Source organism: Tabrizicola oligotrophica (assembly GCF_011008935.1).
Taxonomy (GTDB): domain Bacteria; phylum Pseudomonadota; class Alphaproteobacteria; order Rhodobacterales; family Rhodobacteraceae; genus Tabrizicola_A; species Tabrizicola_A oligotrophica.
The window spans coordinates 165673-388732 of the sequence record NZ_JAAIVJ010000001.1; the positions used below are offsets into that span (position 1 = coordinate 165673).

Below are 223060 nucleotides of genomic sequence, written 5' to 3' on the forward strand. Positions count from 1 at the left end.
TGCAGGGAGGGGCTGGCGGGAGCGGCTGGTATCCCGCGACCCTTCGGGCCTAGGGCCCCGGTGTCTGGTCAGGGCGCGCGGCGGGTAGAGCGTGGAATACCTCTCGGGCTTGACCGACCGCTTCGCGCTGCAACAGGGGCAGAGACTGCTGGGCGAGGACCCGGCCCCCCCACCCCGACCCTCCCCCACGGAGGGGGGAGGGAGGCGCCATGTGGCCTAGGGCGGCGCCCCTGTCGCCTTGGCTCACCCGTCCCCCTTGTGGGGAGGGGAGGGGGGTGGGGGGCTGGCGGGCGCGGTCTGTGGCAGGTCAAGCCCGACTGTCCGGGCCAGCTCGGCAAGGGGTTGGCCTTGCAGGTTGCGCGTCCCGGGGCTGGCTCCGGCGGCGATCAGCGCCGCTGCCATGGCCGGGCAGTCCTCCAGATGGTCGTCGAATTCGTCGGCAAGGGCGCTGCGCTGGATCACCGCTTCCAGCGGCAGGCGGCCGGTGCGGTCGGGGTCGGTGGGGCTGGCACCGTGAGCCAGGAACCACTGCACCGCCGAAGGGCTGCCGGTCTCCAGCGCGATGAAGAACCACGGGATGCCGCGGGCCTCGCTGGCGCGGGCCAGCCTCGGTCCCCGGGCGTCGAGCGCCGCGATATCGCCGGTCATCAGCGCCTCGATCAGGGCTTCGGGGTTTTCGGCGGGTGGGGGCGCGGGATGGCCCTGCGGCAGGGTGCGGCCTGCCACGCGCAGCAAAAGCCCGGCCATGAACCGGGCGCGGGCGAACAGGCTCGCCGCCACCGGATCAGCCCTTGCGGGCGACCAGCGCCCAAAGACCCGCAACGGCGGTGGAGGCCAGTACGTTCCAGCCCGGCATCGAAATGCCCATGAGCGACCAGGCCACCTTGTCACAGGCCGCCGGGGCCCCGACATTGACCTCGGTGTTCAAAAGGTCCGCCGACGACACGGCCGCCAGCGTGTTGACGCTGCATTGCGCCAGACCCTGCCACCAGCCCTGTTCCACGCCGACATGGAACACGCCGATCCCGGCAGAACTCAGTGCGGCAAGCCCGGCGAGGGCCGCCAGAACAGGTCCGCCGCGCCACAGGTACAGCCCGGCGAAGGCCAGCGCCACGACATGCGGCCAGCGCTGCCAGATGCACAGCACGCAAGGCGCCAGCCCGCCGATGTATTGAAAGGCCAGCGCGCCGAGCAAAAGTCCGGCGGAACCGGCGGCGGCGAGAAGGGCAAGGTGGGTGCGGGTCATGCGGGCCTCAGACATATTTCAAGGTGCCCCAGATCACCGCAACGGCACACAGCACCACGGCGGCAATCAGGGTAAAACGGCGCTCGACGAATTCGGCCATCGGCCTGCCATAGCGTTTCAGCAGCCAGGCCAGGAGGTAGAATCGCCCGCCGCGCGCCACGATGGCAGACAGGATGAACAGTGTCAGGTCAAAGGACACCAGACCTGACAGGATTGTGACCACTTTCATCGGCGGCAGATGCGAAAACCCCGAGGTGACCAGCAGCAGGAGGATGGTGCCGGTGCCGGTGGCGTCTTTCAGCGCGTCAAAGGCGGCGGTCTTGCCGTAGAACTCCAGCAAGGGGCGGGCGATCAGGTCAAAGGCGTAATGTCCGATCAGCCAGCCGAAGACGCCGCCCAGCACCGAGGTCACCGAGGCGATCAGCGCCAGCCGGAAGGCGCGCTCGGGCCGGGCCAGCACCATCGGGATGAACAGCACGTCCGCCGGCAGGGGAAACACCGAGCTTTCCACAAAGGACACCGCGCCCAGCGCCTTTTCGGCATGGCGCGAGGCGGCCCATCTCAGCGTCCAGTCGTAAAGCCTGCGAAACATCGGCGGTCCTGCCTGCGGTTTGCTGTCCTTTGGCCACGCGGCGGCGGCAAGGTCAACACACAGTATGTCGATTGCCACCCCGTCGGCGACGGTCTTATGATCCGGCGTGGGGTTTGGTGAAAGGGTGCGGGATGGAATGGCGTGGCAAACGGCAAAGCCGGAACATCGAGGATCGCCGCCAGATGAGCGCGGGGCGCGGTGGGGCGGTCGGCGGGCTTGGTCTGGTGGCGGTGCTGATCATCGGCTATTTCCTTGGCATCGACGTCACGCCGCTTTTGAACGATCCGGGGATGGCGCCGCAGACGGGCGGGGCAGAGCTGACCGAGGCCGACAGGGCGGCGGGCGAGTTTGTCGCGGTGTCGCTCGGCTATACCGAGACGATCTGGGCCAAGGAATTCGCCGCGCAGCTTGGCCGCGACTATGCGCCGGTGACGCTGGTGCTGTTCAAGGGCGCCACGCGCTCGCCCTGCGGGTCTGCGTCAGGGGCAACGGGGCCGTTCTATTGTCCCGGCGATGGCAAGATCTATCTCGACACCGAGTTCTTTGCGACGATGGAACGCCAGCTTGGCGCGCGGGGCGATTTCGCCATGGCCTATGTGGTGGCCCATGAGGTGGCCCATCATGTGCAGGACGAACTGGGCATTCTCGGCCAGGCCAACCAGATCCGCAGTCAGGTTAGCCAAGCCGAAAGCAACCGCATCTCGGTGATGATCGAATTGCAGGCCGATTGCCTGTCGGGGGTCTGGGCGCGGGGCGTGCAGGAGGAGTTCGGCGCCATCGAGCGCGGCGATTTCGAGGAGGCGCTGAACGCCGCCCGCCAGATCGGCGATGACACGCTGCAACGCAACGCCGGCCAGCGCCCGATGCCGCACACCTTTACCCATGGCACGGCCGAGCAGCGCTCGGGCTGGTTCCAGACCGGGCTGGAGACTGGCGAGATCGCGGCCTGCAACACATTCGAGGCGCCCGACTTGTGACCGTTGACGCCGCCCGCGGGGCCGGATAAACGAAACCCGCTGGCCCGAGTGGCGGAATGGTAGACGCAGAGGTTTCAAAAACCTCCGACGCAAGTCGTGCGAGTTCGAGTCTCGCCTCGGGCACCAGCTTTAACAACATCTGCCAGATTTTCGCCACATTCCCGGCTTTTGCGCGGGAAGGTCCGGCGCGGCACGGTGGCATGATTCGGCTTGATCTTGCGTGACCGGCTGCGCGGCAGCAAAGATTTCCGGCATTTCCCGGGATTGGCGCCGAGGTTGAAACAACCTCTCAGGAAGTTTGTCTAAAATCAGGCGGAAACAAGGAAAGCAGTGGCGGGGGTGCCGGTGTTTCCGTTTCAGAAACAGCAAGCGGAAACCTGACTTGGCGCCATTTGAAAACATGTGAAGCTTTAAGGCGTTACGGCACAAAGCTCAGGGCGCTGATGCGATGTCGGAAACACTGCATCGCCACTGGATTGTGCAAACCTCCGGGTTTCCCGTGCCATTGCGGCAGGCGGGAACAAAGTTGCGCCACATTGTCGTCTTTTTTGCTTCACCTGCGTCCAGAGCGGCGGTATTCAGAAGGGGTCCTTTGCGAAGGGCAGTTTGGCCGTGGGGGCGGCTGTTGCATGGTGGGCGTCGCAAGACGTCTTGGGTTTGAAGGAATTGCCGCCAATTCATCGGGTCTCTGCGGATCTGGTGCGACATCATTAAAATCAGTGTCGTGAACGGGGTTTTCCCCGAACGGTGGTGCTTTCTCTCATCCCTCCAGCGGCGGCAGGCATCTGGGCGCAGGATCCGGTGATCGGGTTGGCGTCAGTCCCTGTTTTCCAGTCGGAGCGGGGGCAGGTGGTCGGGGATCGCGGAGCGGTTCCGAGCAAGTGAGGATGAGAGAGTGCCGGTTTTCGCCCTGTATGATTTCGACGACCTGACGTCGACCGCACTGGACAGTGCGCTCGGCAACGGGGCGCAGAACGGGCTTTATCTGAATGGTGCGACGGCGACCGGCGGTCAGGCGGTGCTTGACGGCGACAATGACCTTGTAAAGATCTTTCCCGATCCCAGTTTCCAGATGGATCGCGGCACGCTCGACATCAGCTTCACCATGGGCGAAGGGCCGCTGTGCGGCACCCAGACGCTGTTGTCGCGCGACAGCGCGGGCACGACGGACGGCGGCTATCGCATTGAAATCCTTGCCGATGGCTCGGTGGTCATCAGCCATGAAACCGCGACCGGCACCGAAACTTTCGGAACCGCTCCCGGTTTTGCCAATCCGGGCGACACGATCAGCCTCAGCTATTCCTGGTATCAGGGCGGGGCGGGCGGCATTCTGGTGATCGACAACGCCACCTCTGGCGCGAGCTTTACCGAAGCCGTGCCGAACACGCTGACCATGGACATGAGCGGCGCGGGCCTCAGCCAGCCCTGGATGATCGGTGCCGGTCAGGCCAGTTCCGACCCCGGTCTGCTGAACAACGTCGATCAGCATTTCGAGGGCTCGGTGACGCTCTTCCAGCTGTCCGATACCGTGGACAACATCACCCGCGACGGCATCGTGCGCGGCACGGCGGGCGATGATCTGATCGACGTCACTTACCCCCATGACAATGACGGCGATTTCGTGGACCGCGACGATGCGATCCTGCCGGGCGACGCGCCCGACGACGACCGCATTCTCGCCGGGGATGGCAATGACACGGTGGCGGCGGGGCAGGGCGACGATTCCATCGAAGGCGGCGCCGGCGACGATCTCCTCAACGGCGAGAACGGCGAGGATACGATCTACGGCCAGGACGGCGATGACACGATCACCGGCCAGAACGGCAATGACACGATCTACGGCGGCAACGGCAATGACTCGGTGCGCGGCGGCACCGATGACGACCTGATCGACACCCGCGGCGAGGGCACGCCGCTGCCCGATCAGGATTATCCCGGGCTTTACGGCGCCGACGCCAATCCCGACGACGACCGCGACACCGTGCGCGCCGGCGAGGGCGATGACACGATCCTGACCGGCGATGATGCCGACCTGATCGAGGCCGGCTATGGCAATGACCTGATCGACGCCGGCTTCGACGACGACTTCGTCAACGGCAATCAGGGCGATGACACCATCGTCGGCGCTGAAGGCAATGACACCGTCGACGCCGGCTGGGGCGATGATCTGGTCTATGGCGGCTATGGCCCGGCGGTGCCGGAGGCGGTGAACATCCCCGACGCCACCGACCTGCGCCCCGACAACGGCCGCGACAGCATTGTCGGCGGGCTCGGCAATGACACGCTTTTCGGCATGGATGACGATGACACGCTGGACGGCGGTCAGGACAATGACCTGATCTATGGCGGCATCGACGAGGATTCGATCCGCGGCAATGTCGGCGACGACCGGATCTTCGGCGATCAGGGCAGCGACACCGTCTCGGGCGGGCAGGGCAATGACACCATCACCGGCGGCGACAATGCCGACCTTCTGTCGGGCGATGCCGACCGCGACGATTTTCATGTCGGCAGCGCGGCGCAGGGCACGGGCGACACCGTCCATGGCGGCGACGGCGGCGACGATTTTGACCGGCTGATCCTGTCGGGCGCCACGCCTTACCGGCTGCGCGACGTGGTCGAGGACAGCGACGGCAACGGCATTGACGGCCGGGTCGAATTTCTGGACGGCGACGGCAATGTGACCGGCAGCCTGACCTTCAGCAACATCGAGGAAATCGTGCCCTGCTTCACACCCGGTACACTGATCGCGACGCCCAAGGGCGAGGTTCCGGTCGAGCATCTGAAGGCCGGCGACCGCGTCATCACCCGCGACAACGGCATTCAGGAAATCCGCTGGACCGGGCAGAAGGCGCTTGGCTGGCGCGATCTGGCCACCAACCCGCATCTGAAGCCGGTGCTGATCCGTCAGGGCAGCCTTGGCAACGGCCTGCCCGAGCGCGACATGATGGTCTCGCCCAATCACCGCATGCTGGTGGCCAATGACCGCACCGCGCTTTACTTCGACGAACACGAGGTGCTGGTCTCGGCCAAGCATCTGGTGGCGGCGGCGGGCATCCAGTCGATCGACTCGATCGGCACGACCTATATCCACTTCATGTTCGACCGCCACGAGGTCGTGCTGTCGAACGGGGCCTGGACTGAAAGCTTCCAGCCCGGCGACTTCACGCTGAAGGGGATGGGCAACGCCCAGCGCGCCGAGATTTTCGAGCTGTTCCCGGACCTCAGGACCGAGGCGGGCCTGAACGACTATCAGGCGGCGCGGCGGACGCTGAAAAAGCACGAAGCGCGGCTCTTGGCGAAATAAGCGGTTATGCAGCGCAGCCGGGTTGGCAGTCTGTCCCCGGTTGCAAAGGAAAAGGGGCCCGTTGCGGGCCCCTTTTTCATGCTGGACGCCGCGGTCCGGGGCGGGAAGGCCTAAGTTGGCTGCGGTAACGGGCGCCGCACGGCAGCTTGCCGCGCAGGGACCGCAACCACAGGCGGAAGCGCCTCGGCGCCGGCGCCGCCAAGGACAGACCCTTGCCACAATCCTTCTCGAATTGACCGAAATCCGTCCACGGTTTCCTCACGAAGTTCTGGCACAACCGGGGCTGGCGCAATGTGTCCTTCCGTCGGGACGGGGCACGGGTCGCGTTTGTTCGGGATGGAACGATGATGGTGACGGTCCGGTTTGACCCTGGAAGGTGCGGGATTTCTGCCGCGCCCCTGCCCGACACCCCCCTGAATTCCCCGTTCCGGCCGCGCCTTTTTGTCGCGTGTTTGTTGCCTGAGGGGGGGCCTGGCCATGGCTATTGCAAATGAACTGACCATCAACACCACCGCCACGGCGCTGGATATGGCCAATGCCATGTTCGGCAGCGGCATTCAGGTGGTTTCCGCCAGCTACAGCGGCGACGCGCTGTCGTCGGGGATCTACAGCGGCGCCCAGTCCGCCATCCCCGGCATCGTGCCCGGTGACAGCGGCGTGATCCTGTCCACCGGCAATGTCGCCGATTTCACCAATTCCTCTGGCACGACCGACACCAATCTCAACGCCGGCGCCACGACCGATACGGCGGGTGGCATCAACGGCGACAGCCAACTGAATGCCGTCGCGGGCATGCAGACCTATGACGGGTCGATCCTGAGCGCCAGTTTCATTCCGACGGGTGACATGCTGACGATGCAATTCGTCTTCACCTCGGAGGAATATCCCGAATACGTCAATGGCGGCGTGAATGATGCTTTCGGCGTCTGGGTCAACGGCCAGTTCGTGCAGGCGACGATCACGGTCGCGGGCAACATCTCGATCGACAACGTCAACGCCAACGCCAACCGCAATCTCTACCGTGACAATACGGCCGACCAGTTCAACACCGAGATGGACGGCTTCACCTATGTCCTGTCCTTCAAGGCGCCGGTCAACGCGGGGGAGGTGAACTCGATCAAGATCGGTATCGCAGATGGCGGCGATGCGATCTACGATTCCAACCTGCTCATCATGGGCGACAGCGTGCAGACCTATGCGCTGGCCATGGATGACACGGTGCAGTTGACGGCGAACTCCAGCCGCAGCTTCGACATTCTGGCCAATGACCGCGACATGCTGGACAGCGGCCTGACCATCACCCATCTGAACGGCACGGCGGTGGTGGCCGGCCAGACTGTGACGCTGCCGACGGGCGAACGCGTGCGGCTGAACGCCGACGGCACGGTGACGGTGTTTTCCGATGGCGATCTCGGGACCAACACGCTGACCTATTCGGTCCGCGATGCCGCCGGCAACACCGACGTCGGCTACATCTTCATCGAAACCGTTGCCGTGACCGGGCCGGACGGCATCGTGCAGGGCACGGCGGGGGCCGATGTCATCCAGACCGGCTATCTGGGCGATCCGGACGGCGACCGTATCGACAACAATGACGGGCAGGGCGTCGGCGGCACCACGGGGGATGCCGACTACATCATGGCAGGCGCGGGCAATGACAGCGTCAGCGCCAACCTTGGCAATGACGTGATCTATGCCGGCACCGGTGACGACACGGTGTTCGGCGGTGCGGGCGACGACTGGGCCAGCCTTGGCGACGGCAATGACAGCTTCGGCACCTACGGCGCCGACAGCGCCGGCAATGACACCATCTATGGCGAGGCCGGGCGCGACAGCCTTGTCGGCGGCGGCGGCAATGATCGGCTGTTTGGCGGCGACGGCAATGACACGCTGTCGGGCGGGGTCGGCAGCGACACGCTTTATGGCGAGGATGACGCCGATCTCTTCGCGGTCACCGACGACCATCAGGGCGACACGATCTTTGGCGGCGAAGGCGGGGTGGACCGCGACCAGATCGCCTTTGCCAACACTGTCTCGACCAATGGCGTCACCGTGACCTTTTCCGGCAACGAGGCCGGCAGCTACGCCTTTCAGGGCACAGCCTCCGGCACCACCGGCAGTTTCAGCGAAATCGAGGCGGTCAGCGGCACGGCCTATGCCGACAACCTGAACGGCGCGGCGACGACCACGGGCGTCACGCTTTCGGGGCTGGGTGGCAATGACACGATCAGCGGCGGCAGCGGGGCCGACACATTGCAGGGCGACAGTGGCCATGATGCGCTGAGCGGGGGCGAGGGGGCCGACCTCCTGACGGGTGGCCTGGCCAATGACAGCCTCATCGGCGGCGGCGGGGCCGATACCCTGCTCGGCGGCGATGATCGCGACCTGCTGGTCGCCGGCATCGGCGATGTGGTGGACGGCGGCGAAGGCGGCGATGACTTTGACACGCTGGATCTGACCGCCTGGGGCCACCCGGCGACCAATATCCTTTATGATGCGAACAACCCCGAGAACGGCACTGTCGAGTTCCTTGACCGGGCGGGCAATGTCATCGGCACGATGAGCTTTGCCAACATCGAGCGGGTCGTGGCCTGTTTCACACCGGGGACGATGATCCTGACCGACCGGGGCGAGGTGGCGGTGGAGGGGCTGCAACCGGGCGACCGGGTGCTGACGCGCGACAACGGCTATCAGGTGATCCGCTGGGCTGGCCGGCGCGATCTGGATGCTGCAGACCTCGCCGCCGAGCCGCGGTTCAACCCGGTCTTCATTGCGGCGGGGGCATTGGGCGCGGGCCTGCCGCAGCGCGACATGCAGGTCAGCCCGCAGCACCGCATGCTGATCTCGGGTCCGAAGGCGGAACTGCTGTTCGGCGAGCATGAGGTTCTGGTGGCCGCGCGGCATCTGGTCGGGCTGGCCGGGATCGAGCAGCGGCTGGCAAGGCGGGTGTCCTACATCCACATCCTGTTCGACAACCACGAGATCCTGCGGGCCGACGGGGCCTGGTCGGAAAGCTTCCAGCCGGGCGAGCTGACGCTGGAAGCCATGGACGACGGCCAGCGCGCCGAAATCCTCGACCTGTTCCCCGAACTTGCCACCGACAAGGCCGCCTTTCCGACCGCCAGACTGGCGCTGAAGGCGCGCGAGGCGCGGGTGCTGCTGGGCCACTGAAGGGCGCCGATTTCTGAGGCAGAAATCGGGGCGGAATTCGTCACGAATTCCGGCCGGCCCGCCAGCGCGCCCAGTCTTCGGGCGTGTCAAGGTCGGTCGTGGCATGGGTGCCGGGCAGCGGCACGATCATGAGCCGGTCCTTGTGGCGCCCGATCACCTCGCGCGCGCCGAGATCGCCGGTCAGGGCCAGAAGCTCGGGGCGCAGGTCGGCGGGAAAACCGACCGGATGGCCGGGGGTGCCGTCCGCCGCGGCGCCGCGCGCGATGCAGTCGGGGCGGATCTGCCAGGCGGCGAGGATTGTCTGCAGGTCCTCGGCGGTGATTTCGGGCAGGTCGGCGAGGAGCAGGAGAACCGGCGCGGCAGCGGGCAGGGCGCCCAGACCTGCCGTCAGGCTGGCGGCCATGCCCGCCTCGGGGTTCGGCACCGCGACAAGGCGCAGGGCCAGGCCGGCAAGGCAGGCCGCGCGGCCGGGCCGGTCGGGGGGCAGGGCGACGCTGACCGGGCAGCCGGTTGCAAGCGCCGCCCTGGCGATGCGGGCCAGTTGCGGCTCGCCGTCGATGCATTCAAGAAGCTTGTCGCCGCCGCGCATGCGCGAGGAGGAGCCGGCGGCGAGGAGGAGGATTTCGGGTGTCATGGCACGGGTGATGCCATGAAAAAAGGGGGGCTGTCTGCCCCCCTTCGTCGCGTTGCTCCCATGCCATTGGTCTCTCGGAGCGATGGCGAAATCAATGGCATCCCCCCGAGGATATTTTCACCACATTGAAGGCGGCGAGGGGTCAGGCCCGCATCCGCCCGCCGTCGTCCCATAGCGGCGCGAGGTGGACGGTCGCCTTGCGGCGCATCCCGAGGATCTCGATTTCGCACTCGAGGCCGTCCTTCACCGCCTCGGCCGGCAGGAAGCCCTGGGCCACGGATTTGCCGGTCCAGTGGCTGAAGCCGCCCGAGGTGCAGAAGCCGACCACCGCGCCGTCAAGCCAAATTGGCTCCCAGGCGACGACATCGGCCTCATCGGCATCGACCACGAAGGAGACGAGGCGGCGTTTCGGCCCTGTGGCCTTTTCCGCGAGCGCGGCGGATTTGCCGATCCAGTCGGCCTCCTTGTTCCAGCGGATGAACCGGTCGAGCCCGGTTTCCATCGGGGTATAGTCGGGCGAGAATTCGCGGCCCCAGGAGCCGAACCATTTGTCGAGACGCAGGGACATCATGGCGCGCATGCCGAAGGGGCGCAGCCCAAGGTCGGCGCCGTGGGCGTTCAGCGTGTCCCAGAGGTGGCGGACCGAATGGACATCGCAGAAGATCTCATAGCCCAAGTCGGCGGTGTAGCTGACGCGCTGGATCAGGCAATTGGCCATGCCGACGGTCATCTTCTTCACGTCCATGAAACGGAAGGCCTCGGCCGAGACATCCGAGCGGGTGCAGCGGGCGAGAAGCTCGCGCGCCTTCGGGCCGGCGATGGTGAAGCCGGAACGCGAGTCGGAGATGTTCTCAACCGCGACGCCCTCCATCGGGTTCTGCTCGAACCAGCGCTGGTGCCAGCCCTGCGCGCCATAGCTGGCGGTCAGCTGGAATTCGGTTTCCGAAAGGCAGGAGACGGTGAAATCGCCGATGATCTTGCCGGAATGGGCCAGCATCGGGGTCAGCGACAGCCGGCCGGGCTTCGGAATGCTGCCGGCCATGATCCGGTCAAGCCAGGCGCGGGCGTTCGGGCCTTTGACCAGATATTTGCCGAAGTTCTGCAACTCGTTGATGCCGACGCCTTCGCGGACCGCCATCACCTCTTGTCGGGTGGCTTCCCAGGCGTTCGAGCGGCGGAAGGTCGGGTCTTCATGGCGTGGCTCGCCGGGCAGCGCGTGGTAGTTCACCACTTCAAGCCCGTATTGCTGGCCCCAGACCGCGTTCATGCCGTCGAACACCTCATACATCGGCGTGGTGCGGAAGGGGCGGGCGGCTGGGCGTTCCTCGTTCGGATAAGAGACGTTGAAGCGCATCTGATAGTTTTCGATCACCTTCGGCACGGTGTAGCCGGGGCTTGTCCAGGTGCCGAAGCGCGCCACGTCAAAGCCGCGCGGGTCGCGTTCGACCTCGCCCTCGATCATCCATTGCGCCAGCGCCAGACCCATGCCGCCGCCCTGGCTGAAGCCGGCCATCACCGCGCAGGCCGACCAGTAGTTCCGCAGGCCCGGCACCGGACCAATGAGCGGGTTGCCGTCGGGGGCGAAGGTGAAGGGGCCGTGGATCACCCGCTTGACGCCCGAGCGTTCCAGCACCGGGAAGCGGCGGTAGGCGAAGTTGACCGAGTCTTCGATCTTGTCGAACTGCTCGTTCAGCAGTTCATGGCCGAAGTCCCAGGGCGTGCCGTCGACCGACCACGGCTCGCAGGGCTTTTCGTAGAACCCGATGCAGAGGCCGCGGCCTTCCTGACGCAGATAGCTTTCGCCGCCGGGGTCCATCACATGCGGGAATTCATTGCCCGATTTCAGGATCTCCATGATTTCGGGAATGTCGTCGGTGACGAGATACTGGTGCGCCATCGGCAAGAGCGGCAGGTAGACCCCGGCCATCGCGCCGATCTCTCGCGCCCAGAGGCCGCCGGCATTGACCAGATGCTCGCAGGTGACAGTGCCTTTTTCGGTGACGACTTCCCAGCCGTCGCGGGTAGGCCGGGTTTCCAGCACGCGGTTGTGCAGCACGATCTCGGCCCCGCCCATCCGCGCGGCCTTGGCATAGGCATAGGTGGTGCCCGAAGGGTCAAGGTGGCCATCGAGGGGGTCGTAAAGCGCGCCGATGATGCCTTCTAGGTTCACCATGCCATGCGTGAACTTGCGGATTTCCTCCGGCCCGAGGATTTCGGTATCCAGCCCCATGTAGCGGTGCTTGGCGCGCTCGGCCTTCAACTGTTCAAAGCGCGCCTGATTGTCGGCAAGGGTGATGCCGCCGACATGGTGCAGCCCGCAGGACATGCCGGTGATTTCCTCCAGCTCCTTGTAAAGCCGGATGGTGTAGCCTTGCAGGGCGGCCATGTTGGTGTCGCCGTTCAGGGTGTGGAACCCCCCCGCCGCGTGCCAGGTGGAGCCCGAGGTCAGCTCCGAGCGTTCGATCAGCATGACGTCGGACCAGCCGAGCTTGGTCAGGTGGTAAAGCACCGAGCAGCCGACAACGCCGCCGCCGATCACCACCACGCGGGCATGGGTTTTCATGTGGGAGACTCCATTCACAGATTTGCAGGCAGAATGGCGGGGCGGGGCGGGGTGGTCATGCGGATTTGCGACAAAATCCGTCGCAAATGGATTGTCCCTGCCGGGGTGGCACGAAATGAAAAGGGCGCCCGAAGGCGCCCCTTGTCTGATTTGGCTGTCGCTCACTTCTCGGGAATGAGCCCCCTGGGCGCGAAGCGCAGCACGAGCAGCAGCACGATGCCAAGCGTGACAAGGCGCATGTGCTGGGCGCTGTCGATCAGGTGGGTTTTCAGGTCGCCGGCGGGCAGGGCGGCAGTCAGCCAGCCCATCAGGCCGGGGCCGAGGTATTCCACCGCCAGCCAGAGCCAGCCGAGCAGCAGCCCGCCCAACACCGCGCCCCAGTTGTTGCCCGAGCCGCCGACAATGACCATCACCCAGATCAGGAAGGTGAAGCGCAGCGGCGAATAGACGCCGGGCACCAGCTGGCCCTCCATCGAAGTCAGCATGGCGCCGGCAAGCCCCACCACGGCCGAGCCGATGATGAAGATCTGCAGGTGGCGCCGGGTGACGTTCTTGCCCATCGCAGAAGCCGCGACCTCGTTGTCGCGGATGGCGCGCATCATCCGGCCCCAGGGGCTGTTCAAGGCGCGTTCCGAGGCCCAGATGATCGCCAGCAGCACGGCCCCGAAGATCGCCAGATAGAGCAGCTTGACGAAGATCGTCGAGGCGGTGATCGGGTCGAACCCCCAGCCGGTGACGCGGGCCACGAACTCGGGGTCGGCCTGCAGGTCGACCTCGTAGGGCACGGGCCAGGGCCGCGGCAGGCCGGTGACGTTCTTGACGCCGCGGGCCAGCCAGTCTTCGGATTTCAGCACCACCACGATGATTTCGGCAATGCCGAGCGTCGCGATGGCGAGATAGTCCGAGCGCAGGCCAAGGGCGATCTTGCCGATGACCCAGGCGCCAAGCCCGGCAAAGATCGCGCCCACCGGCCAGGCCAGCAGCGAGGGCAGGCCGAAGCCGCCGATATTGCCATAGGTGGCCGGGTTGAAGGCCTCGACCGCCGCCACGCCCTGATCGAAGACATAGCGGTAGAGGAAGAAGCCGGCGACGACCAGCGCCGTCACCGCCAGCGCGCGCAGGCGGCCCGGTTTCATGGCGCGGTACAGCAGCGTTGCCGCCACGATCACTGCGACGCCAAGCGCCAGACCGCCCAGCACCGCCCAGCCGCCGGCGGCAAAGCCCTCGGGCACCGGCTTGGCCGAGACCACGACCACGGCAAGGCCGCCGAGCGCCACCGAGCCGACGATGCCGGTGGAGAAGAGGCCGGCATAGCCCCATTGCATGTTCACGCCCAAGGCCATGATGGCCGACAGGATGCCGATATTCAGGATCTGCAGGCTGAGGTTCCAGCTTTGGAACAGGCCGGTCAGGATGAACAGCAGGGCGACGCCGGCAAAGAGAAGAAGGTTGCGGGTAGAGGTTGCCATCTTACTTCCCCTTGAAGATGCCGGTCGGCATGAAAAGCAGCACGATGATGAGGATCGAGAAGCTGACCGCCACCTTGTAATCGGTGGACAGAAGCTGCATCAGCCCATCGGGCGCAAGGCTGTCGGGCAGCACATAGGTTGCCACCTTCTTCCAGGCATAGGTCAGCACCACTTCGCTGAGGGCGACGATATAGCCCCCGGCAATGGCGCCGAGCGGGCTGCCCAGCCCCCCCACCACGGCCGCGGCAAAGACCGGCAGCAAGAGCTGGAAGTAGACGAAGGGACGGAACGATTTATCAAGCCCGTAAAGCGTGCCGGCGATCACCGCCAGCGCGGCGGCGATGATCCAGGTCACCTGCACCACCCGGTCAGGGTTGATGCCCGACAGCAACGCCAGATCCTCGTTGTCGGAAAAGGCGCGCATCGACTTGCCGGTGCGGGTCTTTTGCAGGAACCAGAACAGCGCGGCGACGCAGATCACCGCGACCACCACCGTCACCGCAACTGTCGTCTTGATGACCAGCGGTTCGGCAAGGCCAGTGGCGGCCTTGAAGGTGTTGCCATCCAGAAGGAAGCGCGCGCCATCGGTAAAGTTGCGCTCCTCGACGCCGATAATCAGACGGACGAGGCCGTTCATTACGAACATCACGCCCGCCGAGACGATCACCAGAATGATCGGCGCGGCCTTTTGCCGGCGGTAGAATTTGTAGATCCCGGCGTCAGTGGCCAAGACCAGCGCCGCGGTTGCCGCGATGCCGAAGGGCAGGGCGAGAAGCGCCGTCGGCAAGGGGCCGAAGGAGATGCCCCAGCTTTGGAACAGCCAGGTGAACATGATGACGATGGCGGTGCCGAAGGCCATGGTGTCGCCATGGGCGAAGTTGGAAAACCGCAGCACGCCGAAGATCAGCGTCACGCCAAGCGCGCCGAGCGCCAGCTGGCTGCCATAGGCGACGCCGGGGATCACGACAAAGTTCAGAAGGGCCACAAGGGCGTTGAGGAAATCCATGTCTCAGCCCCCAAGGAAGGAACGACGGACCTCGGGGTCGGCCAGCAGGGCCTCGCCGGTGTCGGTGAAACGGTTGGCGCCCTGCACGAGGACATAACCTTTGTCCGCAATATCAAGCGCTTGTCTGGCGTTCTGTTCGACCATCAGGATCGAGATCCCGGTGCGGGCAATCTCGATGATGCGGTCGAAAAGCTCGTCCATGACGATGGGCGACACGCCGGCGGTGGGTTCGTCCAGCAGAAGAACCGAAGGCTTGGTCATCAGCGCCCGACCGACGGCCACCTGCTGACGCTGACCGCCAGAAAGCTCGCCCGCCGCCTGATAGCGTTTTTGGCGAAGGATCGGGAACAGGCCATAGATCTGCTCCATGGTCTCCTTGATCCCGACCTCGTCGTCGCGGATGAAGGCGCCCATTTCCAGATTTTCCTCCACCGTCATGCCGGTGAAGATGTTGTGGGTCTGCGGCACAAAGCCCATGCCCTTGCGGACGCGGGCCTGCGGCGACAGCTTGGTGATGTCCTCGCCGTCCAGCATCACCCGGCCGCCGCGCAGGTTGAGCATGCCGAAGGTGGCCTTCATGGCGGTGGACTTGCCCGCGCCGTTCGGGCCGACGATCACGGCGATCTCGCCCTTGTTCACGGCAATAGTACAGTTGTGCAAGATGTCGACCGGGCCATAGCCGCCAGTCATGTTCTCGCCGATCAGGAACGGCGTGTCAGCCATGCGCGGCCTCCTCTTTCACCTTGTTCTTCAGGCCGGTGCCGAGATAGGCCTCGATCACGCGCTCGTCGTTCTTCACTTCCTCGACCGTGCCTTGCGCCAGCACCTTGCCTTCGGCCATGCAGATCACCGGGTTGCACAGGCGGGCGATGAAATCCATGTCATGCTCGATGACGCAGAAGGTATAGCCGCGCTCCTTGTTCAGCCGCACGATGGCATCGCCGATGGTGTTCAGCAGGGTGCGGTTCACGCCGGCGCCGACCTCGTCCAGAAAGACGATCTTGGCATCGACCATCATGGTGCGGCCCAGTTCCAGAAGCTTCTTCTGCCCGCCCGAGATGTTGGACGCGCGCTGGTCGGCCAGATGCGAGATCGTCAGGAACTCCAGCACCTCGTCGGCCTTGTCGCGCAGGCGTTTTTCCTCGGCCGCCACTGCGCCGCGGCGGAAACAGGCGTTCCACAGGCTTTCGCCCGATTGCGCGGCGGGCACCATCATCAGGTTTTCCCGCACGGTCATCGAACCGAATTCATGGGCAATCTGGAAGGTGCGCAACAGCCCCTTGGCAAACAGCTCATGCGGCGCCATGCCGGTGATGTCCTCGCCGTCCATCACCACCCGGCCCGAGGTGGGCGGCAGGCGTCCGGCGACGACGTTGAACAGCGTGGTCTTGCCCGCACCGTTCGGGCCGATCAGCCCGGTGATGGAGCCGGTCTCGATCTTCAGCGAGGCACCGTCAACGGCCCGGAAACCGCCGAAATGCCTGTGAAGGTTTTCGACAACGATCATGTCTTCCCCCTTTGAAACGGGCCTCTTGTCACGCCTGCGCGCGCGGGCCGCCTTTCTTTAAGGCAACGGCCCGAGGTTGTGCCCCGGGCCGCGCCAATGGTCTCAGTTCGAACCGATCAACGGAAGGTGACGGTTTCGTACTTGCCGCCCTTGATCTCGAACTGCTTGTAGCGACCGGCGGATTCGCCCGGGCCGACCAGCGTCACGCCCGAGGCGCCGTCATAGTCGATGGCGGTGCCGGCGGCGATCAGTTCAAGCGCCTTGCCCAGCTCGCCGGGAAGGATCTTGACGCCCGAGCCATCCGCCGGACCGTTGGCGATTTCCATGATCTTGGCCGAGTAGACCTTCGAGTCGGTCGACTTGGTGGCCTCCATCGCCAGCATGATCAGCGCAGCGGCGTCATAGCTTTCCATCGAATAGGGCGAGGTGGCGTCGAACGCGGTCGCAGCGGTCTTGCCCATTTCGGTCAGGATCGCAGCACCGGGGCTGTCGGACTGGGCCACCTGGCCATAGGAGCCGTCAAGCGCCGGACCGATGGCGGCGGGCAGCGAGTCACCCACCATGCCGCCCGGCAGACCGAAGGTCGCGAAGGCGCCGGAGTCGAGCGAGGCCTGGATGATGCCCTTGCCGCCCTGGTCGAGGTAGCCCGCAACGACCAGCAGGTCACCGCCAGCCGCGGCCAGCGAGGCGACTTCGGCCGAATAGTCGGCCTTGCCGTCTTCGTGCGGGATGTTGATCGAAACGGTGCCGCCCTTGGCCTGGAAGCCGGCAGCGATGGCTTCGGCCAGACCCTTGCCGTAGTCCGAGTTCGAATAGGTCAGCGCGATGGTCTTGACGCCTTTTTCCGACAGGATCTCGCCCATGATTTCGCCTTCGCGGGCGTCCGACGGGGCGGTGCGGAAGAACAGGCCGTCATCTTCGGCGGTCGAGAGCGCCGGCGAGGTGGCCGAGGGCGACACCATCGCGATGCCGTTCGGGCGGGCGACGTTCTGCAGGACCGCGCCGGTCACGCCCGAGCAGTCGCCGCCGATGATGCCCTTGACGCCGTCAGCGGTGATCATGCGCTCGGCCGCAGCCGTGGCCGCCGCCGCGTCAACGCAGGTCGAATCGCCGCGCACCGAGGCATAGGCATTGGCCGCCTTGCCCGACGCGTTCACTTCCGCCATCGCCAGTTCCGACGCCGCCGCCATGTGGCTGGTCAGCGATTCGATCGGGCCGGTGAAGCCGATCAGAATACCCAGTTTCACGTCTTCAGCCGAAGCCGCGCCGGTAAGAGCCAGCGTCGCAGCCGAAGCCATAAGCATTTTTTTCATTGGTATCTCCCTTGTTGGATCGCAATCCTGCCGGGCACGTTAGAGGGGCGTGCCGAAAAAGGGAAGCCCCTTTGTGTCGACATGGTGGCGACAAGAGGCAGTGCGATGGCGACAAGAATAGATTGCCAATGGGCCGGAAAGGTTCGCGGCCGGCCGGGCGAGCTTGCCGCCCGACCCCGTAGTCATTTCCCGTTGAAGCTTCAAGCTTGAACCAGTTGTCCATTGCGGATTCCACGTGCAAATACACGGATTCCCGCTCTGGCTGTGGGTCAGATCGACAACCGCCCGGCCATCGCCGCAGCGGGCAGGCCTTGGGTGCCGCGCTCGCGGTAGGGGGTGGTGTTGTAGTGGCTGCGGTAGCATTTCGAGAAATGCGACGGGCTGGCGAAACCGCAGGCCAGCGCCACGTTGATGACGCTCATGTCGGTCTGCATCAACAGGTTGCGGGCCTTTTGCAGCCGCAGCTCCATATAATAGCGCTTCGGACTGCGGTTCAGGTAGCGGCGGAACAGGCGTTCCAGCTGCCGGGTCGACATGCCGACCTCTTCGGCCAGATCGGCGGGCGACATCGGGTCTTCGATGTTGCCCTCCATCATCTGGATGACCTGGCTCAATTTGGGGTGGCGCACGCCGATGCGGGTCGGAATCGACAGGCGCTGGGTATCCTGATCGGTGCGGATGGCCGAATAGATCAGCTGGTCGGCAACCGTATTGGCAAGTTCTTCTCCCTGATCGGCGGCGATGAACTTCAGCATCAGGTCGATGGACGAGGTGCCGCCCGCCGTGGTCCAGCGGTTGCCGTCCATGACAAAGACCGATTTCGTCAGCTTGACCTGTTCGAATTCCTCAAGGAAACCGTCCTGATTCTCCCAGTGGATCGTCGCCTTCTTGCCGTCCAGAAGCCCGGCCTTGGCCACGGCATAGGCCCCGGTGCACAGACCGCCGATGGTGACGCCGCGCCGCGCCTCGCGCCGCAGCCAGTTCAGCACTGTCCGGGTGGCCGCGCGCTGCGCGTCAAGGCCGCCGCAGACCAGCACGACGTCGTCGCGGTCGATCTCTTCCAGCCCGATGTCAAGCTTGAAGGCCGCGCCGTTCGAGCAGGTCACCATGTCGCCTTCGCCGGCGAGCACCCAGCGATAAAGCTCCTCGCCGGCAACCCGGTTGGCCACGCGCAAGGGCTCGATGGCGCCCGCGAAGGACATCATGGTGAAACGATCGAGCAGCAGAAAGACGAAACGCTTGGGCGTCGCGGTCTTGACAACCGGGGTGGCCTTGCGCTGGGGGCTGGGCATCTTGCGACCTGTTTGTGTCGGAATCAGAGGATGGAAACAGGAAATTCGCCGCTCCGCAAGGCGATTCCGCCCGGAAACACATCCTTTCCGCCTTTGCTTCCGCCGCAATTTTCCCTATACCGCGCGGCGATACCGCTAACGAAAGGCCAATGCCATGACTCAGGGTTGGAAAAAGTCGGACTGGCGCGCCCGCCCGCGCGTGCAGATGCCGGATTATCCCGATACCGCCGCGCTGAACGCCGTCGAGGCGCAGCTCGCCAAGTATCCGCCGCTGGTCTTTGCCGGCGAGGCGCGGCGGCTGAAGAAGCAACTGGCGCAGGCGGCGACGGGCAAGGCCTTCCTGTTGCAGGGCGGCGACTGCGCCGAGAGCTTTGCCGAGTTTTCCGCCGACAACATCCGCGACACTTTCCGCGTCATGCTGCAGATGGCCGTGGTGCTGACCTTCGGCGCCAAGGTGCCGGTCATCAAGGTCGGCCGGATGGCGGGCCAGTTCGCCAAGCCGCGTTCGGCGCCGACCGAGGTGATCGGCGGGGTGGAATATCCCAGCTACCGCGGCGACATCATCAACGGCTTCGAGGCCACGCAAGAGGCCCGCATTCCCGATCCGAAGCGGATGTTGCAGGCCTATACCCAGGCTGCCGCCAGCCTGAACCTGCTGCGCGCCTTCTCGACCGGCGGTTTTGCCGACATCCACCGGGTGCATTCCTGGACCCTTGGCTTTGCCGAGCATGACAAGGCCGAACGCTACCGCGAGCTGTCGAACCGCATCTCCGATGCGCTCGACTTCATGAACGCCGCCGGGGTGACTTCGGACAATGCCGAAGTGCTGAGCCGGGTGGACTTCTACACCAGCCACGAGGCGCTGCTTCTGGAATATGAAGAGGCGCTGTGCCGGGTCGACAGCCTGACCGGGCAGAACGTGGCGGGTTCGGGTCACATGATCTGGATCGGGGATCGCACCCGCCAGCCCGATGGCGCGCATGTCGAATTCTGCCGGGGTGTCTTGAACCCCATTGGCCTGAAATGCGGCCCGACCACGACGGCGGAAGACCTCAAGGTGCTGATGGCCAAGCTGAACCCGGAAAACGAGGCCGGCCGGCTGACCCTGATCGCGCGCTTCGGCGCCGGCAAGGTCGGCGACCACCTGCCGCGCCTCATCAAGGCGGTGCAGGAGGAGGGCGCATCGGTGCTGTGGTCCTGCGACCCGATGCACGGCAACACCATCAAGGCGGCCTCGGGCTACAAGACCCGGCCCTTCGATTCGGTGCTGCGCGAAGTGCGCGAGTTCTTCGCGATCCACAAGGCCGAGGGCACTATCCCCGGCGGCGTGCATTTCGAGATGACCGGCAAGGATGTGACCGAATGCACCGGCGGCCTGCGTGCGGTGTCGGATGAAAATCTGGCGGACCGCTACCACACCGCCTGCGATCCGCGGCTCAATGCCAGCCAGGCGCTGGAGCTGGCGTTCCTTGTGTCGGAAGAACTGTCGGCCCAGCGCGCCGATGCCCGCCGCGCCGCGCTGTAAGGCAGATTGCAGACTGCAGAAGGGCGGCTCACGTGGGGCCGCCCTTTTCGTTTAGCGCGACACCACCAGCCGCAGGTGCGGCCTGCCGCCCGGCGGCGTGAAGGGGCGCGGCGGCTCGGCAAAGGCCGGCTCGGCAAGGGCCGGGGCCGACTGCATCGGCAAAGGCTCGCGCAGCAGGCGGCTGATGGTGAAGCGGCGCGGGGCGCGGCCGATCTCGCCGCGGACGCACAGGCAGCCCAGCGCCAGATCCGGTTCGCCCTGCGATCCGATCAGCGGCAGCAGCTGCATCCGCGCCATGAGCGCCGGCCGCCCGATGCCGCGTTCGGCCACCAGCCACAGATCCAGCACCTGCTCGCCGCGAAACAGCCCGCCCATGGCCTCGTTCAGCCGGGTGCGGGCCACCGGCTCCAGCAGCGCGGTGAGCGGCATGCCCCGCACCTCCATGCCCAGAAGGTCGGAGATCGCCATGCCGGCAAGGCGCAGCCGCGCGTGGCCGGGGGCGACCTGTTCGACCAGAAACACCTGTTCCAGCGCCGAGGCCATGCCGCGCGGGTTGATGTCGGCGCGGCGCGGCAACCGGCCATCCCTGCGCATCGCTTCCCAATAGGCGCGCACCTCTTGCAGCTGGCGGAAATCGCCATCCCTGCCGCGCAGGCCGCCCCCGGTCTTGCCGTCGATGTACCAGACCATCTGCGACCTCGCCCCTTGCTGACCTGACAATGACCCAAGCCGCCCCGGACTGCCCGTCCGGGGGGATGCCGCGTCATCGTCGTTACCATTTTCTTAACATAGCCGATCTGAAACGCCTTTTGCGGATAATCTCGACAAATGGTAAACATCGCCGGGATATGCAGAGGGGGCCTCGGATGACCGTTTCCATGACCGGATTTGCCGCGCGGCGCGGGCAGGGGGCGGGGCACAGCTGGGGCTGGGACATCCGCAGCGTCAACGGCAAGGGGCTGGACCTGCGGCTCAGGGTGCCGGACTGGATCGACGGGCTGGAACTTGCCTTGCGCGGCGAACTGGCCAAGGCGCTCAGCCGCGGCAATGTCAGCCTGTCGCTGCGCGTGGCGCGCGACGGCATGGGCGACGGGGCCGAAGGGCTGCGGGTCAACGCCCCGGCCCTCGCCGCCGTGCTGACAGCGATGAGCGAGGTGGAGCAGGCGGCCATGGCGGCGGGCGTCACGCTGGCGCAGGGCACGGCGGCGGATGTGCTGGCGGTGCGCGGCGTTCTGGACACCACCGCTGTCGAGATCGACACCGCGCCCCTGCGCGCCGCGATCCTTGCCGATCTGGCCCGGCTTCTGGCCGATTTCGCCACCATGCGCGCCGCCGAGGGGGCAGCGCTTCAGGGGGTGATCGCGGGGCAGCTCGAGGCGCTTGCCCGCCTGACCGCCGATGCAGCGCGCGAGGCCGCCGCCCGCCGCGAGGCCACCGCCGCCGGCCTGCGCGAGGCGCTGGCCAAGGTGCTGGCCAATGCCGAGGGCGTGGATGAAACCCGGCTGGCGCAGGAACTGGCGCTGATCGCGGTGAAGAACGATGTCACCGAAGAGCTGGACCGTCTGGCCGCCCATATCGGCGCGGCCCGCGCGCTCTTGGCCGAACCCGGCCCCGTGGGGCGCAAGTTCGACTTCCTGATGCAGGAATTCATGCGCGAGGCCAACACCTTGTGCTCCAAGGCGCAGTCGCTGGCCCTGACGCGGATCGGGCTTGACCTGAAAACGGTCATAGATCAGATGCGCGAGCAGGTTCAGAACGTGGAATGACAATGGCCCAGACCCAGCCCCGCCGCGGGCTACTTCTCATCCTCTCCTCGCCTTCGGGCGCGGGCAAATCCACCCTTGCCCGCCGGCTGATGGACTGGGACCCGACCTTGCGCTTTTCGGTCTCGGCCACCACCCGCAGCCCCCGTCCGGGCGAGGCGGACGGGCGGGAATACTATTTCAAGACCCGCGATCAGTTCGAGGCGATGGTGGCGGAAGGCGAGATGCTGGAACATGCCGAGGTCTTCGGCAATTTCTATGGCAGTCCGAAAGGCCCGGTCGAGGCCGCGATGAAGGAAGGCCGCGACACGCTGTTTGACATCGACTGGCAGGGCGGCCAGCAGATCCGCAACTCGGCCCTTGGCCGTGACGTTGTGTCGGTCTTCGTCCTGCCGCCCTCGATCGCCGAGCTGGAGCGCCGGTTGCGGTCGCGCGCGCAGGATTCGGACGAGGTGATCGCGGGGCGCATGGCGAAATCGCAGGCCGAGATCAGCCATTGGGCCGAATATGACTATGTGATCGTCAACACCGACATCGACAAGGCCTTCGCCGAGCTTCTGACCATCCTTCAGGCCGAGCGGATGCGCCGTGACCGCCAGCCGGGGTTGGCCGAGTTTGTCCGCGGTCTCAACAGGGAGTTCGAAGCGCGATGATCTATGAACTGGACGGCGTGAAGCCCGAGATCGACCCGACGGCATGGATCGCCCCGACCGCCGTGCTGATCGGCAACGTCATCGTCGGCCCGCGGGCGAACATCTGGTTCGGCGCGGTCTTGCGCGGTGACAATGAACCCATCGTGGTGGGCGAAGGGTCGAACATTCAGGAAAACTCGGTGCTGCATACCGACATGGGTTATCCGCTGACCATCGGCGCCAATTGCACCATCGGCCACAAGGCGATGCTGCACGGATGTACGATCGCCGACGGCAGCCTGATCGGCATGGGCGCGACGCTGCTCAACGGCGCGAAGATCGGGGCCGGCTCGCTGGTCGGCGCCTGCGCGCTGGTGACGGAAGGCAAGGACATCCCGCCCGGCTCGCTGGTGATGGGCGCACCCGCCAAGGTGGTGCGCGAACTGGACGAAGCGGCGCAGGCCCGGCTCTTGAAATCCGCCGCTGGCTATCAGGCCAATGCCCGGCGCTTTGCCGCCGGCATGAAGCCCCTCGGCTGACGCCGTCCGGCCACCGGTTTGACATGGGCCGGGGCCGGACCTAGGTTGCCCCGCCATGACTGAAAGCGCGACAGAACACCCGCCCAAGGCCCGGATCAACCGCGCCGTGATCTTCATCCTGATCACGGTGTTTCTCGACATGGTGGGCTTTGGCATCATCATCCCGGTCCTGCCGGCGCTGATCGGCGCAGTCGGCCATGTCACGCTTGGCGAGGCGGCGGTGATCGGCGGTTGGATGGCGGCGGGCTATTCGCTGGCGCAGTTCCTCTCCGGCCCCTTCCTTGGCAACCTGTCCGACCGCTACGGCCGGCGGCCGCTGCTGTTGCTGGCGATCTTCGGGCTGGGAGTGGATTTCCTCCTGCACGCGCTGGCCCCGACGCTGGGCTGGCTGTTTCTGGGCCGGATTCTGGCCGGGTTCTGCGGCGCAAGCTGGGTAATCGCCAATGCCTTCATCGCCGACATCACCCCGCCCGAGGAGCGCGGCCGCGCCTTTGGCCTGATGGGGGCGGCCTTTGGCCTTGGCTTCGTCATCGGCCCGGCTCTGGGCGGGCTTCTGGGCGAGTTCGGGCCGCGCGTGCCGTTCTATGTTGCGGCCGTGGTGTCCGGGTTGAACCTGATCTACGGGCTTTTCGTGCTGCCCGAGACGCTGGCCCCGGAAAACCGCCGCCGCTTCGACTGGCGCCGCGCCAACCCCTTTGGCGCCTTCAAGGTGTTCCGCAGCTATCCGGGCGTCTTGCCGCTTTGTGCCGTCATGGCGATGTTCTTCTTCTTTTCCTCGGTCTACCCGGCGATCTGGCCGTTCTGGGGCAAGGCGAATTTCGGCTGGTCCGAGGCGATGGTCGGTCTGACGCTGGCGGTCTTTGGCGTGGTCATGGCGGTGTTTCAGGGGCTGCTCACGGGGCCTGCGGTGAAGCTCTGGGGCGAGTTTCGGGTGGCGGTGATCGGGCTTCTGTGCGCGGCCATCGCGGCCACGGGCTATGGCTTTGTCGGCTCGCTCAGCATGGTTGTAGTGCTGATGCTGGTGCATGGGCCGGAAGGCTTCGTGCATCCGATGCTGACCGCCATCCTGTCGAGCCGCGTGCCGGAAAATGCCCAGGGCGAGTTGCAGGGCGGCATCAGCGCCATCACCAATCTGGCGATGCTGGCGGGGACGGTGTTCTTCGCGCAGATCTTCGGCTGGTTCATGCGGCCCGAGGCGGCGAACCCGACACCCGATGTGCCCTATTTCGTCGCCGGCGCGGGGCTGGTGCTGACGCTTCTGGCGATGATCCGGGCGACGCGGAAGGAACAGTCATGAGCGAGGAACGCTTCACCGGCTCCTTCACCCAGCAGGAGCCGATCCCGGAAGCGGGAATCGCGGCGGCGCTCGCGGTGCTGCGCCATGGCCGGCTGCACCGCTACAACGAGGCGCCGGGCGAGATTGCCGAAACCGCGCTGCTCGAGGAGGAATTCGCCGCGCTGACCGGCGCGAAATACTGCCTTGCCGTGGCCTCGGGCGGCTATGCGCTCGGCTGCGCGCTCCGGGCGGTGGGGCTGGCGCCGGGCGAGCCGGTGCTGACCAATGCCTTCACGCTGGCCCCGGTGCCGGGGGCGATCGCGGCGGCGGGCGGCAAGCCGGTCTTCGTCGAAGTGACCGAGGATCTGACGCTGGATTTCGCCGACCTTGCGGCCAAGACCAAAGCGACCGGGGCGCGGCTTCTGATGCTCAGCCACATGCGCGGGCATCTGTGCGACATGGAGGCGCTGGCGGCGCTTTGCGACCATCTGGGCGTGACGATCATCGAGGATTGCGCCCATACCATGGGGGCGGCGTGGAAGGGCGTGCCGTCGGGGCGGCAGGGGCTGGTGGGGTGCTATTCGATGCAGACCTACAAGCACATGAATGCGGGCGAGGGCGGCTTTCTGATTTCCGACGATGCCGAAGTCATGGCCCGCGCCATCCTCTTGTCCGGCAGCTACATGCTTTACGCCAAGCACCGCGCCGCTCCGGGGCCGGAGGTGTTTGACCGGGTGCGGATGGAAACGCCGAACGTCTCGGGCCGGATGGACAACCTGCGCGCCGCGATCCTGCGCCCGCAACTGCCGACGCTGGCCGAGCGGGTGGACCGCTGGGCCGCGCTTTACCAGACGCTGGAGGCGGGCCTGCAGCACACGCCGGGCCTGCGGCTGGTCACACGCCCGACTGAGGAAACCTATGTCGGCTCCTCGTTCCAGTTCCAGCTGCCGGGCTGGTCCGATGCCCGCATCGGGCTGTTCCTGACGCGCTGCATCGCCCGCGGGGTGGAGCTGAAATGGTTTGGCGCCGATGAGCCGGTGGCCTTCACCTCGCGCTATGACCATTGGCGCTATGCCGCGCCGCAAAGCCTGCCGCAGACCGACCGCATCCTGAAAGGCCTGGTCGACATGCGCCTGCCGCTGACCTTCAGCCCCGCGGATGTGGCGCTGATCGGCCGCATCATCCGCGCCGAGGCGCTGGCGGTGGGGCAGGGGCCGGAGCCGGAAACGGTCGTCCCGCCGCGCGTGCAGTGAGGCGCGACCCGGCGCTGGCGGCCTATGTGGCGCTGACGCTCCTCCTGCTGTGGTCGGCCGCCGATCGCTGGGCGCCTTACCATGGCGCGGCCGCGGCCTGCCGGGTGGGCCATGTCATCGACGGCGACACGGTGGAGCTTCGCTGCGGCGCCGAGCGGCGCAGCGCCCGGCTGGTGGGCGTCGACACCCCCGAGACGCATGACCCGAAATGCCCGGCAGAGGCCGCCCTTGGCCGCAAGGCCACCGAACGGCTGCGGGCGCTGCTGGCTGCCGGTCCGGTGGCGGTCTTTCGGCAGGGCTTCGACAAATATCGCCGCGATCTGGTGGTGCTGACTGTTGCGGGCCGCGATGTGGGCGCGGTGCTGGTGGCCGAGGGGCTGGCGCGGGCCTATCATGGCGGCGCGCGCGGTGGCTGGTGTGGCTGAAGGGGCCTCAGCCCCCTCGCGCGTGCCGCGCCATGCCATTGGTTCCTTGGATCAATGGCGAAACCAATGGCAAACCCCGAGGATATTTCCGAACAGATGAAGGCCGGAGGCGGGCGAGTCGGGGCGTCGGGGGCCATGGGCCGCGCGCGCTGGTCCGCCCGGGAAAACGTGGCGCGGAAATTTCGGCATACAATTGCATACGGTCGCCACAAATCCACGCTGCAAGGCGCTTTATTCCGCCGCTCCTGCGTTGACCCCGCCAAGGGGGCAGGGTAAACGAAGCCAAGAGATCAAGCGGCCACAAGGGCCGTGGCTCGCCCGTTGCCAGCCAAAGGAGACCGCTCGTGGACAATCCGCTGTTGCGAGAATACCTGCCGATCCTCGTTCTTCTTGCCATTGCTGTCGGACTTGGCCTTGTGCTGATCCTCGCCGCCGCCGTGATTGCCGTGCGCAACCCCGACCCGGAGAAGGTTTCGGCCTATGAATGCGGGTTCAACGCCTTTGACGATGCGCGCATGAAGTTCGACGTGCGGTTCTACCTCGTGTCGATCCTGTTCATCATCTTCGACCTTGAAGTTGCGTTCCTTTTCCCCTGGGCGGTGGCCTTTGGCGAAATCTCGATGCTGGGGTTCTGGTCGATGATGGTGTTCCTTGGCGTTCTGACCGTGGGCTTTGCCTATGAATGGAAGAAGGGGGCCTTGGAATGGGCGTGATGACCGGCGCGAATACCGCGGGGGCCGACCGCGAGGTGGCCACCCAGGCCCTGAACCGCGAGTTGCAGGACAAGGGGTTCCTCCTCACCACCACCGAGGACATCATCAACTGGGCGCGCAATGGCTCGCTCCATTGGATGACCTTCGGTCTGGCCTGCTGCGCGGTCGAGATGATGCACACCTCGATGCCGCGCTATGACCTTGAGCGGTTCGGCACCGCGCCGCGCGCCAGCCCGCGCCAGTCCGACCTGATGATCGTCGCCGGCACCTTGACCAACAAGATGGCCCCGGCGTTGCGCAAGGTCTATGACCAGATGCCCGAGCCGCGTTATGTGATCTCGATGGGGTCCTGCGCCAATGGCGGCGGCTATTACCACTACAGCTATTCGGTGGTGCGCGGCTGTGACCGCATCGTTCCGGTCGACGTCTATGTGCCGGGCTGCCCTCCTACGGCCGAGGCGCTCCTGTACGGTATCTTGCAGTTGCAGCGGAAGATCCGCCGCACCGGCACCCTTGTGCGCTGAGAGGTTCAAATGTCGGAAGCCCTTGCAGAACTTGGCGCCTATCTGGAACTGAAGCGGCAAGATGCCGTGGTGGCCACGGAGATCGCCTTTGGCGAGCTGAACGTCACCGTGCAGCCTGCGCATCTGGAAAGCTTTGTCGAATTCCTGCGCGACGATGCCGCCTGCCGGTTTACCTCGCTGGTCGACATCACCGCCGTCGACCACCCCGAGCGCGACCCGCGCTTTGACGTGGTCTATCACTTCCTGTCGATGTACCAGAACATCCGCATCCGGGTGAAGCTGGCGACCTCCGAGGAAGAAATGGTGCCCTCGATCGTGGCGCTGCATCCCGGCGCCAACTGGCTGGAGCGCGAGGTGTTCGACATGTTCGGCATCCTGTTCTCGGGCCACCCCGACCTGCGCCGGATTCTCACCGACTACGGCTTCCGCGGCCATCCCCTGCGCAAGGATTTCCCGACCACCGGTTATACCGAGGTGCGCTATGACGAGGCGCAAAAGCGCGTGGTCTATGAGCCGGTGAGTCTGGTGCAGGAATATCGGCAGTTTGATTTCATGTCGCCGTGGGAGGGTGCGCAATACATCCTTCCGGGCGACGAAAAGAAGGCGGGGTAAGCCATGGACGGCGACATTCGGCAGAACTCCTACGACGACGGCAGCCGCGACGCAGAGGCCGGCGAGCATCGCATTCGCAACTTCAACATCAACTTCGGCCCGCAACACCCTGCCGCGCATGGTGTTTTGCGTCTGGTGCTGGAGCTTGACGGCGAGATTGTCGAACGCTGCGACCCCCATATCGGGCTGTTGCACCGCGGCACCGAAAAGCTGATGGAAAGCCGGACCTATCTGCAGAACCTGCCGTATTTCGACCGGCTGGATTATGTGGCGCCGATGAACCAGGAACATGCCTGGTGTCTGGCGATCGAGCGGCTGACCGGCACCGAGGTGCCGCGGCGGGCGAGCCTGATCCGGGTGCTTTACAGCGAAATCGGCCGCATCCTGAACCACCTCCTGAACGTCACCACGCAGGCGATGGACGTCGGCGCCCTGACCCCGCCGCTCTGGGGCTTTGAGGAACGCGAAAAGCTGATGGTGTTCTATGAGCGGGCCTGCGGGGCGCGGCTGCACGCCGCCTATTTCCGCCCCGGCGGCGTTCACCAAGACCTGCCGCCGGCGCTGATCGACGACATCGAGCAGTGGGCCAAGGAATTCCCGCGGGTTCTGGCCGACCTGCACGGGCTTCTGACCGAAAACCGCATCTTCAAGCAGCGCAATGCCGATATCGGCATCGTGACCGAGAAGGACATTTCCGACTGGGGCTTCTCTGGCGTCATGGTGCGCGGCTCGGGCCTGCCGTGGGATCTGCGCCGCAGCCAGCCCTATGAGCTGTATTCGGAATTCGACTTCCAGATTCCGGTCGGCAAGAACGGCGACTGCTATGACCGCTACCTCTGCCGCATGGCCGAGATGGACGAAAGCCTGAAGATCATCCATCAGGCGATTGCCAAGCTGCGCGCGCCCGAGGGCCAAGGCGACGTGATGGCGCGCGGCAAGATCAGCCCGCCGAAGCGGGGCGAGATGAAGCGCTCGATGGAAGCGCTGATCCACCATTTCAAGCTTTACACCGAGGGCTTCCACGTTCCGGCGGGCGAGGTTTACGCCGCGGTCGAGGCCCCGAAGGGGGAATTCGGCGTCTATCTCAAGGCCGATGGTTCGAACAAACCCTACCGCGCCAAGATCCGCGCGCCGGGCTACATGCACCTGCAATCCATGGACTACATCTGCAAAGGCCACCAGCTTGCAGACGTCTCCGCGATCATCGGCACGATGGACATCGTGTTCGGGGAGGTTGACCGCTAATGCTGCGCCGTCTGCACAAAGACCAGCCTGCGTCCTTTGAATTCACCCCGGCGAACCTTGCCTGGGCCAAGGGGCAGATTTCCAAATACCCCGAGGGCCGTCAGGCCTCGGCGGTCATTCCCTTGCTGTGGCGCGCGCAGGAGCAGCACGGCTGGCTGACCCGCCCGGCGATCGAACATGTCGCCGACATGCTGGGCATGGCCTATATCCGGGCGCTGGAAGTGGCGACCTTCTACTTCATGTTCCAGCTGCAACCCGTTGGTTCTGTTGCCCATATCCAGATCTGCGGTACGACGTCCTGCATGATCTGCGGCGCCGAGGAGCTGATTGCGGTTTGCCAGGAGCTGATCTCGAAAGCCCCGCATGCCCTGTCGGCGGATGGCAAGTTTTCCTGGGAAGAAGTCGAATGCATGGGCGCCTGCGCCAATGCCCCGATGGCGCAGATCGGCAAGGACTATTACGAAGACCTGACGGCCGGAAAGCTGCGCGACCTGATCGGCCGCTTCTCCAAGGGCGAGGTTCCGGTGCCGGGGCCGCAGAACGGCCGCTATGCCGCCGAGCCGCTGACCGGGCTGACCAGCCTGAAAGAGTTTGAATCGGGGCGCAAGCAATACAATGCCTCGGCCCAGCTGGCCGTCGACATCCGCGACACCGTGAAGCGCATCGACGGCACCGAAGTGCCGCTGACCACGCCCTGGCTTGGGGTGCCGGTGGCGACCAAGGCCAAGGCGGCGGTGAAGGAAGCTGCCGGCGCGGTGGCCGCCAAGGCCGCCGAGGGCGTGGCCAAGGCTGAAAAGGCCGTGAAGGCCAAGGTTGCCGAAGTGGCCGCCAAAGTCGTGGCCAAGGCCGAAGCGGGCAAGCAGCCCAAGGCGCTCAAGGCGCCGAAAAAGGGCAAGGCCGATGATCTGAAGACCCTCGAAGGCATCGGCCCGGCGCTGGAAAAGCTGCTGAACGATCTGGGCATCTTCCACTTCGACCAGATCGCCGTTTGGGGTGAGGCCGAGATTGCCTGGATCGACGGCAACCTCAAGGGCTTCAAGGGCCGCGCCAGCCGCGACCGCTGGGTGGCGCAGGCCCGGCTGATCGGCGAGGTGGGGGTCGAGGAATTCCTCACCCGCGCCAAGACCAACAATTACTGACGGGGGCAGGGGATGGCTGACCATCATCACGAACACGAACCCGTTGACGGCCCCTGGGCCGGCGGCTGGCTGGTGGCGGCGGGCGCGGGGCTTCTGGCTGCCGTGGCCGCGCGGGCGATCGGCGATGTCGCCCTGTCGCCGGCGGTGCTGGTCGGCCTTGTGACCTTCGGCGTCTTCGGCGTGCTGCTCGGATCGGGCGGCGTCGAGCGGGCGGAATTCGACGACCATGGCGATGACCATGGTCACGCGCATCATTAAGGGCGATGCGGTGAGCGGCCCCGGGCGGGATCAGGAAACGGCGAAACAGGCGCGGCTGGCCGCGATTGTGCTGGCCGGCACCATGATCCTGTGGATGGGGGCGCAGGTTGTGGGCGGCGAGATGGGGTGGCCGGCGAAATACACCCTGCTCGTCGATCTTGCGGCGCTGGCCGGGTTCATCTGGTCATTGGCCGTGACGTATCAGATCTGGCGCAAGCGCCGGGGTTAGGAAGAGGGGCATCATGCTCAAGGATCAGGACCGCATCTTTACCAACCTCTACGGGATGCATGACCGCTCCCTTGCGGGCGCGAAGAAGCGTGGCCACTGGAACGGCACGGCCGACCTCATCAAGCTCGGCCGCGACAAGCTGGTGGAGATCGTCAAGGCCTCCGGCCTGCGGGGCCGGGGCGGGGCGGGCTTCCCGACGGGTCTGAAATGGTCCTTCATGCCGAAGCAGTCCGATGGCCGCCCGTCCTATCTGGTGATCAACGCCGACGAATCCGAGCCCGGGACCTGCAAGGACCGCGAGATCATGCGGCATGACCCGCACACGCTGATCGAAGGCGCGCTGATTGCCTCTTTCGCCATGGGGGCGAACACCTGCTACATCTACATTCGCGGCGAATACATCCGCGAGCGTGAGGCGCTGCAGGCGGCGATCGACGAATGCTATGAGGCGGGGCTTCTGGGCAAGAACGCCGCGAAATCCGGCTGGGATTTCGACCTTTACCTGCACCACGGCGCCGGCGCCTATATTTGCGGCGAGGAAACCGCGCTTCTGGAAAGCCTTGAGGGCAAGAAGGGCATGCCGCGGATGAAGCCGCCGTTCCCGGCTGGCTCGGGTCTGTACGGCTGTCCGACCACGGTGAACAACGTCGAATCCATCGCCGTCGTTCCGACCATCCTGCGCCGCGGGGCCGACTGGTTCGCCTCCTTCGGCCGCCCGAACAACGCCGGGACCAAGCTTTTCGGCATCTCGGGCCATGTGAATAACCCCTGCGTGGTTGAAGAAGCCATGTCGATCCCGCTGAAAGAGCTTTTGGAGCGGCATTGCGGCGGCGTGCGCGGCGGCTGGAAGAACCTGAAAGCGGTCATTCCGGGCGGCTCTTCGGTGCCTTTGCTGACGCAGGCCCAGTGCGACGATGCGCTGATGGATTTCGACTGGCTGCGCGAGCAGCGCTCGGGTCTTGGCACCGCGGCGGTGATTGTCATGGACAATTCGACCGATGTCATCAAGGCGATCTGGCGGCTGTCGAAGTTCTACAAGCATGAAAGCTGCGGCCAATGCACGCCCTGCCGTGAAGGCACCGGCTGGATGATGCGGGTGATGGACCGGCTGGTGCGCGGCGAGGCGGAGGTCGAGGAAATCGACATGCTGCTTTCCGTCACCAAGCAGGTTGAAGGCCACACGATCTGCGCCCTTGGCGACGCGGCGGCCTGGCCGATCCAGGGCCTTGTCCGCGCCTTCCGCGAGGAGATCGAGGACCGCATCAAGGCGAAGAAGACCGGCCGCATGGGCGCGCTGGCGGCCGAGTAAGTGAAGGGGATTGCGATCATGTCCATGGGTCTTCTGACCGCTTGCGTCGCACCGGGCTCGCGCCCGATGCCGCTGGCTGCCAGCGGGCCGGTGTCCGTGTCGCATGAGGGCGTGGCCTATCTCGTCGACCTGCAGCCGACGCTCACAGGCGCGCAGATGACGATTTCGGCCGAAACCGACGCGCTGGCCTTCGATCAGGGCCTGACTGCCAAGCGCGTGGCCGAACGCTTTTGCGCCGGGCGCGGCGGCCGGGTCGATCCGCGGGCGCTTGGCCGCTTTGTCGGCGGAAACTGGCTGTTCGACGGGGGCTGCGCATGACGATGACAGCCGCCCGTCATGGCATATCAAAGGGGTTTGCCCCATCTGAAGGGGCAGGCAAACCTTTGGAGGCCCTCATGAAAACCACCTTGCCCCTTGCTTTCGCCCTGATCGCCGCCCCCGCCTTGGCGCTGGAGCCGATCACTGCGGAAAAGCACATCAATGAAACCCTGCTCATGGGCTTCATTGCCGATGCCATTGACGACAATTGCGACACCATCTCGGCCCGCAAGCTGCGGGCGCTGGGAGAACTGATGTCGCTGCGGGATTACGCGCTCGACAAGGGCTATAGCCGTGACGAGGTTTCGGCCTTTGTCGAGGACAAGGCCGAAAAGACCCGCCGCAAGGCCGCCGCCGCCGACTGGCTTGCGGCGCGCGGCGCGGTGCCGGGGCAGGGTGCGGCCTTTTGCACGGTGGGTGCGGAAGAAATCGCCAAGGATACGCTCATCGGGCAGCTGTTGCGGTCCGACGAGTAAGGGCGCGGGAAAGAGATTGCCGGTTTCGGGAAGGCCCGGAGGCGGAACCAGTGAAGGACGGGTAGGCAGATGACCAACCTCAAGAAGATCAGCATCGACGGCATCGAGGTCGAGGTGGATGGCGCGATGACCATCATTCAGGCCGCCGAGGTGGCGGGCGTGGAAATTCCGCGCTTCTGCTACCACGAGCGGCTGTCGATCGCGGGCAACTGCCGGATGTGTCTGGTCGAGGTCGTCGGTGGCCCGCCGAAGCCCGCCGCCTCCTGCGCCATGCAGGTGCGCGACCTGCGCCCCGGCCCGAACGGCGAGGCGCCGGTGGTCAAGACCACTTCGCCGATGGTGAAGAAGGCCCGCGAGGGGGTGATGGAGTTCCTGCTCATCAACCACCCGCTCGATTGCCCGATCTGCGATCAGGGTGGCGAATGCGACCTGCAGGATCAGGCGATGGCCTACGGCGTCGACTTCTCGCGCTACCGCGAGCCGAAGCGCGCCAGCGACAACCTGAACCTCGGCCCCTTGGTCAAGACCGAGATGACGCGCTGCATCTCCTGCACCCGCTGCGTGCGCTTCACCACCGAGGTCGCCGGCATCACCCAGATGGGCCAGACCGGCCGGGGCGAGGACAGCGAGATCACCAGCTACCTGAACCTGACGCTGGATTCGAACCTGCAGGGCAACATCATCGACCTCTGCCCGGTCGGCGCGCTGACCTCGAAACCCTATGCCTTCACCGCCCGCCCGTGGGAGCTGACCAAGACCGAGTCGATCGACGTGATGGACGCGCTTGGCGCCAACATCCGCATCGACACCAAAGGCCGCGAAGTCATGCGCATCCTGCCGCGCAACCATGACGGCGTGAACGAGGAATGGATTTCCGACAAGTCGCGCTTCATCTGGGACGGTCTGCGCCGGCAGCGGCTGGACACGCCCTACATCCGCGAGAACGGCAAGCTGCGCAAGGCGTCGTGGGGCGAGGCGCTGGGTGCCGCCGCCGCCGCGATGAAGGGCAAGAAGGTGGCCGGCCTTGTGGGTGATCTCGCCCCGGTCGAGGCGGCTTATTCGCTGAAAACGCTGGTGGAATCGCTCGGCGGTTCGGTGGAATGCCGCACCGACAATGCGAAGCTTCCGGTGGGCAACCGCTCGGCCTATGTCGGCACCGCCGCGATCGAGGACATCGACTCGGCCAAGGTGATCCTGCTGATCGGCACCAATCCGCGCGTCGAAAGCCCGGTTCTGAACGCCCGCATCCGCAAGGCCTGGACCAAGGGCGCGATGGTGGGGCTGATCGGCGAAGCCGCCGATCTGACCTATGACTACAAGCACATGGGCACTGACCGCGCCGCGCTGGTCGATCTGGTGGCCAAGGTGCAGGCCAAGGACAACACCGTCGTCATCATCGGCCAGGGCGCGATCAATGAGGCGGACGGCGAGGCGGTTCTGTCGCAGGCCATGGCCTATGCGACGGGGGCAGGGGCCAAGTTCATGGTGCTGCATACGGCTGCGGGTCGTGTCGGCGCGATGGATGTCGGCGCCGTCACCGAGGGCGGTCTGGCCAAGGCCACCGAAGGGGCCGAGGTGATCTACAACCTCGGGTCCGATGAGGTGGACATCGCCGCCGGTCCCTTCGTGATCTATCAGGGCAGCCATGGCGACCGCGGCGCGCTGCGCGCCGACGTGATCCTGCCGGGTGCCGCCTATACGGAAGAAAACGGGCTCTTCGTCAACACCGAGGGCCGCCCGCAACTGGCGATGCGTGCCGGCTTCGCGCCGGGCGCGGCCAAGGAAAACTGGGCGATCCTGCGGGCGCTGTCGGCCGAGGTCGGCCAGACCCTGCCGTGGGACAGCCTTGCGGCCCTGCGCGCCGCGCTTGTCGCCAAGCACCCGCACCTCGGGCGCATCGACGAGGTGGCGGCGAATGACTGGCAGCCGCTGGCGGTCAAGGCCCCGGCCAAGGCCACCTTCCGGCCCGCGGTCCGCGAGTTCTACCTGACCAACCCCATCGCGCGGGCCTCTGCCGTGATGGGCGAGCTGGCGGCGATGGCGTCGGCCCGCGCCTCCGGCAAACTGGCGGCGGAGTAACCGGCCCATGCGCGCTACCTGCCAGACGCTTGGCCTGATCGGGATCGCTTCGGCGGTTCTGGTCGGCTGCGGCGGGGGCAGCGAGCAGGCTTCGCAAGGGACGGTCGCGCCCCGCTACACCGGGATCGAGACCATCCTGCTGGACGGCGATCTGGTGAATTTCCGGGTGGAGATGACCGGCGCGCGCGACAATCGGGACGTGGCCGCCTATGCGGCCTGTGCTGCGGCGCAATATGCGCTGATCCGGGGCTTTGGATTTGCCCGTCATGTGCGGACAAATGTCGATAATCAGGGTGGAACTTGGCGCGGGGATGCGGTTTACACCATCTCGGCGGCGCTGCCCGAAGGGTTGAAAACGATAGATGCCGAAGTGACCGTGCGCGACTGTGCTGCGCAAGGTATACCAACGGTTTAAGGCCAAAAGGCTAAAGGGACGTGAGGGATCATGGCTGACTTCTTTCAAACGGGCCTCGGAATTGCGGTGCTGATTGCGCTGCAAAGCCTTGCGATCATCGCCTTCGTGATGCTGAGCCTTCTGTTCCTCGTCTACGGCGACCGGAAGATCTGGGCGGCGGTGCAGATGCGCAAGGGGCCGAACGTGGTGGGGGCCTTCGGGCTTTTGCAATCGGTGGCCGACGCGCTGAAATATGTCGTCAAGGAAATCGTCATCCCGGCCGGCGCCGACCGCCCGGTGTTCTTCCTTGCCCCGATGCTGTCCTTCGTCCTCGCCATCCTCGCCTGGGCGGTGGTGCCCTTCGATCAGGGCTGGGTCCTGGCCGACATCAACGTGGCGATCCTCTTCGTCTTTGCCGCCTCCTCGCTTGAGGTCTACGGCGTCATCATGGGCGGCTGGGCCTCGAACTCGAAATACCCCTTCCTCGGCTCGCTGCGGTCGGCGGCGCAGATGATCTCCTACGAAGTCAGCCTTGGCCTCATCATCATCGGCATCATCATCTCGACCGGCTCGATGAGCTTTGGGTCCATCGTGGCGGCGCAGGACGGCGATCTGGGCCTTCTGAACTGGTACTGGCTGCCGCATTTCCCGATGGTGTTCCTGTTCTTCATCTCGGCGCTCGCGGAAACCAACCGCCCGCCCTTCGACCTGCCGGAAGCGGAATCGGAACTCGTCGCCGGCTTCATGGTGGAATATTCCTCGACCCCGTACCTTCTGTTCATGGCCGGCGAATACATCGCCATCTTCCTGATGTGCGCGCTGATTTCGCTGCTGTTCTTCGGCGGCTGGCTGTCGCCCATCCCCGGCATCGCCGATGGCTGGTGGTGGATGGTGGCGAAGATGTGGGTGTTCTTCTTCTTCTTCGCCATGGTGAAGGCCATCGTGCCGCGCTACCGCTATGACCAGCTGATGCGGATCGGCTGGAAAGTCTTCCTGCCGATGTCGCTGGCCTGGGTCGTGATTGTGTCCTTCCTGGCGAAGTACGAAGTGTTCGGCACCTTCTGGGCGCGCTGGACGGTGGGCGGCTGATCCATGGGCATTTCGGTTCCCCTTTTCCGCCAACTGGCCGAGCTTGGGCCGCGCATCGCGCGTCCCGAGGCCTCGGTCATGCTTGGCCGGCAGAAGTCGGTGCTGAAAGCCCGCAACCGCGCCTATTACAAGACGGCGCTGAAGGATTACGGCCACAAGGCCAAGGTGGACGAGCTGTTCGACGACAGCGGCTTTGCCGAGCCGATGCTGGAAAAGCTGGGCTTCGGCGCGGTGCAGACCATGGATTTTTCCGCCTACGAAGGCGCCGAGATCCTGCACGACCTGAACCAGCCGGTGCCGAAGGATCTGCACGGCCGCTTCGACTTCATTCTCGACGGCGGCACGCTGGAACATGTGTTCAACGTCGCGCAGTCCTTCCAGAACATCTTCCACATGCTGCGGGCGGGCGGCACCTTCGTGTCTGCAACGCCCTTCAACGGCTGGCCAGGGCATGGCTTTTATCAGTTCCAGCCCGATCTTGTCTGGTCGTTCTGGAAATACATGGCGCATTGCGAAGTGGTGCGCTGCATCGCCCTGCCGAATGATCCTGAAATGCGGTCCTTCGATCTGCCCGACAACAAGGGCGCGTCGCGGCGACGCGAATATGACGACAAGCTGCCTCCGGGCCGCGTGTTCCTGTATTATGAGGTCCGCAAACTGGCGGACAGCCACCTGGGCGGAGCGGCCTTGCAGGCCGACTACGAGACCAAGTGGAAGAAAAGCTCTGACGAGGAGAGCGAGCAATGAGCATCGACTTTGGCCGCGCCACCAAATACTTCCTGCTGATGGATTTCATCAAGGGCTTCGGCCTTGGCATGAAGTATTTCTTCGCCCCCAAGGCGACGCTGAACTACCCGCATGAAAAGGGCCCCTTGTCGCCGCGCTTCCGCGGTGAACATGCGCTGCGCCGCTATCCGAACGGCGAGGAACGCTGCATCGCCTGCAAGCTCTGCGAGGCGATCTGCCCGGCGCAGGCCATCACCATCGACGCCGAACCGCGCGACGACGGCTCGCGCCGGACCACGCGCTATGACATCGACATGACCAAATGCATCTATTGCGGCTTCTGCCAGGAGGCCTGCCCGGTCGATGCCATCGTCGAGGGGCCGAACTTCGAGTTTTCGACCGAGACCCGCGAGGAACTGTTCTACACCAAGGAAAAACTCCTTGAGAACGGCGCCCGCTGGGAGGCCGAGATCGCCCGCAACCTTGAACTCGACGCCCCGTACCGGTGATCTGACATGACCGAAGCCTTCACGCAGATCTTCCAGCAGATGATGGAGCAGGGCCAGAAGATGGCGGCTGCCTTCCGTCCGGCCCTGGAGGGCATGGATGTGAAGGGCTTTGAAAAGCTCTTTCCGACCATGCCGAAAGAGTGGATCGAGGCCTGGTTCGGCAAGACCTTCAACCCCGAGGGGCTGGACGCCCGCACGCGCCTTCTGGTGACGATTGCGGCGCTGACGGTGCTGGGCGCGCAGGCCGAGCCGCAGATGCGGCTGACCATCCGGCAGGCGCTGACGGCAGGGGCCACGAAACGCGAGATCGCCGAGGTGATCTGGCAAATGAGCATGTTCGGCGGCCTGCCCGCCATGCAAAAGGCGCTGGAAATCGCCCAGTCCGTCTTTGCCGAGACCGAGGAGAAAGACGCATGACCGTCGCAGATTACGCCTTCTATGCCTTTGCCGTGGTGACGGTGGCCGCGGGCCTGATGGTTACCGTCAGCCGCAACCCGGTGCATTCGGTCTTGTGGCTGATCCTCGCCTTCCTGTCCTCGGCCGGGCTCTTCGTGCTTCTGGGCGCCGAATTCGTCGCCATGCTGCTCATCATCGTCTATGTCGGCGCGGTGGCGGTCTTGTTCCTGTTCGTGGTCATGATGCTCGACGTCGACTTCACCGAACTTAAGGGCGAGATGGCGCGCACCATGCCCTTGGCGCTTTTGGTGGGGGTGGTGATCCTGATGGAACTGGCGCTTGGCGTCGGCGCGTGGACTCAGGCCGAGGGCGCCATGGGCCTGCGCGCCGCGGTGGCGCCGGCGGCGGATCAGGTGGAGAACACCCGCGCGCTGGGGTTGATGCTCTATGACAAATACATCCTCCTATTCCAGCTTGCCGGCCTGATCCTGCTGGTCGCCATGATCGGCGCGATCCTTCTGACCATGCGGCACAGGAAGGACGTCAAGCGCCAGAACGTGCTGGCCCAGATGTGGCGCGATCCGGCCAAGGCGCTGGAGCTGAAGGATGTGAAACCGGGGCAGGGGTTGTGACTTTGGTGGGTCATTGACCCACCCTACGCAATGACGGGCAGGGTGGGGCTCTACCCTGCGCCGATAGGACGACAGGTAGGGTGGGTCATTGACCCACCATCCAGACAAGACAATGGGCACCAAGCCCTGAGGGACATGAGAATGGTAGGACTTGAACATTACCTGACGGTGGCAGCGGCGCTGTTCGTCATCGGCATCTTCGGCATCTTCCTGAACCGGAAGAACGTCATCGTCATCCTCATGTCGATCGAACTGATGCTTCTGGCGGTGAACATCAACTTCGTCGCCTTCTCCTCCTACCTCGGCGATCTCGTCGGGCAGGTCTTCACCCTGTTCGTGCTGACCGTGGCCGCCGCCGAAGCGGCGATCGGTCTGGCGATCCTCGTGGTGTTCTTCCGCAACCGCGGCACCATCGACGTCGAAGACGTCAACGTGATGAAAGGCTGACGCGATGGCTCAGATCATTCTCTTTGCTCCGCTGATCGGGGCCATCCTCTGCGGCTTTGGCTGGCGCCTGATCGGCGAGAAGCCGGCGCAGATCCTGACCACTGCGATGATCTTCCTCGCCGCCGCGCTGTCGTGGAACATCTTCCTGACCTTCGACGGCGTGACCCAGCACATCACCGTGCTACGGTTCATTGAATCCGGTGCGCTGTCGACCGAATGGGGCATCCGGCTTGACCGGCTGACCGCCATCATGCTGGTGGTGGTGAACTCGGTCTCGGCACTCGTCCATCTCTACTCGTTCGGCTACATGGCGCATGACGACAACTGGGCGCATGGCGAGCCCTACCGGGCGCGCTTCTTCGCTTACCTCTCGTTCTTCACCTTTGCCATGCTGTCGCTGGTCACGGCCGACAACCTTGTCCAGATGTTCTTCGGCTGGGAAGGCGTGGGCGTCGCCTCCTACCTCCTGATCGGCTTCTACTACCGCAAGCCCTCGGCCAATGCCGCCGCCATTAAGGCCTTTGTCGTCAACCGCGTCGGTGACTTCGGCTTTGCCCTTGGCATCTTCGGCCTCTTTTACCTGACCGACTCGATCAAGTTCGACGACGTGTTCGCCGCCGCTCCGGTGCTGGCCGAAACCAACCTGCGCTTCCTCTGGACCGAATGGAATGCCGCCAACCTGCTGGGCGTTCTCCTGTTCATCGGCGCCATGGGCAAGTCGGCGCAGCTTCTCCTGCACACCTGGCTGCCGGACGCGATGGAAGGCCCGACCCCGGTGTCGGCGCTGATCCACGCCGCGACCATGGTGACGGCGGGGGTGTTCCTCGTCTGCCGGATGTCGCCGCTTTACGAATACGCGCCCGAGGCCTCGGCCTTCATCACCGTCCTTGGCGCCACCACCGCCTTCTTCGCCGCGACCGTGGGTCTGGTGCAGAACGACATCAAGCGCGTCATCGCCTATTCGACCTGTTCGCAGCTTGGCTACATGTTCGTGGCCGCCGGGGTGGGCGTCTATCCGGTGGCGATGTTCCACCTGTTCACGCACGCATTCTTCAAGGCCATGCTGTTCCTTGGCGCCGGCTCGGTCATCCATGCCATGCACCATGAGCAGGACATGCGGAATTACGGCGGTCTGCGCAAGAAGATCCCGCTCACGTTCTGGGCCATGCTGATCGGCACGCTTGCCATCACAGGCGTCGGCATTCCGCTGACCCATTACGGCTTTGCCGGCTTCCTGTCGAAAGACGCGGTCATTGAGTCCGCCTATGCCGGCTCCAGCTATGCCTTCTGGCTTCTGGTGGTCGCCGCCTTCATGACCTCGTTCTACTCGTGGCGCCTGATGTTCCTCACCTTCTGGGGCAAGCCGCGCGGCGACCATCATGCCCATGACCATGCGCATGAATCGCCGGCCACCATGCTGGTGCCGCTCGGGGTTCTGGCCGCCGGCGCGGTGTTCGCGGGCATGCTGTGGTATGGCGTCTTCTTCGGCGACGAGGCGAAGATGCGGTCGTGGTTCGCCATGGCCCCGGCTGCCGCGCATGGCACCGAACACGGCACCGAAGAGGCTGCGGCCGAGGGTGAGGCCACCACCACCGAACACGCCACCACCGAAGCCGCTCCGGCCGAAGGGGAGGCTGTCGCCGCCACCGAGGCTGGCCACGACGAGGCCGCGGTGACGGCCGAAGCCGCGCCCGAGGCAGGCCATGCCGCCCCCGGCGCGGCTCCGGCCGGCGCGATCTTCATGGATGTGAAGGGCGCCCCCACGCTTCATGCCGCGCATGAGGCGCCGGTCTGGGTCAAGGTCTCGCCCTTCATCGCCATGATCCTTGGGCTGGCGCTGGCGTGGAAGTTCTACATCCGCAGCCCCGAGCTGCCGGCCAAGCTGGCCGCCCAGCAGCGCCCGCTCTACCTGTTCCTCCTGAACAAGTGGTATTTCGACGAGCTTTACGAGGTGATCTTCGTGCGCCTGGCGAAAGCACTTGGCCGGTTCCTCTGGCAAAAGGGCGATGGCTCGGTCATCGACGGCGCCTTGAACGGCATCGCCATGGGGATCATCCCCTTCTTCACCAGGCTCGCGGGCAAGGCCCAGTCGGGTTATGTCTTCACCTACGCCTTTGCCATGGTTCTGGGGATCGCATCGCTCCTCACCTGGACGGTTCTCGGGGGTCACTGAACCATGGATAACCTCCTTTCGATCATCACCTTCATCCCGGCGGTGGCCGCCGCCATCATGGCGCTGTTCCTGCGCGGCGATGACGCGGCCGCACAAGGCAACGCCAAGTGGCTGGCGCTGCTGGCCACCATCGCCACGCTTCTGGTGTCGCTGTTCCTGCTGGTGGGCTTCGATCCGGCCAATACCGGCATGCAGTTCGTCGAGGAATTCACCTGGATCGCCGGGCTGAAATACAAGATGGGCGTCGACGGTCTGTCGATCCTCTTCGTGCTCTTGACCACCTTCCTGATGCCGATCACCATCCTGTCGACCTGGAGCGTCACCACCCGCGTCAAGGAATACATGATCGCCTTCCTCCTGCTGGAAACCCTGATGCTCGGGGTGTTCTGCGCGCTGGATCTGGTGCTGTTCTACCTGTTCTTCGAAGCCGGCCTCATTCCGATGTTCCTCATCATCGGCATCTGGGGCGGGCAGCACCGGATCTATGCCGCGTTCAAGTTCTTCCTCTACACCTTCCTCGGCTCGGTCCTGATGCTGGTGGCCATGATCGCGATGTATGTCGCGGCCGGCACCACCGACATTCCGACGCTGATGGGCTTCGAGTTCTCCTCCGAGCCGATGGCGGTGCTGGGCTTGACGCTGACCGGCGGGCTGCAGACGCTGCTGTTCCTCGCCTTCTTCGCCTCTTTCGCGGTGAAGATGCCGATGTGGCCGGTCCACACCTGGCTGCCCGACGCGCACGTTCAGGCGCCGACCGCGGGCTCGGTCATTCTGGCGGCGGTGCTCTTGAAGATGGGCGGCTACGGCTTCCTGCGCTTCTCGCTGCCGATGTTCCCGGTCGGCTCCTACGTCATGTCCGACGTGGTGTTCTGGATGTCGGCCATTGCCATCGTCTACACCTCGCTCGTCGCCCTGGCGCAATCGGACATGAAAAAGCTGATCGCCTATTCGTCGGTGGCGCACATGGGCTATGTCACCATGGGCATCTTTGCGGCCAACCAGCAGGGCGTCGACGGCGCGATCTTCCAGATGCTGAGCCACGGCTTCATCTCGGGTGCCTTGTTCCTGTGCGTCGGCGTGATCTATGACCGGATGCACACCCGCGAGATCGACGCCTATGGCGGGCTGGTGAACCGGATGCCGGCCTATGCGCTGGTGTTCATGTTCTTCACCATGGCCAACGTCGGCCTGCCGGGCACCTCCGGGTTCATCGGCGAGTTTCTCGTGCTGGTCGGCATCTTCCAGGTCAACACCTGGGTCGCCGCGGTGGCAACCTCGGGGGTGATCCTGTCGGCGGCCTATGCACTGTGGCTTTACCGCCGCGTCGCCTTCGGTGCGCTGGTGAAGGAGGCTCTGAAGACCATTCAGGACATGAGCCGCCGCGAGCGGGCGATCTTCGCGCCGCTGATCGTGATGACGCTGCTGCTCGGGGTCTATCCGGCGCTTGTGACCGACATCATCGGGCCTTCGGTGGCCCAGCTTGTGACCGACTACCATGCTGCCCTGCCCGTCGTGGCAGAGGCCGCCACGCACTGAAGGACCGATCCGATGACTGGTGTTGATTTTCCGATCCTCCTGCCCGAGATCCTCCTTGCGGTCTATGCGATGGCGGCGCTGATGCTGGGTGTCTATGGCGGCAAGGACAAGCTGGCGGGCCTCGTGACCTGGGCCACGGCCGGGCTTTTCGTGGCGCTGGCGCTGCTCATCGCGCTGCGCGGCGGCGTGGGGGCCGAAGCCTTTGGCGGCATGTTCGTCGATGATGCCTTTGCCCGCTTTGCCAAGGTGGTGATCCTGATTTCGGCCGCCGGCGTCCTGGTCATGGCGCAGGACTACATGGCGCGGCGCGACCTGGCCCGCTTCGAATACCCGATCCTGGCCACGCTGTCGGTCATCGGCATGATGGTGATGGTCTCGGCCGGCGACCTGATGGCGCTTTACATGGGGCTCGAGCTGCAATCGCTGGCGCTTTACGTCATGGCCGCGATGCGGCGCGAGTCGGCGAAATCGACCGAGGCCGGCCTGAAGTACTTCGTCCTCGGGGCGCTGTCGTCGGGCCTCTTGCTCTACGGCGCCTCGCTGGTCTATGGCTTTGCCGGAACCACCGATTTTGCCGGCATCGCCTCGACCCTGACTGAGGGGCATGCGCCCTTGGGCCTGTTGTTCGGTCTGGTCTTCCTGATCTCGGGCATGGCCTTCAAGGTCTCGGCCGTGCCGTTCCACATGTGGACGCCCGATGTCTACGAAGGCGCCCCGACCCCGGTGACCGCCTTCTTCGCCACCGCGCCCAAGGTGGCCGCCATGGCGCTGATTGCCCGGGTGATCCAGGACGCCTTTGGCGGCATCCCGGGCGACTGGAGCCAGGTTCTGGCGGCGCTTGCCGTGCTGTCGATGTTCCTTGGCGCCGTGGCCGCGATCGGCCAGCGCGACATCAAGCGCCTGATGGCCTATTCCTCGATCGCGCATATGGGCTATGCGCTGGTCGGCCTCGCCGCCGCGACGCCGCAGGGCGTGCAGGCGACGCTGATCTACATGGCGATCTATGTCACCATGAACCTTGGCACCTTCGCCTTCATCCTGTCGATGGAGCGTGACGGCCGCCCGGTGACCGAGATCGGCGCGCTGAACCAGTTCGCGCGGGCCGAGCCGCTGAAGGCGCTGGCGATGCTGGTGCTCTTGTTCTCGCTGGCCGGCGTGCCGCCGATGCTGGGCTTTTTCGGCAAGTTCTATGTCCTGAGGGCCGCCGTCGACGCAGGCCTGGTCTGGCTGGCCGTGGCCGGTGCCGTGGCCTCGGTGATCGGGGCCTTCTACTACCTGCGCATCGTCTATTTCATGTATTTCGGGGCCGAGCAGGACCCGGTGCAAAGCCGGATGTCGGCGGTGCAATGGCTGATGCTGGTGGGGGTTGCGGCGGTGATGATCCTTGGTGTCGTCAACCTTTTCGGCATCGAGGCGCTTGCCCTCGACGCCGCCGAGGCGCTGATTGGGTAAGGGATCTCCTGCGGCACCCCCGGGGGTTTCACACCCCCCACGGCATTGGTTTCTCGGACCAATGGCGTAACCAATGCCATACCCCGTGGGATATTTCCGCCAGCATGAAAGCGAGGCCGGGAGATGAGCGGTCAGGACTGGCCCGAGGGCACCGGGCGGCATGTGCTGGCGGTGACCGACAGCACCAACGCCCATGCGCTGCGGGAGGCCCCTGTCCTGCAGGGGCCTGCGTGGTTTCTGGGGTTGGAACAGACGGCGGGGCGGGGGCGGCGGGCAAGGGCCTGGGCCAGCCCGCGCGGCAATTTCCACGCCACGCTGCTGTTGGCGCCGACGGAAAGCCCGGAGCAGGTGGCGCTGCGCAGCTTTGCCGCCGCGCTGGCCCTGCGCGACGCCTTCGTGGCGCTGACCGGCCTGCCGGCGGCATTCAGCCTGAAATGGCCGAACGATGTGCTGCTGAACGGCGCCAAGGTGGCGGGCATTCTTCTGGAGGCCACCTCGGCCGGGGCAGGGGTGCAGGCGCTGGCCATCGGCATCGGCGTCAACCTGATCGCTCATCCCGATCCGTCAGTGATGGAGGCGGGCGCGCTGCCGGCAGTCTCGCTGTTGTCGGAAACCGGGGTGCGGATCGCTCCCGAGACCTTCCTTGACGCGCTGGCGCCGGCCTATGCCCGCTGGGAGGCGATGTTCACTGCCCAGGGCTTTGCGCCCCTGCGCGCGGCCTGGCTGGCCCATGCCGCGAAGATCGGCGAGCCGATCCGCGCCCGCACCGGCAAGGACACCCATTTCGGGGTGTTCGACACGATTGATTCACAAGGTAACCTCATTCTCCTGACGGCCACCGGGCGACTGGCGATTCCGGCGGCCGAGGTGTTCTTCTGAAAGGGGCGGGCATGCTTCTGGCCATCGACTGCGGCAACACCAACACGGTGTTCTCGATCTGGAACGGCACGCGGTTTCTGGCCACATGGCGCATCGCCACCGACCACACCCGCACGGCGGACGAATATTTCGTCTGGCTCTCCAGCCTGCTGGCCCTGACCAAGACCGAGGCGCAGATTTCGGAGGCCATCATCAGCAGCACGGTGCCGCGCGTCGTGTTCAACCTGCGGGTGCTGTGTGACCGCTATTTCGGCTGCCGCCCGCTGGTCGTCGGCAAGCCGGAATGCCGCTTGCCCGTCGCCCCGCGCGTCGATCAGGGCACTACGGTCGGTCCCGACCGGCTGGTCAACACCGTGGCCGGCTATGACCGCCACGGCGGCAACCTGATCGTCGTCGATTTCGGCACCGCGACCACCTTTGATGTGGTCGACCATGACGGCGCCTATGTCGGCGGGGTGATCGCGCCGGGCGTCAATCTCAGTCTTGAAGCCCTGCACATGGCTGCCGCCGCGCTGCCCCACGTCGACGTGACCAAACCGGCGAAAGCCATCGGCACGAATACGGTGGCCTGCATGCAGTCCGGCGTGTATTGGGGCTATATCGGCCTGATCGAGGGAATCACCCGCGAAGTGCGGCGCGAATGGGCCGGGCCGATGAAAGTGATTGCGACCGGCGGGCTGGCGAGCCTTTTTGCCCAAGGGACCGACCTGTTTCATGCGATCGAGGATGACCTGACCATGCATGGCCTCGTCCTCATCAACGATTACAACAAGGAAACTCCATGAGTGGTGAGCGTCTGATCTATCTTCCCCTTGGCGGGGCCGGCGAAATCGGCATGAACGCCTATGTCTACGGCTATGGCCGTCCGGGGAAGGAACGGCTGATGCTGGTCGATCTGGGCGTCGCCTTCCCGGATATGGACACCTCGCCCGGCGTCGATGTCATCGTGCCCGATGTCAGTTGGCTGGTGGACAACCTCGACCGGCTGGACGGGATCATCATCACCCATGCCCATGAGGACCATATCGGCGCCCTGCCGCATCTCTGGCCGCTCTTGAAAAAGCCGGTCTATGCCCGCCGGTTCACCGCCGCCATCGGGCGGCTGAAGTTTGAAGAGGCCGGGCTGCCGCTGGATGCCATCATCACGGTCGAGCCACGGCCGGCCGCGGTGGAGATCGGGCCTTTCAAGGTGCAGTTCCTGCCCTTGTCGCATTCGATCCCGGAAAGCGCCGGCCTTGTCATCGACACGCCGGCGGGCCGCATTCTGCACACCGGCGATTTCAAGCGCGACCCGACGCCGATCGTCGGCGAGGGCTGGGATGACGCGGTGATGGAGGCGGTCGCGGCCGAAGCGCCGGTCAAGGCGATGATGTGCGATTCGACCAACGTCTTTTCGCCGCTGCCGGGCCGGTCGGAGGCCACGCTGGCCGAACCCCTGACCGAGTTGATTGCCAAGGCCGGGGGCATGGTGGTGGCGACCACCTTTGCCTCCAACGTCGCGCGTCTGAAAACCCTCGCCGAGGCGGCGCGGGCGGCGGACCGGTCGATTTGCGTTCTGGGCCGGGCGATGAAGCGCATGGTCGCAGTGGCCGAGGAAACCGGAGTCCTGACCGGCTTTCCGCGCCATGTGACCCCGGAGGAGGCGCTGGAAATCCCGCGCCGCAACCTGATGCTGCTGGTGACGGGCAGTCAGGGCGAGCGGCGCGCGGCCTCGGCGGCGCTGTCGCGCGGCAAGTATCTGGGCTTCGAGATGAAACCGGGCGATACGTTCCTGTTCTCGTCCAAGACCATTCCGGGCAATGAGCGCAGCGTCTTGCGCATCATGAACGCGCTGTCGGAAACCGGCGTCGACATCGTTGACGACGCGGGCGGCAAGTATCACGTCTCGGGCCATGCCAACCGGCCCGATCTGGAGCATGCCCACCGGGTCTTCCTGCCCGACATGCTGATCCCGATGCATGGCGAACACCGCCACCTGCGCGAACATGTCCGCATCGCACATGAGGCCGGGATCGCCGGCATGGTCGCCACTAACGGCATGATGATCGACCTGACCGGCGAGGTGCCGAAGCTTGCCGAACATGTCGAGACTGGCCGGGTCTATCTGGATGGCACGGCGCTGGTGGGGGCGCTGGATGGCGTGGTGCGCGACCGCATCCGCATGGCGCTGAACGGCGTGGCCATGGTCTCGGTGATCCTTGACGAACAGAACGAACCTCTGGGCGAGGCCTGGGTGGAGCTGCTGGGCCTGCCCGCGACCGGGCTGGGCGAGCGGCCGCTGAACGAGACGATGGAGACCGAGCTGACCGAGTTCCTCGACGCCGCCTCGGGCAAGATCCTGTCGGATGACGACCGGCTGGACGAGGCCCTGAAGCGCATCGTGCGGCAGGTCGCCATGGAGGAGGTCGGCAAGAAACCCGAGGTGCGGGTGGTCATCAGCCGGCTGTCGGCAGAGTAAAAAAAGCCCCGCTTCGGCGGGGCTTTTTCTTATTCTGCGCTGGCCTCTTCGGTCGTCTCCGGCGCCTCATCAGTGTCTGGCGCGGTATCGGGGGCGGGCTTCAGCGCGAAGCTGCGCAGGATGAAATCCGGCACATGGTCGCCCATGCCCACGACACGCTCGCCGCGGTCATGGTCGCGGCTGCCGCGGTCGCGGCGCTCCTCGCGGCGACGCTCTTCGCCGCGGTCGTCCTTGCGCTCCTCACGGCGGTCCTCACGGCGCGGCGCCTCGGAACGCTCGTCGCGGCGTCCGCCTTCGCGGCGGTCATCGCGCCGACGGTCGTCCCGGCGCTCGTCCCGGCGGGGGGCGGGTGCCTCTTCTGCCTCCGCGGCCACCACCACCGGCTCGGCGGCAATCGGTTCCATCGGTGCCATTTCGTCATGCGGCTTCACCGGGCGCTCGCGGCGATCGGCCCCGCGCGGACCGCGGGTGCGCGGCCCGCGGCTTTCCGCGAGGCGCGGACGATCGGGGCGGTCGGCCACATCGGCCAGCGCGCCTTCCGGCACCTCGCCGCGCGGGATTTCCAGCTTTACCAGCGCTTCGATCTGGGAAAGATACTTGCCATCCGCCGGGGTGGCGATGGAGAACGCCTTGCCCTGCCGCCCGGCCCGGCCAGTGCGGCCGATGCGGTGGACGTAGTCCTCGGGATGCGAGGGCAGGTCGAAGTTGAAGACATGGCTGACCGCCGGAATGTCGAGGCCCCGCGCCGCCACATCCGAGGCGACCAGCAGTTGCAGGTTGCCGTCGCGGAAGGCGTCCAGCGTCTTCATCCGCAGGCTCTGCTCCAGATCGCCATGGATCGGCGCGGCGTTGAAGCCATGTGCCTTCAAGGACTTGGCCACCACATCCACATCCATCTTGCGATTGCAGAAGATGATGGCATTGGTGCAGGCCTCGCCCTCGGCCCGGATCAGCGACCGCAGGACGGCGCGCTTTTCGGTAAAGCTCTTGTCCTTGCGGGTCGGGGTGAACTGAAACAGCTTCTGCTCGATGGTGGTCGAGGTCGTCGCCTGCCGCGCCACCTCGATCTTGACCGCCGCCGACAGGAAGGTGTTGGTGATCCGCTCGATCTCGGGGGCCATGGTGGCCGAATAGAAGAAGGTCTGCCGGGTGAAGGGCGTCAGCGAGAAGATGCGCTCGATATCGGGGATGAAGCCCATGTCGAGCATGCGGTCGGCCTCGTCGACCACCATGATCTGCACGCCGGTCAAGAGCAGCTTGCCGCGCTCGAAATGGTCCAGAAGCCGGCCGGGGGTGGCGATCAGCACGTCGACGCCGCGGTCAATCAGCTTGTCCTGCTCGCCAAAGCTGACGCCGCCGATCAGAAGCGCCTTGGTCAGCTTGGTGTGCTTGGCGTAGACGTCGAAGTTTTCCGCCACCTGCGCGGCCAGTTCGCGCGTGGGGGCCAAAACCAGCGACCGCGGCATCCGGGCGCGGGCGCGGCCCTGCCCGAGAAGCGTGATCATCGGCAGGGTAAAGCTTGCCGTCTTGCCAGTTCCGGTCTGGGCAATGCCCAAGACATCGCGCCCGGCAAGGGCATGCGGAATGGCCTGGGCCTGAATCGGGGTCGGGGTTTCGTAACCGGCCTCGGAAATGGCCTGCAACACGCGCGGATCCAGCGCAAGGTCAGAGAATTTGGTCATCAGCGTCCTGAAACTGCGGGATCGGCCCGCAAGGGAATAGGGGGGACGCGGCATTCCGGGCGTCCCGGCGTCGTGGGGCCAGTGCCCCATCTCAGGGGCCGATACTGGAAAACGGGCTTTGCGTCAAGCAAGCCGGAAAAAACGCAGAAAACCCGCCGGTTGCGGCGGGTTTTCCGGGTTCTGGCGCGGGGGCAGCCCCTCAGCCAATGTCGAAGGTGACACCTTGGGCCAGCGGCAGGGTCGAGCCATAGTTCAGCGTGTTGGTCGCCCGCCGCATATAGGCCTTCCAGGCATCCGAGCCGCTTTCGCGCCCGCCGCCGGTTTCCTTCTCGCCGCCAAAGGCGCCGCCGATTTCCGCGCCGGAAGGGCCGATGTTCACATTGGCAATGCCGCAATCGCTGCCGCGCGCCGACAGGAAGGTTTCCGCCTCGCGCATGTCATTGGTGAAGATCGACGAGGACAGGCCCTGCGGAACTTCATTGTGTTTCTCAAGAGTGGCGTCGAAGTCGCTGTATTTCATCACATAAAGGATGGGCGCAAAGGTTTCGTGCAGCACCGGGCCAATTTGGTCGAGCATCTCGACCAGCGCCGGGCGGGCATAGGCGCCGCCCATCGTCTGCACCACCTCGCCGCCATGCACCGTGCCGCCCGCGGCCCGCGCCTCGGCCAGCGCCTTCTGCATCGCGTCCAGCGCCCCCTGGTCGATCAGCGGGCCGACCAGCACGCCCTGCTCCAAGGGGTTGCCAACCTTGACAGAGGCATAGGCCGCCTTCAGCCGCGGCAGGAAGGCGTCATAGATGCTGTCATGCAGGAACAGCCGCCGCAGCGTGGTGCAGCGCTGGCCGGCGGTGCCCATCGCGGCAAAGGCCACGCCGCGCAGCGTCAGGTCAAGGCTGGCGGTGGGCGAGACGATGGCGGCATTGTTGCCGCCAAGTTCCAGAAGCGAGCGGCCGAAGCGGGCGGCGACCTTCGGCCCCACCTCGCGGCCCATCCGGGTCGAGCCGGTGGCCGACACCAGCGCCACTTTCGGGCTGTCGACCAGCGCCTCGCCCAGGGCGCGCCCGCCGATCAGCAGCCCGTTCAGCCCGGCCGGAGCCTTGCCGCCCTCGGCGTTGAACCGGGCGATGGCGCGCTCCAGCATGGCATGGGCCGCAAGCGCCGAGAGATTGGCCTTTTCCGAGGGCTTCCACACCACGGCATTGCCGCAGACGAGCGCCAGCGCGGTGTTCCACGACCAGACCGCGACCGGGAAGTTGAAGGCCGAAATCACGCCCACCACGCCCAAGGGATGCCAGGTTTCCATCATCCGGTGATCGGGGCGTTCCGAGGCAATGGTATAGCCGTAAAGCTGGCGCGACAGGCCGACGGCGAAATCGCAGATGTCGATCATCTCCTGCACTTCGCCCAGCCCTTCGGATACCACCTTGCCGACCTCGATCGACACCAGCCGGCCAAGGTCGGCCTTGTGGGCGCGCAGCTCCTCGGCCCAGAGCCGCACCAGCTCGCCGCGCTTCGGCGCCGGCACGTTGCGCCACTGCCGGAAGGCGGCCTGCGCGGCGTCGATGGCCGCGCCGGCCTCTGCCGCGGAGTTCTCGGCAATCGCCGCCAGCCGCTCGCCGGTGATCGGCGAATGGGCGGGCAGGGCGCCCGAGGTCAGCGTGACACCCATCCGGGCGAGAAGGGCGGGGACTTCATTGGCAAGCGTCATGGGGGGCCTCATCAGGAGTTCAGGCAGGCGGGAAAGCTGCGGTTGCCAGCAGTAAGGCCGAAGTGCGTCCGCTCACGCAAGGGGGGCGGAAAGGCCGAAAAATGGGCGAAAGCACGGGAAAACGGGCGAAGTGACGCATTATTACGGCAGAATGCCTGATAAAAGCCGCCGGAATGCTGCGGATTGACGCTGCAATCCGGCAGCCTGACGCGAGAAAGTTTCCGGGTAAGAACTTCTGCCAAACGACAAGAAAATCTTGTCTGTCGCCGTCTCAGCGCGTGAAGATCAGCCCCAGCCCCAGAACCGCCAGCAGCCCGCCGGCAAAGCTCATCGCGGTCGGGCGCTGGCCGGTGCGCAGCCACAGCAGCGGCAGGATGATGACTGGCGAGGTGGCCGAGAGCGTGGCGATGATTCCGGTCTGGCTGCCCTGCAGCGCGTAGAGAAACAGCGTCATGCCGATGAGAAGGCCGATGATCGCGGTGGCCGCCGTCAGCGCCAGCGTCAGGCGTGAAATGGCGGCGGGTCTGGGGGGCGCGGCGGGCAGGGCGGCGACCAGCCCCATCGCCAGACCCGAAGCGCCGACGCGGAACAGCGAGGCCAGATAGGGGTCCAGCCCGCCGGTCATCAGCGGCCGGGCAATCAGGCTGCCCGCCGCCTGACCCGCTGCCGCGGCAAGGCCGAAGAGCGCGCCGATCATCAGCCCGCCCTGCAGGGTCTCCAGCCGGTGCGCATCGGCGCGCGGCCGGCCGAGAATGGCCAGCGCCACCCCCGCCGCCGTCACCGCAATGCCAAGCCCGGCCTGCACCGGCAGCCGCTCGCCCAGAAAGGCCCAGCCCATCACGGCCGCCATCGGCGCGTTCAGCGCAAAGATCGCCCCGGCGCGGCGCGGACCCAGCCGTCCGACGGCGGCAAAGTTGAAGGTGTCGCCGAGAAGGATGCCGATGATCCCCGAGGCCGACAGCACCAGAACCGAGGCCGGCTCAAGCCCCTGCCAGCCCCCGGTCGCCGTCAGGATCAGCGCCAGCAGCCCGGTGACAAAGCCCTGCCGGATCAGGTTGAACCAGAACGGCCCCAAGGCCCGCACCGCATCGGCGGCCATCAGCCCGGTGGTCGCCCAACAGGTCGCGGTGCCAAGGGCGGCAAGTTCGTGCAGCGGCATGGCCTCTCCTCTCGGCTGACGGCGCGGAGGCAATCCTTAGCGCGCCCCGCGCCGGCCCGAAAGCCTGCCGGTTGCCTTTTGCTGCAATCGGGTGCCCAATCGGGGGGCGTGAACAGGAGGATTCCATGATCGAGAAATACAGCACCGCCCTCTGGACCGGCACCCTGAAGGAGGGCAGCGGCAAGGTCAGCAGCCAGAGCCGCGTTCTGACCGACACGCCCTATACCTTCGCCACAAGGTTCGAGAACGGCAAGGGCTGCAACCCCGAAGAGCTGGTGGCCGCCGCGCATTCCAGTTGCTACGCGATGTTTCTGTCGGCGCTGATGTCGGGGGCGGGGATCGTGCCGGAAACCGTCGAGGCGCGCTCGACGGTCAAGCTTGATGCGACGACCGAAGGCGGCCCGACGGTAAAGGCCGCGCATCTGGATGTGAAGGTGAAGGCGCCGGCCGAGGCCGATGCGATCCGCGACTTTGCCGAAAAGGCCAAGGCTGGCTGCCCGATCTCCAAGCTCCTGAAGGCCGAGATCACGCTGGCGCTGACAGTGCTCTGACCGTGCCGGGCCGGCCGCCGAGGGCCGGCCCGCGCACTTGCCTCAGACCATCATTTCCTTGGTCGCGGTCAGCTTGAGCTTGGGGTAATCGCGCTCGATCCGGTCGATGTCCCATTTCAGCCGGGTCAGGAAAACCGTGTCGCCGTCATTGTCGAGCGCGATATGGCCCTTGTTGACGTTGATCATCTTGTCCATCTCGTCCTTGGCCCCGGCCACCCAGCGCGCCGAGGTGAAGTTCGACGGCTCGAACCGCACCGGCAGGGAATATTCCTGCTCGATCCGGCTGGCCAGCACTTCGAACTGCAACTGCCCGACCACGCCGACGATGAAGCCCGAGCCGATCATCGGCTTGAACACCTTGGCCGCGCCTTCCTCGGCAAACTGCATCAGCGCCTTTTCCAGATGCTTGGCCTTCATCGGATCGAGCGCCCGCACGCCGGACAAGAGTTCCGGCGCGAAAGACGGAATGCCCGTGAAATGCAGCATCTCGCCTTCGGTCAGCGCATCGCCAATCCGCAATTGCCCGTGGTTCGGAATGCCGATGATGTCGCCCGCCCAGGCCTCTTCGGCCAGCTCGCGGTCGGCGGCAAGGAACATCACCGGGTTGGTGATGGCCATGGGTTTCTTGGACCGCACATGGATCAGCTTCATGCCGCGTTCGAAATGCCCCGAGGCAAGGCGGACAAAGGCCACCCGGTCGCGGTGCTTGGCGTCCATATTGGCCTGCACCTTGAAGACGAAACCGGCAACCGCCTTTTCATCCGCCGAAATCTGCCGCTCGGCGGCTTTCTGCGGCTGCGGCTGGGGGCCGTATTCGCCCATGCCGTCCATCAGCTCCTTGACCCCGAACGAGTTGATCGCCGAGCCGAACCAGATCGGCGTCAGGTGGCCTTCAAGGAAGGCCTGACGGTTGAAGGCCGGCAGAAGTTCCCGCGCCATTTCAATCTCTTCGCGGAACTTCTGCAACAGGTCGGCAGGGACGTGATCGGCCAGATTCGGGTCATCCAGCCCGGAAATCTTGATCGATTCCGCCACCTTGTTGCGGTCGGCGCGGTCCATGATCTCCAGCCGGTCATGCAACAGGTCATAGGCGCCGATGAAGTCGCGCCCGACGCCGATGGGCCAGCTGGCCGGGGTGACGTCAATCGCCAGATTTTCCTGAATCTCGTCGATGATCTCGAACGTGTCGCGGCTTTCGCGGTCCATCTTGTTGCAGAAGGTCAGGATCGGCAGGTCGCGCAAGCGGCAGACCTCGAACAGTTTCTGCGTCTGGCTTTCCACGCCCTTCGCCCCGTCGATCACCATGATCGCGGCGTCGACGGCGGTCAGCGTGCGGTAGGTGTCCTCGGAGAAATCGCTGTGGCCGGGGGTGTCAACCAGATTGAAGCGATACTGCCGATAGTCGAAGGACATCGCCGAGGCCGAAACCGAAATCCCCCGGTCGGCTTCGATCTTCATGAAGTCCGACCGCGTACGCCGTGCCTCGCCCTTGGCGCGCACCTGACCCGCCATCTGGATCGCGCCGCCGAACAAGAGGAACTTTTCGGTCAGCGTGGTCTTGCCGGCGTCGGGGTGCGAGATGATCGCAAAGGTCCGGCGCCTGCGAATTTCAGGACTGGCGATTTCGGGCGGGAGGGTCGGCATGTTGGTCATGGGCCGGGGCTTTAGCCGAAAGGCCGGGCTTCGTCCATTGGCAACCGCAGGGGGGGCAGGGGCGCGCGGCTTACCGGCGGCGGCGTTCGGTCCGGAACAGGGTTTCGGGGCCGATTTCGTCAAGAAACTGCCGCCCGGCCTCGGTGCCAAAGTGCTGGACCTGGCTCAGCCCCGGAAACCGCGCCTTCACATCGACCGACAATTCGGCTGGCAGCCGGTTCACCGTGGCGTCGTTCACCATCAGGCTTTCGGCCGGCACGCCTTCGGCATAGATGATCTCGTGGCGGTCAAAGACGAGGCTGAGATAGTCGACAAAGCCGCCCTCGCGCAGGAACACCCGCTCGCCGTCGACCAGATGCATGGCCTGCACCAGCAACTCCGAAGTCGGCAGGCCCGCCTTGCGTTCGCGCTGGTAGAGGAACATCCGGTGATGTTGGCTGACGATCAGGTCGCCGGCATTGCCAAGGCTGCCCGAGGTGATGACCACCGGGGCAAAGGGGCCGACCGCCTTCAGCGTCGCCCGCCCGATCCAGCGGATCGGCTGGCCGCCATGGTCGCGCGTCAGCACCCGGTCACCGGGGCGCAGGTCCTCGATCGGCTTCTGGGCGCCGGTGGCCAGCGTGATCATCGTGCCGCGCGCGAAGGAGATGCAGAGCAGGTCGGAAAGCCCGCTGTCCTCGGGCGCCTCCTCGACCCGCAACAGCGTGTATTCGGTCGCGGCCGCCATCGGCGACAGCGGCAGGGCAAAGCGGCCACCATCGGGCAGCGCGAGCAGCAAAAGCTCCACCCGGTCGCCTTCCTCGCCCATCAGCGCATAGCGCGCCTCCAGCCGGATCGCGTCGCCCGGTTGGCCCACCGCCGAGCCCGCGCCGACCCGCTGGCCCGCGCCCTGCGCACGTGTCACCACGAGCCGCTGTGGCAGGTGGTCATCTTCCAGGCAATAGATGTCGCCAGGGCAGACTTCGGCCGGCCCCATCAGCCCGTCGCCCTGATTGGCCCCGTGGCTGACGTAGATGTCCTCTGCGGCCAGCACCTGACAGGCGTGCCCGGGAAGGATTGCGCCGGGAAGGGGCGGGCCGGGAAGCGGGCGGCAATCGTCTGGCGTCATATCGGGCGCGGCCTTTGAAAAATCGGGCTGAGCCATAGGCCAGGGCGGACCATGGCTCAAGCCGGGATTGATGCGTGATGCCATGGTATTGCGGCGGATTTTTGGCCTGTTAAGCTTGGCGGGGAAACAACGGGAGATCCGGGCGATGGACTTGGGCATTCGCGGCAAGCGGGCATTGGTGACGGCGGCCTCCAAGGGGTTGGGGCGGGGCTGCGCCGAGGCACTGGCCGAGGCGGGCTGCGATCTGGTGCTGAACGCCCGCGGCGCCGAGGCGCTGGAGGCCACTGCCGCCGCGCTCCGCGCCGCCCATGGCGTGCAGGTGGTCACGGTTGCGGGCGACATCACCACCGAGGCGGGACGGGCGGCGGTGCTGGCCCATGGCCCCTTCGACATTCTGGTGACCAATGCCGGTGGTCCGCCGCCGGGCCTGTGGAGCGACTGGAGCCGCGACGATTTCATCAAGGCGATCGACGCCAACATGCTGACGCCGATCGCGCTGATGCAGGCCTGCCTGCCCGGCATGATCGAGCGCGGCTGGGGCCGGGTGGTCAACATCACCTCGCAATCGGTGAAATCGCCGATCCCGCAGCTTGGCCTGTCGAACGCCGCCCGCGCCGGGCTCACCGGCTTTGTCGGCGGCACTGCGCGGCAGGTGGCCCCGCATGGCGTGACGATCAACAACCTTCTGCCCGGCATCCATGACACCGACCGCGCCACCGCGCTGGATGGCGGTGTGGTCAAGGCGCGCGGCATCACGATGGACGCGGCCCGGGCCGAGCGCATGGCCTCGATCCCGGCGCGGCGCTATGGCACCGCCGCCGAGTTTGGCGCCGCCTGCGCCTTCTTGTGCAGCCAGCACGCCGGATTCATCGTCGGGCAGAACCTCCTTCTCGACGGCGGGGCGCTGAATTCAACGTTGTGAGCCCGGTCTTGCCGCACGGGGGCGGGGCTGCTAGGTATCGCCCGCAACAAAACCCGAATAAATCACTCGGATACCCCGCGCGTGACCTCTCCGACCCGTCTGACCGTTGATGCCCTGAGCCGCGCCTTTGGCGGGCGGCAGGTGGTGGCGGATGTCTCGCTGTCGATCGAGGCGGGCGAGGTGATGTGCCTGCTCGGGCCTTCGGGTTGCGGCAAATCCACCACCTTGCGGATGATCGCCGGGGTGGAGCGCCCCGATCAGGGCCAGATCCGCATCGACGGGGTGCCGGTCTTTGGCGCCGGCCCGACCCTGCCGCCCGAGGCGCGCGGCGTCGGGTTGATGTTTCAGGACTTCGCGCTGTTTCCGCATCTGACGGTGGCGGGCAACGTGGCTTTCGGGTTGAAGGGCGACAGCGCGGCCAAGACGCGGCGGGTGGGCGAGCTTCTGGAGAAGGTCAACCTTTGCGGTTTTGCCCAGAAGCACCCGCATGAATTGTCCGGCGGCGAACAGCAGCGCGTGGCACTGGCCCGGGCGCTTGCGCCGCGGCCGCGGGTGATGCTGATGGACGAGCCGTTTTCCGGCCTCGACAACCGGCTGCGCGACGGGGTGCGGGATGCGACGCTGGCGCTTCTGAAGGAAGAGGGCGCGGCGGTGCTTCTGGTCACGCATGAGCCGGACGAGGCGATGCGGATGGCCGACGAGATCGCCCTGATGCGCGCGGGCGAGATCGTGCAGCGCGGGGCGCCCTACAACATCTACAACGCGCCGGTGGACCGGGCGGCGGCGGCCTTTTTCAGCGATATCAACGTGATCCGGGGGGTGTCAAAAGGCGCCCTGACTGCGACGCCGTTCGGCGACTTCCTGACGCCCGGCCATGCCGACGGCACGCCTGTCGACATCATCATCCGCCCGCAACACCTGAAGATCGACTTCGACCGCGCCGGGCGCGGCCCGAACCCGACGGTGCAGGACGGCACCCCGGCGCGCGGCACCGTGGCGCGGGCGCGCTTTCTTGGCCGCGAAAGCCTTGTCGATTTCGCCATGGCGGATGGCGGGCTGGTGCTGACGGCTTCGGTCCCCGGCGTGTTCCTGCCGAAACCCGGCACGGCGCTCTGGCTGATGATCCGCCGCGACCGCTGTTTCGTGTTTCCCGCGGCGTGACCTCAGGCGGGATCGACCGCCAGGATCCGGTCCAGCCCGATCCGGCGCTCCGCCCGGTCCGCGCCGGCCAGCGCCACAAGCACGCGTTGACCGTCTGCCTGCACCAGCCCGACCGGCAAGACCAGTTCGCGGCGCGGCTGGTCGTGGCTGTCAAGTGCCGTCACCAGCCGCCATTCGGCCTTGGCCATGGCCGCGCGCAAGTCGGGCAAAAGCGCCTCGGCCGGGCGGGAGGCGGCGCGGGTGAAGGCGAAAAGGTCATCCTCGTCAGGGCTTTGCGGGGCAGGGGCCACGGCCCCGATCTTGGCGGCAAGGCTGCGCGCGGCGCGCGACAGCAGCTCGTCCGCACCGCCTGCCACCTGCCGCAACCCGGCGCGCAACGCCTCCATTTCGGCCGCCGTCAGCATCAGGGGCGGCAGCGTGGTCGGCACGCGCAGCACGTAACCCACGCCGCGCTCGCCTTCGATCGGCATGCCGCTGGCGATCAGCGTGGCCATGTCGCGCCAGATCGTGCGCACCGAGACGCCGCCCATGGCCTCGGCCAGATCGGCGGCGCGGTGCAACCGCCCGTCGCGCAGGACCTGCACAAGTTCGAACAGGCGGTCGGTGCGGTGCATGGTTCCCCCGTGTTGCTGACAGAATACTGTCAGTTACTAGGGGATTCCAGCCCTGATTGCCGTCGGTCCCCCTGTTTTGTCAGGGCCGTTTGGTCGTAGACTGCAACAAAGATCACGGCCCCGCGCGGGCCATTGGAAAAGGACGCTAGAAATGCACCTGGGTAGCCCGCTTCAGCTCTTGCTTATTGCCATCGTGGTTCTGGTGCTGTTCGGCCGCGGCAAGGTCGCCGGCCTGATGGGCGAGTTCGGCAAGGGCATCACCGCCTTCAAGAAGGGCGTCAAGGAAGGTCAGGAAGACGCCGACAAACCCGCCGAGGTTGCCAAGGATGTCACCCCGGCCGAAACCTCCGACAAGGACAAGGCCTGAGCCTGTCGCCTTTTGCGTTTGATCCAGGCAGGAAGGCCCGAGGATGTTCGATATCGGCTGGACGGAGTTGATGGTGATTGGCATCGTGGCGCTGATTGTCGTCGGCCCGCGGGATTTGCCCGAAATGTTCCGCCAGCTTGGCCGCTTCTCCGGCAAGCTGAAATCCATGGCGCGCGAGTTTTCGCGGGCGATGGAACAGGCGGCCAATGAAAGCGGCATGAAGGACGCGGTGCGCGATCTGAACGCCATCACCGATCCCAAGTCCACCGCGATGAATTCGGTCAAGGGCGCTGTCGACAAGTTCGAAAAATGGGATCCGATGAAGAACGCGGCCAAGCCGTCGCAGCCGCTGAAGGCTGGGGGGCCGGTCACCGGCCCGCTGGTGCCGCCGCCAATGCCGCCCGTGGTGTCACCGGCAGCCACCGCTGCCGCCCTGGAGACTGCCGCCCCCGTGACGGTCGAGCCCGTGACTGCCGCTCCCGTGTCGGCCGCTCCTGTCGCGGCCGGGACCAATACGCAGGCGCTTTACGCCAAACAGGCGGCGCGCAAGGCGATCATGGACGAGGCCACCGCAAAGATCAAAGCGCTGGACCAGCCCGCCGCGCCGGCAAAACCCAAACGCGCCCCGCGCAAGAAAAAGACCGATGAGGCGCAAAGCTGATGCCCAAGACCGCTGATCACATCGACGACAGCGCGGCCCCGCTGGTCGAGCACCTGACAGAGCTGCGCAATCGCCTGCTTTACGCCATCGCGGCCTTCACGCTGGCGTTTCTCTTTGCCTGGGTGTTCTGGAAGCCGGTCTTTGACGTTCTGAAGGAACCGCTCTGCGCCGTGCTGGAGGGCCGGGGCCAGCAGTGCCAGCTTGTGCTGATCAAGATGGAAGAGGGCTTCTTCGTCTCGATGAAGATCGGCCTGTGGGGCGGCTTCGTGCTGGCCTTTCCGGCGATTGCCTATCAGCTTTGGCGCTTTGTGGCGCCGGGCCTTTATCGCAGCGAGAAAAGCGCCTTTCTGCCCTTCCTCGTCGCCTCGCCGGTGATGTTCGCGCTTGGCGGCGCGGTGGCCTATTTCGTCATCCTGCCCTGGGCGTTCGAGTTCTTCCTGTCGTATCAGGACAGTTTTGCCGCCACCGTGAACGAAGGTGCTGCCGCAACCGCCGGGGCTGCCGCGCCGAGTGGCGTGGTGTTCAACGGCTCGATGGAGGCCTATCTGGCGCTGACCATGAGCTTTGTTCTGGCCTTTGGCCTGTGCTTTCAGCTTCCGGTGCTGTTGTCGCTGATGGGCCGGGCGGGGCTGGTGTCGTCGAACGGGCTGCGCAACACGCGCAAATATGCGGTCGTGGCGATCCTGTTCGTTGCCGCAATGGTGACGCCGCCCGATGTGACCAGCCAGCTGATCCTGTTCGCGGTGATCTACCCGCTTTACGAAATCTCGATCTTCCTCGTTGCGCGTTTTGAACGCGAACGCGAGGCGCGGATGCGCGCCGACGGCACCTGGGTCGATCTGGACGATCTGGATGACGAGACCGAAAGCAAGGCATGACTGACGCCCTGATCCGCATCGCCGAAGCGCTGGAGCGGCTGGCCCCCGCGCCGATGCCCGCGCCCGATTTCACCGCGGCCGAGGCCTTTGCCTGGCACACCGCGCCTGACCGGCTGGAGCCGGTGGCCAAGGTCAGCCGCGTCGACATCGGCCTTCTGGTCGGCATCAACCGCTCGCGCGACACGCTTTTGGAAAACACCCGGCATTTCGCCCGCGGGCTTCCGGCCAACAACGCGCTTCTCTGGGGTGCGCGCGGCATGGGAAAGTCGAGCCTTGTCAAGGCGATCCATGCCAAGGTGGTGGCCGAAGGGCTGGCATTGAAGATCGTGGAGCTGTCGCGCGAAGACCTGCCCTCGGTGGGTCGCCTCCTCGCGCATCTGCGTGCCGCGCCCTTTCAGTTCATCCTGTTTTGCGATGACCTGTCGTTCAGCCATGACGACCAGCATTACAAGTCGCTCAAGGCGGTGCTGGACGGCGGCATCGAGGGCCGGCCCGAGAACGTGCTGTTCTACGCTACCTCGAACCGCCGCCACCTGATGCCGCGCGACATGATCGAGAACGAACGCTCCTCCGCCATCACCCCCGGCGAGGCGGTGGAGGAAAAGGTCTCGCTCTCCGACCGCTTCGGGCTGTGGCTGGGCTTCCATCCCTGCGATCAGGACCAGTATCTCGACATGATCCGCGGCTATTGCGCGGCGCATGGGCTGCGCGTCCCCGAGGACCGGCTGCGCGCCGAGGCGATCGAATGGCAGGCCACCCGCGGCAGCCGTTCGGGCCGCGTCGCCTGGCAGTTCTTCTGTGACCTTGCTGCCCGCGAAGGGGTGCGAATCTGACCTCTGCCGGCTTTGCCCCTTGCAATTGCCGGGGGCAGGGCCGATTTTGCCGCCATCATGATCGTTGAACTCCTGACCATCCTTGGCCTGATCTGCCTGAACGGCGTGCTGGCCCTGTCGGAAATGGCCATCGTTTCGGCCCGCCCGGCCCGCCTGAAACCCATGGAAGCCAAAAGCCGCGGCGCTGCGGCGGCGCTCAGGCTGGCCGAGCATCCGGGCCGGTTCCTGTCGACCGTGCAGATCGGCATCACGCTGGTCGGCATCCTGTCCGGGGCGCTCTCCGGCGCGACCCTTGGCAGCCGTCTGACCCAGCTTCTCGTCGCGCGCGGGGTTGATCCGGAATGGGCTGGCAACATCGGGGTCGGCGGCGTGGTGGTCGCGATCACCTATGTCTCGCTGATCGTGGGCGAACTGGTGCCGAAGCAGCTTGCCCTGCGCAATCCCGAGGGGCTGGCCATCGCGGTGGCCCCGGCCATGACGGTGCTCTCGAAGGTCGCCGCGCCGGTGGTCTGGGTGCTGGACCGCTCGGGCAAGGTGCTGCTCTGGCTTCTGGGTCAGCGCGGCGACAGCGCCAGCCGCGTCACCGAGGAGGAAGTCCACACCATCCTTGCCGAAGCCCATGAGGGCGGCGTGCTGGAGGATGAGGAACGCGAGATGATGAAGGGCGTCATGCGGCTCTCGGACCGCTCGGCCAAGGCTCTGATGACGCCGCGCCGCGATGTCGAGATGCTGGACCTGGCGATGACCGGCCCCGAGGCCGTCGCCGCCATGCGCCGCATCGGCCGCCCCCGCGTGCCGGTGGAAAACCGCGAGACGGGCGAGGTTCTGGGCATCGTCACCCTGTCGGACGCCTTCAACGCCGTCTCCCGGCGCGAGGCTTTGGACATCCGGGCGCTGATGCAGGAGGTGCCGGTGGTCTCCGACCGCGCCGATGCGCTGGACGTGCTGGAAATCCTGCGCACCGCGCCGCATTCCATGGCGCTGGTCTATGACGAATACGGCCATTTCGAAGGCATCATCACGAGCGGCGACGTGCTGGAAGCGATTACCGGCGCAGTGGCGGCCAATGACGATGACGAACCGGCCATGGTGACGCGCGAGGATGGCAGCCTGCTGGTCGCGGGCTGGATGCCGGCCGACGAGTTTTGCGACCGGCTCGACCTGCCGCGCGACATGGCGGGCGATTACGACACGGTGGCGGGGCTTGTGCTGCACCAGATGCGCCGCCTGCCGGGTTTGGGCGAAGGCTTCACCGCGCACGGCCACCGCTTCGAAGTGCTGGACCTGGACGGGCTGCGCATCGACAAGGTGCTGGTGACGGCGGTCTGAGGTCTGCGCCTCAGGGCGCGTAGCCGAAGGCGCCGAGAAAGACGAACACCGCCGCCTTGAACAGCCCCCAAAGCACGGTGGAAAACACCACGACGCCGACCAGCATGACCAGAAGGCCGCCGATGATCCAGGCCCCGTCCTCTTCGATCAACCCAAGCGCGAAGAAGATGATTGCCAGCGACGGCAGCATGTTGCCAAAGGGGATCGGCAGCAGCACGGCCAGCGACAGGATCAGCATCAGCACCCCCACCCCCTGTTGCGCCCGCGCGGTCGTCAGCGCCGCGAGCCGCGGGTGCAGGTAGCGCTCGCCCCGCTCCAGCCAGGGCTGGGCGCGTTCCAGCAGTGCCGCCAACGCCTCACGCGAGAAGCTGCGGCGGGTGATGAAGGCGGGTAACCAGGGCGTGCGGCCCAGCGCCAGTTGCAGCGACAGATAGACCAGCGGTACGCCGGTGATCGCCGAGGTGCCGGGGATCGAGGGCAGGGTGTTCGGCAGTGCGAACAGCACCAGAAGGGCGGTATGGGCGCGCTCGCCCATCCGGCTGACCAGTTCCCCCACGGTCAACCGCTCGCCGGTGCCCGCGGCCAGGCGGGGAAGAATCTGCGACAGGCGGTCAGGTTCTGGCTTATCCATGCCACTGACATGGGGCGGCGGCGGCGATTCTGCCAGCCCTCGCGTTGCAGGATCGCTGGCGGACGGCTAGAGCCTGTCTGACGAAGGCGCGATATTGTCCGGTCGCGGGGCAGGTCGCAGGCAGGGGGGACGGCATGGCATTGGCAGTCATCACGGGGGCAGGGGCGCCGGGGGGCATCGGCATGGCCTGCGCGCGCGCCCTGGGGGCGGCGGGGTTCGATCTGGCAATCACCGCCACCTCGGGCCGGATCGAGGCGCGGCGGGCCGAGCTTCTGGCCGAAGGCTACCACGTCCTCGCCTTTCAGGGCGACCTGACCGACCCGGCCACCGTCGCGCGGCTGCACGACGCCACCGGCCCGGCCGAGGTTCTGGTGAACAATGCCGGCATGGGCTCGGTCCTGTCGCCGGCCGTGCAGCGCAGCTTCCTTGACATGACGCCCGAGCAATGGCGGCGGCAGATGGACACCACGCTGACCACCGCGGTTCTGGTGACGCGCGCCTATCTGCCGGCCATGGTGGCCACCGGGCGGGGGCGGATCATCATGATGGCCTCGGTCACCGGGCCGAAGGTGTCGAACCCCGGTGAGACGGCCTATTCGGCCGCCAAGGCGGCGATGGTCGGGCTGACCCACGCCCTTGCACTCGAAGTTGCGCCGCAGGGCGTGACGGTGAACGCCGTCGCCCCCGGCTGGATCGCAACCGAGGCCTCCACCCCCGAGGAACTGATCGCTGCCACCGCCACCCCGCCGCGCCGCGCCGGCCGTCCTGACGAGGTCGCCGCCTGCGTGGCCTTCCTCGCATCGCCCGCGGCATCTTACGTCAACGGTGCGACGCTGGTGGTCGACGGCGGCAACATCCTGCAGGAGCGCAAGGCATGACCCCCGCCGCCCGCGCCGCCGCCGCCATTGCCGTGCTGGACCGCACTCTTGCCGGCGAGCCTGCCGAGCAGGCCCTGACCAACTGGGGCCGTGCCAGCCGCTTTGCCGGCTCGGGCGACCGCCACGCGGTGCGCGATCTGGTCTATGACGCCCTGCGCTGCAAGCGGTCCTTCGCCGCACTTGGCGGGGCGATGACCGGCCGCGGGCTGGTGCTGGGCGGGCTGCGCGCCGCAGGGGTTGACCCGGCGCCGCTCTTCACCGGCACGGGCCACGCCCCTGCCGCGCTGAGCGAGGCCGATCAGGGCCGTCTCCCGGAGCGGGTTGAGGCGCTGGATGTGCCAGACTGGATTTTTCCCCGTCTTGAAAGGGTGTTGCAGGCCGATGTTGAGGCGACGCTTCAAGCGTTGCGCCACCGCGCCCCGGTTTTCCTGCGCGTCAATGCGCGCAAGGCCGATCTCGCCACCGCACAGGCGCGGCTCCGGCAGGAGGGTATTGGGGCGCAGCCGGTTTCCGGTTTGCACTTCGGTCTTGAGGTTACGGAAAACGCACGGAAAATCCAGAATTCCACGGCCTTCGCCGAGGGGCTGGTCGAATTGCAGGATGCCTCCTCGCAGGCCGTGGTCGAAGCCCTGCCGCTGCGCGACGGCATGCGGGTGCTTGACCATTGCGCAGGCGGTGGCGGCAAGACGCTGGCCATGGCCGCCCGGGCCGGCCTGCGGCTTTACGCCCATGATGCGGCGCCGCAGCGCCTGCGCGATCTGCCACCGCGGGCAGCGCGGGCCGGCGTCAAGGTCCATCTGACGGAAAGCCCCGAGAAAACAGCGCCCTATGACCTGATCCTGACAGACGTCCCCTGTTCCGGTTCCGGCAGCTGGCGGCGCGATCCGATGGGCAAATGGCAGCTGACCGAGGCCCGCCTGACCGAGCTTTGCGCGATTCAGGCCCAGATCCTTGACCGCTGCGCCAGGATGGTCGCGCCCCGGGGCGTGCTGGCCTATGCGACCTGTTCGCTTCTGGCCGAGGAAGACGAGGATCAGATCGCCGCCTTCCTGTCGCGCCAGCCCGGCTGGGTCTGCAGTCTGCAACGCCGGTTCTCGCCGCTCATCGGCGGCGACGGGTTCTTCCTCGCCCTGCTTGAACGACGGAGTTGACGCGCAAGGCGCAACCTTAACGAGAATTTTCATGACATCGCCCCCGCGAAGCCGCTAATCTTGCGACAGGGGGCGAGGATGTTAAGCCAAGATTAACCATTGCCCGGCCTAGTGAAGCAGAGAGAGACGAATCTGCGGGGGAAGGGTTTTGGCAGGCGAAGCGCTCGATGAGTTGGCACAGCTGTTCAACCGGCGCGGGCGGATGCAGGCCGTGGTCCTGCTTTTGCTGCTGTCGGTTGCGGCGCTTGCCGTGGCCGGGCTGGCCGATGGCCGCGCGGTGCAGATCGGGGCGGCGCTCATCGGGTTGACCTTTGTCGCGCTTGTCATGATCGCGCGCGGGCTTGACGGGTTGAAGGGGCTGGAACAACGCCGGCTGGACCGGCAGCTTGTGCTGATGACGGGCCAGGACGCGACGCCCAGTTTCACCACCGACGCCCAGGGCCAGATCCGCTTTCAGAATGACGCCGCCCGCGACCGCTTCGGCGGCGTGGCGGGCCATACGCTCGTCGCCGTCTTGCAGGAGGCCTTCGCGGCGCCGGCGGCGGTGCTTTACCGGCTGCAGGCCCGCGCCGTACATGTGGGGGCGGCGCGCGAGGATGTGGTCAGCCGCCGCGGTCACACCCGGCTGGCGGTGCATCGTCTGTCGGACAACCGCTTTCTCTGGCGGCTTGAGGAATTTGCCGACCGCACGGCGCTTGGCCGCGGGGCCGAGACGCTCAGCCTGCCGATGCTGACCGCCAACAAGGCCGGGGTGGTGCTGTTCACCAACGAGGCGATGCGGCGGCTTCTGGGCGGGCGGCCCAAGCATCTGGACCGGGTGTTCACCTCGCCCACTCTGCGCTCGGGCGAGGAGGTGGAGGTGAACGGCATCGACGGCCCCCTGCGCGCCATTCTGGCCGAGGTGGAGGGCATGGCCGAGCGGCGCGAGATCTTCCTGCTGCCCTTGCCCGCGCAGGACAGTCCCGCCCAGGTGCAGGCGGATTTCGAACATGTTCCGGTGCCGCTTCTCAAGTTCGCCCCCGACGGTGGGCTGCGGGCGGCCAACGCGGCGGCGCGTGAACAGTTGCAGCTGGACGAAGCCGCCAGCCCGGCCTTCCACGACCTGTTCGACGGTCTGGGCCGCCCGGTCGGCGACTGGCTCGCCGATGTGGTGGCCGAGCGCAAGCCCGGCGGGGCCGAGGTTCTGACTGCCCGCCAGCTGGGCCATGAAACCTTCGTGCAGGTCACGCTGCGCCGCATCGTCGAGGGCGGGCGGCCCGGCGTGTTGGCCATCCTGCAGGACGCCACCGCGCTGAAGACGCTCGAGGCGCAATTCGTGCAAAGCCAGAAGATGCAGGCCATCGGCCAGCTGGCGGGCGGAATTGCGCATGATTTCAACAATCTGCTGACCGCAATCTCGGGGCATTGCGACCTTTTGCTGTTGCGCCACCGGGCCGAGGATCCGGCCTATGCCGACCTGATCCAGATCCACCAGAACGCCAATCGCGCGGCCGCCCTGGTTGGCCAGTTGCTCGCCTATTCCCGCAAGCAGACGCTGAAGCCCGAAAGGCTGGAGCTGGAGGACCTGCTTTCCGATCTCACGCACCTGCTGAACCGGCTGGTGGGCGAAAGGATCACCCTGCGCCTCAGCCATGGCGCCGGGCTGCAAACCGTCCGCGCCGACCGGCGCAAGCTGGAACAGGTGGTGATGAACCTCGTGGTCAATGCAAGGGACGCCATGCCCGACGGCGGCGCTATCCGCATCGAGACCGAGGCCCTGACGCTGCGGGACGACATGCGGCGCGACCGGGCGCTGGTGCCGGCGGGCGACTATGCGCTGATCCGGGTCAGCGACACCGGCTGCGGCATCCCCGAGGACCGGCTGCAAAAGATCTTCGAACCGTTCTACACCACCAAGAAGCAGGGAGAGGGCACCGGTCTTGGCCTGTCAACGGCCTATGGCATCGTCAAGCAGTCGGGCGGCTTCATCTTCGTGGATTCGACCGAAGGCGAGGGCAGCATCTTCCAGATCTACTTCCCGGTCTTCAAAGGGACCGGAGGCGAGGAACCGGCCGAGCTGCCGGCGCCGCGGCCCAGTGTCGTGATGCGTCCCGGCGAAGGCGTGGTGCTGCTGGTCGAAGACGAGGCGCCGGTGCGGGCCTTTGCCAGCCGGGCGCTGCGGATGCGCGGCTATACCGTGCTGGAGGCGGAAAGTGCCGAAGAGGCGCTGGCCAAGCTGGAGGATCCGACGCTTGAGGTCGACATCTTCGTCACCGATGTGGTGATGCCGGGCATGGACGGGCCGTCCTGGGTGAAGCAGGCGCTGGAGATGCGCCCGAACGTGCGGGTGATCTTCGTCTCCGGCTATGCCGAGGATGCGCTTTCCGAAATGCAGGCGCGGATTCCGAACTCGGTCTTCCTGCCGAAGCCGTTTTCGCTGTCAGATCTTGCGGCAACGGTGCAGGGCCAGCTGCTGCATTGAGCGGGGCTGATCAGCCTTTCAGACTGTCATAGAGCGCGAAATCCTGGGCCAGGGTGGCGCGCAACAGCGCCTCGGTCTCGGGGCTGAGCGCGGTGCTGCCCTTGGGCGAGACATTCAGCCGCGGCAGGGTGATCTCGCAGCCGAGCCGGTCTTCCAGGAATTGCACGAAATCCCCCAGCGACTCGTAGCGGAAAAGATGCGGCATCTGCGCCCCCGAGGGCGTGGTCAGAAACGCGGCCTGCGAGCCGACATCGGCACAGGCCGGGCGGGCCGTGGTGCGGCAATAGGCGCGCACGAAGTCATCAAAGCTCATGGCCCTGGTCGAAAGCTCGGGCGCGACATCCTCGCGCTGGCGGTCGCGATACCAGCTGCCCAGCCAGTCGCGCGGCTCGCGCATCAGGGCCACGACTTCGAAAGGCCCCTCACCGCCTTCGGACAGATAGGGCTGCAGGAAGCGTTCAAAGCGCGTGGCGTCGGTGTGCTTCAACTCCCGCGGGCGCAGAATCACCAGCGTCGCCAGCGCGCCGAGGGCGGCCTCGATCGCGGTTGACGCGGTTTTCGGCGTCGCCAGGAACGCCAGTCGCTGCTGCCAGAACACCATCATGGTGAAAAATCCCTTGAAATTGCCCCGGAGGCCCGTGGCCGTTCACTATTCCTTAATCCAGACCGGGAAAAGCTGGGATTGCGAGATTTGGATTGAAATGTTCTTGCTTTGTATTCATATATCGAAAACAAAACCGGAACATGCAGGCAATTGCCGCCGAAGCGCGGCCATGTGATAAGGAGAACGGCAATGGTGGCGGTGGCGAACCTCCTCGAGTTGAACGGGAAGCAGGGCATGGACAAGGCAAAGGCGCTGGAAAGCGCGCTGGCACAGATCGAACGGCAATTTGGCAAGGGTTCGATCATGAAACTCGGCCAGGACAATGCGGTGATGGACATCGAGGCGACCTCGACCGGATCCTTGGGCCTTGATATCGCGCTGGGGATCGGCGGGCTGCCGCAGGGCCGGATCGTCGAGATTTACGGCCCCGAAAGCTCTGGCAAAACCACACTGACGCTGCATGTGGTGGCCGAAAGCCAGAAGAAGGGCGGGGTCTGCGCCTTTGTCGACGCCGAACACGCGCTCGACCCGCAATATGCCAAGAAACTGGGCGTCAACCTTGACGAGCTTCTCATCAGCCAACCCGACACCGGCGAACAGGCGCTGGAGATTGTCGACACGCTGGTGCGTTCGGGGGCGGTCAACCTGATCGTGGTCGATTCGGTGGCGGCGCTGGTGCCGAAATCGGAAATCGAGGGCGACATGGGCGACATGCAGATGGGCAGCCAGGCGCGTCTGATGAGCCAGGCGATGCGCAAGCTGACCGCCTCGATTGGCCGCTCGAACTGCATGGTGATCTTCATCAACCAGATCCGCATGAAGATCGGCGTGATGTTCGGCAGCCCCGAAACCACCACGGGGGGCAATGCGCTGAAATTCTATGCCTCGGTGCGTCTGGACATCCGCCGCACCGGCGCGATCAAGGACCGCGACGAGGTGATCGGCAACACCACCCGGGTCAAGGTGGTGAAGAACAAGGTTTCGCCGCCGTTCAAGGAGGTGGAATTCGACATCATGTATGGCGAGGGCATCTCGAAGGTGGGCGAGCTGGTGGACATCGGCGTCAAGGCCGGCGTGGTGGAGAAGTCGGGCAGCTGGTATTCCTACAAGGACGAGCGCATCGGCCAGGGCCGCGAAAACGCCAAGACCTTCCTCAAGCAGAACCCCGGCGTTGCCATGGACATCGAGGACAGGATCCGCGCTGCCAACGGTCTGGATTTCACCATGACCGACAAGGACGACGTGCTGGACGACTGAGCGCGAATTTGATCAACAAATCAAAGGCCGGGGCAGAGGCTCCGGCCTTTTTGCTGCTCATGCAAAAGCCCGTGGACAGGGCGGGCGCCGGGGGCTAAACGGGGTCGAAACCGTATTCCCGAAGGGGTTCCCATGGCGTCCTTGAACGACATCCGCTCGACTTTTACCGATTTCTTCGTGCGCAACGGCCACCGGCATGTGGAATCGAGCCCGCTGGTGCCGCGCAACGACCCGACGCTGATGTTCACCAACTCCGGCATGGTGCAGTTCAAGAACTGCTTCACCGGGGTCGAGACGCGCGATTACAAGCGCGCCACCACCGCGCAGAAATGCGTCCGCGCGGGGGGCAAGCACAACGATCTCGACAACGTGGGCTACACCGCGCGGCACCATACCTTCTTTGAAATGCTGGGGAATTTCTCCTTTGGCGATTATTTCAAGGATCAGGCGATTGCCTTTGCCTGGGAGCTTCTGACCCGCGATTTCGGTCTGGCCAAGGACAAGCTGACGGTCACGGTTTACCATACGGACGACGAGGCGGCGGCGATCTGGAAAAAGGTCGCCGGTCTGCCGGAGGAGCGGATCATCCGCATCGCCTCGGATGACAACTTCTGGCGCATGGGGCCGACCGGGCCCTGTGGCCCCTGCACCGAGATCTTCTATGACCATGGCCCGAGCGTCTGGGGCGGCCCGCCCGGCAGTGCCGAACAGGACGGCGACCGCTTCATCGAGATCTGGAACAACGTCTTCATGCAGAACGAACAGTTCGCCGACGGGCGGCTGGTGCCTTTGGAGATGCAGTCGATCGACACCGGCATGGGGCTGGAGCGGATCGGCGCGCTGCTGCAGGGCAAGCACGACAACTATGACACCGACCTGATGCGCAGCCTGATCGAGGCTTCGGCGCATGCGACGAACTCGGATCCGGACGGCAAGGGCAAGACCAGCCACCGGGTGATCGCCGACCATTTGCGTTCGGTCTCTTTCCTGATCGCCGATGGCGTGACGCCGTCGAACGAGGGCCGCGGCTATGTGCTGCGCCGCATCATGCGCCGGGCGATGCGCCATGCCCATATGCTCGGGGCGCAGGACCCGGTGATGCACAAGCTGGTGCCGGCCCTGGTGCGGCAGATGGGCGGGGCCTATCCGGAACTGACCCAGGCGCAAAGCCTGATCGAAGAGACGCTGAAGCTGGAGGAAACCCGTTTCAAGACAACTTTGGACCGCGGTCTGCGGCTCTTGACTGACGAGCTGGACCGCCTGCCCGAAGGCGCCGATCTGCCGGGGCAGGTGGCGTTCAAGCTCTATGACACCTATGGCTTCCCGCTGGATCTGACGCAGGACGTGCTGCGCGAAAAGGCCCGGGCGGTGGATGTGCAGGGCTTTGACGCCGCGATGGAAGAGCAGAAGGCCAAGGCGCGCGCTTCGTGGTCTGGCGCCGGCGGCACGGCGGATGCCAAAGTCTGGTTCGAGATTGCCGAGGCGCATGGCGTGACCGAATTCCTCGGCTACGAGCTGGAAACCGCCGAAGGCCAGATCAACGCGCTGGTCCGCGACGGGGCGGAAATCGGCGCGGCTGAGGCTGGGACATCCGTACAGATCGTGGTGAACCAGTCGCCGTTCTACGCCGAAAGCGGCGGGCAGGTCGGCGATCAGGGTTTCATCCGCACCGAAACCGGCTTGGCGCAGGTGACCGACACCCGCAAGACCGCCGGCGTGTTCCTGCATGTCGCCACGGTGACCGAAGGCACCATCCTGCGCGGCCAGCCGGCCAAGCTGGAGGTAAGCCATGCCCGCCGCAGCCAGATTCGCGCCAACCATTCGGCGACGCACCTGTTGCACGAGGCGCTGCGCCGGGCGCTTGGCGACCATGTGGCGCAGAAGGGCTCGCTCAACGCCCCCGACCGGCTGCGGTTCGACTTCAGCCACGCCACCGGCATGAGCGCGGCGGAACTTGCCCAGGTCGAGGCCGAGGTGAACGGCTTCATCCGGCAGAACTCGCCGGTGGAGACCCGGATCATGACGCCCGACGACGCCCGCGCGCTGGGGGCGCAGGCGCTGTTCGGTGAGAAATACGGCGACGAGGTGCGCGTGGTGTCGATGGGCCAGCTTGACGGCTCGGGCAAGGGGGCCGAGGGCAACACCTACAGCCTTGAGCTTTGCGGCGGCACCCATGTCCGGCGCACCGGCGATATTGGCGCCTTCGTAAGCTTGGGGGAAAGCGCGTCTTCCGCCGGTGTGCGCCGCTTCGAGGCGCTGACCGGGCAGGCGGCGGTGGACTATCTCAAGGCGCAGGAAGCGAAACTGGTCGAGGCGGCGGCGGTGCTGAAAGCCGCGCCGGCCGAGATTGTCGAGCGGCTGAAGGCGCTGGTCGAGGAACGCAAGGGCTTGCAGAACGAAGTGGCGACCCTGCGGCGCGAACTCGCCATGGGCGGCAAGTCCGGTGGGCCGGATGCCAAGGAAATCAATGGCATCAAGCTGATTGCTCAGGTGATGCAAGGCGTGTCCGGCAAGGATCTGCCCAGCCTGATCGACGAGATGAAGGCCCGCATCGGCTCGGGTGCGGTGGTGCTGATCGCCGATACCGGGGCGAAGCCGGCGGTGGCGGCGGGGGTGACGGCCGACCTGACCGGGCGCATCAGTGCGGTGACGCTGGCCAAGGCGGCGGTCGAGGCGCTGGGGGGCAAGGGCGGCGGCGGCCGGCCTGACATGGCGCAGGGCGGCGGGGCCGACATTGCGCTGGCCGATGCGGCTTTGAAGGCGGTCGAAGCCGCATTGGAGGCCTGAGATGCCGACCGCGCTCTGGATTGCCCATGTGCAGGTGACCGACGCCGAGGCTTACGGCAAATACGCCGCCCTCGCCGGCCCGGCGATTGCCGCGCATGGCGGCTATTTCCTCGCCCGCGGCGGCCGCTATGTCCAGCTTGAGGGCAATGACCGGCCGCGCAACGTGGTGGCGCGCTTCCCCAGCCTTGAAAAGGCGGTGGAGTGTTATCACTCTGAGGCCTATCAGGCGGCGCTGTCCCATGCCCGCGGTGCTTCGGTGCGCGATCTGATGGTGGTGGAAGAGGCCGAATGAAAGATTTGCGCGGATTTTCCCCGCGCAAATCGCTGATTTCATGGTAATGTTGCAAAAAACACCATGAGGCAGGCATGTTTACCGTGAGAGGGCAGCACTGATGTGCCGCTGGGCCGCATATTCCGGGGCGCCGATCTTCCTTGAGGAGATCATCAGCCGGCCGGGCCATTCGCTGATTCATCAAAGCCATTGCGCGACGCAGTGCCATTCGGCGATCAACGCCGACGGCTTTGGCGTCGCCTGGTATGCTGACCGGCCCGAGCCGGGGCTTTACCGCGACGTGATGCCGGCCTGGTCCGACCCGAACCTGCGCAGCCTGACAGCGCAGGTGAAATCGGGGCTGTTCCTGGCGCATGTCCGGGCCTCGACCGGCACCGCGACCAGCCGCAACAACTGCCACCCCTTCGTGCATGGCCAGTGGAGCTTCATGCACAACGGGCAGGTCGGCGGCTATGACCAGTTCCGCCGCGATGCCGACATGATGGTGCCGGACAGCCTTTACGGCGCGCGCAAGGGGGCAACCGATTCCGAGGCGCTGTTTCTGGTGGCGGTGGCCGAGGGGCTGGACGGCGATCCGCGCGGCGCGCTGGAACGGGCGGCGGCGCGGTTCATCCGGCTGGCGCGGGCGAAGGGGGCTGCGCCGCATCTGCGGATGACGGCGGCGCTGTCGGACGGCCACCGGCTTTATGCCGTGCGCTACGCGACCGATGAGGCGGCGCCCTCGCTCTACTACCGCTGGTCGGCGACGCGCGGCGGCATGGCGGTGGTGTCGGAGCCCTTGGAGGCCGAGGAGGGCGGTTGGAACGAAGTGCCGACGGCGAGTTTCTGCACCTTTGACGGCGATCAGGTGAAGGTGGAGGAATTCATGCCCTGCCGGTTGGCGGCGGCGGCGGCGGCGTGAAGTGCGGGCGGGGGTGGGTGAATCACCCACCGTACAGTGGCCCCCGTAGAGGAGGTAATTTTACCCGCCATCCATGAAAAAACCGCCCCGAGGGGCGGTTTTTCCTTAGGCATTCCGGCTGACGCGCTTGCGTTCGTGCGGGTCCAGCACCCGCTTGCGCAGGCGGATGATCTTCGGCGTCACCTCGACCAGTTCGTCATCGTCGATATAGGCGATGGCCTCTTCCAGGCTCATGCGGACATGCGGCGTCAGGCGCACCGCTTCGTCGGTTCCGCTCGCGCGGACGTTGGTCAGCTTCTTGCCCTTCAGCGGGTTCACCTCAAGGTCATTGTCGCGCGAGTGCTCGCCGATGATCATGCCCTCATAAACCGCTTCCTGCGGACCGATGAACATGCGGCCACGCTCTTCAAGGTTCCACAGGGCGTAGGGAACGGACGAGCCGTTTTCCATCGAGATCATCACGCCCTGACGCCGGCCCTGGATCGGGCCCTTGTGCGGCGCCCAGTCGTGGAAGATGCGGTTCAGAACGCCGGTGCCGCGGGTGTCGGTCAGGAACTGACCGTGATAGCCGATCAGCCCGCGCGAGGGGACATGGGCGATGATCCGGGTCTTGCCGACGCCGGCGGGGCGCATTTCGGCCAGATCGCCCTTGCGCTCGCCGGTCAGCTTGTCGATGACTGCGCCGGAATATTCGTCGTCGACATCGACGATGACTTCCTCGATCGGTTCCATCCGCACGCCGTCGACCTCGCGGAAGATCACGCGCGGGCGGCTGATCGACAGCTCAAAGCCTTCGCGGCGCATGTTTTCGATCAGCACGCCCATCTGCAATTCGCCACGGCCCGAGACTTCGAAGGCGTCGCCGCCGGGGGTGTCGGCGACCTTGATGGCCACGTTGACTTCGGCTTCTTTCAGCAGGCGCTCGCGGATGACGCGGGACTGCACCTTGTTGCCGTCCTTGCCGGCGAGCGGCGAGTCGTTGATGCCGAAGGTCACGGTGATGGTCGGCGGGTCGATCGGCTGGGCGGGAAGCGCGGTGTCAATCTCCAGCGCGCAGAGCGTGTCGGCCACCGTCGCCTTGGTCATGCCGGCGATGGTGACGATGTCGCCCGCCACCGCCTCGTCGATCGCGGTCTGGTTCAACCCACGGAAGGCAAGGATCTTGGTGACGCGGAACTGCTCGATCCGGTCGCCGGTGCGGGTCAGCGCCTTGAGCTGTTCGCCCACCTTCAGGGTGCCGGATTCAACCCGGCCGGTCAGGATGCGGCCGATGAACGGGTCGGCCGAGAGCGTGGTGGCCAGCATGCGGAAGGGTTCGGACTGCTTGGCGATCTGCTTCGGCGCCGGCACATGACGCACGATCAGGTCAAACAGCGCCGAGAGGTCCTTGCGCGGCCCGTCCAGCTCCAGATCGGCCCAGCCGGACCGGCCCGAGGCGTAGACATGCGGGAAATCCAGCTGGTCGTCATTGGCGCCGAGGTTGGCGAAGAGATCGAAAACCTCGTTCAGCGCGCGGTCGGGTTCGGCATCGGGCTTGTCGACCTTGTTCACCACGACAATCGGGCGCAGACCAAGGGCCAGCGCCTTGGAGGTGACGAATTTCGTCTGCGGCATCGGCCCTTCGGCGGCGTCGACCAGCAGGCAAACGCCGTCGACCATGTTCAGGATGCGCTCCACCTCGCCGCCGAAATCGGCGTGGCCGGGGGTGTCGACGATGTTGATCCGCACGCCGTTCCATTCGACCGAGGTGGCCTTGGCCAGAATGGTGATGCCGCGTTCACGTTCGATGTCGTTGCTGTCCATCGCGCGTTCGGAAACCGCCTGATTGTCGCGGAACGAGCCCGACTGTTTCAGCAGTTCGTCCACCAGCGTGGTCTTGCCATGGTCGACGTGCGCGATGATGGCGATGTTGCGAAGCTCCATCGGAGGGGTCTCTTTCACTTGTCCGTGTGTTGCCGCGCCCCTTACAGGAGGCGGGCCGGAAAGACCAGAGGAACCTTTCCGCTTCGGCTCAGGTGGCGATGTAACGGTCGCGGCGGTGGTTGATGGCGATCACCAGATTGACCACCAGCGCGCCAAGTGCCGACCACATCACGGTGACGGCGGGCAGTACCGTCAGCGCCACCGCAAACAGCACCGCATCGAAGATCAGTTGCGTGTGGCCGGCGCGAAAGCCGGTCTTGTCCTGCAGGAGCAGGGCAAGGATGCCGACGCCGCCAAGGCTGGCACCGTGGCGGAACAGCGCCAGCAGCGCCGAGCCGGAGATGGCGCCGAACAGGAGGGCGCCGACCGGGGTCGAGAGGCTGTCAAAGCGCACCCAGGCCGGCATCAGGACGGCAAGCCCCGACATCAGCGCCACGGCGGCAAAGGTCTTGAGCGTGAACGCCAGCCCCATGCGGCGATAGCCGAGCCAGTAGAACGGCAGGTTGACGGCAAAGAACACCGGGCCGAAACCATAGCCGGTCAGGTAGGAGAGCAGCACCGCCAGCCCCGCCGTCTGCCCGGTGATAAGGCCGAGATGGGTCAGGATGGTGATGGCGAAGGCTGCCATGCCGGCGCCGTAGGCGATGCCCTGGGCATCTTCAGTCAGGCTGTGGGTTTCAGCTTCGGTCATGTCAGGCGGTCAGCACCCGGCCAAGCAGAACTGCGGCCAGCACGCCCAGCCAGACTGCGCCGCCCCGGTTGACCAGCGGCGCAAGACGGCCCGAAAGCCGCGCCCCAAGCCAGAGCCAGCCCAGCGAGACGGTCAGCACCAGCGCGGCGAAAAGCCCGATCCCGGCGGGCAGGTTCGGCCCCTCGGGGATCAGCACCAGACCAAAAACCAGCGCCTTGGGGTTGAGCAGCGTGGTAATGGCGACCTGCATCGGCGTGACGCCGGGTGCGTCGGCAGCCGAGGGCCGGGTCGAGGCATGCCACAACCGCACCGCCAACACCGCCACCCAGAGCGCCGCCGCCAGCGTCAGCGCCAGCCGCAGCCCGGGCGCGGCCTCAAGCCAGCGATGGCCCCAGATCGACAGCGGAATGACAGTGGCCAGATAGGCCGCCAGTTCCACCAGCGGCAAGAGCAGTGGGCGGGCCACGCCCTGCGCCCCGGCCAGCGCCAGAAGCGTGTTGGTCGGGCCGGGGGTGGCCAGCAGGGCCAGAAGGGCGAAGGTCAGTTCGATCACGGTCATGGGGCCGCTTATGGCGGGGCAGGGCTTGCGCTTCTCTGACATAGATCAAGGGCAAAGGAAAAGGGCGCGAAGAAATCCACCGCGCCCCTTGCCGTGTTTTGCCACTCAGTCGGCGCGGGTCAGGCCCGCCTTGTAAAGCGCGCCGGCCACAAGTCCACCCGCCACGGGCGCAACGAGGAACACCCAGAGCTGCGCCAGCGCCGCGCCGCCGGAAAGCAGCGCCGGGCCGATGGAGCGCGCGGGGTTCAGCGAAACCCCGGTGACATTGATGCCGACGAGATGGATCGCCGCCAGCGTCAGGCCGATCGCCAGCCCGGCAAAGCCGGTGGCCGCACCGCGGCCGGTTGCGCCAAGGATCACCGTGACAAAAACGAAGGTCATGACGCCTTCGAACACCAGCGCGGCGGTCAGGGAATATTCGCCAAGATAGCCCGGCCCATAGCCATTCGCGCCAAGCCCCCCGGTCCAGCCGGCGCTGCCCGAGGTGATGAGGACAAGCGCACCGGCGCCAAGAATGGCGCCAAGCGTCTGCGCGACGGCATAGGCAATTGCATCGGGCAGCGTCATCCGGCCCGCCGCCACCATGCCAAAGGACACCGCCGGATTGAGATGCGCACCCGAGATCGCGCCAAGCCCGTAGGCGGCGGCCACGATGGCCAGACCGAAAGCCAGCGCGATGCCGGTGTGGCCGATGGCCGCGCCGCCGATCACCGCCGCCCCGCAGCCGAAAAGCACAAGAATGAAGGTGCCCAGCACCTCGGCGAACAGTTTCATCGACATTTTTCCTCCTGTAACCATCTATCCGGGCGGCGGGAGCATCCCAGCCTTGCCCGCCATGCAACGCCCGTCCCGCAGGGCTCAGGGCTGCGCCGGTTGCCTTCGGGCCGGGGAAAGCCTATCTTCGGGAAAATCTTGCGTCAGGGGGAAAATCCGGTGCGCGACCTCAAGCTGCCCGACCAGCGCCACCCCGAAAAGGCCCATCGGCCCGATCAGGAACAGCCGAAGAAGCCGTCATGGATCCGGGTCAAGGCCCCGACCTCGGAGGGCTACAAGCAGACGCGCGACATCCTGAAGTCGAAGAAGCTGGTGACGGTCTGCGAAGAGGCCGGCTGCCCGAACGTCGGCGAATGCTGGAGCGCGGGGCATGCCACCATGATGATCATGGGCGAGATCTGCACCCGCGGCTGCACCTTCTGCAACGTCGCCACCGGCAAGCCGCAAAGCCTTGACGCCTTCGAGCCGGGCAAGGTGGCGCATGCGGTGGCCGAACTGGGGCTGAAGCATGTGGTCATCACCAGCGTCGACCGCGACGATCTGGAAGACGGCGGGGCGGAACACTTTGCCCAGACCATCCGCGCCGTGCGCCACCGCTCGCCGCAGACCACGATCGAGATCCTGACTCCGGATTTCCTGAAATGCCCGCCCTCGGCACTGGAAAAGGTGGTCGAGGCGCGTCCCGACGTGTTCAACCACAACCTTGAAACCGTGCCGGGGCTTTATCTCGAGGTCCGCCCCGGGGCGCGCTATTTCCACTCGCTGCGGCTGTTGCAGAAGGTGAAAGAACTGGACCCGACGATGTTCACCAAATCGGGCATCATGGTCGGGCTTGGCGAAACCCGCGCCGGTGTGCTGCAGGTGATGGACGACATGCGCGCCGCCGATGTCGATTTCCTGACCATCGGCCAGTATCTGCAACCGACGCCGAAACATCACCGGGTTGACCGCTTTGTCACCCCCGACGAATTCAAGAGCTATGAGGACGCCGCCTATGGCAAGGGCTTCGGCATGGTCTCGGCGACGCCGCTGACGCGGTCGTCCTACCACGCCGGCGACGATTTCGCCCGGCTGCGCGCGGCAAGGATGGAAAAGCTCGGCCAAGGCTGATCGGCCAAGGTTGATCGGCCAAGGCTGATCGGCCGGCGCTTCAAGGCGTTACGACAAGGCCCGGCTTTTGCAAAGCCGGCGCCCTGAGATCTGCCGGACGGCTCCGGCAGGCTGCGGGCCTGATGTCAGTCCCGCACAACGGACGGGGGGTATCATGGCAAATTTTGTTGTCTCCGGAACCACGTCGGTCGGACAGACACTTGGGCTGGGGGACGTCGGCATTGTCGGGGCCGACGGGCTGATCGCGACGGACGGGATGGCCGGCGTCGCGGTGACCGGGACCAACGGCGACGGCTCGGCACTCCTGACGGTCATGGGGCAGGTTCTGACGACCAACAGTCTGGCGGTGCTGTCACAGGCCATCAATCTGCAGCTTGTGGTGGGGGCCGAGGGGGCGCTGATCTCCAGCTCGGTCAGCGGTGGCTCCGCGGTGGCAATGCTGGCCGCAAACGGGGCCTCCCGGATTGACAACCTTGGCCTGATCCAGTCGCACAGCTATGGCGTCTATTTCAGCGGCATGACCGATAGTACGGTCCACTCCCAGATCACGCTGACCAACAGCGGGATAATTCTAGGCGGTGTCGCCGCGGTCACGCTGGATACCGGCCACGAGGGGGCGATTTTCAACAGCGGAACCATCTCGAGCGCGGTGACCGGGATTTCCGGCCTGACCAACGAGGTCCGCATCGAGAATACCGGCGAGATCCGGGGCCTTACCGCGATCCAATGCGGCGCGGGCGCCGACACGCTGGTCAACCGCGGGGCGATCTGGGGCGAGGTCTGGCTGGGCGAGGGCGCGGATCTTCTGGACACCCGCTGGGGGCGGATCGAGGGCAATGTTCATCTCGATGCCGGCAATGACACCTTTGACGGGCGCTGGAGCATCGTGACCGGCACCGTCGCGGGCGGCGCGGGCGATGACACGCTGCGCGGCAACGCCGGGATGGACGAGGTCTTCGACGGTGGCGACGGTACGGGCGACACGCTCGGCTTCCGGCCCGGCCCGGCGGTGACGGTGGCGCTGGATGGCTCGGTCGAAAATGCTGGCGCTGCGGCGGGCGACAGCTATTCCGGCTTCGAACATGTCAACGGCTCGGGCTATGCCGACCGGATCACCGGCGACGGGGCGGCGAACCGCCTCAGTGGTGGCGGTGGCGTCGACACCCTGCAAGGCGGCGCAGGCAATGACACGCTGATCGGCAATGCCGGGGCGGATGTGCTCTCGGGCGGGCTTGGCAACGATCAGTTCCGGTTCAACAGCCTTGCCGAGACCGGCGACAAGATCAGCGATTTCGGCGCCGGGATCGGCAACGACGACCGGATCGTGATCGACACCGCCGGGTTCGGCGGTGGTTTTGGCGGTGGCGAAGTCCTGTCGACGATGTATCGCGCCCGCGCCGACAACGTGGCGCAGGACGCCGATGACCGCTTCATCCTGCGCACCGGCGACAAGACGCTGTGGTTCGATGCCGATGGCAGCGGGGCAGAGGCGGCAGTGCTGGTGGCCGACCTTCAGGACACGGCCGTATTCACCCGGCTGGACATCCTGCTGATCTGAGGTCAGGCCGGGGCGGCAAAGGGCTGGCGGATGCGCTGGAACACGTCCAGCGCCTCCGCCCGGTCGGCATGCGCGGCAAGGCGCGGGTGATCGGTCATGTCGATCAGCCCGGGCAGCGCCTCGGTCGCAAACCCGAGCGCGCAGGCCAATGCGATGTCGGCATGGCCCAGCGTCGCGCCAAACCACCAGGGGCTGTCGGGGCGTTCGGCCTCCAGCACCTCCAGCACCGAGCCGATCTGCACCCGGCAGCGCGCCTCCCAGACCGAGCTGGCCACGGGATGCAGGCGGCGTTCGTAGAACAGGCTCACCGCCTTTTCCGCCAGACCCGTGGCCAGCGCGGCGATGCGCAGGGCGCGGTGGCGGTCGGGTTCGGTGCGCGGAAACAGCGGCGCGTCCACCAGATTGTCCAGATAATCCAGCATCATGTGGCTTTCGACCAGCGCCGTGCCGTCGTCCAGCACCAGAACCGGCACCCGCATCAGCGGGTTCACCGCCCGCACCTTTTCGCCCTCGCCAAAGACCGACCAGGGCCGATGTTCGAAGGCCATCCCGTAAAGGGTCAGCGCAATGCCGACGCGGCGGACGAAGGGGCTGTCATATTGGCCGATCAGGATCATCGCTTGCCCCTCATTGCACCGGCGGAACCGCCTTGAGATAGGCCACGACCGCGCGGACATCTGCCTCGGGCAATCTGGCCATGTTGTCCACCACATAGGCCATATGGCCCCCGACACTGTCAAACTCGGGCGTGAAGCCGGTGGTCAGATAGGCAAAGATCTCCGCCTCGCTCCAGGTCAGCTTTCCGGGAGTGAGATTCGGGATTCTGCCCTTGCCATCGGGCGCGGGCGCCCCGGCCAGCCAGCGGCTGCGGTCCAGCCCACCAAGCATGTTGCGCGGCGTGTGGCATTCGGCGCAATGTCCCAGCGCCTCGACCAGATAGCGGCCGCGCTCCAGCTCGGGCGTCGGCACCTCGGCCATCTGCCAGCCGCGGTTCTGGAACAGGAGCTTCCAGCCGCCAAGTGCGCGACGGATGTTGAAGGGAAAGCCCACCTCATGCGGCCTTGACGGTTCGGCCGAGGGCGGCAGGGTCTGCATGTAGGCCCAGAGGTCGGCCAGATCCTGCCCGGTCATCTTGTTATAGGCGTTCCACGGCAGGGCGGGGTAATAATGCTGGCCCTCGGGAGAAATGCCGTCGCGCAGGGCGGTGGCGAATTGCTCGAGCGACCAGCCGCCGATCCCGGCCGCCGGATCGGGCGAGATGTTCGGGGCAAAGAAGGTGCCGAAGGGCGAGGCCAGCGCCATGCCGCCCGCCAGCACCCGCTGCGCCGCGCCCGTGGCCCCCGGCGCCATGTGGCAAGAGGCGCAGCCGGCGGCGGTGAACACCCGCTCGCCGCGCGCCGCATCGGCGGCGATGCCCTGCAGGTCTTCGGTGCTCGACGGGCGCGGCTGGGTGACAAGCAGGAAGGCGGCAAAACCCAGAAAGGCCAGACCAAGGGCGGCAAAGCGGGCGCGGCGCGGCATGGGGGCCTCTTTGGATTGTCCGGACTTGGGCCAGGGGCAGCTTACAGGATTGCGGCCCGGCGCAAAGCGGTTCCTGCCGGCATGACCGGCCTAGGGCCGCAACTTGCCGTTGACCGTCAGGGCCTCGGGCCAGCCCCAGACCCGTTCGATCCCCCAGAGCGCAAAGCAGACTGCCACGATGGCCAGCACGAATTTGACACGGCCCATCGACGGCGGCTTGCGCGCCCATCTCGACATCCGCATCAGCCAGATGAAGTTCATGCCGGATCGGTGAAGCGCACCTTGCCGATATAGGGCAGGTTGCGGTTTCTCTGCGCAAAATCAATGCCATACCCGACAACGAATTCGTCGGGAATCTCGAACCCGGTCCAGGTTGCCCTGATGTCCACCTCGCGCCGTGAGGGTTTGTCGAGCAGCGCGCAAACCTCCAGCCGCCGCGGTTCGCGCGACAGAAGCAGGCGCTTGACATGGGAGAGCGTGAAGCCGGTGTCGACGATATCTTCGACCACCAGCACATCCTGGCCGGCAATCTCGTCGCGCAGGTCCTTCAGGATGCGCACTTCGCGCGAGGAATGCATGGCATCGCCGTAAGAGGAGGCCTCAAGGAAATCCACCTGCACCGGCAGGTTGATCTCGCGCACCAGATCGGCGATGAACACGAAGGAGCCGCGTAGCAGCCCCACCACCACCAGCTTGTCGCAATCCTTGTAAAAGGCGGTGATTTCGGCGGCCAGCGATTCAACCCGCGCGGCAATGGCCTTGGCGGAAATCATCTGGTCGATCACATAGGGGCGGTGTGGCATGCGGGCCTCTTGATTTTGCCCCCCTTCCTAGACCAAATCGCCGCCAGAAGTCACGCCTGAAGGAATTCGATGTCGCATCACAGTGAAACCAAGGTGCTGCCCTATCAGGCGCGGCAGATGTTCGATCTGGTGGCCGATGTCGCCCGTTATCCCGAATTCCTGCCCTGGACGGCGGCGGCGCGCGTGCGCTCGGTCCGGCCGGTGCCGGGGGGCGAGGAAATGCTCGCGGATCTGGTGATTTCCTTCAAGGTGTTCCGCGAAAGGTTCGGCAGCCGGGTGACACTGCTCCGGGACGAAAGCCGGATCCTGACCGAATATATCGACGGCCCGTTCAAGCATCTGAAATCGGTCTGGAGCTTTGCCGACCGGCCCGAGGGCGGCTGCGAGGTGGCCTTCGAGGTGGATTTCGAATTCAAGAACGCGATTCTGGCCGGGATCATTGGCCTTGTGTTTCACGAGGCGATGGCCCGCGTGGTGCGGGCCTTCGAGGCGCGGGCCGAGGCGCTTTACCGCTGAGGCTCTTCGTCGGTCTTCGACCGCTCATCGCCGGGCTGACCCGACGAGCGGTTGAAAACCGACGACGAGGGGCGATCAGGAATTCAGATCGTAAGCCCGCTCGCCATGCGACGACAGATCCAGCCCGTTCACCTCGGATTCGACATCGACCCGGATCGGCGTGACCAGCGCGCACAGCTTGATGAGGGCAAGGCTCGCCGCGACCGTCCAGAGCCCCACCACCGCCAGCCCGCCAAGCTGCGCCGCCCATGTGCCGTGGCCAAAGGCCGCGATCATGAGGGTGCCGAAGATGCCGCCGACGCCATGCACGGCGAAGACATCGAGCGTGTCGTCGATCCGGATGCGGTTCTTCACCAGCAGCACCGCCTCCTGACACAGCACCCCGGCGACGGCGCCGATCACCAGCGCCTCGACCGGGCCGACCCAGCCCGAGGCCGGGGTGATCGAGGCCAGCCCGGCAATGGTGCCGGTGACGATGCCGACAAGGCTGGCGCGGCCGAACTTGATGCGTTCCCATGCCGCCCACGAAAGGCTCGCCGCGGCGGCGGAGAGATGCGTGACGGCGATCGCCATCGCCGCCTGACCATTGGCCGCCAGCGCCGAGCCGCCGTTGAAGCCGAACCAGCCGACCCAGAGCATGCCCGCCCCCATCATCACCATGCCGGGATTGTGCGGCGGGGTGGTCTTGTGCCGGCGCGGACCCAGCACCCAGGCCACCAGCAGCGCCGCCAGCCCGGCGGTTTCATGCACCACGATGCCGCCGGCGAAATCGCGCACCCCGGTTTCCCCGAAGATGCCGCCATCGGCCAGCATGCCGCCACCCCAGATCCAGTGCGCGACCGGGGCATAGACGACCAGCATCCACAGCGCCGAGAACAAGAGCACGAAGCCGAAGCCCACCCGCTCGACATAGGCGCCGACGATCAGCGCCGGGGTGATGATGGCGAAGGTCATCTGATAGGCGAAGAACAGCACCTCGGGCAGGGCGCCCGACAGACTGTCCGCCGTCACGCCGAGAAGCAGCGTCTTGCCGAAACCGCCCCAGAGCGCGCCCTCCCCGCCGAAGGCGATGGAATAGCCGAAGACCAGCCACAACACGCTCATCAGCGCGGCGATGGCGAAGCAATGCATGAAGACCGACAGCACGTTTCTGGCCCGCACCAGCCCGCCGTAAAACAGCGCCAGCCCCGGCAGGGACATGAAAAGGACAAGCGCGGTGGCGATCAGGATGAAGGCGGTGTCGGCGGCGTTCATGGCGGGCCTTTCAGACAGGATGCGCGCAGGTTGCGCCTGAAAAAGCGGCACCGGCCCGCCTTGAAAAGTGTCATTGTGCAATCCGGCCGCCAAAAACTGCAGCAATTCATGAACTGCCGCAATTTTGGGCGATTGCCGGGGGTGTTTGACCGAAATCGGGCGAAAAACCTATGGCACCATGGCGCGCATCAAGAGCGCCAGCGCATGGTCGCGGGCGGCCTTGCGCACCGCGGCCCGGCCAAGGGCCCCGAACTCCACCGTCTCGGACCAGAGCGCGTGCCCGTCCTGCGCCAGGGCGAAACACACCCGGCCCTCGGGCTTGACCCCGGACCCGCCCGGCCCGGCAATCCCGGTGATCGCCACCGCCAGCGAGGCATCGGCATGGGCCAGCGCCCCGCGCGCCATCTCGCGCGCCACCTCTTCGGAAACCGCGCCATGGGTGTCGAGCGTCGTCGGGCTGACCCCCAGCATCTCGACCTTGGCGGCGTTGGAATAGGTGACAAAGCCGCGGTCAAAGACATCGGAGGCGCCGGCACTGTCGGTCAAGGCCGCGGCGACCATGCCGCCGGTGCAGCTTTCGGCGGTGGTCAGGCGCCAGCCCCAGACCCGGGCGGCCTGCAGGATGTCGGCAGGGTTCAGCCGTTCAGCCATGGCTGGAGGACTCCGTGATACAGCCCCGCCAGAATAACCGAGGAAATGCCGGCGAACAGCCCCGCCCAGAGATCATCCAGCATCACCCCCGCCGCATCGCCGCGCCGGTCGGCCCGGCCGACAAGCCAGGGCTTGCGGATGTCGAACAGGCGGAACAACAGGAAGGGCATGACCCAGGCCGGCCAGGCGCCCAGCAGCAGATCGGGGGCGCCGTGGCGCAGCAGCGGAATGACGGTGAAGGACAGCGCCAGAAGCTGGCCTGCCACCTCGTCGATGACAATCTCGGAAGGGTCAGAGTTCTCCTGTCCGGCAATCGCCCGCGGCACCGCCCAGAACCCCAGAACCGTCGCCAGCCCCGCACCCACCGGCACCAGCCAGCCCGCGCCCGCCTGATAGGCCCCGACCCCCAGCACGATGGCCGCCAGCGAGCCCCAGGTGCCGGGGGCCGGGCGCAGGTTGCCGACGCCGCAGAAGGTGACGATCAGGCCGATCACAGCTGCACCAGCGTCGCGGTGGCAATCGCCGCGATGCCTTCCTCGCGGCCGGTGAAGCCCAGTTGCTCGGAGGTGGTGGCCTTGACCGAAACGCGGCTAGCCTCGATCCCGAGGATCGCAGCCAGTGCTGCCTGCATCGCCGCCGCATGTGGCCCGACCTTGGGCCGTTCGCAGATCAGCGTCACGTCGCAGTTGGAAATCGTGAAACCACGCGCCCGGGCCAGTTCGGCGGCATGGCGCAGGAAGATATGGCTTTCGGCGCCCTTCCATTGCGGATCGGACGGCGGGAAATGCCGGCCGATGTCGCCTTCGGCCAAGGCGCCATAAAGCGCGTCGGTCAGGGCATGCATGCCGACATCGGCGTCGGAATGGCCGAGCAGCGCCTTGGAATGCGGCACCCTGACGCCGCAAAGCCAGACGTGATCGCCGGGGCAAAAGGCATGCACGTCAAAGCCGTTGCCCAAGCGAATGTCCATGCCGCGCCCCTTCAGGATGGTTTCCGCGCGCCAAAAATCGGCGGGGAAGGTCAGTTTCAGATTGTCTTCCTCGCCCTCGACGATGGTGACGTCAAGGCCCGCCGCGCGCGCCACCTCCACGTCATCGGCCGCTCCGCCCGGATGGGCGCGATGGGCGGCAAGGATGGCCTCGAAGTGAAAGCCCTGCGGGGTCTGCGCCCGGTAAAGCCCGTTGCGGTCACGGGTGCCGCTGACCCGACCTTGTACGCCCGTCCAGAGTGCATCGGTGACGGCAAGCGCCGGGGCGGCGGCGGCCGAGACCTCCAGCGCCGCCAGAACCCGGCCGATCAGCGCCGCCGAAACCAGCGGGCGCGCGCCGTCATGGATCAGCACCCGGCCGATGCCGCGGCCCGCCAGCGCTTCAAGCGCGTTCCTGACCGACTGGTCGCGGCTGGCGCCGCCTTCCACCAGCAGCGCCCCGTCGGCAATGGCTTCGGCCCGCGCCCGGTCGTCGGGATGGATCACCACAACCCGGTCCATGCCGGCAAAGGCGGCAAGCGTATGGCCAAGGACAGGCCGCCCGGCAAGCGTCTGCCATTGCTTCGGCAACTCTCCCCCGGCGCGGCTGCCGCGCCCGGCGGCGACGATGATGACGGCTGTGGACATGACGGCTCCTTTCAACAGGGTCTAGCCCATGGTCCGCGCCAAGGCAAAGCCAAGGCCCCGGCGCGGCACGGAAATCGCACGATTTCCGGGGCGATTTCCGCATGGAAAATCGCCGGTGCCGCCGCCCGGAGGTTCGTGAGTTGGCGCGTTCTTGCGCAGAGATGCCCAAAATTTGTGCATTGCCCGGATTTCCGGCATAAGGGGCGTGTCCGGCGATGGCACTTGCCCTTGCCCGGGCGCAGACTGCCCGCAAAGGAACCCCCATGGCCCGACTGACACTTCCCCTGCACCCGCCCGTGATTCTGGCCCCGATGGCCGGGATCACCGACCTGCCGTTCCGCCGCCTCGTGGCGCGGTTCGGGGCGGGCATGGTGGTGTCGGAGATGGTGGCCTCGGAGGACATGATGCGCGCCCAGCCGCTGGCACGGGCGCGGGCCGAGCTTGGCTTCGATCAGGCGGCAACCGCAGTGCAGCTTGCGGGGCGCGATCCATGGTGGATGGCCGAGGCGGCGCGCTATCTGGAGGCGCAGGGCGCGGCGGTGATCGACATCAATATGGGCTGCCCGGCCAAGCGCGTCACCGCCGCGGGCGGCAATGGCGCCTGCGGCTCGGCGCTGATGAAGGAGCCCGATCTGGCGCTCAGGCTGATCGAGGCAGTGGTGGGCGCGGTCAAGGTGCCGGTGACGCTGAAAACCCGGCTCGGCTGGGATCACGCCAGCCTGAACGCCCCGGCGATTGCGCAGGCCGCCGAAGGGGCCGGGGTGGCGATGGTCACGATCCACGGTCGCACCCGCCAGCAATTCTACAAGGGGCAGGCGGACTGGGCCGCCATTGCGGCGGTCAAGGCGGCAGTGGCGATCCCGGTCATCGTCAATGGCGACATCATCGACGCAGCCAGCGCCGCGCAGGCATTGGCCCGCTCGGGCGCCGATGGCGTGATGGTCGGGCGCGGGGCCGAGGGCGCACCCTGGGCCTTGGGAGAGATTGCCCATGCCTTGTACGGACGACCAAAACCCGAGGTGCCGCAGGGCGCGGCGCTGGCCGATCTTATGTCTGCACATTACGAGGATATGCTTGCCTTTTACGGCACGCCCTTGGGCGTCAAGGTCGCCCGCAAGCATCTGGGCTGGTATCTCGATCGCGCCGGCGCCCGCAAGGCCGAAGTGCTGACTGCCACCGATCCTGCCTGCGTCCTGCGCCTGATCGGCGCGGCGCTGGCCAACCCCGAACGGCAAGCGGCATGAGCGCCTATCGCCCGCCATACCCGGTTCCGGGCGTGATCTGGGCCAGCCTGCCGGTCCCGGCGCTGCTGATCGACCGGGCGGGGATGATTGCCGAGGTCAACCCGGCGGGCGAGACCTTTCTCAACGCCTCGCTGAAATCGCTGAAGGGCCAGCCGGTGCTGGACCGCCTGGCGATCGACGCCGAGATGGACACCGCGATGGAGCGGGCGCGCGGCAATCAGGCGGCGATCTTCATCAATGACGTGGACGTGACGACCGGAGAGCGCCCGCCGGTGCAATGCAACATCCAGCTTGCGCCGATGCACGACAATACCGACTACATCCTGATGCTGATCTCGCCGCGCGATCTGGCCGACCGTCTGGGCCGCGCCATGCAGGTGAAATCGGCGGCGAAATCGGCGATCGGCATGGCGGAAATGCTGGCCCACGAAATCAAGAACCCGCTGGCGGGGATTTCCGGCGCGGCGCAGCTCATCTCGATGAACGCCGGCCCCGAGGACCGCGAGCTGACTGACCTGATCGTCGCCGAAACCCGCCGCATCGTGAAGCTCTTGGAGCAGGTCGAGCAGTTCGGCAACCTGCGCCCGCCCGAGCGCCGCGCCGTCAACCTGCACGACGCGCTGGACCGGGCGCGGCGTTCGGCATTGGTGGGCTTTGCCGCGCATATGGAAATTGTCGAGGATTACGACCCCTCGCTGCCGCCCACCCATGCCGACAGCGACCAGCTGATGCAGGTGTTTCTCAACCTCATCAAGAATGCGGCCGAAGCGGCGCGCGGCCCCGGCACCATCCGGTTGCGCACCTTCTACGACCAGTCGCTGCGCATCCGCCGCAAGGATGGCACTTCGGCGCGGCTGCCGCTGACGGTCGAGGTGCAGGATGACGGCCCCGGCATTCCGCCCGACATCGCCGCCGATATCTTCGAGCCCTTCGTCTCGGGGCGCGAGAACGGCACCGGGCTGGGTCTGGCGCTGATTTCCAAGATCATCTCCGACCATGACGGCTGGATTTCGGTCGAATCCGCACCGGGGCGCACGGTCTTTCGCGTGTCGCTTCCAGTCGCGCCCAAGGATTCCCTCAAGGAAAAGAAGGACTAAGCCATGGACGGCACCGTTCTTGTCGCCGACGACGACCGCACCATCCGCACGGTGCTGACCCAGGCGCTGACGCGCGCGGGCTGCAAGGTGCATGCGACGTCCTCGCTGATGACGCTGATGCGCTGGGTCGAGGAGGGCAAGGGCGATCTGGTGATTTCCGACGTCATCATGCCCGATGGCAACGGGCTGCAGGCCCTGCCGCAGATCTCGCGCCTGCGTCCCGGCCTGCCGGTGATCGTGATTTCGGCGCAAAACACCATCATGACCGCGATTCAGGCCGCCGAGGCCGAGGCCTTCGACTATCTGCCGAAACCCTTCGACCTGCCGGACCTGATGAAACGCTCGGCCCGGGCGCTGGAGCGCAAGCGGGTGGCGCCGAAAGCCAGCCCGCCGCGCGAGCCGGCCGAGGAGCTGCCGCTGGTGGGGCGGACGCCGGTGATGCAGGCGCTTTACCGGCTGGTGGCGCGGGTGGTGAACGTCGATCTGGCGGTTCTCATCACTGGCGAATCCGGCACCGGCAAATCGCTGATCGCCCGCGCGATCCACGATTTCTCCGACCGCCGCGCCCAGCCTTTCGTGGTGGCGCAGGCCGCCGATCTGGCGGGGGTGGACGGGATTTCCACGCTGCTGACCCGGGCCAGAGGCGGCTCGCTGGTGCTTGACGAGGTCAGCGACTATGACGAGGACGCCCAGGCCCGGCTGGTGCGGATGCTGGATGTGATGGGCGATCACGGCCCGCGCATCATGGCCACCAGCCAGGCCGATCTGGCGGCGCGGATGGAGGCGGGCAGCTTCCGCAAGGATCTCTATTACCGGCTGGCCGGGGTGACGCTGGCGGTGCCGGCGCTGCGCGAACGGGTCGACGACATCCCGCTGCTGGCCGAACATATCCTTGCGCGCTACGAGCGCGAGACCGGCGGGCCGCCGCGCCAGCTGTCGCAGGAGGCCAAGGCCTTTGTCCGCGCCCATGCCTGGCCCGGCAACGTGCGGCAGCTGGAAAACAGCCTGCGCCGTCTGGTGGTGACGTCGACGGAAGCCGAGATTTCCCGGCCCGAGGTCGAGGCCGCGCTGGGGCAGGCGCAGGTCAGCGCGGCGCCGAAGGGCGGATTCGACGGCGAAAAACTGTCGCAATCCATCGCCCGCCATCTGCAGCGCTACTTCGATCTGCATGGCGGGCAACTGCCGCCGCCCGGCGTTTATGACCGGGTCTTGCGCGAAATGGAGATCCCGCTGATCGAGATTGCGCTGGATGCCACCGGCGGCAATCAGGCAAAATGTGCCGATCTTCTGGGCATCAACCGCAATACCTTGCGCAAAAAGATCACCGACCTTGATATCCGCGTGACACGGCGGCGCAAGTTGATGTAAATCAGCCACAGGCGGCGTGACCTGATTGCCTTAGGTGATTCAGTCACAGGCCTGTGGCGGGAATGGCACGAACGCCGCCCGTTCGGGGGGAGCGGTTCGTGGCGTCGAGTTCCTATCGCAGTGCAACCTGGGTCCGGCTGGCACGTCTGCGCCGGGCGCGGGCCTATCAGGGGGCGCTGAGCTTCGGGCTGGTGTTTCTGGGCCCGCTGCTGGCGGTTCTGACCTTTCTGGCGCTTGGCCCCTATGATCTCGGGGCCGGTTCGCGCTTCCTGCGGGTCGTGCTGCTGGCCGATCTGGTCTATGTGCTGGTGGTTGCGGCGCTGATCCTCAGCCGGGTGATCCGCATGGTGGCCGACCGCCGCAGCCAGTCGGCCGGCTCGCGGCTGCACCTGCGGCTGACCGGGGTGTTCGCCTTTGTCGCGCTGGTGCCGACCATTCTCGTCGCCATCTTCGCAGTGCTGAACCTGAACATCGGGCTTGAGGGCTGGTTTTCCGAACGGGTCCGCAATGTCGTCGGCTCGTCGCTTTCCGCCGCCGAGGCCTATGAAAAGGAACACCGCGACGCGCTGACCGAGGACGCGCAGGCCTTGGCGGGGCTGTTGAACGTCGCCAAGCAATCGCGCTTCTTCATGGATGACGGCCAGATCCGGCAGGTGTTGAGCCAGGGCCAGCAGGCGGTGCAGCGGGGGCTGCGCGAGGTCTATCTGACCGACGGGGCGGGGGTGCTGAAAACCCGGGGCGAGCGCAGCTATCTCTTTGATTTCGAAGAACCCTCTGCCGAAGACCTGACCCGTGCCGAGGCCGGCGAGACAGTGGTGATCGAGGACTGGACCAATGACGAGTTCCGCGCCCTGATCCGGCTGGAGGCCTTCCCGGACCGCTATCTTTATGTCAGCCGCGATGTGGACGGCCAATTGCTGTCGCTCCTGGATGAAACCAAGCAGACTGTCTCGCTGTACCAGCAACTCGAATCCGAACGCGGCCGGGTGCTGTTCAACTTCGGCCTCCTGTACCTCGGCTTTGCGCTGATCCTTGTGCTGGCGGCGATCTGGCTGGGGTTGTGGTTCGCCGAGCGGCTCAGCCGGCCGGTCGGGCGTCTGGCCTCTGCCGCGGCGCGGGTGGGGGAAGGTGATCTCGACGTGCGGGTGATCGAAGAGGAGGGCGATGACGAGATTGCCACCTTGGGCCGTGTTTTCAACCAGATGACGCAGCAACTTAAAGTGCAGCGTGAAGAGTTGGTCGAAGGCCACCGCCAGACCGAACACCGCCGCCGGCTGTTCGATTCGGTGCTGACCAACGTGACCGCCGGTGTCATCGGCCTGGATGCCGAGGGCCGGGTGGATTTCGCCAACCGCGCCGCCGAGCGGCTGCTGGACATGGCGGGCGGTGCGCATGACATGCCGCTTGGCCTTGTGGTGCCGGAGTTCGCGCCGCTGCTTGCCCGCCTGCAAGAGGGTGGCGGCGCCGCGGTGCAAGAGGAAGTCGGCCTGACGCGGCAGGGCAAGCTGGAGAGCCTTCTCGTCCGCGTCTCGCGCCGGGCGACCGAGGGCGGGCGGCTGGAGGGCTATGTGGTGGCCTTTGACGATGTCACCGAGCTGGTCAGCGCCCAGCGCATGGCCGCCTGGGGCGATGTCGCCCGCCGCATCGCCCATGAGATCAAGAACCCGCTGACCCCGATCCAGCTTTCGGCCGAACGCATCAAGCGCAAGTTCCGCGCCCAGGTGCAGGAGCCGGAGGATCTGGAGCAATATACCGACGTCATCGTGCGCCAGACCAATGACCTGCGCCGCATCGTCGACGAGTTCTCGAAATTCGCCCGCATGCCCGAGCCCGACCGCCGCGAGGGCGATCTGGTGGCGCTGGTGCGCGCCGCCGTGATGCTGCAGGAAAACGGCCAGCCTGGCGTGCGCTTCCAAAGCCGGCTGCCCACCGCCCCGGCAATGCTGGAATTCGACGGCACGATGATCGGGCAGGCCTTAACAAACCTCATCAAGAACGCCGGGGAAGCCACGGAAACCATGACGGAAAACGGTGCGTCTTCCGGCTATGTCCCCGAGATCCGCGTCGAAATGGATGTGGACGGGCAAGAGGCGCTGATCCGCATCATGGATAACGGCATCGGCCTGCCGCCCGACCGCGCCCGGCTGTTCGAACCCTATGTCACCACCCGCGAGAAGGGCACTGGCCTTGGCCTGCCCATCGTCAAGAAGATCATCGAGGAACACGGCGGCACGCTGTCGCTGGAAGACGCCCCGACCTTCGACGGCAATTCCCATCACGGCGCCATGGCGGTGATCCGCCTGCCGCGCGCGCCTCGCGCCCGGCGCGCCAAGCATTCAGCCCCCGGCGGGCAAGGAGGATAAATGACCAGCATTCTCATCACCGACGATGAAAAGGATATCCGCGAACTGATCGGCGACATCCTGAAGGACGAGGGCTTTGCCGTTCGGCTGGCCTCGAACTCGGATGAATGCATGGCCGAGATCAACGCCGAACCGCCGGCGCTGATGATCCTTGATATCTGGCTGAAAGACAGCCGGATGGACGGCATCGACATCCTGAAATCGGTGAAGCGCGACAATCCGGACATTCCGATCGTCATCATCTCGGGTCATGGCAACATTGAAATCGCGGTCGCGGCGATCAAGCAGGGGGCCTATGACTTCATCGAAAAGCCCTTCAACATCGACCAGCTGATGGTGGTTGTCAGCCGCGCCATGGAAACCAGCCGCTTGCGGCGCGAAAACGCCGACCTGCGCCGCCGCGATGTGACCTCGACCGACATGCTCGGCTCGTCCGCTGCCTTCAAGACGCTGAAATCGCATCTGGAAAAGGTCACGAAATCCAATGGCCGGGTGATGCTGACCGGGCCGGCCGGCTCTGGCAAGGAAATGGCCGCGCGCTTCATCCACCAGCACTCCAACCGCGCGGGGGCCGCCTTTGTCACCGTCTCCTCCGCCACCATCGAGCCCGAGCGGATGGAAGAGGTGCTGTTCGGCCGCGAAACCGCCGACCGGGGCGTCGAGAAGGGGCTTCTCGAACAGGCCCATGGCGGCGTCGTCTATTTCGACGAGGTTGCCGACATGCCGCTTGGCACCCAGTCGAAGATCCTGCGGGTGCTGACCGAACAGCAGTTCACCCGGGTCGGCGGCAATGACAGGGTGCGGGTCGACCTGCGGGTGATCTCCTCGACCACCAAGGATCTGCGCCGCGAGATCGGCGCGGGGCGCTTCCGGCAAGAGCTTTTCGACCGGCTGAACGTCGTGCCGATTGCGGTGCCCAGCCTTGAGGAGCGCCGCGAGGACATTCCCGAACTCACCTCGCATTTCATCGACATGTTCCACCGCAGTCAGGGCCTGCCGCTGCGCGACCTGACGGGCGAGGCCGAGGCCATGCTGCAGACCATGCAATGGCCGGGCAATGTGCGGCAGTTGCGCAACGTGATCGAACGGGTGCTGATCCTTGGCGACGGCACCGGCCCGATCGAAACCCGCGAATTGCCGGGGCAGGAGACCGGGGCGGATACCGGCGGCCGCATGGTGCTGGGCGGCGCCATGGCGACGCTGCCGCTGCGCGAGGCGCGCGAGGTCTTCGAACGCGAATACCTCATCACCCAGATCAACCGCTTTGGCGGCAACATCAGCCGCACCGCGGGCTTCGTCGGCATGGAACGCTCGGCGCTGCACCGCAAGCTGAAGTCGCTGGGCGTGGTCGGCGGCCACAAGAACGGCAACGGCGGCGAGGAAGACGAGGAATAGCGCCGGCGCGCGCCCGCCCGGATCCGCCTTCATCTGTTCCCAAATATCCCCGCCGGAGGCGCAGCGTTCCGCCGGCGCTCCGGATGCAGAACTGTCTCCTCCCCTCCCCCTTCGCGGAGAGGGGCCGGGGGTGGGGGGCTGCGCCTTGTCGTCAGAACCTTGACCCCCGCCGCGGCCCGTGCCAAGCCAAGACCAACCGCAGGCGGGAGTTGTCGATGAAAGTCATCATTTGCGGCGCAGGGCAGGTGGGCTGGCAGATCGCGCGCCACCTGTCGGGCGAAAAGAACGACGTGACAGTGGTCGACATGAACGCCGATCTGGTCCGCCGGGCCTCTGAAACGCTGGATGTTCAGGGGGTTGCAGGGTTTGCCAGCTACCCCGACGTGCTGGAGCGGGCGGGCGCACGCGATGCCGACATGATCATCGCCGCCACGCATTCCGACGAGGTCAACATGGTCACCTGCCAGGTGGCGCATTCGATCTTTGCCGTGCCGCGCAAGATCGCCCGCCTGCGCAGCCAGTCCTATCTGGATGCCATCTATTCCGACCTTTACCGCCGCGACCACCTGCCGATCGATGTGGTCATCAGCCCCGAGCGCGAAGTGGCCGAGGCGGCATTGCAGCGCCTTGCCGCGCCCGCCGCCTTTGACACCGAAAGCTTCATGAACGGCCGCGCCCAGCTTCTGGGCATCGCCTTGACCGAGGATTGCCCGGTGCTGATGACGCCGCTCAGGCAGTTGAATGAACTGTTCTCCTCGCTGCGCGCCATTGTTGTCGGCGTGCGGCGCGAGACCGGCAAGCTCTTCGCCCCCTCGCCGATGGATATCCTGATGGCGGGCGACCGGATCTATGTCTTCACCCATATCGAGGACGTGAACCGCACGCTCGAGGTCTTTGGCAAGCGGACCAAGAAGCAGGAGCGCGTGGTCATCATCGGCGGCGGCAACGTCGGCCTTGCAGTCGCCCGCGCCCTGGAGGCGCGCACCGACCGCATTCGCGCCAAGATCATCGAGAAAAGCCGCAGCCGGGCGGAAAACGCCGCCGACGGGCTGACCCGGACCATCGTGCTGAACGGCGACGGTCTGGACATGGATCTTCTGGCCGAAGCCGCCATTGACCGCGCCGATGCGGTGCTGGCGGTCACGGATGACGACAAGACCAACCTGCTGGCCGCTGTGCGCGCCAAGCAGGCCGGTTGCCCGATGGCGATTGCGCTGGTCAATGACCCGACGCTGGCGCCCCTGATGGGGCCATTGGACATCGACGCCTATATCAACCCGCGCGCCACCACGGTGTCGTCGATCCTGCGCCATATCCGGCATGGCAAGGTGCGGGCGGTCTATTCGCTGGGCGATGCCGAGGCGGAACTGGTGGAGGCGCAGGTTCTGGCCACATCGCCGCTGGCCGGCAAGCTGGTGCGCGATGTCGATTTCCCCGAAGGCGTGCTGGTCGGCGCGGTGATGAAGGGCGACACCGTGATGAAACCCACCGGCGATCTGCGGATCGAGGCGGGCGATGTCATCGCGCTCTTCACCATGGCGGGCGACCGGCCCGAGGTCGAGCGCCTGTTGCAGGTCTCGGTCGAGTTCTTCTGAGGGAGGGGGCCGATGCTGCGCCGCCTGCTTCAATTGCCGCTGCTGGTCCTGCTCTTGGGGCTGGCGGGGCTGGCGATGTTCCTGCCGGCCGGCCATGCCTTCGTCATGCGCGATCACGCGCTGGCGCGGGCCTTTGTCTACATGGCGCTTCTGGTGCTTGTCGCGGCGGGGATGCTGGGCCTGGCCCGGGCCAATGCCGTTCCGCGCAATGTCGCGCGCAATCATCTGGTGTCGCTGGCGTTGGCCTATGCGATCCTGCCGCCGGTTCTGGCACTGCCGCTGATCCAGCGCAGCGCCGGCGGGGCCGAGTTCGGCGCGGCGACCTTCGAGATGCTTTCGGCCTTCACCACCACCGGCGCCCCGGTGCTGGAGGGGCCGTTGAAACCCTCGGTGCAGCTCTGGCGCGCGCTGGTCGGCTGGCTCGGCGGGCTGTTCGCGCTGGTCATGGTGTTTTCGGTGCTGATGCCCTTGAACCTTGGCGGGGTCGAAGTGGAGACGGGCCGCATCCCCGGCCGCGCCAGCCCCGCCACCCAGCAGATCACCCGCGTTGCCGACCCCTCCGAACGCATGGCCCGCTTTGCCGCCCAGATCTTCCCGGTCTATACCGGGCTGACGCTCAGCCTCTGGATCGTGATGTTCGCGGCCGGCGAGGATGGCTTTGTCGCGCTTTGTCACGCCATGGCGGTGCTGTCGACATCGGGGATCAGCCCGGTCGAGGGCGGAACGGCGATGGCGGACGGCGGGTGGCTGGCCGAACTGGCCATGGCGGCCTTCCTGATCTTCGCCCTCAGCCGCCGCCCCCTGCTGCGTCTCATGGGCCAGCGCAGCGCCGGCAGCCTGCGCCGCGACCCCGAGCTTGGGCTGGCGGCGGTGCTTGTGGCGCTGGCGACGCTGGGGCTGTTTCTGGTGGCGCTGGCCGGGGCCATCGGCCAGGCGGCATCGCTCGGGCTGCAAGACGGCTTGGCCGCGCTCTGGGCGCTGTTCTTCACCTGCCTGTCCTTCCTGACCACCACCGGCTTTGTCGGCTCGGGCTGGCAGGAGATGGTGAACTGGTCCGGCATGGCCTCGCCCGACGTGGTGCTCTGGGGGCTGGCGATCGTCGGCGGCGGGGTGGCGGGCACCGCCGGAGGGGTCAAGCTTTTGCGGGTCCATGCGCTATTGCGCTATGGCGAGCAAGAACTGGACCGGGTGATCCACCCGAACGCCGTCGGGCGCAGCCGGGGGGGCGCGGGGATTTCCCGCGCCGCCGGCTTGCAGGGGGCGGCGATGGCCTGGGTGTTCTTCATGATCTTCGGCCTGTCGATTGCGGTGTTTGCCGCAGTGCTGACGATCCTTGGCCTTGGCTTTGACGAGGCGCTGGTGCTGGTTCTGTCGGCGCTGACCACCACCGGCCCGCTGGCCGCGCAGTCGGGCGGCATTGCCGCGGGCTTTGCCGGGCAGGAGGGGCCGGTGCAGGCGGTTCTGGGGCTGGCGATGGTGGTGGGACGGCTGGAAACGCTGGCGGTGCTGGCGATTCTCTTGCCGGAAAATCTGCGGGGCTAAGGCAGGTCTGCCCGGACACCAGCCGCCCAAGTTGGCCGAAAACCAATGAAAAAGCCGGAAAGTGACCCGATCTGTGGCGGATTTTCCTCTGGAAACTCGGGGCCGGTCGGGCGATACTTGCGGCGTTCGCCCGTCAACGATGGCGAATGCGGAAAGCGCGACGGATAACAAGGACAAAAAAATGGCCGCCGATAAGCAGAATTTGCAGGATGCCTTTCTCAATCAGGTGCGGAAGTCCAAGGTTCCGGTCACCATTTTCCTTATCAACGGGGTGAAGCTGCAGGGCATGATCACCTGGTTTGACAATTTCTGCGTGCTGTTGCGCCGGGATGGACAGTCGCAACTGGTCTACAAACACGCGATCTCGACCATCATGCCGGGCGGACCGCTCAGCCTTTATGAAGGTGAAGACTGATCGGCGACCCGAACGACGACGAATTTGACGATGACCCGCTGTTTCAGGACCGCGGGCCCGAGGCGCATGACACCGCCGGCCCCGCCACGCGGGCCTATGTGCTGCATCCCGATCTGAAATCTGCCCGCAGCCGCCGCCTGCCCGAACACGGGCTGGCCGAGGCGGTCAGCCTTGCCGGGGCGTTGCCCAACCTTGAGGTTCTCGGGGCCGAGGTGGTGCGCCTGCCGAAGCTGCAACCCGGCACGCTGTTCGGCTCGGGCAAGGTTGACGAACTGGCGGCCCGGCTGAAAGAGCTGGAGGTCGATCTGGTGCTGGTCGACGGCCCGGTCTCGCCGGTGCAGCAGCGCAATCTGGAAAAGGAATGGGGCGTCAAGCTTCTGGACCGCACCGGGCTGATCCTTGAGATCTTCGCCGACCGCGCCCGCACCCGCGAAGGCGTGTTGCAGGTGGAACTGGCTGCGCTCAGCTATCAGCGCACCCGGCTGGTGCGGGCCTGGACCCACCTTGAACGCCAGCGCGGCGGCTTCGGCTTTGTCGGCGGTCCGGGCGAGACCCAGATCGAGGCCGATCGCCGGGCGATCGACGATCAGGTGATCCGGCTGAAGCGCCAGCTCGACAAGGTGGTGAAAACGCGCGAGCTGCACCGCGCCGCGCGCCGCAAGGTGCCGTTTCCGGTGGTGGCGCTGGTGGGCTATACCAACGCCGGCAAATCGACGCTGTTCAACCGGATGACCGGGGCCGACGTGCTGGCCAAAGACATGCTCTTTGCCACGCTTGACCCGACGATGCGCGGGGTCACGCTGCCCGACGCCAAGGGCGGGCCGGGCCGCAAGGTGATCGCCTCGGACACGGTGGGCTTCATCTCGGACTTGCCGACGCAGCTGGTCGCCGCCTTCCGCGCCACGCTGGAAGAGGTGCTGGAGGCCGATCTGATCCTGCATGTCCGCGACATCAGCCATCCCGAAAGCGCCGAACAGGCCGCCGACGTCGCCGAGATCCTGACCAGCCTCAAGGTCAACCCCGCCGTGCCGATGTTCGAGGTCTGGAACAAGCTGGATCAGGTGGAAGGCTCGGAACGCGCCGCGCTGCTGCAGCAGGCGGAGAACCGGGCGGGGGTGTTTCCGGTTTCGGCGCTGACCGGCGAGGGGATCGAGGGGGTGCTGGCCGCCGTCAGTCAGGCCTTTGACGAGGAAAAGACCCTGCGCCGCTTGCATCTTGGTTTTGCCGAAGGCCGCAAGCGCGCCTTCCTGCATGACGAGGGCGTGATCGAGGCCGAAGAGATGGTCGAGGACGGCTGGGAGATTTCGGTCTTCTGGACCGCCCGGCAGGAAAAACGCTACCGCGACCTGTAGGTCGGGCGTCAGGCCGTCTCCCTGCCAAGCCGCACATAGACGCTGTCGCACCATTCCTCGCGCCATTGCAGCGTGCGTTCAGCCCGATGGGTTTCGCGAAACCCCATCCGCGCTAGCAGCCCCAGCGACGCCGCGTTGCGCGGATCAACCTCTACCGTCAGATGGTCGGTGTCATGGGCCGCGAAAAGATGGGCAATCAGCGCGCCCAGCGCCTCGCGGGCCAGCCCCTTGCCCCAGTGGTCGGGGTGCAGAAGAAATCCGATCTCCCAGCGCCGCCACATCCCGGCCTTGCCGATCACCGCACCCTGATGTTCGATCACGAACTCGTCGCCGCCCGCCTGATCCGCCGCGATCATCTTGGCGACAAAGGCCTCGGTCTCTGCCAGCACCGCATGTTCGGGATGCGCCCAGTAGCGCATTGCGGCAGGCTCGCGCATCGCCAGATGCAGCGCCGCGGCGTCCGTAGGCCGCGGCTTGCGCAGGGTCAGACGGGGCGTGACAAGCCGGGTCATGGCGCCGGCGTCAGGGTGGTGATGCCGACTGCGCCGCCGCGTGCCAGTTCGGGGTCAAGGCTCATCGGGATATACTCGCCGCGCCGCCAAAGCTCGGACATGTCGTCGTAGAACCGGCTCAGCGGATGGCCCGACTGGCCGGTGGAAATGACGAACACCGAACTGTCGGGATCGGCAAAGTCATAGACGCCGCGATAAGCTCCGGCATGGACGTTGAGATAGGGGTTCGGCCCGTCGCCCTTGGTGCGGCCGCGCATCAGCGTCGTGTCGCCGCCGCTGGTCGATTGCCGGATGTTGACGAAATAGCGAAGACCCGAAACCTCGCCCAGAACCGGGTGGTCATGGGTGGCCTGATGCGCGTCGCCCCAGCGCCAGCTTTCCAGTTTGGGGCCGTAGGTTTCCACCAACCCCAAGAGCGCCTCGTCCAGCGCGATGCGGGCGATGTCGGTGCAGGTCTCGACCGCCGCCGACTGGATCACGTCGCACCAGACCGAGGCGCCGCCGACATTGCGGTAGACCCGCTCGATGAACAAGGGCTCGGGATGGGTGAAGCCATCGGCAAGGGGGCCGATCTCGTCGCGCGCCAGCCGGTCCTGCAGGCTGCGCAGCCAGGCCTCGGCGATCAAGGGTTCGGGCATGTGCTCGTTCATCTCGCCGTTCCATTCGGCCAGCAGCGTCAGCGCGCGCTGGCGCAGCCGTTCCGGCGTGCCTTCCGGCGCCGGTTCGCCGGTGAACCACAGATCGGCGCCAATGAGCGGCAGGATGTTGCGGGCGGTCGGCGAGACGGTGTCAAGCTGCGCCTCGATGAAGCTGTCGCGGGTATGCACCTCGCGCGCCTGCATCAAGGACAGCCAGCGCTGGATGCGCTGGGTATCGCCCCAGTCATAGGAGACATGGTTCGGGAAGGGCCGGTCCACCGTCTTGTTGTTGGTGTTGCCGATGATGCCGCTTGCCGGGTTCACCTCGCGCGGGTTTTGCTCATAGGGTTGCACGCCTGTCCAGCGGTTCTTGCCCTCCCATCCCGGCGCGGGCATCCGGCCCTTCGTCACATGCGCGGCATCGCGCGCCGGAATGGCGCCGATGGTCTGAAGCGCGATGGTCTTGCCATCGGCCAGCGTCAGGTTCTGGCTGGGCGCGATGTAAAGCCGCCCGGCCTCCATCGCCTCCTCGACGGTCTGGGAGGTCATCAGCCTGAGCCCCGCCATCATCGAGGTGTCGGCGGGCGACAGCGCAGTCCATTCCAGCGCCGCGACACTGCCGGGCGGCGTCACGCTGGCCAGATCGTAATGGCTGCCCGGCAGGATCGGGCCGCTTTCGCTCCAGCGCTGGGTGATCGTCACCGGTGCTGCATCCTTCACCGTGAGGATGGTCTGCTCGGTGCGGAAGGGCTTCGGGCCGTCGGGCGTCAGGTATTCCTCGGGGTTTTCCGGGTTCACCCGCTCCATCACCACATCCTGATCGTCGACATAAGAGGAGGTCAGCCCCCACCCGAGCTTGTCGGACCGGCCCACCAGCATCAGCGGCATGCCGGGAATCGTGCCGCCGATGATGCCGCCCGAGGGCAGGTCCAGCCGCGCCAGATACCAGATCGAGGGCGCGGTCAGGCCCAGATGCGGGTCATTGGCCAGAAGGCTGCCGCCGGCCGCCGAGCGCGAGGGCAGGGCGGCAAAGGCGTTCGAGGCCCCGGCAAAGGCGCGGGAATGGAAGGGCGACAGGGGGGTGTCGAGATAGGCCATCTTCTGCTGCGCCGCGGCCGGGAAGGGTCCGGGCATCAGGCTGGCATAGGGCGGCAGCGCCATGACCCCTTGGGTCGGGTCGTCGGCCAGAAGGTCGGCAAGCCGCTCTGGCGCAAGGATCTGCGACAGTTGCGCGCGTTCGACCTCGGTCTCCAGATGCGCCGACAGGTCCAGTGCCATCAGCTTGATGATCGCGATGGAATCGGCCGGCGACCAGGCGGAAATCTCGCGCGAGAACAGGAAGAACTCGGGCGCCCCGCGTCCGCGCGCGCCGGCGTTCACCTGGCCGATCCAGGCGTTCACCCCGGCTGCATAGGCCTCCAGCACTGCCCTGGTGCGCGCGTCCTGCGCCTCGACCGACTGCAGCGCCAGCGTGTAGATGTCGAGCCGGCGCAAGAGCTCGTCGATCTTCACCGTGCGCTCGCCGAAGATTTCAGAAAGCTTGCCCTGCGCCGTGCGCCGCAGCATCGTCATCTGCCAGAGCCGGTCCTGGGCATGGACAAAGCCAAGGGCAAAGAACACATCCGCCTCCGACTTGCCGAAGATATGCGGCACATTGGCATTGTTGCGCACGACCTCGACCGGGGCAGTCAGCCCGGCGATCTCGAAGCTTTCGTTGTAGTCGGGCAACGAGCGCGACAGGATGTAATAGGTCATCCAGCCGAGCAGCAGCGTCAGAACGACAAGGCCGGTAACGATCCGCACCATCCAGCGAAAAGCGGTCAACATGAGGGACATCCTTGAGCGGCGTTCTTGACGGCAGGAACCGGATGCAGTCCTAGTGCATCGGTGCGCAATCGGCAATCGGATGGGGCGGAAAATGGCGAAGCTGGCGTTTCTTGGCTTGGGCGTGATGGGCTTTCCCATGGCGCGGCATCTGGCGGCCAAGGGCCATGCGCTTACGGTCTACAACCGCTCGCCTGCCAAGGCCGCAGCCTGGGTCGCCCAGCATGGCGGCGCGTCGGCGCCCACTCCGCGCGAAGCGGCGGCAGGGGCCGAATTCGTGATGGCCTGCGTCGGCAATGACGACGATCTGCGCTCGGTCTGCCTTGGGCCGGACGGGGCCTTTGCCGGCATGGAGCCGGGCGCGGTCTTTGTCGATCACACCACGGTCTCGGCGCAGGTGACGCGCGAGCTGGCCGAAGTGGCCGGCGCCATGGGCTTCGGCTTTGTCGATGCGCCGGTGTCGGGCGGGCAGGCGGGGGCCGAGAATGGCGTTCTGTCGATCATGTGCGGCGGGCCGGAGGCGCAATATGCCGCAGCCGAGCCGGTGATGGCCGCCTATGCCCGGATCTGCCGCCGCATCGGCGACAGCGGGGCCGGGCAACTGGCCAAGATGATGAACCAGATCTGCATCGCCGGTCTGATGCAGGGCCTGTCCGAAGCCTTGGCCTTTGGCCAGAAGGCCGGGCTTGACGGCGCGGCGGTGGTCGAGGTGATCAGCCAAGGCGCGGCGGGAAGCTGGCAGATGGCCAACCGCCACAAGACCATGCTGGAGGACAAGTTCGACTTCGGCTTTGCGGTGGACTGGATGCGCAAGGATCTGAAGATCTGCCTTGAAACCGCCGACCAGATCGGCGCGGCGCTACCGGCGACGGCGCTGATCGACCAGTTCTACAAGGATGTGCAGCTGATGGGCGGCGGGCGCAATGACACGTCAAGCCTGATCCGTCGGCTGCGTTAGCCCGGTGCATCTGGGCCTCATCACCGGCCTTGGGCCTGCCGCGAGCGTGGTCTATTACCAGCGCCTGACTCAGGCCGCCGCCGACCGCGGCTCGGTGCTGGAGCTGACCATGGTCGAGGCCAATATCCGCGAGGTGCTGGCCAACAACCTCGCCGGGCGGGCGCAGGAGCAGGCGCAGGTCTTTGCCGGCCTGCTGGAGCGGCTGCACCGCGCCGGGGCCGAGGTCGCCTCGATCACCGCCATCGGCCCGCATTTCTGCTGGGAGGAGACGCGCGCGCTCAGCCCGCTGCCGCTCCTGTCGGCGATCAAGCCGCTCGATGATTTCTGCGCCGGGCAGGGCTACGCCCGGGTCGGGATTCTGGGCACGGCGCGGGCGATGCAGAGCCGGCTGTTCGGCCAGATGCGCCGCTGCGACCTTGTGCTGCCCGATGATCCCGTGGCAGTCGGCACGGCCTATCAGGACATGGCCGTCGCGGGGCGCTGCGATGACCCGACGCGGGAGCGGCTGTTTGCCGCCGGCCGCGCCATGATGCGGCGCGGAGCCGAGGCGGTGGCGCTGGCCGGAACGGACCTTTTGCTGGCCTTCGACGGCCGCGACCCCGGCTTTCCGGTGATCGACGCGCTCGAGGTTCACGCCGCGGTTCTGGCCGATCTGGCAACCGGCCGCAAAACGCTGGCCGAGGTGATCTAGCGAGCCGTTGGTGCGATCCTGCCGGGCCGATGCCCGGTCTACGGGATGATGCGGCTGTATTTCACGCCGGCCAGCGAGGCCCCGGCAATCAACCCCTGCTGGCCGAAGATCAGGCCGATCACCGGGTCAAGCTCGGTGGTTTCCTTGCCGATCGAGCCGCCCTCCTGCGGGGTGGCATAGCGGATGTCGGCCGAGGCGGCCCAGCCGCTGGCCCGGCGGAACTCCTGCAAGGCGGCGTCGGTCATGAAGAACAGCGCATGGGCATATTGCTGCGCCCCGATCTGGAAACCGATCGTGGCGCGGGTGGCGGCATAGTAATCCACCGTCGCACCACCGACCTGCAACGCGCCCCGGCCATAGCCGCCGCCGATGCCGAAGCCGGCCTCGGTCAGCAGCGGCATGTACAGCACGCCCATCGCCTTTTGCGCCAGATCGCGGGTGCCGGGGTAATTGCCGAACAGGTAGGACTTGGTCGCCTCGACGCGGGCATCAATCTGCGCTGCCCCGTTGGAGCCCACGCCATTGCCCATCAGCGCGCCATTGCAGGCCGAAAGCAGGCCCGCGCCGCCAAGCGCCAAAACCGTCCGTCTGGAAATCTGGGTCATCTTCTCGCTCCGCCTCATGTCGGGGTATCTTCCCCGTTTCACCGCAGCTTAGCGGCGAAGCCGGGCGCTGTCACGCGCCGCGATGCCCTCGCGCGGGAAGTCGCCTGCGCCGTCACAACCCCGCCCGGATCATCCTTGCGGCGCGCGGGGCGAAATAGGTCAGCACGCCGTCACAGCCAGCGCGTTTGAAGGCCATCAGGCTTTCGATCATCGCCTTGTCGCCGTCGATCCAGCCGTTCTGCGCCGCGGCCATGATCATCGCGTATTCGCCCGAGACCTGATAGGCGAAAGTGGGCGCGCCGAAGGCGTCCTTCACGCGCCGGCAGATGTCGAGATAGGGCATGCCGGGCTTGACCATCACCATGTCGGCGCCCTCGCGCAGGTCGCGCTCGACCAGTCGCAGCGCCTCTTCGGCATTGGCCGGGTTCATCTGATAGGTCTTCTTGTCGCCCTTGAGCGCCCCCGTCGCCCCCACTGCATCGCGGAACGGGCCATAAAAGGCGCTGGCGTATTTCGCGGCATAGCTGAGGATCGCCACCCCCTGATGCCCGGCGCCTTCCAGCGCCGCCCGCATTGCACCGATGCGGCCATCCATCATGTCGGAGGGGCCCAGAATGTCGGCCCCCGCCTCGGCCTGCACCAGCGCCATCTTCACCAGCGCCTCGACGGTCTCGTCGTTCAGGATCACCCCGTCGACCACCAGCCCGTCATGGCCAAGCGCGTTGTAGGGATCAAGCGCAACATCAGTCATCACCGCAATCTCGGGCACGGCGGCCTTGATCGCCCGGATCGCCCGGTTGGTCAGGTTGTCGGGATTCCACGCCTCTTCGCAGCCCACGGTCTTGACCGAGGGGTCGGTGTAGGGAAAGAGGCAGATCGCCGGAATGCCAAGGCCGGCGGCCTCCTCGGCGGCCTTGACCACCTGATCCAGCGACAGCCGCTCCACCCCCGGCATCGAGGCCACCGGCTGGCGGGTATTCACCCCGTCGCACAGGAACACCGGCCAGATCAGATCGCCCAGCGACAACGTGTTCTCCTGCACCATCGAGCGCAGGGCAACCGAGCGTTTCAGCCGGCGAAAGCGGTGGGAAGGGGCGGCGACAGGCTGCATGGGGTCCTCGGGCGGCTGGGTCTGCGGGCGGAAAAGGCTTGCGAATGCCTGCCTTGCCTGCCATGGAAATGCCAGCGCCTCAAGCGGACATTTGGGCGCGTCTGTTGCAAGAGGCCTGGGTTCCGGTGGACTGGTACAACGTCATCTTCGAACTGATCGACATGCGGTCGTTTTCGAACCTGTGGTATTGGATCGTTCTGGCTGTGCTGTGGTCCACGGCAAGCCATTGGGTGCTGGGCGTGCCCTTCGACATGATCAGCCGCGCCAAGCGTCACGGCGGCGCAGCGCAGGAAGATCTGGAAACCATGGTGCGGATCAACACGGGGCGGATGCTGTATATCACCCGCGCGGCCGGATCCTGGCTGGTGGCGATCTGGGCGCTGGTCGCCACGATGCTGCTGCTGCTCGGTTTCGTCTATGACATCGAATTCGCCCAGGCCGTGCTGTTTCTCTACCTGCCGTTTTCGCTGCTGATGGCGCTGTCCCTGCGCAGCGCCATCCTGATCGAGGCGGGCGAGGGGCGGGGCGATCTCTTGCACCGCCGCCTGCTCCGGCATCGGGTGGCGACGCAGGTGCTGGGTATGGTGTCGATCTTCGTCACCTCGCTTTTTGGCATGTATCAGAACATGCATATCGGGGTTCTGGGCTGAGCCATGGCAGGGGCGCGGTTCATTCTTGGCGGGGCGCCCGAGGGATTCGATGCCCGTCTCGTGGCGCGCGAGGCGGCGACCGGCCCGGTGATCCACATCGCCCGCGACGACAAGCGGATGGAGGCGATGCGGGCGGCGCTCGCCGTCATGGCGCCCGGCCTTCTGGTGCTGGACCTGCCGGCCTGGGACTGCCTGCCCTTTGATCGGATTTCCCCGAACCCCGAGCTTTCCGCCCGCCGCATGGCGACGCTGGCGGCGCTGGCGCAGGGCGTGCCGGGGCCTTTCGTGCTGCTGACCACGCTCGGCGGCGCCATGCAGCGCCTGCCGGCGGCCGAAGTGATCCGCGGCGCGTCGTTTTCCGCGCGGGTCGGCACCCGGGTCGATGAAAAGCACCTGAAGGCGTTTCTTGCCCGCATGGGGTTCTCGCCAGTCTCGACCGTGGCCGAGCCGGGCGATTATGCCATTCGCGGCGGCATCGTCGACATCTGGCCGCCGGGGATCAGCGGGCCGGTGCGGCTGGACTTTTTCGGCGACACGCTCGACGGGTTGCGCCGCTTCGATCCGGTCAGCCAGCGCACCACCGAAAAGCTGACGGCGATCGACCTTGCGCCGATGTCCGAGGTCATTCTGGACGAGGCCTCGATCACCCGGTTCCGGCAGAATTACCGCAGCGAGTTCGGCGCGGCGGGGTCGGACGATCCGCTCTATGAAGCGGTGTCGGCGGGCCGCAAGCATGCCGGGATGGAGCATTGGCTACCCTTCTTCCACGAGCGGCTGGAAACCCTGTTCGACTATCTGCCCGCCGCCGCCGTCATGGTGGACGATCAGGTGACGCCCGCGCGGCTGGCGCGCTGGGAAGGGATCGAGGACCAGTATGACGCCCGGCTGGAGGCGATGCGTGCCAAGGGCCGGCTCGATACGGTCTACAAGCCGGTGGCGCCCGGCCTGCTCTATCTCGACGATGCGGCATGGGCTGCCGCGACGGCGGCGCAGAAGGTGGTGCAGCTTTCGCCGCTGCCGCAATCGCCGGGGCCGGGGGTGCTGGACGCCGGGGCGCGGCTGGGCCGCAGTTTCGCGCCCGAGCGGCAGCAGGAAAACATCAGCCTTTTCGGGGCCTTGTCGGATCATGTTCGCACATTGCTTCAAGGCGGGCAGGTGGTCATCGCCTCCTGGTCGGAAGGGGCGCGGGAACGCTTGCAGGGGCTCTTGGAAGATCAGGGCCTGAAGGGCGCGGCCTTGGTCAAGGACTTCCGCGACGTCCCCGACGGCAAGGGCAAACTGTTCCTGATGGTCTGGGCGCTGGAGGCGGGATTCACCGCGCCGGGACTGGCGGTGATCTCGGAACAGGATGTGCTGGGCGACCGTCTGGCGGCCAAACCCAAACGCAAGCGCAAGGCCGAGAATTTCCTGCGCGATGCCGAAAGCCTCAGCCCCGGCGATCTGGTGGTACATGTCGAACATGGCGTCGGCCGCTATCTGGGGCTGGAGACCATCACCGCGCTTGGCGCACCGCATGCCTGCGTGTCCTTGGAATATGCCGAAGGGGCAAAGCTTTACCTGCCCGTTGAAAACATCGAGCTTCTCAGCCGCTATGGCCATGAGGAAGGGCTTCTGGACCGGCTGGGTGGCGGGGCCTGGCAGGCCAAGAAGGCCAAGCTCAAGGAACGCATCAAGGAAATCGCCGACCGGCTGATGCGGATTGCCGCCGAGCGCGCCCTGCGCCATGCGCCCATTCTGGAGGCGCCGCATTCGCTGTGGGAGGCCTTCGCCGCCCGCTTCCCCTATCAGGAGACCGACGACCAGCTGACGGCAATTGCCGATGTGGTGGCGGACCTTGAAAAGGGCAGCCCGATGGACCGGCTGGTGGTGGGCGATGTCGGCTTTGGCAAGACCGAGGTCGCCATGCGCGCGGCCTTTGTCGCCGCGCTCTCGGGCATGCAGGTGGCGGTGATCTGCCCGACGACGCTGCTCGCGCGCCAGCATTACCGCAGCTTTGCCGAACGCTTCCGGGGCTTCCCGATCTCGGTGCGCCCGCTCAGCCGCTTTGTCAGCGCCAAGGAGGCCGCCCAGACCCGCGAGATGATGGCGGCGGGGACGGTGGATATCGTCGTCGGCACCCATGCCTTGCTCGCCAAGGGGGTGAAGCTGAAGAACCTCGGGCTGATGGTGATCGACGAGGAGCAGCATTTCGGCGTCACCCACAAGGAGCGGCTGAAAGAGTTGCGCTCCGACATCCATGTGCTGACGCTGACCGCCACGCCGATTCCGCGCACCCTGCAACTCAGCCTGACCGGGGTGCGCGACCTGTCGATAATCGCCACCCCGCCGGTCGATCGTCTGGCGATCCGCACCTATGTCTCGGAATTCGACTCTGTCACCCTGCGCGAGGCGCTGCTCCGCGAACATTACCGGGGCGGGCAAAGCTTCTGGGTGGTGCCGCGGATTTCCGATCTCGCGGAAATCGAGGACTGGCTGAAAACCCATGTGCCGGAGGTGAGGTTTATCACCGCCCATGGGCAACTGGCGGCGGGCGATCTCGACGACCGGATGAACCAGTTCTACGACGGCAAATATGATGTGCTCTTGGCAACGACGATTGTCGAATCCGGCCTCGACATTCCGACCGCCAACACCATGATCGTGCATCGCGCTGACATGTTCGGCCTTGGACAATTGTACCAGATTCGCGGCCGCGTCGGCCGGGCGAAAACCCGGGCCTATTGTTATCTCACGACAAAACCGCGCGCGCCCCTGACGCCGCAGGCGATGAAGCGGCTGAAGCTTCTGGCCTCGCTCGACAGCCTCGGCGCCGGGTTCAACCTTGCCAGCCATGACCTTGACCTGCGCGGGGCGGGGAACCTTCTGGGCGAGGAACAATCCGGCCACATCAAGGAAGTCGGCTACGAGCTTTACCAGCAGATGCTGGAGGAGACGATTGCCAAGATCAAATCGGGCGAGTTGCAGGGGCTGGCGCAGGTCGATGACGGCTGGTCGCCGCAGATCAACCTCGGCGTGCCGGTGATGATCCCCGAGGACTATATCCCCGACCTCGACATCCGGCTTGGCCTTTACCGCCGGCTGTCGTCTCTGGCGACCAAGGTGGAGCTGGAGGGCTTTGCCGCCGAGCTGATCGACCGGTTCGGCGCCATTCCGAAAGAGGTCAACACCCTGATGCTGATCGTGCGGATCAAGGCGATGTGCAAGCGCGCCGGGATCAGCCGGATCGACGCCGGACCGAAGGGGGCAACGCTGCAGTTCCACAACGACAAGTTCGCCAACCCGGCCGGGCTGGTGGAATTCCTGCGCGACCAGGGGCCGGCGGCCAAGGTGCAGGGCAACAAGGTGGTGCTGATGGGCGAGATGAAATCGGAGGGCGACCGCATCAAGGGCGCCTTCAATATCGCCAAGGCTCTGGCGGAAAAGGCAAGGACGACGGCAGTCGAAAGCGTTAAGAAAGGTTAACGCCGCCTTTCCGGAGCCAATGTGCCATGTGGATCCTGCTGTTTGCCCTGACGGGCTTGAGTCAGGCGGAAGATTTGCCGCAATCCCCCCGTATCGAGACCGCACAGGCTTGGGATTGCGCCGATGTTTCCTGCAAGGCGCTCGGCTCGTGCGAGGAGGCCTGTTACAAGCTGCAGCAATGCGGCCAGTCAAAACGTGACGGCGACAACGATGGCATCCCGTGCGAGAACCTGTGCAGCCGTCCCTGTGACTGAACCTCAGCCGCGCTGGCCGGCGACGATCTGGCGCATGCCGTCAAGCGGCACATAGCCGCGCACCATGGTCTGATCGACGACAAAGGTCGGCGTGCCGGAGATTTCCATGGTGGTGGCCAGCGCGTGATTGGCCTCGATCACCGCCTGCACCTCGGGCGATTTCATCCGTTCGAAAAGCGGGGCCGGGTCAAGGCCGAGATCGCCGGCGAGCCGGGTCAGCGTGGCCTCGTCCGGGCTGCCGCGCAGGGTGATGAGCGCGTCATGCACCTGCTTGTAGGGCTCGGCGCCATGCAGTTGCAGCACGGAAATCGCAAATTGCGAGGAGATCACCGAGTCCTCGCCAAGGATCGGGAACTCCTTCAGCACGAAACGGATGTTGCCGTCGGATTTCACCAGTTCGGCCACCTCGTCATGCGCCTTGCGGCAATAGCCGCAGCGATAGTCGACGAACTCGACCACCGTGATGTCGCCCTCGGGGTTGCCGCCGACATAGCTGGCCGCGTCGTTGAAGATGGCGTCCTTGTTGGCCGCCAGCATTTCCAGATCGCGGTTGGCGGCGGCCTGATCCTCGCGGCCTTGCAGCACGTTCATCGCCTCGACCAGCACTTCGGGGTTTTCCAAGAGATAGGCCTTGACCTCTTCGCGGAAGGCGGCGCGCTCGGCCTCGGTCATCTCGCCAAGGCCCCCGGCAAGGGCGGAGGTGCCCAGAAGGCAGGCGGCAAGGACAACGGGCAAGCGGCGCATCGGGCGATCCTTCTGGAGCGCGGGCTTGACCATCAGGCCCGGCTTGGGGTTCATGGGCGCGGACTTTAAGGGGCAGGCGATGCAAAGATCAAGGCGGGGGCAGGTTGATCCCTTCATTGTGATGGACATGGTGGAGGAGGCCCGCTGTCTGGAGGCAGCGGGGCGGCGGATCATCCATATGGAGGTGGGCCAGCCCGGCACGCCGGCGCCGGCCGGCGCAAGGGCGGCGGTGGCGGCGGCGCTGGACCAGCCCTTGGGCTATACCGTGTCGCTGGGCCTGCCCGAGCTGCGCCGGGGCATCGCGGCGCTTTACCGGCGCTGGTATGGCGTCGATCTGAACCCCGACCGGGTGATCGTGACCGCCGGCTCCTCGGGGGCGTTCTTGCTGGCCTTCTCGGCGCTGTTCGACGCCGGCGACCGGGTGGCCCTGGGCGAGCCGGGCTATCCGAGCTACCGCCAGATCCTGCGGGCGCTGAGCCTAGAGCCGGTGGGCATCCCGACACGCGACGAGAACCGCCTGCAGCCGGTGCCGGCCGATCTGGACGGCATCGACATGCAGGGGCTGATCGTGGCCTCGCCCGGCAATCCGACCGGCACCATGCTGGACCACGCGGCGCTGAAGGCGCTGATCGACCATGTCGCAGCCCGCGGGATCTCCTTCATCTCGGACGAGATCTATCACGGGCTGCATTACGGCGCCCGCGCGGTCTCGGCACTGGAGATCAGCGACGAGGCCTATGTCATCAACTCGTTCTCCAAGTATTTCAGCATGACCGGCTGGCGGGTGGGCTGGATGGTGGTGCCCGAGGATCACATCCGCACCGTCGAGCGGCTGGCGCAGAACCTGTTCATCTGCCCACCGCATGTGGCGCAGGTCGCCGCGCTGGCGGCGCTGGACTGCGAAGGCGAGATGGAAGCCAACCGCGCCACCTATGCCGAGAACCGCCGCCTGATGCTGGAGGGGCTGCCGAAGGCCGGTTTCACCCGCATCGCGCCGCCGGATGGCGCCTTTTATGTCTATGCCGATGTCTCGGAGCTGACCACCGACAGCCTGCAATTTGCCCGCGACATCCTGCATGGCGCCGGGGTGGCGGTAACGCCGGGGCTGGACTTCGATCCGCGGCGCGGCGCGCGGACCTTGCGGTTTTCCTATGCCCGCAGCCCGGCCGATATTGCCGAGGGGCTGGAGCGGCTGCGCCTCTACATGACGGGGCGGTGATTTGCGCGGGCCGGGGAATTTGGATATTTGTGCCAGTATGAAAGGGCTTGCCGCAGTTCTTCTTGGCCTCCTGCTGGGACTGCCGCTTGCAGCGGCGGCGCAGGATCTGTCGGCGCTGGCGCGGCTGGAGCCGGCGGAATCGGCGATCAGCGATCAGGGCGGCGGGGTGGAAATCCGGTTCTCGCTGTCGCAGCCGGTGCCGTGGCGGGTGGGGTTCCGCGATAGCCCGCCGCGGATGGTGCTGGATGTGCAGGAGGTGGACTGGACCGGGGTGGCGGCGCTGCTGCGCGGATCGCGGCATGTGACGGGGCTCAGGGCCGGGGTGTTCCGTCCCGGCTGGTCGCGGCTGGTGCTGGATCTTTCGGGGCCGATGGCCTTGACCCTGGCCGAGATGTCGACCGAGCCTGACACAAGGCTTGTGCTGCGGCTGGACCCGACGGGCGAGGCGGCCTTCCGGGCCACCGCGGCGCAGCCCGAGCCGCCGGGCTGGGCCATGCCGGAGGTCCGCGATCTGGCGGCAGTGCCGGAGCGGGTTGCGGGCAAGCTGGTGGTGGTGATCGACCCCGGCCATGGTGGCATCGACCCCGGCGCCGAGCGCGACGGGCAGAGTGAGGCGGCGCTGATGCTGACCTTCGCGCGCGAGTTCAAGGAGCTTTTGCTGCGCGACGGCCGGTTTCAGGTGGTGATGACGCGCGACAGCGATCATTTCGTGCCGCTGGAGACCCGGGTTTCCATCGCACGGGCGGCGGCGGCGGATCTGTTCCTGTCGTTCCACGCCGATGCCCTGGCCGAGGGCGAAGCGGTGGGGGCGACGCTTTACACCCTGTCCGAGGAGGCCTCGGATGCGGCCTCGGAAGCGCTGGCCGAGCGGCATGACCGTGACGATCTGCTGGCCGGCGTCGACCTGACGGCGCAGGACGATCTGGTGGCCACCGTGCTGATGGACATGGCGCGGGCCGAGACGACGCCGAAACTCGACCGGCTGGCGGCGCGGCTGGAGACGGCGATCAAGGCGGCGGATCTGAAGATGCACCGCATCCCGCATCAGACGGCGGGGTTTTCGGTGCTGAAATCCCCCGACATTCCCTCGATGCTGGTGGAACTTGGCTTCCTGTCGTCAGAAGGCGATCTGGCGCGGCTGAACGATCCGGCGTGGCGGGCCAGCATGGCCGAAGCCTTGCGGCAGGGCATCCTGTCCTGGGCCGAGGAAGAGGTGGCGATCCGCAGTCTTGGCGCAGGCGGCAACTGACGGCGGCAATCGGGCGCGCATCCGGCAATTCCCGCGGCAACGTGTTTTGACCTTTGCGCATCGCGCGCCTATAGAGTGCGCAGGCGAGCGCGGGGGTTTCAGCGTGATACGGTTTGTCGGCTCTTTTTTCGGGGCCATCTTCACATTGCTGACCATGGGGCTTCTGTTCGGAGCCCTGACGATCGGTGGCATCTTCTACATCTATTCCGCCGACCTGCCGAGCCATGAGAGCCTTGCGCAATACACCCCGCCGACGATCAGCCGGATCTATTCCGGCGAGGGCCGGATCATCGACGAATTTGCCCATGAGCGCCGGCTGTTCGTGCCGACCGAGGATATCCCGGAGCTGGTGAAACAGGCCTTCGTTTCGGCCGAGGACAAGCATTTCTACAGCCACAAGGGCTATGACGTCACCAGCATCTTCGCGGCCTTCCGCGATGCGATCATTTCGCGCGGCGCCAATGTGCGGGGGGCCTCGACCATCACCCAGCAGGTGATGAAGAACTTCCTGCTCGATGGCTCGCGCTCGGTCGAGCGCAAGATCAAGGAGATCATTCTGGCGACCCGGCTGGAGGAGACGCTGTCGAAGGACAAGATCCTTGAACTTTACCTGAACGAGATCTTTCTGGGCCAGAACAGCTATGGCGTCGCCGCCGCCGCCCAGACCTATTTCAACAAGCCGCTGACCGCGCTTGCCCCGCATGAGGCGGCGACACTGGCCGCGCTGCCCAAGGCGCCGGGCGAATTTCATCCGGTGCGCGGCAAGGAGCGGCTTCTGGAGCGGCGCAACTATGTGCTGCGCGAGATGTGGCAGAACGGCTATCTCGACGAGGCGACCTATACTGCCGAAAAGGACCAGCCGCTGAAATCGGTGCAGAACGGCGATTACCCGGCCTTCCGCGAGGCGCTGCCGCCGCGCGGCTATTTCACCGACGAGATCCGCCGCCAGCTTTCCGGCACTTTCGGCGAGGAGGAATTCTTCGGCGGGGGCCTGTCGATCCGCGCCACCATGGAGCCGGAGTTGCAGGCCATCGCCGCCCGCGCCTTGCGCCGGGGCTTGGAGAAATATGACCGCGGGCAGGGGGTCTGGCGCGGCACGGGCAAGACCATCGCCATCGAGAAACTGGGGAGCGAAGAGGACTGGCGGGCGGCGCTGGCCGAGGTGGCCGACCTGCCGCGCGATGTCGAGGGCTGGCATGCCGCGGTGATTCTGGAACTGGGTGAGGAGACTGCCCGTTTCGGCGCCGAGGGCGATCTTGAGGGCCATGATCCGGTGATCCCGGCCGAGGATGTGACCTGGGCGAGGAAGCGCCTGGCCGATGGCAAGCTGGCCAAGAAGGCCCGCGTTCCGGCCGATCTGATTTCCGTGGGCGATGTGGTCATGGTCCGCGCCGTGACCAGCGACGAGGATGGCAGTTTCCAGCGCTGGTCCTTGCGGCAGGTGCCGGAAGTGCAGGGCGGGCTGATGGCGATGGACGTGGAGACCGGCCGCGTCATCGCCATGCAGGGCGGCTTCAGCTATCAGTCCTCGGTGTTCAACCGCGCGACGCAGGCGACGCGGCAGCCGGGGTCGAGCTTCAAGCCCTTCGTCTATGCCGCGGCGCTGGATTCGGGCTTTACCCCCGCGACCATCGTCGTCGACGCCCCGATCGAGATCGAAACCCCCGAAGGGCTGTGGACGCCGAAGAACGCCTCGAACAAGTTCTACGGCCCGACGCCCCTGCGCACCGGCATCGAGCAGAGCCGCAACCTGATGACCGTCCGCATCGGGCAGGAGATCGGCATGGATCTCGTGGCCAGCTATGCCGAACGCTTCGGGGTCTATGAAAACATGAACCCCTTCCTTGCCAATGCGCTTGGCGCGCAGGAATCGACGCTGTTCAAGATGGTGGCGGCCTATGCCATGTTCGCCAATGGCGGCGAACGGGTGGAGCCGACGCTGGTCGACCGGGTACAGGACCGTTTCGGCAAGACGATCTATCGCCACGACCAGCGCAACTGCAAGGATTGCAGCCAGCCCACGCTGCCGGAAGGCCGCGGCGTGACGATCAAGTCCGACCGCGAGCGGGTGATGGACGCGATCACCGCCTATCAGCTGACCTCGATGATGGAGGGGGTGATCCAGCGCGGCTCGGGCACCGGCGTCAAGCTGCCGGTTCCGGTGGCAGGCAAGACCGGCACCACCAACGATGCCAAGGACGTCTGGTTCATCGGCTACACCTCCGAAGTGGTGGCGGGCTGCTACATGGGCTTTGACCAGCCGCGTTCGTTGGGCGAAGGGGCCTATGGCGGCACGCTTTGCGTTCCGATCTTTCAGGAGTTCATGAAGGAAGTGGTCGCGAAATACGGTGGCACCGAGTTCGACGTGCCCTCGGGCGGCTATTTCCAGAAGATCGACCGCTTCACCGGCGCCAAGCTGCCGGCCAATGCCACCGGGGCCAATGTGATCTCGGAATACTTCCGCGAGGGCGAGGAGGTGATCTTTGGCCTCGACGCGCTGGTCGACGGCGGCTTTGCCATGGGGGCGAACCTGCCGCTCTTTGCGGCGGGGGAAACCGACGGCGAGCTGGTGGACACGCTGACCACCTCGGACGGCCAGCAAAAGGCCGTGCCGAAGAAGGCCAATTTCGGCACCCTGTCTTCAGGCGGTCTTTACTGACCGCCTGATCCACCGCCCGCGCAGCGCGCTTGCCGAGCGGCTTGGCCCGCGCTATCACGCAGGCCGCGAAATCTGCCTGAACCCCGAAAGAATCCGTCATGCGCGCCGAAGTTCAAAACCATGTGGACCAGATCGAAAAGTCGCTGAAGCTTCTGGCGCAGCGGCTGGACTGGGAAACCGCGCCGCACCGGCTGGAGGAATTTGACGCGCTGATCGAAGATCCGAACCTGTGGAACGATCCGGCCAAGGCGCAGAAGCTGATGAAGGAACGTCAGGGTCTGATGGACGCGGTCAAGGCCTACAAGCTGATCGACGGCGGATTGCGCGACAATGTCGAGCTGATCGAGCTGGGCGAGATGGAGGGCGATGCCGAGGTGGTCGCGGAGGCCGAAGCCGCGATCAAGGCACTGGTCGAGACCGCCGCCCAGAAAGAGCTGGAGGCGCTGCTCGACGGCGAGGCCGACGGCAATGACACCTACCTTGAAATCAACGCCGGCGCCGGCGGCACCGAAAGCTGCGACTGGGCCTCGATGCTGGCGCGGATGTATGTCCGCTGGGCCGAGAAGAAGGGCTATACCGTTGAAATGCAGTCGGAAACCGCAGGTGACGAGGCGGGCATCCGGTCCGTCGCCTACAAGATTTCCGGGCATAACGCCTATGGCTGGCTGAAATCGGAATCCGGCGTGCATCGGCTGGTGCGCATCTCGCCCTATGACTCGGCGGCGCGGCGGCATACGTCGTTCTCGTCGGTCTGGGTCTATCCGGTGGTGGATGACAACATCGAGATCGAGGTGCAGGACAAGGACATCCGCATCGACACCTATCGCTCGTCCGGCGCCGGTGGCCAGCACGTCAACAAGACCGACTCGGCCGTGCGGATCACCCACTTTCCGACCGGCATCGTGGTGACCTCGTCCTTGAAATCGCAGCACCAGAACCGCGACATCGCCATGCAGGCGCTGAAATCGCGGCTTTACCAGCTGGAACTGGACAAGCGGAATGCCGCGATCAACGAGGCGCATGAATCCAAGGGCGATGCCGGCTGGGGCAACCAGATCCGCTCTTATGTGCTGCAGCCCTATCAGATGGTGAAAGACCTGCGCACCGGGGTCGAGACCAGCGACACCGGCGGCGTGCTGGACGGCGATCTTGACCGCTTCATGGCCGCGACGCTGGCGCTTGGCGTGCATGGCATGGGCCGGGCCGAGGCCACTGCCGAAGACTGACCGCGCACTCGTCGTCGTCTGCGACGCTCCTCGCGCCGGGCCGGGGAGAAGCCGGAGGAGCCCGACGAGAGCCTGGCAAAGCTTTGGCAAAAATACATCTTTCGGAAAGCTGCATCTCCCGCATAGGCTTTGCCAAAAGCTCGGGAGGATGGCAATGCGCGTGCAAGAGGCGGACCGGCCAGAGGTTCTGCAGGTCGAAGTCGAGGACATCCGCGCCGCCCTTGCCGCCGGCTGGCGCGACTTCCTGAAGGCCCCGCAGTACGGGCTGTTCTTCGCCGGTTTCTACGTCGTCGGCGGTTGGCTGGTCACTTGGGCAGTGATGGCCAAGGGGCAGATCTGGTGGACCTTGCCCGCCGCCGCCGGTTTTCCCATCCTCGGCCCCTTCATCGCCTGCGGGCTTTACGAGGTGTCGCGGCGGCTGGAGGCGGGCGAAGGGCTGGACTGGCGCGGGGTGGTCTCGGTGATCTTCAGTCAGAAGGACCGGCAGATCCCCTCGATGGCCGCCGTGATCGTGGTGTTCTTCCTGTTCTGGAATTTCCTGTCGCACATGATCTTCGCGCTGTTTCTGGGCCAGGCGACGCTGACCAATATTTCCTCCTCGCTGACGGTCTTCACCTCGCCCGAGGGGCTGGCGATGCTGACCGTCGGCACGGCAGTCGGCGCGGTGTTCTCGACGCTCTTGTTCAGCCTGACTGTGGTCAGCCTGCCCATGCTGCTGGAGCGCGAGGTGGATTTCGTCACCGCCATGCTGACCTCGCTCGACGTGGTGAAGCAAAGCCCTGTCGTCATGCTGGGCTGGGGCGCGCTGATCGGGGCGCTGCTGTTTCTGGGAATGCTGCCGGGTTTCCTTGGCCTGCTGGCGGTGCTGCCGATTCTGGGCCACGCGACCTGGCACCTCTATCGCCGGGCAATCGCCTGGGAGGCCTGAGATGCAAACGGGCACCGCGACCTGTGGTCGGGTGCCCGCCGTCTGCCGCAAGGGCGCGCTGAATCAGGGCTCTTCGCCGGCCGCCGGGCCGGGGGAGGCGATGCGCGACGGCGCCACCGGGGCGCGGCCGGTCGACAACGGGTCATCCTGACGCTGCACCGAGCCTTCGAAATGCGCGCCGGATTCGATGGCGATGGTCTTGTGGATGATGTCGCCTTCGACCTTGGCGGTCGAGGTCAGGCGCACCTTCAAGCCGCGGACGCGGCCGATGACGCGGCCGTTGACCACGATGTCATCGGCGACGATCTCGCCGCGGATGGTGGCGGTTTCGCCGACGGTCAGAAGATGGGCGCGGATGTCGCCTTCGACGGTGCCTTCGACCTGAATGTCGCCGGTGGTGCGCAGGTTGCCGACCACAGTCAGGTCGGACGACAGTACAGATGCAGCCACCTTGCCCTTCGGCGCCGCCGGGGTGAAATCCATCGAGGGTTTGGTCACAGGGGCCTCCGGGGCTTTGGGCTTGTCGGCATCGCCCGCTTTTGCGGGGCCGGGTTCGTTGATGCGGCTCTTAGAAAACATTTTTCGCTGCCTTTATGAACGTCATCGGATTGACAGCATCGCCGCCGATCCTGACCTCGTAGTGAAGATGCGTGCCGGTGGACCGGCCTGAGTTGCCCATATCACCGATCTGGTCGCCGCGCGATACTTTTTGTCCCACGGAAACGCGGATCTGGGCGAGATGGCCATAGCGGGTTTCGATGCCGAAAGCGTGCTGGATCTTGACCAGACGGCCATAGCCCGAGGCCCAGCCGGCATGGGTCACGACCCCGTCGGCAGTGGAATAGATCGGCGTGCCGTAGGGGCCGGCGATGTCGGTGCCCTCATGCATCCGCGAGCCCGCCCCGAGCGGGTCGTCGCGGCGGCCAAAGCTTGAGGTCCAGCGCACGCCTTTCGAGGTGATGGGGGTGGCGAAGGGGGCCTTGAAGGCCGCGAGCCGGTACAGGTTCATCTGGTCCAGCCCGGCCAGAATCGCATTGGCGCGGACCTCTTCCGCCGAGGGGGCGCCCTTGCTCGACAGCGAGATCGGGGTCAGCGGCCCGCCCTGGCCGCCATAGCCCTTGCGCACCGAGTTCAACAGATCCTCGGGGTTCATGCCCGCCTCGGTGAACATCTTTTCCAATGGCTCGACCGAGACGGTCAGGGCCTCTTCCAGCTGGGCGAAGATGGCGTTGTTGCGCTGCTCAAGCTCTTGCTTTTCCTTGGCAATCGCCGCTGTCCGCTCGGCCGCCTTGTCGGCCACGCCCTGCATGCGGTCGCGTTCTTTCGCGGTGCCGTCAAGGCTGGCGGCCAGGAATTCCAGCGTCGCCACGGTATCCTCGGCGCGGCTTGCCTCGCTGCGGCCCGAGCCTTCGGTGCTGGCCAGCGTGGCGCTGTCCAGATCGGCGCGGGCTTCGTCGCGTTCCTTGATGGTGTGGCGCAGCGTGTTCTGGATCACGTCGATGCCGGTCTCCAGTTCGCGCCGCCGGTCCTCCGAGGCCAGAAGCCGGCCCTGCATGGTGGCCACCTGTTCCAGCGCCAGATTGAAGCGTTCCTGCGCCGAAGCGGCCTCTTCGGCGCGCAGGTCGCGGTCCTTGGACAGGGCGTTCATCCGCTCTTCATAAAGTGCCTGCTGGCGCAGCACCTGATCGCGCGACGAGCCGGCCGAGATGGAATCGAACAGCAGGATCGCAGTGGCCAGAATGGTCCAGGCCAACGCCAGCCCGCCGACCACGACGGCCACCGCCTGCGTCACCGGGCGCAGCCGGATGAAGCGGGTTTCCGTGTCGGATTTCAGGAACAGCCGCTGTTCGGGAAAATACCGTTCCAGCGTCTGGTGGGTCCGATAGGCAAGGCGCGTCAGCACGAGGGACGGTTCCGGTTACTGATGGAAAGGGCGGGGTGAAAGCCCGCCCGATATGGCGGCTTGGCAAAAGCCCGTCCTGATTAGCGGGCAGGGGGCAAGCCTGCAACAGATTTGCGGAAAGGCGGGCCCTGACAGACGCAATCCCGCCGCTGATCGGCAGAATTCTGCCGACCGGGTCAGTCCCGCGGGGCCTGTGCCTCGACCAGCGGCCAGTAGAAATCGGGCGGCAGGCCCGCCTCGGCGCGCTTTTCCTCGTTGAAGGGCGGCTTCAATCCGCCATGAAAGTACAAACGTACAAGATCATGGAACGCCTCTTTCGGATCCAGCCCCTCGCGGCCGCACAGCCAGTTGAACCATTTGGAGCCATAGGCGACATGGCCGACTTCCTCGGCATAGATCACCTCCAGCGCGGCGCGGGTTTCGCTGTCGCCGGCGCGGCTGAATACCTCGATCATGCCAGGCGTCACATCCAGCCCGCGCGCCTCCAGCACCATCGGCACGACGGCGAGACGGCCCTTCAGGTCGGCGACGGTATCCTCGGCCGCCTTCCACATGCCGGCATGGGCGGCCAGCGCGCCGTAATGGCTGCCAAGCGCCTCCAGCCGGTCCGAGATCAGGTTGAAATGCCGCGATTCCTCATCCGCCGCCTTCACCCAGTCATCGTAAAAGCCCAGGGGCATCGGCTGGTCGGTAAAGCGGGCAAGGATGTCCCAGTGCAGGTCGACCGCGTTCAACTCGATATGGGCCACCGCGTGCAAGAGCGCGATCCGGCCCTGTGCCGAGCCGGGACGGCGGCGCGGCACGTCGCGCGGCGGCAGCAGGTCGGGCTTTGCGGGCCGGGCGGGGAAATCCGGCGGGCTGGCCCGGCCGATGGGCAGCGGCTGACCCGAAGCGCGCGCCGCAAACCACGCGGCGGCGTGTCTGTGCGACAGCGCAGTCTTGGCGCGGCCATCGGCGCAGCGCAGCACCTCGACCGCCATTTCTGCCAGCGTCTGCATGCTGCCAATCAGCCCTGCAAGGCCTGTGCGGCGGCCAGAACCTCGTCGGCGTGGCCGGCCACCGACACCTTGTTCCAGACCCGCGCCACGCGCCCGGTCCCGTCGATCAGCACCGTCGTACGCTCGATGCCCATGTAGGTCCGGCCATACATGCTTTTCTCAAGCCAGACGCCGTAATCCTCGCAGGTCTGCCCGGCCTCGTCCGAGGCCAGTATCACCGAAAGCCCGTGCTTCTTGCAGAACTTGTCATGCGCCTTGACGCTGTCCTTCGAGACCCCGATCACCGTCGTGCCGGCGGCGGCAAAGGCGGCCGCGCGGGCGGTGAAGTCCTGCGATTCCAGCGTGCAGCCGGGGGTGTCGTCCTTGGGGTAGAAATACAGCACCACCTTGCCGGGGCGGAAGGCCGACAGCGTGACAGTGCCGCCGCCATCCCGGGGCAGTGTGAAATCGGGGGCGGGGGTTCCGGCGACGATCATGGGCGGCTCCTTGCCTTTCGGGTCAAATCCCTTGGCGATCTAGTTGCCTTTCGGCAAAGATAAAGGCAAGCCCGGCAAAACGGGCAAGACCCGGCACGCGGGCGGTTGAAAGGGCAGACACGGCGCATGGATGGTGGCGCGACAGAGGGGGAACCGGCGGCGGGCGGAGCGGCAGAGCTTGCCGCCGTCGCGCAGACCGCCGAGCCGTCGAGGGCCGGGGACGCAGGTCGCCGGCGGCGCTCGCGCACCGGGCTGCGCTGGCGGCTGTTGTTCCTTGCCCTTGCGCTTGGGCTGATCCTTGGCGGCTACAGCCTGATCGGGCGGTCGATCCCGTTGCCGGTCTGGATGGTGGCCGAGGTGGAAGCCCGGCTCAACCGGGCGCTGGCGCCCAGCCTTCCCGATGCGGCGCTGGCGCTTGGCGCGGTGGACCTGACGCTGGACGAAGACTATGTGCCCCGTCTCCGGCTTGAGGATGTGCGGGTGCTGAAGGCGGGGGGCGAGGCGCTGCTGACGCTGCCCGAGGTGCGGCTGGCGCTGCAGGGCCGGGCGCTCTTGCAGGGCGAGGCGCGGGTGGCCTCGTTGCGGATCACCGGGGCGCGGGTGGCGATGACGCGCGACAGTGCGGGGCGCGTCGATTTCGCCATGGGCGACGGCGGGTTCTCGCCGCAGGTCAACCGCTTTGCCGATCTGTTCGACCTTGCCGATCGGGCGCTGGCCGCGCCCGGCCTTGTCGGCCTGACCCGGATCGAGGCCGAGGCGCTGACCCTGCGGCTGACCGACAAGCGCTCGGGCCGCGTCTTTGAACTGGGCGACGGCCGGCTGCGGGTGGAGAACCGCGCCGATGCGCTGGCGGCAGAGCTGGCAGTGTCGATCCAGGGCTCTGCGGCGCAGCCCGGCCGGGCGGTGATGCAGCTCGTGTCGGAAAAGGGCGCGTCGAAGGCCCGGCTGTCGGTGGAGTTCAACGACATCGCCGCCGCCGATCTGGCGGTGCAGGCGCCATTCATGGCGCCGCTGGCCAGCCTTGAGGCGCCGATTTCGGGCCGCCTTGCGGTTGGCCTGACCGACCGCGGGGTCGAGGCGCTGGAGGGCGCGCTGGAGATCGGCAAGGGCGCGTTGCGCCCGACCGAGGCGGCGCAGCCGGTGGTCTTTGACCGGGCCAGCCTTGCCATGGCCTACCAGCCCGACAGCGGCGAGATGCGCCTGACGCGGTTTGAAGTGGAAAGCCCGACGCTGCGCGCTTCGTCTACCGGGCAGGCTTTCCTGATTGGCGCTGACGGCGCGCGGATCACCGGGCCGCTGAGCGGCGCGCTGCCGGCCGCCTTCGTGTCGCAGATCAGCTTTGACGACGTGCGCATCGACCCCGAGGGGATGTTCGAGGCGCCGGTGCATTTCTCGTCCGGGGCGCTGGATGCCCGGCTGCGGCTTGATCCGTTTCAGGTGGAAATCGGGCAGCTCGCCTTGGCAGAGGAGGGGCGGCGGCTGGTGCTGAAAGGCCGGGTCGGCGCCGATGCCAAGGGCTGGGCCGCATCGCTGGACCTGACGCTGAACGAGATTGCCCATGACAAGCTGGTGGCGCTCTGGCCGAAGAAGCTCTTGGCCAGAACCCGCGACTGGATCGGCAGGAACATCCTGCAAGGCACGTTGCAGGACATCAAGGCCGCGCTGCGGATCGCCCCCGGCGCCGAGCCGCGCCTGCACCTGTCCTATACCTTCGACAAGGCTGACGTGCGGTTTCTGGCCACTCTGCCGCCGGTTCAGGGCGGCAAGGGCTATTCCACCATCGAGGGCCTGACCTATACCATGGTGATGACCAAAGGGCAGGTGACGGCGCCGCAGGGCGGGGCGATCGACGTGGCCGGCTCGGTCTTTGCCGTGCCGGACGTGACTGCCAAGCCCGCCCGCGCCGAGATCCGGCTGTCCACCCGCTCCAGCCTGACGGCGACACTGTCGCTGCTCAACCTGCCACCCTTCAACTTCATGACCAAGGCCGACCGCCCGGTCGATCTGGGCGAGGGCCGGGCCGAAGTGGAAACCCGGCTGACGCTGCCGTTGCAGAAGAAGGTGGCGCTGGCCGACGTGAACTATGACGTGAAGGGCCGGGTCTTGGACTTCCGCTCGGACAAGCTGGTGGCCGGGCGCGAGATCGTCGCCGAGGCGCTGGATGTGACGGCGACGCCGCACGGGCTGGAGATCACCGGCAAGGGGCATCTGGGCGCAGTGCCGTTCGACGTGACCTTTGCCCAGGGCTTCGGCCCCGACCAGAAGGGCCGCTCGACCATTCGCGGCGATGTGATGCTGTCGCAGGTGGCGGCCGAGGAATTCGGTCTGGGCCTGCCCGCCGGCATGGTTTCGGGGCAGGGCCGCGCGGCGGTGGAGATCGACCTGCAAAAGGGCGAACCGGGCGAATTGCGGCTGACGTCCGATCTGCAGGGCATCGGCCTCACGCTGCCCGAGGTCGGCTGGACCAAGGGGCGCGACGCGAAGGGCCGGCTTGAGGCCGAAGTAACGCTGGGCGCGGTTCCCGCCGTCCACCGGCTGGCGCTGGAGGCGGCGGGGCTGAAGGCCACCGGCAAGGTGGCACTGCGGGCGGGCGGCGGGCTGGACGTGGCGCGGTTCGACCGGGTGACACTGAAGGACTGGCTGGACGCAACGGTGGAATTCACCGGCCGGGGGCCGGGCGAGCCGGTGGCCATCGGCGTCACTGGCGGCGAGGTCGACATCCGCAGCATCCCCAGCGCCGAGGAGCGCGGCAGCAGCGCCAGCGGGCAGGGCAGCGGCCCGCTGACGCTGGCGCTGGACCGGCTTGTCGTGACCTCGACCATCGCGCTCACCGATTTCCGCGGCCGCTTCGGCCTGTCGGGCGGTTTTAGCGGCGATTTCACCGCGGCAATGAACGGCGGGCCGGCAGTCAACGGCACTGTGGTTCCCAGCCGCCATGGCACGGCGGTCCGGCTGCAATCGCAGGACGGCGGCGCAACCATCGCGGCGGCAGGGCTGTTTGCCTCGGCGCGCGGCGGCGATCTGGACATGACGCTGACCCCGCGCGAGACGCCGGGGCATTACGACGGGCGGCTGACCATCGCCAATGTGCGGGTGCGCAACGCCAATGTGCTGGCCGAGCTTTTGAACGCGATTTCGGTCGTGGGGCTTCTGGAGCAGCTGAACGGGCAGGGGCTGGTGTTCAACGCAGTGGAGGGCGACTTCCTTCTGACCCCGGATTTCGTCGATCTGCGCCGCGGATCGGCCACCGGCGCCAGCCTTGGCGTGTCGATGGCGGGGCTTTACACCTCGGCCACCGGGCAACTGGCGATGCAGGGGGTGATCTCGCCGGTCTATCTGCTGAACGGCATCGGCGCGATCCTGACCAAGCGCGGCGAGGGGGTTTTCGGGTTCAACTACACGCTGGAAGGCACGGCGGACACGCCCGAGGTCGGCGTCAACCCGCTGTCGATCCTGACGCCGGGCATGTTCCGCGAGCTGTTCCGGCCCGGAACGCCGCGCGAGGGCGGGCCGGTGCCGAAACCGAAACAGGGCAGGGACTAGGCATGCAGCTTTCAGATTTCGATTTTCACCTGCCCGAGACGCTGATTGCGACGCGGCCGGCAAAACCGCGCAGCTCGGCCCGGCTTCTGCTGGCCGAGGGCGACCGGATCAGCGACCGGCGGGTGTCGGATCTGGCGCAGATCTTCCAGCCGGGCGATCTGCTGGTGCTGAACAACACCCGCGTCATTCCGGCCCGGCTGTTCGGGCAGCGCCAGCGCGGCGAGGCGGTGGCGAAGGTGGAGGTGACGCTGCTGGAACCCACGGCGCAGGGCTGGCGGGCCTTGGCCAAACCGCTGCGCAAGCTGCAGGCGGGCGAGGAGATCGTGTTCTCCGATGCGCTTTCCGCCCGAGTGGTGGCGAAATCCGAAACCGATCTGGAGCTGGCCTTCAACTGCACGGGCGCCGATTTCGACGCGGCACTGAACGCCGCCGGGGCCATGCCGCTGCCGCCCTATATCGCTGCCAAGCGCCCGGCGGACGCGGCCGACCGCGACGATTACCAGACTGTCTTTGCCCGCCATTCCGGCGCCGTGGCAGCGCCCACGGCCAGCCTGCATTTCGATGCCGCCCTGCTCGACGCCCTGCGGCACCGCGGGGTGGAGTTCGTCGAGGTGACGCTGCATGTCGGCGCCGGCACCTTCCTGCCGGTCAAGGTCGAGGATGTGACCACCCACCGCATGCATGCCGAGTGGGGCGAAGTGACCGAAGCCGCCGCCGCCCGGATCGCTGCCGCCAAGGATCAGGGCCGGCGGGTGATTCCGGTCGGCACCACGGCGCTCCGGCTGATCGAAAGCGCCGCCTTGGGCGGGCGCATCGCGGCATGGCGGGGCACCACCGACATCTTCATCTATCCCGGCTACCGCTTCCGCGTGGCCGATGCGCTGATGACCAATTTCCACCTGCCGAAATCGACGCTGCTGATGCTGGTCTCGGCGCTGATGGGCAAGGAGCGCATCGACCGCATCTATGCCCATGCCATCGCGGCGGGCTACCGGTTCTTTTCCTATGGCGATGCCAGCCTGCTGATCCCGCGATGACGGTTTTGGCGCTGAAACCGGCGCGAGCCGGGTGCGGCGGCGCAAACTCGTGCTATGGTTCGAAAAACCGCAGGAAAGGACCGCGATGTTTTCGGTGATGCGCAACTCCTGGGCCCTGCTCTTGGGCATGATGCTGCTGATGCTCGGCAATGGCATTCAAGGCACGCTTCTGGGCATCCGCGGCAAGATCGAGGGCTTTTCCACGCTGGAGATGTCCTATGTCATGGCCGCCTATTCGGTGGGCTTCCTTCTGGGCTCGCGGCTCGCGCCGCAGATGATCCAGCGGGTTGGCCATGTGCGGGTGTTCTCGGCGCTTGGCTCGCTGATTTCGGCGGTGATGATCCTGTTTCCGGTCGCCCCCGACTGGATGGCCTGGGCCGCGATGCGGGTCTTGCTGGGCTACTGTTTCGCCGGGGTCTACATCAGCGCCGAAAGCTGGCTGAACGCCTCGTCCACCAATGAAAACCGCGGCCAGGCGCTGTCGGCCTACATGATCGTGACCATGTTGGGCATCGTCGCTTCGCAGGTGCTGATGAACCTGCGCGATCCGGGCGGGTTCGACCTGTTCGTGTTTTCCTCGATCCTCGTCTCGCTTGCCTTCACGCCGATCCTGCTGTCGGCCGCCCGCGCCCCGGCGTTTCACGAGATCAAGCCGCTGCCGATCCGGCATCTGTTCCAGACCTCGCCCTTGGGCTGCGTCGGCCTGTTCCTGCTGGGCGCGCTGTTTTCCACCCTGTTCGGCATGGCCTCGGTCTGGGGATCGGAGGTCGGGCTTTCGGTGCGCAACATCTCGATCTTCATCGCCTCGATCTATGTCGGCGGGCTGGTGCTGCAATATCCCGTCGGTTGGGCGTCGGACCGCTGGGACCGGCGCGCGATGATCCTGTGGATGGCAGTCGCGGGGGCGGTGGCCACCAGCGCCGGGCTGATCCTGACCTGGAACATGGCGGTGCTGAGCGCGCTTGGCTTTCTGGCCGGCGGCATCGCCAACCCGCTTTATTCGCTGCTGGTCGCCTATGTGAACGACTATCTGGCCGAAAACGAGATGGCCGGCGCGTCGGCGGGGCTGCTGTTCATCTACGGGCTGGGCTCGATCGGCGGGCCGATGGCGACCGGCTGGCTGATGGGGCAGGTCGGGCCTTCGGGGTTCTTCCTGTTCATCGCGCTGATGTTCCTTGCCATTTCGCTTTACGCCATGTGGCGGATGACGCGCGGACGGCGGCGGCTGTTCCGCCGGCGGCTGCGGACGCTGGCGCCGGGGGCCTCGCCCGTCGCGGTCGAGGCCAGCATCGGGCGCGACAACGGCGACTGAGCGAATTCTGCTGGCCAAGCCGGGCTGAACCTGCCAGCTTTCGCCGAAATGGCGGAGGCGTGTGATGTCTGATCCGGTCACGGTTCTGGATTTCTGGCTGGGCGAGGTCGGTCCCGAAGGCTGGTATGCCGGGGGCGAGGTTCTCGACCGCGAGTGCCGGATGCAGTTTCTCGAGCTGTGGCAGGCGGCGCATGACGGCGGGCTGGAGCATTGGATCGACGGCGCAGCGGGAACGCTGGCCTATCTGGTGATCTGCGACCAGCTGGCGCGCAACATGCACCGCGGCTCGGCGCTGGCCTTTGCCACCGATGCCCGGGCGCTCGCCGCAGCGAAGCGCGCGGTCGAGGCGGGTTGGGACATGGCGGCCCCCGAGCCCGAGCGGCAGTTCTTCTACATGCCCTTCGAACATTCCGAAACCCCCGAGGATCAGGCGCAGGCGGTGCGGCTTTTGACCGAGCGGATGCCCTCCGACCCCGAGATGGCGCTGCATGCCCGCGCGCATCAGGCGATCATCGCCCGCTTCGGCCGATTCCCGTTCCGCAACGCGGCACTGGGGCGCGCCACCACGCCGGCCGAGGCCGATTTCATGGCGCAAGGCGGCTACATGGCCGAGGTGAACCGGCTGCGCGCCAGCCATGCATCGGGTGCATAGGGGGCGGGCGTTGATATCGTTGCTTGGTTGAACAAGATAGTTTAATGGCAAACTACTTTTTCTGAGGGAGGGAAAGATGGCAGGCCAGAGCTTTGACGTAGTGGTGATCGGGGCAGGACCGGGGGGCTATGTCGCCGCCATCCGGGCCGCGCAACTGGGCCAGAAGGTTGCCATCGTCGAACGCGAACATCTGGGCGGCATCTGCCTGAACTGGGGCTGCATTCCGACCAAGGCGCTTCTGCGCTCGGCCGAGGTGTTTCACCTGATGCACCGCGCCAAGGAATTCGGCCTGAAGGTCGAGGGCGCCTCCTTCGACCTTGACGCCGTGGTGGCGCGCTCGCGCGGGGTGGCCAAACAGCTGTCGGGCGGCATCGGCCATCTGATGAAGAAGAACAAGGTCACGGTGTTCATGGGCGCGGCCAGCCTGCCGAAGGCGGGCGTGGTGTCGGTCAAGACTGACAAGGGCGTGGAAGAGCTGACCGCCAAGGCGATCATCCTTGCCACCGGTGCGCGGGCCCGCGAACTGCCGGGGCTGGAGGCCGATGGTGATCTCGTGTGGACATACAAGCACGCCCTGCAACCCAAGCGCATGCCGAAGAAGCTGCTGGTCATCGGATCGGGGGCCATCGGCATAGAATTTGCAAGCTTCTTCAACACTTTGGGCGCCGATGTTACGGTGTGCGAAGTGATGGACCGCGTGCTGCCGGTGGAAGATGCCGAGATTTCTGCCTTTGCCAAGAAAGCCTTTGTCAAGCAGGGCATGAAGATTCTGGAAAAGACTACGGTCAAGAAGCTGGACCGCAAGCCGGGCGTCGGGGTGACCGCTCACCTTGAGGATGCAAAAGGCACGGTAACCGCAGAATTCGACACGGTTATTTCCGCGGTCGGCATTGTCGGCAACGTGGAGAACCTTGGGCTGGAGGCGCTTGGCGTCAAGATCGACCGCACCCATGTCGTGACGGACGAATTCTGCCGCACCGGGGTTCCCGGGCTTTATGCCATCGGCGATATCGCCGGCGCGCCCTGGCTGGCGCACAAGGCGAGCCACGAGGGCGTGATGGTCGCCGAACTGATCGCGGGCGGCCATCCGCATGCCATCAAGCCAAACTCGATTGCCGGCTGCACCTATTGCCACCCGCAGGTGGCCTCGGTCGGGCTGACCGAAGCCAAGGCCAAGGAGGCGGGCTATCAGGTGAAGGTGGGCCGCTTCCCCTTCATCGGCAACGGCAAGGCGATTGCGCTTGGCGAGAGCGAGGGCATGATCAAAACCGTGTTCGACGCCAAGACCGGCGAGCTTCTGGGCGCCCATATGATCGGCGCGGAAGTCACCGAGTTGATCCAGGGCTATGTCGTCGGCCGGTCGCTGGAGACCACCGAGGAAGACTTGATGAACACCGTCTTCCCGCATCCGACACTGAGCGAGATGATGCACGAGGCGGTGCTCGACGCCTATGGCCGGGCCTTGCATATCTGACCGGAAACGATTTCTGTGGCAGAAATCGCGGGGGGCCGTCTGCCCCCCGGGCTGCGGGGCAGCCTCCCCCCGAGGATATTTTTGAACAGATGAAAGACCTCGCATGCGCGCTGCCGTGACCATTTTTGCGATCTGGGCGGCGGGGCTTGGCGCGGCGGCGCAGTTTGGCAAGATGTCGGTGGCCTATCCGGCGCTGGAGGCGGTTTACGCCGGGCAGGCCGGCATCGGCATCGGGGTGATGCTGTCGATCGTCGGCACAGTCGGGCTGGTGTTCGGCACGACGGCGGGGCTTTGGGTGGCCCGCGTCGGGGCGCGGCGGGCGCTGGTGGCGGCGCTGGCGCTGGGGGCGGTGGCCAGCGCGCTGCAGATTGGCCTGCCGCCCTATCCGGTGATGCTGGCGACGCGGGTTCTGGAAGGACTGTCGCATCTGGTGATCGTGGTGGTCGGGCCGACGGCGATTGCCGGGCTGGCGCCGGGGCGCGGGCAGGGAGCGGCGATGACCTTGTGGTCGTCGTTTTTCGGCGTGGCCTATGCCGTGCTGTTCTATGTCGGGCCGGATCTGCTGGCAGATCACGGGCCGGGCCTGTTGTTCGGCTTGCATGCGATCTGGATGGCGGTTGCCGCGCTGGTCCTGTGGCTTTTGTTGCCCGGCGAGGGCGGGCAGGCGCAGGTGAAGCGGCGGGCCTCGCTCTGGGCCGAGCATCGCGCGATCTATGCCTCGCCGCGGCTGGCGGCTCCGGCGATGGGCTTTGTCTGTTACACCGTCACCTATGTCGCGGTTTTGACGATTTTGCCTGCACAAATGGGAGATATGGGTGGGTTTATCGGCGTGGCGATGCCGCTTGTCTCGATCGCGGTGTCGCTGACGCTGGGGATCTGGCTGCTGGGCCGGATGAGCGCGGTGCGGCTGGTGCAGCGCGGCTTTGCCGCGGCGATGCTGGCGGCGGGCGGGCTGTGGCTGAGCTGGGGCGGGGGGCTGGCCAGCGTCTTTGCGCTTGGTGTCGCGGCCAGTCTTGGCATCGTGCAGGGTGCGAGCTTTGCCGCGCTGGCCGAGCTGAACCCCGGGCCGGCGGATCGCGCCCGCGCCGCCGGGGCCATTGCCCAGCTTGGCAATCTTGGCACTACGGTTGGAACGCCGCTGCTGGTCTGGATCACGGCCAGGGCCGGGGAGATCGGCCTTGCCCTGTTCGTCATCGGGTTTTCGGCGCTTGGCGTGGCGATTCACGCCGTGCAGGCACGGCGCCGGCTCAGCGCTGAACCGCTCCCCCGGCGCTGAGCCAATCGCCGAAGCCGCCGATGTTGTGGGCAGTATAGCCCAGCCGTTCCAGTACCTGCGCCGCCTGACCGGCGCGGCCGCCGACGGCGCAGAACACCGCGACGGGTTTGGCCGGGTCGAGCCGCTTGTCATGGTCGGGGCCTTGCGGGTTGGCCTTGAGCTGCACCATGGCCAGGGGGATATGCACGCCGCCCCGCGCTGTGCCGGAGGCGGCAATCTCGCCGGCTTCCCGCACGTCGAGCAGGGTGATTTCCCCCCTCGCGGCCATGGCCACGGCATCGGCGGCGGTGAAGCGTTTGGCGGAGGAGCCGAAGAACGAGAACATCGGGAAGCCTTTCGGAGAGGGTTTCCGTCAATATATTCTATTAATGGAATTTGTAAAGCGCTCGGGCGGCGGACCGCGCAAGTTCACCCTATGTTCACATTTTCTGGTTGGAATGCCGCGGGATTCCCCCTACATCTGTGCGGGTCTGGTGGGGTGGATCATGGCTGAACAGAAGTTCATCGAGGTTCGGGGCGCGCGCGAGCATAACCTCAAGGGCGTGGATGTCGACATTCCGCGCGACCGGTTGGTGGTGATTACCGGTCTTTCCGGCTCGGGCAAGTCGTCGCTGGCCTTTGACACCATCTATGCCGAGGGCCAGCGCCGCTATGTCGAAAGCCTGTCGGCCTATGCCCGGCAATTCCTTGATATGATGGGAAAACCGGATGTCGACCATATCTCGGGTCTGTCGCCGGCGATTTCGATCGAGCAGAAGACCACCTCGAAGAACCCGCGCTCGACCGTCGGGACGGTGACCGAGATCTACGACTACCTGCGGCTGCTGTTCGCCCGCGTCGGCACGCCTTACAGCCCGGCCACCGGCTTGCCGATCACGGCGATGCAGGTGCAGGACATGGTGGATGCGGTGATGGCGATGGCGGAGGGCACGCGCGCCTATCTGCTGGCGCCGATCGTGCGCGACCGCAAGGGCGAGTACAAGAAGGAGTTCCTTGACCTTCGCAAGCAGGGCTTCCAGCGGGTCAAGGTGAATGGCGCCTTCCATGAGCTGGAAGAACCGCCGGTTCTCGATAAGAAATTCCGCCACAACATCGACGTGGTGGTCGACCGGATCGTGGTGCGCGAGGGGCTGGAGACCCGGCTGGCCGACAGTTTCCGCACCGCGCTGAATCTGGCCGACGGCATCGCTGTGATCGAAACCGCGCCTTCGGAGGGCGAGGGCACCCGCACCACCTATTCCGAGAAATTCGCCTGCCCGGTTTCCGGCTTTACCATCGCCGAGATCGAGCCGCGCCTCTTTTCGTTCAACGCGCCGTTCGGCGCCTGCCCGGTGTGCGATGGCTTGGGGATGGAGCTGTTCTTTGACGAGCGGCTGGTGGTGCCCGATCAGGGGCTGACGCTGATGCAGGGGGCGATTGCGCCCTGGGCCAAGTCGAAAAGCCCGTATTTCACCCAGACCATCGACGCGATGGCCAAGCACTATGGCTTTGATAAAAAGGCGAAATGGAAGGATCTGCCGGAAAAGGTGAAGGATCTGTTCCTGCGCGGCTCGGGTGGCGAGGAGATCGAGTTCCGCTATGACGAGGGCGGGCGGATCTATCAGGTCTCCCGCGTGTTCGAAGGCGTGATCCCCAATATGGAGCGGCGCTATCGCGAGACCGATTCGGCCTGGAGCCGCGAGGAGATGGAGCGGTTCCAGAACAACCGGCCCTGCGGCGCCTGTTCGGGCTACCGGCTGCGGCCCGAGGCCTTGGCGGTGAAGATCGCCGGCCTGCATGTCGGTCAGGTGGTGCAGATGTCGATTCAGGAGGCGTTCGACTGGATCGGCACGGTGCCGGACAGCCTGAGCGCGCAGAAGAACGAAATCGCCCGCGCCATCCTGAAGGAAATCCGCGAACGGCTGGGGTTTCTGGTCAATGTCGGGCTGAACTACCTGACGATGAGCCGCAATGCCGGCACGCTGTCGGGCGGCGAAAGCCAGCGCATCCGGCTGGCAAGCCAGATCGGCTCGGGGCTGACGGGGGTCTTGTATGTGCTGGACGAGCCGAGCATCGGGCTGCACCAGCGCGACAATGACCGCCTGCTGACCACCCTGAAGAACCTGCGCGATCAGGGCAATACCGTGCTGGTGGTGGAACATGACGAGGATGCGATCCGCGAGGCGGATTATGTCTTTGACATGGGACCGGGGGCCGGGGTGCATGGCGGCATGGTGGTGTCGCATGGCACGCCGCAGGCGGTGGCGGAGGACCCGGCCAGCCTGACTGGCCAGTATCTTTCGGGCAGCCGCGAGATTGCGGTGCCAAAGGTCCGGCGCAAGGGCAATGGCAAGAAACTCGCGGTCGTGGGGGCCACCGGCAACAACCTGAAGAACGTCACAGCCGAGTTTCCCTTGGGCAAGTTCGTCTGCGTCACCGGCGTTTCCGGCGGCGGCAAGTCGACGCTCACCATCGAAACCCTGTTCAAGACCGCCGCCATGAAGCTGAACGGCGCGCATGAGACGCCCTCGCCCTGCGAGACGATCAAGGGCTTCGAACATCTCGACAAGGTGATCGACATCGACCAGCGCGCCATTGGCCGCACCCCGCGGTCAAACCCCGCCACCTATACCGGCGCCTTCACCCCGATCCGCGACTGGTTCGCCGGCCTGCCCGAGGCCAAGGCGCGCGGCTATCAGCCGGGGCGGTTTTCCTTCAACGTCAAGGGCGGGCGCTGCGAGGCCTGTCAGGGCGACGGCGTCATCAAGATCGAGATGCATTTCCTGCCCGACGTCTATGTCACCTGCGAGACTTGCAAGGGCCATCGCTACAACCGCGAGACTTTGGAAATCAAGTTCAAGAACAAGAGCATCGCCGATGTTCTTGAACTGACCTGTGAAGATGCGCGCGAGTTCTTTCAGGCGGTTCCGGCGATCCGCGAGAAGATGGACGCGCTCTGCGAGGTGGGGCTTGGCTATATCAAGGTCGGCCAGCAGGCGACCACGCTGTCGGGCGGCGAGGCGCAGCGGGTGAAGCTGTCGAAGGAGCTGTCGCGTCGGGCCACGGGCCGGACGCTCTATATCCTTGATGAACCCACCACGGGCCTGCATTTCGAAGACGTCAGGAAGCTCTTGGAAGTGCTGCATTCGCTGGTCGAGCAGGGCAATACCGTGGTGGTGATCGAGCATAACCTCGATGTCATCAAGACGGCTGACTGGATCATCGACATCGGGCCGGAAGGCGGCGACGGCGGCGGGCAGATCGTGGCCACCGGCACGCCCGAGCAGGTGGCGCAGGTCGAACTCAGCCATACCGGGCGCTACCTGAAGGACATGCTGAAACCCAAGCGGCACGCCGCCGAATAGGCCGGCGCGACCGCCGCATCGCGCCCGATTTCTGATACAGAAATCGGCCCGGAATTCGTGCCGAATTCCGCCGTCAGGCCACTGTGATGCGGGCCTTCATCGACGGATGGAACTTGCAGAAATAGTCGAACTCACCCGCCTGCGCGAAGGTGATCGTTGCCGACTGGCCCTTGGTCAGCTTGCCGGTATCGAAACTCTCGTCCTTGGCGCTGGCGGTATGCGGCGGGCTGTCTTCGCTCAGGAAAGTCACCGTGTCCCCGACGGCGATGGCAAGATCGGCGGGGATGAATTCCATCGACTTGATGTTGACCTGATGCGAGCCGGCGCGGACGGGGCCGGCAGCCAGCGGCAGCAGGCCGGCGGCGGCGCAAAGCCGGGTGAACTGGCGGCGGGTGAAGGTCATGGCGGAACTCCGTTGCAAGGGGCAGCGGCGTCGGCGCAGGGCGAAACGGCGGCAGGTGCGGCAGCGCCACTGCGCCGGTTTCGCCAGGCTTCCGGCACCGTTGCCGGGTTTACTTGCCTTGGCGGGTCGAGACCCCGAAGATCGTATAGACCGGGCAATAACCGATCAGGCCGGTCAGCAGCGGCGCGATGCCAAAGAGCTTGGCATAATGCCAGAAACCCGCCCCGTTTTCCATGAAGAACCAGGCCAGAAGGGCGATTCCGACGAGAATGCGCAGCGCGCGGTCGGCGGTGCCTTCATTGGTCGTGAACATGACTGTCTCCTCTTGCTGTGGCGCCGGGTCTGTGGGCTTCCCGCGAGTCGCCCGCCCGCTCAACATATTCGCCAAATAGAAAAAATCCGAAACTTTTTCAAATAATCACGAAAAATCCTATCTCCAAACCCTTGGTTGTCCTGCCCGTCAAATGGGCGCAGCTTTCCCGCGCGGACCAAATAATCAGCAGACATGAAACCGCCATGTCACGTCCAAGCACTGGGAAGGGACAAACCATGCAGCTTACGAACCCGTCACCCTCGTTGCACAACGAGGATCTGGCGCCCGCGGCCGAACGCAAATGGGGCGCGTTTTCCATCTTCAACGTCTGGACTTCGGACGTACACAGCCTTTGGGGCTATTATCTGGCCGCGAGCCTTTTCCTGCTCTGCGGCAGTTTCCTCAACTTCGTGATCGCCATCGGCATCGGCTCGCTGGTGATCTTCTTCCTGATGACGCTGGTCGGCAATGCCGGGGTACGGACGGGCGTGCCGTTCCCGGTTCTGGCGCGGGCCTCGTTCGGTACTTTCGGCGCCAACGTACCGGCGCTGGTGCGGGCGATCGTCGCCTGTTTCTGGTACGGCGCGCAGACGGCCGCCGCCGCCGGCGCGCTGGTGGCGCTCTTGGTGCGCAGCCCCGGTCTGCTGGAGTTCCACCAGACCAGCACCTTCCTTGGCCATTCCAGCCTGACCTTCATCTGTTTTCTCGTGGTCTGGGCGGCGCAGCTCGTCATCATCCAGAACGGCATGGAGACGGTGCGCAGGTTTCAGGACTGGGCGGGGCCGGCGGTCTGGGCCGTCATGCTGGTGCTGGCGATCTATCTCGTTGTGAAATCCGGTACCTTCTCGTTCGGGTCCGAGATTCCGCAGGATGTGCTGGTGCAGGCCACTGCCGGCGCGGGCGTGACTGCGACACCGGGCAGCTTTGCCGCCCTTGCCGCGGTTGCGGCGACCTGGATCACCTATTTCGCCGCGCTCTACCTGAACTTCTGCGACTTCTCGCGCTATGCGAAGGATGAAAAGGCGCTGCGGACGGGCAACCTCTGGGGCCTGCCGGTCAACCTGCTGGCCTTCTGCCTTGTCGCGGGCGTCACCACCACTGCCGCCTATTCGGTCTATGGCGAAGTGCTGCTGCACCCCGAGCAGATCTCGGCCAAGTTCGACAGCCTGACGCTGTCGATCCTTGCGGCGCTGACCTTCGCGGTGGCGACGCTCGGGATCAACGTCGTGGCGAACTTCGTCTCGGCCGCCTTCGACATCTCGAACACCTTCCCCTCGAAGATCAGCTTCAAGGGCGGCGGCTATATCGCGGCGATCATCAGCCTGATCCTGTTTCCCTGGTCGCCCTGGGAGACGGGTGCGGCAAGCTTCGTCAACTTCATCGGGTCGGGCATGGGGCCGATCTTCGGGATCATGATGGTCGACTACTATCTGATCCGGCAGGGCAAGCTGGATGTGAACGCGCTCTATCAGGAGGATGGCGAGTTCCGGTTCCAGAACGGCTGGCACGGCAAGGCCTTCATCGCCTTTGGCGTCGGTCTTGTGTTCTCGTCGCTCCTGCCGACCTTCACGACGATCCTGCCGGCCTGGTGGGGTACCTATGGCTGGTTCGTCGGCGTGGCGGTGGGCGGCGCGGTCTATTTCGCGCTGCGCTCCGGGCAGAAGTAAGCCGGCTTCACCAAGACGAAGGGCGGGCCTTTGGTCCGCCCTTTTTGCGTCAGGCGCCGGCCAGAAGCGCCGAGAGGCTGCGTTCGCGCAGGCCAAGGACTTCAAGCGCCTGAGCCTCGTCCTCATAGATCCGCACCACCAGCCCGCCAATGCCCGCCATGGATTTCATCACCATCCCGGCAATCTCCTGCGACAGCCGGTGCGGCGCGATGTAGACCACCATCGGCTCGCAGCCGGGTTGCAACAGGTGATCGGGCAGCTGCGCCATGGTGGACATCAGCTGCACGAAGTCGCGCTCGTGGCTGGTGATGCCGCCAAGGTCGATCAGCTGGTTCTGCATCGGATTGGCGTCAGGGTGACGGGCATAGGCTTCGGCCGAGGCGAGGCAATCGGCCAGCAGGATATGGCCGCTGAACCGCGCCAGAACCAGATTGCGCGCGGGGAAGATGTGAAAATCAACGGGCATCAAGAAGCTCGGATCAAGGAGGGCAGGGGAGGAGGGCTCGGGCCTTCCTGGTTCAGGCGCCAAGTTCGAAAAGCTCGGCAATGGCGGCGTGTTTCAGGCCCAGCAGCGCCAGCGCCTGATCTTCGCGTTCCACCACCCGCACCAGCACGATGTCCAGCCCGTCCCAGCTTTTGCGCGCCATCTGCGCCAAGGCCTGCCCGGCGCTGGTCGGGGCGTAGAACACCACCAGACGCTCGCCCCGGTGCGACATCAGGTCTTCGGCCATGCGGGCCTGCAATTTCATCAGTTCGGGAAAATCGCGTTCTACCCCCGTCACTTCGGACAGATCGCAAAGCTGCCGCATGGTGTCGTGGTGGTCGGGGTGGCGTGACACGGCGGCGACGGCGCCGCGCGCCTCGTCAAAGGTGACTTGCCCCGAATAGAAGAACAGCGCCAGATTAAAGCGGGGCAAGACTTCGGTATGAACTGGCATGATGGGGTTGCGCCATGTTTGACCCTGAGGTCGAAATTTCAGCACAACCCCGGCATTTGATCAATCCAGTTGTTTGAAGTTCAGGCTGGCGCCTTCCTTGATGCCCGAGAACCAGCGCGCGGTGACAGTCTTGGTCTTGGTGTAGAAGCGGAAGGCGTCGGGGCCGTATTGGTTCAGGTCGCCGAAGGCCGATTTCTTCCAGCCGCCGAAGGAGTAATAGCTCAGCGGCACCGGGATCGGGAAGTTGATGCCGACCATGCCGACATTGACGCGGGAGGCGAAATCACGGGCGGTGTCACCGTCGGCGGTGAAGATCGCCGTGCCGTTGCCGTAGTCGTTGTCCATCACCAGCTTCAGCGCGTCTTCGTAGCTGTCCTTGCGGACGGTCGACAGAACCGGGCCGAAGATCTCCTGCTTGTAGATGTCCATGTCGGGGGTGACCTTGTCGAACAGGGTCGGGCCGACGAAGAAGCCGTTCTCATAGCCCTGGATCTTGATGCCGCGGCCATCGACCACCAGATCGGCGCCCTGCGCTTCGCCCGAGCCGATCAGCCCGTTGATCCGGTCGCGCGCCTGCGCGGTGATGACGGGGCCGAAATCCACGTCGTCGCCGGCGGTATAAGGGCCGACCTTCAGCTTTTCGATGCGGGTCACCAGCTTGCCGACCAGCGCATCGGCGGTCTTCTCGCCCACCGGCACCGCGACCGAGATGGCCATGCAGCGTTCGCCCGCCGCGCCGAACCCGGCGCCGACCAGCGCATCGGCCGCCTTGTCCAGATCGGCGTCGGGCATGATGATCATGTGGTTCTTGGCGCCGCCGAAGCACTGGGCGCGCTTGCCGTTCGAGGCGGCGCGCCCATAGATATATTGCGCGATCGGGGTGGAGCCGACAAAGCCGACGCCCTGAATGGTCTCGCTGTCGAGAATGCCGTCGACGATTTCCTTGTCGCCGTTGACCACCTGCAGCACGCCATCCGGCAGACCGGCCTCTTTCAGAAGCTCGGCGAGGAACAGCGAGGTCGAGGGCACGCGCTCCGACGGTTTCAGGATCATCGCGTTGCCGCAGGCCAGCGCCGGACCCATCTTCCACAGCGGGATCATGGCGGGGAAGTTGAAGGGCGTGATGCCCGCCACCACACCCAGCGCCTGACGCATGGCGTAGATGTCGATGCCCGGACCGGCGTTGTCGGTCATCTCGCCCTTCAGGAAGGCCGGGGCGCCCATGCAGACCTCGATCACCTCAAGGCCGCGCTGCACGTCGCCGCGGGCGTCGGGCAGGGTCTTGCCATGTTCGCGGCTGACCAGCTCGGCCAGCTTGTCCATGTTCTGGTTGATGAGCGCGCCAAAAGCCATCATCACCCGCGCCCGGCGCTGCGGGTTGGTGGCGGCCCATTTGACCTGCGCCTTGGCGGCATCGGCAATGGCGGCGTTCAGTTCAGCCACGGTGGCCAGCGCCACGCGGGCCTGCACTTCGCCGGTGGCGGGGTTCATGATGTCGGCAAAGCGGCCGGACGTGCCCGCAACCAGCTTGCCGTTGATCCAGTGACCGATCTCTTTCATGGGAAGTCCTCCTGATTTGGCGCGAGTTTAGTCTTGCGGAAATGCTGCGAAAAGCGCCAGTATGGCAAAAGGGTTTTGCATTTCTGCAAATCCCTCCTCGTCGCATTCCATGCGCTCTTCGGGGGGGCGCACGACGAGACGCGACAGCGCAGGAGGAGGCTTCGGTGGACTGGGACGATCTGCGCATCTTTCTGGCCGTCGCGCGCAGCGAAAGCCTGTCGGCGGCGGGCAAGCGGCTCAAGATCGACCCGGCGACCGTCGGCCGCCGCATCGCCCGGCTGGAAGAGGCCATCGCCGCCCGGCTTTTCGTGAAATCGCCGCAGGGCTACGGGCTGACCGAGGCCGGGCTGCGGCTGGTGCCGCATGCCGAGGCCGCCGAAGCGGCGCTGCGCGGGGTGGGCGAGACCATGGCCGGGCCCGAGGGGCTGACCGGCCAGATCCGCATCGGGGCGCCCGACGGCTGCGCCAATTACCTCTTGCCGCAGGTTCTGACGCGCATCTGCGATGCCAACCCCGGCCTTGAGGTGCAGCTTGTGGCGCTGCCCCGCGTCTTCAACCTGTCGAAACGCGAGGCCGACATGGCCATCGGCGTGTCGCGCCCCGAGGCGGGGCGGCTGACGGTGCAGAAGCTGACCGACTACCGGCTGCATCTGGCGGCCAGCCGGGATTATCTGGCGGCGCATCCGCCGATCACCGCCCGCGCCGATCTGTCCGGGCATCGGCTGGTCGGCTACATCGCCGACATGATCTTCGACAAGGAGCTCGACTATCTGGCCGAACTGGGCCTTGCCGCACCGCCCTTGGCGTCGAATTCTGTCTCGGTGCAGCTGAACTTCCTGCGCGCGGGCGCTGGGGTGGGCGTGGTGCATGACTTCGCGCTGCCCTCGGCCCCCGACCTCATGCGCATCCTGCCCCATGAGATCAGCCTGACCCGCGCCTTCTGGCTGATCCGCCATGCCGATGATGCCCGCGTTGCGCGCCTGAACCGCTTTGCCGAGGCCTTGGTGCGCGAGGCCCGCGCTGAAATGGCGCGGCTGGAGGCGCCGGCAATGGCGCTGACAACCCAAGGTATTGCTTGACAGAATCTTGCGCGGGCGCAACGCTTTGTCTGACATCAAGGGAGGTGCCCATGCTTGTCAGCCAAATCCTGAAATCCAAGGGGTCTGAAGGGGTTGTCACCGTGCAACCCGGTCTTACGGTCGCGCAGGCCGCCGAAGTGCTGTCGCAGAAGAAGATCGGCGCGCTGGTGATTTCGAAGGATGGCAAGACGCTTGCCGGCATTGTGTCCGAGCGCGATATCGTGCGCGAGGTCGGGCGGCGCGGTCCGTCCTGTCTGAACGACAGCGTCGACAGCATCATGACCGCCAAGGTGGTGACCTGCGTGCGCGCCGACCAGACTGACGCGGTCTTGCAGAAGATGACCGACGGCCGGTTCCGCCATATCCCGGTGATCGAAGGCGGCCAGCTGGTTGGCCTGATTTCCATCGGCGACGTGGTGAAGGCCAAGCTTTCCGAACTGTCGATGGAGAAGGATGCGCTGGAAGGCATGATCAAGGGGTTCTGATCCGGCTCGCGCTGCGGCAGAAAGGGGCTTGCGCGGGCCTGCGCAATATTGTTGCGTGTGCCCGCACGGCTTTCGGAGGCTCCATGCGCATCGGTCTTTACCCCGGCACTTTCGATCCCATCACCATGGGCCATACCGACATCATCCAGCGCGCCATGGCGCTGGTGGACCGGCTGGTCATCGGGGTGGCGATCAACCGCGACAAGGGGCCCTTGTTCACGCTGGAGGAACGGGTGGCCATGGTGGAGGCCGAATGTGCGCCGATTGCCGCCAAGGCCGGTGGCGAGATTGTCGTGCATCCGTTCGAGAACCTGCTGATCGACTGCGCCCGCGACGTCGGGGCAGGGGTCATCATCCGCGGCCTGCGGGCGGTGGCCGATTTCGAATACGAATTCCAGATGGTCGGGATGAACCGGGCGATGGATGCCAGCATTGAAACCGTGTTCCTGATGGCGGATGCGCGGCGGCAGGCGATTGCCTCGAAGCTGGTGAAGGAAATCGCCCGGCTGGGCGGTGATGTGTCGAAATTCGTGCCCCCGGCGGTGGAAACCGCGCTGAAAGCCCGGCTGAAGCGGGCCTGAGGCCGCCCCCCACCCCCGGCCCCTCCCCACGACGGGGCAGGGGAGGCGACCGGTGGCAGAACGAGCCTCGCTTGACCAATCGCTTGGCCTCTGGCATGGCCTGTGGCCAAGCAAAGGACTTGATCAAATGAACCTCTTCGCCGAAATCCGCGCGCTTGTCGTCGATGCCCTGGGCCAGATGGCTGCCTCGGGCGCCTTGCCCGCGGGTCTTGACCTTTCCGCCGTCTCGGTCGAACCGCCGCGCGACGGGGCGCATGGCGACATGGCCACCAACGCCGCCATGGTGCTGGCCAAGCCCGCCGGCATGGCCCCGCGCGCCATTGCCGAGGCACTGGCCGCCAAACTCGCCGCCGATCCCCGCATCACCAAGGCCGACGTGGCCGGCCCCGGATTTCTGAACCTGCGGCTGTCGCCTCTGGTCTGGCAGGGTGTCGTCAAGGCCGCGCTGACCGAGGGCGCCGGTTTCGGCCGGTCGCAGATCGGGCAGGGCGCCCGCGTCAACGTCGAGTTCGTCTCGGCCAACCCCACCGGCCCGATGCATGTCGGCCATGTCCGCGGCGCGGTGGTGGGCGATGCGCTGTCGAACCTTCTGGCCTTTGCCGGCTGGGACGTCACCCGCGAATATTACATCAACGACGGCGGCGCGCAGGTCGATGTGCTGGCGCGCTCGGCCTATGAGCGCTACCGCGAGGCGCATGGGCTGGAGCCGGAGATTCGCGAGGGGCTTTATCCCGGCGATTACCTCATTCCGGTCGGCGAGGCGCTGAAGGCCGAATTCGGCAGCCGGTTGCTTGATCAGCCCGAAGGGGTCTGGTTGCAGGATGTGCGCAACTTCGCCACCGAATTGATGATGCAGATGATCCGCGAGGATCTGGCGACGCTGGGCGTCCGGATGGACATCTATTCGTCGGAAAAGGCGCTTTACGGCACGGGCGAGATCGAGGCGGCAATCGAGACCCTGCGCGGCATGGACCTGATCTATGACGGCGTGCTGGAGCCGCCGAAGGGCAAGACGCCGGAAGACTGGGAGCCGCGCGAGCAGACCCTGTTCCGCTCTACCGCGCATGGCGATGACGTTGACCGTCCGGTGAAGAAATCCGACGGCAGCTGGACCTATTTCGCCCCCGACATCGCCTATCACTACAACAAGGTGCGGCGCGGCTTCGATCAGCTGATCGACATTTTCGGCGCCGACCATGGCGGCTATGTCAAGCGCATGAAGGCGGCGGTTTCGGCGCTGTCGAATGGCAAGGTGCCGCTCGACATCAAGCTGATCCAGCTGGTGAAGCTTTACAAGAACGGCGAGCCCTTCAAGATGTCGAAGCGCGCCGGCACCTTCGTCACCCTGCGTGACGTGGTCGAGGAGGCGGGCGCCGACGTGACCCGTTTCATCATGCTGACGCGCAAGAATGACGTGGCCTTGGATTTCGACTTTGCCAAGGTGCTGGAACAGTCGAAAGACAACCCGGTCTTTTACGTGCAATACGCCAATGCCCGGATCAACTCGGTGATCCGCAAGGCGCGCGAGGCGGGAATCACCTGTGACGATGCCACGCTGGCCGGGCTGGACCTGTCGGGCCTGACCCACGAGGCGGAAATCGAGCTGGCCAAGAAGATCGCCGAATGGCCGCGTCTGGTGGAAATCGCCGCCAAGGGCAACGAGCCGCATCGCGTGGCCTTCTACCTTTATGAACTGGCCTCCGACCTCCATGGCTTGTGGAATCGCGGCAACGACGACCTATCCCTGCGATTCTATCAAGAGGGCAATGCGGCAACATCTGCGACAAAAATTGCCCTCGCGCGCGCCACGGGCGTTGTGATCGGCTGCGGCTTGGGTATCTTGGGCGTCACTCCGGTCGAGGAAATGCGCTAAGACAGTTCCCGCCGGTCGAGCAGGCAAAGAACAAGCCCCGGCGGCATGTATCGCGGGGCGCTGGCGAGGCATAGGGCATGGCGGATCTGGATTACGATCATTTCGACGGCGGCTATCCGGCGGCCTATGGCCCGCGGGCCGGGCGGTTTGCCCATCTGGGCGGTGCCGCAGTGTCGCTGGCACTCTTGCTTGGAGCGGGCGTCTGGGGCTATCAGCTGGCGATGCGCGATGTCAGCGGCATTCCGGTGATCCGCGCCGTCGGCGGGCCGATGCGGCTGGCGCCCGCCAATCCCGGCGGCTCGGAAACCTCGCATCAGGGCCTGTCGGTCAATGCCGTGGCCGCGGCGGGCACTGCGCTGCCGCTGCCGGAAACCCTGACCCTTGCGCCGAAAGCGATGGAACTGGCCGATGAGGATCTGGCCGGTCTGGAACCGCTGGAGCCGGTCGGCGGAGCGGAGGTCGTCGCCCTGACTTCCACGACCGAGCTTGAGGCGGCGGCCTTGCCCGAGGCCTTGCCCGCCACGCAGGAAGATGCCGTCGCCGCCGCGCTGGCCGAGGCGCTGGGGCTGGAGGCGCCGGCCGCCGCCAGCGATGGCGCGGTGGTGGCAAATCTGGAAGACGTCACGCAAACCCTTGCATCGGCAACGGAAATCGCGCCGGAATCCATCGCCCCCGGCACGCTATTGGTGCAGCTGGGCGCTTTTGACGATCAGGAAAAGGCGCGTGCCGAATGGGCGCGGCTGACCGGCACATTCGCGGAACTGATGGGCGGCAAGGCGCTGGTGATCCAGCCGGCGCAAAGCGGCGGCAAGACCTTCTACCGGCTGCGCGCCCACGGCTTTGCCAATGACGACGACACCCGCCGCTTCTGCACCGCGATGCTGGCCGAGAATGCCACCTGTATTCCCGTCGCCCAGAGATGAGCCGCCGGGGATGAGCGCCATCGGCCGCATGGCCGCGATTTTCGGCTGTGACGGCTTTGATCTGAGCGGCGCGGAGCGTGCCTTCTTCCGCGAGGCCGATCCATTCGGCTTCATCCTCTTTGCCCGCAACATCGACAATCCCGATCAGGTTGAACGCCTGACGCGATCCCTGCGCGAAGCGGTCGGGCGCGATGCGCCGATCCTGATCGATCAGGAGGGCGGTCGCGTGCAACGGCTGCGCAGCCCGCATTGGCGCGAATGGATCCCACCGCTCGACGCCGCCGAGACCGCGGGGGCGGACGCCGCCCGCGTGCTGGGCCTGCGCGCCCGGATCATGGCCGAGGAATTGCGCGCCCTTGGCATCGACGCCAATTGCGCCCCGGTGGCCGACATCGCCGGGCCCGAAACCCACCCTTTCCTGCGCAATCGCTGCTATGGCGTGACGCCTGTACAGGTGTACGAACGCGCCCGCGCCGTGGCCGAGGCGCATCTGGCGGCCGGCGTGTTGCCGGTGGTCAAGCATCTGCCGGGCCATGGCCGCGCCACTGCCGACACCCACCTGCATCTGCCCACTGTCACCGCCAGCCGGGCCGAACTGGCCGCCCATGACTTCGCCCCGTTCAAGGCGCTGGCCGACTTGCCGTTGGCGATGACCGCCCACATCATCTTTGCCGCCTATGACCCCGACCGCCCGGCCACGCAATCGCCCGACATGATCCGGGTGATCCGGCAGGAAATCGGCTTTCAGGGCCTTTTGATGACCGATGATCTGAACATGCAGGCGCTGTCGGGCGATCTGGGCCAGCGCACGCGGGCCGCGATGGCCGCCGGCTGCGACATTGCCCTGCATTGCAAGGGCGACATGGCCGAGATGCTGCAGGTCGCGGCCGAGGCGGGCGACATGCGCCCCGACACGCGCGCGCGGGCCGGAGCAGCGCTGGCCCGGCGCCGCCCGGCCAATTCTGTTGACATTGCCGCCCTTGCGGCCGACCTTGCCGCCATGGGGCAAGGTGCGCTCGATGGCTGAGGCGGGACAAGACGACTGGGGCGGGGTGGAACGCCTGCCGACTGCCGAACGGCTGGAGGCCGAGGCGCTGATCGTCGATGTCGACGGCTTCGAAGGCCCGCTCGACCTGCTGCTGACGCTGTCGCGCACCCAGAAGGTCGATCTGCGCAAGATCTCGGTCTTGCAGCTCGCCGAGCAATATCTGGAATTTGTCCGCCGCGCCGCCGCGCTGCGCATCGAGCTGGCCGCCGATTATCTGGTGATGGCGGCCTGGCTCGCCTTCCTGAAATCGCGGCTGCTGCTGCCGCCCGAGCCGGGCGAGGAGGGGCCGTCCGCCGAAGACCTCGCCGCGCATCTGGCGTTCCAGCTGGAGCGGCTCCAAGCCATGCGCGAGGCTGCCGCCCGGCTGATGGCACGCGACCAGCTTGGCCGCGATTTCTTTGCCCGCGGCCTGCCCGAAGACATCACCCACACCCGCGACATCACCTATGAGGCGACGCTGCTGGACCTGATGCGCGCCTATGCCCGCATTCGCACCCGCGACGAATTTCGCCCCTATGCCTTTGACCGGCAGGACGTCTACACCATGGAGCAGGCGCTGGAGCGGATGCGCGGGCTTCTGGGCTATGCCGGCGAATGGTCCGACCTGACTTCTTTCCTGCCCGAGGGCTGGGATGCCTCACCTGCGCGGCGCCGCTCGGCCACCGCCGCGCATTTCGCCGCGGTGCTGGAAATGGCCAAGCGCGGCCAGATCCGGCTGAAACAGGGCGAGACCTTTGCCCCGATCCTGATCCGAAAGGCCGATGGCGGATGAATGAGCCGGTAGAACAGTCGCTGTTCGAAGCCCCGCCGATGGGCGAGCAGGAACGCATGGTCGAGGCGATCCTGTTTGCCAGTGCCGAGGCGGTGACGCTGGCCGACCTCGCGGCCCGGATGCCGCATGGTTGCGACCCGGCCGAGGCGCTGGTGACGCTGCGCCGCCGCTACGAAGGGCGCGGCGTGCAGATCGTCAAGGTTGGCGATGCCTATGCCTTCCGCACGGCCGGCGATCTGGGGTTCCTGATGCAGAAGGAACATGTCGAGCAAAGGAAACTCTCGCGCGCGGCCATCGAAACGCTGGCCATCGTGGCCTATCACCAGCCGGTGACGCGGGCGGAAATCGAGGAAATCCGGGGGGTCGCGGTGTCGCGCGGCACGATCGACCTGCTGATGGAGCTGGACTGGATTCGCCTTGGCCGCCGCCGCATGACACCGGGGCGCCCGGTGACCTTTGTCGTCACCGACCATTTCCTTGACCATTTCGGGCTGGAATCGGCGCGTGACCTGCCGGGGCTGAAAGAGCTGCGCGCGGCCGGGCTGCTGGACAGCCGGCCCTTGCCGATGGGCCTTGGCCAGCCCACATCGGATGAGGAAGACGAAGCCCAGACCGGCCAGAGCGAACTATTCGAGGACTAAGCCACCATGGACCGCATGCTCCAGCAGCTTCTGAACCGCTTTCTCGGCCGATTGATGAACCGTGCGATTGATACCGGGATCAGCTTTGTCGCCAACCGCGGCAAGGACCCGGCCCAGATGAGCGATTCCGAACGCCAGCAGGCCCGCGCCGGGCAGGATCTGGCAAAAAAGGCGCGGAAGATGTCCCGCGCCTCTCGCAAACTGTTCTGATCGGGCGCCTTGTCGCCGCCGCCGCCGCTCTTCGGCGGGGCGGCGCGCGAGGAGGAGCTTAGCCCCGGCCGCGACGGCCGCCGCGACGGCCGCCGGCGGCTTGGCTGGCCGCAGACGAGGCTTCGGCAAAGGTCATGCCGCCTTCGACTGCTTCCAGAACCTTGGCAAAGCGGATCCACTCACCACCGTTGGCGTCGTGGTTCATCAGGAAGTTGGCGGCGCGGATCGCCTCCATCTCCTGCTGGCGCACCGGGTTCATGATCGCGCTGGTCATGCCGGCGCCAATCGCCATCGGCAGGAAGGCGCCGTTGATGCCGTGACGGTGCGGCAGGCCGAAGGAGATGTTCGAGGCGCCGCAGGTGGTGTTGACGCCCAGCTCCTCACGCAGGCGGCGCACCAGTGCAAACACCTGCTGACCGGCCGAGGCCATGGCGCCGACCGGCATGACCAGCGGGTCGACCACGATGTCATGCGCCGGGATGCCGAAATCGGCAGCGCGCTCGACGATCTTTTTCGCCACGGCAAAGCGGACATCGGGATCGGGCGAGATGCCGGTGTCGTCGTTGGAAATTGCCACGACCGGCACGTTGTATTTCTTCACCAGCGGCAGGACCAGTTCCATCCGCTCTTCCTCACCCGTCACCGAGTTCAAGAGCGGCCGGCCTTCGCAGGCCATCAGACCGGCTTCCAGCGCACCGGGAACCGAGCTGTCGATGCACAGCGGCACGTCGACAGTCTGCTGCACGATCTCGATCAGCGCCTTCATCAAGGGCGGCTCGACAAAGTTGTTGTCGGCATAGCGCGGGTCTTGCGCCATCTTGTTGGTGAAGACCGCGCCCGAGTTGATGTCGAGGATGGTCGCACCGCAGGCAACCTGTTCCAGCGCGTCCTTGATGACGGTCTCGAAATTGCCGGCCTCAAGCTCGGCCGCCAGCTTCTTGCGGCCGGTGGGGTTGATGCGCTCGCCGATCACGGCGAAGGGTTCGTCAAAACCGATGATGACGGTTTTCGTTTTGGATTCAACAACGGTGCGGGTCATTCTTCAACCTTTTTCTTAAGCGTTAGCAGGCACGCCCGAGGCGCCGCCATTGTCAGTCACCCATTGGGCATTGGTCTTGATGCCGCCCAAGGGGAAGAAGTGGACCTGTTCGATGCCGAAGCCGGGGTTTTTCGCCTTGTGCGCGGCCAGATCGGCGACGAACTCGGTCGGCTCGTAGGGCAGGAGAAGCTTGGTCACATCCATCGCCCGCTTTTGCAGCACGCGCAAGGAGGCGCCGACGCCGCAGGAAATCGCGAACTTGATGAGCGTCTGCAGCTTGGCCGGGCCGGCGACCCCGATATGCACCGGCAGCTTGATGCCTTCGGCTGCCAGACGGTCAACCCAGGCGATCACCGGGGCGGCCTCAAAGCAGAACTGGGTGGCCATGGCGATCTTGGCATCGCTGCGCTCGGCAAAGGCCGATTTCCAGCGCGCCGCTTCCATCACCATCTTGTCCGAGCCGTCGGGGTCGATGTCCTTGTTGCCTTCCGGGTGGCCGGCGACGTTCAGCCGCTCAAAGCCGGCGAAGGCGCCCGATTCCAGCAGTTGCATCGAGGTGGCATAGTTGCCGACCGGAGTGGCAACGCCGCCAGCGAGCAAGAGGCCCTGATTGACGCCGACATCCTTGTAGCGGCCGACCCAATCCACCAGCGTCGCCTTGTCCTTGATGATGCGCGCCGGGAAGTGCGGCATCACGTCAAAGCCCTCGGCGCCGATGCGCTTGGCGGTCGCCACCATGTCCTCGATCGGGGTGCCGTCGATATGGGCGATATAGACGCGGGTGCCTTTCGGCAGGAGGGCGCGGAAATCCTCCACCTTTTCGGCGGTGCGCGGCATAACTTCGATGGAATAGCCCTTCAGGAAGGCCTCCATCTCGGCGGCCTGCGCGCCGGTCGCAGATTCCTTGGTGTCCTTGCGGAAGAAACTCAGGGCCATGTGGCTCTCCTAGACTTGGCTCCTCAGGCTTGCGCCCAGCCTTCGTTGGCAATCAGCGCTTTCAGGCGCTCGGTGTCGTATTCGGCTTCCAGATCGGCGGCGATCCTGTCGGCCACCTCCTCCTGTTCGCCCTCAACCTCATAGGGGGTCGCCTTGCGCCATTCCGCCAGATAGGCGTCGGCATCCTTGGCGCCGATCTTCATGGCGCAGCGGTCAATGGCCTGTTCGAAGCGTTCCGAAAGCTGCTTTTTCGCGCCCCGGCGGCCTTTTCCGGCAATCACCTGGGCGGGAATGTCGCGCCAGTAGACGATGACAACTTCGGCCATTGCGGCTGATTCCCCTGTAAGTTCAACCCCGGTTCTAGTCGCCTGCTTGCGACAGGCAGGGTCGGTTTTCGACATGACGCGCGGCGGATGCGACCCCCGCGCCGGAAGGCCCCGGCTGGACCGCTCTTGCCGGCGCGAAAATAGGCCGGTTCTGCCGCTCTCGCCAGTCTGCGAGCGACCTGTGATGACGCGAAGTTTTCAAGATCATCTTGCGCGGCATTTCATGACCGGGAGGGGGCAGGGCGCTTGCACGGTCCCCGGTTTGCGCATACCTTCGGGACAACCACGTATGGAGGGCGACATGACGCCCGAGCGTCCCCGAGGGGCGGACGCCAAGAAAGCTGCGGTCGAGGCTCCGAAAGGTGCTTCCCGCAAGGCTTTGCCGTCAGCCCCTGACACAGCCACGGCCGGGCTTTATGCCGCCGTGGACCTTGGCACGAATTCGTGCCGCATGCTGATTGCCCGGCCAGCGGGCAACCAGTTTCAGGTCTTGGACAGTTTCTCCAAGGCGGTGCATCTGGGCGCGGGGCTGGAGGCCTCGGGCAAGTTGTCGCATGCCTCGATGGGGCGCACGCTGCAGGCGTTGCGGATCTGCCAGAAGAAGATCGAGTCCCATGGCGTCGGCCGGATGCGGCTGGTGGCGACCGAGGCCTGCCGCCGCGCCCGCAACGCGCGCGACTTCATGCGGCAGGTGAAGCGCGAGACCGGGCTGCATGTGGAAATCATTCCGGCCGAGGAAGAGGCGCGGCTGGCGGTGATTTCCTGTGCGCCGCTGGTCAACCGCTCGACCGAGCAATTGCTGGTGGTCGACATCGGCGGCGGGTCAACCGAACTGGTCTGGGTGGACCTGTCGGCAGTTGCACCGGAAAACCGGGGCCGGGCGATCATGGGCCTGCACCGCGGCTTTTCCGGCCAGCCCGAAGGCGGGGCGCGGGTGGTGGACTGGATCTCGGTTCCCTTGGGCGTTGCCACGCTGAAGGACCAGTTCCAGGACGTCGAGGACGACTCGGCGCGCTTTGCCCTGATGTCGTGGTTCTTCGAGGAAAACCTTTCGGCCTTCAGCCCCTACAACGCCGCCCAGCCGCGCGAGGGGTTCCAGATCATCGGCACTTCGGGCACGGTGACCACAGTGGCGGCCAGCTTCCTCAACCTGCGCCGCTATGACCGCACCAAGGTCGATGGCTTGCAGATGACCTCGGACCAGATCGACCTGGTGATCCGCGAATACCTTGCCCTTGGTCCCGAAGGCCGCCGCAGCGATCCGCGCATCGGCCGCGACCGCCACACGCTCATCATGCCCGGCGCGGCTATCCTTCAGGCGCTGATGCGGATATGGCCGACGGATCGTCTCTCGGTGGCCGACCGCGGCCTGCGCGAGGGACTGCTTTATGCGCAGATGAACGCCGACGGCATTCTGGAAGACGGACCCTATCTATGACCGAAAAACCCACCTCCGGCAAAAACACCTCGGGGCGCGGCCAGCGCGATCTGCGGGTGCGGGTGAAAACCGCCAAGGGGCGCAAGCTCTCGTCGACGCTGTGGCTGGAGCGGCAGCTGAATGACCCCTACGTCCAGCGCGCCAAGCGCGAGGGCTATCGTGGCCGCGCCGCCTTCAAGATCATGGAGCTGGACGACCGCTATGGCTTCCTGAAACCGGGCGCGCGGGTGGTTGACCTTGGCTGCGCGCCGGGGGGCTGGTGTCAGGTGGCGGCGGCGCGGGTCAACGCGCTGGGGCAGAACCCGAAAAAGCCGGTCGGCACCATTCTGGGCGTCGATCTGCAAGAGGTGGAGCCGATCGCCGGCTGCGACATCCACCAGCTCGATTTTCTGGACGAGGATGCCGACGACAAGGTGAAGGGCTGGCTCGGGGGCCGTGCCGATGTGGTGATGTCGGACATGGCGGCGGCCGCCTCGGGCCACAAGGGCACCGACCATTTGCGCATCGTGGCGCTGATCGAGGCGGCGCTGGCCTTTGCCTTCGACGTGCTGGAAGAGGGCGGCACCTTTGTCGCCAAGGTGCTGGCGGGGGGCGCGGAAAACGAGATGCAGGCGCTGCTGAAGCGGTCGTTCCGCAAGGTGGCGAACGTGAAGCCGCCGTCAAGCCGGGCCGACAGTTCCGAGAAATTCGTCGTCGCCATGGGGTTCCGGGGGCGGGCAGAGGACCCGCGGGACGAAGACCCGCATCCCGAGGCCGAGGACTGATCGCCCCACCGAAACAGTGGCGTTGTGCTGCACCATGCAAAAGGGCGCCGCGCGGCGCCCCTGAATAAGCGGAATCTTGCCGATGGGCGGCTCAGCCGCCCCAGGTGCGCACCGGACCGCAGTCCATATGCACGAAGTTCGACCGCGAGTAGGTGCCGACGCCGCCGCCCGAGCAGGTCTTGGCCGCGCGGGCCATCTGGCCGACCGAGCGCGACTTCAGCCGCAGGTCCGCCGCCTGGCCCTTCATGTGCAGCGAGTTCTTGGCAACCCCGCCCGACTTTGAGCGCAGCATGGCGTTGGTCTCGGGGCTGCGATAGCCCGACAAGAGCATGTAGGGTTCGTTCACGTCCATCAGCCGATGCGCCGCCGCCATCACGTCGAAATTGCGCGGGTCCATCCTGAAGGTCTTGCTGTTGCGCCAGTCGCGCATGAAGTGATTGATTTCCTTCAAAACTTCGGGAATGTACTCGCCCTCGACCCAATAGATCGTGTCGATGCTTTCGCCGGTTCGGCCCGAATACATCCGGATGCGGCGAATGTCGCCGGCGCCCTTGAGATATCCCGCGGTTGCTGTGAAGGCCGGGGCGGCGACAATCGCCGTGGCAGCAAAGGCACCAAGCAGCCCACGCCGCGTGAATCCGTTCGAAGATATGATCGCCATTCTGTGCGCCTGTCCCGTCGCTGGTCTTCGACCGCCTGTGCCGGCGGTTCGTTTCGCTACTCATCCCCAAGTGCAAGGCCGTTATGGCACAAACAGCATCAGGACCAAAGCAAAGAATGACCGCCTCGGGCCGACCTTCGACCGCATCGGCAAATTTTTGCTGAATCCGCCCGCCGGCATCGGAGCAAATCTGCCCGGCATTTGATTGATTGCCCGCGGGCAACAATGAAAGGGCCCGGACGCGCGGCGCACATCGGCCTTTGCGGGGCTTTGTTTACACTTTGCCGAATTTCGCCGACAATATCCCATCGGAACAGGCGATCAGGGCTGACCGCCGCGAAAGGATTGAAGTGGCAGGGTTTTTCAAATTGTTGAGGGCGGATGTCCGCAAGGGGCTCTGGTCGTCCGCTGCGTTGATTCTTCTGATCTCCGGTCAGGCGGCCCTTGCCAGGGACGCGGGCGGCACCGCCTATGTTCGGGCGCTGGCCGAAACCGTGGCCGAGGATGACGCGCTGGCCGCCTTCTACCGCGAGCGCGGCTATGAAGATCTGTGGACCGGCGCGGATGATGCCGCCCGGCGCGGTGCCGCCCTTGCTGTCTTTGCCGCCGCCCCCGATCAGGGGCTTCCCGCCGCCCGCTATGACGCCGCGGCTCTGATCGCCGCCTATCGCGCGGCCGAAACCGAAGGCGACCGTGGCCGGGTCGAGGCGGCGATGAGCCGGGCTTTCCTCGCCTATGCCCGCGACGTCTCGTCCGGGGTGCTGACGCCGAACAAGGTCGATCCCGGCATCGTGCGCGAGATCGTGCGGCCCGATCCGGCGGTGCTGCTGCGCGGACTGGCCGCCAGCCCGTCGCCGGCGCGCTTCCTGCGCGATCTGGTCCCGGCGGCCCCGGAATATGCCCGTCTGGTCAAGGAAAAGCTGCGCCTTGAAACGAATCCCGGCTGGGGTGAGGCGATTGCCGCCGATGCCCTCGCGCTTGGCGCCACCGGCCCGGCCGTCGTTCAATTGCGTAACCAGTTGATCTCGCGCGGCTATCTGGTGCAGACCGCTTCGGCCTCCTATGACCGGGCGCTGATGCGGGCGGTGCAGCGCTTCCAGGCCGACAGCGGCATCGTCGGTGACGGGCAGGCTGGCCCCTCGACCATCGCGGCGCTGAACGTGCCGCTGCAAGAGCGTCTGAAATCCGTCGTCGTGGCGCTGGAGCGGTTGCGCTGGATGGGCAATGCCCCGCGCGGCGCGCGCCACATCTGGGTGAATCAACCCGATTTCGTCGCCCGCATCGTGGACAACGGCCGCACCACCTTTCAGACCCGCGTGGTGATCGGCAAGAACGTCGAGGACCAGCGCAGCCCCGAATTTTCCGACGAGATGGAGTATATGGTCGTCAACCCGTCCTGGGGGGTGCCGCGCTCGATCATCGTCAAGGAATACCTGCCGCTCTTGCAACAGAACAGCAATGCGGTGGGGCATCTGCAGGTGGTCGACCGCAATGGCCGCGTAGTGCCGCGCGGGGCAGTGAACTTTGCCGCCTATTCGGCCTCCAGCTTCCCCTTCGGGCTGCGCCAGCCGCCGTCGGACGGCAATGCGCTGGGGAAGGTGAAGTTCATGTTCCCCAATCAATACAACATCTATCTGCATGATACGCCTGCAAAAAACCTGTTTGAAAGCGAGGTGCGGGCCTATAGTCACGGCTGCATCCGTCTGGGCGATCCGATCGACTTTGCCCATGTTCTGCTGGCGCGGCAGACCGATGATCCGAAGGGGCTTTTCCAGTCGGAACTTGACAGCGCGCAGGAAAGCTCGGTGTCGCTGGACCAGAAGGTGCCGGTGCATCTGGTCTATTTCACCGCCTGGCCGTCGCTGCGCGGGCAGGTGGGCTTCCGCGCTGATGTCTATGGTCGCGACGCGCGGCTTTACCAGGCCCTGACCGAGGCCGGGGTGGTCTTGGGCGCGGAACGCGGGTAAGGCTTTTCGGGCAGGAACCGGAGAACGCCATGGCCCATTCCATCGCCGAGATTGCCCGCGCCCTTGGCGCCGAGGCTGCGGGGGATCTGTCGCTGCGCGTGGTGCGCGCGGCGGAACCGGCAATGGCCGGGGCTGACGATCTCGCGCTGGCGATGGACCCGCGCTATGCCGACGGTCTGGCCAAGGGGCAGGCGCGGGCGGCGATGCTCTGGCCGGGGGCGGATTGGCAGGCGCTGGGGCTGAAGGCCGCGATCTTCGCGCCGCGCGGCCGGCTTGCCATGGCGGGGCTGTCGGCGATGATGGACCCGGGGCCGGAGATTTCCCCCGGCCTGCATGCGATGACCGTGATCGACCCGACGGCCGAGATCGGCGCAGGTGCGGCCATCGGCCCCTTTGTCAGCATCGGCCGCGGCGCCCGCATCGGGGCGCGGGCGCGGATTGCCTCGCATGTCGCAATCGCCGAAGGCGCGGTGATCGGGGACGACGCCCTGATCCTGTGCGGCGCCCGCATCGGCGCCCGGGTCAGGATCGGCCACCGCTTCATCTGCCAGCCCGGCGCGGTGATCGGCTCGGACGGGTTTTCCTTTGTCACGCCCGAGAAATCGGGGGTTGAGGAAATCCGCAAAACCCTTTCACAACGCAGCGAAATTCACGAACAAAGCTGGGTGCGGATTCACTCGCTTGGCTCGGTCAGCATTGGCGATGATGTCGAGATCGGCGCCAATTGCACCATCGACCGCGGCACCATCCGCGACACGGTGATCGGGCGCGGCACCAAGCTCGATAATCAGGTGCACATCGGCCATAACGTGCAGGTGGGCGAGGATACGCTGCTGTGCGGTCAGGTCGGCATCGCCGGATCAAGCCGCATCGGCAACCGGGTGGTGCTGGCCGGGCAGGTCGGGGTCAACGACAACATCTTTGTCGGCGATGATGTCATCGCGGGCGGCGGCACCAAGATCTTTACCAATGCGCCGAAGGGCCGGGTGCTCTTGGGCTATCCGGCGGTGAAGATGGAAACCCATGTCGAGATGCAGAAGGCGCTGCGCCGCCTGCCGCGTCTGGGTAGCCGGGTCGCCGCGCTGGAAGCTGTCATTTCCCCGTCATCCGCGGCTGATAGGCCGGAGGAAGACTAGCCAGATGGGGGTGACGATGGACGGCGCATTGGGGTTTGAGGTTTCGGTCGCCGACCGGGTGCGGGCGATCATCGCCGAACAGGCGATGCTGGAGCCGCACGATGTGACACCGGGGGCGGCGCTGTCCGACCTCGGGCTGGACAGCCTGATGCTGGTCGAAACGCTGTTCGCGCTGGAAGAGGCCTTCGACATCTCGGTGCCGTTCAACGCCAATGACCCCGCGGCCGGCCGGTTCGACCTGTCGACGGTGCGGGCGGTGATTGCCGGCGTCGAGGGGTTGATCGCGGCCCGATGAGGCGGGTGGTCATCACCGGGGCGGGCACCGTCAATCCGCTGGGCCAGGATGTGGCGTCAAGCTTTCGGGCACTGCGGGACGGGGTGTCCGCCATTGCGGCGCTTCAGATCGCCGACCTCGATCGACTTTCCGTGAAGATCGGCGCGCAAGTGGCGGATTGGCAACCGGAAAACCACTTTGACCGGGCGCAGCTGGGGCTGCTTGACCGCCATGTGCAATTTGCGCTGGCCGCGGCCCGGCAGGCCGGCGCCCAGGCCCGGCTGACCGCCGATCCGGGGCGCACGGCGGTCATCATGGGCACGGCAGGCGGCGGGCTCATCACTTCGGACGAGGCGTTTCGCGCGGTCTATGCCGAGGGCCGCAACCGCGTGCATCCCTTCACCGTGCCGCGGCTGATGGCCTCGGCGGCGGCGAGCCATATCTCGATGGACCTGGGGCTGACCGGGCCGGCGTTTTCGGTGTCCTCGGCCTGCGCCTCCTCAAACCACGCCATCGGGCTGGCGTTCCAGATGGTGCGCTCCGGCATGGTGGAGGCGGCCTTTGCCGGCGGCTCGGAGGCGATGCTGTCCTTCGGCGGCCTGAAGGCCTGGGAGGGCCTGCGCGTCATGGCGCCGGACGCCTGCCGGCCGTTCTCGCTGGGGCGCAACGGCATGGTGCAGGGCGAGGGCGCGGCGGTGTTCGTGCTGGAACCGCGCGAGGCGGCGCTGGCGCGCGGGGCCGGGATTCTGGCGGAAATCGTCGGCTTTGCCATGACCTCGGATGCCAGCGACATCGTGCTGCCGAACTCCGACGGCGCGGCGCGCGCCATGGCGGGCGCGCTGGCCGATGCCGGGCTGGAGCCGGGGGCGGTCGATCACATCAACGCCCATGGCACCGGCACTGCGGCCAATGACCGCTCGGAGGCGCAGGCCATCGCGCGGGTATTCGGCGACCGCGACGTGCCGCTGACCTCGACCAAGTCGCTGCATGGCCATCTGATCGGGGCGGCGGGGGCGGTGGAGCTGCTGGCGGTGCTTCTGGCGCTGCAGGAAGGGATCATCGCCCCGACGGCAGGCTATCTTGGCCCCGATCCGGATTGCCCGGTCGATCTGGTGACGGGGGCGGCGCGGCAGGCGGATGTGGCGGTGGCGCTTTCCAATGCCTTCGCCTTCGGCGGGCTGAACGCCGTCCTGGCGCTGGCGCGGGCCTGAACGCAAAAGGCCCGCCGTTTGCCGGCGGGCCTTCGCCTGAATTTCAATCGCTTACGGCGTGGGAAGCGTGGCGGCGACCGCCTCATACCCCGCGGTGAAGCCTTTCAGCGAGATGTCAAGCGCAACCGGCTTGTCGGGCGCGGCGGCGGGAACCACCATGGCGGTGGCCTTGGCGCCCTTCTTCAACTGCTCGACCTCTTCGGCGGTAAAGCCGACGCGGGCGACGCAACCTTCGATGGTGCAGAAGGAGAAGGGGTAAAGCTTGGCCGGCGCGGTGTCGATGGCGATGGTCAGCGCCTCGGTCAGCAGGGTTTCAAGCGGAGCGACGACCGTGCCGCCGGCCACGGCCTTGCCGCCGGCGGGCAGCGCGAAGATCGAGAACTCGGCCACGGCGTTGCCGTCGGCGTCCTTCAAGAGCTGGAACAGCTGGCAGGGATCCTTGCCGTCCTCGGTCTTTTCGCACCGCTGTTCCCACAGCTCGAAATTGGTGGCCAGATAGCCTTGCCCGACCTGCGCGGTCTCCTGGGTCAGGATGACGGGGGCGGCGGCGCCGGCTTCGACGCCCATCGACAGATCTTCGGGCTTTTCTTCGGTGGTGGTCTCCTGGGCCAGCACCGGCAGCGCGGTCAGGATCAGGACGGCGGGAAGGGTGAGGCTTTGAAGCAGGCTGCGCATCGACATCTCGTCTTTCCTTGCAATGAATTGCGCGCGGATTAGCACGGCGCGGCGCCCAAGTCAGGTGGGAAAGCGCAAACCCGGCAGCTTCCCGCGCAAACCGCGGAATAAAAAGGAAAAAAGGGCCGGAAACCCGACCCTTTTCATTATTATTATGCTCCCTGTCGGACTGGCCGACGTCATGTGCCAGACGCTATTGCGGTTTCACGCGCGCGTCAACAGGATTTCGCTGAAATTGTGCCCGTGACAATGCTGCCGGGGCTGCGGGCTCCGCAGTGGCTGGCGGCAGCGGCAAGGCAAGGCCAAACCAGCAAGTTCGCACTGGCATGACAGGGGCAAGGCTGTATCTTGGCCGGCAACGGGCGCGCGGTGCGGCCGGCATAGCGGGTTCAGGCGACGAGGTTGGTCATGTCGGATGCGATTTTTGTGGGTGGCGGTGGAGAAGGCTATGGCGTGGCGCAGAACCTGCTTCTGAAATACGGCAACCGCCACGGGCTGATCGCGGGGGCGACTGGCACCGGCAAGACGGTGACGCTGCAAATTCTGGCCGAGGGGTTTTCCGCCGCCGGCGTGCCGGTGTTCATGGCCGATGTGAAGGGCGATCTGGCCGGCATCGCGGCCGCCGGATCGGCCAGCCACAAGCTGCACGAGGCCTTTGCCAAACGCGCCGCCACCATCGGGCTTGACCTGCACTATCAGGCCTTCCCGGTCACCTTCTGGGATCTCTTCGGCGAGCAGGGCCACCCGATCCGCGCCACCGTGGCCGAGATGGGGCCGCTCCTGCTCAGCCGCCTCTTGGAACTGACCGAGCCGCAGGAGGGCGTGCTGAACGTCGCCTTCCGGCTGGCCGACGAGGAGGAACTGCCGCTGCTGGACCTCAAGGACCTGCAGGCGCTGCTGACCTTCATCGCCGAACATGACAGCGAGATTTCCGCCCGCTACGGGCTGGTCTCCACCGCCTCGATCGGGGCGATCCAGCGCCGGCTGCTGGTCTTGGAAAATCAGGGGGCGGCGCAGATGTTCGGCGAGCCGGCGCTGGAACTGGCCGACTTGATGCGCTGTGATGCGCAGGGGCGCGGCATGGTCAACCTCCTGGCCGCCGACAAGCTGATGAATTCCGGCCCGCGGCTCTATGCGACCTTCCTGCTGTGGCTTCTGTCGGAGCTGTTCGAGGAACTGCCCGAGGTGGGCGATCCCGACAAGCCGAAGCTGGTGTTCTTCTTCGACGAGGCGCATCTGCTGTTCACCGATGCGCCCAAGGCGCTGGTTTCTAAAGTGGAACAGGTGGCCCGGTTGATCCGCTCCAAGGGGGTAGGGGTCTATTTCATCACCCAGAACCCGGCGGACGTGCCCGAGATGATCCTTGGCCAGCTGGGCAACCGGGTGCAGCACGCGCTGCGCGCCTTTACCGCCAAGGACCAGAAAGACCTGAAAATGGCGGCCGAGACCTATCGGCCCAACCCGCGCTTTGCCATCGAGGACGCGATCCGCGATGTCGGCACCGGCGAGGCGGTGACCTCTTTCCTTGAGGCCAAGGGCGTGCCGGGCATTGCCGAACGGACGCTGGTGCGCCCGCCATCGTCGCAATTGGGGCCGATTGATCCGGGGCTCAGGGCGCAATTGATGGCCGCCTCGGGCATGGCGGCAAAATACGACACCGCCATCGACCGCGATTCGGCCTATGAACGGCTGCGCGCCAAGGCCGAACGCGCCGCCCGCGAGGCGGCCGATGCCGAAGCCCGCGAGGCCCGCGCCAGCGAGGAGGAGCGCGAGTATTCCCGCGCCCGGCGCTATGATGGCGAGGACCGCAGCACGTCGCGCAAAACCTCCACCAGCCGCACCGATTCCGTCGGCGAGGCCTTTGCCAAGAGCTTTGCCCGCCAGCTTGGCACCAAGTCGGGGCAGGCGATCATCCGCGGTGTTCTGGGTTCGATCTTCGGCAAGCGCTGAGATCTGACGACAATCCGCCGATCCGGCGCAGCGGTCCACAAACCGCCTAGCCCGCGCCGCATTTGGCAGCTAGGCCTCTCGCCGGCGAATGACTGCGAGGGGCCTGCCGATGGCGATTTCTGCCGCGGAACAGTATATGCTGGAACTCATCAACCGGGCGCGGCTGGATCCGCTGGGCGAGGCGCAGCGCCTTGGAATCAGCCTGAACGACGGCCTTGAGGCGGGACGACTGGGCAGCGCGCCGCGCGGGGTTCTGGCCTTTGAGGGCGCGCTGGAACAGGCGGCCATCGGCCATTCGCAATGGATGCTGGCCACCGACACCTTTTCCCACACCGGGATCAACGGCAGCACGCCCTCCGCCCGCGCCCTTGCGGCGGGTTATCAGGGCGGGGGCGTGGGGGAAAACATCAGCTGGTGGGGCACCACGGGCACGCTGAACCTTGAAGCCGCGATTGCCCGGCAACACGCCAGCCTGTTCCTGTCGCCCGGACACCGGCTGAACATCCTTGAGGCCAGCTACCGCGACATCGGCCTCGCGCAGGAGGCAGGGCAGTTCTCCTATAACGGCACGACCTACAACGCCTCGATGGTGACGCAGAATTTCGGCGCGCAAGCCGGGGTGTTCCATGTCACCGGCGTCGTCTACGACGACAACGACGGTGATCGGTTCTATTCCATCGGCGAGGGCCGGGGTGGGGCAAGTTTTGCCAGCGCAGGCAATGCGACGACCAGCGCCGCAGCGGGTGGCTACGCGCTGGACGTGGTCGAGGGCGGACCGGTCCTGATTACCGGCACGCTCGACGGTCTGGATTTCGCGCTGCGGATTGCCGTCGAAGGCCAGAACGCCAAGCTTGACGTGGTGAACGGCGCCGAGGTGCTGGTCTCGGCCGATGTGACGCTGCTGACTGGTCTGCATGACGCAAGACTTCTTGGCGCCGGGGCGCTGGATGCCAGCGGCAATGCCGCCGCCAACAGCCTGGAGGGCAATGCCGCCCGCAACGTCCTGTCGGGGCTTGCCGGCAATGACCTGTTGCAGGGCAAGGCCGGCAACGATCTGCTGCGCGGCGGGACGGGCGATGACCAGCTGACCGGCGGCACCGGGGCGGACAGCTTTGTCTTCACCCTGCGGGCGGGCGACGATGTCATCACCGATTTCGAATTGACCGACCGGTTGCGGCTGGATGACCGTCTCTGGGGCGGGACGGTGACAACGGCGGCCGGGCTTGTTGCCGACCATGCGCAGGTCGTGGCGGGCGATGTGCTGATCGACCTGATGAACGGCCAGTCGCTGCGGCTGGAGGGGTTCAGCGATCTTGCCGCGCTGGAAGCCCGGATCGTGCTGGTCTGATCCCGGCGGATCAGACCGGACGGATGCGCAGCTTGGCCAGCCGGTTTTCCCGCCGCGTCACCACCTGAAACCGGAAGCCGTGGAAGGCGAAGGACTGGCCCTCCACCGGGATCATCTGCGCTTCGTGAATGACAAGGCCGGCGATGGTGTTGGCCTCGGTGTCGGGCAGCGCCCAGTCCATCGCCCGGTTGAGGTCGCGGATTGTCATCGAGCCGTCCACCAGCCAGGCCCCGGTCTCGTCGCGGCTCAATCCGGCATCGCGGGCCACCACGTCGAATTCGTCGGTGATCTCGCCGACGATTTCCTCAAGGATGTCCTCCAGCGTGATGACCCCCATGATCGCGCCGTATTCGTCGACCACGATGGCGAAATGCGTGCGCCGCTTCAGGAAGGCGCGCATCTGTTCATCCAGCGTTGTGCTGTCGGGGATGAAATAGGGCTTCATCGCCACCTTGACGATGTCCAGCGCCTCCAGCCCCTCGCCGCTGCGGCGCAGCCGGTCCACCTCGCGCAGCAGTTCCTTGGCGTGGATCACGCCAAGGATGTTCTCCTCCTGAGCGCGAAACACCGGCAGGCGGGAATGGGCCGAGGCGAGGACTCCGGAAATCAGCGTATCGGGCGGCTGGTCGGCGTCGATCATCTCGATCTGGCTGCGGTGGGTCATGATCTCGTCCACCCGCCGCTCGCCCAGATCCAGCGCGCCCAGCAGCCGGTCACGGTCTTCCTTTTCCATGCCGCCGCCCGAATGGCTGGCGGCAATCGCCTGTGTCAGATCCTCGCGCAGACCTTCGGCGCGGTCGGCGTCGGTCCGGCGCAGGGCGGCAGGGAGCAGGTTCAACAGGCGATGCATGGGCGGAAATCTTCGTGGGGTCAGGTCTTTTTGGCAAGCGGATGGTGGGTCAGGACCAGGTCCTTCAGCTGATCCTCCAGCACATGCGTGTAAATCTCGGTCGTGGCAACATCGGCGTGGCCAAGAAGCGTCTGGATCACCCGCAAATCGGCGCCGCCCGCCAGAAGATGCGTGGCAAAGGCATGGCGCAGGGTGTGGGGCGTGACCTTGGCCGGGTCCACTCCGCCCAGCACTGCGATATCCTTGATGAGCAGGTAGAAATGCTGCCGCGTCAGATGGCCGTCGCTGCCGGAACCGGGGAAAAGCGCCTTGGAGCCGGGCTTGCCGGCCTTGCGCGCCGCCTCCTCCTCGGCGTCGCGTTGCGCCAGCCATGCCGCCGTCGCCAGCCGGGCCGGAGCGGACAAGGGCACCATGCGCTCCTTGTTGCCCTTGCCGCGCACAAGGATCATCTTCGGATCGCCCCGCACCGCGGCAACCGGCAGGCCGACCAGTTCCGAGACCCGCATGCCGGTGGCATAGAGCAGTTCCACCAGTGCCGCGTTGCGCAGCTTTCCCCCCGATGTGCGGCCCTTGCTGCGGGCGGCGTCCAGAAGCCGGTCCACCTCGTCATGCGACAGGGTCTTGGGCAGGCGCTGGCTGGCGCCGGGGCCGGAGATGCGCAGCGCCGGATTGTCGGGCCGCCAGCCCTCGTCATGGGCAAAGCGGTAAAGCTGGCGGACGGATGAAAGCCGCCGCGCCCGGCTGGATTTCGACAGGCCCTCGGCCTCGCAGGAAATCAGGTAATCCTCGATCGCAGACCGGGGCAGGGTGGCCAGATCAAGCCCGCGATGCGCCGCCCAGCCGGCGAAATCCTTCAGGTCGCGACCATAGGCAAGCAGCGTGTTGCGCGCGGCGTTGGCCTCGGCCGATTGCGCCTGCAGGAAGGTGGAAATCCAGCGGTCGGCATCCGTCATCACCTAGCCCCGGCGTTCCAGCAGCATCAGCTCCAGCGCCGTGCGGCGCGCCGTGTCCTCAAGGCCCAGCTTGCGCAACAGCGCCAGCCCCTCGGCCAGCTTGGCCAATTCGCCGTGCAGGCCGACCTCGATCCGCGCCATGGCCAAGAGCAGCGCCTCGCCGATGCGGGACTGGTTGAGCAAGAGCTTGGCATCGTCGGACAGCACCGGCTCGGAGCCGTCAAAGGCCGGCTGGATCGCCCGCGCCATGCTGTCGGGCGGCATGAGCCCCTTGACGCTGCCCTGCGCCAGCCCGGCAAGAAAGGCGCCGCGCAGGTCGCCCGGTGCATGGCGGCTGCTGGACAGGCGTGCAAAGTCGGGCGAGAGCAGGCCAAGGTCATAGGCGATGCGCGCCGAATCGCCGGTCAACGCCATCTGCGCCAGTTTCCCGGCGAAAAGCGTGGCGAAAGGCACTTCCAGTTCGGCATCCGCCATGCGGGCATAGGCCAGCGGCAGGCGTTGCTCCACCGCCGTCAGATCGCCGGCCTGCAACGCCGCGTCAAACCGCTGGAACGCGTCCACCCGGTCCCAGACCCCGCCCGAAGCCGCCGGATCGCGTTGGGTGAACAGACCCAGCAGCAGGTTGGGCGAGATCGCCCCGGCGCGGGCCAGTCGCTCGGCCGCCTCGACCTGCGCCTTCCAGCCGGCGCGTTCCGACAGATCGGCATGGGCAAAGGCAAGCGGCAGGGTGGCGGTGGGCAAGGGCTCGCCAATCGCCTCGTAAAGCCGCCAGATCAGCGGCGTCACTGGCTTGGGCGGCGCGGGGGCGGGGTCGGATTCGTAAAGGTCGGGGTCGAGAAACCGCGACAGGAGCGCGCTTTCGGTCTCGGAAACATGGCCGATCGCCTCGGCCGTGCGCAGCGTCAGCGCCGCCGCCGCCCAATCGCCCTCGCGCGCCATGCAGAACACCCGTGTCGGCAGGGTGGGCGACAGATCGGGCGCCTCGACCAGCGCGGCGCAGGCGCGATCCTCGTTGCCGGTCAAGAGCGCCACATCAAAGCTGCGGCGAAAGAGTTCGGCCGTCCGCGCCGGCAGCGCGGCATCCAGAAGCGCCTGCGCCTGATCCAGCGCGCCAAGCGCCAGCAGCTTGTCGATCCGCGCCATCAAGAGCCGGCCTTCGTCGCCCGCATCGGCCGGCGGCAGCGCCTCGGCCAGAAGCAGCGTGTTGAGCAGGCTTTGCAGCGCCGGCAACCCGACCGGATCCGCCCGGGTCAGCGCCGCGGCGGCCTCGTCCGTCAGGCCCATGCCCCAGAGCGCATGCGGAAAGCCGGTCTGCGCCGGCGTGAGCAACCCAACGGCATCGGGCGAAGGCCCGCCCAGCACCGAGACCGAGACATCGGCCGGAAGGCCGCCGTCCTTGGTGACGGGGGCCTCGTCGATCCGCGGGCGCTGCGCGGAGGCGGGCTTTGCCGGCACTGCGGTTTCTGGCGGGGCGGTGACGGGCTGCGACAGCCAGTCGATCGCGGACAGCGGTTGCTTCTTGCGTGATTCGGCCATGACCACTGGTGACGCGACCCCAAGGGCCAGCGCCGTGCCAAGGATCAGCGCCTGCCGCCGCATCGGGGGCCGATCAGCCCGCATCCAGCGTGACCGGCTGGCGGATTTCCTGTGGGGTCGGGCTGAGATCGCCCAGATAGGCATAGCCCGCAAGCCCCGCAAAGCCCAGAATCCCCAAGATCACCAACAGTTTGAACAGCCGTGCCATTGTGCTGCCTGCCTTCTCCCCCCGGTTCTGCCGGGGCGTTGCCTTTGTGCCTGACGCGGAGCTATCCCGCGCGCCTCATGTTGTCGAATATATATATGGCATTTGCGCAGAGTTCACGCCATTCAGGGAAGAAAGTTGGGCGTCGGCGGGGCTTTGCCCGAAATCAGGCGGTGCGGAATGGGGGAAATCTGGTGCGGCTGAAGAAAACCGCGGTGATGGTGGGCATGATGGGGGCGGGAAAGACCGCCGTTGGCACGGCCCTTGCCCGACTTCTCGGCGTTCCCTTTCTTGATTCGGACGAAGAGATCGTCCGGGCCGCCGACCGCTCCATCGCCGAGATTTTCGAACGCGACGGCGAGCCGTTCTTTCGCGCCCGCGAAACCGAGGTCATCGGCCGGTTGCTGAAAGGCCCGCCCGCGATCCTGTCCACCGGCGGCGGCGCCTTCCTGTCGGAAACCAATCGCAAGCTGATTGCGGATCACGGGGTTGCGGTCTGGCTCAAGGCTGACCTTGACCTGCTGTGGCAGCGCGTGCGCCACAAGACCACCCGGCCGCTGTTGCGCACGCCAAACCCGCGTGAGACGCTGCGCGGGCTTTACGACGCGCGTCTGCCCTTTTACGAGCAGGCCGACATCGTGGTGGAAGGCGCGGCCGAGCTGTCGGTCGAGGATATGGCGCGGCGGGTGCTGGCGGCGCTGGCGACGCGCCCGGACGTGCTGGAAGAGGACTGAGACATGACCATTGACGTGGTGCCGGTGGCGCTTGGCGCGCGCAGTTACGAGGTGCGCATCGGCTCCGGGCTGATCGCGCGGGCCGGGGTCGAGATTGCGCCCCTGCTGCGCCGCAAGCGGGTGGCGGTCATCACCGACGACACGGTGGCCGCGCATCACCTGCTGGCGCTCTCGGCGGCGTTCGAGGCGCAGGGCATCGCCATGGCCGCGCTTTCGGTGCCACCGGGCGAGGGCTCGAAGGGCTGGGAACAGTTCGTCCGCTGTTCGGACTGGCTTTTGGAACAGAAGGTCGAGCGGCGCGACATCGTCGTCGCCTTCGGCGGCGGCGTGGTGGGCGATCTGGTGGGGTTTTCTGCCGCGACGCTGCGCCGCGGCGTGCGCTTCGTGCAGATCCCGACGACGCTTCTGGCGCAGGTCGACAGTTCGGTCGGCGGCAAGACCGGGATCAATACGGCGCAGGGCAAGAACCTGATCGGCGCCTTCCATCAGCCGTCGCTGGTGCTGGCCGACATCGACGTGCTGGACACCCTGCCGCCGCGCGATTTCCTGGCCGGCTATGGCGAGGTGGTGAAATACGGCCTTCTGGGCGACGCGGCGTTCTTCGACTGGCTGGAAGCCAATGGCCCGGCGATGGCTGCGGGCGACAAGGGCGCGCGCCAACATGCCGTCAAGCGCTCGGTCCAGATGAAGGCCGGGATCGTGGAGCGCGACGAGACTGAAGAGGGTGAGCGCGCCCTGCTGAACCTTGGCCATACTTTCTGTCACGCGCTAGAAAAGGCCACCGGCTATTCTGGCCGGTTGCTGCACGGCGAGGGCGTGGCGATCGGCTGCGCGCTGGCCTTCGAGCTCAGCCAGCGGCTGGGCCTGTGTTCGCAAGAGGCGCCAAGCCGGGTCAGGGCGCATCTGAAGGCGATGGGCATGAAGACCGATCTGGCCGACATTCCGGGCGATCTGCCGGATGCGGCGGGACTTCTGGCGCTGATGGGGCAGGACAAGAAGGTGGTCGACGGCCGGCTGCGCTTCATCCTGGCCCGTGGCATCGGTCAGGCCTTTGTTGCCGATGAGGTTCCGCGCGATGTCGTGTCCGGAGTTCTGACCGACGCGCTCAAGGTGCGCCGTTAAGGCAAAACCTGCGAAATCTTTCGCAAGTCTAGGCGCCGCAATGGAATTTCGGAAATGGCAAACTTGTGCCGACATGCCTTGCGCGGCTTGCCCCGGTCGGGCTAGGTAAAGGCCCGACAATCCCGTTCCGAGAGACCCAGGATGAGCGACGCCAACGACGCCTACAATGTCACCGCCGACGAATTGCGCCAGTTCATCGAGCGCTACGAACAGCTGGACTCCGAGAAGAAGGACGTCACCGAACAGCAAAAAGAGCTGATGGCCGAGGCCAAGGGCCGGGGCTATGACACCAAGGTGATGAAGAAGGTCATCGCGCTGCGCAAACGCAAGCCCGACGACATCGCCGAGGAAGAGGCGGTTCTCGACATGTACAAATCCGCCCTCGGGATGAGCTGAGGCGCGTCAGGGCGCGAAGGTCAGGACGCCAGGAATTACGGCGCGAGGAAGGTGATTTCGGCCATCCGCGCGATGCGCGCCACGTCCTCGTCGTAAAGGCTGGTCAGCTCGGCGACCATTTCCCTGGTCCAGCCCGGCATCTCGATCTCCTGATCGACCCGTTCGGGCAGGGCAAACTTGTCGAGGAAGGCCGAGACGATCTTGCGGCGCTGCATCACCGTCTGCGGCGGATGGGTTTCGAGATAGGCCTGCATCCGCGCCAGCCCCTCGCCGGACATCAGGCTGGCCAGCAGATCGTCCTCGCCCTGCATGGCCGGCCCCTTGGGCAGGCCCGCAACCGCCCGCAGCACTTCGGGCCAGACCAGCGGTGTATCCTCGTCGCACCACACTGTCAGCGGCACGCCGGGATTGGCCTCCACGATGCGCTCGATCACGTCGGACCAGTAGAGGTCGAACGGGTCCGTGCCGCCCAGGAAATCGCGGTAGCTTTCCGGGTTGAGACGTTCGTACAAAAGCGGCAGGAACGACGCCGGATTGCGGATGGCCAGAAAGAACTCGGCCTCGATCTCGGGAAAGATCTGGCAAAAGGCCCGCACCCGCTCGCCCGCCGCCGGATAAAGCCGTTCGTTCAGCACATAGTTCGGCAAGGAGAGAAAGCTTTCCCAGGACAGGATCAGGCGGCTGGCGCGGTCTTCCTCCATGATCTGTTCCAGGATCAGCGCCTGGTCATCCACCGTCGCCGCCTGTCCCTTCAGCTTGGTCGCCGTCTCGCGCAGCAGCTTGCGATAGCGACTTGGCCCCGGCACCACGATGTCATGCTGCGCCAAAAGATCGCGGTTTTTCATCAGGCAGCGCAACAGGCGCTCGTCATCGGTGAAATGCGCGCCGAGGTGGTAGACGATCCGCATGGCTTGCCTGATCTGCTTCTTGTTTTCGTTGCCGCAAGTATAGTCGGTTTTCTGGACAGGGAAACCGCTTTCCTCTATGCCCGACCCCATGATGACCCAGCAAAACAGTCGGATAGCGGGACGGGCCTGGTGGCCCGATGGCTGGACGCTGGCCGCGCTGGCCATTGTGGCGGTGGTGGTGGCTCCGCTTCTGGCGGTGGTCTGGATCGCCCTGCACCCGACGGAAAACATCTGGCCGCATCTCATGGCCACTGTGCTGCCGCGCTATTTCACCACCACGCTGACCCTGATGGCCGGGGTCGGGGTGCTGGCGGCGGCGATGGGTACTGGCGCGGCCTGGCTGGTCACCATGTATCGCTTTGCCGGGCGCGGCTGGCTGACCCATGCGCTGTTGTTCCCGCTGGCCCTGCCGGCCTATGTCGGCGCCTATGCGCTGGTGGATTTCCTTGACTATTCCGGCCCTTTGCAGACCGCGATGCGGGTGGCCTTCGGCTGGCAGGATGCCCGCGACTACTGGTTTCCGGAAATCCGCAGCACCTGGGCTGCGATCCTTGTGCTGGCGGCAGCACTTTACCCCTATGTCTATCTTCTGACCCGGCAGGCGCTGCGCGAGCAGTCGGGCGGGGTTTATGAAGTCGCCCGCGCCCTTGGCACCGGCGGCTGGGGCCTGTTCTGGCGGCTTGGCCTGCCGCTGGCCCGGCCCGCCATCGCCGCCGGCGTGGCGCTGGCGCTGATGGAGACGGTCGCCGATTTCGGCACCGTCACCCATTTCGGCGTGCAGACCCTGACGACGGGGGTGTTCTCGACCTGGCTTTCGGGCGGCAATGCCGGGGGGGCGGCGCAGATCGCCGGGGTCATCATGACGCTGATCCTGACGCTGGTGGCGGTCGAGCGCGTCAGCCGCCGCAACGCCCGCTTCCACCGCGCCGCCCGTCACGCCCGGCCGATCGAGCCGCTGCAACTGCGCGGCTGGCGCGGGGGGCTGGCCTTCGCGCTCTGCCTGCTGCCCTTTGCCATGGGCTTTGTCCTGCCGGTCGGCGTCATGCTGACCCATGCCTTCGCCAACCCCGAGGTGTGGCTGGCCAAGGGCCTGATCGAGGCCGCGCTGAACACGCTCGTCGTCGGCGGCACAGCGGCGCTGGTCACGGTGGGGGCGGCGCTGTTTCTGGTCTATGGCGTGCGCATGGCGGGCAGGGGGGTGGCGCGGGTGGTGCTGCCGGTGACGATGCTCGGCTATGCCGCGCCGGGGGCGGTGCTGGCCGTGGGGCTTCTGGTGCCGCTGGCCGCGCTGGATCACCGGCTGGCTGATGCGATCCTGACGGCGACCGGCAGCGATCCGGGGCTCCTGCTGACCGGCACTTCGGCCGCGATCGTGCTGGCCTATGTCGTGCGCTTCTTCGGCATCGCCCAGGGCGCGGTCGATGCCGCCTTCGGGCGCATCTCGCCTTCTTTGCCGATGGCCGCCCGGTCCCTGGGCGAGACCACCGGCGGCACGCTGCGCCGGCTCTACCTGCCCTTGATGCGCGGCTCGGTCGCCTCGGCGCTCCTGGTGGTGTTTGTCGACTGTGTCAAGGAACTGCCCGCGACGCTGCTCCTGCGGCCCTTCAACTTCAACACGCTGGCAACCCGCGTCCACGAACTCGCCAGCCTCGAACGCCTCGGCGAAGCCGCCCCCGCCGCCCTGGTCGTCGCCCTGCTGGGCCTTGCCGCCACGGCGCTCCTCGCCCACGCCCACCGCGACAGGTGAGCCGCCCGCAGAGGGCTTGCAACCCCCCGTTCGGCCCGCTATTTCAGACCAAGTGCCCTTATAGCTCAGTTGGTAGAGCATCTGATTTGTAATCAGGGGGTCGGGGGTTCAAGTCCCTCTGGGGGCACCAGGTTTCCATGTCTTCGCCGTCTGCCGGTGGCGGGCTGGCCCGGTGGGCCTCAGCTGCCTGCGCCGAGGGCGGCGCTGAGGAAGGTGCGGAAGACTTGGGCCGGGGCGGAGAGCGGGCGGGCGTTGGGCCAGGTCAGCCCCACGTCCATCGAGGGGATCGCCTCCACCGTCTGGCGCTGTTCGATCCGCTGGCCCTCCAGCGACCAGGGGCGGTAGACCATGTCGCTGAGGATCGTCACCCCCATGCCGGCGGCGACCATCGAGCGCACCGCCTCCACCGACGAGGTGGCGAACACCACCTTCGGCGTCAGGCGGTAATGCTCCCAGTAGCGGCCGGCGGTGTGGCCTGCCTCGTCGACCGTCAGCATGACATAGGGTTCGCGCGCCACGTCGGCCAGCGGGATTTCCGGCGCGGCGAGCAGGCGGTGTTCCGAGGGCAGCCAAAGCCTGCGGCGCGAGCGGAACAGGGTTTCGGACGCCAGATCGCCGACATTGGCGAGGTTCGAGGTCAGCATCAGCGCCATGTCCAGACCGCCGCCGACCAGCGCGTTCTCGATGGCCGAGCGCGGTTGTTCCGACAGCTCCAGCGTGATGCCGGGATAGATCCGGCGAAAGGCGGCGTAGTGGCGGGCCATGAAATAGCCGGCCACCGTATAGGTCAGCCCAAGCCGCAATTGCCCCGTGACCTCGCTGTCCTCGCCGAGCGGGCTGCGCGTCGCTTCCTCCACTGCCGCGATGATCGCCTTGGCGCGCAACAGGAACCGCGCACCCTGCGGCGTCACCGAAACGCCCTGCGCGCGGCGTGCCAGAAGCCGCGCGCCAAGCGTTGCCTCCAGCCCCTGAATGCCCGCCGTCACCGCCGATTGCGAGATGTTCATCTCCATCGCGGCATGGCTGATCTGGCCGGTTTCGGCGGCGGCGATGAAATAGCGCAGGTGTTTCAGGGTCAGCGACATCATATGCCTCTTATCGAAATTTTGGATAACGTATTGCAGAAATCCGTATTTGCAAATGAATCCGACTCACGCCAGCATCGGCTCAAATCTGAACAGCAGAAGGGGGTTCTGATGCCTGTCACGGTGAACTGTGACATGGGCGAAAGCTATGGGCTTTGGCGCATGGGGGATGACGCGGGGATCATGCCGTTCATCCATATCGCCAATGTCGCCTGCGGCTTTCACGCCAGCGATTTCGACCACATGCGCGCCACCGTCCGGTTGGCCAAGGCGCATGGGGTCAGGGTCGGGGCGCATCCCAGCCTGCCCGACCTGCAGGGCTTTGGCCGGCGCGAGATGAAGATGGGCCGCGAGGAGATGGCCAATTGCCTGATCTACCAGATCGGCGCGCTTTGCGGGTTCCTCAAGGCCGAGGGGATGGAGCTCAATCACATCAAGCCCCACGGCAGCCTTTACGGCATGGCCGCGCGGCAGGAAGACATCGCGCAGGCAGTCTGCGATGCGGCCGATGTGTTCAGGGTGCCGCTTCTGGGCATGACCGGCACGCTGCACGAACGGGTCTATCCGGCGCGTGGCCACGGCTTTGTGGCGGAGTTCTATGCCGATCTCGACTATCGCCCCGACGGCAGCCTGATCGTCACCCGCGAGCATGACGCCAAGGACCCCGCCCTGATGGCCGCCCGTTGCCTGCGCGCGATCACCGAGGGCAAGGGCACGGCGACGGATGGCTCGGACATCGCCGTGCGCTGTGACAGTATCTGCATTCACTCGGACACCCCGAACGCCGTCGATATCGCCCGCGCGGTGCGCACCGCCGTCCAACCCCATACCTGAGAGGTTCCCATGGCCCAGATCCACTCGCCGCTTCCCGGCACCTTCTACCGCTCCTCCTCGCCCGACAAACCGCCGTTCAAGGCCGACGGTGATGCCGTGGCGGTGGGCGATGTGATCGGGCTGATCGAGGTGATGAAATCGTTCCACGAGATCAGATCCGAGGTCGCCGGCGCGAACATCCGGTTCGAGTGCGACAATGAAGAGCCCGTCATGGCGGGCGCGGTTCTGGCGCAGGTGGACTGATGCTGAGGAAACTTCTGGTCGCCAATCGCGGGGAGATCGCGGTGCGGGTGATCCGCGCGGCGCAGGATCTGGGGATTGCGACTGTGGCGGTCTATTCCGACGCCGACCGCGACGCCCTGCATGTGCAGATCGCCGATGAGGCGGTGCATATCGGCCCGCCGGCAGCGAAGAAAAGCTATCTCAATCAGGCGGTTCTGCTGAAGGCTGCGGCGGAGACCGGCTGCGACGCGGTGCATCCCGGCTATGGATTTCTGGCCGAGAACGCCGAGTTCGCCGATGCCTGCGCTGCCGCCGGGCTGGTGTTCGTCGGCCCCTCCGGCGATGCCATCCGCACCATGGGCGACAAGGTGGCCGCGCGCTCTGCCGCCCATGCGGCGGGCGTTCCGGTGGTGCCGGGGTCGATGGGGCGCGTCGCCGACATCGAGGCCGCCCGCCACATCCTGATCGACACCGGATTTCCGGTGATGATCAAGGCTGCCGCCGGCGGCGGGGGCCGGGGCATCCGCATTGCCAACGACCTTGCCGAATTCGAAGCCGCCTTCCCGCAAGCCGCCGCCGAGGCGCTGGCCGCCTTTGGCGACGGCGGGCTTTACATGGAAAAGGTAATCACCAAGGCGCGGCACATCGAGGTGCAGGTTCTGGGTGACGGCACCGATGCCGTGCATTGCTTCGAGCGCGAATGCAGTTTGCAACGCCGCCGCCAGAAGGTCTGGGAGGAGGCGCCCTCGCGCGCCCTGTCGGACCGGGTGCGCGACGAGCTTTGCGCCAGCGCCGTGCGGCTGACCCGCGCGGTCGGCTATTCCGGCGCCGGAACCATCGAATATCTCTATGACGACGAAGCCGACCGCTTCTATTTCATCGAGATGAACACCCGCATTCAGGTGGAGCATCCGGTGACCGAAATGATCACCGGCATCGACCTTGTGGCCGAGATGCTGCGGATTGCCGGGGGCGAGGCGCTGCGGCTGAAGCAATCCGACATCACCCCGCGCGGCCATGCAATCGAGGTGCGGCTGAACGCCGAAGACCCCTCCCGCGATTTCGCCCCGTTTCCCGGCACCGTCTCCTCCCTGCGGGTGCCGGGCGGGCCGGGGGTGCGGTTCGAGTCGATGCTTTACGCCGGCTACACCGTGCCCCCGTTCTACGACTCGCTTCTGGCGAAACTGGTGGTCCATGCCGAAACCCGCGAGGCGGCTATCACCCGGCTGGTCCGCGCGCTTGGCGAGACCCGGATCGAAGGGCTGCGCACCACCAAACCGCTGTTTCTGGCGCTCGCCGAGGACGAGGCCGTCCGCGCCAATGCCGTTCACACCCGCTGGCTGGAAGGCTGGCTGGACACCCATTCCGCCCGGCTGGTGCCGGATCTGGAACCATAGGAGGAACCATGTCGATCCGCTTTTCCTTCGGGGGCGACGAACACATCTTCGCGGAAGTCAGCGAGGACATGTCGCTTGAGGCCTTCTTTACCTCGCTTTCGATGACCAATGCTGTCAAGGCGGCGGGGATCAAGGGCGTGACCGAGATCTGCCCGGCCAATGCCAGCTTTCAGATCAAGTTCGACCCGGACCGGATCAAGCCGGGCGATCTGTTGAAGGAGTTGCAATCCATGGAAGGGGCGGCGTCGAAATCCGACGCCACGCTGCAAACCCGGATCATGGAAATCCCGGTGCTGTATCAAGACCCCTGGACCCATGAGACGCTGATGCGCTTCCGCGAGCGGCACCAGAACCCGAACGCCACCGATCTGGAATATGCCGCCGAAGTCAATGGCCTGGGCGGGGTGGAGGACTTCATCAAGGCGCATTCCAGCCAGCCGTGGTTTGTTTCCATGGTGGGCTTCGTCGCGGGCTTGCCGTTCCTCTACCAGATGGTCGAGCGCAAGCGGCAATTGCAGGTGCCGAAATACCTCCGGCCCCGGACCGACACGCCGAAGCTGACCATCGGCCATGGCGGGTGTTTCTCCTGCATCTACTCGGTACGCGGCGCGGGCGGCTACCAGATGTTCGGCGTCACCCCGATGCCGATCTATGACCCGTCGCAGAAGGTGAATTACCTGACCGACGAGATGTGCCTGTTCCGCCCCGGCGACATCGTGAAATGGAAGCCGGTCAGCCGCGACGAATACGACGCCGCGATCGAGGCGGTGGATGCCAACCGCTATGAACCCGTGATCCGCGCCGCGTCCTTCAGCCTGGCCGCGTTCAACAAGGATATGGCGGGCACCAATGCCAAGCTGATGGAGGTCTTGAATGGCCGTTAATGTCATCTCCCCCGGCCTGTCGACCACCGTGCAAGACCTTGGCCGCCCCGGATATTACCACCTCGGCATTCCGCTTTCCGGGGGCATGGACCGCTTTGCCCTGCGCGCCGCCAATATGCTGGTCGGCAATGACGAGGGCGCGGCAGTCTTGGAGGCGGTCTTCATGGGGCCGGAGCTGGAGTTCACCGAGGCCGCCACCGTGGCGGTGGCGGGGGGCGAGCTGCCGCCGAAGCTGAACGGCGATGATCGCCCCACATGGGAGGCCTTCCCGGTCAAACCCGGCGACCGGCTGACGTTCGGCTTCCTGAAATCCGGCGCGCGGGCTTATATCGCGGTCTCAGGCGGCATTGATGTGCCGGTGAAGCTCGGCTCGCGCTCCACCTACACGCTCGGGGCCTTGGGCGGGCATGAGGGGCGAGCCTTGAAGGCCGGCGACAGCCTGCCCTTGGGCAAGGGCATCCCCGGCAAGGGGGCGATTCCGGCCAATCTGCGCCGCCAGCCCGGCAACCCCGCCGAACTGCGCATGCTGCCGGGGCTGTACTGGCACCGGATCACGGCGGCGGCGGGCAAGCAGTTCTTTGCCGACACCTGGAAGGTCGCGCCCGAGGCCGACCGCATCGGCTATCGCTTCAAGGGCGGCACGGCGCTGGAGTTTGTACCGCGCGAACAGCCCTTTGGCGCGGGGTCGAACCCGTCGAACATTGTGGACGCCTGCTATCCCTATGGCTCGATTCAGGTGCCGGGCGGGACGGAGCCGATCGTGCTGCACCGCGATGCGGTATCGGGCGGCGGCTACATGATGCTCGGCTGCGTCATCAGTGCCGACATGGATCTGATCGGGCAGTTGCAGCCGCATTCCCCGGCGCGCTTTGTCGAGGTCACGATGGATCAGGCGCTGGCCGCCCGCCATGACCGGCAGGCAGCCCTTGCCGCCTTGCGCAGCCATCTGGGCCGGTGATGCAAGACACCGCTCCTCGTGCGCCTGCGGCGTCTCCTCGCCCCCTTGCGAGGAGCGCCCGCAGGGCGACGATGAGCCTACCCCCGCCCGCGCGCCTCTTTCGGTGTCACGCCGAACCGCGCGCGGAAGGCGCGGGAGAACTGCGCCTGATCTGTGAAGCCGCGGGCATAGGCGATCTCGCCAATCGCGCGCCGGTCGGCGGGGTTCTTCAGATCCTCATGCGCCGCCTGCAACCGGGTGTCGCGGATCCACTGGCCGAGCGTGGTATTGGTGTCGCGGAGCAACTCGTGCAGATAGCGCACCGAAATGCCGCAGCCCCCCGCCACTTCCTCCGGGCCAAGATCGGGATCGTCGATATGGCGGCGGACAAAGCTTTCGATCCGCGCCAGATGCGCCGTGCGCACCGTGGAATTGCCACTGGTCAGCACCCGCTCATCGGACTGGATGGCCAGCGCCAAGAGATCCACCAACTGCCGGCCAACGATGGAGCGGGTTTCCTCGGTCATCTGGTCATAGCGCGCCGGGATCAGGTGGACCATGTCGACGAAAAGGCCATTCGCGCCATTGGTGGCATCGAATTGCAGGCTGCAAAACCGGTCCGGCGCGCGGATGCGGCCGCCCAGCATTTCCTTCGACAGCTTCATCACCCACAGATCCGCCGGATCGGAATGGCTGAACTCATAGGGTTCATGGCTGCGCTCGATGAAAAACGCGCCGGGATTGGCGCGCACCTCTTTTCCCCCTTGGGCAAAGCGCAACTCGGACTTGGTGGGCAGGGTGACCAGAAACTCCTCCGGCCCCGGTTCGCGGAAATGCTTGGGCAGGCGGCGATACATCAGCGCGTCCGAGGTGAGGCGCGACAAGGACACGCCCCCCAGATCCCAACTGGTCAGCTCGCCGTCAAAGGCCTCGGGGCGATGGAAGGTCAGGTCAAGCGGGAAATAGGCGCGGGCGATGGTTTCGTGCCAGTGCCGGCTGCGCCCCGCCACATCGACCCCGCGCGTGCTGATGGTGGATTTCATCGCGTGTTTCCCCGTTTTTCACAGAAGGCCACGGCCTGGGCATCCTGTAAAGCGCCGCGTTTGGCCCCGCGGCCCGACTGCACGGAAAGACAAAACGCTATGCGCCCGGCGCAAAGACGGCATGCGTCCTGCGCAACTACGGTTGCTGTCACAAAGGCACAACAGATGCCGCGTGACAGGGAGTTCCGGCGATTCGGACGGGCCTTTTGCCCGAACGCCCCTCTTTTGCGCGGCCCCAACCGGAGGGCTCCGTAGTGGCGCATAAAGCCAAACCCAAGGTCGAGGTTGACCCCATCACCCTGTCGGTGGTGCGTGGCATTCTCGAGACCACCCAGCGCGAGATGACACTTTCGCTGGAAAAAACCGCGCGGTCGAGCGTGTTCAACCTCGCGCATGACTATTCGACGGCGCTCTTCAACGCGACGCCCGAGATGATCCTGCAGGGGCAGGACATTCCGATCCACCTCGGCAGCCTCATCCCGGCGATGAAGGTGGTCGCGGGCTATTTCGGCGACGACATCCACGAAGGCGATCTGCTCATTCACAACGACCCGGCCTGGGGCGGCAGCCATGCCATCGACACCTGTTTCTACAAGCCGGTGTTCTGGAAGGGCCGCCTGAAATACTGGACCGTCTGCAAAGGCCACCTGACCGATGTCGGCGGCCCGGTGCCGGCGGGCTACAACCCGAACGCCAAGGAAATCTACGCCGAATGCCTGCGCATTCCCCCCGTGAAGGTCTGGGACCGGGGCCAGCCGCGCAAGGATGTCCTGAACTTCATCCTGACCAACATGCGGGCGCGCCGCGATCAGGAAGGCGACTTCAACGCGCTCATTGGCGCCTGTCAGGTGGGCGAGCGCGCGCTTCTGGCGATGCTGGAGAAATACGGCGAGGAGATGGTCGATGCCTGCATCGACACCCTGTTGAACATGGCCGAAAAGCAGATGCGTGCGCTGATTTCGGACGTGCCGGACGGCACCTATGAGGGCAGCGCCATTCTGGAAGACGCCGGGCACGGCTTTGGCGATTTCGAGATCAAGGCCAAGGTCACGATCAAGGCCGACACCTGCCATATCGAGATTTCCAGCCCGCCGCAGATCCCCTATTTCATCAACAGCTATGAGGGGAACTCATATTCCGGCGTCTATCTCGGACTGATGATGTTCGCTCAATTGCCGCCACCCTATAACGAGGGGCTCTATCGCTGCGTCTCGGTGAACATGGGGCCGAAGGGCACGATCTGCAACGCGGCCGAACCCGCGCCGCATATGAACTGCACCACGACGCCGATGGAAACCCTGACCGACGCCGTGCGGCTGGCCTTTGAAAAGGCGGTGCCGTCGAAGGTTTCGGCATCTTGGGGTCATGCCAACGGGCTGAACATCGCCGGTTGGGACAAGCGCCACGACGAGGAATATGTGACGATGGTGCTGGCCACCATCATCTCGGGTGCCGGCGCCACGCCGTCTCAGGACGGCTGGCACGCCTGCGGGCCGGAGTGCTGCTTTGGCGCGCTGACCTCGGGCGATGTGGAGCTTCTGGAATACTCCTACCCGATCATCATCCACCGCTACAGCCTGATGACCGACTCGGGCGGCGCGGGGAAATTCCGCGGCGGCTCCGGCACGGCCTGGGAAGTGGAGCCGCTCAGCGACGACATGACCTTCATCACCTTCGGTGAAGGCCGCCGCATCCCGGCCGTTGGCGCAGCGGGCGCGGCCAGCACCATGATCGACACCAAGGTCGGCCGTCTGGAACTGGTGGAGGGAGACCGGCAGGAAACCATCCGCGAGAACGTCATCAAGGTCATCAAACCCGGCGACCGCATCACCAACATGAACCCCGGCGGCGGCGGCTATGGCAATCCGATGGAGCGCCAGATCGACAAGGTGGTCTGGGACGTGAAGAACGGCCTCGTCTCGATTGACGGGGCAAGGGAGGATTACGGCGTCATCATCAAGGACCCCACCACGCTGGACGTGGACCACACCGCAACGAATGCCCTGCGCGCCAAGCGTGCTGTGGCCGCGAAATAAGGGGGAATTGAGATGAAATCCGAATATCGTCTGGGCATCGACGCCGGCGGCACCTTTACCGACTTCGTTCTGGCCGACAAATCGGGCCAAGTGCGGCTGTTCAAGGCACTTTCCACACCGCAGGATCCGACGCTGGCCATCAAGAACGGTCTGGCGCTGATCTCTGAAGAACTCGGCGTTCCGGCCAATCAGATCATCCCGAACTGCGATCTGTGCATCAACGGCACGACGGTTGGCCTCAATGCGCTGATTACCCACAAGGGCGCAAAAGCGGGCCTGATCTGCACCGCAGGTCACGAGGACAGCCTTGAAATCCGGCTTGGCCACAAGGAAGACGGCTATCGCTATGACCCGGAATATCCGCCGGCCACCATGCTCGTGCCGCGCTATTTGCGCCGTGGCGTGCAGGAGCGGGTGCTGTCGACGGGCGAAGTGCGCACCCCCCTGAACGAGGCCGATGTCCGCGCCGCCTGTGAGGTGTTCAAGGCCGAGGGCGTGGAAACCGTGGCGATTTCCTTCGTCTGGTCGGTGCTTTACCCCGACCACGAACGCCGCGCCGGCGAGATCGTGCGGGAAATGCTGCCGGGGGTGGTGCTGACCCTTGGCTCGGAACTCTACCCGCAGGTCCGCGAATACACCCGCACCTCGACGGCGGTGGTGAACGCCTATCTCGCGCCGATCATGAAGCGCTATGTGACGGCGGTGGATGCCTATTTCCAATCGCTCGGCGCGAAGCAACCCGTCCGCTACTACCAGTCGAACGGCGGGCTTGCCATCGGGCAGGCGATGACCGACCGCTCGGTCTATGCCATCAACTCCGGCCCGGCTTCGGCCCCGGCCGCCGGGCAATATGTCTGCGAGCCCTTCGGCAAGAAGGACGTGATTACCGTCGACATGGGCGGCACCTCGTTCGACATCACGCTGACCAAGGACGGCTCCACCAACATCAACAAGAACATCGACTTCCTGCGCTATCGCATTGGTGTGCCGATGATTCAGGTGGAAACCCTGGGCGCGGGCGGCGGCTCGATCGGCTGGATCGACGAGATGGGGCTGATGCAGATGGGGCCGCAATCGGCGGGGTCCGATCCGGGGCCGGCCTGCTATGGGCAGGGCGGGAAACTGCCCACCGTGTCGGACGCCAACCTTGTGATGGGCTATCTCAATCCCGATGGTCTGGTCGGTGGTCGCCTGCCGTTGAGCTATCAAAAGGCCCATGACGCGGTGAAAACGAATCTGGCCGATCCGCTGGACCTTTCGGTCGAACGCGCCGCCTATGGCATGTTCACCATCGTCAACGCCAACATGGTCAACGGCATCCGCCGCGTCACCGTGGAGCGCGGCTATGACCCGCGCGATTTCGTGCTGGTGGGTGCAGGGGGCGCGACGGCGGCGCATATCACTGCGCTGGCCGATGCCATCGGCATTGACACCATCGTCCTGCCGAAGCTCGCCTCGGGTCTCTGCGCCTTTGGCCAGATCATCTCGGACGTGAAATACAACTACATGGCCACGGCGCCCCTGCGGCTGGAATCCGACGCCGCCTATGCCCGGATCGACGAGCTTTACAACCAGATCGAGGCGCAGGGCATCGCGCATCTGAAAGATGACGGCTTCAAGGGCAAGGACATCGTCATCAAGCGCAGCCTTGACATGCGCTATGTCGGGCAAGTCCATGAATGCACGGTGGAAATCGACAATTTCAAGGTCGATGCCAAGTCGATCGGCAAGGTGATCGCCGCCTTCCACAAGCGGCACGAGCAGCTTTACACCTATTCCGAGCCGCATTCGGTGGTCGAGGTCGTGAACATCGAAAGCACGGTCTACGGCGTGGTGGAAAAGCCTGCCCGCATGACCATCGGCAAGGGTGTTTCGGCCGACAAGGCGATCAAGGCGCATCGGGATGCTGTGTTCTCGGCCGACGGCAAGCGGGTGAAGACCCCGATCTATGACGGCACGCCGCTGGGCGCGGGCGCGACGATCCATGGCCCGGCCGTGATCGAGGAAGTCACCACCACCATCGTCGTGGAACCGGGCTGGACGGCCCGGCTGGATGAAAGCGGGTCTTACCTCATGACCCGCGACAAGAAGGGGGCAAAATGAGCCAGTTGCACGCCGACAAGGTTTCGGTCGCCTTTGCGGGGCTGCGCGCCCTGTCAGAGGTTGACCTCACGGTCTCACCCGGCCAGATCGTCGGGCTGATCGGCCCGAACGGGGCGGGGAAGACCACCCTTGTCAACGTGCTGACCGGCTTTCAGGCCCCGACCGAGGGGGCTGTCCGGCTGGACGGCCAGCCCCTGTCGAACCTCAAACCGCATGAGTTGCGCCGTCGCGGCATCGCCCGCACCTTTCAGGGCGGGCGGCTGTTCCGTGACCTGCCTGTCATCGACAATCTGGAGGTGACGGGCGTCGGCCTTGGCCAGTCGCGGGCGGCGGCGATTGCCGAGGCAACCGCGATGCTGGAGTGGGTCGGCATCGCGCCCTTGGGCGACCGCATCGCCGGCACGCTGCCCTATACCGACGAGCGCCGGGTGGCGATTGGCCGGGCACTGATGGGCAAACCTTCCTTCGTGCTTCTCGACGAACCCGCCGCCGGCATGAGCGCACAGGAGGCCGCCGAGCTTGCCGATCTCATTCGCCGCATTGCGGGCGAGATGGGCTGCGGTGTCCTGCTCATCGAACACAATGTCGGGCTGGTGCTGGACCTTTGCCACCACATCGTCGTGCTGGACAGCGGCGCGGTGATCGAAACCGGCGGTCCGGCGGCGATCCGCGCCAGCGAACGGGTGCGCCACGCCTATATGGGCACCGCCGCCGACAGCCATTTGCCCGTGCTGGAGGTCAGCGCATGAGCCTGCTTGCCCTGTCCAATGTCTCGGTCCGCTATGGCCGGCTGACCGCCGTGCGCAATGTCAGCTTCTCCATGGCGGAAGGCGAGATCCTGTTCATCACCGGGCCGAACGGCGCCGGGAAATCCTCGCTCCTGCGCGCCATTGCCGGGGTGACGCCGCCCGCCGGCGGGCGCATCGACTTTGAAGGCCATGACATCACCGGCCGCTCGCCCGAGGACATCGCCCGGCTGGGCGTGTCGATGGTGCCCGAGGGGCGCGATGTGTTCGGCGGGCTGACCATCGAGGAAAACCTGATGGTCGGCACTGGCATGCATGCCCGCGAGCGGGGCTGGAAGGCCCGCGCCGCGACGGAACTGGAGGCAGTCTATGCCACCTTCCCGATCCTGAAGGACCGCCGTCACACGCAGGCGGGGCTTCTGTCGGGCGGCCAGCAGCAGATGCTGGTGATCGGCCGGGCGCTGATGACCCATCCGCGGCTGGTGGCGATTGACGAGCCGTCCTTGGGTCTGGCGCCGAACATCACAGATCAGGTCTACGAACGCCTGATCGCCCTGCAGGCGGAACGCAAGCTGACCCTCCTCATCGTCGAGCAATCCTCCACCCGCGCCATGATGGCCGGCGGGCGGATGATGCTGATGCGGGGCGGGGAAATCCTGCTCGACGGCGACGCGCGCGCGCTGGGGCAATCAGAGGCCATGCAGGCCGCCTATTTCGGATATGGAGAGCACTGATGGGATCGCTGCTTCAGGTCATCTTCGACGCAGCCGCGCTTGGCTCGCTCTATGCCCTTGCCGCTCTTGGCATCGCGCTGATCTTCGGGGTGATGCGGCTGGTGAACTTCGCCCATGGCGATGTGATCGCCTTCTCGGTCTTTGCGCTTCTCTGGCCCTCGGTCGATGCGGTGGCCGTGGTCTTTGCCGGCAACCTGCCGTGGTTTCTGCTGATCCCCTTCGTGCTGGCCATCGGGGCAGGGCTGTCGGTGCTGTCGGAAATCGTGGTGTTCCGCCGGTTCCGGCGGGCCAATCCGGCCACCATGATGATCGCCTCTTTCGCGCTTGGCTTCGTCATCCGCTATTTCCTGCTGATGCTGTTTTCCAGCCGGCCGAAAAGCATCTCGCTGCTGCCCGCCCTCAGCCAACCCGTTGAAATCATGGGCGCGCGCATTCCGCTTTTGCAGCTCATCACCATCACGGTGACCATCGCCGTGCTTCTTGGCCTCATCGCCTTCCTGCGCCGCACGCGCTTTGGCCTCGAGATGCGGGCGGCGGCCGAGAACTTCACCATGGCCCGGATGCTGGGGGTGCGGGCCAACCGGGTCATCATGGGGGCCTTTGCCCTGTCAGGGGCGCTGGCGGCGGCGATTGCGCTGATCCTCGGGTCGCAGACCGGCACGGCCAACATCATGATGGGCGCGAACGTGATGCTGATGGCCTTCATCGCCACGGTGATCGGCGGCATGGGCAGCCTTGCCGGGGCGGTGCTGGCCGGGTTCCTGCTGGGGGCGGTAGCAACGGTCATGCAGGTGATCCTGCCGCCCGACGCCCGCGCCTTCCGCGATGCCTTCGTTTACGGCGCGGTCATCCTTGTCCTGATCTTCCGGCCGCAAGGCCTTCTCTCGGCCCGCGGCACCAAGGAGCGCGTGTAATGTCCCTTTCTGTCGCCCGCCGCACCGTCACCACGCCGATCCTGCTGGGCCTCCTGCTCGTCGCCTTCGCGCTGTTGGCGCTGGTGGTAGGGTCAAAGCCCTTCAACCAGACCATCATCGACATCTTCCTCAAGGTGATCTTCGTGGTCGGGCTTTGGGTGTTCATCGGCAATTCCGGGGTGATTTCCTTTGGCCACACCGCGTTTGCCTGCCTTGGTGGCTATATTGCGGCCTGGACCACGATCAAGCCGATGCTGAAGGGCACCGCGATGCCGGGCCTGCCGGACTGGCTGATGGGAATGGAGATTCCGTTCTGGGCCTCGGCGGTGCTGGCGGCCGGCTGGGCCGCGCTCTGGGCGCTGATCTTCGGCGCCGTGCTGATGCGGCTGTCCGGCATTGCCGCCTCGATCGCCACCTTTGCCATGCTGGCCATGGTGAACTCGATCTATTCGAACTGGGAGAGCGTCACGGCGGCGACCTCCTCGGTCGTCGGCATCCCGATTGTGCGGTCGATCTGGCCCTACCTGATCGCCGCCCTGATCGCGGTCTTTGCCGCCTGGGCCTATGGCATCTCGCGCCACGGCCTTGCCCTGCGCGCCGCGCGAGATGAACCCACCGCAGCGGCGGCCAGCGGCATCGACATTCCGCGCGCGCGGCTGATCGCCTTCGTGATTTCCGGCGCCATCATGGGCATGGGCGGGGCGCTTTACGCCCATTCCATCGGCATCGTCACGCCCGACACCTTCTACCTTGGCCTCGCCTTCATCACGCTGTCGATGCTGGTCGTCGGCGGCATGGGCAGCCTGTCGGGCGCGGTCTTGGGCGTTCTCATCCTGTCCTCGCTGATCCAGATCCTGCGCTGGCTGGAGGCAGGCATCGAGATCGGCACCACCACCTTTGCCCTGCCGGGCGGCGTGCAGGAAATCGCCCTCGGCGCCGTGATGATCCTCATCCTCATGTTCCGGCCTGCCGGGATCATGGGCAACCGCGACCTGAGCCTGCCCCGCGGGGCGGCTTCGGACAGCCAAGGCCAGACCGGCCCCAAAACCTGAAAAAGACGACCCAACAAGGAGAGACCAAATGAAAAGACTGATTGCAGCCCTTGCCGCCACCACCTGCCTGACGGCTCCGGCGCTGGCCGATGACGAAAAGATCGTCGTGGGCTTTGCCACGGCCGAAACCGGCTTCATGCAGGCATATGACAAGCCCGCGCAGGATGCCGCGATGATCCGCATCGCCGAGATCAATGCGGCGGGCGGGCTTCTGGGCAAGCAGATCGAAGTGGTGAACGCCGATACCAAGACTGACCGCGCCGAAGGCGCCAAGGCGGGCCTCAGCGTGATCGACGCCGGCGCCGACATGGTGGTGGTGTCTTGCGACTATGACTTCGGCTCGCCGGCAGCCCTTGCCGCCGAAAGCGCCGGCCTGCCGTCGTTCTTCCTCTGCGCGGAATCGATCAAGGCGGGCATTCAGGGCGTTGGCCCGAACAGCTTCTCGGCTTCGGTTCTGGCCGCGGTGCAGGGCGCGACCATGGCGGAATGGGCCTATACCAAGAAAGAAGCCCGGACCTTCTATCGCCTGCTCGATACCTGGACCGAATACAACAAGGGCATTTGCGACGGCTTCGACTGGATGCTGCCGCGGCTGGCCGATGCCACGCTGGCGGGCGAGGACACCTTCCTGAACGAGGACGCCTCGATTGCCGCGCAGATCACCCGCATCAAGGCGCTGCCGGAAGAGCCTGATGCCATCATGCTTTGCACCATGATGCCGGGCGCGGTTTCGGCCATCAAGCAGATCCGCGCTGCGGGCATCAACTCGATGATCCTCAACGGCTCGGGCGTGGATGGCAGCTACTGGCTCAGCGCCGTGCCGGACCTGTCGAACTTCTTCGTGCCTGTGCAGGGCTCGATCTATGGCGATGACCCGAACCCCGAAGTCACCGCCTTCAACGCCAAGTACAAGGAAGCGACCGGCGGCGATCCGTCGACCCAGTATGTCTATCCGGGCTATGTGATGATTGACGTCTGGGCCAAGGCGGTGGAGCGGGCGGGCACCGTGGAAACCTCTGCCGTGGTGGCGGAACTGGAGAAGATGACCGGCGAGCCGACGCTCTTTGGCCCGCGCACCTTCACCTCCGAGATTCACCACCAGAACCAGGCGCGCTATCTGATCGTCGAGACCAATGCGGGCAAGCCCGGCGTGGTGGATGAATGGACGATCTCGGAAGCAATCCCGGTTGCCGACCTGATGAAGTAAGCTTCGGGCAATCCGACAGGTCGGCCCCTGCGCAAGCGGGGGCCGATCTGCGTTCCGGTGCGATTTTCAGGGCAGGGGGCTCAGAGCAGGAAATCACCCGCCCCAAGGCCGGTGATCCCGGCCAGCCCGATCTCGAAATCGGCCAGCCCGTCGCCGGTGACATCGCCGCTGACGATGACCTGCGCCAGCTCCACCACCAGCCAGAGGCCAAAGGCGAAAGGCCCGGCTGGGCTGAAGCCGAAGGCCTGATTGCCGGCAAGGCCCGCGTTGGCGTCAAGCGTGCGCAGGTCGATCTGGTCGATGCCGGTGGTGAAGTCATGGATCACATCGCGGGTCGGCCCGACCAGACTGTCGGCGAGACTGGCGAACACGAACCGGTCGGCCGCCACATCCTCGCCGCCATAAAGATGGTCCAGTCCTGCACCGCCGCTCAGGCTGTCGGCGCCGATGCCGCCGAAGATGCGGTTGGCCAGCGCGTTGCCGGTCAAGCGCAGCCCGGCGGTGCCGGTGGCGCGCAGTTCCTCGACCGCCATGCCGGCGCCGAGGGTGTGGTTGACTGAGGTCATCACCACATCCCGCCCGCCACCCGCCGCTTCGATCACTGCGGCGCCGGCATGGGAAAGCCAGTAGGTGTCATTGCCCGCGCCGCCGGCCAGCGTGTCGGCAAAGGCGGCGTTGCCGTGGAGCTGATTGGCAAGGCCGTTGCCGGTCAGGTGCAGGCCCGACGCGCCGGTTGACCGGATCTCCTCGACCGCCACGCCGGCGGCCAGGGCGTAATCCACTGCGGCGTCAAGCCAGTCCAGACCACCGCCCGCGGCCTCGATCACCTGCTGCCCGGCGGCGGCGATGACATACAGGTCATTGCCATCGCCGCCCGCCAGCGTATCGGCATGGCTGGCGCTGCCATAAAGCGCGTTGGCGCGCGCGTTGCCGGTCAGGCTGAGTGCGGCCGGGCCGGCGGCGTGCAGCTCCTCGACCTGGCTGCCCGCGGCAAGACTGTGGCTGACGGCGGCGTACAGGATGTCATGGCCACCGCCCGCCGCCTCGATCACCCGGTCGCCGAGATGGCGCAGGTGGTAGATGTCATCGCCGCCGCCCCCGCGCAGCGTGTCGGCGCGCAGTGCATTGCTGTAGAAGATGTTGGCCAGTTCATTGCCGGTCAGATCGCGCCCGGCGTTGCCCATGGCGTGCAGTTCCTCGACATGGCTGCCGGCGGCAAGGCTGCAGTCGGCATAGGCATAAAGCCGGTCCAGCCCGCCCGCCGCCGCCTCTGTCACCCGCGCGGCAGCGTTGTAGAGATAGAAACGGTCATTGCCGGCGCCGCCCGCCAGCGTGTCGCCATGGCCCGTGCTGCCGACAAGCCGGTTGGCAAGGCCGTTGCCGACAAGGGTCAGCGCCTGCGACCCCAGCGCGCGCAGGGTCTCGACAGCAGAGCCCGCGGCGAGAACGTGGTTCACATGGGCAAAGATCGTGTCCGTGCCGCCACCCGCCGCCTCCTCCACCCGGTCCTCGCTGTGGTAAAGGTGATAGCTGTCATTGCCGCCGCCGCCCGCCAGCGTGTCGGCATCGCTGGCCGAGCTGGTCAGCCGGTTCGCCGCCCCGTTGCCTGCCAGCGTGATGCCGCCGCTGCCTTCGGCGACGGTGAGCCGCTCCACCGCCTGACCGCTGGCCAGCGCAAAATCGACATGGGCCAGCACTTCGTCCGTGCCCTGACCGGCCAGTTCCTGCACGGTGTCGAGCGTCGAGAACACATGGTAGCTGTCATTGCCGGCCCCGCCCTGCATCACGTTGCCCACCGATTGCGCCTGCAGGGTGACATCAAGGGTCCCGACGGGGCCGGTGCCGGTCAGGTCGGGCAGGATGTCGAAGACATTGACCAGATTGCCGCTGCCGTCGCCTTGCCAGTTGTGCAACAGCCCCGCGGTGTTCAGCGGGTCGGGCAGGTGGGTCCAGGCATTGTCCCAGATATCCTGCGCCGAACGGGCATGGTCGAACAGCCGGATGTCGCCGACGGCCGCCTGATCGTCGATCACGATGCCCGCCACCACGTCAAGACCGCGCGTCGTCGTCGGAAACACCCGCTCGGCAGTGCGCACGCCGTCAAGATAGATGCTCAGCGCCCCGGTCAGGTCGTCAAAGCTGATCGACAGGCGATGCGCCGCGCCGTCGGTCAGGGCAGGGGGCAGGATGCCATAGTGCCAGTCCTCCACCTCGGCGCCGCCGAACAGGATCGAGGCCGCGCCGTCGGCATGGCGGTAAAGCGCGAAATTGCCGAATTGCAGGACATAATGTTCATTGCCAAGCGCCGCTTGCTGCCAGACCAGTTCCAGCGTGAAGGACTGCGTCGGAAAGAGCGTGGCCGAGCCGAGGTCCAGCGCCGCACCCGCCGCTGCATCGGTGGCGACCAGCCGGAACACCTCTGGCGCGGCGACGCCGGTGGCGCTGTCATCGCCCGCCAACAGGTCATCGCCCGCGCCGCCGTAAAGGCTGTCCGAACCCGCCCCGCCATAAAGGCTGTCGTTGCCCGCCCCGCCGTCGATCACATCGGCGCCGTCATTGCCACTTAGGTCGTTGGCCACCGCATTGCCGGTCATCCGGTCATCGCCGCGCCCGCCGCGCGCCTCTTCGATCACCGCCCCGAAGGCGATGCCGAGGTTCAGGACGAAGCCGCCGACGCTGGACTGGCTGCCGGCGGCCAGCGAGATCTGCTGATCGGCGGCATAGCGCGACAGGTCCAGCCTGTCATGGCCGCCGCCATCCCAGATCGTCAGCATGGGATCGAGGTTCTGCACGAAGTCATAGACCCCGCCCGCCGTCGCGCCGAAGCCATAGACGGTATCGCCGGCCCGCGTCGCGCTGTTTGCGCCGTAGATCTGTTGCAGGGCCAGCATGTCACAGATGCCCAGCGTGTCGGCCTGCAAGCCCGAGCCGCCGACGCCTTCGGGCAGGCCCGCGCCTTGCGGCTCATCGGCGGCGAAATAGCTCATCACCGTGAACTGCGCGCTGTCCTGCCAGAACCGGGCGTCCGCGCCAAAGCTGATCGCGCTGCCACCCCCGGCATCGTAAAGCCCCGGATGCGTCAGGCCCATGCTGTGACCGATCTCGTGCAGCATCATCTGGTAATACCAGCTGCCGGGCTGCGGCGCCTCGGTCGGCGGCGCAGCGGTGTTCACCCAGACATCGCCGGAGGTCGAGGCAAAGTCCGGGTCCGCCGGCAGGCCGCCCCAGGCCCCACTGCCATCCTCGGCGCTGTAATTGCCGTAAAGCAGCACCGCCTCGTCGGTATAGCCGCCGGGATTGACCTCGGTGAAGCTCAGCCCGGTGATCTCGGCGAAATGCGCCAGGACGGCGCGGGTGGTCTCCTTCTGCGCCTCGGTGAAGTGCTGGAAGCCGGTCTGGCCATGGTCGATGCTGTCGGAAAACCCGAAGCTCAGGTTGACCCCGCTGCCGCGGGTGTCGGTCCAGGCGGCGTGGCTGTCCAGCACGCCCGCGATCATCGCCAGATCGACATTGGCCTTGTCGCCCGCGCTGGCCGCGACTCCATAGCTGCCGGTTCCGGTGCCAGTGGCCGAGGCGGCGAGATAATACCGCCCGGTCACGGTCGCGGTGAAGGAGAATGTCGCGTTCAGGTTGGGCAGGCCGTCGTCGTTCAGGGCAAGTTCCGTGCTGCCATCCGGCGCGATCAGCCGCAGCAGGGGGTTGGTCAGGCATTCAAGGCCGATGCCGACCATGGCGAAGCAGTAGCTTTCGCCCGCCACCAGATCGACGGCGATGAAATCCGTGTCGCCCGCCGTGCCGATTTCCCCCTGCGCGGTGCCGCCGATGTCGATCAGAAAGGCCGTCGTGGCGCTGGCGGGGGCATCGCCGGAAAGATCGGTCTCAAAGGTCGTCGGCATCCGTCACTTCCTGCGAACGGGCTGGCCTGACGAGCCGGAATGCGCCCTTGGGTTGAACGCTAGCATTGCAATGCAGCTTCATGCAAGAAAAGTGAACTGTCTGCAGCACCTTCGCCAAGGGCAGCGCGCGCCTTATGCTCGCGCACCCCGTACCGGTCAGGTGCCGCCCAGCCGCAGGCGCGCGAACAGCACGCAGGCCTCCAGCCCGTTCCTGACCGCCTGTTCGTCGCGCCGGCGCATCCAGTCCAGCCAGAGCCCGTCGAGCGTGGCCATGATGAGATCGCTCACCATCGGGATGCGGTCGGTCTTCCAGGGGTCGGAGACCTGATGCAAGAGCGCCTCGACCTGCGCCCGGTAGCGGTCGTGCAGCGCGCGCTCGGCCGCGGCGACGGCGGGGTGGGCGATGGCGGCCGACCACAGGTCGATGCGGGTGCGCAGGGGACCGGGCGACAGGAAATCCTCGGTGAAGCCGGCCTTCAGGAACGCCTCCAGCCGCTCGGCCGGCGTCGCGCCGGGCAGGCTGATCCGGGCTTCGGCCGCCACCTGGAACTGTTCGGAGGCCAGCCGGCAGGCCTCGGCCAGAACCTCGTCCATGCCGGTGAAGTGATAGCTGATATGGCCAAGCGACATCTGCGCTTCCGCGGCGATCTTGCGGGCGGTCAGCTCGGCATAGCCCACCCGTTCCAGACAGCGCAGCGCGGCCTGCGCGATCTCGCGGCGGCGGTCGCCCGCCTTGCGGCGGTCCTTCGGTTCGGCGTCATCCATCTTGCACCCATGGGAAACCCGCTTCCCTCTTGGCTTTTTGCCCCCATTCGCCCAGAAGGGCAACCTGAACCGGAGAGGCGACATGGCAACGGGCTTTGGCTTTACCCTGAAGGCAACAGACGGCGCGGCGCGGACGGGCGTGATCGCCACCCCGCGCGGCGAGATCAGGACCCCGGCGTTCATGCCGGTCGGCACCGCGGGCACGGTGAAGGCGATGATGCCGGATTCGGTGCGTGCCACCGGGGCCGACATTCTTCTGGGCAACACCTATCACCTGATGCTGCGCCCGACGGCCGAGCGGATTGCCCATCTGGGCGGCCTGCACCGCTTCATGAACTGGCACCGCCCGATCCTGACCGACAGCGGCGGCTTTCAGGTGATGTCGCTGGCCTCGCTGCGCAAGCTGACCGAGGAGGGCGTGCGGTTTTCCAGCCACGTCGATGGATCGAAACACATGCTGTCGCCCGAACGCAGCATGGAGATCCAGAAGCTCCTGGGTTCGGATATCGTGATGTGTTTCGACGAATGCCCGGCCTTGCCGGCAACCGACGAGGTGGTGGCCAAGTCCATGCGGCTGTCGATGCGGTGGGCGCAGCGCTCGCGCGATGCCTTCGGCGACCGACCGGGCCATGCGCTCTTTGGCATCATGCAAGGCGGCGTGAACCGCGATCTGCGCGAGGAATCGGCCCGGGCGCTGACCGGCATCGGCTTTGACGGCTATGCCGTCGGCGGGCTGGCGGTGGGCGAGGGGCAGGAGGCGATGTTCTCGGTCTTGGACTATGCGCCGGGCTTCCTGCCGGAAGGCAAGCCGCGCTACCTGATGGGGGTGGGCAAGCCCGACGACATCGTCGGCGCGGTGGAGCGCGGCATCGACATGATGGATTGCGTCCTGCCCTCGCGCTCGGGCCGCACCGGGCAGGCCTGGACGCGGATGGGCGCGGTGAACCTGAAGAACGCCCGCCACAAGGACGACCCGCGGCCGCTCGATGCCGATTGCACCTGCCCGGCCTGCCGGAATTATTCCCGCGCCTATCTGCACCATGTGGTGAAGGCCGACGAGATCATCGCCTCGATGCTGCTGACCTGGCACAACCTGCATTACTTTCAGGAGTTGATGCAGGGCCTGCGCGATGCCATCGGCGAGGGGCGGCTGGCCGGATTCGTCGCCGGGTTCCACGCGCAACGGGCGGCAGGCGATATCGAGCCGATCTGAGGCAGGGTCGGCCCGGCCGGTCTGCATCGAATGCGCCCGATATCCCGCCTTGTTCCCGCCACGGGATCAGCGCAAAATGTGATCGACCGGCGTGGTTGACTCAGGGCCGCCACGCCCCCAAGTAAACAGGCCGAGGGGAAGGCCGGAACGCTGCCGATTGCCGGGGCGGGGCCCTCCTGCCGACAAGGAAACGCGAAAATGACTGACACCATCGCCCCGACTGCCAGCGCCACGACCCACCCGGTTCTGCCGCTGCGCGACATCGTGGTTTTCCCGCATATGATCGTCCCTCTCTTCGTGGGCCGCGAAAAGTCGGTCCGCGCGCTGGAAGAGGTGATGGCCGAGGACCGGCAGATCCTGCTGTCCTCCCAGATCGACCCGTCGGTCGATGACCCGACGACCGAGGGCATCTATCGCACCGGGGTTCTGGCCAATGTGCTGCAACTCCTGAAACTGCCCGACGGCACCGTGAAGGTGCTGGTCGAGGGCAAGACCCGGGTGAAGATCACCGAATTCGTCGAAAACCCCGCCTTCTTCGAGGCCCGCGCCCAGCGGCTGGGCGAGGTTGAAGGCGACAAGGCCTCGGTCGAGGCCCTGGTGCGGGCGGTCGCCGACGAGTTCGAGCGTTACGCCAAGATCCGCAAGAACATTCCCGAAGAGGCGCTTGGCGCGGTCAGCGAAACCCGCGAACCGGCGCGGCTGGCCGATCTGGTCGCCGGTCATCTCGGCATCGACGTGGCGCAGAAGCAGGCCATTCTGGAAACGCTCGACGTGGCCGAACGGCTGGAAAAGGTCTACGGCCACATGCAGGGTGAAATGTCGGTCCTGCAGGTCGAAAAGAAGATCAAGTCGCGCGTCAAGACCCAGATGGAGAAGACCCAGCGCGAGTACTATCTGAACGAGCAGATGAAGGCCATTCAGAAGGAACTGGGCGACGGCGAGGAAGGCCAGAACGAGCTGAAGGAGCTGGAGGACCGCATCAAGGCCACCAAGTTCTCGAAAGAGGCGCGCGAAAAGGCCGAGGGCGAGCTGAAGAAGCTGAAGTCGATGTCGCCGATGAGCGCCGAGGCGACCGTCGTGCGCAACTATCTCGACTGGCTTCTGGGCGTGCCGTGGGGCGAGCAATCCCGCGTCAAGAAAGACCTGAACGCGGCGCAGAAGGTGCTGGATGCCGATCACTACGGTCTGGACAAGGTCAAGGAACGCATCGTCGAATATCTGGCGGTGCAGGCCCGTTCGGCCAAGCTGAAAGGCCCGATCCTGTGCCTCGTCGGCCCGCCCGGTGTCGGGAAAACCTCGCTCGGCCGCTCGGTCGCGCGGGCGACGGGGCGCGAGTTCATCCGCATCTCGCTTGGCGGGGTGCGTGACGAATCCGAGATCCGCGGCCACCGGCGGACCTATATCGGCTCGATGCCCGGCAAGATCATTCAGGCGCTGAAAAAAGCCAAAACCACCAACCCGCTGATCCTGCTCGATGAAATCGACAAGATGGGCCAGGATTTCCGCGGCGATCCGGCAAGCGCGATGCTCGAGGTGCTGGACCCCGAACAGAACTCGACCTTCGTCGACCACTACATGGAAGTGGAATACGATCTGTCGAACGTGATGTTCATCACCACGGCCAACAGCTACAACATGCCCGGCCCGCTTCTGGACCGGATGGAGATCATTTCGGTCGCCGGCTACACCGAGGACGAAAAGCGCGAGATCGCCAGGCAGCACCTGTTGCCGAAGCAGGTCGAGGCGAACGGGTTGAAGAAGGGCGAATTCGCGGTCTCCGACGCGGCGCTGACCCATGTCATCCGCTATTACACCCGCGAGGCGGGCGTGCGGAACCTTGAGCGCGAGATTGCCAAACTGGCGCGCAAGGCAGTGACCGACATCCTGAAGAAGAACACCAAGGCGGTCGAGGTCGATGAAGCCAAGGTCGAGCAATACCTTGGCGTGCAGCGCCACCGCTATGGCCTGGCTGAAAAGGAAGATCAGGTCGGCGTGGTTACCGGTCTGGCCTGGACGTCGGTCGGCGGGGATCTTCTGCAGATCGAGGCCCTGCGCCTGCCCGGCAAGGGCCGGATGAAGACCACCGGCAAGCTGGGCGAGGTGATGAAGGAATCGATCGAGGCCGCGTCGAGCTATGTCCGCTCGATCAGCCCGCAGATTGGGGTGAAGCCGCCGAAGTTCGAGACGATGGACATTCACGTCCACGTCCCCGACGGCGCGACGCCCAAGGACGGGCCGAGCGCGGGTCTGGCGATGGTCACCGCCATCGTCTCGGTGCTGACCGGCATCGCGGTGCGCAAGGACATCGCCATGACCGGCGAGGTGACGCTGCGCGGCAATGCCAGCGCCATCGGCGGGTTGAAGGAAAAGCTGCTGGCTGCGCTGCGCGGCGGGATCAAGACTGTCTTCATCCCGGAGGAAAACGCCAAGGATCTGGCGGAGATTCCGGACAATGTGAAGGAAGGCCTGAAGATCATCCCGGTCACCCATGTCCGCGAGGTTCTGGCCCAGGCGCTGGTGCGCCAGCCCGAGCCGGTGGAATGGGACGAGGCCGCCGAAGAGGCGGCGGCGGCGGCGCGCAATGCAGCGGCGGAACTCGCCGCCGGCCAGACGGCGCACTGAGCGGCCACAGGACTGGAAAGGGGCGCGACGATCGGCATCTTCGCGCCCCTTTTGTTTGTCTTGTGAAGAATTTCTCGGGCCGCCGTTGCCAAAATATAGACAATTCAGACGACTCACTGTCAATGTCACCGCCAGAGATCGCATCATCACGCCATGAGAGAGGACCGCATGCCAAGCGCCCCCCCGAAAAAGCCCGCCGCCAAGGCCGCGACCGCCGCAGGCAAACCCGCGGCGAATTCCGGTGCCAAACCCGCCCGGACCGGCGCCAAGCCGGCAGGCGCCGCCAAGGCCGCCGCGGGGCCGGTTGAGGTTTCCAAGCCGACCGCCGGCGGCACGCTGCGCCCGAAGGATCTGATTGCGCGCGTGGCCGAGGCGACGGGCGGCAAGATCAAGGACATCCGCGGCACAGTGGCCGCCACGCTGGAAGAGCTTGGCAAATCGCTCGACGCCGGCGAAACGCTGGTGCTGCCGCCCTTGGGCAAGCTGCGCGTGGCCCCCGGCAAGGCCGAGGGCGGCGACGGCCCGATGCGGTTGAAACTGCATCGCGGGGCCGGGGTGGCGGGCAAGAAAAAAGCGGAAAAAGAGCCCCTTGCGGAGCCCGGGGAAGCCAGCTAAAAGCCGCCCCATCGGGCGATTAGCTCAGCGGTAGAGCGCTTCGTTCACATCGAAGATGTCAGCGGTTCAAATCCGTTATCGCCCACCATCCTAGCGAAAGCGCGCCCCGCACCGGGCGCGCTTTTTGCGTTGCAGGGCCGGCTTTCAGCTGAACTGGAAATCGCCGGCATCCATCTGGGACAGGGTGACATCGTGCAGGAATACGCTGCCCGCGCCGTAATCCAGCCAGAGGCCACCCTCGCCGGCAGAGAAGGCAAGGGCCGCAAAGCCCGCAACTCCGGACAGCGCGATCCGGTCGGTGCCGTTCTGGAAATCGCGCAGGGAATCGAGCCCGTCGCCCTGCCGGAAGACGAAAATGTCGGCGCCAGCGCCGCCCGCAAGCGTGTCACGGCCCAGTCCGCCCTCCAGCCGGTCAGCCCCGGTGCCGCCGAAAAGCGCGTCCGCCCCGCGGCCAGCGAACAGCCGGTCGGCGGCCTCATGACCGGAAAGCCGGTCATTGCCGGAACCGCCCCGCAGCGTATCGGCGCCAAGCCCACCGTCCAGCGTATCGGCCCCGTCCGTACCGGTGCGCAGCACGCCCTTGGGCGTGAAGCGGACGGTATAGGCCCCGAGCGAGCTGCCATCCCCCGCCGCCGACAAAAACAGGTCCGTAGTCTGGTTGGCGACGAAGCTCAGCCTTGCATTCTGTCCTGCGCCGCTGTCGTCATCCACGGCCAGCAAGGCGCCATCGGCATCGTAAAGCCGCAGATAGGCGTCAAGCCCCGACCCCTCGGCGGCATCGACAGTCAGGACGTAGCTTTGGCCGTCCTGCACTTCGATGCGGAACCAGTCCATGTCGCGGGCCAGCGCGATGCTGCCCGTGCCGGGGCTATTCAATGCCAGCACCGCCCCGGTGCCGGTGTTGGCGGCGATATCGCCCGCGGCCCCGGCCGCCACGCTGCTGCCAGCGGCCAGCACCGAAATCGTGTCATAGCCTTCAAAACGCAGATCGGCGGCAAGCGTCGCATTGGCGGTCGTGGCGGCGGCATCGGCAATCAGCCCGGCCTGCCACTGCACAAGGCTGCATGCGACCTGGAAATGTAGGTGCGTGCCCGACCGCGCGCCGGTATTGCCGACTTGCCCCAGCACGGCGCCCTCCTCCACCACCGCCCCGACGCTCAGCGGCACCGAGCCCTGGCGCAGGTGGAAATAGGACGAATAGAAGGTGCGCCCGTTGATCTCATGCTCCAGCGTCACGAAGTTGCCGATGCTGGACGGCCCGAGCGAGGGGTCGCCGGCATAGGAGGCCGACCCGCCATCCACCACGACCTCGCTCATCGCCACCACCCGGCCACGTGCCACCGCCAGAATCTCTTGGCCGAAATCGAGGTCGAAATCGTAGGAATAATATTGGCTGCCACTATGGCTGTAGCCGCCGCCGACGGTCTGCGTCACCGTGGTTGCGCCCAGGAAGGGCAGGCGGATCAGAGTCTGGACCATGGTTCACTCCCGCGGGGTGGTCTGCGCTGTTGTTCCCGTCCTCGGCAGGAACCGCTCAAGGCTTTGTGCCAGGAAGGCTGGGCCAAACTGGGGCAGCACCGGGGCGCCAGGCAATATCACCGGCCGGATATGCGCTTGCCGGGATTTTCCGGCTCTGCTAGGTGGTCCGCAGGGGCGGTTAGCTCAGTTGGTAGAGCGTCTCGTTTACACCGAGAATGTCGGGGGTTCGAGTCCCTCACCGCCCACCAGTCCCGCTTTGCACAAGACCTGCGCGCTGTCGCGGACTGGGACGCAGGGTGCAGTTTCCTATATCATCGCCAAAGCTGACAGGAGACCGCCATGAGCTGGAACCCCCTTCTTGACCCGACTGTGCCGATTGGCAATGCGGTGGATGCCATCGAAACCGTGATCGTGCCGCGGGCGCGCGACCTTGGCGGCTTCGAGGTGCGCCGGGCGCTGCCGTCAGTCGCCCGCCAGATGGTCGGCCCCTTCATCTTCTTTGACCAGATGGGCCCGGCCGAGTTCCTGACCGGGCAGGGCATCGACGTGCGGCCGCATCCCCATATCGGGCTGGCGACCGTCACCTATCTCATGAAAGGCCGGATGCATCACCGCGACAGCCTTGGCACCGACCAGTGGATCACCCCCGGCGAGGTGAACCTGATGACGGCGGGTCATGGCATCACCCATTCGGAACGCACTGACGGGCCGATGCGCACCGCGCCGCATGCGATGTTCGGGCTGCAGACCTGGCTGGCGCTGCCCCTGGATCAGGAGGACCGCGCGCCGGGCTTCCACAACGCGCCCGAGGCCGCGCTTCCGCTGCTCGAGGGCGAGGGCAAGACCGTGCGGCTGATTCTGGGCAGCGCCTGGGGCGAAACCGCACCGGTGCCGACTGCCTCGGAAACTGTCTATGCCGATGCCACCCTTGCGCCCGGCGCAAGCCTGCCCCTGCCGGACAATCACGAGGACCGCGGGGTCTATATCCTGTCCGGCTCGGTAACGTCGGGCGGGGTTCCCTATGAGGCGGGGCGGATGCTGGTGTTCCGTCCGGGCGATGCGGTTGCGGTCACGGCAGGCGGGCAGGGCGCGCGGCTGATGGTGCTGGGCGGGGCCACGATGGAAGGGCCGCGGCATATCTGGTGGAACTTCGTCGCCTCCTCGAAAGAGCGGATCGAGGCGGCGAAAGAGGCCTGGCGGGCGGGCGACTGGGCGCATGGCCGCTTCCACCTGCCGCCCGGCGATGCGGCCGAATTCATCCCCGCGCCCGAGCGGTGATTTTCCCCGGCTTTCCAACCGCTTTCCCGCTTGACGCCGCCGCGCCCCTTCCGTAATACCCACCCCACGCCGGGGCGACCCGGAAAGACGATGCGCGGTGGTAGCTCAGTCGGTTAGAGTACCGGCCTGTCACGCCGGGGGTCGCGGGTTCGAGCCCCGTCCACCGCGCCAGTTTTTCCAATCCCCTGAACGTGCCCATGCGCGGTGGTAGCTCAGTCGGTTAGAGTACCGGCCTGTCACGCCGGGGGTCGCGGGTTCGAGCCCCGTCCACCGCGCCACTTCCTCAAAGCCCCCCTTGCGGGGGCTTTTTGGTTTTTGGACCTCCGGAATTTCGGGCGATTCTCTGGCCCGCAGGCAAGATGCGTTTGCTTCCCTCGTTGCCCGAGGAGCGCCGCTCAGAGCGTCAGGCGATAGCGGATATGGCCGTCATCTGGCGTGAAGCTGTCGTAAAGCTTGCGCGCGGCGACGTTCGTGATCTCGGTGTTCCAGTAAAGCCGGTTCCAGCCCTGCGCCCGGGCATGTTCGGCAAGGTCGGCGATCAGCGCCCGGCCCACGCCTTGCCCGCGCGCCGCGGGGTCGACGAACAGGTCTTCGAGATAACAGTCATCCCCCATCACCCAGGTCGAGGGGTGGTGTTGGTGGATGGCAAAGCCCAAGGCCCGCGCGCCGCCGTCAAAGGCCATGCGCGCCTTCATCGGGCAGGCTTGGTCCAGCAGCCTTTGCCATGTGAAATCCGTGACTTCCGAGGCGAGGTTCATGTCGTAATAGGCCAGAAACCCGGCCCAGAGCCGCCGCCATTCCGCCTCGTCCCCGGCCTCTGCCCAGCGGATCTTCATGCCAGTTTCGCCAGCAGCCGCGCCCAGGAGCGGATGCCCTTGTGGAAGCATTCGAGGTCGTATTTCTCGTTCGGCGAATGGATCTGGTCATCGTCGCGGCCAAAGCCCAAGAGCATGGCATCCATCCCGAGATAGGTCTTGAAATAGCCCGCAATCGGAATCGAGCCGCCGCAGCCGACATAGGCCGCAGCGCGACCCCATTCCTCGCCCAGAGCGGCGCGGGCGGCCTCGAAGGCGGGGTTGTCGATCGCCATGACGCCGGCGGGCGAATTGCCATGTGCCTTCCATTCCACGCTGCAATCGGCGGGAAGCTGGGCCTCGACCCAGGCGCGGAAATGGCGCCGCAGCGCCTCGGGATCCTGATCGCCGACCAGCCGGAACGACACCTTGGCATGGGCCTCGGCCGGCAGCACGGTCTTGAACCCGTCGCCAGTATAGCCGCCCCAGATGCCGTTGATCTCGGCCGTCGGGCGCGACCAGATCATCTCCAGCGGCGTGCGGTCCTGCTCGCCCGCCGGCACCGACAGGCCGACATCGCCAAGGAAACGCGCATGGTCAAAGGCCAGCGCCTGCCATTGGCTGCGGATGGCGTCGGGCAGCTCGCTCACCCCGTCATAGAACTGCGGAATGGTGATGCGGCCGGTCGCATCATGCATGCCCGCCAGAATGCGCGACAAGACCCGGATCGGGTTCTGCGCCGCTCCGCCATACATGCCGGAATGCAGGTCTTTCGTGGCGGCGCGGAGCGTCAGTTCCTCGCCCAGAAGCCCGCGCAGCATGGTGACGATGGCCGGCGCGGTGTCTTGAAACAGGCCCGTGTCGCAGATCAGCGCGATCTCGGCCTTGAGCTCGTCCGCATTGCCCTTGAGGAAGGGGATAAGGCTTGGCGAGCCGGATTCCTCCTCGCCCTCCAGAAAGATCGTCAGGCGGCAGGGAAGCGCGCCATGCACCGCCTTCCAGGCCCGCAAGGCTTCGAGAAAGGTCATCAGCTGGCCCTTGTCATCCGAGGCGCCGCGGGCGCGGATGACCTTGCCCTTGGGGCTGTCCTGAAGTTCGGGGTCAAAGGGGTCGCGGTCCCAGAGCGACAGCGGATCAACGGGTTGCACGTCGTAGTGGCCATAGAACAACAGGTGCGGCCCGCCGGTGCCGCCATGGGCCACCACCATCGGATGACCGGGCGTCGGGCGGGCGGAGGCGTCAAAGCCCAGTGATTGCAGGTCGGCCACCAGCCAGTCGGCGGCGCGGGCGCAATCGGGCTTGAAGGCAGGATCGGTGGAAATCGACGGGATGCGCAGAAGATCCATCAGCCGGTCCAGCGCCTGCGGCAACTGGTCGTCGATGCGGGCAAGGACGGTGTCCAGGGTCATGATCTCTCTCCGTTTCGTGATCCGTGGGCGGCACCCTAACAGGCGCCGGGGGACTGTCCAGTAGCCGCGGCTTCGGCTAGAAGGGCCGCGATCGAGACCACCAAGGACTGCCGCCATGTTCCGTTCCGCCTTTGCCCTTGCCATGCTGGCCGCCAGCCCGGCCCTTGCCGAACCGTTGACCGGCGAGGCCGCCAAGGCGCTGCTGTTCGCGCCGGTGACGGCCGAGGTCGAGATTCTGGCCGAAGCCGGGTTGTCGGCCGATCATGCCGAGGCGCTGAAATCGGTGGGCGTCGGCCAGCCCTATTATGGCGCGGTGGCGATTGCGCCCGACGAGGGGCTGATGTCCGAAGCCACGGTGGCGGCGGCGAATTTCCACGACACCGCGTCGGCGGGCGTTGCGGCGCTTGCCGAGTGCGATGCCAAGAAAGTGACGGAAACCGCCTGCGTAATCGCCGCCTATATCCGCCCCGAAGGCTGGAAAGAGGCCGGGTTCAGCCTGTCGTCCGATGCAACGGCGGCCCTGGCAGAGTATGATGCGACCACCGGGGCGCTGGCCATCTCGCCCGCGACCGGGGCGTTCGGCACTGCCTCGGGCGAGGGCTCTGCCGAAAAGGCGGTGCAGAACTGTGGCGCCAAGAACGAAAAGGCCACCGACTGCGCCGTGGTGATCGCCCACTGAGGTTTGATCCGCATGGCGAAAACGCTATGTCCGGATATGATGTATCGGGAAGAGACAATTTGTCCCGTTGCGCCGGGTCGATCTTGATGCAAGTCAAGGAAACCTGCTTCGGCCCGTGCGAACGACAGGGCAACGCAAGACCAGACCAAGGCTCCCGGCTTGCCTTTCAGGCCCGGACCCCAGGAGACCGCCATGAACTTTGACGCCGCCCTTGATGCCGCCCTGAACCGCCTGCACGAAGAAGGCCGCTACCGCACCTTCATCGAGATCGAGCGCGAGAAGGGTCATTACCCGCACGCGGTCTGGACCAAGCCGGATGGCTCGAAAAAGGACATCACCGTCTGGTGCGGCAATGACTATCTGGGCATGGGCCAGCACCCGGTGGTGCTGACCGCGATGCATGAGGCGCTGGAGGCCACCGGCGCAGGCTCGGGCGGCACGCGCAACATTTCCGGCACCACGGTCTATCACAAGCGGCTGGAAGCCGAGATCGCCGACCTGCATGGCAAGGAGGCGGCGCTGGTCTTTACCTCGGCCTATAACGCCAATGACGCCACGCTTTCGACGCTGCCGAAGCTGTTTCCCGGTCTCATCATCTATTCGGATGCGCTGAACCATGCCTCGATGATCGAAGGCGTGCGGCGCAATGGTGGGGCCAAGCGCATCTTCCGGCACAATGACGTGGCGCATCTGCGCGAACTGATTGCCGCCGACGACCCGGCCGCGCCGAAGCTGATCGCCTTCGAATCGATCTATTCGATGGACGGCGACTTTGGCCCGATCAAGGACATCTGCGACCTTGCTGAGGAGGTCGGCGCGCTGACCTATATCGACGAGGTGCATGCGGTGGGCATGTATGGCCCGCGCGGGGCAGGGGTGGCGGAGCGCGACCACCAGATGCACCGCATCGACATCATCAACGCCACGCTGGCCAAGGCTTTCGGCGTGTTCGGCGGCTATATTGCTGCATCTGCAAAGATGGTGGACGCGGTGCGCTCCTATGCGCCGGGCTTCATCTTCACTACCTCGCTGCCCCCCGCTGTGGCCGCCGGGGCCGCCGCCTCGATCGCCTTCCTGAAAACGGCGGAGGGGCAGAAGCTGCGCGACGCTCAGCAACTGCACGCCCGCATCCTGAAGATGCGGCTGCGCGGTCTGGGCCTGCCGATCATCGACCACGGGTCGCATATTGTGCCGGTGCATGTCGGCAACCCCATCCATTGCAAGATGCTGAGCGACATGCTGTTGGAAGATCACGGGGTTTACGCCCAGCCGATCAACTTCCCGACAGTGCCGCGCGGCACCGAACGGCTGCGCTTCACGCCCTCGCCGGTGCATGACGCAGGCCAGATCGACGCGCTGGTCAAGGCCATGGACAGCCTCTGGCGGCATTGTGCGCTGAATCGTGCCGAGGTTTCCGCCTAAGGCCTTTCTGCGCATGCAGAATCGCTTGCCACGTGTTAGAAAATCTCCAATACGACAAAAAATGAGTCGCGGCTCACGCGGCTTTCTTGGGATCGACGGGGCAATGGAGCGGAACGCATGATCGGGCGGAGGTTCAAGTCTCCCGCACCTGAGGCTGAGGGGCCGAAGGGGTTTGACGATTTCGACGTGCGTCTGGGCGACCTGATGCGCGGTGAGCGCGCCACCTTGGGCAAGTCGCTCCTGGATGTGCAGCGCGACCTGAAGATCAAGGCCACCTATATCGCCGCCATCGAAAATGCCGATGTCTCGGCCTTTGAAGCCCCGGGCTTCATTGCCGGTTTCGTGCGCTCCTATGCCCGCTATCTGGGCATGGACCCCGATCAGGCCTTTGCCAAGTTCTGCCGCGAGGCGAATTTTCAGGTGGCGCATGGCATGTCCGCCGCCGCTTCCTCGGCCTCGATGAACGCCAAGCGGGCGCGGCTTGACGAAAACCGCGATCCGATCGCCAGCCCGGCGGTGGCCTTTGGCCCGGCGCGCGAAAGCTGGCATCACCGGGTGGAACCCGGCGCGCTGGGGTCTTTCGCGGTGCTGGCAGCGCTGATCCTTGCGCTTGGCTATGGCGGCTGGTCGGTGTTGCAGGAAGTGCAGCGCGTGCAACTTGCCCCCGTCGATCAGGCCCCGACTGTCGTGGCCGAGATCGACCCCCTGGGCAATGTCAAGCCGGTGGTCGCGGCCAAGCCCGCAGCCGATCCGAACGCCGTGGCCTCGGCTGCCGGTGTCACCGCCGATCCGCTGGACCGCCTGGCCCAGCCGCAGGCGCTGTCGGTTCCGGTCCTGACCTCGCGCGATGGCCCGATTGCCGCGATTGATCCGCGCACCACCGGGGCGCTTGCCGGTACCGAGGTTGCGGCGGCGGCACCTGCCGTGGCGCCCGCGACGGACGAGGCGGTGCAGGTCGTGGCCGCGGCCAATCCGGGCGTGGAAATCCTTGCCGTGCGCCCGTCCTGGGTGCAGGTTTCGGCGGCCGATGGCACGGTGCTGTTCGAAAAGATCCTTGACGCCGGCGAACGCTATGCCGTTCCGCCGTTGCAGGACGCGCCGCAGCTGCGCTCGGGCAATTCCGGCTCTATCTACTTCCTGGTGAACGGCCAGACCTTCGGGCCGGCCGCGCCGGGGGCGAATGTGGTGAAGAACGTGGCGCTCTCGGCCGCGGCGCTGACCGGCAGCTATGCCGCCGCCGATCTGTCGGGCGATGCCGATCTGGCCGAGGTGCTGAGCGTCGCTGATGCCGGTTCTACTGCGCCGGCGGCCGACGAACAACCGCTGGAATAATCCCGCCCTTGCGGCCTGCGCAGGCCCCGGTGGCATTGCCCCGGGGCTTTTGCACGTCTATCTAGGGGCGACACAGAAAGGCGCTTCCCATGTCGCACAATCCGATCCGCCCCTGGCGCAACATCGACCGCCGTGTGAGCCGTCAGATCATGGTCGGCAAGGTGCCGGTGGGGGGCGATGCGCCGATTGCGGTGCAGACCATGACCAACACCCTGACCCATGACGTCAAGGCCACGCTGGAGCAGGTGAGCCGCGCCGCCATCGCCGGGGCCGATATCGTGCGGGTCTCGACGCCGGATGTGGAAAGCACCCGCGCCCTGCGCGAGATCTGCCGGGAAAGCCCGGTGCCGATCGTGGCCGACATCCATTTCCACTACAAACGTGCGATCGAGGCGGCCGAGGCGGGCGCGGCCTGCCTGCGCATCAACCCCGGCAATATCGGCGATGCCAAACGGGTGGCCGAGGTGGTGAAGGCCGCCAAGGACCATGGCTGTTCGATCCGCATCGGGGTGAATGCCGGATCGCTGGAGAAACACCTTCTCGACAAATATGGCGAGCCTTGCCCGGATGCGATGGTGGAATCCGGGCTCGACCATATCAAGCTCCTGCAGGACAACGATTTTCACGACTACAAGATCTCGGTGAAGGCCTCGGATGTGTTCATGTCCGCCGCCGCCTATCAGCAACTGGCCACCGTCACCGATGCGCCGATCCATCTGGGCATCACCGAGGCCGGTGGGCTGATTTCCGGCACGGTGAAATCGGCCATCGGGCTGGGCAATCTGCTGTGGTTCGGCATTGGCGACACCATTCGCGTCTCGCTCTCGGCTGATCCGGTCGAGGAGGTGAAGGTCGGCTTCGAGATCCTGAAGTCGCTGGGCCTGCGCACCCGCGGCGTGCAGATCATCTCTTGCCCGTCCTGCGCCCGGCAGGGCTTTGACGTCATCAAGACGGTAGAGGCGCTGGAAAAGCGGCTGGAACACATCAAGACCCCGATCAGCCTGTCGATCATCGGCTGCGTGGTGAACGGGCCGGGTGAGGCCTTGATGACCGACATCGGCTTTACCGGCGGCGGCGCAGGGTCGGGCATGGTGTATCTGGCGGGGCGGCAGGATCACAAGCTTGGCAATGACCGGATGATCGACCATATCGTCGAACTGGTCGAGGCCAAGGCCGCCGAGATGGAAGCGGCGAAGGCCGATTAGGCCCGCGCCTTCAGCATCAGCGACAGGCCAAGCGCCCCCGCTGCATAGACCGCGACCCCGATCAGCAGCGGCAGTTGCGTGCCGTTGAACATCAGCCCGACCGGCACGGCAAGGATGACCGAGGCCACCGTGGCAATGGACGAGGTGACCGAGGCCGCCATGCCCGCGACATGGCCCAGGGGCTCCATCGCCAGCGCGTTGAGATTGCCCAGCGTCAGGCCCATGACGGCAAACAGCACGATCGACCACAGGATATGCAGGCCGAAGGCCGCCGTGCCGGGCAGGGCCTGGCTGGCGGTCAGCGCCAGGTAAAGCAGCGTCACCGCCAGCAGCACGGCATAGGTTGCCTTGACCATGCCGCGCATACCCACCCGCATCACCAGCCGCGCGTTCAGGATCGAGCCGGTCATCGAGGCGACCGCAATCACCGCAAACCAGGACGGAAAGCTTTCGGCGCGGTGGAACAGCCGGTCGAAGATGCCCTCCATCGAGGAGAGCGTGGCAAAGAGCATGCCCAGCGTCAGGGCCTGGGTGGCAATGGAAATCTGCACAAGGCGCAGCGACAGCACCTCGACGCAGGCCCGGACCAGCGGGCCAAGCGCCAGCGGACGGCGGTCCGCCGGGGCGAGGGTTTCGGGCTGGCGCAGCTGCAGCCAGCCGGCGACCAGCAGGGCAAAGACGATGTAGGCGACAAAGATCGCCTGCCAGCCGGCCAGCGCAATGACGCCTTGGCCCATCAGCGGGGCAATGGCGGGCACCAGCGTGAAGATCATCATGGCAAAGGACATGATCTGTGCCATCTCGCGCCCCTTGAAGCGGTCGCGCACCATGGCGATCGACACGGTGCGCGGCGCGGCGGCGGCGATGCCCATGAGGACACGGGCAATGAGCAGGGTTTCAAGGCTAGGCGCGGCCCAGCAGGCGGCCGCAGCGGCGATGTAGAGCGCAAAGCCGGCGAGGATGGTGGCCTTGCGCCCAAAGGCGTCGGACAGCGGCCCAGCAAAGAGCGTGCCAAGCCCCATGCCAAGGACGAAGGAGGTGATGACAAGCTGCGCCTTGTTCGGATCGTCGGGCGACAGCGCGAGGGCGATCTCGGGCAAGGCGGGCAGCATCGCGTCGATCGACAGCGCGATGGTGGCGAAGAGCAGGGCAAGCAGCGCGATGAACTCGCCGCGCGAGGGGGATTGGGGCATGTCACACCTTGGGCCACCGCAAGAGCGCGGCCCCGGGGTTGTGACGCGAAGCGGCGGCAAGGTCCAGACCGTTCGGTCAAATTTCCCGCGCGTCTCCTCGTCGGACTGCGTCCGCTCGTCGTCAGGGCGGCGAAGAGGACCGCAGGTCCCGATGCGCCCGCCGCAGACCTCGCCCGGTCGCGCTTCCGTGCCTGGAATCGCAGTATCCGATGCGCGGTCAGGTCTTGGCGGTTTCGACCAGTTCCTTGATGACATTGCCCCAGACCTCGGGCGGCTGCGCGCCGGTGACGACATATTGCTGGGCAATCAGGAAGGTCGGCACCGAGGTGACGCCCTTGTGGCGGGCGTCCTCGTCGCGGGCGCGGATGTCGTCGGCATCGGCCTCGGAGGCGAGCAGCCGGGCGGTGACAGTGCGGTCCATCCCGGCGGCTCCGGCGATATCGGCCAGCACGCCGGCATTGCCGATGTCGCGGCCCTCTTTCCAATAGGCGCGGAACAGGCCCGCCACGATGGCATTCTGCCGCCCTTCAAGCCCCGCCCAATGGATCAGCCGGTGCGCGTCGAGCGTGTTCGGGATGCGTCTCGGCGTGTCGGGGTCGATTTCGGCCCCGGCGGCGCGGCTCATTTCCTTCAGCCGCAGATGCACCTGCGTCAGTTGCGCCTCGCCGAACCTGGCCGCAAGATAGGCGCGCTTGTCCACGCCTTCGCGCGGCATGTCGGGGTTCAGCTGGAACGGATGCCATTCGATGCGGAACGGATGGTCGGGATGGGCCTCGAGCGCGCGGTCGAGATTGGCCTTGCCGATGTAGCACCAGGGGCAAACCGGGTCGGAGAAGATATCAAGACGGATCATCAAAACGGTCCTGCAAGGCGGCGCGGAGCGCGCGGCGGTTGAGCTTCATGTTGGCATTGCGCGGCAGCTGGTCAAGGTGGAACCAGAGCCGGGGCTGCTTGTAGCGCGCAAGGCAGGCGGCGGCATGGGCGGCAAGGGCGGCCTCGCTTGCGGTTCCGAGATGGGCGCAGGCCAGGACGCGGGTGCCGGGGGCGACCTCGACTTCGGTCACGGCGCAGTCGGTGACGCCGGGGCAGGTGGCCATCGCCGCCTCCACCTCTTGCGGGGCGATGCGAAAGCCGCCGGGGTTGAGGATGTCATCGGCGCGGCCAAGGTGGCGAAGGGCGCCTTCGACCGTCTCCTGCACCAGATCGCCGGTCAGGAACCAGTCGGTCCTGAAACGCTCGGCTGTGAGGTCGGGCGCGTCGAGATAGCCCAGCATCAGGCCAGGGTCGGAGCGGTGCACCGCCAGATGACCGGGCTGGCCGGCGGGCAGCGGCTGGCCGGTCTCGTCCAGAACGGCGATGCGGCGACCGGGTTGCGGGAACCCGGTCATGCCAGGCGGCGCGGGCCGCTCCGGGCTGCCGGAGAGGAAGGTGGAACATTCGGTCAGCCCAAGCGCCTCGTGCAGGTCGGTGCCGGTCGCGGCCTGCCATTGGGCGCGCAGGGCGGGCGGCAGGGCCTCGCCCGCCGACAGGCCATGGCGCAGGTCGGGCAAGGCGGGCAGGGTGGATTTCAGCATCTGGCGAAAGATGCCGGGGGCGCCGGCAAGGATGGTCGCACCATGCCGGGCCGCAAGCGCCGGTAGATCGGCGGGCAGGCTGCCGGGGGCAGGGACCAGCGCGGTGGCCCCGACTGTCCAGGGGTCGAGCAGCCCGGTGCCGAGCGTATAGGTCCAGTTCATCGCGCCCGCGTGCAACAGCCGGTCGGTGGCCGTCAGCCCCTCCCAGCCTTGATGCATGAACGCGCGGGCCAGCAGCGCGCGATGGGCATGGGCGACGGGCAGGCTTTGACCCGAAGTGCCGGAGGTGAAGACGATGTAGGCCAGCCGGTCCGCATCGCCCAGGGCATAGGCGCAGGGCGCCAGGCCCTGCATGTCGGCCAGCGCCGCGGTCACAAGCACCGGGGCAGGGTGGTCGGGCAAGGAAATGCCCGGCCCGGCAAGCACGAGGGCCGGGCGGACGAGATGGGCCAGCCGGGTGATTTCGGGCGCCGTCAGCGCGGCCGAGGTCGGAACCGGCACGAAGCCCGCCGCGATGGCACCAAGATAGGCCAGCGGGAAATCTGCCGAATTGCCGAGCCTGAGCAGGATGCGGGCGCCGGGGGGAAGGCCAAGTTGGGCCAGCCCGGTGCCGATGCCGCGAACGGCGGCCTCGAGCCGGGCGTAGCTCCAGACCTCGGCCTGCTCGCCCTGCACGATCTCCAGCGCCGGCTTGTTGCCAAGGCTTGCGGCATGGCGCAGGGCATGGGCAGCGAGGTTGAAGGCGGGGGGCGTGAAGGCGGTTGGGCTCGGCATGGGGCGTTGCTAGCCCAAGCGGCAAAATTCTTGAAGGAAGAATTTTGCGGGGGGCCGTCTGCCCCCCGGGCGCCCCGGCGGGGCCGGGCCGCCTCCCCCCGAGGATATTTTCGAACAGATGAAGGAAGCCGGTCGCGCGGGCTTGAAGCGAAAGGTCTTTCGGGCTAGGGCGAAACCCATGTCCGCCGATCCGAAGAAACTGATCCGCATTGCCCGCGAAAGCGGTGGGGCCGGGGCCGTCGAGGCGCTGGATCTGGGGTTGCGCGTGCGCGATCTGCGCAAGGCGAAGGGCTGGACGCTGGAACAGGCGGCCTCGCAGGCCGGTCTGGCGCGCTCGACGCTGTCGAAGATCGAGAATGGCCAGATGTCGCCGACCTATGAGGCGCTGAAGAAACTGGCGCAGGGCATGGGCATGTCGGTGCCGCAGCTTTTTACGCAGCCGGCCAAGCCGCAGGCGACAGCACGGATGGCGGTGACCAAGGCGGGCGACGGGCAGGGGCATGCGACCACGACCTATGAGCATGAGCTGCTGGCCGGCGCGCTGACCAAGAAGCAGATGCTGCCCTATCGCGCCGTGATCCGGGCGCGCGACATGGACGAATTCGACGGCTGGGTGCGCCATGACGGCGAGGAATTCCTCTATGTCCTGACGGGCGTGGTGCGGCTTTATACCGAGTTCTACGAGCCGGTCGATCTGCGCCGTGGCGACAGCGCCTATTATGATGCCTCGATGGGGCATAACGTGATCTCGATCTCGGATGACGATGCCACGCTCCTGTGGGTCACCTCGCTGGTGTGAGGCAGGCTTGCCGCCCGGCTTGATCCAGATCACAGTCTGGTCGCGGGAAATCATTAGTCTGACAGTGCGCTTGGGGTGATCCCCCGGTCGCGGCGGGGAGGGTTCATGCGGCTTGCGATCCTGACGGATATTCATGCCAACCGCGAGGCGTTCGAGGCAGTGCTGGCCGATTGTGCCGGCATGCGGATCGACCGCTTCGTGTTTCTTGGCGATATCGTCGGCTATGGGCCGGACCCGGACTGGTGCATCGACAAGCTGATCGAGATGCAGGCGGCGGGCGCGCTGGCGGTCAGGGGCAACCATGACCGGGCAGTGGGCGTGCCGGACGGGGCCTTGAACGCCAATGCCCGGCGGGTGATCGACTGGACGGTGAACCGGCTGTCGGCAGCGCACAAGGCGTTTCTGTCGGGCCTGCCGCTGACGGTGGCGCAGGAGGACCTGCTCTTTGTCCATGCCAGCGCCAATGATCCGCAGGACTGGATCTATGTGACAAGCGAACGCCACGCCATGCCCTCGTTCCGGGTCTCGACGGCGCGGGTGATCTTTTGCGGTCATGTCCACAAGCCGGCGCTGTACAGCCAGGACATGACGGGCCGCGTCATGGGCCACGGCTTTGGCTATGGCACCGGGGTGCCGCTGATCCGCTCGCGGCGCTGGCTGGCGGTGGTGGGATCGGTCGGCCAGCCGCGCGATGGCTCGGGGCTGGCGTCCTGGTCGATCATGGATACCGAGAGAAACGAGCTGACCTTCCGCCGCGTCGGTTATGACAGCGCCACCACCGCCCGCAAGGTGCGGTCGGCCGGCCTGCCCGAGGCCCTGGCCGCGCGGCTGGTGAAGGGGATCTGAAAGGACAGGCGATGCAGATGAGGCCGCATACCGGGCTGGAGATTGACGGCTTCACGCTGGGCGAGAAGCTGCACACCGGGGGCTTTGCCACCATTTGGGAAGTGACCCATCCGCAGCATCCCGCGCCGCTGGTGATGAAGGTGCCGACCATTCTGGACGGGTTCGACGGTCCGACCATCGTGGGCTTCGAGGTTGAACAGATGATCATGCCGCGCCTGACCGGCCCGCATGTGGCGCGCGTGCTGGCGCAGGGCGATTTTGCCCGGATGGCCTATATCGTCACCGAACGGATTGCCGGCGGGTCGATGTGGCAGGCGTTCAAGCGCGCGCCGCTGCCGATCGACGCGGTGATCGAGATGGCCGCGCGCATGGCGCAGGCGGTACATGACCTGCATCGCCAGCATGTCATCCATCTGGACCTGAAGCCCGACAACTTCCTGCAGCGGCCGACGGGCGAGATGGTGCTGATCGACTTCGGCCTGTCGCGCCATGACCACCTTCCCGACCTCCTGGCCGAGGAATTCACCATTCCGATGGGCACCTTCCCCTATATTGCGCCCGAGCAATATCTGCGCCAGCGCGGGGACTTGCGCAGCGATCTTTACGCACTGGGGGCGATGATCTACCAGCTTGCAACCGGCCGCATGCCCTTTGGCGAGCCGGAGACGCTGAAACAGGTGCGCCAGCGGCTCTGGCGCGATCCGGTGCCCCCGCGCGCCCTGCGCAACGAAATCCCCGAGTGGTTGCAGGAGATCATCCTGCGCGCGCTGGAGGTGGACCCGGGCCGGCGCTACCAGTCGGCGGCGCAGCTGATCTTTGACCTGACGCACCCGTTGCAGGTGCGGCTGACCGAGCGGGCGCACAAGATGGCGCAGGACGGGTTCTGGACAGTCTGGAAGCGCAAGCGGGCGATGAAGAAGGTGAAAAGCTTTGGCACGCCGATCTCGATGGCGGGCCAGATCGACCGGGCGCCGATCCTGCTCGTTGCGGTGGACCTCTCGCCCGAGATGGAAAGCCTGTCGCATCACCTGTTTCTGGCGGTGCAGCGGATGCTTGTCATCCAGCCCGATGCAAGGGTGGCTTGCGTCAATGTGCTGAAGACCGCGCGGATCGGCATCGACCAGTCGACCGATGAGGCCGGCAATCACCTGCATGTCAGCCGGCTGGTGGGGCTCAAGGCCTGGGCGACGGGGTTCGACCTGCCGGACGACCGGCTGACCTATTCGATCCTTGAGAACTCCGATCCCGCCAGCGGCATTCTGGACCATGCCGAAGCGGTGGAGGCCGATCACATCCTGATGGGGGCGCGCGGCCATTCGACGACGCGGCGCTTCCTGGGCTCGGTTTCGGCGCGGGTCGTGGCCGAGGCGCATTGCTCGGTTACGGTGATCCGGCTGCCCGAGCGGCGCAAGGCGCTGGCCGAGGTTGAGGAGTCGGCGGCCTAGCCGCCGAACCAGCCCTGCACGGTGCGCGCGCCGGCCGAGACATCCTCGCCCGCGCCGGCGACGGTGTTGCAGGCGGCAAGGCTGGTCAGGACAAGCACAAGAGCGATGCGTTTCATTCTTCGATCCAGAAGGTTTCGGGGTTGAACCCGGGGTAGAAGCCATAAAGCGGCAGGTGGTCAGGGTAGTGCAAGCGGGCGTCATGGGCAATGCGGTCGCGGTCGGCATACCAGATCGGCACGACATAGCGCCCGGCGGTCAGCACCCGGTCCAGCGCCATGGTGGCGGCGCGGAAGGTTTCGGGGTCGGTGGTGGCAAGCATCTGGTCGATCATCGCATCCACCGCGGCGGACTGGATGCCGGGCAGGTTGCGTGACCCGGGCTGGCTGGCCTGCTCGGCGCCCCAGTAAAGCTTTTGCTCGTTGCCCGGCGACAGGCTGAGGGCGCGGACAAGGTGGGTCATGTCGAAGGAGAAGTCGTTGACGCGCTCCTTGTACATCGCCGCATCCACCGTCTGCACGCGGGCGGTGATGCCCAGCCGCTTCAGCGCCTCGACATAGATGTTGGCGGTGGCGATCATGTCATCGGCGCCGTTCTGCAACAGGATCTCGAAGGCAAAGGGCGCCCCCGTCGCATCGACCAGTTGCCCCTCGACGACATGCCAGCCGGCCTCCTCCAGCAGCGCCACGGCCTGCCGCAGGTTCTTGCGGTTGGCTTCCGAGCCGTCCGAGACGGGCAAGGCATAGCCCTCCAGCGTGCCGGGGGGCAGATCGGCGGCGAAGGGTTGCAGGAGTTCCAGCACCTTGCCGGTTGCCGGGCCTGCCACCTCGCCCGAAAGCGGCGAGTTCGAGAAATACGAGGCGATCCGCGGCACGGCGCCGGCGTTGAGGTTGGCATTCACCAGTTCGAAGTTGAAGGCAAGGATCAGCGCCTCGCGCACCCGCCAGTCGGCAAACAGCGGGTTGCGGGTGTTCATCGCGAAGCCCTCGATCCCCGAGGGCCGCTGATGGGCAAGCTCGGCAAGTTTCACCTTGCCCTCGCTGACTGCGGGATAGGCGAAATTCACCTGCCATTTCGCGGGGTTGGTCTCGCGCCAGAGCGTCAGCTCGCCAGCGCGGAAGGCCTCGAAGACCGTGGCTGCAGTGCCGAAATACTCGATGCGGATTTCATCAAGGTTATGCAGCCCCCGGTTGAACGGCAGATCCTTGCCCCACCAGTCGGGATTGCGGGCATAGGTGATCGACTGGCCGGGCAGGGCCTCGGACACGACATAGGGGCCGGACCCGATCGGGGCGTCAAGGCTGGCCTCGTCAAAGGCCTTGCCCTGCCACTGCGCCTTTTTCAGCACCGGGCGCAGGCCGAGGATCAGCGGCAATTCGCGGTCCTGCACGTTGAAGGTGAAGCGCACCTTGCGCGCGCCGGTGGCTTCGGCCTTGGCGATCTTCTTCCAGGCGCCCTGATAGCGCGGGCTGCCGAGCGTGCCGAGGGTTTCGAAGGACCACAGCACGTCCTCTACCGTCACCGGGCTGCCATCCGAGAACCGGGCCTCGGGGCGCAGGGTGAATTCGACAAAGCTGCGGGCCTCGTCGGTTTCCACCGATTCGGCGAGCAACCCGTAAAGCGTGAAGGGTTCGTCGACCGACCGGCCCATCAGGGTTTCCACCGTCAGCGCCGTCAGCTGGCCCGGCGCCTGACCCTTCACGATGAAGGGATTGAGCGAATCGAAGCCGCCCGATTCGCCCAGGGTAAGCCGCCCGCCCTTGGGGGCGTCGGGGTTGGCATAGGGCAGGGACACAAAATCAGGTGGAAGCGCTGGCTGGCCATACATAGCTATGCCATGGGCCGGCTCGGCCAGCGCAGTTTGGCCGAAGAATGCCTGAAGAAGGACAAGCCCCAGACCGCGACGAAGCTGCGCGAGGGAGCGGGCAAAACCCTGTTTCATTCCGGCAACACTCCTTTTCGGCGGCCTTGTTTGTCCCCTTCCTACGCGGGGTTTCGTGCCAATTCAAACTTTTAGCTTGGATCGCCCCGCGAGGGGGGCTATAAGAGTGGCACTGCTCGATAGGTTTCTTGCCTGTATGAAACCTGCCTCAACGACTTAACGCCGGCCTTGCGCCGGCGTTTTTTTTTGGCGCCGGGGGCCTGAGGGCGGCTTTCCTTTTCCGGGGCGGGGCGGCTAGGTTTGCACTTGCAGAAAACCGCCCAGCCCCCTGAAGGAGTGCCCCCATGACCATGCTTGCAGGCAAGACCGCCGTCATCACCGGATCGAATTCCGGCATCGGGCTTGGGGTGGCCGAGGAACTGGCGCGGGCGGGCGCGGATGTGGTGCTGAACAGCTTCACCGACCGGGCCGAGGATCACGACCTTGCTGCCGATCTGGGCCGCCGCCATGGCGTCAAGGCGCGCTACATCGCCGCCGACATGTCGAAGGCCGAGGACTGCCGGGCGCTGATCGAAACGGCCGGCGGCTGCGACATTCTGGTGAACAACGCCGGCATCCAGCATGTCGCGCCGGTCGATGAATTCCCGGTGGAGAAGTGGAACCTCATTCTGGCGATCAACCTCAGTTCGGCCTTCCACACCGCCGCCGTGGCCCTGCCTTTCATGCGCGCAAAGGGCTGGGGCCGGGTGGTCAACATCGCCTCGGCGCATGGCCTGACGGCAAGCCCGTTCAAATCGGCCTATATCGCGGCCAAGCATGGGGTCGTCGGCCTGTCCAAGACCATCGCGCTGGAAACCGCGGGGCAGGGCATCACCTGTAACGCGATCTGCCCCGGCTATGTGCTGACGCCGCTGGTCGAGGCGCAGATCCCCGACCAGATGAAGGTGCATGGCATGGACCGCGAGACGGTGATCCGCGAGGTCATGTTGCAGCGCCAGCCCTCGCGGCAGTTTGCCACCACCGAACAGATCGGCGGCACCGTGGTCTATCTGTGCAGCCCGCATGCCGATCAGGTGACCGGCACGACGATTTCCGTCGATGGCGGCTGGACGGCGCTGTAAGCGCCCGGAAATTGGCTCAGCGGGCGGCCAGCGCCGCCTGCACCTGCTCCTTTGCCGCGGGATAGACCAGCCCGGCCGAGACGATCAGCTTGACCGCCTCGTCGGCCTTGAGGTCCAAGAGGATGACATCGCGTTCCGGCACGAAGACCAGCATCCCCGAGGTCAGCGGCGTCAGCCCGATGAACACGGCCACCATGCCCTCGCCATCGGGCAGTTTCTGGGCGATCTCGCCCTTGGGCTTGGTCGCCACCATGCCCACCGCCCAATAGCCTTCGCGGGGAAACTCGACGAGGCAGGTGCGTTCGAAGCTTTTTTCCGATTTGGCGAAGAAGGTCTCGGTGATCTGCTTGACCCCGGAATAGACCGAACGCACCAGCGGCACCCGGTCGACGATATCCTCGGCGCTGCGCACCAGCGACCGGCCGATCAGCCCGCGGGCCAGCCAGCCGATGATGGCGGTGGCGACCAGGAACACCAGCACGCCAACGCCACGCACCGGGAAATTCGCCTGCGGCCCGAAATAGCGCTGCATCAGCGCTTCGGGCTGATAGGCGGCGGGGATCAAGGGCAGGATCCAGCCGTCGATCCAGCCGATCACCCCCCAGACGACATAGATCGTCAGGCCGACGGGCAGCACCACCACCAGCCCGGTCAGGAACGAGGCGCGGAAGGCGGCGAGGACGGAACGGCGCGGTTCTTCGGACATGGTGGCTCCTGAGCGTCCGCCCAATCTAGGCAGCGGCGCACCCTGCGGCAATGGGGGTCAGGTCAAAGCCTTGGCGATTGCCGCGCCAAGCCGGGCATTGGCCAGCACCAGCGCGATATTGGCATCAAGCGAGCGGCCCTTGGTCATCTCGAACATGCGGTCCAGAAGGAAGGGCGTCACTGCCTTGGCGGCGATGCCCTGCGCCTCGGCCTCGCGCAGTGCGGCTTCGATCACCGGGTCAATCTCGGCGCGGGAAATCTCGGCCTCGACCGGGATCGGATTGGCGACCAGCTGGCCGCCCGGCAGGCCCAGACGTCCGCGCATCCGGTGGGCGGCGGCGATCTCGGCGGCGCTGTCCATCCTGAGCGGCGCCTTCAGCCCCGAGGAGCGCGACCAGAAGGCGGGGAAATCGTCCTGCCCAAAGGCGATGACCGGCACCCCTTGGGTTTCCAGCACTTCAAGCGTTTTCGGCAGGTCGAGAATGGCCTTGGCGCCGGCCGCAACCACTGTGACCGGGGTGGCGGCAAGCTCCATCAGGTCGGCCGAGATGTCGAACGAGGTCTCCGCCCCGCGATGCACCCCGCCGATGCCGCCGGTGGCAAAGACCTTGATGCCGGCAAGGGCGGCGCAGATCATGGTGGCGGCGACGGTCGTCGCGCCGATGCCGCCAGTGGCAAGGCAGGCGGCCAGATCGGCGCGCGACAGCTTGGCGACGTCGTGGGCCTGACCCAGCGCGTCCAGCTCGGCGGCGGTCAGGCCGATATGGATGCGGCCCCCCATGATGGCGATGGTCGCCGGCACGGCGCCATGGGCGCGCACCTCGGCCTCGACCCGGGCGGCGGTCTCGACGTTTTGCGGAAACGGCATGCCATGGGTGATGATGGTGGATTCCAGCGCCACGATGGCCGCGCCGGTGGCGCGGGCCTCGGCGACTTCGGGGGCAAAGGTCAGTAGGTCTTGCAGGCTCATGTGCCGATTTCTCCGGAAACATAGGTGGCCGCGGCACGCAGCGCGCGGGACAGGGCGGTGGCGCGGTCGGCGCCGCCGCGTTCGGCGACGATATGGGCCGCCATGAAAGTATCGCCAGCGCCGGTGACGCGCGCCACCAGCACGGGCGGCGGCTGGTCGGCAATCACGCCCGCGCCCGCGGTGCCTTCGGCGCAGGCCTTGCCGCCATGGGTCACCAGAACCCGCGCCGCGCCGCGCGCCAAGAGCGCAGCCGCCGCCTCGGGCGCGGTGTCGGCGTGGGTGCGGGTCAGGAGGTTTGCTTCCTCCAGATTGACATACAGCGTCGCGCGCGGGTGTTTCAGCAAGGGCAGGAGCCGCTCGGCCTTGCCGGGCGAGGCCGGGGCCACCCGCAGATCGGCGGCGGCGAAAAGCGGCGAGGCGGCGATCTGGCCCAGAAGCCCCTCGGTCAGGTTGCCGTCGAGCGCGATCAGGCCCGGCCATGGGGCGCGTTCAGTGCCAAGCGCGCCATTGGCCAGCGGGCGCAGGATCTTGTCGCCCGCCGCCTCCAGCGAATGGGCGTCGGCGATGGCGGCGATCAACCCGTTCGCGCCTTCGACCGCCATGTAGCGGTCGGTCGGCAGATCTTCCGAGCGGTAGGCGTGATCGGTGATCAGCCCCATCCGGGCGCAGGCGGCGATCAGCTCATCGCCCTCGGCATCGCGACCGATGGCAGTCAGGATAGCGGGCTTCAAGCCGAACCGCGCCAGCGTCATGGCGATGTTCATCGCCACGCCGCCCGGCAGGCGGGTGATGCGGCCGGGAACGTCGGAACCCAGCCGCAGCGAGGCGGGCGAGCGGCCGATGATGTCCCACAGAATGGAGCCGATGCAGAGAACGTCCGGTGTCATGGCCCTACATCGCCCGACAAGCCCTGCGCCCGCAAGGGGGCACCGGCGGCCAAACCCGTCGCAACGGCGCGGATTTTCTGCTAGGCTGGGGCATCCGGTTCCGCCCGGCGGCAGGGGCAGCAGCGCGGCACCGGACCGAAGGCTGTGGCGCGGCCCATCGCGGCCCTCGGCTGGCTGTCATGGGGCGATCACGGGGCCGGGATGGTGGAGGGCGACATGTCGAACACGGCGACGGCGGCGCTATTGTCGCGGATGGGCGACCGGCTGCATCTGACCGATGGCGGTCTGGAGACCGCGATGATCTTTCACGAGGGGCTGGAGCTGCCGCATTTCGCCGCCTTCACGCTGCTTGGCCGGCCCGAGGGCAGGGCGGCGATGCGGCGCTATTTCACCGGCTTTCTCGATCAGGCGGCCCGGCTTGATCTGGGCTTCGTTCTCGACACCGCCACTTGGCGCGCGAGCGAGGGCTGGGGCGAGACGATGGGCCTGCAACCGGGTGAGATCGACCGGCTCAACCGCGAGGCGGTGGCCTTTGCCCAAAGCCTGCGCGACGCCCATGGTGCGGGCGAGGCGCTGGTCAATGGCGTTCTCGGCCCGCACGGCGACGCCTACCGGCCCGACAGCGTGCTGGGGCCGGAAGAGGCCTTTGACTATCACCACCGGCAGGTCGGCGTGCTGGCCGACGAAGGGGTCGATCTGGTGACGGCCATGACGATTTCCTCGACCGGCGAGGCGATCGGCATTGCCGAGGCCGCGCAGGACGTGGGCGTGCCGGTGGCGCTGTCCTTTACCGTTGAAACCGACGGCCGGCTGATCGACGGCATGACGCTGGCCGAGGCGATCGGCGTCACCGATGCTGCGACCAAGGGCTATCCGGCCTGGTACGGCGTCAACTGTGCCCATCCCGACCATTTCGCGGCCGAACTGCGCGGCGCCTGGACCGGGCGGCTTGGCCTGATCCGGGCCAATGCCTCGCGGCTCAGCCATGCCGAGCTGGACGAGGCGACCGAACTCGACGACGGCGACCCCGAGGAACTGGCCCGCGCCTATGCCGCGATACGGATGCGTCTGCCGGGGCTGCGGGTGCTGGGCGGCTGCTGCGGCACCGATCTGCGCCATGTTGCAGCCATCGGCCGCGAGTGCCACTGACGGCCGCGCCCGCCGGCCATGGCGGACGCGCGCCCTGAGCCTGTCCGGAGGGCAAGATGCCGAAGCGCTACATTGTCGAGGTCGAGGGCGTGCCGCCATCGCCGTCGCCGATCAGCAATGCCGTGGTCGTCGGCAACATGTGCTGGATCAGCGGGCAGTTGTCGGTCGGCCCGGACGGAGCTTTTGTCGCCGGCACCGCCCGCGAAGAAGCCGAGCGGGCATTTGCCCATGTCTTCCGAATCGCCGAGGCGGCTGGATTTTCCCGAGGCGACATCGTCTATGTCGATCTGGCCTTCCTTGACCTTGCCGACCTGAAGGAGGTCAATGGTCTTTACGCCGAGATGTTTCCCGAAGGCCGGCGGCCGGCACGAACGGTCTATCAGGCCGCGAGGCTTCCCTTTGACGGCAAGATCAAGGTACAGGCGGTGGCGGCGCGCTAGACTGCCGGCGTGGCAAGGGGGCTTGCGTTCCGGTGCGCGCCAGAGTAAGGAGCCGCCACTTCACAGGTGCGGCTTGGGCTTGCCGGGGAGAAATCCCGTCATGTCCGCCGGTTGGGGGAAACCCTGAAGACGGCCGCGCCAAGGTTCAAACCGGAAAAGGACAAGACATGGCTCTTCCCGAGTTCTCCATGCGTCAGCTGTTGGAAGCTGGCGTTCACTACGGCCACCAGACCGCCCGCTGGAATCCCCGCATGGGCGAGTATATCTACGGTGACCGCAACGGCATCCACATTCTCGACCTGACCCAGACCGTCCCGATGCTGGACGCCGCTCTGAAGGTCGTGCGCGACACCGTCGCCAAGGGCGGCCGGATCCTGTTCGTCGGCACCAAGCGCCAGGCGCAAAAGCCGGTCGCCGAAGCCGCCGAGAAATGCGCGCAGTATTTCATGAACCACCGCTGGCTGGGCGGCACGCTGACCAACTGGCAGACCGTGTCGAAGTCGATCCAGCGTCTGAAGCACATCGACGAAGTTCTGGGCGCGGGCGGCGAAGGCCTGACCAAGAAAGAGCGTCTGATGATGGAACGCGACCAGGCCAAGCTGCAAGCTTCGCTCGGCGGCATCCGCGAAATGGGCGGCACCCCGGACCTGCTGTTCGTGATCGACGTTGGCAAGGAAGACCTCGCCATCCTCGAAGCGCAGAAGCTGGGCATCCCGGTTGTCGGCATCGTCGACACCAACTGCTCGCCCAAGGGCGTTGACTATGTCATCCCCGGCAACGACGACGCGGCCCGCGCCATCGGTCTTTACTGCGACCTGATCGCCCGTGCCGCCCTTGACGGCATGTCGGCCCAGATGGGTGCGGCGGGCGTCGATCTTGGCGCGCTGGAGGAAGCTCCGGCCGAGGAAGCCGTCGCCGAAGCCTGATCCGGCTTTGTCACGGTTTTGACATCGGGCGGGGGGGATACCTCCCGCCATGACTTTTTCCAAGATTTCAGGAGTCTGAAAAATGACCGCAATCACCGCTGCAATGGTGAAAGAACTGCGCGATTCGACCGGCGCAGGCATGATGGACGCCAAGAAGGCGCTGACCGAAGTGAACGGCGACATGGAAGCCGCCGTTGACTGGCTGCGCACCAAGGGTCTGGCGAAAGCCGCCAAGAAGGCCGACCGCGTGGCCGCCGAAGGCCTCGTCGGCGTTGCCGTGTCGAACGGCAAGGGCGTTGCCGTCGAAATCAACTCGGAAACCGACTTTGTCGCCAAGAACGCCGATTTCCAGGCGCTGGTGCGCGACGTGGCCTCGGTTGCCCTGACCACCGGCGATTCGGTTGAGGTCGTCAAGGCCGCGGCGCTGAACGGCAAGACCGTGGACGAAGTGATTCAAGAGGCCATCGCCCGCATCGGCGAGAACATGACCTTCCGCCGCATGCACATTCTGGAAGGCGACACCGTGGTCTCCTATGTCCACAACGCCGCCACCGAAGGCATGGGCAAGATCGGCGTCTTGGTCGCGCTGAACGGCCCGGCCGCCAAGGCGCAGGAAATCGGCAAGCAGTTCGCCATGCACATCGCGGCGACCAACCCGCTGTCGCTGAGCGAAGCCACCCTTGACCCGGTCGTGGTCGAGCGCGAACTGGCCGTGCAGACCGCCAAGGCGCTGGAAGAAAACGCCTCCTCGGCCAAGCCGAAGCCCGATGCGGTGATCCACAACAACATCATCCCGGGCCGGATGAAGCGCTTCCTGTCGGAAAACACGCTTCTCGGTCAGGCCTTCGTCATCAACCCCGACCTGACGGTCGAGGCCGCGGCGAAAGAAGCCGGCGTCGAGATCACCGGCTATGCCCGCGTGATGGTCGGCGAAGGCGTTGAAAAGAAGGAAGAAGACTTCGCCGCCGAAGTCGCCAAGATGGTTCAGGGCTAAGCCCGGATCGACTTTTGCACCGATGTGCAGGGCAGGGGGCCAGCGTCAGCGCTGGCCCTTTTGCTTTGCCCCCCGCAGCTTTTTAGGCGATCGGGGAAAAGAAAAACGGTGCGGCCCACCGGGACCGCACCGTCTGCGCCCCACCAAAGGGGATGAGGAAGGGCACGAAGGGATCAGCCAGACCAGCCCGAAATTGGCGGCACGACCGACAGGGAACAGCGCCGAAATGGCGCACCATGAAATGCAGGCGGCTCGGGGTTGGAAATACAACCTTTCCCCGCCTGCCGTTCCAAATAGCCGAAGCCACCACTCACGGAACCCGCGCAGATTGCAGATTTACCTTGGGTAAGGAAAGTCAGGGATTCCCTACCTTGCCATTCCGCCCCGCTACAGGGCCGCGCCATTGGCCGGGCGCGGCGGTTGCTGGAAGATCAGGTTCATCAACGCCGCCTTGGCGACCGCCTGCGTCGTGGTATCCACCGCCAGCGCCTCACGCGCAAGGCGCAGGTGCTTTTCCACCATGGCCGGCGACACCTCCATCAAGAGCGCCACGTCCTGCGTCGTCTTGCCATCGGCCACCCATTCCAGCGCCTCGCGCTGGCGTTCGGTCAGGGGGCGGCGGCGGATGGGGAAGGGGAGCTGGATGATCCGCAGATGCATCATGTTCGCCACCGCGATCAGCTCGTCCTTCTGGCGCGCGAACAGGGCATCCACCGCCTCGACCGAGATGCCGGGATCGGCGATCAGCCCCAGCGCGCCCTTGGCCCGGCTGGAGGTCTCGGGGAAGCTGACCGAGATCCCGGCCAGAATGCCGATCGCCGCGTTCTGCCGCACCGTCTCGGCCTCATCCGTGCTGAGCCGGCCGGCAAGATAGGCCTCACGCACCCAAGCCCAGGTGCAGGCCCCGACATTGTGCTGCGCCCAGCGAAAGGCCGGCGTGCGTGAGAAAAAGCCGTTGCGGAAATAGAACTGCGCATAGCTTGGATCGCAGGTGGTCAGGAACAGCGCGTCATCCGGATCGCCGACCGAATTCTCGCCGCGAAAGCGGGTGAAGCCATAATTGCAGCGCTGGAAGCCAAGCCTGCCGAAATAGCCTGTGCCAAGTTCCCAGACCGCCGCCACGCTTGGTCCCTCGGCGATGCGCGACATCAGCGCAAATACGTCGTTCAAAGTTCCCCCCAGGAAATCCGGCCTGGACTTCTGCAAAACCGGGACCGGACCTTCGTGACCGCCTGACGCGCTTGCCCGCATCCCCGAATGAAGCTTATGCTTGAAAAGGTTGAGCTGTCGAGTGTTCAGATCCGGCAAGGCGCTGCTTTTTCAGGCTTTCCGGACGCAGATATCGGCCTGTGGCTGGTGCCCGGGTCATCTTGTATATTGCATAATATTGATTATGCGATACTTGAATGTTCCATTTCCGACAAACAATGTCGCCCTTCTTGGTGCGTCTGCCGGCTGACGCGTCAATCTGAGCCTCCCTGATCCCGGAGACTGTCATGACCCTGCGTCGCACCCCCTTTCACGCCCTTGCCTCGGCCATGGGGGCGCAGATGGGCCCGGTCGGTGGCGGCTTTCTCAATGTCCACAGCTATGGCGACGTGCGGGCCGAACATCTGAACACCCGCGCGAAGGTTGGCGTGCAAGACCTGTCCACCATGGGTAAAATCGACATCAAGGGTCCGGAAGCCGAGGCACTGGTCGATCATCTGATCGTCAATGACGCCGCCGCGATGCGGCCCGGTCAGGCGCGCTATGCCAGCGTTTGCGCGCCCGATGGCGGGATCATGGATGACCTGACGGTGTTCCGGCTGGCGGCCGAGCATTTCCTGGTGGTCTCGGGCTCGCGCAACCGGCTGAAGATGCGCGACTGGTTCACGCAGCATGCCATGGGCCGCCGCGCCTACGTCACCGACCAGACCGCGGCGGTAGCTTTCCCGACGATCCAGGGGCCGAACGCCCGCGCGTTGCTTCAGACTCTGATTGAAGATGCCAATCTAACCACCCTGAAACGCTGGACTTTCACCCATGGTATACTGGACGGCACCCGGGTGATGATCTCGCGCACTGGCGTCACCGGCGAATTGGGTTTCGAGCTTTTCGTTCCCGCCGACGAGGCAGCAGGCGTCTGGAATGCGCTCTTTGCCGCCGGCAGTGCCTTTGGTCTGAAGCCCTATGGCGTGAAGGCGATGTTCACCTTGGGGCTGGAAAAGCTTTATCCCGCCCATGGCATCGACATGGACGAGACCAACACGCCGTTCCACGTCGGCACTGATGCCTTCATCAAGTTCGACAAGGGCGATTTCATCGGCCGCGACGCGCTGCTCCGCCTGCGCGAGACCGGGGCGCCGACCGCCTGGGTCGGTCTGAAACTGGCGGGCGAAACCCCTGCCCCGGACTTGACCCCGGTGCTGCTTGACGGGCGGCAGATTGGCCATATCACCTATTCCGACCATGGCCACTCGGTCGGTGCCGTTCTGGCCTCGGCCCATATCGACCGCGAGTTTGCTGTGGAAGGTCAAATGGTTACGGTCCTGGATCAGCCCGCCACCGTGGCGCGCAGGGCGTTTTTCGACCCCGAAGGCCTGCGTCTGCACTCCTGACACGGGCGCAGCCCCCCCGTGCCCTTCAGGCTGTGGCCGCAATCACATGCGCCTGAATCTTGGCGGTCACCTCGCCGGTGCCGTGTTGGCGTTTCAGCGCGGCCTCGACGTGATCGGTCGCCGCCTCCAGCCTACCCGCCCCCTTGGCCTCGATTTCGGCCCGCAGCGGCGTGCCCTGACAAAAGGCCACAGCCGGAATGCGCGCCGATGCCGCACGGCTTTGCTCGGCCCGCGTCTCGATCGACACGGCGGCAAAGCCCGCCTCGGTCAGGTCACGCCGGATCAGCGCCGTATCGTGGTAGCCATAGGGGACGCGGGACAGGAAACGCGGCGGATCGTCCGGAAACGCCGTAGCCAGGGCCGCCGTGATCTCGCGCGCAAGCACGTTGTCCTCGATGCGGTCCCAGACGTTGAACAGCAAATGCCCACCGGGCCGCAGAACGCGCCGCGCCTCGCGGTAGGCCGCAACGCGGTCGGGAAAGAACATCGCGCCGAACTGACAACACACCAGATCGAAGGCGTCGTCGTCAAACGGCAGCACCAGCGCATCGGCCTGTCGCCAGATGAGGCGGCTGTCCGCGCCCTGCCGGGCGGCCGCGTGGTCCAGCATCGGTTGGCTGAGGTCGGTCACCACATAGCTTGCGCCTTGGGCAAGCTGCGGCGCCAGCGCCCGGGTGACAACCCCGGTACCCGCCGCGGTTTCCAGAACCGCGACCGGTGACAGGGCCGCAGCGCGCCGGGCAAGATCTGCGGCGAACGGCTCGAAGATCAAAGGCACCAGATAGCGGTCGTAGTTCTCCGGAACCGAACCCGCGAACTCATGATCGGACTCTTGCATGCTGCCACCTGCTTTCTGTGCGAGGGCTGCCGGAAGGTGATCTGATTTAGCGCTTGGTCGTCTCTGTCGGAGCGTTTCTGCCAGAACCGGAACGCGGCAGAAAAGGCGAAACCTGTCCAGTTGAGTGGCGCACCCAGCACGATTCGAACGTGCGACCTTTGCCTTCGGAGGGCAACACTCTATCCAGCTGAGCTATGGGTGCCTGCCGCCCCGTATAGCCCGCAACGTCCGGGCCTGCAACGCGATTCACGCAAAAAGTTCGTGGCAAAGTTCCAGCGCCGAGATCAGCGCGTCGACCTCGGCTTCGGTGTTGTAAAGCCCGAAGGAGGCGCGGCAGGTGGCGGTGACGCCCAGATGTTCCATCAGCGGCATGGCGCAATGGGTGCCGGCGCGCACCGCGATGCCGCGCTTGTCCAGGACGGTCGAGATGTCATGGGCATGGGCCGGACCGTCGAGGGTGAAGGAGAATATCGCCCCCTTCCCCGCCGAATTTCCCTGCACCTGCAACCAGTTGAGGCCAGCCAGCCGGTGCCGGGCGTAATCGCGCAAGCCCCGTTCATGCGCGGCGACATTGGCCATGCCAAGGCCCATGAGATAGTCCAGCGCCACGCCCAGCCCGATCTGCTGCACGATGCCGGGGGTGCCGGCCTCGAACTTCATCGGCGGGTCATTGTAGGTGATGGCCTCGCGCGTCACTTCGCGGATCATGTCGCCGCCGCCAAGGAAGGGCCGCATCTCGGCCTGCCGCTCGGCCCGGATATAAATCGCGCCCGACCCCGAGGGGCCATACAGTTTGTGCCCGGTGATGGCGTAGAAATCGGCGCCGATGTCCTGCACGTCGACCGGCATGTGAACGCTCGCCTGCGAGCCGTCGACCAGCACCGGCACACCCTTTTCCCGGGCCGCGGCGCAGATGGTCTTTACATCAACAACGGTGCCCAACACATTGGACATATGGGAGATTGCGACAAGTTTGGTCCTCGGTCCGATGGCGTCGATCACCGCCTGCGGATCCAGATCACCCTTGGCGTCGATCTCCACCCATTTCAGCACCACGCCCTGCCGTTCGCGCAGGAAGTGCCAGGGCACGATGTTGGCGTGATGCTCCATCACGCTGAGCACGATCTCGTCGCCAGCCTGCAGGCGCGGCGCGGCCCAGCCGTAGGAGACCAGATTGATCCCCTCGGTCGCGCCGGTGGTAAAGACGATCTCGTGTTCGGAGCCGGCGTTCAGAAAGCGCGCGATGGTGCCGCGGACCGCCTCGTACTTTTCGGTCGCCAGATTGGAAAGGTAGTGCAAGCCCCGGTGAACATTGGCATATTCCATCGAGTAAGCCTGGGTCATCGCGTCAATCACCACCCTTGGCTTCTGCGCCGAAGCCCCGTTGTCAAGATAGACCAGCGGCTTGCCGTTCACCTGCCGCGACAGGATCGGGAAATCGGCGCGGATGCGGGCGACGTCATACATGGGAGGGCACTCCGATCAGGGCGGCGAACAGGATGGCCGCCACAAGGGCCACGAGAAAGCTGACCGCGATCATGCCGAAAAACACCATCAGGCCAGAGCGGAACCCATGGAGTTCGGCA

At 66.0% G+C, this 223060-nt stretch carries 203 protein-coding genes, 7 tRNA genes and 1 pseudogene (1 of these 211 cut by a window edge); 135 read left to right on the forward strand and 76 right to left on the reverse strand.

The features are described 5' to 3' along the window. Window positions 1-243: 243 nt before the first annotated feature. Genes G4Z14_RS00820 through G4Z14_RS00830 form a run of 3 tightly spaced genes read right to left on the reverse strand, consistent with a single transcriptional unit; the run spans window position 244 to window position 1838 of the window. The gene (locus G4Z14_RS00820; protein WP_164622848.1) at window positions 244-780 is read right to left on the reverse strand and encodes a hypothetical protein; all 537 of its coding nucleotides are present in this window, start codon (window positions 778-780) and stop codon (window positions 244-246) included. Window positions 781-784: 4 nt separating this feature from the next. Further along, complete coding sequence (locus G4Z14_RS00825) at window positions 785-1246, reverse strand: disulfide bond formation protein B (RefSeq protein ID WP_164622850.1); 462 nt, start codon at window positions 1244-1246, stop codon at window positions 785-787. A gap of 7 nt (window positions 1247-1253) precedes the next feature. Further along, window positions 1254-1838 (reverse strand): YqaA family protein, encoded by a 585-nt coding sequence (locus G4Z14_RS00830; protein ID WP_164622852.1) that lies wholly within the window; start codon window positions 1836-1838, stop codon window positions 1254-1256. Between the two features lie 131 nt (window positions 1839-1969). On the opposite strand from G4Z14_RS00830, the gene ypfJ reads away from it, so the two are divergent. The 4 genes from ypfJ to G4Z14_RS00850 all read left to right on the forward strand — a co-directional run bounded on the left by ypfJ (window position 1970) and on the right by G4Z14_RS00850 (window position 9293). Next, a complete protein-coding gene (gene ypfJ / locus G4Z14_RS00835; protein WP_164622853.1) occupies window positions 1970-2815 on the forward strand; it encodes a KPN_02809 family neutral zinc metallopeptidase in 846 nt (281 codons plus the stop codon). Window positions 2816-2857: 42 nt separating this feature from the next. Beyond that, a tRNA-Leu gene (locus G4Z14_RS00840) sits at window positions 2858-2941 on the forward strand. Window positions 2942-3887: 946 nt separating this feature from the next. Continuing rightward, entirely contained in the window at window positions 3888-6122 is a 2235-nt protein-coding gene (locus G4Z14_RS00845; RefSeq protein ID WP_407703788.1) for a Hint domain-containing protein, read from the forward strand. Window positions 6123-6599: 477 nt separating this feature from the next. Beyond that, window positions 6600-9293: a Hint domain-containing protein gene (locus G4Z14_RS00850; protein WP_164622855.1), complete on the forward strand. Its 2694-nt coding sequence runs from the start codon at window positions 6600-6602 to the stop codon at window positions 9291-9293. Between the two features lie 40 nt (window positions 9294-9333). Here G4Z14_RS00850 and G4Z14_RS00855 read toward each other — a convergent pair whose 3' ends face one another. From G4Z14_RS00855 to G4Z14_RS00890, 8 genes are all read right to left on the reverse strand, one after another. After that, entirely contained in the window at window positions 9334-9927 is a 594-nt protein-coding gene (locus G4Z14_RS00855) for a nucleotidyltransferase family protein (protein ID WP_164622857.1), read from the reverse strand. Between the two features lie 142 nt (window positions 9928-10069). Beyond that, window positions 10070-12490: a GcvT family protein gene (locus G4Z14_RS00860; protein ID WP_164622859.1), complete on the reverse strand. Its 2421-nt coding sequence runs from the start codon at window positions 12488-12490 to the stop codon at window positions 10070-10072. A gap of 161 nt (window positions 12491-12651) precedes the next feature. Next, on the reverse strand, window positions 12652-13959 hold the full coding sequence (locus tag G4Z14_RS00865) for a branched-chain amino acid ABC transporter permease (protein ID WP_164622860.1): 1308 nt from the start codon (window positions 13957-13959) through the stop codon (window positions 12652-12654). Window position 13960: 1 nt separating this feature from the next. Continuing rightward, complete coding sequence (locus tag G4Z14_RS00870; protein ID WP_164622862.1) at window positions 13961-14965, reverse strand: branched-chain amino acid ABC transporter permease; 1005 nt, start codon at window positions 14963-14965, stop codon at window positions 13961-13963. 3 nt (window positions 14966-14968) lie between these two features. Further along, window positions 14969-15688, reverse strand: a complete 720-nt coding sequence (locus G4Z14_RS00875) for an ABC transporter ATP-binding protein (RefSeq protein ID WP_164622863.1) — start codon at window positions 15686-15688, stop codon at window positions 14969-14971. Further along, on the reverse strand, window positions 15681-16472 hold the full coding sequence (locus G4Z14_RS00880; RefSeq protein WP_164622864.1) for an ABC transporter ATP-binding protein: 792 nt from the start codon (window positions 16470-16472) through the stop codon (window positions 15681-15683). Before G4Z14_RS00880 ends, G4Z14_RS00875 begins: the two co-directional genes overlap by 8 nt. Before the next feature lie 116 nt (window positions 16473-16588). Next, window positions 16589-17785, reverse strand: a complete 1197-nt coding sequence (locus tag G4Z14_RS00885; protein ID WP_164622865.1) for an ABC transporter substrate-binding protein — start codon at window positions 17783-17785, stop codon at window positions 16589-16591. A 269-nt stretch (window positions 17786-18054) separates the two neighbouring features. Then, window positions 18055-19077 carry a GlxA family transcriptional regulator gene (locus tag G4Z14_RS00890; RefSeq protein WP_164622866.1) on the reverse strand — a complete coding sequence of 341 codons (1023 nt, stop codon included), beginning with the start codon at window positions 19075-19077 and terminating at the stop codon, window positions 18055-18057. Window positions 19078-19231: 154 nt separating this feature from the next. Here G4Z14_RS00890 and G4Z14_RS00895 point away from each other — a divergent pair, with 154 nt between their 5' ends. After that, window positions 19232-20602, forward strand: a complete 1371-nt coding sequence (locus tag G4Z14_RS00895) for a class II 3-deoxy-7-phosphoheptulonate synthase (RefSeq protein ID WP_164622868.1) — start codon at window positions 19232-19234, stop codon at window positions 20600-20602. Between the two features lie 51 nt (window positions 20603-20653). On the opposite strand, the gene G4Z14_RS00900 is transcribed toward G4Z14_RS00895, so the two are convergent. Further along, entirely contained in the window at window positions 20654-21292 is a 639-nt protein-coding gene (locus tag G4Z14_RS00900; protein ID WP_164622870.1) for a PAS domain-containing protein, read from the reverse strand. A gap of 176 nt (window positions 21293-21468) precedes the next feature. On the opposite strand from G4Z14_RS00900, the gene G4Z14_RS00905 reads away from it, so the two are divergent. The 30 genes from G4Z14_RS00905 to G4Z14_RS01050 all read left to right on the forward strand — a co-directional run bounded on the left by G4Z14_RS00905 (window position 21469) and on the right by G4Z14_RS01050 (window position 48083). Then, window positions 21469-22368 carry a YicC/YloC family endoribonuclease gene (locus G4Z14_RS00905; RefSeq protein WP_164622871.1) on the forward strand — a complete coding sequence of 300 codons (900 nt, stop codon included), beginning with the start codon at window positions 21469-21471 and terminating at the stop codon, window positions 22366-22368. Between the two features lie 2 nt (window positions 22369-22370). Beyond that, the gene (gene gmk / locus G4Z14_RS00910; protein WP_164622873.1) at window positions 22371-23018 is read left to right on the forward strand and encodes a guanylate kinase; all 648 of its coding nucleotides are present in this window, start codon (window positions 22371-22373) and stop codon (window positions 23016-23018) included. After that, window positions 23015-23536 (forward strand): gamma carbonic anhydrase family protein, encoded by a 522-nt coding sequence (locus tag G4Z14_RS00915; protein ID WP_164622874.1) that lies wholly within the window; start codon window positions 23015-23017, stop codon window positions 23534-23536. Before gmk ends, G4Z14_RS00915 begins: the two co-directional genes overlap by 4 nt. Before the next feature lie 55 nt (window positions 23537-23591). Continuing rightward, on the forward strand, window positions 23592-24833 hold the full coding sequence (locus tag G4Z14_RS00920; RefSeq protein WP_164622875.1) for a TCR/Tet family MFS transporter: 1242 nt from the start codon (window positions 23592-23594) through the stop codon (window positions 24831-24833). Continuing rightward, on the forward strand, window positions 24830-26065 hold the full coding sequence (locus G4Z14_RS00925) for a DegT/DnrJ/EryC1/StrS family aminotransferase (protein WP_164622876.1): 1236 nt from the start codon (window positions 24830-24832) through the stop codon (window positions 26063-26065). The genes G4Z14_RS00920 and G4Z14_RS00925 overlap by 4 nt, the downstream gene beginning before the upstream one ends. Beyond that, the gene (locus G4Z14_RS19140) at window positions 26062-26490 is read left to right on the forward strand and encodes a thermonuclease family protein (RefSeq protein WP_164622877.1); all 429 of its coding nucleotides are present in this window, start codon (window positions 26062-26064) and stop codon (window positions 26488-26490) included. Before G4Z14_RS00925 ends, G4Z14_RS19140 begins: the two co-directional genes overlap by 4 nt. Window positions 26491-26834: 344 nt before the next feature. Beyond that, the gene (locus tag G4Z14_RS00935) at window positions 26835-27203 is read left to right on the forward strand and encodes an NADH-quinone oxidoreductase subunit A (protein WP_321572987.1); all 369 of its coding nucleotides are present in this window, start codon (window positions 26835-26837) and stop codon (window positions 27201-27203) included. After that, window positions 27194-27727: a NuoB/complex I 20 kDa subunit family protein gene (locus tag G4Z14_RS00940; RefSeq protein ID WP_227751453.1), complete on the forward strand. Its 534-nt coding sequence runs from the start codon at window positions 27194-27196 to the stop codon at window positions 27725-27727. The genes G4Z14_RS00935 and G4Z14_RS00940 overlap by 10 nt, the downstream gene beginning before the upstream one ends. A 9-nt stretch (window positions 27728-27736) precedes the next feature. Then, a complete protein-coding gene (locus G4Z14_RS00945) occupies window positions 27737-28339 on the forward strand; it encodes an NADH-quinone oxidoreductase subunit C (RefSeq protein ID WP_164622878.1) in 603 nt (200 codons plus the stop codon). A 3-nt stretch (window positions 28340-28342) separates the two neighbouring features. After that, window positions 28343-29584 (forward strand): NADH-quinone oxidoreductase subunit D, encoded by a 1242-nt coding sequence (locus G4Z14_RS00950; protein WP_164622879.1) that lies wholly within the window; start codon window positions 28343-28345, stop codon window positions 29582-29584. Beyond that, window positions 29584-30723 (forward strand): NADH-quinone oxidoreductase subunit E, encoded by a 1140-nt coding sequence (locus G4Z14_RS00955; protein WP_164622880.1) that lies wholly within the window; start codon window positions 29584-29586, stop codon window positions 30721-30723. The genes G4Z14_RS00950 and G4Z14_RS00955 overlap by 1 nt, the downstream gene beginning before the upstream one ends. Before the next feature lie 12 nt (window positions 30724-30735). After that, window positions 30736-30981: a hypothetical protein gene (locus G4Z14_RS00960; protein WP_164622881.1), complete on the forward strand. Its 246-nt coding sequence runs from the start codon at window positions 30736-30738 to the stop codon at window positions 30979-30981. Then, on the forward strand, window positions 30962-31210 hold the full coding sequence (locus G4Z14_RS00965; protein WP_164622882.1) for a DUF5337 domain-containing protein: 249 nt from the start codon (window positions 30962-30964) through the stop codon (window positions 31208-31210). The genes G4Z14_RS00960 and G4Z14_RS00965 overlap by 20 nt, the downstream gene beginning before the upstream one ends. 13 nt (window positions 31211-31223) lie before the next feature. Then, window positions 31224-32519 carry an NADH-quinone oxidoreductase subunit NuoF gene (gene nuoF / locus G4Z14_RS00970; protein ID WP_164622883.1) on the forward strand — a complete coding sequence of 432 codons (1296 nt, stop codon included), beginning with the start codon at window positions 31224-31226 and terminating at the stop codon, window positions 32517-32519. Window positions 32520-32537: 18 nt separating this feature from the next. After that, window positions 32538-32837 carry a hypothetical protein gene (locus G4Z14_RS00975; protein WP_164622884.1) on the forward strand — a complete coding sequence of 100 codons (300 nt, stop codon included), beginning with the start codon at window positions 32538-32540 and terminating at the stop codon, window positions 32835-32837. A 77-nt stretch (window positions 32838-32914) separates the two neighbouring features. Next, window positions 32915-33313, forward strand: coding sequence for a DUF5333 domain-containing protein (locus tag G4Z14_RS00980; protein WP_164622885.1), 399 nt, complete (start codon window positions 32915-32917; stop codon window positions 33311-33313). A 69-nt stretch (window positions 33314-33382) separates the two neighbouring features. Continuing rightward, window positions 33383-35392 carry an NADH-quinone oxidoreductase subunit NuoG gene (gene nuoG / locus G4Z14_RS00985; protein ID WP_164622886.1) on the forward strand — a complete coding sequence of 670 codons (2010 nt, stop codon included), beginning with the start codon at window positions 33383-33385 and terminating at the stop codon, window positions 35390-35392. A 7-nt stretch (window positions 35393-35399) separates the two neighbouring features. Beyond that, a complete protein-coding gene (locus tag G4Z14_RS00990) occupies window positions 35400-35807 on the forward strand; it encodes a hypothetical protein (protein WP_164622887.1) in 408 nt (135 codons plus the stop codon). Window positions 35808-35837: 30 nt separating this feature from the next. Continuing rightward, a complete protein-coding gene (nuoH, locus tag G4Z14_RS00995) occupies window positions 35838-36875 on the forward strand; it encodes an NADH-quinone oxidoreductase subunit NuoH (RefSeq protein WP_164622888.1) in 1038 nt (345 codons plus the stop codon). 3 nt (window positions 36876-36878) lie between these two features. After that, window positions 36879-37622 (forward strand): class I SAM-dependent methyltransferase, encoded by a 744-nt coding sequence (locus G4Z14_RS01000; protein WP_164622889.1) that lies wholly within the window; start codon window positions 36879-36881, stop codon window positions 37620-37622. Beyond that, the gene (gene nuoI / locus G4Z14_RS01005) at window positions 37619-38110 is read left to right on the forward strand and encodes an NADH-quinone oxidoreductase subunit NuoI (protein WP_164622891.1); all 492 of its coding nucleotides are present in this window, start codon (window positions 37619-37621) and stop codon (window positions 38108-38110) included. The genes G4Z14_RS01000 and nuoI overlap by 4 nt, the downstream gene beginning before the upstream one ends. A 6-nt stretch (window positions 38111-38116) precedes the next feature. Beyond that, the gene (locus G4Z14_RS01010; RefSeq protein WP_164622893.1) at window positions 38117-38527 is read left to right on the forward strand and encodes a carboxymuconolactone decarboxylase family protein; all 411 of its coding nucleotides are present in this window, start codon (window positions 38117-38119) and stop codon (window positions 38525-38527) included. Continuing rightward, window positions 38524-39138 carry an NADH-quinone oxidoreductase subunit J gene (locus G4Z14_RS01015; RefSeq protein ID WP_164622895.1) on the forward strand — a complete coding sequence of 205 codons (615 nt, stop codon included), beginning with the start codon at window positions 38524-38526 and terminating at the stop codon, window positions 39136-39138. Before G4Z14_RS01010 ends, G4Z14_RS01015 begins: the two co-directional genes overlap by 4 nt. Window positions 39139-39279: 141 nt before the next feature. Then, window positions 39280-39585 carry an NADH-quinone oxidoreductase subunit NuoK gene (gene nuoK, locus G4Z14_RS01020; protein ID WP_164622897.1) on the forward strand — a complete coding sequence of 102 codons (306 nt, stop codon included), beginning with the start codon at window positions 39280-39282 and terminating at the stop codon, window positions 39583-39585. 4 nt (window positions 39586-39589) lie between these two features. Beyond that, entirely contained in the window at window positions 39590-41758 is a 2169-nt protein-coding gene (gene nuoL / locus G4Z14_RS01025; protein WP_164622899.1) for an NADH-quinone oxidoreductase subunit L, read from the forward strand. 3 nt (window positions 41759-41761) lie between these two features. Continuing rightward, window positions 41762-43294, forward strand: coding sequence for an NADH-quinone oxidoreductase subunit M (locus G4Z14_RS01030; RefSeq protein WP_164622900.1), 1533 nt, complete (start codon window positions 41762-41764; stop codon window positions 43292-43294). Window positions 43295-43306: 12 nt separating this feature from the next. Next, window positions 43307-44746 (forward strand): NADH-quinone oxidoreductase subunit NuoN, encoded by a 1440-nt coding sequence (gene nuoN, locus G4Z14_RS01035; RefSeq protein ID WP_164622901.1) that lies wholly within the window; start codon window positions 43307-43309, stop codon window positions 44744-44746. 123 nt (window positions 44747-44869) lie between these two features. After that, window positions 44870-45625, forward strand: a complete 756-nt coding sequence (locus G4Z14_RS01040) for a biotin--[acetyl-CoA-carboxylase] ligase (RefSeq protein ID WP_164622902.1) — start codon at window positions 44870-44872, stop codon at window positions 45623-45625. Window positions 45626-45636: 11 nt separating this feature from the next. Further along, entirely contained in the window at window positions 45637-46410 is a 774-nt protein-coding gene (locus tag G4Z14_RS01045) for a type III pantothenate kinase (RefSeq protein WP_164622903.1), read from the forward strand. Further along, window positions 46407-48083, forward strand: a complete 1677-nt coding sequence (locus G4Z14_RS01050; protein ID WP_164622904.1) for a ribonuclease J — start codon at window positions 46407-46409, stop codon at window positions 48081-48083. The genes G4Z14_RS01045 and G4Z14_RS01050 overlap by 4 nt, the downstream gene beginning before the upstream one ends. A 29-nt stretch (window positions 48084-48112) precedes the next feature. Here G4Z14_RS01050 and G4Z14_RS01055 read toward each other — a convergent pair whose 3' ends face one another. The 3 genes from G4Z14_RS01055 to G4Z14_RS01065 all read right to left on the reverse strand — a co-directional run bounded on the left by G4Z14_RS01055 (window position 48113) and on the right by G4Z14_RS01065 (window position 52632). Further along, window positions 48113-49765, reverse strand: a complete 1653-nt coding sequence (locus G4Z14_RS01055; protein ID WP_164622905.1) for a DEAD/DEAH box helicase — start codon at window positions 49763-49765, stop codon at window positions 48113-48115. 199 nt (window positions 49766-49964) lie between these two features. Then, a complete protein-coding gene (gene amaB, locus G4Z14_RS01060) occupies window positions 49965-51473 on the reverse strand; it encodes an L-piperidine-6-carboxylate dehydrogenase (RefSeq protein ID WP_227751454.1) in 1509 nt (502 codons plus the stop codon). A gap of 271 nt (window positions 51474-51744) precedes the next feature. Continuing rightward, window positions 51745-52632 (reverse strand): solute carrier family 35 transporter, encoded by an 888-nt coding sequence (locus G4Z14_RS01065; RefSeq protein ID WP_164622907.1) that lies wholly within the window; start codon window positions 52630-52632, stop codon window positions 51745-51747. 125 nt (window positions 52633-52757) lie between these two features. Here G4Z14_RS01065 and G4Z14_RS01070 point away from each other — a divergent pair, with 125 nt between their 5' ends. After that, window positions 52758-53183 carry an OsmC family peroxiredoxin gene (locus G4Z14_RS01070; protein ID WP_164622908.1) on the forward strand — a complete coding sequence of 142 codons (426 nt, stop codon included), beginning with the start codon at window positions 52758-52760 and terminating at the stop codon, window positions 53181-53183. A gap of 42 nt (window positions 53184-53225) precedes the next feature. On the opposite strand, the gene G4Z14_RS01075 is transcribed toward G4Z14_RS01070, so the two are convergent. Together G4Z14_RS01075 and G4Z14_RS01080 are read right to left on the reverse strand one after the other, a co-directional pair. Next, on the reverse strand, window positions 53226-54836 hold the full coding sequence (locus G4Z14_RS01075) for a peptide chain release factor 3 (RefSeq protein WP_164622909.1): 1611 nt from the start codon (window positions 54834-54836) through the stop codon (window positions 53226-53228). 70 nt (window positions 54837-54906) lie between these two features. Further along, on the reverse strand, window positions 54907-55869 hold the full coding sequence (locus tag G4Z14_RS01080; RefSeq protein ID WP_321572988.1) for a Hint domain-containing protein: 963 nt from the start codon (window positions 55867-55869) through the stop codon (window positions 54907-54909). A 220-nt stretch (window positions 55870-56089) separates the two neighbouring features. Here G4Z14_RS01080 and G4Z14_RS01085 point away from each other — a divergent pair, with 220 nt between their 5' ends. Together G4Z14_RS01085 and G4Z14_RS01090 are read left to right on the forward strand one after the other, a co-directional pair. Next, a complete protein-coding gene (locus G4Z14_RS01085; protein WP_164622911.1) occupies window positions 56090-56866 on the forward strand; it encodes an SDR family oxidoreductase in 777 nt (258 codons plus the stop codon). 81 nt (window positions 56867-56947) lie between these two features. Then, on the forward strand, window positions 56948-58027 hold the full coding sequence (locus tag G4Z14_RS01090; RefSeq protein ID WP_164622912.1) for an ABC transporter ATP-binding protein: 1080 nt from the start codon (window positions 56948-56950) through the stop codon (window positions 58025-58027). Window positions 58028-58029: 2 nt separating this feature from the next. Here the strand turns inward: G4Z14_RS01090 and G4Z14_RS18840 are convergent, their stop codons facing one another. Continuing rightward, entirely contained in the window at window positions 58030-58641 is a 612-nt protein-coding gene (locus tag G4Z14_RS18840) for a helix-turn-helix transcriptional regulator (protein WP_227751455.1), read from the reverse strand. Window positions 58642-58792: 151 nt separating this feature from the next. Between G4Z14_RS18840 and G4Z14_RS01100 the strand changes: the two genes are divergently transcribed. Genes G4Z14_RS01100 through G4Z14_RS01120 form a run of 5 tightly spaced genes read left to right on the forward strand, consistent with a single transcriptional unit; the run spans window position 58793 to window position 62709 of the window. Next, on the forward strand, window positions 58793-59008 hold the full coding sequence (locus G4Z14_RS01100; RefSeq protein WP_164622913.1) for a twin-arginine translocase TatA/TatE family subunit: 216 nt from the start codon (window positions 58793-58795) through the stop codon (window positions 59006-59008). A 43-nt stretch (window positions 59009-59051) separates the two neighbouring features. Continuing rightward, window positions 59052-59669, forward strand: coding sequence for a Sec-independent protein translocase protein TatB (tatB, locus tag G4Z14_RS01105; RefSeq protein WP_164622914.1), 618 nt, complete (start codon window positions 59052-59054; stop codon window positions 59667-59669). After that, window positions 59669-60547, forward strand: coding sequence for a twin-arginine translocase subunit TatC (gene tatC, locus G4Z14_RS01110; RefSeq protein WP_164622915.1), 879 nt, complete (start codon window positions 59669-59671; stop codon window positions 60545-60547). Before tatB ends, tatC begins: the two co-directional genes overlap by 1 nt. Continuing rightward, window positions 60544-61380 (forward strand): ATP-binding protein, encoded by an 837-nt coding sequence (locus G4Z14_RS01115; RefSeq protein WP_164622916.1) that lies wholly within the window; start codon window positions 60544-60546, stop codon window positions 61378-61380. Before tatC ends, G4Z14_RS01115 begins: the two co-directional genes overlap by 4 nt. Window positions 61381-61437: 57 nt before the next feature. Beyond that, the gene (locus G4Z14_RS01120) at window positions 61438-62709 is read left to right on the forward strand and encodes a hemolysin family protein (RefSeq protein WP_164622917.1); all 1272 of its coding nucleotides are present in this window, start codon (window positions 61438-61440) and stop codon (window positions 62707-62709) included. 10 nt (window positions 62710-62719) lie between these two features. Here the strand turns inward: G4Z14_RS01120 and G4Z14_RS01125 are convergent, their stop codons facing one another. After that, entirely contained in the window at window positions 62720-63340 is a 621-nt protein-coding gene (locus G4Z14_RS01125) for an exopolysaccharide biosynthesis protein (RefSeq protein ID WP_164622918.1), read from the reverse strand. Between the two features lie 134 nt (window positions 63341-63474). On the opposite strand from G4Z14_RS01125, the gene G4Z14_RS01130 reads away from it, so the two are divergent. The 3 genes from G4Z14_RS01130 to G4Z14_RS01140 all read left to right on the forward strand — a co-directional run bounded on the left by G4Z14_RS01130 (window position 63475) and on the right by G4Z14_RS01140 (window position 67830). Then, on the forward strand, window positions 63475-64218 hold the full coding sequence (locus tag G4Z14_RS01130; RefSeq protein ID WP_164622919.1) for an SDR family NAD(P)-dependent oxidoreductase: 744 nt from the start codon (window positions 63475-63477) through the stop codon (window positions 64216-64218). Continuing rightward, complete coding sequence (locus G4Z14_RS01135; RefSeq protein WP_164622920.1) at window positions 64215-65369, forward strand: RsmB/NOP family class I SAM-dependent RNA methyltransferase; 1155 nt, start codon at window positions 64215-64217, stop codon at window positions 65367-65369. The genes G4Z14_RS01130 and G4Z14_RS01135 overlap by 4 nt, the downstream gene beginning before the upstream one ends. A gap of 202 nt (window positions 65370-65571) precedes the next feature. Further along, the gene (locus G4Z14_RS01140; protein ID WP_164623482.1) at window positions 65572-67830 is read left to right on the forward strand and encodes a hybrid sensor histidine kinase/response regulator; all 2259 of its coding nucleotides are present in this window, start codon (window positions 65572-65574) and stop codon (window positions 67828-67830) included. A 10-nt stretch (window positions 67831-67840) separates the two neighbouring features. Here the strand turns inward: G4Z14_RS01140 and G4Z14_RS01145 are convergent, their stop codons facing one another. Further along, window positions 67841-68434, reverse strand: a complete 594-nt coding sequence (locus tag G4Z14_RS01145) for a hypothetical protein (protein WP_164622921.1) — start codon at window positions 68432-68434, stop codon at window positions 67841-67843. A gap of 192 nt (window positions 68435-68626) precedes the next feature. Between G4Z14_RS01145 and recA the strand changes: the two genes are divergently transcribed. From recA to G4Z14_RS01165, 4 genes are all read left to right on the forward strand, one after another. Then, window positions 68627-69691: a recombinase RecA gene (recA, locus tag G4Z14_RS01150; RefSeq protein WP_164623483.1), complete on the forward strand. Its 1065-nt coding sequence runs from the start codon at window positions 68627-68629 to the stop codon at window positions 69689-69691. A 132-nt stretch (window positions 69692-69823) separates the two neighbouring features. Further along, the gene (gene alaS / locus G4Z14_RS01155) at window positions 69824-72478 is read left to right on the forward strand and encodes an alanine--tRNA ligase (protein WP_164622922.1); all 2655 of its coding nucleotides are present in this window, start codon (window positions 69824-69826) and stop codon (window positions 72476-72478) included. 1 nt (window position 72479) lies between these two features. Then, window positions 72480-72770 (forward strand): DUF1330 domain-containing protein, encoded by a 291-nt coding sequence (locus tag G4Z14_RS01160; protein WP_164622923.1) that lies wholly within the window; start codon window positions 72480-72482, stop codon window positions 72768-72770. 100 nt (window positions 72771-72870) lie between these two features. Beyond that, window positions 72871-73671 (forward strand): class II glutamine amidotransferase, encoded by an 801-nt coding sequence (locus tag G4Z14_RS01165; protein ID WP_164622924.1) that lies wholly within the window; start codon window positions 72871-72873, stop codon window positions 73669-73671. 105 nt (window positions 73672-73776) lie between these two features. Here the strand turns inward: G4Z14_RS01165 and typA are convergent, their stop codons facing one another. From typA to G4Z14_RS01185, 4 genes are all read right to left on the reverse strand, one after another. Then, window positions 73777-75594, reverse strand: a complete 1818-nt coding sequence (typA, locus tag G4Z14_RS01170; protein WP_164622925.1) for a translational GTPase TypA — start codon at window positions 75592-75594, stop codon at window positions 73777-73779. 88 nt (window positions 75595-75682) lie between these two features. Further along, window positions 75683-76285, reverse strand: coding sequence for a YitT family protein (locus G4Z14_RS01175; RefSeq protein ID WP_164622926.1), 603 nt, complete (start codon window positions 76283-76285; stop codon window positions 75683-75685). 1 nt (window position 76286) lies between these two features. Then, on the reverse strand, window positions 76287-76844 hold the full coding sequence (locus G4Z14_RS01180; protein WP_164622927.1) for a LysE family transporter: 558 nt from the start codon (window positions 76842-76844) through the stop codon (window positions 76287-76289). Window positions 76845-76949: 105 nt separating this feature from the next. After that, window positions 76950-77624 carry an aquaporin gene (locus G4Z14_RS01185; protein WP_164622928.1) on the reverse strand — a complete coding sequence of 225 codons (675 nt, stop codon included), beginning with the start codon at window positions 77622-77624 and terminating at the stop codon, window positions 76950-76952. A gap of 153 nt (window positions 77625-77777) precedes the next feature. Here G4Z14_RS01185 and lipA point away from each other — a divergent pair, with 153 nt between their 5' ends. Together lipA and G4Z14_RS01195 are read left to right on the forward strand one after the other, a co-directional pair. Further along, window positions 77778-78728, forward strand: a complete 951-nt coding sequence (lipA, locus tag G4Z14_RS01190; RefSeq protein ID WP_164622929.1) for a lipoyl synthase — start codon at window positions 77778-77780, stop codon at window positions 78726-78728. A gap of 154 nt (window positions 78729-78882) precedes the next feature. Next, window positions 78883-80286 (forward strand): calcium-binding protein, encoded by a 1404-nt coding sequence (locus G4Z14_RS01195; RefSeq protein ID WP_164622930.1) that lies wholly within the window; start codon window positions 78883-78885, stop codon window positions 80284-80286. Window positions 80287-80288: 2 nt separating this feature from the next. Here the strand turns inward: G4Z14_RS01195 and G4Z14_RS01200 are convergent, their stop codons facing one another. The 4 genes from G4Z14_RS01200 to hpt form a co-directional block, all read right to left on the reverse strand. Next, a complete protein-coding gene (locus tag G4Z14_RS01200; RefSeq protein ID WP_164622931.1) occupies window positions 80289-80903 on the reverse strand; it encodes a glutathione S-transferase family protein in 615 nt (204 codons plus the stop codon). A 10-nt stretch (window positions 80904-80913) separates the two neighbouring features. Further along, on the reverse strand, window positions 80914-81807 hold the full coding sequence (locus G4Z14_RS01205) for a c-type cytochrome (RefSeq protein WP_164622932.1): 894 nt from the start codon (window positions 81805-81807) through the stop codon (window positions 80914-80916). A 90-nt stretch (window positions 81808-81897) separates the two neighbouring features. Next, on the reverse strand, window positions 81898-82068 hold the full coding sequence (locus G4Z14_RS01210) for a hypothetical protein (protein ID WP_164622933.1): 171 nt from the start codon (window positions 82066-82068) through the stop codon (window positions 81898-81900). Continuing rightward, window positions 82065-82610 (reverse strand): hypoxanthine phosphoribosyltransferase, encoded by a 546-nt coding sequence (hpt, locus tag G4Z14_RS01215; protein ID WP_164622934.1) that lies wholly within the window; start codon window positions 82608-82610, stop codon window positions 82065-82067. Before hpt ends, G4Z14_RS01210 begins: the two co-directional genes overlap by 4 nt. A 69-nt stretch (window positions 82611-82679) precedes the next feature. Between hpt and G4Z14_RS01220 the strand changes: the two genes are divergently transcribed. Beyond that, a complete protein-coding gene (locus G4Z14_RS01220; RefSeq protein ID WP_164622935.1) occupies window positions 82680-83126 on the forward strand; it encodes a type II toxin-antitoxin system RatA family toxin in 447 nt (148 codons plus the stop codon). A gap of 75 nt (window positions 83127-83201) precedes the next feature. On the opposite strand, the gene G4Z14_RS01225 is transcribed toward G4Z14_RS01220, so the two are convergent. From G4Z14_RS01225 to G4Z14_RS01240, 4 genes are all read right to left on the reverse strand, one after another. Continuing rightward, complete coding sequence (locus tag G4Z14_RS01225) at window positions 83202-84380, reverse strand: ammonium transporter (protein ID WP_164622936.1); 1179 nt, start codon at window positions 84378-84380, stop codon at window positions 83202-83204. A gap of 168 nt (window positions 84381-84548) precedes the next feature. Beyond that, window positions 84549-85031, reverse strand: coding sequence for a CinA family protein (locus tag G4Z14_RS01230; RefSeq protein WP_407703774.1), 483 nt, complete (start codon window positions 85029-85031; stop codon window positions 84549-84551). Then, window positions 85016-85522: a phosphatidylglycerophosphatase A family protein gene (locus G4Z14_RS01235; protein WP_407703789.1), complete on the reverse strand. Its 507-nt coding sequence runs from the start codon at window positions 85520-85522 to the stop codon at window positions 85016-85018. Before G4Z14_RS01235 ends, G4Z14_RS01230 begins: the two co-directional genes overlap by 16 nt. After that, window positions 85522-86646, reverse strand: coding sequence for a bifunctional 2-C-methyl-D-erythritol 4-phosphate cytidylyltransferase/2-C-methyl-D-erythritol 2,4-cyclodiphosphate synthase (locus tag G4Z14_RS01240; protein ID WP_164622938.1), 1125 nt, complete (start codon window positions 86644-86646; stop codon window positions 85522-85524). Before G4Z14_RS01240 ends, G4Z14_RS01235 begins: the two co-directional genes overlap by 1 nt. 263 nt (window positions 86647-86909) lie before the next feature. Between G4Z14_RS01240 and dusB the strand changes: the two genes are divergently transcribed. The 9 genes from dusB (at window position 86910) to hflX (ending at window position 99017) form a co-directional block, all read left to right on the forward strand. Beyond that, window positions 86910-87890 (forward strand): tRNA dihydrouridine synthase DusB, encoded by a 981-nt coding sequence (gene dusB, locus G4Z14_RS01245; protein WP_227751458.1) that lies wholly within the window; start codon window positions 86910-86912, stop codon window positions 87888-87890. Beyond that, complete coding sequence (locus tag G4Z14_RS01250) at window positions 87887-88987, forward strand: two-component system sensor histidine kinase NtrB (protein WP_164622940.1); 1101 nt, start codon at window positions 87887-87889, stop codon at window positions 88985-88987. Before dusB ends, G4Z14_RS01250 begins: the two co-directional genes overlap by 4 nt. A 3-nt stretch (window positions 88988-88990) precedes the next feature. Then, a complete protein-coding gene (locus G4Z14_RS01255; protein WP_164622941.1) occupies window positions 88991-90355 on the forward strand; it encodes a response regulator in 1365 nt (454 codons plus the stop codon). A 98-nt stretch (window positions 90356-90453) separates the two neighbouring features. Further along, complete coding sequence (locus G4Z14_RS01260) at window positions 90454-92718, forward strand: sensor histidine kinase NtrY-like (protein WP_407703775.1); 2265 nt, start codon at window positions 90454-90456, stop codon at window positions 92716-92718. Next, window positions 92719-94113: a nitrogen assimilation response regulator NtrX gene (gene ntrX, locus G4Z14_RS01265; RefSeq protein ID WP_164622943.1), complete on the forward strand. Its 1395-nt coding sequence runs from the start codon at window positions 92719-92721 to the stop codon at window positions 94111-94113. Window positions 94114-94328: 215 nt separating this feature from the next. Beyond that, a complete protein-coding gene (trkA, locus tag G4Z14_RS01270; protein WP_164622944.1) occupies window positions 94329-95708 on the forward strand; it encodes a Trk system potassium transporter TrkA in 1380 nt (459 codons plus the stop codon). Window positions 95709-95720: 12 nt separating this feature from the next. Continuing rightward, window positions 95721-97250 (forward strand): potassium transporter TrkG, encoded by a 1530-nt coding sequence (locus tag G4Z14_RS01275; RefSeq protein WP_227751459.1) that lies wholly within the window; start codon window positions 95721-95723, stop codon window positions 97248-97250. Window positions 97251-97431: 181 nt separating this feature from the next. Then, window positions 97432-97665 carry an RNA chaperone Hfq gene (gene hfq / locus G4Z14_RS01280; protein ID WP_164623486.1) on the forward strand — a complete coding sequence of 78 codons (234 nt, stop codon included), beginning with the start codon at window positions 97432-97434 and terminating at the stop codon, window positions 97663-97665. Window positions 97666-97703: 38 nt separating this feature from the next. Beyond that, a complete protein-coding gene (gene hflX, locus G4Z14_RS01285) occupies window positions 97704-99017 on the forward strand; it encodes a GTPase HflX (protein WP_227751502.1) in 1314 nt (437 codons plus the stop codon). Between the two features lie 8 nt (window positions 99018-99025). Here the strand turns inward: hflX and G4Z14_RS01290 are convergent, their stop codons facing one another. Beyond that, window positions 99026-99529: a GNAT family N-acetyltransferase gene (locus G4Z14_RS01290; protein ID WP_164622945.1), complete on the reverse strand. Its 504-nt coding sequence runs from the start codon at window positions 99527-99529 to the stop codon at window positions 99026-99028. Further along, entirely contained in the window at window positions 99526-101994 is a 2469-nt protein-coding gene (locus tag G4Z14_RS01295) for a penicillin acylase family protein (RefSeq protein WP_164622946.1), read from the reverse strand. Before G4Z14_RS01295 ends, G4Z14_RS01290 begins: the two co-directional genes overlap by 4 nt. Window positions 101995-102085: 91 nt before the next feature. On the opposite strand from G4Z14_RS01295, the gene G4Z14_RS01300 reads away from it, so the two are divergent. After that, a complete protein-coding gene (locus G4Z14_RS01300; protein WP_164622947.1) occupies window positions 102086-102949 on the forward strand; it encodes an NAD(P)-dependent oxidoreductase in 864 nt (287 codons plus the stop codon). A gap of 4 nt (window positions 102950-102953) precedes the next feature. After that, on the forward strand, window positions 102954-103640 hold the full coding sequence (locus G4Z14_RS01305) for an aspartate/glutamate racemase family protein (protein WP_164622948.1): 687 nt from the start codon (window positions 102954-102956) through the stop codon (window positions 103638-103640). Between the two features lie 38 nt (window positions 103641-103678). Here G4Z14_RS01305 and G4Z14_RS01310 read toward each other — a convergent pair whose 3' ends face one another. Both G4Z14_RS01310 and hemB read right to left on the reverse strand, forming a co-directional pair. Then, window positions 103679-104245: a lipid-binding SYLF domain-containing protein gene (locus tag G4Z14_RS01310; protein ID WP_164622949.1), complete on the reverse strand. Its 567-nt coding sequence runs from the start codon at window positions 104243-104245 to the stop codon at window positions 103679-103681. A gap of 112 nt (window positions 104246-104357) precedes the next feature. Continuing rightward, window positions 104358-105356, reverse strand: a complete 999-nt coding sequence (hemB, locus tag G4Z14_RS01315; protein WP_164622950.1) for a porphobilinogen synthase — start codon at window positions 105354-105356, stop codon at window positions 104358-104360. A gap of 68 nt (window positions 105357-105424) precedes the next feature. On the opposite strand from hemB, the gene G4Z14_RS01320 reads away from it, so the two are divergent. The 3 genes from G4Z14_RS01320 to G4Z14_RS01330 are packed head-to-tail and all read left to right on the forward strand — an operon-like array spanning window position 105425 to window position 109722. Next, a complete protein-coding gene (locus G4Z14_RS01320) occupies window positions 105425-106006 on the forward strand; it encodes a component of SufBCD complex (RefSeq protein WP_227751460.1) in 582 nt (193 codons plus the stop codon). 3 nt (window positions 106007-106009) lie between these two features. Beyond that, window positions 106010-109468 (forward strand): transcription-repair coupling factor, encoded by a 3459-nt coding sequence (mfd, locus tag G4Z14_RS01325; protein ID WP_164622951.1) that lies wholly within the window; start codon window positions 106010-106012, stop codon window positions 109466-109468. 26 nt (window positions 109469-109494) lie between these two features. Beyond that, entirely contained in the window at window positions 109495-109722 is a 228-nt protein-coding gene (locus G4Z14_RS01330; RefSeq protein ID WP_164622952.1) for an excalibur calcium-binding domain-containing protein, read from the forward strand. A 3-nt stretch (window positions 109723-109725) separates the two neighbouring features. On the opposite strand, the gene G4Z14_RS01335 is transcribed toward G4Z14_RS01330, so the two are convergent. Then, the gene (locus G4Z14_RS01335) at window positions 109726-110466 is read right to left on the reverse strand and encodes a DsbA family protein (protein WP_164622953.1); all 741 of its coding nucleotides are present in this window, start codon (window positions 110464-110466) and stop codon (window positions 109726-109728) included. 79 nt (window positions 110467-110545) lie between these two features. Here G4Z14_RS01335 and G4Z14_RS01340 point away from each other — a divergent pair, with 79 nt between their 5' ends. From G4Z14_RS01340 to G4Z14_RS01360, 5 genes are all read left to right on the forward strand, one after another. Then, a complete protein-coding gene (locus tag G4Z14_RS01340; protein WP_164622954.1) occupies window positions 110546-111685 on the forward strand; it encodes a pyridoxal phosphate-dependent aminotransferase in 1140 nt (379 codons plus the stop codon). Between the two features lie 37 nt (window positions 111686-111722). Beyond that, entirely contained in the window at window positions 111723-112934 is a 1212-nt protein-coding gene (locus G4Z14_RS01345) for an N-acetylmuramoyl-L-alanine amidase (RefSeq protein WP_164622955.1), read from the forward strand. A gap of 103 nt (window positions 112935-113037) precedes the next feature. Further along, complete coding sequence (locus G4Z14_RS01350; protein ID WP_164622956.1) at window positions 113038-115593, forward strand: penicillin-binding protein 1A; 2556 nt, start codon at window positions 113038-113040, stop codon at window positions 115591-115593. A 98-nt stretch (window positions 115594-115691) separates the two neighbouring features. Further along, a complete protein-coding gene (gene prfB, locus G4Z14_RS01355; RefSeq protein ID WP_164622957.1) occupies window positions 115692-116819 on the forward strand; it encodes a peptide chain release factor 2 in 1128 nt (375 codons plus the stop codon). Window positions 116820-116967: 148 nt separating this feature from the next. After that, window positions 116968-117747 carry a DUF2189 domain-containing protein gene (locus tag G4Z14_RS01360; RefSeq protein ID WP_164622958.1) on the forward strand — a complete coding sequence of 260 codons (780 nt, stop codon included), beginning with the start codon at window positions 116968-116970 and terminating at the stop codon, window positions 117745-117747. Window positions 117748-117810: 63 nt separating this feature from the next. On the opposite strand, the gene G4Z14_RS01365 is transcribed toward G4Z14_RS01360, so the two are convergent. From G4Z14_RS01365 to G4Z14_RS01380, 4 genes are all read right to left on the reverse strand, one after another. After that, entirely contained in the window at window positions 117811-118326 is a 516-nt protein-coding gene (locus tag G4Z14_RS01365; RefSeq protein ID WP_164622959.1) for a bactofilin family protein, read from the reverse strand. Then, the gene (locus G4Z14_RS01370) at window positions 118316-119650 is read right to left on the reverse strand and encodes a DUF5930 domain-containing protein (RefSeq protein WP_164622960.1); all 1335 of its coding nucleotides are present in this window, start codon (window positions 119648-119650) and stop codon (window positions 118316-118318) included. Before G4Z14_RS01370 ends, G4Z14_RS01365 begins: the two co-directional genes overlap by 11 nt. Window positions 119651-119826: 176 nt before the next feature. After that, a complete protein-coding gene (locus tag G4Z14_RS01375; RefSeq protein ID WP_164622961.1) occupies window positions 119827-120648 on the reverse strand; it encodes a ferritin-like domain-containing protein in 822 nt (273 codons plus the stop codon). 8 nt (window positions 120649-120656) lie between these two features. Then, a complete protein-coding gene (locus tag G4Z14_RS01380; RefSeq protein WP_164622962.1) occupies window positions 120657-121124 on the reverse strand; it encodes a peroxiredoxin in 468 nt (155 codons plus the stop codon). A gap of 126 nt (window positions 121125-121250) precedes the next feature. On the opposite strand from G4Z14_RS01380, the gene G4Z14_RS01385 reads away from it, so the two are divergent. From G4Z14_RS01385 to G4Z14_RS01410, 6 genes are all read left to right on the forward strand, one after another. Then, the gene (locus G4Z14_RS01385; protein WP_164622963.1) at window positions 121251-124667 is read left to right on the forward strand and encodes a YhdP family protein; all 3417 of its coding nucleotides are present in this window, start codon (window positions 121251-121253) and stop codon (window positions 124665-124667) included. A gap of 2 nt (window positions 124668-124669) precedes the next feature. Then, window positions 124670-125704 (forward strand): tRNA preQ1(34) S-adenosylmethionine ribosyltransferase-isomerase QueA, encoded by a 1035-nt coding sequence (gene queA / locus G4Z14_RS01390; RefSeq protein WP_164622964.1) that lies wholly within the window; start codon window positions 124670-124672, stop codon window positions 125702-125704. Window positions 125705-125789: 85 nt separating this feature from the next. Further along, window positions 125790-127016 (forward strand): MFS transporter, encoded by a 1227-nt coding sequence (locus tag G4Z14_RS01395; RefSeq protein WP_164622965.1) that lies wholly within the window; start codon window positions 125790-125792, stop codon window positions 127014-127016. Between the two features lie 61 nt (window positions 127017-127077). Next, complete coding sequence (locus G4Z14_RS01400; protein ID WP_321572989.1) at window positions 127078-127668, forward strand: DUF924 family protein; 591 nt, start codon at window positions 127078-127080, stop codon at window positions 127666-127668. A 76-nt stretch (window positions 127669-127744) separates the two neighbouring features. Further along, window positions 127745-129142 carry a dihydrolipoyl dehydrogenase gene (lpdA, locus tag G4Z14_RS01405; RefSeq protein ID WP_164622967.1) on the forward strand — a complete coding sequence of 466 codons (1398 nt, stop codon included), beginning with the start codon at window positions 127745-127747 and terminating at the stop codon, window positions 129140-129142. A 115-nt stretch (window positions 129143-129257) separates the two neighbouring features. Continuing rightward, the gene (locus G4Z14_RS01410) at window positions 129258-130418 is read left to right on the forward strand and encodes an MFS transporter (protein ID WP_321572990.1); all 1161 of its coding nucleotides are present in this window, start codon (window positions 129258-129260) and stop codon (window positions 130416-130418) included. Here G4Z14_RS01410 and G4Z14_RS01415 read toward each other — a convergent pair. Further along, complete coding sequence (locus G4Z14_RS01415) at window positions 130390-130743, reverse strand: rhodanese-like domain-containing protein (RefSeq protein WP_164622969.1); 354 nt, start codon at window positions 130741-130743, stop codon at window positions 130390-130392. The genes G4Z14_RS01410 and G4Z14_RS01415 overlap by 29 nt on opposite strands. Window positions 130744-130903: 160 nt before the next feature. Between G4Z14_RS01415 and uvrA the strand changes: the two genes are divergently transcribed. Then, complete coding sequence (gene uvrA / locus G4Z14_RS01420; RefSeq protein WP_164622970.1) at window positions 130904-133762, forward strand: excinuclease ABC subunit UvrA; 2859 nt, start codon at window positions 130904-130906, stop codon at window positions 133760-133762. A 73-nt stretch (window positions 133763-133835) separates the two neighbouring features. Here uvrA and G4Z14_RS01425 read toward each other — a convergent pair whose 3' ends face one another. Next, on the reverse strand, window positions 133836-134165 hold the full coding sequence (locus G4Z14_RS01425; protein ID WP_164622971.1) for a cupredoxin domain-containing protein: 330 nt from the start codon (window positions 134163-134165) through the stop codon (window positions 133836-133838). 109 nt (window positions 134166-134274) lie between these two features. Beyond that, window positions 134275-134478, reverse strand: a complete 204-nt coding sequence (locus G4Z14_RS01430; protein ID WP_164622972.1) for a YgaP family membrane protein — start codon at window positions 134476-134478, stop codon at window positions 134275-134277. 236 nt (window positions 134479-134714) lie between these two features. Between G4Z14_RS01430 and G4Z14_RS01435 the strand changes: the two genes are divergently transcribed. Next, a complete protein-coding gene (locus G4Z14_RS01435; RefSeq protein ID WP_164622973.1) occupies window positions 134715-136145 on the forward strand; it encodes an NCS1 family nucleobase:cation symporter-1 in 1431 nt (476 codons plus the stop codon). Window positions 136146-136194: 49 nt separating this feature from the next. Here G4Z14_RS01435 and G4Z14_RS01440 read toward each other — a convergent pair whose 3' ends face one another. Genes G4Z14_RS01440 through G4Z14_RS01450 form a run of 3 tightly spaced genes read right to left on the reverse strand, consistent with a single transcriptional unit; the run spans window position 136195 to window position 138643 of the window. After that, the gene (locus G4Z14_RS01440; RefSeq protein ID WP_164622974.1) at window positions 136195-136611 is read right to left on the reverse strand and encodes a hypothetical protein; all 417 of its coding nucleotides are present in this window, start codon (window positions 136609-136611) and stop codon (window positions 136195-136197) included. A 52-nt stretch (window positions 136612-136663) separates the two neighbouring features. Beyond that, complete coding sequence (locus G4Z14_RS01445; RefSeq protein WP_164622975.1) at window positions 136664-137083, reverse strand: hypothetical protein; 420 nt, start codon at window positions 137081-137083, stop codon at window positions 136664-136666. A 60-nt stretch (window positions 137084-137143) separates the two neighbouring features. Beyond that, entirely contained in the window at window positions 137144-138643 is a 1500-nt protein-coding gene (locus G4Z14_RS01450) for a CoA-acylating methylmalonate-semialdehyde dehydrogenase (protein WP_164622976.1), read from the reverse strand. Window positions 138644-138807: 164 nt separating this feature from the next. Here G4Z14_RS01450 and G4Z14_RS01455 point away from each other — a divergent pair, with 164 nt between their 5' ends. The 9 genes from G4Z14_RS01455 to G4Z14_RS01495 all read left to right on the forward strand — a co-directional run bounded on the left by G4Z14_RS01455 (window position 138808) and on the right by G4Z14_RS01495 (window position 146255). Beyond that, window positions 138808-139722, forward strand: a complete 915-nt coding sequence (locus tag G4Z14_RS01455; protein WP_164622977.1) for a LysR family transcriptional regulator — start codon at window positions 138808-138810, stop codon at window positions 139720-139722. A gap of 50 nt (window positions 139723-139772) precedes the next feature. Further along, complete coding sequence (locus G4Z14_RS01460; RefSeq protein ID WP_164622978.1) at window positions 139773-140207, forward strand: CBS domain-containing protein; 435 nt, start codon at window positions 139773-139775, stop codon at window positions 140205-140207. 83 nt (window positions 140208-140290) lie between these two features. Further along, window positions 140291-140788: a pantetheine-phosphate adenylyltransferase gene (gene coaD, locus G4Z14_RS01465; RefSeq protein WP_164622979.1), complete on the forward strand. Its 498-nt coding sequence runs from the start codon at window positions 140291-140293 to the stop codon at window positions 140786-140788. Window positions 140789-140915: 127 nt separating this feature from the next. After that, on the forward strand, window positions 140916-142661 hold the full coding sequence (argS, locus tag G4Z14_RS01470) for an arginine--tRNA ligase (RefSeq protein ID WP_164622980.1): 1746 nt from the start codon (window positions 140916-140918) through the stop codon (window positions 142659-142661). A gap of 77 nt (window positions 142662-142738) precedes the next feature. Next, entirely contained in the window at window positions 142739-143584 is an 846-nt protein-coding gene (locus G4Z14_RS01475; protein WP_164622981.1) for an SPOR domain-containing protein, read from the forward strand. A gap of 10 nt (window positions 143585-143594) precedes the next feature. After that, window positions 143595-144611: a glycoside hydrolase family 3 protein gene (locus tag G4Z14_RS01480; protein ID WP_164622982.1), complete on the forward strand. Its 1017-nt coding sequence runs from the start codon at window positions 143595-143597 to the stop codon at window positions 144609-144611. Then, window positions 144604-145404, forward strand: a complete 801-nt coding sequence (locus tag G4Z14_RS01485) for a segregation and condensation protein A (RefSeq protein WP_164622983.1) — start codon at window positions 144604-144606, stop codon at window positions 145402-145404. Before G4Z14_RS01480 ends, G4Z14_RS01485 begins: the two co-directional genes overlap by 8 nt. Next, a complete protein-coding gene (scpB, locus tag G4Z14_RS01490; RefSeq protein WP_164622984.1) occupies window positions 145401-146045 on the forward strand; it encodes an SMC-Scp complex subunit ScpB in 645 nt (214 codons plus the stop codon). Before G4Z14_RS01485 ends, scpB begins: the two co-directional genes overlap by 4 nt. A gap of 6 nt (window positions 146046-146051) precedes the next feature. Beyond that, entirely contained in the window at window positions 146052-146255 is a 204-nt protein-coding gene (locus tag G4Z14_RS01495; RefSeq protein ID WP_164622985.1) for a hypothetical protein, read from the forward strand. Between the two features lie 58 nt (window positions 146256-146313). Here the strand turns inward: G4Z14_RS01495 and G4Z14_RS01500 are convergent, their stop codons facing one another. From G4Z14_RS01500 to G4Z14_RS01510, 3 genes are read right to left on the reverse strand one after another with little or no spacing between them, the layout of a single operon-like run. Further along, the gene (locus tag G4Z14_RS01500; RefSeq protein WP_164622986.1) at window positions 146314-147294 is read right to left on the reverse strand and encodes a methyltetrahydrofolate cobalamin methyltransferase; all 981 of its coding nucleotides are present in this window, start codon (window positions 147292-147294) and stop codon (window positions 146314-146316) included. A gap of 15 nt (window positions 147295-147309) precedes the next feature. Next, window positions 147310-148230 (reverse strand): methylenetetrahydrofolate reductase, encoded by a 921-nt coding sequence (locus G4Z14_RS01505; RefSeq protein WP_407703776.1) that lies wholly within the window; start codon window positions 148228-148230, stop codon window positions 147310-147312. 23 nt (window positions 148231-148253) lie between these two features. Continuing rightward, window positions 148254-148556, reverse strand: a complete 303-nt coding sequence (locus tag G4Z14_RS01510; RefSeq protein WP_164622987.1) for a virulence factor — start codon at window positions 148554-148556, stop codon at window positions 148254-148256. A gap of 301 nt (window positions 148557-148857) precedes the next feature. Between G4Z14_RS01510 and G4Z14_RS01515 the strand changes: the two genes are divergently transcribed. Further along, window positions 148858-149994, forward strand: coding sequence for a Ppx/GppA phosphatase family protein (locus tag G4Z14_RS01515; protein WP_164622988.1), 1137 nt, complete (start codon window positions 148858-148860; stop codon window positions 149992-149994). After that, window positions 149991-150758: an RlmE family RNA methyltransferase gene (locus G4Z14_RS01520; protein WP_164622989.1), complete on the forward strand. Its 768-nt coding sequence runs from the start codon at window positions 149991-149993 to the stop codon at window positions 150756-150758. Before G4Z14_RS01515 ends, G4Z14_RS01520 begins: the two co-directional genes overlap by 4 nt. A 91-nt stretch (window positions 150759-150849) precedes the next feature. On the opposite strand, the gene G4Z14_RS01525 is transcribed toward G4Z14_RS01520, so the two are convergent. After that, entirely contained in the window at window positions 150850-151419 is a 570-nt protein-coding gene (locus G4Z14_RS01525) for a YcbK family protein (RefSeq protein WP_164622990.1), read from the reverse strand. A gap of 371 nt (window positions 151420-151790) precedes the next feature. On the opposite strand from G4Z14_RS01525, the gene G4Z14_RS01530 reads away from it, so the two are divergent. Genes G4Z14_RS01530 through G4Z14_RS01545 form a run of 4 tightly spaced genes read left to right on the forward strand, consistent with a single transcriptional unit; the run spans window position 151791 to window position 156007 of the window. Next, complete coding sequence (locus G4Z14_RS01530) at window positions 151791-153386, forward strand: L,D-transpeptidase family protein (protein ID WP_227751461.1); 1596 nt, start codon at window positions 151791-151793, stop codon at window positions 153384-153386. A gap of 29 nt (window positions 153387-153415) precedes the next feature. Then, entirely contained in the window at window positions 153416-154522 is a 1107-nt protein-coding gene (locus G4Z14_RS01535; RefSeq protein ID WP_164622991.1) for a UDP-3-O-(3-hydroxymyristoyl)glucosamine N-acyltransferase, read from the forward strand. Between the two features lie 16 nt (window positions 154523-154538). Further along, complete coding sequence (locus G4Z14_RS01540) at window positions 154539-154817, forward strand: acyl carrier protein (protein ID WP_164622992.1); 279 nt, start codon at window positions 154539-154541, stop codon at window positions 154815-154817. Beyond that, window positions 154814-156007, forward strand: coding sequence for a beta-ketoacyl-[acyl-carrier-protein] synthase family protein (locus G4Z14_RS01545; RefSeq protein WP_164622993.1), 1194 nt, complete (start codon window positions 154814-154816; stop codon window positions 156005-156007). Before G4Z14_RS01540 ends, G4Z14_RS01545 begins: the two co-directional genes overlap by 4 nt. 51 nt (window positions 156008-156058) lie before the next feature. Here G4Z14_RS01545 and G4Z14_RS01550 read toward each other — a convergent pair whose 3' ends face one another. Continuing rightward, window positions 156059-156688 (reverse strand): invasion associated locus B family protein, encoded by a 630-nt coding sequence (locus G4Z14_RS01550; RefSeq protein ID WP_321572991.1) that lies wholly within the window; start codon window positions 156686-156688, stop codon window positions 156059-156061. Between the two features lie 402 nt (window positions 156689-157090). Between G4Z14_RS01550 and G4Z14_RS01555 the strand changes: the two genes are divergently transcribed. Together G4Z14_RS01555 and G4Z14_RS01560 are read left to right on the forward strand one after the other, a co-directional pair. Continuing rightward, window positions 157091-158632, forward strand: a complete 1542-nt coding sequence (locus G4Z14_RS01555; protein ID WP_164622994.1) for a helicase HerA-like domain-containing protein — start codon at window positions 157091-157093, stop codon at window positions 158630-158632. 109 nt (window positions 158633-158741) lie between these two features. Further along, the gene (locus G4Z14_RS01560) at window positions 158742-159980 is read left to right on the forward strand and encodes a CAP domain-containing protein (RefSeq protein ID WP_164622995.1); all 1239 of its coding nucleotides are present in this window, start codon (window positions 158742-158744) and stop codon (window positions 159978-159980) included. 10 nt (window positions 159981-159990) lie between these two features. Here the strand turns inward: G4Z14_RS01560 and G4Z14_RS01565 are convergent. The 4 genes and pseudogenes from G4Z14_RS01565 to G4Z14_RS19055 all read right to left on the reverse strand — a co-directional run. Continuing rightward, window positions 159991-160746, reverse strand: a pseudogene (locus G4Z14_RS01565) (transporter associated domain-containing protein); the annotation flags it as partial. A 104-nt stretch (window positions 160747-160850) separates the two neighbouring features. After that, window positions 160851-161783 carry a site-specific tyrosine recombinase XerD gene (locus G4Z14_RS01570; protein ID WP_164622997.1) on the reverse strand — a complete coding sequence of 311 codons (933 nt, stop codon included), beginning with the start codon at window positions 161781-161783 and terminating at the stop codon, window positions 160851-160853. A 3-nt stretch (window positions 161784-161786) separates the two neighbouring features. Further along, window positions 161787-163403, reverse strand: coding sequence for a hypothetical protein (locus tag G4Z14_RS01575; RefSeq protein WP_227751462.1), 1617 nt, complete (start codon window positions 163401-163403; stop codon window positions 161787-161789). Beyond that, complete coding sequence (locus G4Z14_RS19055) at window positions 163393-163527, reverse strand: hypothetical protein (RefSeq protein WP_265331842.1); 135 nt, start codon at window positions 163525-163527, stop codon at window positions 163393-163395. The genes G4Z14_RS01575 and G4Z14_RS19055 overlap by 11 nt, the downstream gene beginning before the upstream one ends. Window positions 163528-163715: 188 nt before the next feature. On the opposite strand from G4Z14_RS19055, the gene G4Z14_RS01580 reads away from it, so the two are divergent. The 3 genes from G4Z14_RS01580 to G4Z14_RS01590 all read left to right on the forward strand — a co-directional run bounded on the left by G4Z14_RS01580 (window position 163716) and on the right by G4Z14_RS01590 (window position 165776). Further along, complete coding sequence (locus G4Z14_RS01580) at window positions 163716-164258, forward strand: shikimate kinase (RefSeq protein ID WP_227751507.1); 543 nt, start codon at window positions 163716-163718, stop codon at window positions 164256-164258. A 3-nt stretch (window positions 164259-164261) separates the two neighbouring features. Further along, window positions 164262-165380 (forward strand): 3-dehydroquinate synthase, encoded by a 1119-nt coding sequence (gene aroB / locus G4Z14_RS01585; protein WP_164622999.1) that lies wholly within the window; start codon window positions 164262-164264, stop codon window positions 165378-165380. A 141-nt stretch (window positions 165381-165521) separates the two neighbouring features. After that, complete coding sequence (locus G4Z14_RS01590) at window positions 165522-165776, forward strand: DUF2312 domain-containing protein (protein WP_164623000.1); 255 nt, start codon at window positions 165522-165524, stop codon at window positions 165774-165776. Window positions 165777-165811: 35 nt separating this feature from the next. On the opposite strand, the gene G4Z14_RS01595 is transcribed toward G4Z14_RS01590, so the two are convergent. After that, the gene (locus G4Z14_RS01595; protein ID WP_164623001.1) at window positions 165812-166684 is read right to left on the reverse strand and encodes a hypothetical protein; all 873 of its coding nucleotides are present in this window, start codon (window positions 166682-166684) and stop codon (window positions 165812-165814) included. A gap of 76 nt (window positions 166685-166760) precedes the next feature. Here G4Z14_RS01595 and G4Z14_RS01600 point away from each other — a divergent pair, with 76 nt between their 5' ends. Next, window positions 166761-168431: an ABC transporter permease gene (locus G4Z14_RS01600; RefSeq protein ID WP_407703777.1), complete on the forward strand. Its 1671-nt coding sequence runs from the start codon at window positions 166761-166763 to the stop codon at window positions 168429-168431. Between the two features lie 54 nt (window positions 168432-168485). Beyond that, window positions 168486-168561 (forward strand) — tRNA-Thr (locus tag G4Z14_RS01605). Between the two features lie 49 nt (window positions 168562-168610). Here G4Z14_RS01605 and G4Z14_RS01610 read toward each other — a convergent pair. Continuing rightward, the gene (locus G4Z14_RS01610; protein WP_164623003.1) at window positions 168611-169516 is read right to left on the reverse strand and encodes a LysR family transcriptional regulator; all 906 of its coding nucleotides are present in this window, start codon (window positions 169514-169516) and stop codon (window positions 168611-168613) included. A 111-nt stretch (window positions 169517-169627) separates the two neighbouring features. On the opposite strand from G4Z14_RS01610, the gene G4Z14_RS01615 reads away from it, so the two are divergent. Genes G4Z14_RS01615 through G4Z14_RS01635 form a run of 5 tightly spaced genes read left to right on the forward strand, consistent with a single transcriptional unit; the run spans window position 169628 to window position 173811 of the window. Further along, entirely contained in the window at window positions 169628-170350 is a 723-nt protein-coding gene (locus tag G4Z14_RS01615) for a LamB/YcsF family protein (RefSeq protein ID WP_164623004.1), read from the forward strand. Window positions 170351-170359: 9 nt separating this feature from the next. Then, window positions 170360-170593, forward strand: a complete 234-nt coding sequence (locus G4Z14_RS01620; RefSeq protein ID WP_164623005.1) for an acetyl-CoA carboxylase — start codon at window positions 170360-170362, stop codon at window positions 170591-170593. Next, complete coding sequence (locus tag G4Z14_RS01625) at window positions 170593-171969, forward strand: acetyl-CoA carboxylase biotin carboxylase subunit (protein WP_164623006.1); 1377 nt, start codon at window positions 170593-170595, stop codon at window positions 171967-171969. Before G4Z14_RS01620 ends, G4Z14_RS01625 begins: the two co-directional genes overlap by 1 nt. Before the next feature lie 8 nt (window positions 171970-171977). Then, complete coding sequence (locus tag G4Z14_RS01630) at window positions 171978-172853, forward strand: 5-oxoprolinase subunit B family protein (RefSeq protein ID WP_164623007.1); 876 nt, start codon at window positions 171978-171980, stop codon at window positions 172851-172853. Continuing rightward, a complete protein-coding gene (locus G4Z14_RS01635; RefSeq protein WP_164623008.1) occupies window positions 172843-173811 on the forward strand; it encodes a 5-oxoprolinase subunit C family protein in 969 nt (322 codons plus the stop codon). Before G4Z14_RS01630 ends, G4Z14_RS01635 begins: the two co-directional genes overlap by 11 nt. A gap of 77 nt (window positions 173812-173888) precedes the next feature. Here the strand turns inward: G4Z14_RS01635 and G4Z14_RS01640 are convergent, their stop codons facing one another. Then, window positions 173889-174833, reverse strand: a complete 945-nt coding sequence (locus tag G4Z14_RS01640) for an AraC family transcriptional regulator (RefSeq protein WP_164623009.1) — start codon at window positions 174831-174833, stop codon at window positions 173889-173891. A gap of 254 nt (window positions 174834-175087) precedes the next feature. On the opposite strand from G4Z14_RS01640, the gene capB reads away from it, so the two are divergent. From capB to G4Z14_RS01675, 7 genes are read left to right on the forward strand one after another with little or no spacing between them, the layout of a single operon-like run. After that, on the forward strand, window positions 175088-176869 hold the full coding sequence (gene capB, locus G4Z14_RS01645; protein ID WP_164623010.1) for a caprolactamase subunit beta: 1782 nt from the start codon (window positions 175088-175090) through the stop codon (window positions 176867-176869). Between the two features lie 12 nt (window positions 176870-176881). Next, on the forward strand, window positions 176882-178972 hold the full coding sequence (gene capA / locus G4Z14_RS01650; protein ID WP_164623011.1) for a caprolactamase subunit alpha: 2091 nt from the start codon (window positions 176882-176884) through the stop codon (window positions 178970-178972). Beyond that, the gene (locus G4Z14_RS01655; protein ID WP_164623012.1) at window positions 178969-179721 is read left to right on the forward strand and encodes an ABC transporter ATP-binding protein; all 753 of its coding nucleotides are present in this window, start codon (window positions 178969-178971) and stop codon (window positions 179719-179721) included. The genes capA and G4Z14_RS01655 overlap by 4 nt, the downstream gene beginning before the upstream one ends. Next, entirely contained in the window at window positions 179718-180452 is a 735-nt protein-coding gene (locus G4Z14_RS01660) for an ABC transporter ATP-binding protein (RefSeq protein ID WP_164623013.1), read from the forward strand. Before G4Z14_RS01655 ends, G4Z14_RS01660 begins: the two co-directional genes overlap by 4 nt. Further along, on the forward strand, window positions 180452-181366 hold the full coding sequence (locus G4Z14_RS01665) for a branched-chain amino acid ABC transporter permease (RefSeq protein ID WP_164623014.1): 915 nt from the start codon (window positions 180452-180454) through the stop codon (window positions 181364-181366). Before G4Z14_RS01660 ends, G4Z14_RS01665 begins: the two co-directional genes overlap by 1 nt. Then, entirely contained in the window at window positions 181366-182418 is a 1053-nt protein-coding gene (locus G4Z14_RS01670) for a branched-chain amino acid ABC transporter permease (protein WP_164623015.1), read from the forward strand. The genes G4Z14_RS01665 and G4Z14_RS01670 overlap by 1 nt, the downstream gene beginning before the upstream one ends. Before the next feature lie 28 nt (window positions 182419-182446). Beyond that, entirely contained in the window at window positions 182447-183625 is a 1179-nt protein-coding gene (locus G4Z14_RS01675) for an ABC transporter substrate-binding protein (RefSeq protein WP_164623016.1), read from the forward strand. An 80-nt stretch (window positions 183626-183705) separates the two neighbouring features. Here G4Z14_RS01675 and G4Z14_RS01680 read toward each other — a convergent pair whose 3' ends face one another. Together G4Z14_RS01680 and G4Z14_RS01685 are read right to left on the reverse strand one after the other, a co-directional pair. Further along, window positions 183706-187521, reverse strand: coding sequence for a M10 family metallopeptidase C-terminal domain-containing protein (locus G4Z14_RS01680; protein ID WP_164623017.1), 3816 nt, complete (start codon window positions 187519-187521; stop codon window positions 183706-183708). Between the two features lie 156 nt (window positions 187522-187677). Beyond that, window positions 187678-188286 (reverse strand): TetR/AcrR family transcriptional regulator, encoded by a 609-nt coding sequence (locus tag G4Z14_RS01685; RefSeq protein ID WP_164623018.1) that lies wholly within the window; start codon window positions 188284-188286, stop codon window positions 187678-187680. A gap of 82 nt (window positions 188287-188368) precedes the next feature. Between G4Z14_RS01685 and tgt the strand changes: the two genes are divergently transcribed. The 4 genes from tgt to G4Z14_RS01705 all read left to right on the forward strand — a co-directional run bounded on the left by tgt (window position 188369) and on the right by G4Z14_RS01705 (window position 192824). Next, complete coding sequence (tgt, locus tag G4Z14_RS01690; RefSeq protein WP_164623019.1) at window positions 188369-189499, forward strand: tRNA guanosine(34) transglycosylase Tgt; 1131 nt, start codon at window positions 188369-188371, stop codon at window positions 189497-189499. Window positions 189500-189697: 198 nt separating this feature from the next. Continuing rightward, complete coding sequence (lon, locus tag G4Z14_RS01695) at window positions 189698-192121, forward strand: endopeptidase La (protein WP_164623020.1); 2424 nt, start codon at window positions 189698-189700, stop codon at window positions 192119-192121. Window positions 192122-192289: 168 nt separating this feature from the next. Then, the gene (locus G4Z14_RS01700) at window positions 192290-192736 is read left to right on the forward strand and encodes an HU family DNA-binding protein (RefSeq protein ID WP_164623021.1); all 447 of its coding nucleotides are present in this window, start codon (window positions 192290-192292) and stop codon (window positions 192734-192736) included. 13 nt (window positions 192737-192749) lie between these two features. Further along, a tRNA-Val gene (locus G4Z14_RS01705) sits at window positions 192750-192824 on the forward strand. 56 nt (window positions 192825-192880) lie between these two features. Here G4Z14_RS01705 and G4Z14_RS01710 read toward each other — a convergent pair. Continuing rightward, window positions 192881-194215 carry a peptidoglycan DD-metalloendopeptidase family protein gene (locus G4Z14_RS01710; protein ID WP_164623022.1) on the reverse strand — a complete coding sequence of 445 codons (1335 nt, stop codon included), beginning with the start codon at window positions 194213-194215 and terminating at the stop codon, window positions 192881-192883. A gap of 172 nt (window positions 194216-194387) precedes the next feature. On the opposite strand from G4Z14_RS01710, the gene G4Z14_RS01715 reads away from it, so the two are divergent. The 4 genes from G4Z14_RS01715 (at window position 194388) to G4Z14_RS01730 (ending at window position 195771) form a co-directional block, all read left to right on the forward strand. After that, window positions 194388-194463, forward strand: a tRNA-Val gene (locus G4Z14_RS01715). A gap of 91 nt (window positions 194464-194554) precedes the next feature. Beyond that, entirely contained in the window at window positions 194555-195493 is a 939-nt protein-coding gene (locus G4Z14_RS01720; RefSeq protein WP_164623023.1) for a pirin family protein, read from the forward strand. A gap of 94 nt (window positions 195494-195587) precedes the next feature. After that, window positions 195588-195664, forward strand: a tRNA-Asp gene (locus G4Z14_RS01725). A gap of 30 nt (window positions 195665-195694) precedes the next feature. Continuing rightward, window positions 195695-195771: transfer RNA gene (locus G4Z14_RS01730), tRNA-Asp, on the forward strand. A gap of 117 nt (window positions 195772-195888) precedes the next feature. On the opposite strand, the gene G4Z14_RS01735 is transcribed toward G4Z14_RS01730, so the two are convergent. Both G4Z14_RS01735 and G4Z14_RS01740 read right to left on the reverse strand, forming a co-directional pair. Continuing rightward, window positions 195889-196329, reverse strand: a complete 441-nt coding sequence (locus G4Z14_RS01735) for a GNAT family N-acetyltransferase (RefSeq protein ID WP_164623024.1) — start codon at window positions 196327-196329, stop codon at window positions 195889-195891. Then, a complete protein-coding gene (locus G4Z14_RS01740) occupies window positions 196326-197696 on the reverse strand; it encodes a M20/M25/M40 family metallo-hydrolase (protein WP_164623025.1) in 1371 nt (456 codons plus the stop codon). Before G4Z14_RS01740 ends, G4Z14_RS01735 begins: the two co-directional genes overlap by 4 nt. Before the next feature lie 115 nt (window positions 197697-197811). On the opposite strand from G4Z14_RS01740, the gene G4Z14_RS01745 reads away from it, so the two are divergent. The 4 genes from G4Z14_RS01745 to ispG all read left to right on the forward strand — a co-directional run bounded on the left by G4Z14_RS01745 (window position 197812) and on the right by ispG (window position 202334). Further along, window positions 197812-198375 carry a 5-aminolevulic acid synthase gene (locus tag G4Z14_RS01745; protein ID WP_164623026.1) on the forward strand — a complete coding sequence of 188 codons (564 nt, stop codon included), beginning with the start codon at window positions 197812-197814 and terminating at the stop codon, window positions 198373-198375. 192 nt (window positions 198376-198567) lie between these two features. After that, window positions 198568-199797 carry a 5-aminolevulinate synthase gene (hemA, locus tag G4Z14_RS01750; protein WP_164623027.1) on the forward strand — a complete coding sequence of 410 codons (1230 nt, stop codon included), beginning with the start codon at window positions 198568-198570 and terminating at the stop codon, window positions 199795-199797. A 117-nt stretch (window positions 199798-199914) separates the two neighbouring features. Further along, window positions 199915-201129: a helix-turn-helix domain-containing protein gene (locus G4Z14_RS01755; RefSeq protein WP_227751463.1), complete on the forward strand. Its 1215-nt coding sequence runs from the start codon at window positions 199915-199917 to the stop codon at window positions 201127-201129. 89 nt (window positions 201130-201218) lie between these two features. After that, window positions 201219-202334, forward strand: a complete 1116-nt coding sequence (ispG, locus tag G4Z14_RS01760) for a flavodoxin-dependent (E)-4-hydroxy-3-methylbut-2-enyl-diphosphate synthase (protein WP_164623028.1) — start codon at window positions 201219-201221, stop codon at window positions 202332-202334. On the opposite strand, the gene G4Z14_RS01765 is transcribed toward ispG, so the two are convergent. From G4Z14_RS01765 to G4Z14_RS01775, 3 genes are all read right to left on the reverse strand, one after another. Then, window positions 202331-203527, reverse strand: coding sequence for an MFS transporter (locus G4Z14_RS01765; RefSeq protein ID WP_164623029.1), 1197 nt, complete (start codon window positions 203525-203527; stop codon window positions 202331-202333). The two genes, ispG and G4Z14_RS01765, sit on opposite strands and share 4 nt — an antisense overlap. A 217-nt stretch (window positions 203528-203744) precedes the next feature. Beyond that, entirely contained in the window at window positions 203745-204380 is a 636-nt protein-coding gene (locus G4Z14_RS01770; protein ID WP_164623030.1) for a DsbA family oxidoreductase, read from the reverse strand. Then, window positions 204367-205875, reverse strand: coding sequence for a class I adenylate-forming enzyme family protein (locus G4Z14_RS01775; protein WP_164623031.1), 1509 nt, complete (start codon window positions 205873-205875; stop codon window positions 204367-204369). Before G4Z14_RS01775 ends, G4Z14_RS01770 begins: the two co-directional genes overlap by 14 nt. Before the next feature lie 178 nt (window positions 205876-206053). On the opposite strand from G4Z14_RS01775, the gene G4Z14_RS01780 reads away from it, so the two are divergent. The 3 genes from G4Z14_RS01780 (at window position 206054) to G4Z14_RS01790 (ending at window position 208965) form a co-directional block, all read left to right on the forward strand. Beyond that, on the forward strand, window positions 206054-206674 hold the full coding sequence (locus G4Z14_RS01780) for a helix-turn-helix domain-containing protein (RefSeq protein WP_164623032.1): 621 nt from the start codon (window positions 206054-206056) through the stop codon (window positions 206672-206674). 105 nt (window positions 206675-206779) lie between these two features. Then, window positions 206780-207520 carry a metallophosphoesterase family protein gene (locus G4Z14_RS01785; protein WP_164623033.1) on the forward strand — a complete coding sequence of 247 codons (741 nt, stop codon included), beginning with the start codon at window positions 206780-206782 and terminating at the stop codon, window positions 207518-207520. A 17-nt stretch (window positions 207521-207537) separates the two neighbouring features. Further along, window positions 207538-208965, forward strand: coding sequence for a bifunctional serine/threonine-protein kinase/universal stress protein (locus G4Z14_RS01790; protein WP_227751464.1), 1428 nt, complete (start codon window positions 207538-207540; stop codon window positions 208963-208965). A gap of 112 nt (window positions 208966-209077) precedes the next feature. Here G4Z14_RS01790 and G4Z14_RS01795 read toward each other — a convergent pair whose 3' ends face one another. Continuing rightward, window positions 209078-210904 carry an extracellular solute-binding protein gene (locus tag G4Z14_RS01795; protein ID WP_407703778.1) on the reverse strand — a complete coding sequence of 609 codons (1827 nt, stop codon included), beginning with the start codon at window positions 210902-210904 and terminating at the stop codon, window positions 209078-209080. Window positions 210905-211188: 284 nt separating this feature from the next. Between G4Z14_RS01795 and G4Z14_RS01800 the strand changes: the two genes are divergently transcribed. Beyond that, window positions 211189-211965: a 3-hydroxybutyrate dehydrogenase gene (locus tag G4Z14_RS01800; protein ID WP_164623035.1), complete on the forward strand. Its 777-nt coding sequence runs from the start codon at window positions 211189-211191 to the stop codon at window positions 211963-211965. A 16-nt stretch (window positions 211966-211981) separates the two neighbouring features. On the opposite strand, the gene G4Z14_RS01805 is transcribed toward G4Z14_RS01800, so the two are convergent. The 3 genes from G4Z14_RS01805 to G4Z14_RS01815 are packed head-to-tail and all read right to left on the reverse strand — an operon-like array spanning window position 211982 to window position 214527. Further along, window positions 211982-212671, reverse strand: a complete 690-nt coding sequence (locus G4Z14_RS01805) for a DUF502 domain-containing protein (RefSeq protein WP_164623036.1) — start codon at window positions 212669-212671, stop codon at window positions 211982-211984. 57 nt (window positions 212672-212728) lie between these two features. Then, a complete protein-coding gene (locus G4Z14_RS01810) occupies window positions 212729-213640 on the reverse strand; it encodes a pseudouridine-5'-phosphate glycosidase (protein ID WP_227751465.1) in 912 nt (303 codons plus the stop codon). Next, a complete protein-coding gene (locus tag G4Z14_RS01815; protein ID WP_164623037.1) occupies window positions 213637-214527 on the reverse strand; it encodes a PfkB family carbohydrate kinase in 891 nt (296 codons plus the stop codon). Before G4Z14_RS01815 ends, G4Z14_RS01810 begins: the two co-directional genes overlap by 4 nt. Window positions 214528-214671: 144 nt before the next feature. On the opposite strand from G4Z14_RS01815, the gene G4Z14_RS01820 reads away from it, so the two are divergent. The 4 genes from G4Z14_RS01820 (at window position 214672) to tsf (ending at window position 218036) form a co-directional block, all read left to right on the forward strand. Next, the gene (locus G4Z14_RS01820) at window positions 214672-215676 is read left to right on the forward strand and encodes a homocysteine S-methyltransferase family protein (RefSeq protein WP_321572992.1); all 1005 of its coding nucleotides are present in this window, start codon (window positions 214672-214674) and stop codon (window positions 215674-215676) included. Window positions 215677-215732: 56 nt separating this feature from the next. Further along, on the forward strand, window positions 215733-216116 hold the full coding sequence (locus G4Z14_RS01825; RefSeq protein ID WP_164623038.1) for a RidA family protein: 384 nt from the start codon (window positions 215733-215735) through the stop codon (window positions 216114-216116). Between the two features lie 167 nt (window positions 216117-216283). Continuing rightward, complete coding sequence (rpsB, locus tag G4Z14_RS01830; protein ID WP_164623039.1) at window positions 216284-217042, forward strand: 30S ribosomal protein S2; 759 nt, start codon at window positions 216284-216286, stop codon at window positions 217040-217042. An 82-nt stretch (window positions 217043-217124) separates the two neighbouring features. After that, window positions 217125-218036 (forward strand): translation elongation factor Ts, encoded by a 912-nt coding sequence (tsf, locus tag G4Z14_RS01835; RefSeq protein ID WP_164623040.1) that lies wholly within the window; start codon window positions 217125-217127, stop codon window positions 218034-218036. Between the two features lie 387 nt (window positions 218037-218423). On the opposite strand, the gene G4Z14_RS01840 is transcribed toward tsf, so the two are convergent. Then, window positions 218424-219206, reverse strand: coding sequence for a helix-turn-helix transcriptional regulator (locus tag G4Z14_RS01840; RefSeq protein WP_164623041.1), 783 nt, complete (start codon window positions 219204-219206; stop codon window positions 218424-218426). A 326-nt stretch (window positions 219207-219532) separates the two neighbouring features. Between G4Z14_RS01840 and G4Z14_RS01845 the strand changes: the two genes are divergently transcribed. Continuing rightward, on the forward strand, window positions 219533-220636 hold the full coding sequence (locus G4Z14_RS01845; protein ID WP_227751466.1) for an aminomethyltransferase family protein: 1104 nt from the start codon (window positions 219533-219535) through the stop codon (window positions 220634-220636). Between the two features lie 25 nt (window positions 220637-220661). Here G4Z14_RS01845 and G4Z14_RS01850 read toward each other — a convergent pair whose 3' ends face one another. From G4Z14_RS01850 to G4Z14_RS01865, 4 genes are all read right to left on the reverse strand, one after another. Further along, window positions 220662-221474, reverse strand: coding sequence for a class I SAM-dependent methyltransferase (locus G4Z14_RS01850; RefSeq protein WP_164623042.1), 813 nt, complete (start codon window positions 221472-221474; stop codon window positions 220662-220664). Between the two features lie 125 nt (window positions 221475-221599). Then, window positions 221600-221676 (reverse strand) — tRNA-Arg (locus G4Z14_RS01855). A gap of 44 nt (window positions 221677-221720) precedes the next feature. After that, window positions 221721-222941, reverse strand: coding sequence for a cysteine desulfurase (locus G4Z14_RS01860; protein ID WP_164623043.1), 1221 nt, complete (start codon window positions 222939-222941; stop codon window positions 221721-221723). Further along, window positions 222934-223060: the end of a Yip1 family protein gene (locus G4Z14_RS01865; RefSeq protein WP_164623044.1), read on the reverse strand. Its footprint extends 455 nt past the window's final position; 127 of the gene's 582 nt are visible here — the last part of the coding sequence; the start codon falls outside the window, past its right edge; it ends in the stop codon at window positions 222934-222936. Before G4Z14_RS01865 ends, G4Z14_RS01860 begins: the two co-directional genes overlap by 8 nt.

What these genes read in the sequence shown, in the direction of transcription:
- G4Z14_RS00825 (WP_164622850.1), bottom strand. Translation starts at nt 1,246, where the DNA reads ATGACCCGCACCCACCTTGCCCTTCTCGCCGCCGCCGGTTCCGCCGGA.
- G4Z14_RS00830 (WP_164622852.1), bottom strand. Translation starts at nt 1,838, where the DNA reads ATGTTTCGCAGGCTTTACGACTGGACGCTGAGATGGGCCGCCTCGCGC.
- ypfJ (WP_164622853.1), top strand. Translation starts at nt 1,970, where the DNA reads ATGGAATGGCGTGGCAAACGGCAAAGCCGGAACATCGAGGATCGCCGC.
- G4Z14_RS00845 (WP_407703788.1), top strand. Translation starts at nt 3,888, where the DNA reads ATGGATCGCGGCACGCTCGACATCAGCTTCACCATGGGCGAAGGGCCG.
- G4Z14_RS00850 (WP_164622855.1), top strand. Translation starts at nt 6,600, where the DNA reads ATGGCTATTGCAAATGAACTGACCATCAACACCACCGCCACGGCGCTG.
- G4Z14_RS00855 (WP_164622857.1), bottom strand. Translation starts at nt 9,927, where the DNA reads ATGACACCCGAAATCCTCCTCCTCGCCGCCGGCTCCTCCTCGCGCATG.
- G4Z14_RS00860 (WP_164622859.1), bottom strand. Translation starts at nt 12,490, where the DNA reads ATGAAAACCCATGCCCGCGTGGTGGTGATCGGCGGCGGCGTTGTCGGC.
- G4Z14_RS00865 (WP_164622860.1), bottom strand. Translation starts at nt 13,959, where the DNA reads ATGGCAACCTCTACCCGCAACCTTCTTCTCTTTGCCGGCGTCGCCCTG.
- G4Z14_RS00870 (WP_164622862.1), bottom strand. Translation starts at nt 14,965, where the DNA reads ATGGATTTCCTCAACGCCCTTGTGGCCCTTCTGAACTTTGTCGTGATC.
- G4Z14_RS00875 (WP_164622863.1), bottom strand. Translation starts at nt 15,688, where the DNA reads ATGGCTGACACGCCGTTCCTGATCGGCGAGAACATGACTGGCGGCTAT.
- G4Z14_RS00880 (WP_164622864.1), bottom strand. Translation starts at nt 16,472, where the DNA reads ATGATCGTTGTCGAAAACCTTCACAGGCATTTCGGCGGTTTCCGGGCC.
- G4Z14_RS00885 (WP_164622865.1), bottom strand. Translation starts at nt 17,785, where the DNA reads ATGAAAAAAATGCTTATGGCTTCGGCTGCGACGCTGGCTCTTACCGGC.
- G4Z14_RS00890 (WP_164622866.1), bottom strand. Translation starts at nt 19,077, where the DNA reads ATGCCCAGCCCCCAGCGCAAGGCCACCCCGGTTGTCAAGACCGCGACG.
- G4Z14_RS00895 (WP_164622868.1), top strand. Translation starts at nt 19,232, where the DNA reads ATGACTCAGGGTTGGAAAAAGTCGGACTGGCGCGCCCGCCCGCGCGTG.
- G4Z14_RS00900 (WP_164622870.1), bottom strand. Translation starts at nt 21,292, where the DNA reads ATGGTCTGGTACATCGACGGCAAGACCGGGGGCGGCCTGCGCGGCAGG.
- G4Z14_RS00905 (WP_164622871.1), top strand. Translation starts at nt 21,469, where the DNA reads ATGACCGTTTCCATGACCGGATTTGCCGCGCGGCGCGGGCAGGGGGCG.
- gmk (WP_164622873.1), top strand. Translation starts at nt 22,371, where the DNA reads ATGGCCCAGACCCAGCCCCGCCGCGGGCTACTTCTCATCCTCTCCTCG.
- G4Z14_RS00915 (WP_164622874.1), top strand. Translation starts at nt 23,015, where the DNA reads ATGATCTATGAACTGGACGGCGTGAAGCCCGAGATCGACCCGACGGCA.
- G4Z14_RS00920 (WP_164622875.1), top strand. Translation starts at nt 23,592, where the DNA reads ATGACTGAAAGCGCGACAGAACACCCGCCCAAGGCCCGGATCAACCGC.
- G4Z14_RS00925 (WP_164622876.1), top strand. Translation starts at nt 24,830, where the DNA reads ATGAGCGAGGAACGCTTCACCGGCTCCTTCACCCAGCAGGAGCCGATC.
- G4Z14_RS00940 (WP_227751453.1), top strand. Translation starts at nt 27,194, where the DNA reads ATGGGCGTGATGACCGGCGCGAATACCGCGGGGGCCGACCGCGAGGTG.
- G4Z14_RS00945 (WP_164622878.1), top strand. Translation starts at nt 27,737, where the DNA reads ATGTCGGAAGCCCTTGCAGAACTTGGCGCCTATCTGGAACTGAAGCGG.
- G4Z14_RS00950 (WP_164622879.1), top strand. Translation starts at nt 28,343, where the DNA reads ATGGACGGCGACATTCGGCAGAACTCCTACGACGACGGCAGCCGCGAC.
- G4Z14_RS00955 (WP_164622880.1), top strand. Translation starts at nt 29,584, where the DNA reads ATGCTGCGCCGTCTGCACAAAGACCAGCCTGCGTCCTTTGAATTCACC.
- G4Z14_RS00960 (WP_164622881.1), top strand. Translation starts at nt 30,736, where the DNA reads ATGGCTGACCATCATCACGAACACGAACCCGTTGACGGCCCCTGGGCC.
- G4Z14_RS00965 (WP_164622882.1), top strand. Translation starts at nt 30,962, where the DNA reads ATGGTCACGCGCATCATTAAGGGCGATGCGGTGAGCGGCCCCGGGCGG.
- nuoF (WP_164622883.1), top strand. Translation starts at nt 31,224, where the DNA reads ATGCTCAAGGATCAGGACCGCATCTTTACCAACCTCTACGGGATGCAT.
- G4Z14_RS00975 (WP_164622884.1), top strand. Translation starts at nt 32,538, where the DNA reads ATGTCCATGGGTCTTCTGACCGCTTGCGTCGCACCGGGCTCGCGCCCG.
- G4Z14_RS00980 (WP_164622885.1), top strand. Translation starts at nt 32,915, where the DNA reads ATGAAAACCACCTTGCCCCTTGCTTTCGCCCTGATCGCCGCCCCCGCC.
- nuoG (WP_164622886.1), top strand. Translation starts at nt 33,383, where the DNA reads ATGACCAACCTCAAGAAGATCAGCATCGACGGCATCGAGGTCGAGGTG.
- G4Z14_RS00990 (WP_164622887.1), top strand. Translation starts at nt 35,400, where the DNA reads ATGCGCGCTACCTGCCAGACGCTTGGCCTGATCGGGATCGCTTCGGCG.
- nuoH (WP_164622888.1), top strand. Translation starts at nt 35,838, where the DNA reads ATGGCTGACTTCTTTCAAACGGGCCTCGGAATTGCGGTGCTGATTGCG.
- G4Z14_RS01000 (WP_164622889.1), top strand. Translation starts at nt 36,879, where the DNA reads ATGGGCATTTCGGTTCCCCTTTTCCGCCAACTGGCCGAGCTTGGGCCG.
- nuoI (WP_164622891.1), top strand. Translation starts at nt 37,619, where the DNA reads ATGAGCATCGACTTTGGCCGCGCCACCAAATACTTCCTGCTGATGGAT.
- G4Z14_RS01010 (WP_164622893.1), top strand. Translation starts at nt 38,117, where the DNA reads ATGACCGAAGCCTTCACGCAGATCTTCCAGCAGATGATGGAGCAGGGC.
- G4Z14_RS01015 (WP_164622895.1), top strand. Translation starts at nt 38,524, where the DNA reads ATGACCGTCGCAGATTACGCCTTCTATGCCTTTGCCGTGGTGACGGTG.
- nuoK (WP_164622897.1), top strand. Translation starts at nt 39,280, where the DNA reads ATGGTAGGACTTGAACATTACCTGACGGTGGCAGCGGCGCTGTTCGTC.
- nuoL (WP_164622899.1), top strand. Translation starts at nt 39,590, where the DNA reads ATGGCTCAGATCATTCTCTTTGCTCCGCTGATCGGGGCCATCCTCTGC.
- G4Z14_RS01030 (WP_164622900.1), top strand. Translation starts at nt 41,762, where the DNA reads ATGGATAACCTCCTTTCGATCATCACCTTCATCCCGGCGGTGGCCGCC.
- nuoN (WP_164622901.1), top strand. Translation starts at nt 43,307, where the DNA reads ATGACTGGTGTTGATTTTCCGATCCTCCTGCCCGAGATCCTCCTTGCG.
- G4Z14_RS01040 (WP_164622902.1), top strand. Translation starts at nt 44,870, where the DNA reads ATGAGCGGTCAGGACTGGCCCGAGGGCACCGGGCGGCATGTGCTGGCG.
- G4Z14_RS01045 (WP_164622903.1), top strand. Translation starts at nt 45,637, where the DNA reads ATGCTTCTGGCCATCGACTGCGGCAACACCAACACGGTGTTCTCGATC.
- G4Z14_RS01050 (WP_164622904.1), top strand. Translation starts at nt 46,407, where the DNA reads ATGAGTGGTGAGCGTCTGATCTATCTTCCCCTTGGCGGGGCCGGCGAA.
- G4Z14_RS01055 (WP_164622905.1), bottom strand. Translation starts at nt 49,765, where the DNA reads ATGACCAAATTCTCTGACCTTGCGCTGGATCCGCGCGTGTTGCAGGCC.
- amaB (WP_227751454.1), bottom strand. Translation starts at nt 51,473, where the DNA reads ATGACGCTTGCCAATGAAGTCCCCGCCCTTCTCGCCCGGATGGGTGTC.
- G4Z14_RS01065 (WP_164622907.1), bottom strand. Translation starts at nt 52,632, where the DNA reads ATGCCGCTGCACGAACTTGCCGCCCTTGGCACCGCGACCTGTTGGGCG.
- G4Z14_RS01070 (WP_164622908.1), top strand. Translation starts at nt 52,758, where the DNA reads ATGATCGAGAAATACAGCACCGCCCTCTGGACCGGCACCCTGAAGGAG.
- G4Z14_RS01075 (WP_164622909.1), bottom strand. Translation starts at nt 54,836, where the DNA reads ATGACCAACATGCCGACCCTCCCGCCCGAAATCGCCAGTCCTGAAATT.
- G4Z14_RS01085 (WP_164622911.1), top strand. Translation starts at nt 56,090, where the DNA reads ATGGACTTGGGCATTCGCGGCAAGCGGGCATTGGTGACGGCGGCCTCC.
- G4Z14_RS18840 (WP_227751455.1), bottom strand. Translation starts at nt 58,641, where the DNA reads ATGCACCGCACCGACCGCCTGTTCGAACTTGTGCAGGTCCTGCGCGAC.
- G4Z14_RS01100 (WP_164622913.1), top strand. Translation starts at nt 58,793, where the DNA reads ATGCACCTGGGTAGCCCGCTTCAGCTCTTGCTTATTGCCATCGTGGTT.
- tatB (WP_164622914.1), top strand. Translation starts at nt 59,052, where the DNA reads ATGTTCGATATCGGCTGGACGGAGTTGATGGTGATTGGCATCGTGGCG.
- tatC (WP_164622915.1), top strand. Translation starts at nt 59,669, where the DNA reads ATGCCCAAGACCGCTGATCACATCGACGACAGCGCGGCCCCGCTGGTC.
- G4Z14_RS01115 (WP_164622916.1), top strand. Translation starts at nt 60,544, where the DNA reads ATGACTGACGCCCTGATCCGCATCGCCGAAGCGCTGGAGCGGCTGGCC.
- G4Z14_RS01120 (WP_164622917.1), top strand. Translation starts at nt 61,438, where the DNA reads ATGATCGTTGAACTCCTGACCATCCTTGGCCTGATCTGCCTGAACGGC.
- G4Z14_RS01125 (WP_164622918.1), bottom strand. Translation starts at nt 63,340, where the DNA reads ATGGATAAGCCAGAACCTGACCGCCTGTCGCAGATTCTTCCCCGCCTG.
- G4Z14_RS01130 (WP_164622919.1), top strand. Translation starts at nt 63,475, where the DNA reads ATGGCATTGGCAGTCATCACGGGGGCAGGGGCGCCGGGGGGCATCGGC.
- G4Z14_RS01135 (WP_164622920.1), top strand. Translation starts at nt 64,215, where the DNA reads ATGACCCCCGCCGCCCGCGCCGCCGCCGCCATTGCCGTGCTGGACCGC.
- G4Z14_RS01140 (WP_164623482.1), top strand. Translation starts at nt 65,572, where the DNA reads ATGCAGGCCGTGGTCCTGCTTTTGCTGCTGTCGGTTGCGGCGCTTGCC.
- G4Z14_RS01145 (WP_164622921.1), bottom strand. Translation starts at nt 68,434, where the DNA reads ATGATGGTGTTCTGGCAGCAGCGACTGGCGTTCCTGGCGACGCCGAAA.
- alaS (WP_164622922.1), top strand. Translation starts at nt 69,824, where the DNA reads ATGGCGTCCTTGAACGACATCCGCTCGACTTTTACCGATTTCTTCGTG.
- G4Z14_RS01160 (WP_164622923.1), top strand. Translation starts at nt 72,480, where the DNA reads ATGCCGACCGCGCTCTGGATTGCCCATGTGCAGGTGACCGACGCCGAG.
- G4Z14_RS01165 (WP_164622924.1), top strand. Translation starts at nt 72,871, where the DNA reads ATGTGCCGCTGGGCCGCATATTCCGGGGCGCCGATCTTCCTTGAGGAG.
- typA (WP_164622925.1), bottom strand. Translation starts at nt 75,594, where the DNA reads ATGGAGCTTCGCAACATCGCCATCATCGCGCACGTCGACCATGGCAAG.
- G4Z14_RS01175 (WP_164622926.1), bottom strand. Translation starts at nt 76,285, where the DNA reads ATGACCGAAGCTGAAACCCACAGCCTGACTGAAGATGCCCAGGGCATC.
- G4Z14_RS01180 (WP_164622927.1), bottom strand. Translation starts at nt 76,844, where the DNA reads ATGACCGTGATCGAACTGACCTTCGCCCTTCTGGCCCTGCTGGCCACC.
- G4Z14_RS01185 (WP_164622928.1), bottom strand. Translation starts at nt 77,624, where the DNA reads ATGTCGATGAAACTGTTCGCCGAGGTGCTGGGCACCTTCATTCTTGTG.
- G4Z14_RS01195 (WP_164622930.1), top strand. Translation starts at nt 78,883, where the DNA reads ATGGCAAATTTTGTTGTCTCCGGAACCACGTCGGTCGGACAGACACTT.
- G4Z14_RS01200 (WP_164622931.1), bottom strand. Translation starts at nt 80,903, where the DNA reads ATGATCCTGATCGGCCAATATGACAGCCCCTTCGTCCGCCGCGTCGGC.
- G4Z14_RS01205 (WP_164622932.1), bottom strand. Translation starts at nt 81,807, where the DNA reads ATGCCGCGCCGCGCCCGCTTTGCCGCCCTTGGTCTGGCCTTTCTGGGT.
- G4Z14_RS01210 (WP_164622933.1), bottom strand. Translation starts at nt 82,068, where the DNA reads ATGAACTTCATCTGGCTGATGCGGATGTCGAGATGGGCGCGCAAGCCG.
- hpt (WP_164622934.1), bottom strand. Translation starts at nt 82,610, where the DNA reads ATGCCACACCGCCCCTATGTGATCGACCAGATGATTTCCGCCAAGGCC.
- G4Z14_RS01220 (WP_164622935.1), top strand. Translation starts at nt 82,680, where the DNA reads ATGTCGCATCACAGTGAAACCAAGGTGCTGCCCTATCAGGCGCGGCAG.
- G4Z14_RS01225 (WP_164622936.1), bottom strand. Translation starts at nt 84,380, where the DNA reads ATGAACGCCGCCGACACCGCCTTCATCCTGATCGCCACCGCGCTTGTC.
- G4Z14_RS01230 (WP_407703774.1), bottom strand. Translation starts at nt 85,031, where the DNA reads ATGGCTGAACGGCTGAACCCTGCCGACATCCTGCAGGCCGCCCGGGTC.
- G4Z14_RS01240 (WP_164622938.1), bottom strand. Translation starts at nt 86,646, where the DNA reads ATGTCCACAGCCGTCATCATCGTCGCCGCCGGGCGCGGCAGCCGCGCC.
- dusB (WP_227751458.1), top strand. Translation starts at nt 86,910, where the DNA reads ATGGCCCGACTGACACTTCCCCTGCACCCGCCCGTGATTCTGGCCCCG.
- G4Z14_RS01250 (WP_164622940.1), top strand. Translation starts at nt 87,887, where the DNA reads ATGAGCGCCTATCGCCCGCCATACCCGGTTCCGGGCGTGATCTGGGCC.
- G4Z14_RS01255 (WP_164622941.1), top strand. Translation starts at nt 88,991, where the DNA reads ATGGACGGCACCGTTCTTGTCGCCGACGACGACCGCACCATCCGCACG.
- ntrX (WP_164622943.1), top strand. Translation starts at nt 92,719, where the DNA reads ATGACCAGCATTCTCATCACCGACGATGAAAAGGATATCCGCGAACTG.
- trkA (WP_164622944.1), top strand. Translation starts at nt 94,329, where the DNA reads ATGAAAGTCATCATTTGCGGCGCAGGGCAGGTGGGCTGGCAGATCGCG.
- G4Z14_RS01275 (WP_227751459.1), top strand. Translation starts at nt 95,721, where the DNA reads ATGCTGCGCCGCCTGCTTCAATTGCCGCTGCTGGTCCTGCTCTTGGGG.
- hfq (WP_164623486.1), top strand. Translation starts at nt 97,432, where the DNA reads ATGGCCGCCGATAAGCAGAATTTGCAGGATGCCTTTCTCAATCAGGTG.
- G4Z14_RS01290 (WP_164622945.1), bottom strand. Translation starts at nt 99,529, where the DNA reads ATGACCCGGCTTGTCACGCCCCGTCTGACCCTGCGCAAGCCGCGGCCT.
- G4Z14_RS01295 (WP_164622946.1), bottom strand. Translation starts at nt 101,994, where the DNA reads ATGTTGACCGCTTTTCGCTGGATGGTGCGGATCGTTACCGGCCTTGTC.
- G4Z14_RS01300 (WP_164622947.1), top strand. Translation starts at nt 102,086, where the DNA reads ATGGCGAAGCTGGCGTTTCTTGGCTTGGGCGTGATGGGCTTTCCCATG.
- G4Z14_RS01310 (WP_164622949.1), bottom strand. Translation starts at nt 104,245, where the DNA reads ATGACCCAGATTTCCAGACGGACGGTTTTGGCGCTTGGCGGCGCGGGC.
- hemB (WP_164622950.1), bottom strand. Translation starts at nt 105,356, where the DNA reads ATGCAGCCTGTCGCCGCCCCTTCCCACCGCTTTCGCCGGCTGAAACGC.
- G4Z14_RS01320 (WP_227751460.1), top strand. Translation starts at nt 105,425, where the DNA reads ATGCCAGCGCCTCAAGCGGACATTTGGGCGCGTCTGTTGCAAGAGGCC.
- mfd (WP_164622951.1), top strand. Translation starts at nt 106,010, where the DNA reads ATGGCAGGGGCGCGGTTCATTCTTGGCGGGGCGCCCGAGGGATTCGAT.
- G4Z14_RS01330 (WP_164622952.1), top strand. Translation starts at nt 109,495, where the DNA reads ATGTGGATCCTGCTGTTTGCCCTGACGGGCTTGAGTCAGGCGGAAGAT.
- G4Z14_RS01335 (WP_164622953.1), bottom strand. Translation starts at nt 110,466, where the DNA reads ATGCGCCGCTTGCCCGTTGTCCTTGCCGCCTGCCTTCTGGGCACCTCC.
- G4Z14_RS01340 (WP_164622954.1), top strand. Translation starts at nt 110,546, where the DNA reads ATGCAAAGATCAAGGCGGGGGCAGGTTGATCCCTTCATTGTGATGGAC.
- G4Z14_RS01345 (WP_164622955.1), top strand. Translation starts at nt 111,723, where the DNA reads ATGAAAGGGCTTGCCGCAGTTCTTCTTGGCCTCCTGCTGGGACTGCCG.
- prfB (WP_164622957.1), top strand. Translation starts at nt 115,692, where the DNA reads ATGCGCGCCGAAGTTCAAAACCATGTGGACCAGATCGAAAAGTCGCTG.
- G4Z14_RS01360 (WP_164622958.1), top strand. Translation starts at nt 116,968, where the DNA reads ATGGCAATGCGCGTGCAAGAGGCGGACCGGCCAGAGGTTCTGCAGGTC.
- G4Z14_RS01365 (WP_164622959.1), bottom strand. Translation starts at nt 118,326, where the DNA reads ATGTTTTCTAAGAGCCGCATCAACGAACCCGGCCCCGCAAAAGCGGGC.
- G4Z14_RS01375 (WP_164622961.1), bottom strand. Translation starts at nt 120,648, where the DNA reads ATGCAGACGCTGGCAGAAATGGCGGTCGAGGTGCTGCGCTGCGCCGAT.
- G4Z14_RS01380 (WP_164622962.1), bottom strand. Translation starts at nt 121,124, where the DNA reads ATGATCGTCGCCGGAACCCCCGCCCCCGATTTCACACTGCCCCGGGAT.
- G4Z14_RS01385 (WP_164622963.1), top strand. Translation starts at nt 121,251, where the DNA reads ATGGATGGTGGCGCGACAGAGGGGGAACCGGCGGCGGGCGGAGCGGCA.
- queA (WP_164622964.1), top strand. Translation starts at nt 124,670, where the DNA reads ATGCAGCTTTCAGATTTCGATTTTCACCTGCCCGAGACGCTGATTGCG.
- G4Z14_RS01395 (WP_164622965.1), top strand. Translation starts at nt 125,790, where the DNA reads ATGTTTTCGGTGATGCGCAACTCCTGGGCCCTGCTCTTGGGCATGATG.
- lpdA (WP_164622967.1), top strand. Translation starts at nt 127,745, where the DNA reads ATGGCAGGCCAGAGCTTTGACGTAGTGGTGATCGGGGCAGGACCGGGG.
- G4Z14_RS01415 (WP_164622969.1), bottom strand. Translation starts at nt 130,743, where the DNA reads ATGTTCTCGTTCTTCGGCTCCTCCGCCAAACGCTTCACCGCCGCCGAT.
- uvrA (WP_164622970.1), top strand. Translation starts at nt 130,904, where the DNA reads ATGGCTGAACAGAAGTTCATCGAGGTTCGGGGCGCGCGCGAGCATAAC.
- G4Z14_RS01425 (WP_164622971.1), bottom strand. Translation starts at nt 134,165, where the DNA reads ATGACCTTCACCCGCCGCCAGTTCACCCGGCTTTGCGCCGCCGCCGGC.
- G4Z14_RS01430 (WP_164622972.1), bottom strand. Translation starts at nt 134,478, where the DNA reads ATGTTCACGACCAATGAAGGCACCGCCGACCGCGCGCTGCGCATTCTC.
- G4Z14_RS01435 (WP_164622973.1), top strand. Translation starts at nt 134,715, where the DNA reads ATGCAGCTTACGAACCCGTCACCCTCGTTGCACAACGAGGATCTGGCG.
- G4Z14_RS01440 (WP_164622974.1), bottom strand. Translation starts at nt 136,611, where the DNA reads ATGCCCGTTGATTTTCACATCTTCCCCGCGCGCAATCTGGTTCTGGCG.
- G4Z14_RS01445 (WP_164622975.1), bottom strand. Translation starts at nt 137,083, where the DNA reads ATGCCAGTTCATACCGAAGTCTTGCCCCGCTTTAATCTGGCGCTGTTC.
- G4Z14_RS01450 (WP_164622976.1), bottom strand. Translation starts at nt 138,643, where the DNA reads ATGAAAGAGATCGGTCACTGGATCAACGGCAAGCTGGTTGCGGGCACG.
- G4Z14_RS01460 (WP_164622978.1), top strand. Translation starts at nt 139,773, where the DNA reads ATGCTTGTCAGCCAAATCCTGAAATCCAAGGGGTCTGAAGGGGTTGTC.
- coaD (WP_164622979.1), top strand. Translation starts at nt 140,291, where the DNA reads ATGCGCATCGGTCTTTACCCCGGCACTTTCGATCCCATCACCATGGGC.
- argS (WP_164622980.1), top strand. Translation starts at nt 140,916, where the DNA reads ATGAACCTCTTCGCCGAAATCCGCGCGCTTGTCGTCGATGCCCTGGGC.
- G4Z14_RS01475 (WP_164622981.1), top strand. Translation starts at nt 142,739, where the DNA reads ATGGCGGATCTGGATTACGATCATTTCGACGGCGGCTATCCGGCGGCC.
- G4Z14_RS01480 (WP_164622982.1), top strand. Translation starts at nt 143,595, where the DNA reads ATGAGCGCCATCGGCCGCATGGCCGCGATTTTCGGCTGTGACGGCTTT.
- G4Z14_RS01485 (WP_164622983.1), top strand. Translation starts at nt 144,604, where the DNA reads ATGGCTGAGGCGGGACAAGACGACTGGGGCGGGGTGGAACGCCTGCCG.
- scpB (WP_164622984.1), top strand. Translation starts at nt 145,401, where the DNA reads ATGAATGAGCCGGTAGAACAGTCGCTGTTCGAAGCCCCGCCGATGGGC.
- G4Z14_RS01495 (WP_164622985.1), top strand. Translation starts at nt 146,052, where the DNA reads ATGGACCGCATGCTCCAGCAGCTTCTGAACCGCTTTCTCGGCCGATTG.
- G4Z14_RS01500 (WP_164622986.1), bottom strand. Translation starts at nt 147,294, where the DNA reads ATGACCCGCACCGTTGTTGAATCCAAAACGAAAACCGTCATCATCGGT.
- G4Z14_RS01505 (WP_407703776.1), bottom strand. Translation starts at nt 148,230, where the DNA reads ATGGCCCTGAGTTTCTTCCGCAAGGACACCAAGGAATCTGCGACCGGC.
- G4Z14_RS01510 (WP_164622987.1), bottom strand. Translation starts at nt 148,556, where the DNA reads ATGGCCGAAGTTGTCATCGTCTACTGGCGCGACATTCCCGCCCAGGTG.
- G4Z14_RS01515 (WP_164622988.1), top strand. Translation starts at nt 148,858, where the DNA reads ATGACGCCCGAGCGTCCCCGAGGGGCGGACGCCAAGAAAGCTGCGGTC.
- G4Z14_RS01520 (WP_164622989.1), top strand. Translation starts at nt 149,991, where the DNA reads ATGACCGAAAAACCCACCTCCGGCAAAAACACCTCGGGGCGCGGCCAG.
- G4Z14_RS01525 (WP_164622990.1), bottom strand. Translation starts at nt 151,419, where the DNA reads ATGGCGATCATATCTTCGAACGGATTCACGCGGCGTGGGCTGCTTGGT.
- G4Z14_RS01535 (WP_164622991.1), top strand. Translation starts at nt 153,416, where the DNA reads ATGGCCCATTCCATCGCCGAGATTGCCCGCGCCCTTGGCGCCGAGGCT.
- G4Z14_RS01540 (WP_164622992.1), top strand. Translation starts at nt 154,539, where the DNA reads ATGGACGGCGCATTGGGGTTTGAGGTTTCGGTCGCCGACCGGGTGCGG.
- G4Z14_RS01545 (WP_164622993.1), top strand. Translation starts at nt 154,814, where the DNA reads ATGAGGCGGGTGGTCATCACCGGGGCGGGCACCGTCAATCCGCTGGGC.
- G4Z14_RS01550 (WP_321572991.1), bottom strand. Translation starts at nt 156,688, where the DNA reads ATGTCGATGCGCAGCCTGCTTCAAAGCCTCACCCTTCCCGCCGTCCTG.
- G4Z14_RS01555 (WP_164622994.1), top strand. Translation starts at nt 157,091, where the DNA reads ATGTCGGATGCGATTTTTGTGGGTGGCGGTGGAGAAGGCTATGGCGTG.
- G4Z14_RS01560 (WP_164622995.1), top strand. Translation starts at nt 158,742, where the DNA reads ATGGCGATTTCTGCCGCGGAACAGTATATGCTGGAACTCATCAACCGG.
- G4Z14_RS01570 (WP_164622997.1), bottom strand. Translation starts at nt 161,783, where the DNA reads ATGACGGATGCCGACCGCTGGATTTCCACCTTCCTGCAGGCGCAATCG.
- G4Z14_RS01575 (WP_227751462.1), bottom strand. Translation starts at nt 163,403, where the DNA reads ATGCGGGCTGATCGGCCCCCGATGCGGCGGCAGGCGCTGATCCTTGGC.
- G4Z14_RS19055 (WP_265331842.1), bottom strand. Translation starts at nt 163,527, where the DNA reads ATGGCACGGCTGTTCAAACTGTTGGTGATCTTGGGGATTCTGGGCTTT.
- aroB (WP_164622999.1), top strand. Translation starts at nt 164,262, where the DNA reads ATGACCATTGACGTGGTGCCGGTGGCGCTTGGCGCGCGCAGTTACGAG.
- G4Z14_RS01590 (WP_164623000.1), top strand. Translation starts at nt 165,522, where the DNA reads ATGAGCGACGCCAACGACGCCTACAATGTCACCGCCGACGAATTGCGC.
- G4Z14_RS01595 (WP_164623001.1), bottom strand. Translation starts at nt 166,684, where the DNA reads ATGCGGATCGTCTACCACCTCGGCGCGCATTTCACCGATGACGAGCGC.
- G4Z14_RS01600 (WP_407703777.1), top strand. Translation starts at nt 166,761, where the DNA reads ATGCCCGACCCCATGATGACCCAGCAAAACAGTCGGATAGCGGGACGG.
- G4Z14_RS01610 (WP_164623003.1), bottom strand. Translation starts at nt 169,516, where the DNA reads ATGTCGCTGACCCTGAAACACCTGCGCTATTTCATCGCCGCCGCCGAA.
- G4Z14_RS01615 (WP_164623004.1), top strand. Translation starts at nt 169,628, where the DNA reads ATGCCTGTCACGGTGAACTGTGACATGGGCGAAAGCTATGGGCTTTGG.
- G4Z14_RS01620 (WP_164623005.1), top strand. Translation starts at nt 170,360, where the DNA reads ATGGCCCAGATCCACTCGCCGCTTCCCGGCACCTTCTACCGCTCCTCC.
- G4Z14_RS01625 (WP_164623006.1), top strand. Translation starts at nt 170,593, where the DNA reads ATGCTGAGGAAACTTCTGGTCGCCAATCGCGGGGAGATCGCGGTGCGG.
- G4Z14_RS01630 (WP_164623007.1), top strand. Translation starts at nt 171,978, where the DNA reads ATGTCGATCCGCTTTTCCTTCGGGGGCGACGAACACATCTTCGCGGAA.
- G4Z14_RS01635 (WP_164623008.1), top strand. Translation starts at nt 172,843, where the DNA reads ATGGCCGTTAATGTCATCTCCCCCGGCCTGTCGACCACCGTGCAAGAC.
- G4Z14_RS01640 (WP_164623009.1), bottom strand. Translation starts at nt 174,833, where the DNA reads ATGAAATCCACCATCAGCACGCGCGGGGTCGATGTGGCGGGGCGCAGC.
- capA (WP_164623011.1), top strand. Translation starts at nt 176,882, where the DNA reads ATGAAATCCGAATATCGTCTGGGCATCGACGCCGGCGGCACCTTTACC.
- G4Z14_RS01655 (WP_164623012.1), top strand. Translation starts at nt 178,969, where the DNA reads ATGAGCCAGTTGCACGCCGACAAGGTTTCGGTCGCCTTTGCGGGGCTG.
- G4Z14_RS01660 (WP_164623013.1), top strand. Translation starts at nt 179,718, where the DNA reads ATGAGCCTGCTTGCCCTGTCCAATGTCTCGGTCCGCTATGGCCGGCTG.
- G4Z14_RS01665 (WP_164623014.1), top strand. Translation starts at nt 180,452, where the DNA reads ATGGGATCGCTGCTTCAGGTCATCTTCGACGCAGCCGCGCTTGGCTCG.
- G4Z14_RS01670 (WP_164623015.1), top strand. Translation starts at nt 181,366, where the DNA reads ATGTCCCTTTCTGTCGCCCGCCGCACCGTCACCACGCCGATCCTGCTG.
- G4Z14_RS01675 (WP_164623016.1), top strand. Translation starts at nt 182,447, where the DNA reads ATGAAAAGACTGATTGCAGCCCTTGCCGCCACCACCTGCCTGACGGCT.
- G4Z14_RS01680 (WP_164623017.1), bottom strand. Translation starts at nt 187,521, where the DNA reads ATGCCGACGACCTTTGAGACCGATCTTTCCGGCGATGCCCCCGCCAGC.
- G4Z14_RS01685 (WP_164623018.1), bottom strand. Translation starts at nt 188,286, where the DNA reads ATGGATGACGCCGAACCGAAGGACCGCCGCAAGGCGGGCGACCGCCGC.
- tgt (WP_164623019.1), top strand. Translation starts at nt 188,369, where the DNA reads ATGGCAACGGGCTTTGGCTTTACCCTGAAGGCAACAGACGGCGCGGCG.
- lon (WP_164623020.1), top strand. Translation starts at nt 189,698, where the DNA reads ATGACTGACACCATCGCCCCGACTGCCAGCGCCACGACCCACCCGGTT.
- G4Z14_RS01700 (WP_164623021.1), top strand. Translation starts at nt 192,290, where the DNA reads ATGCCAAGCGCCCCCCCGAAAAAGCCCGCCGCCAAGGCCGCGACCGCC.
- G4Z14_RS01710 (WP_164623022.1), bottom strand. Translation starts at nt 194,215, where the DNA reads ATGGTCCAGACTCTGATCCGCCTGCCCTTCCTGGGCGCAACCACGGTG.
- G4Z14_RS01720 (WP_164623023.1), top strand. Translation starts at nt 194,555, where the DNA reads ATGAGCTGGAACCCCCTTCTTGACCCGACTGTGCCGATTGGCAATGCG.
- G4Z14_RS01735 (WP_164623024.1), bottom strand. Translation starts at nt 196,329, where the DNA reads ATGAAGATCCGCTGGGCAGAGGCCGGGGACGAGGCGGAATGGCGGCGG.
- G4Z14_RS01740 (WP_164623025.1), bottom strand. Translation starts at nt 197,696, where the DNA reads ATGACCCTGGACACCGTCCTTGCCCGCATCGACGACCAGTTGCCGCAG.
- G4Z14_RS01745 (WP_164623026.1), top strand. Translation starts at nt 197,812, where the DNA reads ATGTTCCGTTCCGCCTTTGCCCTTGCCATGCTGGCCGCCAGCCCGGCC.
- hemA (WP_164623027.1), top strand. Translation starts at nt 198,568, where the DNA reads ATGAACTTTGACGCCGCCCTTGATGCCGCCCTGAACCGCCTGCACGAA.
- G4Z14_RS01755 (WP_227751463.1), top strand. Translation starts at nt 199,915, where the DNA reads ATGATCGGGCGGAGGTTCAAGTCTCCCGCACCTGAGGCTGAGGGGCCG.
- ispG (WP_164623028.1), top strand. Translation starts at nt 201,219, where the DNA reads ATGTCGCACAATCCGATCCGCCCCTGGCGCAACATCGACCGCCGTGTG.
- G4Z14_RS01765 (WP_164623029.1), bottom strand. Translation starts at nt 203,527, where the DNA reads ATGCCCCAATCCCCCTCGCGCGGCGAGTTCATCGCGCTGCTTGCCCTG.
- G4Z14_RS01770 (WP_164623030.1), bottom strand. Translation starts at nt 204,380, where the DNA reads ATGATCCGTCTTGATATCTTCTCCGACCCGGTTTGCCCCTGGTGCTAC.
- G4Z14_RS01775 (WP_164623031.1), bottom strand. Translation starts at nt 205,875, where the DNA reads ATGCCGAGCCCAACCGCCTTCACGCCCCCCGCCTTCAACCTCGCTGCC.
- G4Z14_RS01780 (WP_164623032.1), top strand. Translation starts at nt 206,054, where the DNA reads ATGTCCGCCGATCCGAAGAAACTGATCCGCATTGCCCGCGAAAGCGGT.
- G4Z14_RS01785 (WP_164623033.1), top strand. Translation starts at nt 206,780, where the DNA reads ATGCGGCTTGCGATCCTGACGGATATTCATGCCAACCGCGAGGCGTTC.
- G4Z14_RS01790 (WP_227751464.1), top strand. Translation starts at nt 207,538, where the DNA reads ATGAGGCCGCATACCGGGCTGGAGATTGACGGCTTCACGCTGGGCGAG.
- G4Z14_RS01795 (WP_407703778.1), bottom strand. Translation starts at nt 210,904, where the DNA reads ATGAAACAGGGTTTTGCCCGCTCCCTCGCGCAGCTTCGTCGCGGTCTG.
- G4Z14_RS01800 (WP_164623035.1), top strand. Translation starts at nt 211,189, where the DNA reads ATGACCATGCTTGCAGGCAAGACCGCCGTCATCACCGGATCGAATTCC.
- G4Z14_RS01805 (WP_164623036.1), bottom strand. Translation starts at nt 212,671, where the DNA reads ATGTCCGAAGAACCGCGCCGTTCCGTCCTCGCCGCCTTCCGCGCCTCG.
- G4Z14_RS01810 (WP_227751465.1), bottom strand. Translation starts at nt 213,640, where the DNA reads ATGAGCCTGCAAGACCTACTGACCTTTGCCCCCGAAGTCGCCGAGGCC.
- G4Z14_RS01815 (WP_164623037.1), bottom strand. Translation starts at nt 214,527, where the DNA reads ATGACACCGGACGTTCTCTGCATCGGCTCCATTCTGTGGGACATCATC.
- G4Z14_RS01825 (WP_164623038.1), top strand. Translation starts at nt 215,733, where the DNA reads ATGCCGAAGCGCTACATTGTCGAGGTCGAGGGCGTGCCGCCATCGCCG.
- rpsB (WP_164623039.1), top strand. Translation starts at nt 216,284, where the DNA reads ATGGCTCTTCCCGAGTTCTCCATGCGTCAGCTGTTGGAAGCTGGCGTT.
- tsf (WP_164623040.1), top strand. Translation starts at nt 217,125, where the DNA reads ATGACCGCAATCACCGCTGCAATGGTGAAAGAACTGCGCGATTCGACC.
- G4Z14_RS01845 (WP_227751466.1), top strand. Translation starts at nt 219,533, where the DNA reads ATGACCCTGCGTCGCACCCCCTTTCACGCCCTTGCCTCGGCCATGGGG.
- G4Z14_RS01850 (WP_164623042.1), bottom strand. Translation starts at nt 221,474, where the DNA reads ATGCAAGAGTCCGATCATGAGTTCGCGGGTTCGGTTCCGGAGAACTAC.
- G4Z14_RS01860 (WP_164623043.1), bottom strand. Translation starts at nt 222,941, where the DNA reads ATGTATGACGTCGCCCGCATCCGCGCCGATTTCCCGATCCTGTCGCGG.